The following is a 230,686-nucleotide window of genomic DNA, read 5'->3' as shown; positions in this document are numbered from 1 at the left end:
GCCGTTCGGGGGAAGCCGGTCCGAATCCGGCGCTGACCCGCAACGGTAGGCCGCCGACGCCACGTCGGCGGCGAGCCCGAGTACCCGTCGGCGGAGGTGTTGTCCCCTCCTCCCGTCGTGGTCTGCGGGCCGGAGCTCCGAGGGCTGCCCCGGCACGTTGCCGACGTCCTCCGGGCCCCTGCGTCCAGGCCCGGAAAGGCACCCATGTCCGCGCTTCGCCGCACCTTCGGTCTGCTCGCGATACCCGCCCTCGCGCTCGCCACCGCACTCCCCGCGGCCACCGCCGCCCACGCCGCACCGGCCGCCGCGACGTCCTCCCCGACCGTCCGGCCGGATGCCGCCGCGGCCGGCTGGCTGGCCCGCCAGCTCGTCGACGGCGACCACTTCGAGTCCGTCTTCAACGGCACCGCCTACCCCGACCAGGGCCTGACCATCGACGCCGTGCTGGCCTTCGCCGCCTCGCACAGCTCCGACCAGGCCGCCGCCAAGGCCACCGCCTGGCTGGCCAAGCCCGAGATCATCAGCGGCTACCTCGGCGACGGCACCACCGAGGCCTACGCGGGCGCCACCGCCAAGCTGCTGCTCGCCGCCGAGGTCCGCGGCGTGAACCCGACGGCTTTCGGCGGCATCGACCTGCCGGCCCGGCTGCGCTCGCTCCAGAGCCCCGAGGGCCGCTTCTCCGACCGCTCCCAGTGGGGCGACTACAGCAACGCCTTCGGCCAGTCGCTCGCCCTGATCGCCCTGCACCGCACCCCCGGCGGCGCCCCTGCCACGGCCGTCGACTTCCTCGCCAACAGCCAGTGCGCGGACGGCGGTTACCCGGTCTCCTTCGGTCAGGCCGCCTGCACCAGCGACCCGGACGCGACCGCCCTCGCCGCCCAGGCCCTCGCCGCCACCGGCCGCACCGCCAAGGCGAACGCGGGTCTCGGCTGGCTCGCCGCCCACCAGAACGCCGACGGCGGCTTCGTCGCGGCCGGGGCCACCGCCTCCAACGCCAACACCACCGGGCTGGCCACGCAGGCGCTGCTGTCCGGCGGGCGCTTCGGGGCCGGCGTCAAGGGCTGGAGCCGGTTGGTCAAGTTCCAGCAGGGCTGCACCACCGACCCGGCGGTGCGGGGCGCGATCGCGTACGACGCGTCCGGTTTCAACGCGGGCAACGGGTCCCGCGCCACCGCGCAGGCCGTCCTCGGCCTCGGTGGCACCCCGCTGGCCACCCTCTCCGCCGCCGGCGCGCGTCCCGACGCCCCGACCCTGGCCTGCCCGGCCCCGGCCTCCCACTGAGACGACGAACCCCCGATCCCGCGAGGAGAGTTCCGATGACCGACACCCTCATCCCGGCCCGCCCGGCCCGCCCGGCCCGCCGCACGCTCGGTTCGGTCGCCGCGGCCGCCGCCCTCACCGCCGGCCTGCTCGGCGCCTCCGCCGTCCAGGCCCCGCCGGCCCGGGCCGCGGCCTGTAGCGGTACCACCGGCGTCACCGTCGTGGTGGACTTCACCGCCGTCGGCGGCGGCATCGAGACCGGATGCGCCCCCGGGGACCCGGCCAGCGGCCTGGCCGCACTGACCGGCGCCGGGTTCTCGTACGCCTTCCACCCGCGTTTCCCGGGCTTCGTGTGCAAGATCAACGCACTGCCGGCGACGTGCACCAACCCGACCGGCAGCGCCTACTGGTCGTACTGGCACGCGCAGCACGGCGGCCCGTGGTCGTACAGCAGCCTGGGTGCGGGCAGCTACAACCCGGCCTCCGGCGACGTCGAGGGCTGGTCCTTCGGCGCGGGTGCGCAGCCGGGTGTGACGGCGCCCTGACGACCGGGCGACGCACCGGCGCGCCGGGCCCCGCGGAAGGGGCCCGGCGCGCGTCGGCGGCGATGGGCGACGTCCAGGCCGACCGTCCACGTGCCGGCCGACGAGGTGACGTGATCGACATGACGATCCGTTGACTCATCGTCAGGCGTCGTGGTCTGATGAAGCGATTGTCACCCTCCGCATTCAGGGGAAGCCGGTCCAACTCCGGCGCTGACCCGCAACCGTAGACCCACCTCGGGGTGGGTGAGCCGGAATGCCTGGACCGGGGGTCTGTTCACACAGCACTTGCGTCGTCGCGGACTACGACGTGGTCGGGACGGTCCCTGCCCGGGAACCGTCGGCTGCGCCGTTGCTCCCGCGTCGACCGACCAGGGAGTCGTCGTGAGGGTCAGCAGCAGTCGCGCACGTCGGAGAAGCCGGGACCTCGCATCCCTCGTGGTCGCCGGGACCGTCGCGGCTGCCGCCTGCGGCACGGTCCTGCTCGGACACCCCGGTACTGCCGCCGCCGACCCGGTCAGCCCCACCACCCCGCCCCTCTCCGCCGGGCGCAGCCCCGATCTCGGCAAGGGCGGCGCCTACCTCACCGACCCGTCCCGGCTGATCGACGGCCACTACTACGAAGGCTTCCCGGGCTTCGCCGACTTCGGCCTCACCATCGACGGGGCCTACGCCCTCGCCGCCACCGGCACCGACGACACCGCGCTGCGCAAGATCGTCGACTTCCTGGACCAGCAGGGCAAGGACGCCGGCGACCGCACCGTCAACGACTGGACCGCGATCGGCACCGAGTACGCGGGCGGCGGCTCGATCGGCAAGGAGGCGCTGCTCGCCGAGGTCGTCGGCCGCAACCCGCGGAACTTCGGCGGCCACGACCTGATCGCCGCCCTCGCCGCGATGGTGTGCACCAAGGCCGACGCGAACACCGGCTGCGACGCCCCGGGCAACTACACCTACGCCACCTCGGTCTTCTCCCAGGCGCTCGCCGTCATGGCCCAGCTCCGGGCCGGCGAGTCGACCGGCGCCGCTCCCGCGATCGCCTACCTGAAGAGCCTCCAGCACCAGGACGGCTCCTGGCCGAGCCTGATCCCCGCCACCGGCGACTCCGACGTGGACAGCACGGCGATGGCCGTCATGGCCCTCGCCCTCGTCCCCGGGGACGAGGCCGTGCAGGCGGTCGACAAGGGGCTCGGCTGGCTCGCCTCGCGGCAGCTGCCCGACGGCGGCTTCCCCGGTGCGGCCGGCGACTCCACCAACTCGGCCGCGCTGGCCGTCCAGGGCATGACGCTGCGCAAGGCCGCCTACGGCGGACACATCACCAAGGCGCTCGACTTCCTGGCCGGGCAGCAGAACGGTGACGGAGGGTTCAACGTCGCGTCCGCTGGGCAGCAGGGATCGGACGTCCGCGCCTCCACCCAGGTGCTCGGCGGTGCCACCGGCATCTCCTTCGGGACGCTGACCCGCCCGCTCGGAGGTACGCCGACGCCCACCGGCACGCCGACCCCGACGGGGACGCCCACGGGGACGCCGACCGGGACGCCGACCCCGACGGGGACGCCCACGGGAGCGCCGACCACCACCCCGACCTCGACGCCGACCGGCACTCCCGCCGGTACGCCGACCACGACCACCTCCAGCACCCCGGCGGGCGCGCCCACCACGGCCGCACCGGCCCTCGTGACCAGTACCCCCTCGGCCGGCGGCGGCCCGATCACCTGGTCGGCCGACGGCGTCGACGCCCCGGCGGTCGGTGCCGGCGTTCCGGCCGGGGGAGAGCCGGTACGGGCCGGCTCCGGCAACCTGGCGGGCACCGGAACCGAAGCACTGACGCTGACAGCGGTTGCGGGTGCGATGACCGCGCTCGGCTCCGCCGCCGTCCTCGTCGCCCGTCGCCGCCGCACCACAGCCCCGGGGCGTCACCGGTGAACCGGCGGCCCGGCACGCGCCCCGGCCGGCTGGCCGGGGCGGCGGCGCTGACCTTCGCGCTCGCCTCCGGCGGCGTCGCCGCGGGCACCGCCCCCGCCGCCGCCGCGCCGCTGCCGATCGACCAGTGCACCACCACCTCCGGCGTCGTGCTCGCCGTGGACCTCAGCAGGTGGGGCGGCCCGCTGCTGCGCTCCTGCGGGACCACTCCCACCACCGGGTACGCCCTGCTCAACCAGGGCGGTTGGAAGACCACCGGCACCGGGCACGACGGTCCGGCGTTCATCTGCCGCATCGGCTACAGCGGGTTCCAGGGCGGAAAGCAGTTCCCGACCACGGACCAGGAGAAGTGCGTGCTGACGCCCCCGGCCACGGCCTACTGGTCGTACTGGCACGCCGACCCGGGGCAGAACGAGTGGTCCTACAGCCAGCTCGGGGCGATGAGCTACCAGCCGAAGCCCGGAAGCGTCGACCTGTGGATCTTCGGCGGCACCAACATCGAGGGCACCGAGGGGCGTCCCACCTTCTCGCCGGACAGCGTCCGGGCCCACAACTCCAGCCCGGGCGGGCAGCCGGCCGACCCGGGCCAGAGCAGCACGGGCGGCTCCGGCGGTGCCTCGGGCGGCGGTTCCGGCTCCTCGGGCGGTTCCGGCGGCGGCTCCACGGGGGCCACCGGCACGACCGGCGGCTCCGGCGCCGGCTCGGGCGGCAGCACCGGCAGCACCGGCACCACCGGCGGCTCGGGTACGGCCGGTGGCGCCACCACCACCAACGGCTCCGGTACCACTGGCGCCACCACCACCGGCGGCTCCGGCGCGACGGGTGGCTCAGGCCGTGCCCCGGCCCCCGCCAAACCCCAGACGAGCGGAGCCCGTCCGCCCGCGCCTGTCCGGCCCCAGGGGACCGGCACCTCCGGCACCCCCGACGACGGCATCACCCCGCCGGGCGCCCCCGAGCCAACCCCGGAGCCCGCGACACCGGTGCCGGCCGAGACGCCCACCGCGGCACCGACGGACACCCCGAGCGAGCAGCCGACGGAGCAGCCCGCCGTGGCCGCGCCGACGGCCACCCCCGCCGTGCCCGGCGGGGTGGTGGACGCGGCTCCGGTGGCCGACGCCCCGCACGACTCCGGCTCGATGGTCCCCGCCGTGGTCGGGACCGTGCTCGTCGTGGCCCTGGGTGTGGCCACGGTGGTCGCGGCGCGCCGCCGCCGCCGACAGGCCGAGTGATCTCGTGACCGTGCTCGACAAGCGCCCTGCCGGCTCCCCGCCCCCCGCCCCCGGATGGAGCGCCGGGGGCCGGCGCAGCCCGCGGAACCTGCACCCGCTGGCCTGGTGGACGTGGGCGCTCGCCCTGGCGACGGCCGCCAGCCGCACCACCAACCCGCTGCTCCTGCTCCTCGTCCTCGCCGTGCTCGGCTACGTGGTCACCGCCCGCCGGACCGAAGCCCCGTGGGCGCGCGGATTCACCTACTACCTGTGGGTGGCGCTGAGCGTGGTGGCGATCCGGGTGGTGTTCCGGTGCGTCTTCGCCACCGGCATCACCCCGCACGACCACCTGCTCTTCTCGCTGCCGCACATCCCCACCCCCGCCTGGTACGCGGGCATCGAGATCGGCGGCCCGGTCTCGCTGGAGGCCACGCTCTCCGCGGCCTTCGACGGTCTGCGGCTCGCCTGCCTGATCTGCTGCATCGGCGCGGCCAACACCCTCGCCAACCCCAAACGGGCCCTGCGCGTCCTGCCGGGTGCCCTGTACGAGCTGGGCGTCGCCGTGACGGTGTCGCTGAGCGTCGCTCCGCAGCTGGTGCAGAGCGTCCAACGCGTCGCCCGGGCACGACGGTTGCGCGCCGGGCAGCGCAAGGGCGTCCGCGCTCTGCGCAGCATCGTGGTCCCGGTGCTGGAGGACGCGCTGGAGCGTTCGCTGCACCTGGCCGCGGCGATGGACTCGCGCGGCTACGGGCGCTCCGGAACGGCCTCGCGCCGCTCCCGCCGGATCACCGGCGCGCTGATGCTGCTCGGCATGTGCGGCCTGTGCGCGGGCGTGTACGGGCTGCTGGACGGCACGGCCCCGGCCGCGCTCGGACTGCCGGCCTTCCTCGCGGGCGCCGTGCTCTGCGTGGCGGGCCTGTTGCTCGGCGGCCGGCGGGTACGGCGCACCACCTACCGGCCGGACCGCTGGCGGGCTGCCGAATGGGGGGTCGCCGGCTGCGGCGTGACCGCCGCCGTGCTGCTGTTCGCCACCGTCGGCTACGACGCCACCGACCTCAACCCCTCCCTCTACCCCCTGAGTTGGCCGACCCTGCCACTCGTCCCGGTGCTGGCTCTCCTGCTGGCGGGCGCCGCCGGGGTCGTCGCCCCGCCGCCCGGCCGGACGCCCGCGCCCGCCGTGCCCCAGCAGCGCCCGCCCGGGCGCAGCAGTGGCGACACCCGCAGCACCGGCGACACCCGCACCACCAGCACCGACCGCACGACCTCCGAGGTGAGCACGTGATCCGATTCGACCGGGTCGGCGTGGTGTACGACGGCGAGACCACGCCCGTCCTGCGCGACGTCGACCTGTACATCCCGGAGGGCGAGCTCTGCCTGGTGGTCGGCCGCACCGGCGTCGGCAAGTCCACCCTGCTCGGCGCCGTCAACGGCCTCGTGCCGCACTTCACCGGCGGCACCCTGCGCGGCCGGGTCACCGTGGACGGCCGCGACACCGCCCACCACCCGCCGCGTGAACTCGCCGACGTGGTCGGCGTGGTGGGCCAGGACCCGCTGGCCGGCTTCACCACCGACACGGTGGAGGAGGAACTCGCCTACGTCATGGAGCAGTTGGCGATCCCGCCGGACGTGATGCGCAAGCGCGTCGAGGAGACCCTCGATCTGCTCGGCCTGGCCGACCTGCGCCACCGCGCCCTGTACGAGCTCTCCGGCGGGCAGCAGCAGCGCGTCGCCATCGGTTCCGTCCTCACCGCGCACCCGCGGGTCCTGGTGCTGGACGAGCCGACGTCCGCGCTCGACCCGACCGCCGCCGAGGAGGTGCTCGCCGCGATCACCCGGCTGGTCCACGACCTCGGTGTCACCGTCCTGCTCGCCGAGCACCGGCTGGAGCGGGTCGTCCAGTACGCCGACCGGGTCGCCTACCTGCCCGGCGACGGCACCGTCGTGCACGGCCCGCCCGCCGAGGTCTTCCAGGACACCGCCATCGCGCCGCCCGTCGTGGACCTCGGCCGGCTGGCCGGCTGGCGGCCGCTGCCGCTGTCCGTCCGGGACGCCCGCCGGGCCGCCGCACCACTGCGGGAACGGCTCACCGCCGTGCCGGTTCCGCCACCGCGCCGCAAGGCGGTGGCGGGGGAAACGGTCCTGGACGCCCGGGGGGTCGTCGTCCGGTACGGGCCGGTCGCCGCCGTCCGGGAGGCCGACCTCGCGCTGCGCGCCGGTGAGGTCACCGCGTTGATGGGCCGCAACGGCTCCGGCAAGTCCTCGCTCCTGTGGGCCCTGCAGGGCTCCGGGCCCCGGCAGGGCGGCACCGTGAAGGTCACCGGGGCCGGGGGAGGGAAGGCCGAGGACCCCAAGCGCCTCCCCGCGGCCCGGGCCCGGCAACTGGTCGGGCTCGTCCCGCAGACCCCCACCGACCTGCTCTACCTGGAGACGGTCGCCCAGGAACTCGCCCAGAGCGACCTTGAGGCCGAGCGGGACTCCGGGCCGACCGCGCGGCAGATCCTCGACCGCCTCGCCCCCGGGATCCCGGACGACACCCACCCCCGGGACCTCTCCGAAGGGCAGAAGCTGGCCCTCGTCCTGGCGATCCAACTGGCCGCCGCGCCCCGGGTCGTGCTGCTGGACGAGCCCACCCGCGGTCTCGACTACCAGGCCAAGGCGGCGCTCACCGGCATCGTCGACGCCCTCGCCGCCGAAGGCCGCACCGTCGTGGTCTCCACCCACGACGTCGAGTTCGTCGCCACCGCCGCCGACCGGGTCGTGGTGATGGCCGAGGGCGAGATCGTCGCCGACGGCCCGACCGCCGAGGTCATCGTCGCCTCGCCGACTTTCGCCCCGCAGACCGCCAAGATCCTCGCGCCGCTGGCCTACCTGACCACCCGGCAGGTCGCCGAGGCCCTCGCACCGGCGGAGTCCGCCCGGTGACCGCCGTCCGGATCCCCGGCCGCGCCCGCGTCGTCGTCGCCCTGGCCGCCTTCATCGGCCTGGTCGCCTTCACCTGGCCGTTCGTCGTCGCCCCCGGGAAGTTCGGCTCCAACTACGCCCCACCGCTGATCTTCGGCGCCCTGCTGGTCCTGGTCCTCGCCGTCGTCGTCGCGGAGATCGCGGCCGGCGGCATCGACGCCAAGGCCCTCGCCATGCTCGGCGTGCTCTCCGCCGTCAACGCCGGGCTGCGCCCGCTCGGCGCCGGCACGGCCGGGGTGGAGACGGTCTTCTTCGTCCTCGTGCTGGCCGGCCGGGTCTTCGGCCCCGGCTTCGGCTTCACCCTCGGCTGCACCTCGCTGTTCGCTTCCGCCCTGCTCACCGGCGGCGTCGGGCCCTGGATGCCGTACCAGATGTTCGGCTGCGCCTTCGTGGGCATGCTCGCCGGCCTGCTGCCGAAGGCCCCGCGCCGCTGGGAGGTGCCGATGCTGGCCGGGTACGGGGCCTTCTCCGGGTACCTGTTCGGCTTCCTGCTCAACCTCTCCTTCTGGCCGTTCTCCACCGACCCGAACAGCTCGATCGCCTACCTGCCGGGCCTGCCCTTCACCGAGCAGTGGCACCGCTACCTGCTCTTCGACCTGGCCACCTCGCTCGGCTGGGACACCGGCCGCGCCGTCACCACCTTCACCGCCGTCCTCGTCGTCGGGCCGGCCGTCCTGACGGTCTTCCGCCGGGCCGCCCGGCGCGCCAACTTCGAACCCGCGGTCCGCTTCGAGGCTGCGGACGGCCTGAACTCGACCACCGCCGGCTCGCCCGGATGAGATCGGCACGTCGTCCAGCCCGCCGTGAGGCCTCCGCAGCCCTCCCGCACCTCCACCGAGTGGACCGAACCGGTCCCGAAACGACATCCGGCAGGCTCTGCTCCCCGACCGCCGGGCGGCCGGCTACAACAGCATGGCCTCGAACTGGTGCGCCGGTGCGACCAGCGGTTGTTCGGACCAGATGACCTTGCCCCGGGCCGTGTACCTGGTTCCCCAGCGCTCGGCCATCTGGGCCACCAGGAACAGGCCGCGGCCGCCCTCGTCCGTGGTGGCGGCGTAGCGAAGGTACGGGGCGGTGCTGCTGCCGTCGGAGACCTCGCAGACCAGGCTGGTGTCGCGCAGCATGCGGACGCGGACCGGCTGGGTGCCGTAGCGGATGGCGTTGGTGATCAGTTCGCTGAGGATCAGCTCGCTGGTGAAGGCCAGTTCCTCCAGGCCCCACGCGGCCAGCTGGTCGGCGCATGCGGAGCGGACGCGGGAGACGGCGGCGAACTCGTCCGGTACCTCCCAGGTGGCGACCTGGCCGGGCTCGAACAGGCGTGTCCTGGCGACGAGGAGTGCGATGTCGTCGCTCGGGCGTGGCGGGACCAGCGCGTCGAACACCGCCCTGCAGGTCTCCTCGGGGGATCGTTCGGCTCGGGTGTCGGCGAGGGCGGCGTGCAGGTCGGCGAGCCCGCTGTCGAGGTCGCGGTCGCGGGTCGCGATCAGCCCGTTGGTGTAGAGGACCAGTGCGGTGCCGGGTGCCAGTCGGAGTTCGGAGGTTTCGAAGGGGAGGCCGCCCACGCCGAGGGGCGGGCCGGCGGGCAGGTCGAGGAATTCCACCGAGCCGTCGGTGTGCACCAGTGCGGGCGGCGGGTGGCCGGCCCGTGCCATGGTGCAGTGTCCGGAGACCGGGTCGTAGATCGCGTACAGGCAGGTGGCGCCCGTGACAGCCGCCGGCTCGCCGTCGTCGTCGCCCTCTCCCGCGGCCGCCTCGCCCTGGTCGAGCCGGGCGACCAGGTCGTCGAGGCGGGCGATCAGTTCGTCCGGGGGCAGGTCGAGGGCGGAGAAGTTGAGCACGGCCGTGCGCAGCCGTCCCATGGTGGCGGCGGCGTGCAGCCCGTGGCCGACGACGTCGCCGACGACGAGTGCCACGCGGAAGCCGGGCAGCGGGACGACGTCGAACCAGTCCCCACCGACTCCCTGCCGGGCCGGACGATAGCGGTACGCGACGTCCAGGGCGCCCTGCCGGGGCAGACCGCGCGGCAGCAGGCTGCGCTGCAGCGTCTCGGCCATCCGGTGTTCGCGGGTGTAGCGGCGGGCGTTGTCGACGGTGATCGCCGCGCGGGCGACCAGTTCCTCGGCGAAGGAGACGTCCTCCTCCCCGAACGGCTCGGACTCCCCGGCGCGCCAGAAGTTGACCTCGCCGAGGATCAGGCCGCGCGCCTGCAGGGGCACCGAGATCAGCGAGTGGATCCCGTACGCGAGCACCCGGTCGGAGTTCTCCGGGTCACGCGCCCGCCACGCCTGCGCCTGGTGCAGGTCGGCGGCGAGTACGGCGTGCCCGCTCTCCAGCGCGGCGCCCTCGGCGGTGGCGGGCACGAAACTGATCAGCGAGCCGACGGGGTAGAGCGGCCAGTCGTCCCTGATGCCGCTGACGGCCGTGCGGCGGATCTCCGGGCCACCGGCCGTGCCCGTGCCCGGCGGCGGCTCGTCACCGCGCAGCACCGGATCGGCCAGCTCGACCGTGGCGAAGTCCGCGAAGCGGGGAACCGCCACGTCGGCCAGCTCCTGTGCGGTCTGCACGATGTCCAAGGTGGTGCCGACCCGCGGTCCGGCGTCGTAGAGCAGCTGCAGCCGGGCCCGCGCCGCCTCGGCCTGCCCGGCCAGTGCGCGCAGCTCGGTGGTGTCCCGGACGGTCGCGACGCTGCCGGGCCCTCCGCCGAACGGTGCGGTGGGACGGTTGTTGACGGCGAGCAGCCGGTCCTCGGCCGGGTGCACCTCGTCGGTCGCCGCCCTCCCGGACGCCAGCAGTTCGGCCAGGCCCGGGTTCAGCCCGAGCTCGGCGACGGGCCGCCCCTCCACCTCGGGCGGCAGCCCCAGCAACCGCCGGGCCTCGTCGTTCGCCAGCACCACCCGGGTGTCCGCGCCCACGATCAGCACGCCCTCGCGGACCGCGTGCAGCACCGCGTCGTGGTGCTCGTACATCCGCGTCATCTCGGACGGGCCCAGGCCGTGCGTCTGGCGGCGCAGCCGCCGCCGCACCAGCACCGCACCGGCCGTGCCCGCGGCGAGCGCGGCCGCCGCGCCGCCGAGCAGGACCGGCAGCTGCCGGCTCACGTCGCCGCCCGCGTGCGCGACCGTGTAGCCGACCGACACCAGCCCGGCGACCGAACCGTCCGGCCTGTCGGCCGGTGCGGTGGTGTCCACGACCCGTCCGAAGGGGGTGGCGAAGCTGCTGGTGAACGGCCCCTTGAAGGCCGCCCCGTACGCGCCGACGACGTGGGTCCCGATCTCCTCGGGATTGGGCGCCGTGTAGGCGATGCCCTCCCGACTGAAGATCACGACGTAGTCGAAGCCGCCGCTCTTCCTGACGTCCTCGGCCAGCGGCTGCAGCGTCGCCGTCGGGTCGGGGCTGCCCAGCGCCGTCACCACCATCGGGACCTGCGCCAGGGTGACCGCCGCGGCGCGCGTGCGCTGCTCGGCCCCGTTCGTACTGTTGTTGCGCGCCTGGAGGATGAGCGCTGTGAGCGCGGCCCCGATCAGCAGCACCACGACGATCAGCATCCACAGGAACACCTGCCCGGCGACGCTGCGCACCCTCAGCCGGGAGGGCAGCCCACGCCACGGCGAGCGGCGCCTCGCCGCCTCGCCCTTGTCCTCGCCGCCGAGGGCCTGGCTGTCCTTTCGCCGCACTGGCTGGCCTCTCGCTGCACCTGGGCCGTCCCCGCACACCCGAGACTCCTTCCCACGCTGCCACCTGGCCCGCACCCGTGCACGTCCGAGGACGAGCCGGGCTCCCGCCGCCCCGGCCGCCGCCGCGGCCGGTCGTCGACGCCGAGGAGGTCGCAGGGCGCGTCTCAGCATCCGGACGATTTGAGCGATTCACTGGTCGGTGCCCGCCGTCCTGCCCCTAAGCTGGCCGTGCAGCTGGTTCGCCCTGCCCGCCAGGCAGGCGCGTCGCAAGAGGGAACCCGGTGGGAATCCGGGACTGCCCCGCAGCGGTGAGCGGGAACGACCGCCGTCATACGCACTGGGCCCGGGTCGGGTCTGGGAAGCGACGGCCAGTAGGTGTCCGCCCTGGTACCAGGGTGGCCGTGCCCGCGAGTCCGAAGACCTGCCACTGCCCGTGCGCGACCGTTCGCGCACGGCCATCCGGTGACCTCGTGGGCGGGTCGGCGTGCAGACAGGCGGAGCAGCACCCGGGTGCGGGGCGTCCGCCCGGTCCGTCATCCCTTCGCGCCTTCGTGCCGTCACCGGCACCAGAGGAACCAGGCTCGCGAAGGAGAGTCCCTTGACAGCGAAGTCCGCAGCCGCGGCGACCGTGGCCACCGTGTACGGATACCCCCGCCAGGGCCGGGGCCGGGAACTGAAGAAGGCCATCGAGGGCTACTGGAAGGGCGCGGTCACCGCCGGGGCGCTGCTGGCCACCGCCTCCGACCTGCGCCGGGAGAACTGGGCGCAGCTCGGCGAGGCGGGGGTCCGGGAGGTCCCGACCGGCGACTTCTCGCTCTACGACCACGTGCTCGACGCGACGGTCGCCGTGGGCGCGATCCCGGCCCGGCACCGGGCCGCCGTCGACGCCGACCCGCTGGACGGCTACTTCGCCATGGCACGCGGCACCCAGGACGTCGCGCCGCTCGAAATGACGAAGTGGTTCGACACCAACTACCACTACCTCGTGCCCGAGTTGGGCCCCGACACGGTGTTCGCCGCGAACCCGGCCAAGGCGGTCGCCGAGCTGCGCGAGGCCCTCGTCCTCGGCCACGCCGCCCGGCCGGTGCTGGTCGGCCCGGTGACCTATCTGCTGCTGGCCAAGCCCGCTCCCGGGGTGGCCGAGGACTTCCTGCCGATCACCCTGCTGGACCGGCTGCTGCCCGTCTACGCCGAACTGCTCGCCCACCTGCGGGCGGCGGGCGCCGCCTGGGTGCAGCTGGACGAGCCCGCGCTGGTGCAGGACCGCACCCCGGCGGAGCTGAACGCCGCCGCTCGCGCCTACCGCGAGCTGGGCGGCCTGGCCGACCGGCCGAAGCTGCTGGTGGCGAGCTACTTCGACCGCCTCGGCGAAGCCCTGCCGGTGCTCGCCAAGGCCCCGGTCGAAGGCCTGGCGCTGGACTTCACCGGACCGGGCGCCGCCAACCTCGACGACCTCGCCGCCGCCGGGGGCCTGCCCGGCAAGCGGCTGGTGGCCGGTGTGGTCGACGGGCGCAACATCTGGATCAACGACCTGGAGAAGTCGCTGGCCACCTTGGCGACCCTGCTCGGGCTCGCCGGGCGGGTCGACGTCGCGCCGTCCTGCTCCCTGCTGCACGTGCCGATCGACGCCGGCCTGGAACGCGACGTCGATCCGCAGATCGCCCGCTGGCTCGCCTTCGCCGAGCAGAAGGCCGCCGAGGTCGCCCTGCTGGCCCGCGGCCTGCGGGAGGGCACCGGCGCGATCACCGCCGAACTCGCCGCCAACCGCGCCGACCTGGCCTCCCGCGCCACCTCGCCGGTCACCCGTGACCCGGCCGTGCGCGCCCGAGCCGCCGCCGTCACCGGGGCCGACGCCCACCGCGCCCAGGCCTACCCGGAGCGCGCCGAAGCCCAACGCGCCCGGCTCCGCCTGCCGCTGCTGCCGACCACCACCATCGGCTCGTTCCCGCAGACCACCGAGCTGCGCGTCGCCCGCGCCGACCTGACCGCCGGCCGGATCGACGCGGCCGCCTACCGGGAGCGGATGGCGGCCGAGGTCCGCGAGGTCATCGCCTACCAGGAGAAGGCCGGCCTGGACGTCCTCGTCCACGGCGAGCCCGAACGCAACGACATGGTCCAGTACTTCGCCGAACAGCTCACCGGCTACCTCGCCACCCGGCACGGCTGGGTCCAGTCCTACGGCACCCGGTACGTGCGCCCGCCGGTCCTCGCCGGCGACATCTCCCGCCCCCACCCGATGACCGTCGACTGGTTCCGCTACGCCCAGGACCTCACCGACCGCCCGGTCAAGGGCATGCTCACCGGCCCGGTCACCATGCTCGCCTGGTCCTTCGTCCGCGACGACCAGCCGCTCGCCGACACCGCCCGCCAGGTGGCCCTCGCCCTGCGCGAGGAGGTGGCCGACCTGGAGGCCGCCGGCGCGGCGGTCGTCCAGGTCGACGAACCGGCCCTGCGCGAGACCCTGCCGCTGCGGGCCGCCGCCCGCCCGGCGTACCTGGCCTGGGCCACCGAGGCCTTCCGCCTCGCCACCTCCGGGGTGCGAGCCGACACCCAGATCCACACCCACATGTGCTACGCCGAGTTCGGCGCCGTCATGACGGCCATCGACGACCTCGATGCGGACGTCATCTCCCTGGAGGCCACCCGCTCGCACATGGAGGTCGCCGGAGAGCTCGCCGAGGCCGGCTACCCGCGCGAGGTCGGCCCCGGCATCTGGGACATCCACTCCCCGCGCGTCCCGAGCACCGACGAGGCGGTCTCCCTGCTGCGGGCCGGGCTCGCCGCGATCCCGGCCGAACGGCTGTGGGTCAACCCCGACTGCGGCCTGAAGACCCGCGGCTGGCCGGAGACCCGCGCCTCCCTCGACAGCCTGGTCGCCGCCGCCCGCCACCTGCGGGAGGAACTGGCCGGCTGACGAGCCGGCACGGGATCACCAGGGGCGGGCACGGTGACACGCACCGTGCCCGTCCCCGTACCGATAGCCTTCCTTCGTGATCAAAGCCGGGGGCACGGAGCGAGTCGACGGGGATCCCGGGGCGCAGGGCTGGGGCGCCACACGGTCGTGGGTGGAGAAGCGGCTCGCCGACGGGGAGCGGATAACCGGCGCCGAGTGCCTGCGCGGCGGTTGGACCTCGGAGATGCGCCGGCTGCGCGTCACGGGGCCGGGCGGCCGGCGGGACCTGGTGCTGCGGTCCTTCGCGAAGCCCTTCTACGTGCGGCACGCGGAGGGGCTGTTGTCCCGCGAGGCCGCGGTCCTGCGGCTACTCGGGGCGACCGACGTGCCTGCGGCCACGCTCGTGGCGGCGGACGCGACGGCGGCGTCCTGCGACCACCCGTCCCTGCTGATGTCGTCGTTGCCCGGTGCCGTCCGACTGGACGACCGGGACGCCGAGTGCCGGGCCGATCTGTTGGCCGAGCAGTTGGTGCGCATCCATCAGGTCGAGGTCCCCGCCGATGCCAGGCCACGGGTCTGGCAGGCCTGGACATCGCCGGAACGGGTGGTGCTCCCGCAGGACACGGTGCGGCCGGAGCTGTGGCGTACGGCCGTCGACGTCATCCGGCAGGATCCGCCCGCCGTCCGGCCCTGCTTCCTGCACCGGGACTTCCACCCGGGCAACGTCCTCTTCGACGGCGAGGGGGAGGACGTCCGCATCAGCGGTGTGGTCGACTGGGTGGAGACCTCCTGGGGGCCGGCCGACCTCGACGTGGCCCACTGTTCGACGGCCCTGTCCCTGCTCCACGGTGTCTCCCTGGGGATGACCTTCGCCGACCGGTACCTCGCCGCGGGCGGTCGCCTCGCCGAGCAGCGCGCGGCCCATCTGTACTGGCGGATCCTCGACGCTCTGGCCTTCGCCCCGGACGCGGAGAAGGTCGCCGTCCCCTGGCGCGAACTCGGCCGCACGGACCTGACCCCGGACCTTCTGGCCGGCAGGCTGGAGGAGTACCTCCACGCCCTGTTCGAGCGCTACGCGTAGGTCGGGAACGCCCGGTGCCGCCCCCCTCGGGACGGGCACCGGGCACCGGCGGGGCGTGTTCGTCAGGCCGCCGGGTGGGCGTGGAAGCCGCGGCCGGACTTGCGGCCGAGGAGGCCGGCCTCGACCATGCGGGAGAGCAGCGGCGGGGGCGCGTACAGCGGCTCCTTGTACTCCTCGTACATCGAGCGGGCGATCGCCTCGACGGTGTCCAGACCGATCAGGTCGGCGAGGGTGAGCGGGCCCATCGGGTGGGCACAGCCGTGGACCATGCCGGCGTCGATGTCCTCCGCGCTGGCGTGCCCGGCCTCGGCCATCCGGATCGCGGCGAGCAGGTAGGGCACCAGCAGGGCGTTGACGACGAAGCCGGCCCGGTCCCGGGAGTGGACGACGTGCTTGCCGAGGACGTTCGCGGCGAAGGCCTCCACCCGGCCGACCACGGCGCGGTCGGTGTGCAGCGAGGTGACCAGCTCGACCAGCGGCATCACCGGGGCCGGGTTGAAGAAGTGCAGGCCCAGGACGTGCGGGGCGCGGCCGGTGGTGATGCCGAGCCGGGTGACGGGGATGGCCGAGGTGTTGGTGGCCAGGACGGCGTCCTCGTCGACGAGCACCTTGTCCAGGGTGGTGAGCACCTCGGTCTTGACCCGTTCGTCCTCGACGACGGCCTCGACGACGAGCTGGCGGTCGGCGAGCGCCTCCAGGTCGTCGGCGAACAGCAGGTGCGCCCAGGCGTCGGTGCGCTGTTCCTCGCTGATCCGGCCGCGGTCGACGGCGCGGTGCAGGGAGCGGTCGATCCGGCTGCGGGCGGCGCTCAGGGCGGCGCGGCCGTTCTCGCAGACGACGGTGTCGAGCCCGGCGCGGGCGAAGACCTCGGCGATGCCGGAGCCCATCTGCCCGGCGCCGACGACGGCGACACGGCGGATGTCGTTCATGCGGTTGCCCTTTCGGAGCTGATGCGGGTCGGCACGGGGTCAGGCCACCGGGGCGGTCGTGTGCACGAGGTGGCGGGCGTAGGCCTCGGTGGTGAGGAAGGCGGGCAGCTGCGCGCCGAGCGCGGTCTCCTCCAGGATGCGCACCGCGTCCTCCAGCAGCGCCGGGTCGGCGCCCTCGCCGACGAGTGCGGCCCGCTCGCGGTCGATCAGGCGCCGCACCGTGTCCGGGGTGACGAGCGAGCCGCCGGTCAGCCGGGAGCAGTGGTGCTGCCACTGCCAGAGCTGGCAGCGGGCGATCTCGGCGGTGGCGACGTCCTCCATCAGCCCGAAGACGGCGACCGCGCCGGAGCCGCCGAGCCAGGCGGTGAGGTAGCGCAGCGCGACCGCGACGTTGGACCGCACGCCCTGCTCGGTGGGCAGGCCGACGGTCAGACGGTGGACGCCGAGCAGGTCGGCGGCGGTGACCGCGACGTCCTCGCGGGTGCGCTCCAGCTGGTTCGGGCGGTCGCCGAGGACGGCGTCGAATGCGGTGCGGCAGGTGGCGACCAGGCCGGGGTGGGCGACCCAGGAGCCGTCGAAGCCGTCGCCGGCCTCCCGTTCCTTGTCGGCGCGGACCTTGGTCAGCGCGACGGCGTCGGCCTCCGGGTCGCGCTGCGGGATCGCGGCGGCCATCCCGCCGACGGCGTGCGCGCCGCGCCGGTGGCAGGTGCGCACCAGCAGGTCGGTGTAGGCGCGCATGAACGGCTGGGTCATGGTGAGGGTGGCGCGGTCGGGCAGGACGAACCGGGGCCCGTGGTGGGCGAAGTTCTTGATCAGGCTGAACAGGTAGTCCCAGCGGCCGGCGTTCAACCCCGCGGCGTGCTCGCGCAGTTCGTAGAGGATCTCGTCCATCTCGAAGGCCGCGGTGATGGTCTCGATCAGCACGGTGGCGCGGATCGTGCCGTGCGGGATGCCGAGGTCGGCCTGGGCGAGGGTGAACACGTCGTTCCACAGGCGGGCTTCGAGGTGGTTCTCCAGCTTGGGGAGGTAGAAGTACGCGCCGGAGCCGGCCGCGATCTGCGGTCGGCCGCAGTGGAAGAGGTACAGGCCGAAGTCGACCAGCGCGCCGATCGCGGGGCGTCCGCCGATCAGCAGGTGCTGCTCGTCCAGGTGCCAGCCGCGGGGGCGGACCACGATGGTGGCAGGGTCGTTCCCGACGTAGTACCGCTTGCCCTCCGGCGTGGTGTCGTCGATCCGGCGCTCGATCGCATCGACCAGGTTGAGCTGCCCGGAGATCAGGTTGTGCCAGGTGGGGGCGGTGGCGTCCTCGAAGTCCGCGAGCCACACCTGGGCACCGGAGTTGAGGGCGTTGACGGTCATCCGGCGCTCGGGCGGGCCGGTGATCTCCACCCGGCGGTCGTGCAGGCCGGGACCGGCGCCGGCCACCCGCCAGCTGCGGTCCTCCCGGACGGCGCGGGTCTCCGGGAGGAAGTCCAGGGTGCCCCCGGCGGCCAACTCGGCGCGGCGGCGGTCCCGTTCGGTGAGAAGCTCGGTGCGGCGGCCGGCGAACGCCTCGTGCAGGCGGGTGAGGAAGGCGAGCGCCCCGGGGGTGAGGATCTCGTCGAAGCGGTCCTCGGGTGCGCCGAGGATCTCGACGTGGCTGGGCTGGGTCATCCGGTGCTCCAGGAGGCGAGTGGGAGGCGAGTGGGAGGCGCCCGGGGCCTCGTCCCTCAACGAGGCCCCGGGCGCCGGGGTGGAAGGCGGCTCGTCCCCAACGAGACCGCCGGGGTGGCTCAGTGGAACTGCTCGGCCTCCGTGGAGCCGGTCAGGGCGAGGGTCTCGGCGTTCGGGTTGAGCGCGGTGGAGACCAGGTCGAAGTACCCGGTGCCGACCTCGCGCTGGTGCTTCACGGCGGTGTAGCCGTCCGGCACGGCCGCGAACTCGGCCTCCTGCAGGTCGACGTACGCCGTCATGCCGTGCTCGGCGTAGCCGCGGGCCAGCTGGAACATCGAGTGGTTGAGGGCGTGGAACCCGGCCAGGGTGATGAACTGGAACCGGTAGCCCATGGCGCCCAGCTCCCGCTGGAACTTGGCGATCTGGTCGTCGTCCAGCGCGGCCTTCCAGTTGAAGGACGGCGAGCAGTTGTAGGCGAGCATCTTGTCCGGGTACTCGGCCTTGAGCGCCTCGGCGAACTCGCGGGCCTGGGCGAGGTCCGGGGTGCCGGTCTCCACCCAGATCAGGTCCGCGTACGGGGCGAAGGCGAGGCCGCGCGAGATCACCGGGGCCATGCCGGGCTCGACCCGGTAGAAGCCCTCGGCGGTGCGCTCGCCGGTGCAGAATCGGGCGTCGCGCTCGTCCACGTCGGTGGTCAGCAGGTTGGCGGCGAGGGCGTCGGTGCGGGCGACGATCACGGTCGGCACGTCGGCGATGTCGGCCGCCAGGCGGGCGGAGTTGAGGGTGCGGATGTGCTGGGCGGTGGGCACGAGCACCTTGCCGCCGAGGTGGCCGCACTTCTTCTCGGAGGCGAGCTGGTCCTCGTAGTGGATGCCCGCCGCGCCGGCCGCGATCATGCCCTTGGTGAGCTCGAAGGCGTTCAGCGGCCCGCCGAAGCCCGCCTCGGCGTCGGCGACGATCGGCACCAGCCAGTCCGGGCCGTCGTTGCCCTCCGCGGCGTCGATCTCGTCCGCCCGCAGCAGCGCGTTGTTGATCCTGCGCACCACCTGCGGAACGGAGTTGGCGGGGTAGAGGCTCTGGTCCGGGTAGGTCTGGCCGGCCTGGTTGGCGTCGGCCGCGACCTGCCAGCCCGACAGGTAGATCGCCCGGAGCCCGGCCTTCACCATCTGCACGGCCTGCCCGCCGGTGAGCGCGCCGAGGGCGTGGACGTAGTCCTGCTCGTGCAGCTGCCGCCAGAGCCGCTCCGCACCGCGCCGGGCCAGGGTGTGCTCCTCGCGCACCGTGCCCGAGAGCCGCGCCACGTCCGCCGCCGTGTAGGTGCGCTCGACGCCCGCCCATCGGGGGTCGGACGCCCACCGGGCGGCCAGCTCCGCCGCCTGCTTCTCCTGCTGCTGCCGAACCGACTGAGTCATGGGTCTGCTCCCCAGGGGTGTGCTCGTTGCGAAGGATGTGTCGCACTTCACCGCGAGGGCGAGTGGGCGGCCGGGTGATGCCGGGCGGCGGTACGAGACCGCGGGACGTGGATGCCCGGACAGCCCACCAGGCCGCGACCGACCTGGTGTTTCGTTGCTGTCCTGCGCATCTCCCGGCCGCAGCAACGACTCTGGCAGCTCACCAGGCCGCCGTCACCGGTGGACCGCTGCCAACTTCTGCGAAGGATGCACGACATATCTGCGAAGGTTGCGAAGTACGACCGTGCATTCGGCGGGCTAGGCTGCCCACACCGGCCGGCCGATGTACACAAGGGGGAGAGCGACATGGGAAAGGCCTTCGCCGGCGCCAGGCTGCGCCGCCTGCGGGAGGAGCGCGGCCTCAGCCAGGCCGCCCTCGCCCGGCTGATCGACCTGTCGCCCAGCTACCTCAACCAGCTGGAGCACGACGCCCGCCCGCTCACCGTGCCCGTCCTGCTGCGCCTCACCGAGGCCTTCGGGGTCGAGGCCGGGTACTTCGCCCCGCCCGACAGCGCCCGGCTCACCGCCGAACTGCGCGAAGCGCTCGGCGAGCAGGTGGCGACCGGGCGGGTCACCGCCGGAGACCTCGACGAGCTGGCCGCACGCCTGCCCGCCGTCGCCCGGCTGCTCATGGACCTCGGCCGCAGCCGGCGGGCGGTCGCCGAGCAACTCGCCGTCCTCGCCGGTGACCGCGGCCCGACGGCGGACGCCCTCACCCCGCACGAGCAGGTCCGCGAGTTCTTCTACCGTCGCCGCAACTACATCGACGAACTCGACACCGCGGCAGAAGAGTTGGCTCTTGTGATCGGCCTGCGGCGCGGAGAGGTCAGGGCGGTGCTGGCCGAGCGGCTCGCCTCCGGCCACGGCGTACGGACCGTCACCGGAAGCGAGCACCTGCACCGCTACGACCCGCGCACCAGGGTCCTGAGCCTGTCGGACCGGCTGCGCCCCGGCCAACAGGCCTTCCGGATGGCCACCCAACTGGCGTACCTGGAACACGATCCCCTGCTGTCCGAACTCGCCGCCCAGGACAGCCCGGAGGGCTCCACCGCCTGGTCGCTCACCCGGATCGGCCTGGCCAACCACTTCGCCGCCGCGCTGGTGCTGCCCTACACCGCGTTCCACGCCGAGGCCGAGTCCGCGCGCTACGACATCGAGCACCTCGCCGACCACTTCGGCGTCGGCTACGAGACCGTCTGCCACCGGCTGAGCACCCTGCAGCGGCCCCGGCTGCGCGGTGTGCCGTTCTCCTTCGTCCGGGTCGACCGGGCGGGCAACGTCTCCAAGCGGCAGTCCGCGACGGCCTTCCACTTCTCCCGGACCGGCGGCACCTGCCCGCTCTGGAACGTCTACGAGGCGTTCGCCGCGCCGGGGCGGGTCCACGTCCAGGTCGCCGCGATGCCCGACGGCCGGCGCTACCTGTGGACCGCGCGGGCCGTCACCCGCTCCCCGGGCGGCTGGGGCCGCCCCGGCAAGACCTTCGCCATCGGCCTGGGCTGCGAGATCCGCCACGCGGGACGACTCGTGTACTCGGCGGGGCTGGACCTGGGCGACGAGAGCGCCGCCACCCCGATCGGCCTCGGCTGCAAGGTGTGCGAACGCCCGGTCTGCCCGCAGCGGGGCGCGCCGCCGATCGGCCGCCCGCTCGAAGTCGACGAGAACACCAGCACCTTCGTCCCCTACCGCGCGCTGTCCGACTGACGGCCGCAGCGGGCCTCGATGCGCCGGCCCGGGGGCCGGCAGCCTGACCCGCGCGGGTGAATGCCGGGAGCGTGGTGCGCTGCTCACCGGGCGAGTCTCGCCGATCCGGTAGAAACGGGTCGTAGGCGATCGGGAGTGGTTCGACGCAGGCCCGGCCAGGGTGGCGGCCACCCTGCCCCGGGTCCGAGGCGGCTGAATGACATCCTCCCCGTCCCTGGGGACCGGGGTTTCCTTGGAGGTCTCCGATGATTGTCGAGGATGTCAGACGTGAACCGACCGCGCGGGGCTGGCGATTGTCGGCAGCGGTCCGGACGGGGGCGGCCCGCGCGCCGGAGCGACTCCACTTCACCGTGCGCGGTGGCGACGCCGAGTGGCTGCCCGAGCGCGGCGACGCCTTCCTCGCCGGGCTCCTGATGCCGGCCATGAGCGCCGGCGAGGACCTGGTGGTCGACGCCCCGGTCTCCCACCGGCTGCTGCGGTCCGCGAGGACGGTGATGGAGATCTACACGGCTTGGTGGGAACACCTGCACAAGGTCAGGGTGACGGCGGGCGAACCCGACGAGGCACAGAGCGGGCGTGGCGCCGTGGGGTTGTTCTTCACCCTGGGCGTGGACTGCTTCTACAGCCTGCTGGGGGACGGCGGGCGCCGTTCCGAGCCGCACCACCGGCCGATCACCGACCTGCTGTTCGTGAACTTCGAGCAGCACACCGGGCCTGATCACGCCCGACTGCTCGACCGGGTCCGGCTGGTGGCCGACAGGAGCGACTGCCGGGCCGTCGTGGCGGAGACCAACCTGCGCGCCTTCACGGCGCCGCTGGTCCGCTGGGAGGACTTCCACGGGGCGGCGCTCGGCAGCACCGCACTGGCGTTGCAGGGCCTGCTCGGCCGCTGCCTGATCGCGGCCAGCTTCGAGTACCGTCATCTGCCGCCGTTCGGCTCGCACCCGGTGCTGGACCACCTGTGGTCCAGCGAATCGCTGGAGATCGTCCACGACGGTGCCGACGCCACCAGGGCGGAGAAGGTGGCGCGCCGACTCGCGCGCTCCGACCTCGCGTTGCAGAACCTGACGGTGTGCTGGCGCAGCCGGCCCGGGCACAACTGCGGAGCGTGCGAGAAGTGCCTGCGGACCATGATCGCCCTTGAGCTGGCCGGTGTGCTCCGGCGCTGCGCGACGCTGCCGGACGAGCTGGACCTCGACCGGCTGCGCAACGTCCCGATGAGCTCGGCGGACAACCGCGACGCCATGCGCGAGACGGGACGCGATGCCGGCGCCTGCGGACGCCCGGATCTCGCGGCGGCGGCCGAGCTGGCGGCGAACCGCTACGGGCCGGTGCCACGGACGGAGGCGGGGCGGTGAACGGGCTCGGGCGATGGGTCGGCATCAGGAGTCGACTTCTGGGAATCCTTCGTGAGTTGGTCGAGCCAGCGAGCCGCTGCGCGCTGCTGGGCTTCCCGCGCTACGGCAACGTCGGTGACAGTGCCATCTGGCTGGGCGTGCGGGCGTTGCTGGGTGAGCTCGGCGTCGAGGTCGTCTACACCGCCGATCACCACGACTTCTCTGCGGAGGCCCTCGCCGCGCGGCTGCCGAGCGGCACCATCCTGCTCACCGGCGGCGGCAACCTGGGTGACCTGTGGCCGAGCCACCAGCGGGCGCGCGAACGCGCGATCAGCGCCTTCCCCGGACACCGGATCATCCAGCTGCCGCAGTCAGTCCACTTCGGCGACCCGGCCGACCTCCACCGGGCCCGGGCGGTCTTCGACGCCCACCCCGATCTGGTCCTGCTCCTGCGGGACGAGCGGAGCCTGCGCCTGGCCCGCCGGGCCTTCCGCGCGCCTTCCGTGCTCGCCCCGGACTGCGCCTTTGCGATGAACGGCCTGCCCCGCCTCGTACGGCCGGAGCGGCGGATTCTCTGGCTGCGTCGCGGGGACCACGAGTCGGCCGCCCACGGTGAGCCGGACAATGCCGGGCCGGTCGCGGCCGTCGGCGTGTACCGGACCGACTGGACGGGAGAGGAAGGCGCCGACGCGGCCTGGGCCACCTCGGCACGGACCGTTCGCCGGCAGATCGAGGCGGCCTCGGCGGCGGTCCGGAGTACAGCGAGCAGCGAGGCGGTCGCCGAGCTCACCGACGCCCAGGACCGCCACGCCGAACTGCAGCTCCGGCGTGGCTGCCGCCTGCTCGGCAGCGCCGAGGCGGTGGTCACCGACCGGCTGCACGGGCACCTGCTGAGCCTGCTGCTCGGCCTGCCGCACGTCGTGGTCGACGATCGGCACGGCAAGATCAGCGGCTACTGGCAGACCTGGGAGCACGATCGCCACCGGGCCGTTGCCCGGCGCGCGCCGGACGCCGACCAGGCGCTCCGGACGGCGGCCGCGCTGCTCGCCGCCCCGGCCACGCCCCGGCCGGCCCGGGAGAGCCGACCCGTCGACACGCCGTGAGCGTCACCGTGCGCGGTCGAGCGCCAGCAGTGCCGCGCCGATCGCGCCGGCGTCGTTGGCGAAGCGGGCCGTCAGCACGGGCACCGGCGGGCGGTCGCCGGGTGCGTACAGCCGGGCGGCGAACGCGGTGCGCGCCGGTGCGAGCAGCAGCTCTCCCGCGGAGACGGGCCCTCCTCCGACGACCACCACAGCGGGGTCGAACAGGTTGGCCAGGGCGGCCAGGCCGACGCCGGTGAGCGTGCCCACCCGGTGCAGGATCTCCAGCGCCTGGTCGTCGCCGCTGCGGGCGGCCTCGGTGACGGCCTCTCCGGCATCCGGCGAACCCCGGCCGATCAGGCGGGCCAGCGGCCCTGCCGGCCGGACCGCCGCGGCCTGCCGCCCGAGCCGTGCGATGGCGGCGCCGGACGCGGCGACGCCCCAGCACCCGCGGTTGCCGCACTCGCAGAGCGGGCCCCGGGGTTCGACGATCAGGTGGCTGGCCTCGGCGGCGAATCCGTGCGAGCCGTGCAGCAGACGTCCGGCGACGACCACGCCGCACCCCAGGCCCGTACCGAGCGTCACCAGCACCAGGTGGTCCTGTCCGCGCCCCGCACCGATCCGGTACTCGGCCCACGCGGCGGCGTTCGCATCGTTGTCCGTCACCACCGGTAGCCCGACGGAGTCCGCGATCAGCTCTCCCAGCGGAGCCCGCGCGAACTCCAGACCCGGCGCGAAGGCCAGCGCCCCGGTACCGGCGTCGACCATCCCCGGCAGCCCGACGCCGACCACGGCGACCGGCTCGCCCCGCACCCGGGCCACCAGGCCGGCGACGGCGTCGACCAGCTCGTCCACCGTACGGCGCGGCGTGGCGCAGCGGGCCCGGGCCAGCACCGTGCCGTCGGCCGTCAGCCGGACCGCCGCGATCTTGGTGGCGCCGACGTCTACGCCGACCGCCTCGACCGGGGACGACGAGGTCATGACGCCTCCGGCAGGACCGTCCGGGCCTCGCCCCGCGCTGCGGCGGTGCGGACCTCGAAGCCGCTCGGTCCGCGGACCGCGGACAGGTCGCACGGCCGGTCGGAACGCAGCAGATCGCCTCCCACCTGAACCCGGACCGCCGCCTGCGCGCGGGTCTGTTCGTTGAGCCCCTTCACGTAGCACGCGCCGAGCCGCCCCTGCGACACTTGGACGACGGCGCACCCGCCCCCGACCAGGTCGGCCGTGACGAGGTGCGCTCCGCACGCGGTGCGTGCCCGCAGCGGTTCGCCCGTGCGGTTGAAGAGGAAGACGAGGACGTCCTGCGGATCGGCGGTGGTCCTGCGCAGTTCGAGCCACGGCCCCGGTCTGGCCCGCACGGGTGCTCCGCAGCCCTCCAGCCACTCCTCGACGGCCGTTCCGAGGGGTTCACCGCCGATGGGGTCACTGCCGATGGGGTCATCGCCGAGCGGCCCGCCGCCGAGGGACCCACCGCCGAGGGGCACGATTCGCGTCCCGCACCGCGCCGCCGCCTCGGCGAGCTCGGTGCAGGGGTTCGAGCGGTCGTCCGTCATGGGTGCTTCCCCGATCAGGAGCAGTGCGCCGCCGCGCTCGGCGAACTCCGCGAGTCGCTGTTGCAGTGCCTGCTCCATGAAGCGGCCCGACACGGCGACCAGCGGCCCGGCCGCGGGATCGAGTGCTCGCAGGCCGGTGAGTTCCGTCAACCGGAAGGGCAGGTTGCGGCGCAGGCAGTGGGCGACGAAGGGTACCAGGGTGCGATCGGCGGAGGGCGCCGGCCGGTCCCCGTTCCTCGCCCAGTCCCATGCGGCGACCGCCGCGTACGGCGGGTGGACGCCCCACCGCACGCCCGGCTCCGGGTGAGAGGCGGCCAGGGTGTCCTGCCGCGCCGACAGGAAGTGGGTCAGCACCTGCATCGCGGCGAAGGCCGGGCCGGGGCCCGCGTCGAGCCGGACCGGGGCGGCGTCCCCGTACGGCGGATCGAACGGCGAGGGGTCGCCGGACGGGTCCGTCCGCAGGGCGTGGTCCACCATGAGGTGCCGGCCCCAGCCTGCGGTGGCACAGGCCGGGTAGACGCTGATGCCGGTCGCCCCGCACGCCACGCCGAGCAGGGTGTGGTGGATCGGCACCACCGCGAAGGCGCAGTTCGCCTCCGCCCAGCGCAGCCCCCAGTTCTCCTCGATGTTGGGCCCCCGTCCGCCTTTCGCCGCCAGGACGTAGTTGACCAGCGCCTCCTCGTCCGAGAGCACGTTGCCCGTCCAGCTGGTGTAGGCGCGCGGCAGCGCGGTGGCCGCGCCGACCCGGTTCCTGACCAGCCAGGCGTCGTAGCGTCCGGCCGCCCGGCCGGGGACGCGGTCGGCCCTGGCCGGTGGCGAGTACGTGGTGAAGACGGGGAGGTCCGGCCCGAGTGCTTCGGCCAGCCCCGTCAGTCCGGTGGCCAGTACGTCGGCCGACCACCGACCCCAACTGATCTGGGAGCACGGCCAGTCGGCGGACACGGGGGTCTCCGCCCGGGTGGGCGCGTCCAGGCCGGGTGCGAAGCGGGCGAAGCCGTCGGTGCCCGGCGGCGAGTAGTCGAGCGCGTCGATCGGGAGGGCGGTCTCCCCGAAGTGCCCCTCGTTGCCGATCTGGACCGCGACGACCGGCCCCCGTGGATGCGCGTACGGCCGCAGGAAGCGGCCGACGGTGCGGAGCCAGTCCGTCGCGTCCGCGAGGAACCCCGGGTCCAGGGGCGAGGGCAGCGTGAACCGCTGGTACGACAGCGGCCGCCCGTCGGCGGACCGGGCGGGGTGCCGATCCGGGTCGAGCGCGGGGTCGAGCCGGTCGGGCAGTCCGCCGAAGGGCAGTTCCGCGTGCACGAAGGGGCCCGGCTTCAGCACGGCGAGCAGTCCGGTCGAGGCGATCAGCTCCAGGAAGCCGGCCAGATCGCGGTTGTCGTCCCCGTCGAAGCGCACGTCGCCCGGGGTGATCTCGTGGTGCCGCCAAGGGACGTAGCAGGTCACCACGGAGAGACCGGCCTCGCGCAGGGCGCCCAGTTTGGCCGCCCAGCGCGCGCGATCGTCCCGGTAGTAGGGGTACTCGCCCGTGATGAGGAACCGGGGACGCCCGTCCAGCCACAGCGTTCCGTCCACGAAGCGGGGCGCTGTGCCGTCCCGGCGGCCGGGGCTCACGGTGCGAGGCCCTCGTCCGCGGCGAGCAGCACCTTCATGGCGCTGTACCCCGCCGTCTCCGACCGGCCCGGCCCGGCCGCCTCCGATCGCCCCGCTCCCGCCCCCGCCGCCTCCGACCGGCCCGCTCCCGCTCCCGCCGCCTCCGACCGGCCCGCCCCGGCCGGTGCGACGGCCAGCATCGCGAGCGCCTCGGCGTACCGTTCGAGCGGCAGCACGTGGGTCACCAGCTCTTCGAGCGGCAGGTCCCGCGCGAGCTCCACCGCCAGCTCGAAGTCGGCCGGCCGGTACGGCCCGGCCCCCACCAGGCGGATCCCCCTGGTCACCAGGGCCCGCAGTGGCAGGGTGGCGACTCCCGCCTCCTTCTCGCCCATCACCACGACGGTGCCCCCGGCCGCCACCGCACCGAGGACATCACCCGGGAGCGACCCGGTGGTGTCGATGACCGCATCGGGCGTGCCCGCCCCGGCCGCCTCCGCCGCCGCCAGCACCCGGACCGTTCGCGGCAGCAGCTGGCGGGAGAGGGCCACCCGGCCTTGATCACGCTCGGCCAGGGTGACCCGGGCGCCGCGCCGGGCCAGGACGAGCGCGCACAGCGCCCCGATGGGACCGGCGCCGAGCACGAGCACCTGGTCGTCCCACCGTAGCCGCGCCGCGGCGAGGTTGTTCAGCACGCAGGCGAGCGGCTCCACCAGGGCCCCCCGCCGGTAGGACACGGAGGCGGGCAGCCGATGGACGAAGCGCTCGGGCACGACGGCGAACTCGGCCATCGTCCCGTCCCGGTCGACGCCGATCTCCCGGCCCGCCTTCGCCCCGCAGTGCGCCGGCATCCCGCGGCGGCAGGGGCGGCAGCGGTCGCAGTGGTACGTCGGGTTGATCACCACCCGGTCGCCGGGCACCACCGAACGGGTGCCGGTCCCGGCCGCGGTCACCGCGCCGACCGCCTCGTGCCCCAGCACCACACCCCGCCGCGCCGGGAACTCGCCCAGCAGGATCGCCCGGTCCGTGCCGCAGATCCCGGTGGCCGCCACCTTGACCAGGACCTCGCCGGCGCCGAAGGAGGGGACCGCCCGATCATGGATGCCGGGCAGGCCAACGTCCTCGAACACGACGGCCTTCATCGCAGCCTCCCATATGGATCGTCCACCAACAGTTCCATAGAATGCCCGCTATGAACCCATATCGGCGACCGGCCGGGTGGTGTGAAGCACCCCCGGATGCCCGCCTTAGGATCCTGCTGCTCGGCGCGTCGGGGTTCGTCGGCGGCGGCCTGTGGACCTACCTGGCACCCCGTCACGAGGTCGTGGGCACGTACGCCACCCGGCCGATCCCGGGTCTGGTCCGGCTGGACCTGCGGGACGAGGGCCGGCTGGCGGCGCTCGCGGCCGACGGCTTCGACCTCGTCGTCCACGCGGCCGGGCTGGTCCCCCTGGAGGCGGCCGAGGCCGACCCCGCCCTGGCCCACCGGCTGAACGTACGTCCCGTCGAGGTCCTGCTGGACGCCGTACGCGGCTCGGGGACGAAGCTGCTCCTCCTGTCCAGCGACAACGTCTTCGACGGCACCCGCGACCGGTACGAGGAGGCCGATCCCCGGGCCCCGGTCAACGTCTACGGGCGGACCAAGGCGGCGGCCGAGGACCTGTTGCTCGCCGAGGGCGGACACCTGGTCGTGCGGATCCCGCTCGTCTTCGGGCGCGGTCCCTGGGCGAACACCTTCCTGGCCCGCCTGGCCGGGCCGACGACCGTCGCCCGCACGGACCTGGTCTGCGCCCCCGTCTACCTTCCCAGCCTCGGCCCGGCCCTCGCCCGGCTCTGGCACCGCACGGGTGTCCTGCACTACGGCGGCAGCGACGTGGTGACCAGGTTCGAGCTGATGTCCCGCGTCCGGCAGGCCCTGGACCTGCCGACCCGGGTGGTGGCCGCCGAAGGGGAGGAGGCCCGTACCGCCTGCCGGCGCCCGCCGCGGCTGGTGCTGCGCAGCACCCGCCACCGCCTGCTGGGCCCCGACCTGGACTCGGCGCTCGCCCACCTGGCAGGCCCGAACACCTAAGGCCCGCCGGGAAGGTGGTCGGTCACCAGGGCCAGGTGGCCGGCGGCGTCCACGTGCCCGGTGCGGTCGAGCCGGTCGACGAGATCGTTGATCAGCAGGGTGCCGAGCAGATAGTGGCCGAGCGCGAGCGCCTCGGGCGTGGAATCCCGTCCCTGCAGGTCGGGCTTGGCCTTGCGGTCCGAAAGTCGGCACGGCGCCTCCGCCAGGACGTGCAGGTCGTGGGTGAGCAGCAGCCGGTCCAGCCAGCCCGGATCATCGCGGAACAGCAGCGACAGGCCTCCGTGGGACGCCAGGTGGGGCAGGAACCGGTGGATCGCCGCGCGGTAGCCCGGGAACACCGGCTGCCGGAACCCCACCTCGTAGCCGTGCTTCGACCTGCGCACCGAGAAGCCCGTCCGGAGCGCGGGATCCCACACGGTGAGGCTGAAGAGCGTCTTCGCCAGGTCGTAGACCGGATCCCACGGCTCGACGGAGCCGCGCGGATCGATGAGCCGGAACTCCTCCGTCGCCCCGGAGCGGGCGCACCACAGCACGTTGCGCGTGTTGGCGTCCCCGTGGGCCGGGGTCATCAACCGGGCGGGCGCCAGCGGGGCCAGCCGGCCCGTCAGGCGTTCCAGGACCAGGTGCGGGGCCGTGCACCGCACGCCGTTGACCGTGATGCGCTCAGCGGTCGTCACGTCCCCGGGCAGGGCCCGGCGCAGGACCGGCAGCCGCCGCAGGAACCGGCCCACGACGACCTCCTCCAGGTGGCCGGCCGGGGTGGGGTGGGAGCGCACGGCGTACCCGTCCAGGACCAGGGCCCGGACGAGTGCCGCGTGCCGTCGGAAGAACTCCCCGGTGCGCGGCGGGGACTCCCGCAGGGGTGCCGCCAGGTCCGCGGAGTCGTAGAACGGCGTCGTGCACGCCGCCCACCCGTCGCCGTCGAGGAAGTGGACGACCGGCAGGTAGTGCGCCGCCAGTCGCGGTGCCAGGGTGCGCAGCAGCTCGATCTGGCGCAGCTTGTGGCGGAAGGAGACCAGGTCGTGGCCGTCCACGGCGCCCGGCGCGGGGACGAGGACCTTGAGGACCAGGTCGTCCCCGGCCGGGGTGGTGGTCCGGTGGACCCGGGCCGGGGACCCGCCGTCCAGGATCTCGTGCCCGACCGTGAGGCCGAGGGTGTCGGCGGCGGCCGCCAGGGCAGCCTCCTCGGTCCACCCCCCGGCCGTCCGGGCGGGCGTGACGCGTCGACGGTCGGTCGGCACGGCCGCCTCCTACCAGCGGATCGAGTCGATCAGCGCCGCGTGCAGCTGCGGCGTGCAGGCGGCGATGCAGGAGCGCTGGTTCAGCGGGCCGATGTCCAGCAGCAGGGTGTCGTGCAGCGGTTTGCCGTAGGCGTCGGTGATGGTGACGCCCGCGCGTTCCGCCAGGTACACCGAGGCCGCGATGTCGTACGGGAAGAGGTGCAGGATGCTGCCGTGGCCGACCCGGCGGAAGTCCGCCTCGGTGTCGGGGCGGTCGCGCAGCAGCCGGTTCCCGATGTCGACGTAGGCGTCCATCTGACCGGTGATGATCCGTGAGACGGAGAAGGAGGCGCTGTTGAACACGTACACGCCGCCGGTGTTGGCCGAGGCGTCGATCAGGTGGCCGTACGCCCCGGTCATCAGCTCCGCCGGGTGGCCGTTGAACTCCAGCGACCAGAACATCCGTGCGGGATCGGTGGCGGGGGAGAGCCGGGGGACCGGCACGGGGAAGCCGGCGGCCTCGATTCCGGCCCCGTGGGCGTCGGCGTACAGCCGGTTGCCGGTCTTGATCTCCTGGAGCATCGCGTACCGGATGTCGCCGATGGTGGGCGCCTCGCCGAAGGGGGCGGCGGCGATCGAGACGCAGGCCATCTCCAGATCGGCGGCGGCGCCGCGGGTGCCGTCGATGGGGTCGATGATCAGCACGTGCTCGGGGGCGCGGCCGATCGTGCGCAGGCCCTCGCTCTCGGTGTAGACGGCCACGGGCTCGCCCCGCTCCCGCAGGAAGTCCCAGGCGGCCCGTTCCGCGAGCACGTCGACGGGGAACTCCGCGTCCCCGCCCTTCGCCGTGCCCGCCACGTAGCGGCTGCCGACCTCCTGCAGTCCGTCCCGCACGGCCGCCCGGATCCGTCCGGACAGCTCGTGGACGAGGGCCTTCATCGCGGGGCCGCTCATGACGACACCGCGAGGAAGAGCCGCTCCAGCAGGTCGCACATCTCGTCCGCCTCCTGACGGGTCATGATCAGAGCCGGCCGGACCTTCAGGACGTTGCCGTGCCCGTACAGCGAGGTCCGCAGCAGCAGTCCGTGGTCCATGCCGAGCTCCGCGAGGTGGTTGGTGAGCCGGGGATCGGGGCGGCCGTCCCGGTCCACGATGTCGATGCCGATCATCAGCCCGACACCGCGGACCTCCCGGACGAAGTCCACCTTCGTGGCCAGGTCGCGCAGCCGGTCGAGGACGTACGCGCCCACGGTCCGCACGTTCTCCAGGAATCCGGGGCGGCCGATGACCTCCAGGGTCTTCAGGGCGGCCGCGGCGGCCAGCACGTTGCCGCCGAAGGTCGAGTTGATGTGGTGTCCCTCCACACCGGTCAGCCGCTCCTCGGTCAGGATGCCGGCGACGGGCATCCCCGCGCCGCCGAGGCCCTTGCCGAAGGTCATCATGTGCGGGCTGACGCCGAAGTGGTCGGCGGCGAACATCCGGCCGGTGCGCCCGAACCCGGTCTGGATCTCGTCGAAGACCAGCACGATGCCGCGCTCCTCGCACAGCTCCTTGAGCGCCTGCAGATAGCCGTCGGGCGGAATGACGTTGCCGCCGTTGCCGCTGATCGGCTCCAGCACCACACAGGCGACCCGGCCGGTGCTCGCGTAGTCGATGAAGTCGTTGATCCGTTCGACGCACAGCAGGCCGCAGGTGGCCCGCTCCTGCCGGTAGAAGCAGCGCAGGCAGTGCGGGTCGGGGACGTGCACGACGCCGGGCAGGTGCGAGGGGAAGGGGGTGCGCCGGAAGGCGGCGCCGGAGGCACCGATCATGCCGAGGGTCTGCCCGAGGTGCCCGCGGAAGAGCGTCACCACGTCGGACTTGCCGGTGTGCACCTGGGCGATCTTGACGGCGCTCTCGTTGGCGTCGGAGCCGCTCGCCGACTTCAGGTGCACCCGGGTGAGATTCGGCGGTGAGACCTCGGCCAGCTTCGCCACCAGCGCGTTCAGCGGCTCGGTCTGGAACTTGGAGGTGACGTGGATGAGTTGGCCGGCCTGTTCGCGGACCACGTCCACGATCTCGGGATGGGCGTAGCCCAGGCTCAGGTTGAACGTCCCCGAGGAGCAGTCGAGATAGCGCCGACCGTCGTCGGAATAGAGGTAGACGCCCTCACCCCTGACCACCCGGAGTTCGTCCGGCAGGTAGTAGTAGTGCTGGAGCACGGCTCCGGCGTCCGCCCCGGGCGGAGGCTTCGGTGCAGCGGTGGATGTGACGGGACCGGCCTGTTTCATCGACTTTCCTCCGACGATTCCGGACAGATCGATTTGATCGAAAGATTCGAAACACAGATCCGCCTCATGGAGATCGAGCGAGGCGGTCATCGAATTCGGTACGGCGACGCATCGGATACCGGCCCGCTTCGCGGCGCGCACGCCGCTGGGCGAATCCTCGAAGGCCACCGCCCGCTCGGCGGGAATTCCCAGGGAGGCCAGCGCCGCGACGTACAGGCTCGGCTCCGGTTTGGCGGCTTCCCGGTCGCCGTCGGCGCACTGCACCGTGCTCCACCCTTCGGCGAGGCCGCACTGCCGCGCATATCGGGCGACCCATTCCCGGGTCGAGTTGCTGACGATCCCGCGGGAGATCCCCAGGGCGTCGACGGCGCCCAGGACCCGGTGCACACCGGGCCTGCCGCACAGCCCGTCGAGCAGTTCCCGTTGCCGACGGCGGACCCGCTCCTGCAGTTCCGCGCGGTCCACCGTGCATCCGGTGACCCGTTCGAGCTGCGGCCACAGGTCGCACCCGATGGTGCCGACGAGCGACGACCACGCATCGACCGGCAGCTCGTGACCGAATTCCCGGAAGACGTCCGCGTGAGCGCGGAAGATCTCGGGCTCCGGATCCCACAGCGTCCCGTCGAAATCGAAGAAGATCGCATCCACGTCCTTCACGTGCACCTCCGTCGAGCGGCGGACGGCCGCGCGGCCAGGGTTGATGCAGGGAGCCAAGGCGCTGAGGCGCCAAAGGTCCATCATCGCGGAGCCCGCCCCGACCCGCCATTCATGGTTCGTCAACGTACACATGGCCGGTCCGCGCAACGGTGCGTGCACGAGCGGGTTGTGGTCGACTTGGAGCGAGGCCGACGACGGGTCGGCGCGAGAGGTGAGATGGCGATGGGCGAAGACACCCGCCTCACCGGTACAGGGGCTCCCTCGGGCCGACCACGGGTCGCCGTGGTGGGACACGTCGAGTGGACGACGATCGCAGGCCTCGACGAGGTGCCCGCTGCCGGTGAGGTGATCCACGCGGACCGGCTCTGGCAGGGCCCGGCCGGGGGTGGCGCGGTCGCGGCCGTCCGGCTGGCCGAACTGGCCGACGGCTGCACCTTCTTCACCGCCCTCGGCGACGACCACGCAGGGCGACGCTCGCGTGCCGAGCTGGAGAGCCGTGGTGTACGGGTACTGGCCGCGCCCCGCCCCGGTCCCACGCGCACCGCGGTGAGCCTGGTCGACCGTTGGGGTGAACGCACCACCGTCACCCTGGGCGAGCGCCTGCAACCCGGCGCGGCGGACCCCCTCGACTGGGTGCAACTGGCCGCGTTCGACGCGGTGTTCTTCACCGCCGGGGACGCGGCCCTGCTGCGCGAGGCCCGGCAGGCCGGAGTACTCGTCGTGACGGCACGTGAGTTCACCACCGTGCTGGAGTCCGGCGTCCGGGTCGACGCACTGGTCGGCAGCGCCTGCGACCCGGCCGAGCGCTGCGACCCGGCGTTGCTGCGAACGCTGCCCGGCCTGGTGGTCAGCACCGAGGGCCGGCACGGCGGTGTGTTCACCTCCGGCGGCCGGGCTCCTCGGCGATACCGGCCCGCCCGTGCACCGGGCCCCCTGGTGGACACCTACGGGGTCGGGGACAACTTCGCGGCCGTCCTGACCTACGCGCTCGCCACCGGCGCGACCACGGCCGACGCGCTGGACCTCGCCGCGAAGCACGGCGCGGCCTGCACCACGCGGCGGGGCCCGTTCCCTGCCGGGCCCGCTCCCGTGCGGCGGGCGGCCGAGGCGCGACGGGCGGCGTAGACGTGACTGGTGGCGTAGACGTGACGGCGGGCGGCGCAGGTGTGACGGGCGGCGCAGGTGTGAAGCGGCTCCTCCTCCTGTGGGACATCGACGGCACCCTGATCGACGACGGCCACATCGGCGAGGCGGTGTACCCACTCGCCTTCGAACGTCTCACCGGCCGGTCGGCCCTCCACCGCGTCATCACCGCGGGCCGCACCGAACCGGACGTCATGGACGAGCTGTTCCGCCGGCACGGCGTCAGCGGCGTCGAACCGAGCCGGGTCGCCGCCGAGTTGGCGACGCAGCTGCGGCGGCGCACCGCTGAGCTGCGTACCGTCGGACGACCGCTGCCGGGCGCCGTCGAGGCCCTCCGGGCGCTGGGGGCGCAGCGCCACGTCGTCCAGTCCGTGCTGACGGGGAACCTGCGAGCCAACGCCCTCCTGAAGCTACGGCTGTTCGGACTGGCACAGTTCCTGGATCTCGCGGTCGGCGCGTACGGCGGTGACGCACGTGAGCGGGCCGCTCTCGTCCAGGTGGCCCGGCGCCGCGCAGCGGCCGCGTACGGGCGGGCATTCGACGCCGACGGCACCGTCCTGATCGGCGACACCCCGCGGGACGTGCAGGCAGGGCGCACCGGCGGGGCCCGGGTGATCGCCGTGGCCTCGGGCGCGAGCAGCGCCGCCGCGCTGCGGGAGGCGGGGGCGGACGCGGTACTGGCGGCTCTTCGCGACACCGAAGCGGTGGTGCGCGCCGTCCAGGCCCTGGCGCCGGGCGTACGGAGCTCCGGATGAACGGAGACGTCCGGCCGGTGGATCTGGTGTCGGTCGTCATACCAGCGCGGAACGCCGAGACGACGATCGCCGCGCAGCTGGAGGCCCTGTGCCGGCAGACCTATCAGGGTCCGTGGGAGGTCGTCGTCGTCGAGAACGGATCGAGCGACGGCACCCGAGCGCTCCTGCGGTGCTGGCGACAGCGCATGCCACAGCTGAGGGTGGTGGACTGCGCCGAGGCCCGCGGCGTCAACCACGCGCGCAACCTCGGTTGCCGGCACGCGCACGGCGACTTCGTGCTCATGTGCGACGCCGACGACGTGGTGGCCCCCGGGTGGATGGCCGGCCTGGTCGACGCCCTGCGGACGGATCCGGCAGTCGGGGGCGCCCTCGAACGCCGCCTGCTCAACGGGCCGGTGGCCCTCGCCGCCCGTCCGCCGAAGAAGTCCGACGCACTGCTCGACACCTTCGGCTTCCTGCCCTATCCGGCCGGCGCCAACTGCGGGTTCCACCGGGAGCTGTGGAACCGCCTGGGCGGGTTCGACGAGAGCTACCGCTACGGCGGCGACGACACCGAGTTCTTCTGGCGCGCCCAACTGGCCGGGTACCGACTGGCCTTCGCGCCCCACGCCGTCGTGCACTACCGGCTCCGCGACGAGACGCGGGCCATTGCGCGCCAGTTCTACGGATACGGACGTTCGCACCCCAAGCTCTACCGTGAGTTCGCCGGCCACGGCATGCCCTCCTCACGGCCGGCCGACGCGGCCCGGGCCTGGTGGACGCTTCTCGTCCAGACGCCCGACCTGGTCGGCCCCGTCGACCGACGCGCCCGGTTCCTGGCCCAACTCGCACTGCGCACCGGCCGCCTCGTCAGCAGCGCCCGGTACCGGAGGTGCTACCTCTAGGTGTTCTGACTCGTGAGGTTGGGGACGCGGCTGGCGGGTGGCTTGCCTGCGAGTGCTGTGTGTCCGCGGTGGTGATTGTAGGTGTGGAGCCAGGCGGGGTAGGCGTCGCGGCGTTCCTGTTCGGTGCGGTAGGGCCTGGCGTAGGCCCATTCGTCGAGCAGGGTGCGGTTGAAGCGTTCGACCTTGCCGTTGGTCTGGGGCCGGTAGGGCCGGGTTCGCTTGTGCGTGATGCCTTCGGCCGCGAGGGCATCGCGCCAGGTCCGGGAGCGATAGCAGGAGCCGTTGTCGGTCAGCACGCGCTGGACGGCGATCCCGGCCCGGGCGAAGAACTCGCTTGCCCGGGCCCAGAAGGCGGTGGCGGTCTCCTTGCGCTCGTCGGGCAGGATCTCGCTGTAGGCCAGGCGGGAGTGGTCGTCCACGGCGTTGTGGAGGTAGCTGTAGCCCGCGCCGGAACGGGTCTTGCGGCCGGCCTCACGGCCCAGGATCTTGTGGCCGCCGCCGTCGGGGATGTTGCCGAGCTTCTTGATGTCGACGTGGACCAACTCGCCCGGTGCGGCGCGTTCGTAGCGCCGCACCGGGCGAGCGGTCGCGCGGTCCAGGTGGGCCAGGCGGGCGAGCCGGTAGCGGGTCAGCACGCGGTGCACGGTCGCTGGGTTGAGCCGCAGCAGGTAGGCGATGCGGGCCGGGCCCCAGCGGCGCAGGACGCGGACCTTGATGATCCGCCGCTCGGTGCGCGACGGGGTCCGCCGGGGGCTGCGGTGCGGGCGGCTGGAGAGGTCGCTCATACCGGCCTCGCCCAGCGCCCGGTAGCGGTCCGCCCAGCGCTTGGCCGTGGTGGGCGAGACCTGGAAGCGCTCGGCGGCCCGCCGCAACGGCCAGCCGTCGTCGACCACGCAGCGGGCCAGGCGCAGGCGTCCGGTCTCGGTCAGCGGTGCGTTACGGTGTGGCATGAGGGCCTTTCTGGCTGAGGTGCAGATGTCGCAATCCACACCGAGCCAGAAGGCCCTCACTCATTTCAAGATCACCACGCCGTGAGCCCTGTCACCAACCTCCGTGGTCAGTACATCTAGGGCCCACCGCACGCCGGGGCGGCCGCTGTGTCCCGCTCGGTGGCCCCGTTCGGGTGAAATCGGGGGCCCGGCCCGGCGCAGCCCGGCTCGCGCCGCGCAGATGGGTGATGATGCCGGGTGGTTCGTCCGGGAACTGTCCCTGCGGGACATCTGTCCCCGATCCGGGCGGACTTCCCCGTGAGAGAGGAGCGTGATGACCGTTCCCGCTGTGACGGAAGAGATCGCGGACTTCGTCGGCCGCTGTGTACCCCTGACCGGTTTCGCCGTGTTCGACCTCTACGCCACCGGCATGGCCGAGCGCTATCTGGAGACCGCCCGCCAGCAGGTCGGGGCGGCCGCCTTCGCGGAGTTCTGGGCCGCGTGGACGAGGGCCCTCGACGGGCGCGGTGGCCCTCAGGACCTGTCGCCCGTCCATCTGGAGGTGGCCCGGGCGCTGGCCTACCTGTGGCTGACCGGCTCCTGGCCGCGGCTGGCGCCGGAGGCCCACGCGGCGCTGCGTCGCCAGATGGCGAACGAGGAGTTCGTGGTCGCGCCGGAGGCGTACGTCGAGGGCCTGGTGTGGCGGACCTTCCACGGGCACCCGGCCGGCGCCAAGCCTCCGGGCTTCGGGACCTGGGCGGTCCCGCCGCCGGCCCAGCCCGCCGGTGACGGCCTGCGCCAGGAGCTCGGCCTCGACGAGGAGTTGGTCTGCCGCACCGGTCTGGAGTCCGAGGTGGCCGTGCACGCCGTGCCGGACCACCTGTTGCCCGGCTACCGGGCCTGGCGCCAGATCCCGCCCTCCGCCGTTCCGACATCGTCCGGGCCCGCCACCAAGGAGGAGCACGCATGACCGACACCGTGAGCACCGTCAGTGCGGACGAGGCCGTCCGTCGGCGCTACGACGTGGTCATCGTCGGCGGTGGCTGGTCCGGCAGCCTGGTCGCCAAGGAGCTCGGCGACCTGGGCTGGAACGTCCTGATCCTGGAGGCCGGCAACGGCGGCACCGAGACCTGGCCCGGCTACCTCGGCTCGCTCTCCACCTACCACTCCGCCGTCGCCAAGGTCCCCAACTCGGCCTACCGGCGCAGCGTCGCGGCGCCCTATCCGGACGTCCTCGACCTCGCGCCGGTCCGCGACCCGAAGCCGGGGCAGCCGGAGTTCACCGCGAACGGCTACTTCGTCCAGAACGGCCGCCTCCCGTACGGCACCGACTACCTGAGGGAGTTGGGCGGCGCCGCGATGCACTGGCTCGGCGCGGTGCCGCGGATGCACGCCGAGGACTTCGCCACCGAGCGGTACGGCTACGGGCGAAGCTGGCCGATCGACGCACAGGAGCTTCAATCCTGGTACGCGCGCGCTGAGTTCGAGATCGGTGTGGCGGGGAACGCGGACGACCAGCGGGCGATCGAGGTCGTCACCGACCCGGACTACGTCTACCCGATGCACCAGATCCCGGCCAGCTACATCGACCGGTACTGCCAGAGTCTCGACGGCACGCCGATCGTCGACGACCTGACGAGCGACGCGTACGAGCTGCGGGTTCGCAGCCTGCCGCAGGCCCGCAACTCCACCCCGAACCCCGACTACTCCCCGGTCCCGTACCGGCCGGAGAGCGCCGTCGGACTGCCCAACTACGGCGAGCGCTGCGTGGGCAACGCGAGCTGTGTGCCGATCTGCCCGGTGCAGGCGAAGTCCCACCCGCTGCGCCAGCAGGCCCGTTTCGCGAAGACGGTCTCGCTGGCCACGCGCTGTGTCGCCACCCGGGTCCGGCTGGCGGGCCCGACCCGGGGCGGCCGGGTGAGCGGGGTGGAGTTCCGCACCTACACCGACCCGGCCTCACCGGTCGGCCGCTCGTACGTGGTCGAGGCGGACCTGGTGGTGCTCGCCGCCCACGCCGTCGAGAACGCGCGGCTGCTGCTGTTCTCCGGGCTCGCCAACGGCAGCGACCAGGTCGGCCGCAATCTGATGGACCACCCGACCATCCTCAACTGGGCCCTCGCCGACGAGGAGCGCGGCCCGGTCGGTCCCTTCCGCGGGCCCGGGCACACCTCCGGCTGGGAGGCCTTCCGCTTCGGCGAAGGGCGCGCCAGGCGGGCCCCGTTCCGGATCGAGATCGGCAACTGGGGCTGGGGCTGGGCCACCGGCGCGCCGATGAGCAACGTCGCCACCGCCCTGGGCATCGGCGGCGACCGGAACGGCGACGTGCGGCCGGACGGCGTGTTCGGGCCCGAGCTGCGCCGTCTGCTCGGCTCCACCATCGGCCGGCAGCTCCAACTGCAGATCGCCGTCGAGCAGTCGGCGAACCCGAACAACCGGGTCACCATCGACCGCCGCTCCCGCGACGCCATGGGCAACCTGCGCCCGGTCATCACCTACGACCTCGACCAGCACACCCGCGACGGGCTGTTCGCCGCCCGCAAGGTGGCCCGGAAGATCTTCGACCACCTCGGCGCCACCGACTACACCGACCACGCGCCGCGCGACGGTGTGCCCCCGCTCGGCCACTTTGTACACACCGTCGACGGCGAGACGCTGGACCTGGCCTACAGCGGGGCGGGTCACGGCGCCGGTACGCACATCATGGGCAGCTCCGCCGGCACGTCCGTGGTCGACGGGTACCAGCGCACCTGGGAGCACCCGAACCTGTACGCCGTCGGCTGCGGCAGCATGCCCTCCATCGGCACGAGCAACCCCACCATCACCATGCTGGCCCTCGCCCTGCGCAGCGCCGAGCAGATCCACAAGGACCTGCTCCTGGACCGGCGGCCGGCCGACCTGCGCGGCACCGCGGGGGCAACCGACGCGGAGGTACCGGCGTGATCACCGCCCTCGAACTGGACAAGGCAGGCTTCGGCGTCCCGAAGACCCTGGAGAAGCTGCGCACCTACCTCCAGGCGGCGCTGGAGGTGGAGCACCTGACCATCCCCGTCTACATGACCGGGATGTACACCATCCGCCCGGGCACCAACCGCACCGCGTACTACGCGATCCGAGCCGTCCTGCTGGAGGAGATGCTCCACATGACGCTGGTCGCCAACCTGCTCAACGCGGTCGGCGGCAGCCCGGTGGTCGACTCCGGCGTCGTCGCCGAGTACCCGGCCGAACTGCCCTTCAGCGGCACCGGTGTGCCGAAGATCGGCCTCCAGCACTTCTCACCGGAGGCGCTGGAGACGTTCCTGCGGATCGAACAGCCGAAGTCGATGACGCCGAAACCCGAACCGGGCTCCGGCTGGACCTCCATCGGCCAGTTCTACGACACCATCCGGACCGGCCTGGAGAACCTCATCAGGGACCTCGGCCACGATCGGGTCTTCACCGGGGACCCCGGACGCCAGGTCGGCCCGGAGGACTTCTACAACTCCGGCGGCGAGGTCTTCCCCGTCGACGGCCGCAACTCGGCGCTGGAAGCGCTGGAGACCATCACCGAGCAGGGCGAAGGCGTCGGCGACAGCATCTGGAACAGCAACGACCGCCTCTTCGGCGAACAACGCGAACTCGCCCACTACTTCCGCTTCAACGAGATCTACACCGGCCGCAGCTACGGCCCCGACGACCGCCCGAAGGACCGGCCCAGCGGCCCGCTGATCGACGTCACCTGGGACGACGCCCACCCGATCCACGGCGACTCTAAGGTCGCCGACTACAAGAGGTACGAGAAGACCAGCGCGGTGTACGAACGCGCCGTGGCCTTCAACGCCCGCTACGCCGTCCTGCTGGGCTACCTGAACTCCGCGTTCAACGGACGGCCCCGGGACATGGCGCTCGCCGTCCCCACCATGCTGGAACTGCGCGACCGCGCCGAACAGCTTTACCACAACCCCCACCCCGACCCGGCCCAGGCCGCCCTGGGCCGCTTCGCCAGTGCCACCTTCCAGATCACCCCGCGGGAGGACGCCCTCGCCGCCGAGGAGGTCCGGCGCAACATCCGGGCCGCCGCGCTCGAAGCAGGCCGCCCCATCGACCTGGCCGCCCTGTCCTCCGACTCCGTCGAGGCCTTCGCCTGACGGCCACCCACCCGGGCGGCGGCACCCGGCCCCGGGTGCCGCCGCCGGCGTCGACGCCCTACGCGTCGATGCCCTACGCGCCGGTGTCGAGGGCGCCGGCGTCGGTGGTCAGCCGGTCTCCCGAGGGGCAGGCCGGAGGAGGTGTCAGATGTCCCGGCCGCCGTTCACGGGGTGGCGCGCAGGGCGTGTTGAAGGCTTGCGACGAAGCGGTGGAGGACGGCGGGGTGGCCGGCGGCGCGGGAAGGGTTGAGCTCGCAGACCGAGAGTGCCCGGAAGCGCGGATCCCGGCAGGCGGTGTCCAGCGCCTCGGACACGGCGTCGAGCGTGGGGCCGCTGTTGCGGCCGTCCGTGCTCTCGGCGAGCGGCGCGTCGGTGAAGTCCAGGACGTCGACGTCGAGGTGCACGGCCAGGGGCCCGGAGGGGAGCGTGCCGAGGGCCCGTGTCACCTCGGTTCCCGGCGCGGTGGCGAGATCGGTGTGCGAGCCCCAGCGCAGGCCCAGGCCTGTTGCCTGCTCGCGTTCCCAGACGGTGGCGGCCGCGGGGTCGATGCCGAGGAGGTGGAGCCCGTCCGGGGTGAGCAGCGGGCGTTGGGCGAAGGCGGCCGCCAGCGGCTCCGCGGCCCCGGGCAGGTCCAGTCCGTGGGCGAGCCCCATCCAGTCGAGGGCGCCCTCGTGGGTGCTCGCTGGTGTGTTGAGGTCGAAGTGCCGGTCGATGTAGAGCAGGCCGGCGTCCGGGTCGCGTTCGGTGAGAGCTGCCATCACGCCCAGCGCGACGGTGCAGTTGCCGCCGATGACCAGGACGTCCGCGTCCTCCTCCAGCGCTCTGGCGACGTGGTCGGCGACCGCCCTGACGGCTTGGACCACCGCCGCGAGGTTCTGGGCCCGCGGGTGCTGCGGGTCGGGGGCCCACACGTGCAGCGGCCCGTCCCCGGCGTCCCGTACCCGGCGGCCCGCCGCCCTCAGGCGGTCGATCAGGCCGAGCTCGCGCAACACGCTCGGTGCGGCCTCCTGGCCGGGTGCGTAGCTGCCCGCACTGGTCGGCGCGCCCACCACAACGAGATCCCGTCCCATCCACCCATCATTGCCGTCCGCCCAGGCGGGCGCGAGCGGGCTGCGCCTGCGAGTCACCAGGACGACACCCCGGCCGGGACGTGGGGGGCACCGGGTAGGGTCGGGTGATTATCACACGGGGGAGGCACGCAGGTGCTGCGGGTTCAGGTGTCGGAGGCAGTGGCGGATCCCGGGAGCCGGGCGTTCCTGGCGGAGCACGGGCTGCCGGAGGCGGCCGCGTACCTGGACTTCGGGGTGCTCGCGCAGGGGCGGTTGGCGGAACTGACGGCGTGGCCGGGCGGGCCGGTGGTGGGAGACGGGCGGCTGCTCGTGCTGGGGGAGCCGGAGTACGGCAGCGGCCAGGTCGTGCTGGACGCGGTGAGTGGGGACGTGTGGCTCGCCGAGTGGACGGACGGCGACCTGCGGCGCGACCTGCTCGCCTCCGACCTGCCCGCGTTCGTCGGATTGCTCCGGGAGGCCGAGTCGGTGGCCCGGGCGGCCGAGGACCGGGAGGCGGGCAACGGCCACCGCGGTGCCGGGATCACGCAGGCGGTGGTGCAGGTCGCCGAGGAGCGGATGCGGGAGGTCGACCCTCGGCTGTTCGAGACCGTGGCCCGGCCCGCGCACTGGGGAACGGTGGTCCGGGTCGAAGCCCTGGCCTGGGGTGCCTGGCCGGGGACGGCGGGGCCGGGCGGGCTCGCGTACGAGTTCGGCGCGGACCTGGTCGAGGAGTTGGCACTGCTGAGCGGCGAACGTGGGGTACGGCGCTACCGCCCCGAGGAGCTGCCGCCGGCGCTGACCCACGAGCCGACCCGCCGACTGCTGACCGAGACCGGCCTGGCGCTGGACGGCCAGCTGTTCGTGGTCCCACCGGAGGGACCCCTGCGCAGCATGGCGCAGGCACACGCCGAACCCGGCCCGCTGCGGGACCACCTCGCGGTCGGCTGGTGGGTCGAGGGACTGCCGATCGCCCTCGACGGTGCCACCGGACGGGTCGAGGTGCCGCCCCGGTTCGGCGACGGCCGGCCCGACCGGTACCTCAATCGGGACCTCTCGGCGCTGCTGTACGCGCTCTGGACGTACGAGAAGTTGCGCGACGAATGGTGGCAGTCGGAGGAGGACACCCTGCAGGACTGGGCGGTGCACGACCCGCAGGCGTTGCTGCTGGCCGTGGTGGACCGGCTGGTCGAGGCGGTGGACCCGGAGGCGTTCGCGACACCGGCGCACACCTGGCGGATGCTCGCCGAGGATCCGTACACGGGCGGGCTGCTCGGCTGATCCGGCGTGCCGGTTCTGTTGGCTCTCCCCGCCCCGCGCGGCCTGCGTGTCAGGCCAGGTCGGGGGCGGCCAGGCGGGGGCCGAGCACCTTGCTGGGGCGGTACCCGAGTGCGGCGCTGGCGTCCTTCGCGGCGGTGACCACCAAGGGGGCGAGTCGATCGACGTCGTCCGCGGTCAGACGCTGGGTGGGTGCGCCGATCCCGAGGACGGCCGCCAGGTCGCCGGCGTGGTCGAACACGGGGGCGCTGATCGATCCCACGCCTTCGTGCCGTTCGTCGAACGCGGCGGCGTACCCGTCGGTCCGGGCCTGTGCGGCCTGCTCGTCCAGGACGTCGATGTCGACCGGGGTCTGCTCGGTGAAGCGCTGGAGGCCGTCCCGGACGAGGTCGGCGCGGGCCGCGGGGTCGTACGCCAGGAAGATCTTCCCGGGCGCTCCGGCGTGCAGCGGCATCACCATGCCGACCTTGAACAGCCGCATCACGACGTGGCGGGTCTCGGCGACCGCGATGACGGTGCGGGACGCCCCGTCGCGGACGTACAGGCACGCGGTTTCGCCCGTCCCGTCGCACAGTCGCTGCAGGACCGGCTTGATCCGCTGCACGATGTCGAGGCCGAAGGTGCCCGGCGCGGCCCACTGCACGAGCGAGAGCCCGATCCGGTAGCGATCGCCGCTGCGGTCGAGGAAGCCCTCGCGCACGAGGTTGTGCACCAGGCGCTGGCAGGTGCTGGCGTGCAGCCCGCTGCGCTGGGTGATCTCCCGCAGTGTGGGTTCGGGCTCCGTGACCGAGAAGCAGTCCAGGATCTTCGTGATCTTTCCGAGCACCAGCAACGGGGGGGTGCCCGTGCCGCGGTCCGTCGCCACCTGGAGCCTCTTCGCGTCTTCCGAAGGCTTCCGGCTTCCATGATCACGCCGGCTTGACAGCAACTATAGCAACTCACATCATGAGTCACCGGATCACGATGTGAGTCAAGATCTGGATGTAGCGAAGCTCAGCGAGGGGGTCGCCGCGGACACGCGGTCGCCGACCCCTGTCCCGGAACCGAAGCCCCGGCAGGCTTCGTGAACAGCACCACGCCCACAGGAGGTACCACCATGAGTCTCGATCGTCCCGTCGCCCCGGACCCCTACGAGCTGCTGCCGGCGGTCGGATCGTTCGAGGTGACGTCCGAGGACGTCGCGGACGGCCGGCAGATGCCCGGCGCCCACGTCTTCAACGCCATGGGCGTCAGCGGCGACAACGTCTCGCCGCACCTGAGCTGGACGGGATTCCCGGCGGAGACCAGGAGCTTCGTCGTCACCTGCTTCGACCCGGACGCCCCCACGCCCTCGGGGTTCTGGCACTGGCTGGCCGTCAACATCCCGGCCACGGTCACCGAGCTGCCCACCGGTTCGGGCGCCAATGACGAATCGCTGCCGGCCGGAGCGTTCCACGTCCGCAACGACTACGGCACTTCCAACTACGGCGGCGCGGCCCCGCCGCAGGGCGACCAGGTCCACCGCTACTACTTCGTGGTGCACGCGGTGGACGTGGAGAAGCTGGACGTCACCCCGGATGCCTCGCCCGCCGTCGTGAGCTTCAACCTCGCGTTCCACACGCTCGCCCGCGCGATCATCACCCCGGTGTACTCGCACTGACGCCGCACGACGACGGGGGTGGCTGCGGGCGTCCTGCAGCCACCCCCGTGTCGACGGGTGCGTCAGGGTCCTGAGGTGCGTGAGGTCGCGTCTGCGGCGACTTCACGGCGGCGGACCGGGTGTCCGGGCCGGCACGACGCGGGTGGTCGGCGGGAGGGCGCGCTGCTCCGCTCCCTGTACCGGGTGTCGAGGGCGGCGAGGGCGGCGATGAGTCTGACGCGGTCGCCGTGGTCGGCGGGGTTCATGCCGGCTGCCGGCCGCACCGGAAAACCCGGTGCGGTCGGCAGCCGGGGCACCGCACACTGTCCGGGCGTCCCCCCGAACCGAAGGAGCCGAACTTGCAGGGTGCCGTCACCGTGTCGCCGTCCCAGGTGCCGGAGTTGTTGCTGGGTCTGGCCACCGTCCGGCCGGTCTTCCTGTGGGGCGCGCCCGGGATCGGGAAGTCGTCCCTGGTGCGGGAGTTCGCCGACTCGCTGGGCCTGGAGTGCGTCAGCCTGATCGGCACTCAGCTGGCGCCGGAGGACCTGGTCGGCGTTCCGCAGATCACCGCGGACGGCCGGTCCCGGTTCTGTCCGCCGGAGACGATCGCCCGCGACGAGCCGTACTGCCTGTTCCTGGACGAGCTCAACGCGGCGACGCCGGACGTGCAGAAGGCCTTCTACTCGCTGATCCTGGACCGCCGGATCGGTTCGTACGAGCTGCCGCCCGGCTCGATCGTGATCGGCGCCGGCAACCGGGCGACCGACGGCGCGCTGGCCCGCCCGATGGCGTCCGCGCTGGTCAACCGGCTGGTTCACGTCCATCTGCGGGCCAGCGCCACCGACTGGCTGACCTGGGCCGCGGGCAACGGCATCCACCCCTGGGTGCTGGACCACCTCACCGACCGGCCGGACCACCTGTGGTCGGCGCCGCCCAAGTCGGAGGAGCCGTTCTCCACGCCGCGCGCCTGGCACATGCTCTCCGACGCACTGCACTCCTTCGGCCCGACGCTGGCGGAGGCACCTTCCGGCGGCCGGGCCGGGGGAGAGGAGACCCTCAAGGTACTGGCGCACGGCCTGCTCACCCCGCAGCACGCGGTGGCGTTCTGCGGCTACGCCAAGATCGTCCGCAACGCCTACGGGCTGGACGCGATCATCAAGGGCGACGCCCGCTGGCCGAACCGGCTGGAGGACCGCGACCTGCTCTACTACCTGGCGGACGCCTTCCGCGGCCGCCTGGTCAAGGAGCTGCCGGCCCGCAAGGAGCACGTCTCGCCGCAGCTGAAGCAGACCGCGTACCGGGCGAAGTCGCTGCTGGTGCAGCTCGCCGAGATCTCGGTCGAGGTGGCGCAGACGGTGATCGCGGACGGCCCGGACGGCAACCCGGTGCTGCCCGCCTGGTTCCTGATCGAGGCGGCCCGGGACATGCCCCGGCTGGTCGAGGCCCGCCGGTGAAGCCCGCCCCGGCCCGCCCCGACCCGGCCGCCGAGGCGTACGCGGACGGCCTGGCGATGCTGCACGGCAACCACGCCCTCGCCTCGATCGACGCCCGGTTCTGCCGCGACCCCGACTGCGCCCTGACGCCCGAGGACGGCTGGGCGGTGGTCGACTCGGCCGGCTCCGTGCACGTCAACGTCCGCCGCCGGGCCGAACCGGCCGAGTGGGCCTGGGTGCTGGCGCACTGCCTGCTGCACCTGGGCTTCGGCCACGTGCCCGCCGCCGGTACCCCGCGCAAGGCCGGCGACGCGTACGAGCTGGCCGCCCGCTGCGCCGTGGTCAACCGCTTCCTGTCCTCCTTCTCGATCGGCCGGGCGCCGTTCGAACTGCCGGCGTCGGTGAGCGGCGACGAGGAGGAGCTGGCCGCCCGCTGGCGCCGGGACGGCCTGCCCCGGATCCCCGGCACCGCCGGGCGCGGCAGCGACCAGGTGCTGGCCACCCACCACCCGTACTGGGCGCCCGAGGACTGGACGGTCGGCTTCGCCGCCGCGCTCACCCGCACCATGTCCGCCGCGATGGACGTGGCCGGCGGGCGCCGCGAGGAGCTGACCGGCGCCCGGCTCCCGGAACGGCCGTGGACCCGCGCGCTGAACTGGTTCATCTCCTCCTACCCGCTGCTCGGCGGCATCGCGGCTGGCATGACGCTGGTCGCCGACGTCGAACTCGCCCGCGCCCAGGGCATCTCGGTCGCCGCGGTCAACGCCGGGGCCGGAGAGATCTACCTCAACCCGCTGCGCCACCACAGCGACGAGGAGTGGCGGTTCATCCTCGGCCACGAGATGCTGCACGCCGCGCTGAAGCACTCCGAGCGCTGCGGCGCCCGCGACCCCTACCTGTTCAACGTGGCCGCCGACTACGTGATCAACGGCTGGCTGGTCGAGATGGGCGTCGGCGAGATGCCCGAAGGACTGCTCCACGACCCGCAGTTGAAGGGCCTGTCGGCGGAGGAGGTCTACGACCGGATCGTCCGGGACCAGCGCCGGCTGCGCCGACTGGCCACCCTGGCCGGGAAGGGCCGGCCGGACGTCCTGGGCGAACCGCTCGGGGCGCCGCGCGACTACGTCGACCTGGACGACTTCTACCGACGTGGTCTGCAGCAGGGCTTCGAGCTGCACCGGCGCGAACGCGGGCTGCTCCCGGCCGGGTTGGTGGAGGAGATCCGCGCGCTGGCCCATCCGCCACTGCCCTGGGACGCGCAACTGGCCCGCTGGTTCGACGAGTTCGTCCCCTCGCCGACGGCCGTGCGGAGCTATGCCCGGCCCTCCCGGCGGCAGGCCTCCACCCCGGACGTCCCGCGCGCCGGACGGTACTTCCCGCCCGAGGAGGTGGCCCGCTGCACCTTCGGCGTCGTCCTCGACACCTCGGGCTCGATGAGCCGCACCCTGCTCGGCAAGGCGCTCGGCGCGATCGCCTCGTACGCCGCCGCCCGGGACGTCCCGGCCGCCCGGGTGGTGTTCTGCGACGCCGCGCCGCACGACGAGGGCTACCTGCCGGTGGACGACATCGCCGGACGGGTCCGGGTGCGCGGGCGCGGCGGCACCGTGCTGCAGCCGGGCGTCGACCTGCTGGAACGGGCCGAGGACTTCCCGCCCGGTGCGCCGGTCCTGGTGATCACCGACGGCGAGTGCGACGTGCTGCGGGTGCGGCGGGAGCACGCGTACCTCGTCCCGCAGGGCGCCGGGCTGCCGTTCACACCGCGCGGGCCGGTGTTCCGGCTGCGCTGACCCCACCGGCCGGGCGCGACGCTCGTGCGCAAGGCGTTCGTGCGCAAGGCGTTCGCGGCGCCGTCCGGTGGCGTTCTCCGGTGCGAGGTCCGGTCCGGTCGATCTCTGCGTCCGGCAAGTTCGGCGGGACAGGGCCCCGGCGCGAACCGCCGTCAGGCCCGGCCGGCCGTGGACTCCCGCACCTTCAGCGCCCACTCGTGCCGCCGCACGGCTCCGGGCTCGGCCGATCCTGCCAGCAGATCGCTGAGCAGGGCCGCGCAGGCCCGCCCGTACTCCGACGGGCGCAGGTCGACCGCGGTGACCTGGGGGCCGGAGCCGCGCGCCGCCGCTCCGTCGACGCAGGCGGCCACCAGCAGGTCCGATCCGACCCGCCGGCCTGCCCGGGCCGCGGCTGCCAGCACGCCGGGAACCGCACCGTCGGGGGCGCACACCACCGCGTCCGCGCCCGAGGCCCCGCCGATCAGGCTCGCGGTGGCCGCCTCGGCCTCGACCGGCGTCGTCGCGAACGGCACCGTCCGCACGGTCACCTCGATGCCCTCGCGCCGGCTCCAGGCACCGGCGGCCGTCCGGAGTGCGGCGGCCCAGTCGGAGCCGGGGCCGGGGACGAGCAGGGCCGGGCGCCGTGCGCCGCGCTCGGCCAGGTGGTCCAGCAGCGCGACCAGCGAGGCGGCGTTGTCGCACACCACGGCGCCGCTCGGCGCGACGCCCCCGCCCAGGTAGCGCTCGCCCGTGACCACCGGGACGCCCGCGGCCAGCAGGTCGGGGACCTCCGGGTCGTCGACCTCGGGGTCGATCACCAGGAGGCCGTCCACCCGCGAGGCGAGCCCGGCGCCGCCCGCCGTGCCGGGGGCGAGCAGGACGAGGTCCAGCCCGTCCTCCCGGGCCCGCTCGACCGCGCCGAACGCGAGGTTCATGTAGTAGTCGAGGCGGGTCGCGGTGCGCGGCAGGTGCAGTCCGATCGCGCCGGTGCTGGCACGGCGGAGGCTGCGCGCCGCGGTGTTCGGCCGGTAGCCGAGCTCCCGGGCCACGTTCCGGATGTGCTCGCGGGTGGTCTCGGAGACCCGGCCGGAGCCGCCGAGCGCGTTGGAGGCGGTGCTCTTGGACACCCCGGCCGCCCGGGCCACGTCGATCAGGGTCACGGAGCGGCTGGTCACAGCCCGGAAGTCTAGACGCATTCCCGCCTCGACCTCCGCTCCGGTCCGCCCGCTCTTGCTGGAACGTTCCAGCAATGCCTAGGATGCGCGCGCTGGAACGTTCCAGCACGGCTCGCCGGCTCCGACCCGGCCGGTGCGCCCGGAGGCGTGACCGCCGTGTCCGCCCCTGCCCGACCCGAACACCCAGGAGGCATCCGAATGACGCGCGGATTCGATGTTGTGGAGACCGGTATCGCCGACCTCCGAGCGGCACTGGAGAAGGGCGAGACCACCGCGGTCGAGCTGCTCGACGCCTACCTCGCGCGGATCGACGCCTACGACCGGCCCGGCACCGCCACCGCGCTCAACGCGCTGGTCGTGATGAACCCGGACGCCCGCGCCGAGGCCGAGGCCTCCGACGCCCGCCGCGCGCGCGGCGAGACGCTCGGCCCGCTGGACGGCATCCCGTACACCGCGAAGGACAGCTACCTCGCGAAGGGCCTCACCGCCGCCGCCGGTTCGCCGGCGTTCGAGCACCTGGTCGCCCAGCGCGACGCCTTCGCCATCGAGCGGCTGCGCGCGGGCGGGGCGGTCCTCATCGGCCTGACCAACATGCCGCCGATGGCCAACGGCGGCATGCAGCGCGGTGTGTACGGCCGTGCGGAGAGCCCGTACAGCGCCGACTGGCTCACCAGCGCCTACGGCTCGGGCTCGTCCAACGGCTCGGGCACCGCGACCGCGGCCTCGTTCGGCGCGTTCGGCCTCGGCGAGGAGACCTGGTCGTCGGGCCGGGCGCCCGCCTCGTACAACGCCCTGTGCGCCTACACGCCCAGCCGGGGCGTGATCTCCGTGCGCGGCAACTGGCCGCTCGTCCCGACCATGGACGTCGTCGTCCCGCACACCCGGACCATGGCCGACCTGTTCGAGCTGCTCGACGTCATCGTGGCGGACGACCCGGAGAGCCGCGGCGACCTGTGGCGCGCACAGCCGTGGATCCCGCTGCCCGCGCCGTCGCAGGTGCGCCCCGCGTCGTACCCGGCCCTCGCGCCCGCCGACGCTCCGACGGCCCGCGCCGCGCTCGCCGGCAAGCGCGTCGGCGTGCCCGGGATGTACATCAACGCCGACCCCGACGCCGGCACCAACCCCCACGGCGGCATCGGCGGCCAGACCGGCCAGCGGATCGACACCCGCCCCTCGGTGGTCGCCCTGTGGGAAGCCGCACGCCGTGACCTGGAAGCCGCCGGCGCCGAGGTGGTCGAGGTCGACTTCCCCGTCGTGTCGAACTACGAGTCCGACCGCCCCGGCGCGCCCTCGCTGCTCACCCGCGGCCTGGTCGGGCGGGACTTCCTCACCGTCGAGATCGAGGACCTGTCCGCCTGGGCGTGGGACGACTTCCTGCGGGCGAACGGCGACCCCGCGCTCGCCACCCTGACCGAGGTCGACGGCGACCGCATCTGGCCCAAGCAGGACGGCGAACTGCCGGACCGCTACGCCGGTTTCGACGACACGATCGCCGACTACCCGCGCTTCGTGCGCGAGCGGCCGTACGCGTCCTTCACCGACATGCCGCACCTGGAGCAGGGGCTCCGCGGACTGGAGGAGACGCGCCGGGTCGACCTGGAGGAGTGGATGGACGGCCTGGGCCTGGACGCCGTGGTGTTCCCCGCGGTCGCCGACGTGGGCCCGGCGGACATGGACGTCCGCGAGGCGTCCGCCGACCTCGGCTGGCGCAACGGCGTCTGGGTCGCGAACGGCAACCTGGTGCCCCGGCACCTCGGCATCCCGACGGTGACCGTGCCCATGGGCACCATGACGGACATCGGCATGCCCGTCGGTCTGACCTTCGCGGGCCGCGCCTACGACGACAACGCACTGCTGGCTCTGGCCGCTGCCTTCGAGGCGACCGGCAGCCGCCGGACGGAGCCGTCACGCACGCCGCGGCTCGCGGCGGAGTGACACCACCGCCGCCGGCGGCTCGTCCGCCATCGTCCTGACACCTGCGCCAGGACGATGGCGGACGAGCCCGTCGACCACGCCGGGGGACGGCTTCGGCAGGGCTGCACGCAGGCGGTTGACGAGGACCCGCGCCGCAGGACTCGCCGGTCCGGTGGCCCGCCAGGCGAGAGCGATGCGGGCCCGCATCTCGGGGCGGACGATCCGCAGCGTGCGGAGCCGTCCCGTGACGGTGGATTCGTCGTCGCCGTCCGGCAGAACGGCAACGCCCAGGCCCCGGGCGGCAAGCTGCACGAGCACCTGGGAGGCTGCCGCCTCGAAGGAGACGCGGGGGCGGAATCCCGCCTGCACACAGCCGCGTTCGAGCGCCGCGCGCACCCCGGTGCCGCGCGGCAGGCAGATCAGCGGCCGGTCGGCCAGATCCGCCAGCGGGACGCTCGTGCGGTCGACGGGGTCGAGCAGCGGATCGCCGGGTGCGAGAGCGGCGACCAGCGGGACGTCGATCACCGTGTGGAAGGCCAGTCCGGCCGGGGGCGTCTCCTCGGTCGGCCCGAGGACGGCGATGTCGAGTTCGCCGGCCAGCAGCGCGTCCTGCATCCGTTCCGTGGTGTCCTCGGTGAGTGCCACCTCCACCGAGGGGTGGGCGTCGTGGAAGTCCGCGAGGAAGTCCGGGATGTCGAAGGCGTGGCCGGTGGCGCCGGAGACCAGCCCGAGCGTGACCCGGCCGCGGAGCAGACCGGTGTAGGCATCCACCGTCTGCCTCACCGCGTCCGCCGCGGCCAGTGCGGCGCGGGCGTGCAACAGGACCGCCCGGACATCACCATGCAGGCGGCGATGGCCGTGTCGGTGGTCAGCTCCCTTACCCTGGCCACCCTGACACGCGGCACGGCCCGGGCCCTCGCGGGTACGGCAGGACTCCTGACCGTCACGTCCTTTCTGGTCACCCGGTTCGGGAACGTCCCGATCAACGGGCGCATCAAGCAGTGGGCCGTCACCGCGCCGCCCGCCGACCACGCGGAGATCCTCCACCGCTGGCAGCTGTTCAACAACGTCCGCACGCTCAGCGGCGTGCTGGCGTTCGCCGTCCTGATCTACGTCGCGCTGCGGCGGGAAGGCGTGGACTGCGGGTCAGGAAGCCCCCGGGGCCTGCGATGAACGCCAGGGTGGCCGATCGCCGTGCGGCGGCCGTGCAGCCACCCTGCGGGAATTGCCGTACGAACCGATCGTGCTCAGCCGGTGTCGTCCAGCCCCGGGTAGTAGCCGCGTTGGTACGGCGACAGATCGGAGGTGCTCAGCTGACCGGCGCTCTGGCAGATGGGGCAGACCCGCCTCGTGCCGCATTCCGCGCATCGGCTCCTCCGGTGTGACCGGCCGAGCACCCACCCGCGGCCACCGCATCCGGGACACCGGCCGAGGCCATCGCACTCTTGACGTCCTCGCCGCCCTGAAGGACTCCGTTGGGAAATTCGCAAACCGGGTAGGCGATCAAGCTGCCAGGTCGAGCGTGGCCAGGTGCGAAGTGCGGGTCTTGCCGAGTGGGGTGTCGGTGAGCCACGCGTCGAGCCGGATGAGGTTGATCGCGGTGGCGGCCAGTACGTTGCCGAGGTGGGTCTTGGGTAGTCCGGTGTAGCGGGTGCGGCGGATGCCGGTCCGGCGGACAGCCTGCGAGATCGTGCCCTCGACACCGGCCCGGACGTCGTACCGCTTCTTCCAGCCCTCGGTCTGCTGCTCTTGGCGGCGCTGCCAAAGGACTTGTTGCTGTTCGCGGGGCAGGAGCGTCAACTGGCGGCCGTACTTGCCGTTCGCGGCCTTGGTGCATTGCGGCCGCGCTGTGCACGGACCGCAGTCCTCGAATGCGAAGTGCACCCGGGTGATCGGGGTTCCGCTGGGTTTGCGCTGATCGGACCAGCTGACGCTGACCGCTCCGTGCGGACAAGTGACCCTCCGCGTGTCCCAGTCAACGGTGAAAGCGCTCTGGGGGATGTGCTCGCCCTCGTGACGCTCATGCATCGTGTCCGCTCCGACGGGTCCGAGCAGGTCGATCCGGTGCTGGTCGCGGGCGGAGACGATGTGGGCGGCGGTGACATAGCCGGCGTCCACGGCGTGCTCGTCTGGGAGTAACTCCCTTGCGGCCAGGCCATCGTGGACGGTCTCGGTGACCTCGGTGTCGCCAACGGTCGCGTCGGTGGTGACGACATAGGTGATCACATGCGGAGCGTCGATCTCACAGGTCTCACTCAGATGGGTCTTGTAGCCGCACCAGCCCGAGCCCCGCTTCACGCCATAGCGGGCGTCCGGGTCGTAGGGCGAGGCCATACGGCATCTGCCCGGCGGGAGGTCCTTCGCCTCCCGCCAGCGCACCCTCACCGTCACGGTGGTACTGCTCCACCCAGGCCCGGCGCAGGACCTGGACGGCGGGGATCTCCCGCAGCCAGGTGGGCGCGTCGGGGCTCAAGACGGCTTCCAGGACGGTGAAGCCGTCCCGGCCGACCTGCTCGGCCCACTCGGTGCGGACGTTCTCCCCTTGGGGAAGCGGTAGGAGTCGATCCGGGCGCCGTAGCGCTCGACCCAGTCGGTAGTGACATGGCCCGCCAGCCACTGCGGAGCCGCCGCGGCCAGAGCCTCCAGCGCCGCCCGTAGCGTCTCGCCGACGAACTCCATCCGGTTCAACACCCGCACCGCGGCCAGAACATGCGTGGAATCCGTCCGCTGGCGACCGCCGGCCCGCAGCAGCCCGAGCCCGCGGATCCGCTCCAGGACCAGCTCCAGGACCATCTCCTCCAGACCGTGCTCGATCAGCCGGGCACGGAAGCCGCCCAGGACGGAGAAGTCGAAGCCAGGGTCGTCCAGCTCAAGCCCGAGCAGGAACTTCCAGTCCATCCGGGCCCGGACCTGGTCAGCGGCCTGCCGGTCGCTGAGCCCCTCCGCGTACTGCAGCACCGACACCAGCGCCAGCGCCCCGGGCGAGATCGCCGGCCGACCCCGCGCTGGGAACGCCTCGGCAAACGACTCGTCCTCGAACAGCGGCCCGAGCGCCTCCCGGATGCGGATCGCCAGCGTTCCTTTCGGAAACGACGCACGCACCACCCGCGCGGTCAGCTCCGGCACCCCGACGTCGCGCCGCGACTCCAGCGACATCCGACCCCCTTGATCGACGACAAGCCGATCCTGACAGTCCCGACCATCCGCCATCACCGGTTTGCGGATTTCCCAACGGAGTCCTGAAGGGCGGCGATTCCCGCCTACCGCGCCGTTGAAGGCTGCGGAGTCGGGTGGGTTCCTGCTTCGCTGCGCGGTGCCGGGACGAGTCCCGGTCTTACCTGCGCTCCACAGGCTGACACGGCCAGTCCGGCCGCCTTGGCGACGTTGACCGCCGCGTTGATGTCCCGGTCCAGGACGGCTCCGCATGCGCCACAGGTCCACTCACGGACGTGCAGGGGCTTGGGGCCGTCCTTGACGCCGCACCGCGAGCACACCTGGGAAGTCGGCTCGAACCGGCCGATCTTCACGAAGGTGCGCCCGTACCGGGCGGCCTTGTACGCCAACATCGACGTGAACGCCGACCATCCGGCATCGTGCACGGACTTGGCCAGGCGCGTGCGGGCGAGTCCCTTCACCGCCAGGTCCTCCACGGCGACCGCTTGGTTCTCGCGGATCAGCCGGGTGGAGAGCCGGTGATGGAACTCGCGGCGCGCGTCGGCGACCCGCGCGTGAGCGCGGGCGACCTTCAGCCGGGCCTTGTCCCTGTTGCGGGAGCCCCTTTCCTTGCGGGAGAGGGCACGTTGGGCTTTCTTCAGGCGCTCCTCGGCGCGGCGCAGGAAGCGCGGGCTGTCGACCTTGGTCCCGTCAGAGAGGACGGCGAAGTGCCCGAGACCGAGGTCGATGCCCAGCTCGGGCCCCGCCTCGGGCAGCACCTCTTCCGGGCCGGTCTCCACGACGAAGCTCGCGAAGTACCGACCCGCGCTGTCCTTGACCACGGTCACTGTGGACGGTGTCGACGGCAGGCAGCGGGACCACTTCACCTTGAGGTCGCCGATCTTCGGCAGGCGCAGCTTCCGCCCCGGCGTGACCGACCAGCGGGCGTTGGCCGTGAAGCGGACGGCCTGCCGGGTGTCCTTGCGGGACTTGTACCGGGGTGCGCCCGTGCGGGGGCGCGTGCCCTTCAGGCCGTCGAAGAAGTTCCGGTACGCGGTGTCCAGGTCGCGCAGCGACTGCTGGAGGACGACCGCCGAGACCTCGCCGAGCCACGCCCGCTCGGGGGTGTTCTTCGCCTCGGTGATCAGCTGCTTCGACAGGTCCCCGGTCTTCGGGAACGGCATGCCTTCGCTGCGGGCGCTCTCCCGAGCGCGGAGCGCATCGTTGTAGACCACCCGCGCACACCCGAACGCCCTTGCCAAGGCCGCGCGCTGACCGGCGCTCGGGTACAGGCGGAAGCTGTACCGAAGCTGCATACGCATCACGATACACAATTGGTTTACGGGTACCGATGAGAACGTTCGCACAGGCCGCCACTGTGTCTTCCGAATGCATGTCCACTTGGTCTTCGTGACGAAGTACCGCACTCCGTCTTCGCCGACCGGCACCTGACGCGCTGCGAGGAGATCATGCAAGCCGTGTGTGAGGACTTCGAAGCCGAGTTGATGGAGTTCAACGGCGAGGCCAACCACGTCCACCTGCTGGTGAACTTCCCCCCGAAGGTCGCCGTGTCCAGGCTCGTGAACTCCCTCAAGGGCGTGTCCTCACGCCGGGCTCCGCCACGAGTTCCCCGACCTCGTCCGCCACTACTGGCGGGCACAGCGCCTGTGGTCCGGCTCGTACTTCGCCGGGTCGGTCGGCGGTGCGCCGCTCAGCATCGTGCAGCAGTATATCGAGCAGGAGAACCGGCCACTCCGACCCTGGCCGAGGTGAACAGCGCGGATCCCTGCACACAGCCGAGGTCAGACCAGTTCACCGATTCGCTTCACCACCGGGCCGAAGCCCGGTGCACTGCGAATACATCCGGTAGCCAGGGGTGAGGGTGTCCGGCGTCACCACCGGCTCCGGTGCAAGCTCCGGCTCCGGTTGCCGGACCGGTTGCGGCGGGCACAGTGCCAGCGCCGGCGTCTGTCCGCGGAACGCCACGGCGGGTGTGTCGTCGCTCGTCATGACGCGGATGCCGTTGCCGTCCCGGTGGGCGACGACCACGGTCCAGAGGATCCCGTCATCGTTCTCCTGTGACGTGGTGACGTCCCAACCGGCCTCGTGGAGGAGGAAGGCCGCACGCGAGGCCGTCTCGGCAGCGGTGGCGGTCCTGGGACGATTGCCCTGGTACATCGTCGAGTAGTGGTAGCGCAGCGGATCGCACCGGTCGGCAACCTTCGGCTCGTCGAGGGACAGCCGGCGCAGGTGGACACGAACGGTCAAATCGGTGATCAGCGCCACCAGTTGCCCGCGCAGGGACCGGCCCAGCCGGTCCAGTTCGTCACGCGCCTGCGAATTCTCGTCCATGTGGCCCCTTGGTCGTGGAACGTATCACGGGGCCGGCTCTCGTGGCCGTCCGGCGGGCGGGCGAGAGCTCGGCTGTGCGCGCCGCTTCACCCGTCCGTGAGTGGTGCCGGGGGTGGGCGTTGTCGCTCCCGGTCCCGCGCGCCGGCGGGTGGTGCGGGAACTCGGCGCCCACCGATTCGAATCCAATTCATCGGACCATCCGGAAATCGGATCGTGCAGTGTTCGGGTGTGCCGCACATTCAGGTCGTACAGAAAGGTCGTGGACACTCGCATGAGTGAACCCTGCGGAAGTGGTTTGGCTCCGGTGGACATGGTTCGACTACGGTGACCATGAGATCGGGCGGCGCGTGCCGGTGTGCCGGAATTCGGTTCGGTGGGTGAATCCCGGATTCCGCGGCGGAATGCTTCCGTCCACCCGGCTGTGGGCTGCTCCGGTGTTCGCAGTGCCCGGGTTCCCTGTCATGCCTGTGTGTAGAGAGGACGGAGCATCATGCCGCCCGTAGTACCGCCCTTCCTGATCGGCCTCGTCGTCGCGCCCCTGGCCAAGCGTCTGCTCAAGCCGCTGGTGCGCGGAGTCGTCAAGACGTCCGTCGGCATCGCGATGGAGGTGAAGAAGGCCGCCCAGGAGGCCGGGGAGAACATCCACGACCTCGCAGCCGAGGTGGCCGCCGACATGGTGGCGGCCCAGATCGCCGCCGGTGACGCCGGGGCCCGCTCGGGCGACGGTCAGCACGTCAGCGGGAACGGCGCCCCGGGCGCCGTGAAGGACGAGGCCGCCGGAGTCGGGCGGGTCGAGCGGCCGGAGGGGGATCCGAGGGCCCCGAAGATCCGCGCGACCGCCGGCACCGCCGCCGGCAAGACGCACTGACGGCCCGTCCGTCCCCCGGCCGCCGTCGGGCGTGCATGGCCTTCGATCGATTGCGAAGGAATGCAGTCCGGCGGCGGCCGACCGCGGGCCTTTCGGCCGAACCGCATCCGCCTCCAGAATTCCCACTCCGTCGCCGCACTCCGTCCTGTCCGTGACGGTAATCCGCGACCCTCGCAAACAGGTGATCGTACACATGCCATCGCTACTGGGCGCCGCAGCCGGATTCCGCTCCGTGGAATTGGAAGCGAGCCCTCGCTCGGTCATTCCGGGCCGTCAGCGCTGGGACGTCAAGCTGGTGCTCGGACGGCCCAGGACGGCCGAGATCCTCGCCGCCGCGCTGCGCCGCATTCCCGGGATCACCGAGGCCCGGGCCAACCCGGTCACCGGCGGGGTGCTCGTCCGGCACGACGCCCGGGTGCGTGCCGCGGACGTCGGCCGGATCGTCCGCAGGGCGGTCGCCCTGGTCGCGGAGGATCCGACCGGAACGGCCGCCCCGGCCCGGCCCGCCGCCGCCCCGGCCCCGCGGGCGGACCGGGGCCTGGTCGTGCGACCGGTGCTCGCCGTCGGAGGCGGCGTGGCGGCCGGGGTCGCGCTGATCCGCGGGTCGGCGCTCAGCAGGCAGCTGGTGGCGGTGGGCGGGGTGGCCGCGGCGACCGCTGCCGTCCTCCGCAAGGCCTGGCGCAGAACGCTCGACGCGTCCCGGGACGCGGTCGGGCCCGGCGCCGAACACCACCCCCTGCTGGAGATCGTCGGACCGCACCGCCGCCGCCTCTACCGGGCCGCCGCGCTCTCGGTCTCCTGCCAGGTCTCCGAGATGGCGCTCGGCACCTTCCTCGGCTGGACCGGACTGGTCCTGATCAAGGGCGAGGCGGCGCCCCTGGTCAGCCTCGGCCTGACCACCGCGTCCGCCCAACTCTGGGGACTGGCCGGGCTGGTGGCCGCCGCCTGTGCCGCCGTGGCGGGTCTCTCGTACGCCTCGAACCTCCAGTGGCGAGGGCTCGGCCAGGACATCGAGCACGACTGGCGGAGCCGCACCTACCGGCACGTCCAGCACCTCGAACTCGGGCAGCTGGAGGGCGAGCGGACCACCCGGGTGGCCGGGGCGCTCACCGACGACGTCGGCCAGCTGGGCGCCTTCTTCGCCGGCCCGGCCAACGACGTACTGCAGCTGGGCACCAGCCTGGCGCTCCTGGTACCGGCGTTCCTGCTGCTGGCGCCGCAGATCGCCTGGATCGCGTTCCTGCCCATCCCGGTCATCGCCTGGCTGTCGCTGCACCACCAGGACAGGGCCGCGGCCGACTACGCCGTCTCCGGCGAGCGCCGGGCCGTGCTGCGCAGCCAGGTGATCAACTCGCTGGAGGCCGGAGCCACCGTCAAGAGCTTCTGCACCGAGGACTACGAGGCCGAACGCACCGACGAGTTGAGCGAGGCGGCCCAGGAGGGCAACCGGCAGACCGACCGGAGCACCATCCGCCACGCCGAGACCGTCCGGGCCTGCACCACCGCATCGATGGCCGGCACCCTGCTGATCGGCGGTCGCTCGGTGCTCAACGGCACCCTGCGCTTCGAGGTGTTCAGCCCGTTGATCGGGCTGCCCCAGATGCTGCTGTTGCGGATGAGCCGGCTCGGCGGCATCGTCGACCAGTACCAGCGCACCCTCGCCTCGTACGACCGGGTCCAGCGGCTGCGCGCCCTACCCGTCGAGGCCGACGGCAGCACCGGGACGCTCGACCTTGCCGAGGTACGGGGCGAGATCGTCCTCGACGGGGTCACCTTCGCCTACCCCGGCCGGCCGGCGGCGCTGGAGGACCTCTCGCTGACCGTCCCCGCCGGGCAGGTGACCGCCCTGGTCGGCGCGACCGGCTCCGGCAAGACGACGATCGCCAAACTGCTGATGCGCTTCCAGGACGCGGAGTCCGGCAGCGTCCTGCTCGACGGACAGGACGTCCGGGACCTCCGGCGGCACGACCTGCGCCACGCCATCGGCTTCGTCGCCCAGGACCCGTTCCTCTTCGACGGCAGCATCGCGGACAACATCCGCTACGGCAGCTTCGGCGCCTCCGACGAGGCCGTGGTCCAGGCCGCCACCATGGCCGAGGCGCACACCTTCATCGCGACGCTGCCGGACGGCTACGACACCCTGATCGGCGAACGCGGCGCCGCGCTCTCCGGCGGCCAGCGGCAGCGGATCGCCCTGGCGCGCGCGATCCTCAAGGACTCACCGGTCGTCGTCCTCGACGAGGCCACCTCCGCCGTGGACAACGAGACCGAGGCCGCCATCCAGCGCACGCTCCGCCGGTTCGCGGCCGACCGGACGATGCTCGTCATCGCCCACCGGCTCTCCACGGTCCGCCACGCCGACCGGATCTACGTCATGGACAAGGGCGGTGTCGTCGCCGAACAGGGCACCCACGACGAACTCCTCGCCCAGCACGGACTCTACGCATCCCTCTGGCAGCTCCAGGCCGGCGAACTCGCCGCCTGACCGCAGCAGCCGCGACCGCCCGCCCGCCGACCGCGTGACGACACCGCGGTCGGTGCGGTCCGGCGTGCCCCGCCACCACGCCTGCCCACACTTTCGGAGGTTACCCCCATGTCCCGTCGCGACGGCGACGCCCTTCCCCTGACAGCCGCCCAGCGCGAGATCTGGCTCGCCGAGCAGCGCTCCCGGACGCCGATCCCGGGCTACCGCGTGGGCGAGTGCCTGGAGATCCACGGGCCGGTGGACCGGGAGCTGTTCGAGACCGCGCTGCGCCGGGTCGTCGACGAGGTCGACGCCCTGCACGTGACCTTCGTGGACGAGGGCGAGGGCCCGCGCCAGGTCCTCCGGGAGAGCTGGGACTGGGCACCCGCGCACCTCGACCTCAGCGGGGAGCCCGACCCCCGCGCGGCGGCCGTGGAGTGGATGGAGCGGGACCTGCTGCGGCCGCTGGACCTCGCCCGTGACCCGCTGTTCGGCCACGCGCTGATCAAGGCGTCACCGGCGGAATTCCTCTGGTACCTGAACTACCACCACGTCGTCCTGGACGCGATCAGCAGCTCCATGCTCCGGCAGCGGGTCGGCGAGGTGTACTCGGCGCTCGCCGAGGGCGGCGCCGTGCCGCCGTGCCCGTTCGGCTCGCTGCGCGACCTGGTCGACAGCGACGCCGCCTACCGCGCGTCCACCGACTTCGCCGCCGACCGCGCCCACTGGACCGAGCGGTTCGCCGACCTGCCCGCCCCGACCCGGCTCACCGACACCGCGGCGACCGACCCGCACCGCGCCCTCCGGCTGGCCGAGGAGCGGGAGCTGCGCCGGCCGGAGGCCCTGCGGGCGGCGGCCGGACGTTCCGGCGTCCGGTGGTCGCGGCTGCTGATCGCGGCCACGGCGCTCTACGTCCACCGGCTGACCGGCAACCGGGACGTGGTGCTCGCCATGCCCGTCACCGCCCGTCGGGGCGCCGACCGCGACCTGATGTCGGTGCCGGGCACGATGTCCAACGTGGTGCCGCTGCGGCTGACGCTGCGGCCGGACATGCCGTGGCGCGAACTCGTCGCCCAGGCGGCGCGGGAGGTCGAGACGGCCCTCGCCCACGAGCGCTACCGCAGTGAGGACCTGCTGCGGGACCTCGGCGCCCCGGGCGGCATCGGGACGGCGTTCCCGTTGATCGTCAACATCATGGCCTTCAACTCCCGGCCGAGCTTCGCCGGGCACCCGGCCTCCGTGCACCACTTCGTGTCCGGGTCGACCACCGACCTCGCCGTCTGGGTCTTCGACTACCGGGACGGCAACCCGCCGCTGCTCCGGCTGCACGGCGCGCCGGAGGCGTACGGCCCCGACGACCTCGCCGCCCACCGGCAGCGGCTGCTCTCGCTGCTGGACACCCTCGCGGACTGCGACCAGGACGAGCCGGTGGGCCGGATCGAACTGCTCACCGCCGAGGAGCGACGCGAGCCGGCGGTGCTCGGCGCCGGACCGGTGGCGCCGGCCCCGGCCGAGAGCCTGCCGGAGCTCTTCCGGGCGCACGTGCGGGCGACCCCGGACCTGGTCGCGCTGGTGTGCGGGGACGTATCGCTGACGTACGCGGAGCTGGACGGGCGGGCCAACCGGCTGGCGCACGCCCTGATCGCCCGGGGAGCGGGCCCGGAGCGGCTGGTGGCGGTGGCCCTGCCGCGCTCGGCGGAGCTGGTGGTGGCGATCCTCGCCGTGCTGAAGACCGGCGCCGCGTACGTCCCGGTCGACCCCGAGTACCCGACCGCGCGGATCGCCTACCTGCTCGACGACGCCCGGCCGGCCCTGCTGGTCACGGACTCCCGCAGCGAGGAGCGGCTGCCCGCGGCCGGGCCCGCAGACCGGCTGGTGCTCGACCACCCGGAGACGGCCGCCCTGGTGGCCGGCTGCCCGGCGGCCGACCCGATGGTGGCCGTCGACCCGCGCCACCCGGCGTACGTCATCTACACCTCGGGCTCCACCGGACGGCCCAAGGGCGTGGCGCCGACCCACGGCGGCCTGCTCGACCTGCTCACCGACCTCCGCGAGGTGCACCTCGCGCCGGTGCTGGAGGAGCGGCCGCGGCTGCGGGTGGCGCTGACCACCTCGGTGTCCTTCGACGCCTCCTGGAACCAGCTGCTCGCCCTGTTCGGAGGCCACGAGCTGCACGTCCTGGAGCACGCGACCTGGACCGACCCGGACGCCTTCGTCTCCTACTCCGTGCGGTGCGGGCTGGACTTCGTCGAAGCCACCCCGTCGTACCTCCAGGTACTCCTCTCCCACGGGCTGCTGAGCGATCCCGGGCGGAGTCCGGTCGTGGTCGCGGCGGGCGGCGAGGCCGTCCCGGAACGGCTCTGGGAGCAGCTGCGGTCGGCGGCGGGGGTGCGCTGCCTCAACCTCTACGGACCGTCCGAGTGCACCGTCAACTCGGTGGTGGCGACGGTTGGTTCGAGCCCGCACCCGGTGATCGGCCGGCCGGTGACCAACGCCCGGCTGCACGTGCTCGACGGCGCCCTGCGGCCGGTGCCGGCCGGTACGGCGGGCGAGCTGTACATCGCGGGCGCGGGGCTGGCCCGCGGCTACCTCGACCGGCCGGGGCTGACCGCAGGGCGGTTCGTCGCGGACCCGTTCGGGCCGAACGGATCGAGGATGTACCGCACCGGGGACGTGGTGCGCTGGGACGCCTGCGGCAACCTGGAGTTCCTCGGCCGCACGGACGACCAGGTGAAGATCCGCGGCTTCCGGGTCGAGCTCGGTGAGATCGAGGCCGTCCTCGCCGAGCACCCGCAGGTCGCCCGGGCCGCCGTGCTGGTGCGCACCGAGGAGGAGCCCCGGCTGGTGGCCTACGCGGTGCCCGAGCCCGGCACCACCGTGACCGACACCGCCCTGCGCGACCACCTGCGGGACCGGCTGCCCCGGCACATGGTGCCGGCCGCGTACGTGCTGCTGGACGCGCTGCCGCTGACCCCGAACGGCAAGCTCGACCGGCGGGCCCTGCCGGCGCCCGAGCGGCAGCCCGCCGCGCCGGGCCGTGCCCCGCGCACCGCGACCGAACACCTGCTCGTGGGGCTGTTCGCCGAGGTGCTCGGGGTGGCCGAGCCCGGGCCGGACGAGAGCTTCTTCGACCTCGGCGGGCACTCCCTGCTGGCCACCCGGCTGGTCGCCCGGGCCCGCACGGTCCTCGGTGTGGAGCTGCGGCTCGGCGACCTGTTCGACGCGCCGACGGTGGCGGAACTGGCGGCCGCCGTGGACGTCGCGGGCCGGGCGCGTCCGGCGCTGGGGCGGCGCGACCGGCCGGAGACCGTTCCGCTGTCCTTCGCGCAGCAACGGCTCTGGTTCCTGCACCGCATGGAGGGCCCGAGCGCCACCTACAACATCCCGCTGACCCTGCGTCTCTCCGGAAGCCTGGACCAGCGCGCCCTGGAGACCGCCCTGGGGGACCTGGTCGAGCGGCACGAGAGCCTGCGCACCGTCTTCCCGGTGGTCGACGGCGTGCCGTGCCAGCGGGTGCTGGACCTCGACGCGGCACGGCCCCGGCTGCGGGTGACCGAGCTCGGCGAACGCGAGCTGCCGGAGCGGCTGGCACAGGCGGCCCGGTACGGGTTCGACCTCGCCGAGGAACCGCCGCTGCACGCCGAACTCTTCCGGCTGGCGGCCGAGGAGCACGTCCTGCTGCTCGTGGTGCACCACATCGCCGGAGACGGCTGGTCGGCGGGGCCGCTCTCGCGGGACCTGACGACCGCCTACGCGGCCCGCGCCGAGGGCGCGAAGCCGGAGTGGTCGCCGCTGCCCGTCCAGTACGCCGACTACGCCCTCTGGCAGCGGGAGCTGCTCGGCGACGGTGCGGACCCGGACAGCCTGCTGAACGACCAACTCGGCTACTGGCGGGAGCAGCTGGCGGGCCTGCCGGAGCAGGTCGAGCTGCCGTTCGACCGGCCCCGGCCGGCGGCGATGTCCTACCGGGGCGCCCACCTGCCGGTGCGGATCGACGCCGAGCTGCACCAGGGCCTGCGGACGCTCGCCCGCGACGGCGGGGCCAGCCTCTTCATGGTGCTCCAGGCCGGGCTGGCCGCGCTGCTGGGCAAGCTCGGCGCCGGCAGCGACGTCCCGATCGGCACCCCGATCGCCGGGCGCACCGACGAGGCCCTGGACGACCTGGTCGGCTTCTTCGTCAACACCCTGGTGCTGCGCACCGACCTCTCCGGCGACCCTTCGTTCACCGAGCTGCTCGGCCGGGTGCGCGGCGACGCGCTGGCCGCGTACGCGCACCAGGACGTGCCGTTCGAGCACCTGGTGGAGGCGCTGAACCCGACCCGGACACTGGCGCACCACCCGCTGTTCCAGACCATGCTCACCCTGCAGAACGCGCCGCTCGGCACGTTCGACCTGCCGGGGCTGCGGGTGGCGACCGACCTGGTCCACACCGGGACGGCCAAGTGCGACCTGACCTTCGTCCTGGCCGAACAGCCCGACGGCCTCTCGGGCGTCCTGGAGTACAGCACCGACCTGTTCGACGCGGCCAGCGCCGCCGGGATCGTCGAGCGGTGGCTGCGGCTGCTGCGCGCCGTGGTCGCCGACCCCGGCCGGCGGATCGGCCGCGTGGACGTGCTGTCCGCCGAGGAGCTCGCCGCGCTGCTCCCGGCCCGTGCCGACCGGGGCGAGGAGTCGCCGGAGCGCGGCCTGACCGCGCTGTTCGAGCGGCAGGTGCGGGCGAACCCGGCCGCCGTCGCCCTGACGGACGGCGAAGTAGCCCTGACCTACGGCGAGTTGAACGCCCGTGCGAACCGGCTCGCGCACGCCCTGATCGACCGGGGTGTCGGCCCCGAGCAGCTGGTGGCGCTGGCCCTGCCGCGCTCGGCGGAGCTGGTCGTGGCGGTGCTCGCGGTGCTCAAGGCCGGCGCCGCCTACCTGCCCGTCGACCCGCGCTACCCGGCCGCCCGGATCGCCTACCTGCTCCAGGACGGCCGGCCCGCGCTGCTGGTGACGACCGGCGCGACCGGGGAGCTGCCGGGAGCGGACGGCGTGGAGCGGCTGCTGCTGGACACCGCCGACCTGGACGCACAGCCGGACACCGACCCGCAGGTCGCGGTCGATCCCGGTCAGGCGGCCTACGTCATCCACACCTCCGGCTCCACCGGCAACCCCAAGGGCGTCGTGGTCCCGCACCGGAACGTGGTGCGGTTGTTCCGGACGACGGAGGAGCTGTTCGGGTTCGCCGCCGAGGACGTCTGGACCCTGTTCCACTCCTACGCCTTCGACTTCTCGGTGTGGGAGCTGTGGGGCGCGCTCCTGCACGGCGGCCGGCTGGTGGTCGTGGACCACGAGACCAGCCGCTCGCCCGGCCGGTTCCTGGAGCTGCTCGCCCGCGAACGGGTGACGGTGCTCAACCAGACGCCGTCCGCCTTCTACCAACTGATGCAGGCGGACCAGGAAGCGGGGCTCGAACTCGCCCTGCGCACCGTGGTGTTCGGCGGTGAGGCGCTGGAGCACGCCCGGCTCGCCGGCTGGTACGCGCGGCACGCGCAGGACGCGCCGCGGCTGGTCAACATGTACGGCATCACCGAGACCACCGTGCACGTCACCCACGCCCGGCTCGCCGGTACCGGAGCCGCCGCGGGGCAGATCGGCACGGCCCTGCCGGACCTGCGGACGTACGTGTTGGACGCCGGCCTGCGCCCGGTCGCCCCGGGCGTCGCGGGCGAGCTGTACGTGGCGGGCCCCGGCCTGGCCCGCGGCTACCTGAACCGGCCCGGCCTGACCGCCGGGCGGTTCGTCGCCGACCCCTTCGGCCCGGCCGGGTCCCGGATGTACCGCAGCGGCGACGTGGTGCGCCGGTCCGCCGACGGCGGCCTGCGCTACGTCGGCCGGGCCGACCAGCAGGTGAAGGTCCGCGGCTTCCGGATCGAGCTCGGCGAGATCGAGGCGGCGCTGGCCGCACACCCCGGCGTCGCCCAGGTGGCCGTGCTGGCCCGGCAGGACCGCGCCGACGACACCCGGCTGGTCGCCTACCTGGTCCCGGCCGCCGGCGCCGCGCCGCACCCGGCCGACCTGCGCGGGCACCTGGCCGGGCGGCTGCCGGAGTACATGGTGCCGGCCGCGTTCGTCACCCTGGAGAGCCTGCCGCTGACCGCCAACGGCAAGCTGGACCACCGGGCCCTGCCCGCCCCCGACCTCGCCCCGGCGGCCTCCACCCGCGCGCCGCGCACCCCGCAGGAGCGGATCCTCTGCGAGCTGTTCGCCGAGGTCCTGGGCGTGGCGTCGGCCGGCGTCGAGGACGGCTTCTTCGACCTGGGCGGCCACTCGCTGCTGGCCACCCGGCTGGCCGCCCGGATCCGCACGACGCTCGGCGTGGAGATGCCGCTGCGCACCCTGTTCGAGGCGCCGACGCCGGAGGGCCTGGCCGCCGCGCTGGTGGCGGCAGGACCGGCGCAGGCCGCGTTGGTGCCGTACCCGCGTCCGGCGCGTGTCCCGCTGTCGTTCGCCCAGCGGCGGCTCTGGTTCCTGCACCAGCTGGAGGGCGCCAGCGGCAACTACGACATCCCGCTGGCCTGGAGGCTGTCCGGCCCGCTCGACCGGAAGGCGCTGCACGCGGCCCTGACGGACGTGGTGACCCGGCACGAGGCCCTGCGGACGGTGTTCCCGGTGGTCGACGGTGTGCCGTACCAGCAGGTGCTGGACGTCGCGGCGGCCCGCCCCGCGCTGGCCGTGCGCCGGACGACGGAGGACGGTCTGCCCGGTGAGCTGGCGGCGGCACAGGCCCACCGGTTCGACCTGGAGTCCGAACTACCGCTGCACGCGGAGCTGTTCGAGCTGGCGCCGGACGAGCACGTGCTGCTGCTGGTACTCCACCACATCGCCGGCGACGGCTGGTCGCTCGGCCCGCTGGCCGCCGACCTCACCCGGGCGTACGCGGCGCGCTGCCGCGGCGAGGAGCCGCAGCGGGAGCCGCTGCCCGTCCAGTACGCCGACTACACCCTGTGGCAGCACGAGCTGTTCGGCGATGCCGCCGACGGCGACAGCCCGTTCGCCCGCCAGGCGGCCTACTGGACGGAGGCGCTGGCCGGCCTGCCGGACCAGCTCCGCCTGCCCGCCGACCGGCCCCGCCCGGCGGTCGCCTCGCACCGGGGCGGATTCGTGCGCGCCGAGCTGGACGCGGAGCTGCACCGCGGGCTGCGCGAGCTCGCCCGCACCAACGGCACCAGTCTGTTCATGGTGCTCCAGGCCGGGCTCGCGGCCCTGCTCACCAGGCTCGGCGCGGGCGACGACATCCCGGTCGGCAGCCTCACCGCCGGCCGCGGCGACCAGGCGCTGGACGAGCTGGTCGGCTACTTCGTCAACACCCTCGTGCTCCGGACGGACACCTCGGGCGACCCGACCTTCGCCGGGTTGCTCGGCCGGGTCCGGGACACCGCGCTGGCCGGCTACGCGCACCAGGACCTGCCGTTCGAGCACCTGGTCGAGGCGCTCAACCCGGTGCGGTCGCTCTCCCACCACCCGCTGTTCCAGGTCATGCTGGTCCTGCAGAACAACGCCCGGGCCGAGTTCGCCCCGCCCGGACTGCGGGTCGGCGAGCTGGAGCTGACCACCACCGCGGCCAAGTTCGACCTGGTGTTCTCGCTGGCCGAGCGGCACGCCGCGGACGGCTCCCCGGCCGGGATCGACACGTTCGTGCAGTTCGCGAGCGACCTGTACGACCAGGCCACCGTCGAGACGATGGTCGCGCGCCTGGTCCGGCTGCTGACCGCGGCCGTCGCCGACCCGCAGCTGCGGATCGGCCGCCTCGACCTGCTGTCCGCCGACGAGCGGCGTGAGCTGCTGCCCGCCGCCGAGGAGTCGGCGGTCACCGCGAGCGTGGTGGAGGCCTTCGCGGCGCAGGTGGCGGCGACGCCGGAGGCCGTCGCCCTGGCCTCCGCGGACGTCGAACTGACGTATCGTCAGCTCGACGCACGGGCCAACCGGTTCGCGCATGCGCTGATCGCCCGCGGGGTCGCTCCGGAACAGGTCGTGGCGCTCGCGCTGCCGCGGTCCGTGGAGTTCGTGGTGGCCGTCCTGGGCGTGCTGAAGACGGGAGCCGCCTACCTGCCGGTGGACCCGGTGTATCCGGAGTCCCGGATCGCGTTCATGCTGGAGGACGCGCGGCCGAGCGTGGTGATCGACGATCCGGCGACGGTGGCCGAGATGTCGGAGGCGCCCGACTGGCCGGAGACCGATCCGGCCGTCGCCGTGGACGCGCGGCACGCGGCGTACGTGATCTACACCTCGGGCTCGACCGGTCGGCCCAAGGGCGTGGTGGTGAGCCATGCGGGCGTGCCGGCCATGGTGGCGGCGCAGGTCGCGCGGCTCGGGATCACCGCCGGGAGCCGGGTGCTCCAGTTCTCCTCGCCGAGCTTCGACGTCTCGCTGTGGGACATCCTCGGCGCCCTGCTCACCGGCGCGACCCTGGTGCCGGCACCCGCGACCGAGCCGGTCGCCGCGCTGACCGACCCGGATCTCGCCCTCACCCACGCCACGGTGCCGCCGTCCGTGCTGGCGGCGCTCCCGCCGGATGCCGTCGACGTGCCGACGCTGGTGGTGGCGGGCGAGGCCTGCCCGCCGGAGCTGGTGACGCGCTGGGCGGCGGGCCGACGGATGATCAACGCCTACGGCCCGACCGAGACGACGGTCGTCGCGACGATCAGCGAGCCGCTGTCGCCGGGGTCGGGCGTGCCGCCGATCGGCCGTGCCGTCGCGGGCCTCCGGGCGTACGTGCTGGACCAGCGGCTGGGCCTGGTGCCGCCGGGCGTGACCGGGGAGCTGTACCTGGCCGGCCAGGGGCTGGCGCGCGGCTACCTGAACCGACCCGGACTGACGGCCGGTCGCTTCGTGGCCTGCCCCTTCGGCCCGGCCAGCGCCAGGATGTACCGCACCGGCGATCTGGTGCGCCTCCGTGCCGACGGTCAGCTGGAGTACGTCGGCCGGGCCGACGACCAGGTGAAGGTGCGCGGCTTCCGGATCGAGCTCGGCGAGATCGAGACGGCCCTGGCCGAGCACCCGCAGGTGGGCCAGGTCGCGGTGATCGCCCGGAAGGACCGCGCCGAGGACACCCGCCTGGTCGCCTACCTGGTGCCCGGCACCGGGGCGGCGCTCCGGCCGGAGGACCTGCGGACGCACCTGCGCGACCGGCTGCCGGACTACATGGTGCCCGCCGCGTTCGTCGCCCTCGACGCCCTGCCGCTGAACGCCAACGGCAAGCTCGACCGGCGCGCCCTGCCCGAGCCCGAGTTCACCGGTTCGCCGACCGGCCGGGCCCCGCACACGCCCCAGGAGCAGGTGCTGGCCGGGCTGTTCGAAGAGGTCCTGGGCCTGCCGCAGGTCGGCGCCGACGACGACTTCTTCGACCTGGGCGGGCACTCCCTGCTGGCCACCCGCCTGGTCGCGCGGGTCCGCGCGGCCCTCGGCGTGGAGCTGGGGCTGCAGGCCCTCTTCCGGACCCCGACGGTGGCCGGACTGGCGGAGGCCCTCGGCGGCGCCGGCCGGGTCCGGCCCGCCCTGGACCGGGCGGAGCGGCCCGAGCTCGTACCGCTGTCCTCCGCCCAGCGGCGCCTGTGGTTCCTGCGCCAGGTGGAGGACGCCGACGCGGTCTACAACATGCCGCTCGCGTGGCGGCTCTCGGGACCGCTGGACCGGGCCGCCCTGGAGGCGGCGCTCGGCGACGTCGTCGACCGGCACGAGACCCTGCGCACCGTCTTCCCGGCCGCGGACGGCGTGCCCCACCAGCAGGTGCTGCCCGTCGGGGAGGTGCGCCCGCGGCTGTCGGTCACCCCGGCCGAGCAGACGGCCCTGCCGGCGCTGCTGACCGGAGCCGCGGCGCGCGGCTTCGACCTCGCGGCCCAACCGCCGCTGCGCGCCGAGCTGTTCGAGCTCTCGGCGGACGAGCACGTGCTGCTCATCGTGATGCACCACATCGCCGGTGACGGCTGGTCGCTGGGCCCGCTGGCCGCCGACCTGGCCACCGCGTACGCGGCGCGCCGCCGCCACGAGGAACCGCGGTGGGCGCCGCTGCCGGTGCAGTACGCCGACTACACCCTCTGGCACGACCGGCTGCTCGGGGACCCGACCGACCCCGGGAGCCTGTTCGCCCGGCAGACGGCCTACTGGACGGAGCGGCTGGCCGGCCTGCCCGAACAGATCCGGCTGCCCGCCGACCGGACCCGTCCGGCGACCACCTCCCACCGCGGCGGCCACCTCGCGATCGAACTGGACGCGGAACTGCACGCCGGGCTGGTCCGGTTGGGCCGCGAGCACGGCGCCAGTGTGTACATGGTGCTGCAGGCCGCCCTGGCGTCGCTGCTGGACAAGCTCGGCGCGGGCAGCGACATCCCGGTCGGCAGCCTGATCGCCGGCCGGACCGACCAGGCGCTGGACGACCTCGTCGGGTTCTTCGTCAACACCCTGGTGCTCCGCACGGATACCGGCGGCGACCCGTCCTTCGCCGAGCTGCTGGTTCGGGTCCGGGAGGGCGCGCTCGGCGCGTACGCGCACCAGGACCTGCCGTTCGAGCAGGTCGTGGAGGCCCTCAACCCGTCCCGGTCGCTCGCCCGGCAGCCGCTGTTCCAGGTGCTGCTCGCGCTGCAGAACGTGCCCCGCACCGAGTTCGCGCCGAGCGGTCTGGCCGCCGAGATCGTCCTGGTGCGGACGCCGACGGCGATGTTCGACCTCGGCTTCCACCTGCTGGAGCGCGGCGGCACCGGCGGACCGGCCGAGGGCATCGTCGGCCGGGTCGAGTACAGCACCGACCTGTTCGACCCCGCCACGGTGGAGACCCTGGTCGCCCGGTGGGTGCGGCTGCTGGCGGCGGTGGTCGCCGAGCCGGACCGGCCGCTCAGCCGGATCGACGTCCTCACCGCCGGGGAGCGGCACGAGCTGCTGGTCGCGCGCAACGACACGGCCGGTCCGGTGCCCGCGGCCACGCTGCCGGCGCTGTTCGAGGCGCAGGTCCGGGCGACCCCGGAGGCCGCGGCGGTGGTCCTCGACGACACCGTGCTGTCCTACCGGGAGCTGAACCGTCGGGCCAACCGCCTGGCGCACGCGCTGATCGCGCGCGGGGTGGGGCCGGAGCAGGTCGTCGCCCTGCGGCTGCCGCGCTCGGCCGAGTTGGTGGTCGCCGTGCTGGCGGTGCTCAAGACCGGTGCGGCGTACCTGCCCGTCGACCCGGACTACCCGGCTGCCCGCATCGCGTACATGCTGGAGGACGCGCGGCCGGCCGTCGTGATCGACGACCTCGCGGCCGTCACCCCGTCCGGCGGGCACCCGGAGACCGACCCGGCCGTCCCCGTGGACGCGCGGCACCCGGCGTACGTCATCTACACCTCCGGCTCCACCGGTCGGCCCAAGGCCGTGGTGATGCCCGCCGCCGGGCTGCTGAACCTGCTGGCCTGGCACCACCGGGCCGTCGGCGGTGAACCCGGCACGCGCACGGCGCAGTTCACCGCGATCAGCTTCGACGTCTCGGTGCAGGAGCTGCTCTCCGCCCTCCTGTACGGCAAGACCCTGGTGGTGCCGACCGAGGAGCAGCGCCGCAGTGCCGAGCTGTTCGCGCACTGGCTGGACCGCCACGAGGTCGGCGAGCTGTTCGCCCCCAACCTGGTGGTCGAGGCGCTGGCCGAGGCCGCCGAGGAGGCCGGGCTGGAGCTGCCGCACCTGCGGCTCGTCGCCCAGGCCGGCGAGGCGATGCAGCTCGGCGGCGCGGTGCGCCGCTTCCAGGCCCGCCGACCGGGCCGGGTGCTGCACAACCACTACGGGCCCGCCGAGACCCACGTGATCACCGCCTACCCGCTGCCGGCCGACCCGGCCGACTGCCCGCTGCCGGTGCCGATCGGCCGGCCGATCGCCAACTGCCGGGTCTACGTCCTGGATCCGGCGCTGCGACCGGTCGCTCCCGGGGTGACGGGTGAGCTGTACCTGGCCGGGGCGGGGCTGGCCCGCGGCTATCTGAACCGGCCGGGACTCACCGCCGGGCGCTTCGTCGCCGACCCGTACGGGCCGGCGGGTTCGCTGATGTACCGCACCGGCGACCTGGTCCGCTGGCGCGCGGACAGCGAGCTGGAGTTCGCCGGACGCGTGGACCACCAGGTGAAGGTCCGCGGCTTCCGGATCGAGCCGGGCGAGATCGAGGCCGAGCTGACCGCGCACCCGGGCGTCGCCCAGGTCGCGGTGGTCGCCCGCGAGGACCGGCCGGGCGAGACCCGGATCGTCGCGTACGTCGTCCCCCCGGCCGGGACCGGGACCGGAGCGACGGCGACGGCGCTGGCGGCGTACCTGCGCGACCGGGTGCCGGACCACCTGGTGCCGTCCGCGTTCGTGCTGCTCGACGCGTTGCCGCTGACGCCGAACGGGAAGCTGGACCGGGCGGCGCTGCCCGCCCCCGACCCGGTGGCCGCCACGGCGGCGGCCCGGGCGCCGCGCACGCCGCAGGAGCAGATCCTGTGCGAGCTGTTCGCCGAGGTGCTGGGCGCGCCGCGGGTCGGGGTCGACGACGACTTCTTCGACCTGGGCGGCCACTCCCTCCTCGCCACCCGGCTGGTCTCGCGGGTCCGGGCGACCCTCGGCGTAGAGCTGGAGCTGCGCAGCCTCTTCCGGACCCCGACACCTGCCGGGCTGGCGGCCGGGCTGCACGACGCCGGCACCGCGCGACAGGCCCTGGTGCCCCGGCCCCGCCGCGATCCGATGCCGCTGTCGTTCGCCCAGCGCCGGCTCTGGTTCCTCCAGCAGTTCGGGGCGCCGAGCGCCACGTACCACATGCCGCTGGCCCTGCGGCTGTCCGGCGACCTCGACCGGTCCGCCCTGAGCGCCGCGCTCGCGGACGTGGTGGCCCGGCACGAGACCCTGCGCACGGTCTTCCCGCACACCGCCGGAATCCCGTACCAGCGGGTGCTGGACGCCGCCGAGGCCGCCGTCCCGCTGACCGTCCGCGCAGCCGGTGAGGCGGACCTGCCCGCCCTGCTGCGCGAGGCGGCGGTACGCGGCTTCGACCTCACCTCGGAGGTGCCGCTGCGGGCGGAGCTGTTCGCGGTGGCGCCGGACGAGCACGTGCTCCTGCTGGTGGTGCACCACATCGTCGGGGACGGTTGGTCCATGGGCCCGCTGGCCCGTGACCTCGCCACCGCCTACACCACCCGGCACGGTGGCGGGGCGCCGGCCTGGCCGCCGCTGCCGGTGACGTACGGCGACTACACCCTGTGGCAGCACGAGATCCTCGGCGACGAGCAGGACGCCGACAGCGTCTTCGCCCGCCAGGTCGCCTACTGGACGGAGGCGCTGGCCGGGCTGCCCGAGCAGCTGCAGCTGCCCGCCGACCGGCCGCGCCCGGCCACCATGTCGTACGGCGGCGACCTGCTGGAGCTCCGGATCGACGCCGAACTGCACACCGCGCTGGTGGGGCTGGCGCGGCGCTCGGGTGCGACCCTGTTCATGGTGCTCCAGGCGGCCCTGGCGGCGCTGTACACGCGCCTGGGCGCGGGCACGGACATCGCGATCGGGAGCCCGATCGCGGGGCGGACCGACGAGGCGCTGGACGAGCTGGTCGGGTTCTTCATCAACACGCTGGTGCTGCGCACCGACACGAGCGGCGATCCGAGCTTCGCCGAGCTGCTGGGGCGGGTGCGGGAGACGGCGCTGTCGGCGTACGCGCACCAGGACGTGCCGTTCGAGCACCTGGTGGAGGCGCTGAACCCGTCCCGCTCGCTCTCCCACCACCCGCTGTTCCAGACCGGGCTGGTCGTGCAGAACGCGCCGGGCGGCGACTTCGAGCTGCCGGGCCTCCTGGTCTCCGGGGTGACCGTGCTCACCGGGACGGCGCGGCTCGACCTGACCTTCGGGTTCGCGGAGGAGTACGGGCCCGACGGCGCGCCGGCCGGGCTCGGCGGTGCGGTCGAGTACAGCACCGACCTGTTCGACCGCTCGACGGTCGAGACCCTGGTCGCCCGGTGGACCAGGCTGCTGGCGGCGGTCGCCGCCGCCCCGGACCTGCCGATCGGCGGCATCGACCTGCTGTCCGCGCAGGAGCGGCGCGAGCTGCTGCCCACCGTCGACGCCGCGGCGGCCACGGCGAGCCTGCCGGAGCTGTTCGCGGCGCAGGTGGCGGCGGCGCCGGATGCGGTGGCGTTGGTGAGTGGCGATGCCGAGTTGACCTATCGGCAGTTGGACGCCCGGGCGAACCGGTTCGCGCACGCGCTGATCGCCCGTGGTGTCGGCCCGGAGCGGGTCGTGGCGGTGGCGTTGCCACGGTCGGTGGAGTCGGTGGTGGCCGTCCTCGGCGTGCTGAAGGCCGGCGCGGCGTACCTGCCGGTGGATCCGGCCTACCCCCGGGCGCGGATCGACCTCATGCTGGCGGACGCCCGACCGGCGCTGCTGGTCGACGACCCGGCCGCGGTGGCCGGGGGCGACTGGGCGGAGACCGACCCGGAGGCCGCTCTCGACGTCCGGCACCCGGCCTACGTGATCTACACCTCGGGTTCGACCGGCCGCCCCAAGGGCGTCGTGGTCAGCCACGCCGGCGTGTCGGGCCTGGTGGCGGCGCAGGTGGAACGGCTCGGCGTGACGCGGGGCAGCCGGGTGCTGCAGTTCGCCTCGCCCGGCTTCGACGCGTCCTTCTGGGACCTGTGCAGCGCCGTGCTGACCGGTGCCGCCCTCGTCCTGGCCCCGGCCGAGGCCCCGCTGGACGCCCTGACGGACCACCGGCTCGACGTCACCCACGTCACCCTGCCGCCCTCGGCCCTGGCCGCCCTCCCGGAGGGTTCGGTGGCCGCGTCGACGCTGGTGGTGGCGGGTGAGGCCTGCCCGCCGGAGCTGGTGGCGCGCTGGGCACCCGGGCGCCGCATGATCAACGCGTACGGTCCGACCGAGACCACGGTGTGCGCGACGATGAGCGACCCGCTCGCGCCCGGCTCGGGCGTGCCGCCGATCGGCCGACCCGTCGCGGGCTTCCGCGCCTACGTCCTGGACGAGCGGCTCCGGCCGCTGCCGCCGGGCGTCGCGGGGGAGCTGTACGTCGCCGGCCCCGGTCTGGCGCGCGGCTACCTGAACCGGCCCGGCCTGACCGCCGGGCGGTTCCTCGCCTGCCCGTTCGAGCCCTCGGGCGCGAGGATGTACCGCACCGGCGACGTGGTGCGCTTCCGTACCGACGGCGAGCTGGAGTACGTCGGCCGCGCCGACGACCAGGTGAAGGTGCGCGGCTTCCGCGTCGAACTCGGCGAGGTCGAGGCGGCCCTGGCCGAGCACCCCGCGGTCGCCCAGGCCGCCGTCCTGGCCCGGGACGACCGGCTCATCGGCTATGTGACGGCCCGTCCCGGCACGGCCTCCCCCAGCGCCCCCAGCCTGGCGGCGCACCTGCGCGACCGGCTGCCCGACTACCTGGTGCCGGCCGTGTTCACGGTGCTCGACGCGCTGCCGCTGACGCCGAACGGGAAGCTGGACCGGGCCGCGCTGCCCGCTCCCGCTTCCGGCCTCGGCTCGGCCGAGGCCGGCCGGGCACCGCGCACCCCGCAGGAGCAGATCCTGTGCGAGCTGTTCGCCGAGGTGCTCGGCGTGTCCGGGGTCGGGGTCGACGACGACTTCTTCGACCTCGGCGGGCACTCCCTGCTCGCCACCCGGCTGGCCGCACGGGTGCGCTCGGTGCTCGGCGTGGAGCTGGGGCTGCGCGTGCTGTTCCAGGCGCCCACCGTGGCGGGCCTGGCCGAGGTGCTGGCCGGGGCGGGCCGCGCCCGCCCGGCGCTGACCGTGCAGGAGCGGCCGGACACGGTCCCGCTGTCCTTCGCCCAGCGCCGGCTCTGGTTCCTGCACCGCATGGACGGCGCCGCCGCGACGTACCACATCCCGCTCGCGCTCCAGCTGACCGGGACGCTCGACCGGGCGGCGCTGGACGAGGCGCTGGCCGACGTGGCGGCGCGGCACGAGAGCCTGCGGACGGTGTTCCCGGAGGTCGACGGCGTGCCGTGCCAGCGCGTGCTGGACCCGGCCGCGGTCCGGCCCCGGGCAGGGCTGACCGAGGTGTCGGAGGCCGAACTGTTCGACCGGCTCGCCGAGTTCGCCCGGCAGCCGTTCGACCTGGCGGCGGAACCGCCGCTGCGGGCCGGGCTGTTCGCACTCGCGCCGGACGCGCACGTGCTGCTGCTGGTCATGCACCACATCGCCGGTGACGGCTGGTCCACCGGCCCGCTGGCCCGCGACCTCGCCGAGGCGTACGCCGCCCGCTGCGAGGGCCGGGCGACGGGCCGGCCGGCCCTGCCGGTGCAGTACGCCGACTACACACTGTGGCAGCGCGAGCTGCTCGGTGACGCCGCCGACCCGGACAGCCGGTTCGCCGAGCAACTCGACTACTGGAAGCGACAGTTGTCCGACCTGCCGGAGCTGATCCAGCTGCCGGCCGACCGGCCCCGGCCGGCCGTCGCCGGTTGGCGCGGGGACCACGTCGGCCTGGAGCTGAGCCCCGAACTGCACACCGCGCTCACGGCGTTGGCCCGGCGCACCGGGACGAGTCTGTTCATGGTGCTGCAGGCGGCCCTGGCGGCGCTGTACACCCGGCTGGGTGCGGGGACGGACATCGCGATCGGGAGCCCGATCGCGGGGCGGACCGACGAGGCGCTGGACGAGCTGGTCGGGTTCTTCGTGAACACGCTGGTGCTGCGCACCGACACGAGTGGCGATCCGAGCTTCGCGGAGCTGCTGGGGCGGGTGCGGGAGACGGCGCTGTCGGCGTACGCGCACCAGGACGTGCCGTTCGAGCACCTGGTGGAGGTGCTGAACCCGTCCCGGTCGCTCTCCCACCACCCGTTGTTCCAGACGATCCTGGCCGTGCAGAACGCGCCGATGGGCCGGTTCTCGCTGCCCGGACTGGACGTCACCACCTACGCGGTGGCCACCGGAACCGCCAAGTTCGACCTCGGGGTGAGCCTTGTCGAGCAGTTCGGTCCGGACGGCGGCCCGGCCGGGATCGTCGGTGCGGTGGAGTACGCCACCGACCTGTTCGACCGCTCGACGGTCGCGGCCCTGACCCGGCGCTGGACCCTCCTGCTGGAGGCCGTCACCACCGACCCGGAACGGCCGATCGGACGGATCGACCTCCTCGACGCCGACGAGCGGCACCACCTGCTGGAGCGGGGCAACGCGACCGCCCGCGAGGTGGGCGCCGTCCCGGTGCCGCAGGCCTTCGCCGCCCAGGTGGCGGCGACGCCGGATGCGGTCGCCCTCGTCCGCGGTGATGTCGAGTTGACGTACCGTCAGTTGAACGCGCGGGCCAACCGCTTCGCGCACGCCCTGATCGCCCGGGGCGTCGGCCCGGAGCAGCTGGTCGCCGTGGCCCTGCCGCGGTCGGTGGAGGCCGTGGTGGCCGTCCTCGGCGTGCTGAAGGCCGGGGCGGCGTACCTGCCGGTGGATCCGGCCTACCCCCGGGCGCGGATCGACCTCATGCTGGCGGACGCCCGACCGGCGCTGCTGGTCGACGACCCGGCGACGGTGGCCGGGGGCGACTGGCCGGAGACCGACCCGGAGGTCGCCCTCGACGTCCGGCAGCCGGCCTACGTGATCTACACCTCGGGTTCGACCGGCCGCCCCAAGGGCGTCGTGGTCGCCCACGGCGGCGTGGCGAGCCTGGTGGCCGCCCAGATCGAGCGGTTCGCGATCGCACCCGACAGCCGGGTGCTCCAGTTCGCCTCGCCCAGCTTCGACGCCTCGGTGTCGGAGATCTTCACCGCCCTGCTCCGCGGCGCGGCCCTGGTGCTCCCGTCCGCGGGCGAGCCGGTCGCCGCGCTGACCGACCCGGCGCTCGCGGTCACCCACGCGACCGTGCCCCCGTCCGTTCTGGCCGCCCTGCCGGAGGGCTCGGTGACCGTGTCGACGCTGGTGGTGGCGGGCGAGGCCTGCCCGCCCGAGCTGGTGGACCGCTCGGCGCCCGGCCGCCGGATGATCAACGCGTACGGCCCGACCGAGACCACGGTGTGCGCGACGATGAGCGACCCGCTCGCGCCCGGCTCGGGCGTGCCGCCGATCGGCCGGCCGATCACCAACGCCCGGGTCTACGTCCTGGACGAGCGGCTGCGACCGGTGCCGCCCGGCGTGCCGGGGGAGCTGTACGTGGCCGGCGCCGGGCTGGCGCGCGGCTACCTGAACCGGCCGGGCCTGACCGCCGGACGCTTCGTCGCCTGCCCGTTCGATCCCCCGGGCGCCAGGATGTACCGCACCGGCGACGTGGTCCGCTTCCGCACCGACAGTCAGCTGGAGTACGTCGGCCGCGCCGACGACCAGGTGAAGGTGCGCGGCTTCCGCGTCGAGCCCGGTGAGGTCGAGGCGGTCCTGGCCGAGCACCCCGCGGTCGCCCAGGCCGCCGTCCTCGCCCAGGACGACCGGCTGATCGGCTACGTCGTCCCGCGCCAGGACACCGCCCGGGACGACGGACTCGAAACCGACCACGTCGGCGAGTGGCGGGACATCTACGACGCCCTGCCCATCGCCCCCGAGGAGAGCGCCTTCGGCCACAACTTCGTCGGCTGGAACAGCAGTTACGACGCAAGCCCGATCCCGGTCGAGCAGATGCGGGAGTGGCGGGACGCCACCGTGGCGCGCATCCTGGCCCTGCGCCCGCGCCGGGTGCTGGAGGTCGGCGTCGGTACCGGGCTGCTGCTCTCGCAGATCGCACCGCACTGCGAGGCCTACTGGGCGACCGACTTCTCCGCCACCGCGATCGACGCCCTGGCCGCCCAGGTCGCGCAACAGCCGGACCTGGCCGACCGCGTCGTCCTGCAGACCCGCCCGGCGCACGACACCGACGGACTGCCGGCCGGCACGTTCGACACCGTCGTGATCAACTCGGTGGTGCAGTACTTCCCGTCCGCCGACTACCTCGCCGACGTGATCGGGAAGCTGATGCGGCTGCTCGCCCCCGGCGGCGCGCTCTTCATCGGCGACGTCCGCAACCTGCGCCTGCTGCGCCCGCTGGCCACGGCCGTCCAGCTGCACCGGACCGGTGACGGCGGCGACCTCGCGGCGGTGCGCAGCGCGGTGGAGCAGGCCGTCAGGGTGGAGAAGGAGCTCCTGGTCGACCCGGACTTCTTCACCGTCCTGCGGGAGCGCGGCACGGAGATCGGTACGGTGGCCGTGGAGGTCAAGCGCGGCCGCCACCACAACGAGCTGACCCGCTACCGCTACGACGTGACGCTGCACCAGCAGCCGACCGCGCCGGTCCGGCCGCTGGACGTGGCATGGGGCCGGGACGTGGCCGGCCTCGCGGAGCTGCGCGAACTGCTCCGGCGGCCGGGCACCGGCCCGGTGCGCCTCACCGGCGTCCCGAACCGTCGCGTCGCCCGGGAGGCCGAGCTGGCCCGGGCGGTGCGGAACGGGGACGGCACGCTCGCCGGGTTGCTGGAGCGACTGCACGGTCCGGACGGCGGCGGCCTGCCCGATCCGGAGGACCTCCACGCCCTCGGCGCGGAGCTCGGCCGCCGGGTGGACGTCACCTGGTCGGCCGACGCGCCCGAAGCCCTCGACGTGCTCCTCACCGAGGGACCGGCGGACGCCCCCGTCGAGGCCTACCGCCCCGTACGGCCGGCCGGCACGGCACTGTCGTCGCTGACCAACCGCCCGACCGGCAGCCGGGGCACCGGCGCCCTCATCGGCGAGCTCCGCGACTGGCTGCGCGGGCGGCTGCCCGACTACCTGGTCCCCTCGGCGTTCATGGCCCTGGACGCGCTGCCGCTGACGCCCAGCGGCAAGCTCGACCGCCGCTCCCTGCCCGCACCCGACCTCGGCTCGGCCGGAGCCGGGCGGGCGCCGCGCACCCCGCAGGAGCAGCTCCTCGCCGAGCTGTTCGCCGAGGTGCTCGGGCTGGCGCAGGTCGGGGTCGAGGACAGCTTCTTCGACCTCGGCGGGCACTCCCTGCTGGCGACCCGGCTGGCCTCCCGGGTCCGGGCCACCCTCGGCGCGGAGCTGGAGGTCCGGACGCTGTTCGAGACCCCGACCGTGGCCGGCCTGGCGGCCCGGCTGGACGGCTCCGGAACGGCGCGACCGGCGCTGGCCGCCCGGCCCCGCCCGGACCAGGTGCCGCTCTCCTTCGCCCAGCGCCGCCTCTGGTTCCTGCACCGGATGGAGGGGCCGAGCGCCACCTACAACATGCCGCTCGCGCTGAGCCTGACCGGCGCCCTCGACCTCACGGCCCTGCACGCCGCGCTGGCGGACGTGGTCGCCCGGCACGAGATCCTGCGGACCGTCCTGCGCGAGGCGGACGGTGTTCCGTACCAGGCCGTGCTGGGCGCCGCGCAGGCGCGCCCGGCGCTGCCGGTGACCGAGCTCGCCGAGAGCGGGCTCGCCGAGCGGCTGGCGGACGCGGCCCGGATCGGCTTCGACCTGGCCGCGGAGGCGCCGATCCGGGCCGAACTGTTCGCGCTCGCCCCCGACCGGCACGTCCTGCTCGTCGTGGTGCACCACATCGCGGCCGACGGCTGGTCGATGGGCCCGCTCGCCGGCGACCTGGCCGCGGCCTACGCGGCGCGCTGCCGGGGCGAGGAGCCGCAGTGGTCCCCGCTGCCGGTGCAGTACGCCGACTACACGCTGTGGCAGCGCGACCTGCTCGGCGACGCCGCCGACCCGGACAGCCTGTTCGCCCGCCAACTCGGCTACTGGAAGGACGAGCTGGCCGGGTTGCCGCAGCAGCTCCAGCTGCCCGCCGACCGGCCCCGGCCGCCGGTGGCCTCCCAGCTGGGCGACCGGGTCGTGGTCCGGCTGGACGCCGAACTGCACCAGGCCATGCGGGAGTTGGCCGCCGCGCGCGGCGCCAGCATGTTCATGGTGCTCCAGGCCGGCCTCGCCGCGCTGTTCACCCGGCTCGGTGCCGGCACGGACATCCCGATCGGCAGCCCGATCGCCGGCCGCACCGACCAGGCGCTGGACGAACTCGTCGGCTTCTTCGTCAACACCCTGGTGCTGCGCACCGACACGAGCGGCGACCCCGGCTTCGCCGAACTGCTCGGCCGGGTACGGCAGAAGGCGCTCACCGCGTACGACCACCAGGACGTGCCGTTCGAGTACCTGGTCGAGGTGGTCAACCCGGTGCGGTCGCTGGCGCACCACCCGCTGTTCCAGGTGATGCTGGCGCTGCAGAACGCGCCGCTGGGCGAATTCGCGCTACCGGGGCTGGAGACCGGCCACCTGGAAGCACCGACCGGCACCTCCCGGGTCGATCTGACCTTCAGCCTCGCCGAGCGGTTCCGCCCGGACGGCGCCCCCGACGGCCTGGTCGGAGCGGTTGAGTTCGCCACCGACCTGTTCGACGCGCCCACCGTGGAGCTGCTGTTCGACCGCTTGGCCCGGCTGCTGCGCGCGGCGGTCGCCGACCCGGACCGGCCGGTCGGCCGGATCGACGTCATGTCCGGCGAGGAGCGCCACCGGCTGCTGCACGGCTTCAACGACACGGCGGCCGAGTTGCCCGCGTCCGCGGTGCCGGAGCTGTTCGCCCGCCAGGTGCGGGCCACCCCGGACGCGGTGGCCGTCGTGGCGAGCGGCGCCGAGCTGACCTACCGGGAGCTCGACCAGCGGTCCGACCGGCTCGCGCGGGCGCTGATCCGTCGGGGCGTGCGGCCTCAGACACCGGTCGCAGTCCTGCTGGACCGCTCGGCGGAGCTGGTGGTGGCGATCCTGGCGATCGTCAAGGCGGGTGGTGCCTACGTGCCGCTCGACGCGCGCTTCCCGTCCTCCCGGATCGACCTGATCCTGCGGGAGAGCGGGGCCGCCCTGGTGCTCACCGAGGAGGTGCTGACCGCCCTGCTGCAGGCCGAGCCGGAGCCGTCCGCGGTCGACGTCCCGTGCGACCCGCGGCAGCTGGCGTACATCATGTACACCTCCGGCTCGACCGGGCGGCCGAAGGGCGTGGCCGTCACCCACCGTGACGTGGTCGGCCACGCGCTGACCCCCGAGTTCCGCGGCGGCGGGCACGAGCGGGTGCTGATGCACTCCCCGACGGCCTTCGACCTCTCCACCTACGAGCTGTGGGTGCCGCTGCTCAACGGCGGCCGGATCGTGGTCGCACCGCCCGAGCAGCTCGACCTCGACCTGCTCCAGCACACGATCACCACGCACGGGGTGACCGGACTGTGGCTCACCGCCGGGCTCTTCCGGCTGGTCGCCGAGGAGCGCCCCGGCCTGCTCGCCGGGGTCCGCGAGGTGTGGACCGGCGGCGACGTGGTCTCCCCGGCCGCCGTCGCCCGCGTGCGGGCGGCCTGCCCCGGCATCGAGGTGGTCAACGGCTACGGGCCCACCGAGGCCACCACGCTGGCCACCTGCCACCCGGTGCGCAGCCTCCCCGAGGACGCCGCGACCGTGCCGATCGGCGGGCCGATGGCCAACATGCGCGCCTACGTGCTGGACGCCCACCTCCGGCCGGTGCCGACGGGCCTGGTCGGCGAGCTGTACCTGGCCGGGGTGGGCGTGGCGCGCGGCTACCACGGCCGGCCCGGCCTGACGGCGGAGCGGTTCGTCGCCGACCCGTACGGTCCCGCCGGGAGCCGGATGTACCGCACCGGCGACCTGGCGTGGTGGCAGACCGGGGGAGGCACGCTGGAGTTCGCCGGTCGCGCCGACCACCAGGTCAAGCTGCGCGGCCTGCGGATCGAGCCGGGGGAGATCGAGGCCATCCTCGCGGGCTGCCCGGGCGTCGCCCAGGCGGCCGTGGTCGCCCGCGAGGACCGGCCGGGCGACAAGCGGCTGGTCGCGTACCTGGTGCCCGCCCCCGAGGGCGCGCCCGAGCCGGGCGTGCTGTCCGGCCGGCTGCGCCGCGAACTGCCCGACTACATGGTGCCGGCGGCGTTCGTCACCGTGGACGCCCTGCCGCTGACCGCCAACGGCAAGCTCGACCGGGCCGCCCTGCCCGCCCCCGAGTACGGGGCGTCGGAGGCCGGGCGCGGCCCCCGGACGCCGCAGGAGCAGTTGCTGTGCGGCCTGTTCGCGGAGGTCCTCGGCCGGGAGCAGGTGGGCATCGACGACAACTTCTTCGACCTCGGCGGGCACTCGCTGCTGGCCGCCCGGCTGGCCTCCCGGGTCCGCGAGACGCTCGGCCTGGAGCTGGGCCTGCGCATGCTGTTCGAGGCGCCGACCGTGGCCGGGCTCACCGAACGCCTGGTCATGGACGACCCCGACGACGCGTTGGACGTGGTGCTGCCGCTGCGGTCGACCGGGACCGCCACCCCGCTGTTCTGCATCCACCCCGGCGGCGGCATCAGCTGGTCGTACAGCGGGCTGCTGAACCACGTCGGCCCGCAGCACCCGGTCTACGCGATCCAGGCGCGCGGCCTCGGCCGGCCCGAACCGCTGCCGACGTCCTACGAGGAGATGGCGGCCGACTACGCCGACCAGATCCGGAAGATCCAGCCGGAGGGCCCGTACCTGCTGCTCGGCTGGTCCGCCGGCGGGCTGATCGCCCACGCGCTGGCCTGCGAGCTGCAGGCCCGCGGCGAGCGGACCGCGCTGCTGGCGATCCTCGACGCCTATCCGGTGAAGGACGTGGTGTTCGAGGAGGTGCCGGTGCCCACCGAGCGGGACGTGCTCGTCGGAGTGCTGGACGTCGACCCGGACGAGCTGGGCGACCGGCAGATCACCTACGCCGAGGTCGCCGAGGTGCTGAACCGGCGGGGCAGCGCGCTGGCCGGCCTGGACGAGCGACAGGTCGGGGTGATCGTCCAGATCATGATCAACAACGCCAGGCTGGCGGTCGACTTCGTCCCCGCGGAGTTCGACGGGGACCTGCTGCTCTTCAACTCCACCATCGACCGGACCGAGGACAACACCGGGCCCGGGATCTGGCGGCCCTACATCGCCGGCCGGATCGAATCGCACGAGATCACCACCCGGCACAACCGGATGACCCAGGCCGGTTCGCTGGCCCAGATCGGACCGATCCTGGCCGCCAGGCTCGCCGAGGCCACCGGCGAGGCCGGTGACACCAGTAACGCCCATTCCCACCAGGAGGACTGACCCATGACCAACCCCTTCGACGACCAGGACGGCACCTTCCTCGTCCTCGTGAACGACGAGAACCAGCACTCGCTCTGGCCGCAGTTCGCGGACGTCCCGGCCGGCTGGACCGTCACCCACGGCCCGGACACCCACGCCGCCTGCCTGGAGTACGTCGAGGGCTCCTGGACCGACATGCGGCCCAAGAGCCTCGCCGACGCGATGGCCGCGCAGCGGTAGTCCGGCCGACGTGACCTCCACCGACACCCTGGACGGGGCCCGCGGCGCCGCGGGCCCCGCCCGGCCCGGCGACCTCGCCGCGGACCTGCTCACCCCCGAGGCCCGGCGGGACCCGTACCCGTTCTACGCCCGCATGCGGCGCGAGAGCCCGGTGCACCGCAGCGCCCAGGGCATCTGGTACCTCACCCGGTACGCCGACGTCGAGGCCGCCCTGGGCGACCTGCGGTTGTCCAACGACCGGGACCGGATGACCCGCGCCTACGTCGCGCTCGGCGGCGACCTGAAGGCCTTCAGCCGGCTCACCGACCGGCTCGGCCGGGTGATGTCCAACACCGACCCGCCGGAGCACGCCCGGCTGCGCAAGCTCGCCAACCGCGCCTTCACCGCCCGACGCGTCGAGGCCCTGCGCGACGGCATCCGGCGGATCGTCGACCAGCTGATCGACCGGGCCGTCCAGGCCGGGCCGACCATGGACCTGATCGAGGCGGTCGCCGCCCCGCTGCCGAGGTCCGTCGTCTGCGAGCTCTTCGGCATCCCGCCGGAGGACCGCCCGAAGGTCGAGACCTGGTTCAGCCGCTTCGGGCGGTTGAGCGAGGACCTCGCCAAGTCCGAGGAGGCGATCGGGCAGTACGAGGAGTACCTCGCCCGCCTCATCCGGCTCCGCCGGGCCGACCCGGGCGACGACCTGATCAGCGCCCTGGTCGCCACCCAGGCGCAGGACGACCGGCTCACCGACTCCGAACTGCTGTCCACCTGCTTCGTCCTGATCACCGCCGGCGACGAGACCACCACCCACCTGATCGGCAACGGTGTGCTCGCCCTGCTTCGCCACCCCGACCAGCTGGCGCGGCTGCGCGCGGACCCGGGGCTGATCCGCGGCGCCGTCGAGGAACTGGCCCGCTACGACACGGTGACCCAGGCGATCGTCCGGGTCGTCGCGGAGGACCTGGAGATCGGCGGGCGGACGCTGCGCGAGGGCGAGCTGGTCTACCTGTTCCTCGGCGCGACCAACCGCGACCCGGAGCGCTTCGAGGACCCGGACCGGCTCGACCTGACCCGCCCCGGCAACCGGCACCTGAGCTTCGGCAACGGCCCGCACTTCTGCCTCGGCGGCCCGCTGGCCAAGCTGGAGGCGGAGGTGGCATTCGGCACGCTGGTGCGCCGGCTGCCCGAGCTGCGGCTGGCCGACGGGGCACTGCTGGAGTGGCGGCCGAACCCGCTGCAACGGCGCCTGTGCGCCCTCCCGGTCACCTACTGACACCCGATGAACCCGCACCCGATGAACCCGATGAACGACGACGAAGGAGAACCGACCATGACCCGAGAGTTCGAGGTCCGCCGGGAACAGGACCTGCCCGCGTCACCCGAACAGGTCTGGGCCGCGGTCGCCACCGGCGCCGGCAACCTCGGCTGGCTGTACCCCATGGAGGTCGAGCCGCGCCTCGGCGGAAAGGTCACCCGGGCCGAGAGCACCGTCGTGGCGTGGGAGCCGCCGAGCCACTTCGCCGCCCGCGCGACCCTGGGCGACGAGTTCTCCAACACGCTCAGCTACCGGATCGAGCCGGTGGACGGCGGAACGAGCCACCTGCGGATGGGGATCCACTGGGTGCACGAGGGCGTCTGGGACGAGGTCTGGGACCGGAAGGCGGACGCGGCCGAGAAGCACGTCGACTTCTACCAGCACGGCCTCGCCGAGTACCTGCGGCACTTCGCCGCCCGCCCCGCCGTCTACGTCAAGGCCGCGCGCCCCGAACCCACCGCCGACCCGGCCGACTTCGCCGCGCTGCGCCGACGCCTCGGCCTCACCGAGGGCACGGCCGTCGGCGACCGGCTCCGGCTCGACGTCCCCGGCCCGGGCGGTGGGACGGAGGAGGTGGTCGTGGACTGGCTCAGCCCCGACTTCGTCGGCCTGCGCGGCCCGCACACGCTCTACCGCTTCTTCAACGGCAGCACCTGGAACACGCCGATCTGGCTGGCCCACCACCTGTTCGCCGAGGACACCGACGAACAGCAGACCACCAAGGCGTGGAACGCCTGGCTCAACGACCCCCAGGCCTAGGATCACCGATGGGAACCTCCGTGGACACCTCGTTGGAAACACTGCTCTACGCCGCCGAACTCGTCGAGGAGAACGGCACCTACACGCTCGTCGTCCAGGACGTGGCGCGGGACACCGTCCAGACCACCCCGGTCCCCAAGGCCATGGTGGACAAGCTCCCGACCTTCCTCGCGGCGCTCACCTCCAGGCTCAACCCCGCACCCCCGCGCAGCCGGTGGTAGCCGTGGGACACCCGGCCACCAAGCCGTCACCCGGAACCGGGACCGACCACGGCGCCTGGTTCCAGGTGCACCGGCGTGCGCAGCGGCCGAGGCTCCGGCTGGTCTGCTTCCCGCACGCCGGCGGCACCGCCAACCTCTTCCAGAGCTGGCCCGCCCTGCTGCCCGCCGACGTCGAGCTGCTGGCGGTCCGCTACCCGGGACGGCAGAGCCGGCTCCTGGAGCCCTTCGCCCCCGACCTGCCGACCCTCGCGGACGAGATCCACACCGCCCTGGAGCCGTACCTCGACCGGCCGTTGGCCCTGTTCGGCCACAGCATGGGCTCGGCGGTGGCCTACGAAGTCGCCCTGCGGCTCGACGGCCGGGGCCGCACACCCACCCGGCTCCTGGTCTCCGGCCGCGTCGCCCCGCACCGCGCCGCGCCCACCGACCTGCACACCGGCGACGACGAGACGCTGATCGCGGACGTCCGGCAGCTGGGCGGCCCCGGGGCGGAGGCCTACGACGACCCGGAGCTGCGCGAGCTCACCCTCCCGGCGCTGCGCGCCGACTACCGGCTCGTCGAGACGTACCGCCCCCGGCAGCCGAAACCCCTGCGCACGCCCATCACCGCGTACGCGGGGGAGAGCGACCCAGACTGCCCACCGGACGGCGTCCGGGCCTGGTCCGAGCTGACCGCGCCCGGCGGCTTCGACCAGCGCTGGTTCCCGGGCGGCCACTTCTACCTGACCCCGTCCGAGCCCGAGCTGCTCGCCGACCTCACCGCCCGCCTCGCCTGACACCGCCGCCCCGGCCGGCCCCCACCCGGCCGGGGCGCGGCGTGGCCCTTCCGGCGAGTCGGTCCCGGTCCTCGGGCGGAGGGAGCCTCAGACTTCGATTGCCGCGAACGGCTTCGCCGCTTCGCCCCGTCGTTCACCTCGGAAGGGACCCTCCGTGGCCGACTCACGGACAGCTCCGCTCGCCCGCCGCGGCCCGGTGCGCCGGTGCGTGACGGTGGCCGCCGCACTCGGCGTCGCCGTGACGGTGACCGGTGCCGCCCCGGCCCACCGGGCATCGGCCGAGGCTGGCCCGTTCCCCGTACGGGTGGCAGTCGGCCGGGCCGAACAGGTGATCACGGTCAAGGCCTCCGGCACCCACGCCACCGTCACCCTGTGGGCCCGGCAGAACGGTGCCTGGCGGGCGTTCGCCGCCACCACCGGAGCGCGGATCGGGTCCGGCGGCCTCCACGACGGCCTCACCCGCGTCCAGGGCACCGGGACCACGCCCACCGGCACGTACACCATCACCCGGGCCTTCGGCATCGCCCCCGACCCGGGCACGAGGATGCCCTACCACCACGTCACCGCGCACGACTGGTGGGTCCAGGACCCGTCCTCCGCCCACTACAACCGCATGCGCACCGACACCGAGGGCGGCTTCCACCTCACCGAAGAGGGCGTCCTCGGTAGCGAACACCTCATCAACTACCCGGTCCAGTACGACAACGTCCTGGTGATCGACTTCAACGCCGCCCCGGTCGTCAAGGGCCGCGGTGCCGGGATCTTCCTCCACGACCTGTCGCCCGAGGCCGGTTCCACCGCCGGTTGCGTCGCCGTCCCCGCCGCCTTCATGACGCGGACCATCCGCTGGATCGACCCTGCCGAACACCCCGTCATCGCGATCGGCTGAAGCCCCCGATCGGTCCCGGCTTCAGCCGAGGCCGGGGACGAACTGGATCAGCAGGTCGATCGCCTTGATGCCGAGGAAGGGCAGGATCAGCCCGCCGAGGCCGTAGACGCGGAGGTTGCGGCGGAGCAGGTCGGTGGCGTTGGCGGGCTGGTAGCGGACGCCGCGCAGGGCGAGCGGGATGAGCGCGACGATGATCAGGGCATTGAAGATGATCGCGGAGGCGATGGCCGAGGTCGGGCTGTGCAGGCCCATGATGTTGAGGTGGCGCAGGCCGGGGTAGGCGCCGGCGAACATCGCGGGGATGATCGCGAAGAACTTGGCGACGTCGTTGGTGATCGAGAAGGTGGTCAGCGCGCCGCGGGTGATGAGGAGTTGCTTGCCGACCCGGATGATCTCGATCAGCTTGTCGGGGTCGGAGTCGAGGTCGACCATGTTGCCGGCCTCCTTGGCGGCCGGGGTGCCGGTGTTCATGGCGACGCCGACGTCGGCCTGGGCGAGGGCGGGGGCGTCGTTGGTGCCGTCGCCGGTCATCGCGACCATGTTCCCGGCGGCCTGTTCCTTCCTGAGGTGGGCGAGCTTGTCCTTGGGGGTGGCCTCGGCGAGGTAGTCGTCCACGCCCGCCTCGGCGGCGATCGCGCGGGCGGTGAGCGGGTTGTCGCCGGTGACCATGACGGTGCGGATGCCCATCCGGCGCAGCTCGGCGAAGCGTTCGGCGATGCCTTCCTTGACCACGTCCTTGAGCTCGATCACCCCGAGGGGCCGGGCGCCGTGCCGGTCGTGGACGGCGACCAGCAGCGGGGTGCCGCCCGCGGCGGAGATCCGGTCGACGAACGGCTTGGCCTCCACGGGCGGCCGTCCGCCCGAGCGCACCACCCAGTGCGCGACGGTGCTCGCGGCGCCCTTGCGGACCAGGCAGGTGGTGCCGTCGGGCCAGCGCAGGTCGACGCCGCTCATCCGGCTCTGCGCGGTGAACGGGACGGGGGTCTGCTCGCCCAACTCGCCCGCGGCGCGCGGCGGTACCCAGTACTGGCGGTCGGTCAGCTCGACGACCGAGCGGCCTTCGGGGGTCTCGTCCGCGTCGGAGGCGAGCCGGGCGGCTTCGGCGAGCTGTTCGACGGTGGCGCCGGGGAGGGGGTGCAGGGCGACGGCGCGGCGGTTGCCGTGGGTGATGGTGCCGGTCTTGTCGAGCAGCAGGACGTCGACGTCGCCGGCGGCTTCGACGGCCCGGCCGGAGAGGGCGACGACGTTGCGCTGGACGAGGCGGTCCATGCCGGCGATGCCGATCGCGGAGAGCAGCGCGCCGATGGTGGTCGGGATGAGGGCGACCATCAGGGCCACCAGGACGATGGTGTTCTGCGGGGAGTGGGCGTAGATCGCTATCGGCTGGAGCGAGACCACCGAGAGCACGAAGACGATGGTCAGCGAGGCGAGCAGGATGTTGAGGGCGATCTCGTTCGGCATCTTCTGCCGGTCGGCGCCCTCGACGAGGGCGATCATCCGGTCGATGAAGCTCTGCCCGGGCCGGGAGGTGATCCGGGGGTGGCGGGCACGTGCCCACTCGATCCGACGCCCGTGCCGCGCGCCCCCCGTCACTGGAAGCCCCGTGCGGGGCCTCCCGCGGCCGGCTCCACCGGTCGTGGTGGCACACCCCGCGCCGGGTGCGCGGCCTCACCGGTCTCTGCGTGGCGGCGCTGCCGACCGCCGGAGCGGTCACCACCACCGTCCTGGCCGGGGTCCGGGACGGCAGCGCCGAACCCGGCCTGCCCTCCGCCGCCCAGTCCGAGATCGACCGCAGCCCGGCCGTGAAGAGTAGGCAAGTCCTACGGCTCAGACTTCCTCGACCAGTCCGCAGGCGAAGGGGAACGCCGCCATGAACTCACGCCGACGGATGGTTACGGTACTCCGCTCGGCAGAATCGTCGCCGGGGCGAACCGCCACGACTCCCCGCTGCTCGCTCCGACCCTGGACCTGCTGGAGGACCTGGGACCGCTGCCCGACGACGTCACCGTGCACCTGGATGCCGGCTACGACTCGGACAAGACCCGCATCGAACTCACCGCCCGCAACTTGCACGCCCGCATCGCTCGCAAGGGTGAGAAGGCACCGATCCAGGCCGGCGAGTGGTGGCACGTCGAGCACACGCACGCCTGGCAGAACGCCTTCCACCGACTTGCCCGCTGCTACGAGCGCCGCGCGACCGTCATCCACGCCTGCTTCGAGATCGCGGACACGATCATCACTATTCGCAGCCTGATCCGCCGGGCCTGGACCACTCACCGCTGGGACTACCGCCCGAAGCGACGCCCATGAGCCCCGCCCATCTACCCGGCCTCTCCATGCGCAGATTGTTCCCGCCGACCAGCAACCCTGCTCCAAGCCAATGCCCGATACGGGCATCCGGCCACGTCTTGCCCTTGCGGTTCACGCGACGCGGGTGTCGTAGGTCTCGCGGTTGGCAAGCACATCGTCCATGTGCGCCTCGGCCCAGGCCTTGAGGCCGCGCATCATCTCGTACAGCGACAGGCCGAGATCGGTCAGCTCGTAGGAGACCGAAACGGGCACGGTCGGCACCACGGTGCGGGACACCAGGCCGTCGCGCTCCAGGGAGCGCAGCGTCTGCGTGAGCATCTTCTGGCTGACGCCCGCCAGCAGGCGCTGCAGCTCCGAGTAGCGCATCGCCCGGGGCTCGCCGGCGCAGTCGGCGCCGGGCTGATGCGCGCTGTCGCTGCCGAGCGCGGCCAGGATCAGCGTGACCCACTTGTCGGAGATCCGGTCGAGCAGCTTGCGGCTGGGACAAGCCGCCACGAAGGCGTCGTACTCCACCTTGGCCTGTGCCCTCTGCTGGGCTGCCGTCATCGTTGCCATGGACCGTTCCTCTCACCCGCGGGTGCCTTACGCACTTCGAAGTGCCTACTTCCCGACAAGAAGCTACGCACCAATAGTGGTGCAAAGCTCCGTCAGGCACCATCCCCTTGCTCGACACGAAAGGCACACCATGAGCACCCCCTCCGCCTCCCTTCCCGGCGGCACCTGGCCCCTGGGCGACCTGATCGTCGCCCGGTTCGGATATGGCGCCATGCAGCTCGCGGGCCCCTGGGTCATGGGCCCGCCGGCCGACCGTGCCGGCGCACTCGCCGTTCTCCGCGAGGCCGTCGGCCTCGGCATCACGCACATCGACACCGCCGACGCCTACGGGCCGCACATCACCAACCAGCTGATCCGCGAAGCGCTGCACCCCTACTCCGACTCGCTGCACATCGTGACCAAGGTCGGCGCGACCCGGGACGAGGAGGGAGGCTGGCCCCCGGCGCGCAAGCCCGAAGAGTTGCGTCGGGCCGTCCAGGAGAACCTGGAGAACCTCGGTCTCGACACGCTGGACGTGGTCAACCTCCGGCTCGGCGATGCCCAGGGCCCCGTGGCCGGTTCGCTTGCGCAGGCGTTCGAGGCGCTCGTCGACCTCCAGCAACAGGGCCTGATCCGGCACCTCGGCGTGAGCAACGCGACGGCGGGACAGGTAGCCGAGGCACGCTCGATCGCGCCGATCGTGTCCGTGCAGAACATGTACAACCTCGCCCACCGCCACGATGACGAGCTGATCGACGAGCTCGCCGAGCAGGGCATCGCCTACGTGCCCTTCTTCCCTCTCGGCGGCTTCAGCCCGCTGCAGTCCTCGGCGCTCACGGCCGTGGCCACTCGGCTGGACGCGAGGCCGATGTCGGTCGCCCTGGCCTGGCTGCTGCAGCGGTCGCCGAACATCCTGCTGATCCCCGGCACCTCGTCGGTGGCACACCTGCGGGAGAACGTCGCCGGCGCGGGACTCCAGCTCTCCGACGACGATCTCGCCGAGCTGGACAAGATCGGCCGCTAACCCCACGACACCGTGACGAAGCGCCGTCGTGCCCTCCGAAGGGCGCTTCCCAGCGGGTGGGCTGGACGACCGCGGGGCACTCGGGCAGCAGTGCCGTGGATTGGTCCCAGAGCGGTTCGGTCAGCCGTGCTGGAAGGACGGGCACAGGTCTCCCCAGTGGTCACAGAGCGTCGGAAATCCATGATCACTGAGACCTGTGCCTACCTTGTTGTCGAGGCACCCACCCCGCCCATCTGCGCGGACTCCAAGCTCCTCAATCGGAAGGGCTACGGCCGCGCCAACCTCGACCTGCTCCGTAAGCGGATCCTGGCAACCTGACCGGCCCGGAGCACAAGACCTTCAAGGGAACCGGCCCGCCCGCACGTGCTGGATAGCCGACTTCCTCAACGCTCCAAGTCTCGCGCGAGGTCATCCCAACAGATGCCGCGGAGACCGTGATCGGCATCCTCACCTGACGGGATGTCGGGAGTTGCCTGGAACCACACGACGGTCAACGCGGAGTAGTGCAGCACCGAATCTCGTTCCGGATCGATCGGCTGAGAGCTGAATGACCCAACACACGTCACCGCAGGTAGCAGTTCGACGGGGCCGAACCCACCAGCGGGAAGGTCCGGCAGCTCCCGGACCGGCGTGACCAGGTGGACCGGAGCTGAGGAGCGCTCCTTCTCGATGCCCCTGAGTAGGCTCTCCAACTTGAGGTCGTTCCAGCGCCGGAACGGGTACCGTTCCTAGTCAGTGAGCAGGAGTGAGTCTTGGACCCATTCCTGTGCACTGCGGACATCCCGAACGGTTTTGGGTGTCCTGGTCGCCCGCGTTCTCTCCGCGTTCGGCGGCACGGATCGTGTCCGCGGTCCGGGTACGTGGGGGCGGGTTCCCTCACGCCCTTGGGTACCCGGACTGGCCTGGACGGTCCGATGCCCACGACGATCACTCTGGTCGTCGTGGGGCGGTGCCGTCCGTCGCCGGATCGGGTACCCGAGGGCGCGTCGCCCGATCGCGATACCGGCGGCATCGTGACGGGACATCTTGCGGCGGGGGCTGGTGAGTGGCTTGCGCCAGTGCTGGTCGCCCCACATGGAGGTGTGGGCCGGATCGACGGCGACGATCGACAGGTCCTGCTCGGCGGCCATCGAGACGAGCCGGGCCTTGAGCTTGCCGGTGGGGATGCCGGAGATCAGCCGGCGGAACCGCTTCTTGCGGCCGTGCTTCTCCCGGGTCTTCTCCGCCGTAAAGTCCAGGTCTTCCAGGCCGATCGCGGTGACGCCGCACCGCTTGGCCCAGTGCAGCAACTGGGTGATGGCGTGGCGAACCTGGGCGTCACGGTGATTGGCCGACCCGGTGAGGTCGTAGAAGAAGCGGTGCGGGTCACCGACAGGGTTGCCGTGCCGGTCGAGCTGGTAGGCGGCGAAGTGGTCGGCGTTCGTGTCCACGCCGACCATCCCCGCCGTACGGGCCGTGGCCAGCGGGACCGTCTTCACCACGGGCTTGTGCCACGAGGCGGTCAGGTACCAGCGGCCCCTCCCGACGTCGTAGTGGATGCGGTAGGCCACCGCACGGTTGCCCTCGATCCGGTCGGCCCACTCGGCGCCCCCGTGCGCGAACGTCACCTTCGAGGCCAGGACGTACCGGCCGCGCGGCGCGTTGGCCAGGTGCGCGAGCGACGCCGGAAGCTTGATCGACACCTCGCCGTCGGGCGTGACGCGGATCGTCTCGTTGCCGTACCGCTTCCCGCACTCGCCGTCCGCCTGAAGGAACCAGCGCTCGGTCTCCCAGCGTTCCCGCCACTGCTGCTCTGTGAGCTGCGCAGCGTCCAGGTTGTGGCGGGTGTTCAGCAGGCGCCGGCCACCACGGACGACGTGGACGACACCGGCTTCACGCTCGGCGCGGGCGACGTCGAGGCGGTGTTCCAGGACCGCCAGACGCCGCGACTTGACGAACCACTCGTGCTTGGACCGGTATCCGCCCGGGGCGCGCTTGGTGCCCTTCTCCCCGAGAGGTTGGGACAGGCGGTGCATCAGCGTCCGGACACCGGCCTCAAGGCCCTGGATGTGCGCGAGCTGACAACGCCGCGACAACGCCCACTGATCATGCGACGCCTTCGTGATCGCCCCGGCCCAGCGGGACGACGACTCGGCGGTCAGGCCCTGCTTCCGAACAGCCCACGACTCGGTGTTGTGATCGTGGCCCTGGGCGCAGCGCACCGCCAGGTCCCGGGAAGCAAGCCGCCCCAGGTGCTCACCCGCCAGACGAAGAACCTTCTCGTCGGACGACGTGAGGTCCTTGAGCCGGGTCCGTATTGCCACACCAGAGGGGCCGAGCGCAACGAACGGCGCTTCGACGGGGCGCAACTGCTTCCTACTCATCGGCCGCAGCCGCTTCGAGTGCCTTGCGGGCGCGGTTCTTTGCCGAACGGCGTCCGTACAGGCGGGCGCAGAACGATGTCAGGACTTCCACCATGTCCCGTACCAGGTCGTCTTCGGCCTCGCCGTCATCGAGCACGACCAGGCGTCGGCCCGTCGCGGACAGGGCGGCCTCGACCAGCTCGACGTTCATCCGGCCCAGCCGGTCCTTGTGCTCGACCACGACCGTCGTCACCTTCGGATCGGCCAGCATTCGGAGGGCCTTGGTTCGGGAGCCGTTCATGCCCGAGGCGATCTCCGACTCGACGCGGACGACCTGGTGACCGGCCTTGGCCGCCCAACCGGCCAGCCGAGCGACCTGGCGCTCAAGGTCCGCCTTCTGGTCGTGAGAGGAGACGCGGGCGTACAGACCCAGACCGCCGACCGCTGCGGGAACGGCGTTCGCCTCGACGTTCACGAGGATCGTGCGCGGACCAACCCGCTGGGCAGGAACGGGAAGCGTCCCCTCGCGAAACCACTTGTACGCGGTTTGAGGGTGGATGCCTTGCACTCGCGCCCACTCGGTCAGATTCACCTCGTGAGCGTATCACTCGAACAACCTAACACTCACTCAATCTACCTTGGAGACAAGCGGATGAGTACTCCTCCGCGGTCCTCGTCAGGGTGTGGACGGTCAGCTCGTGTCCGCCGTCCAGGATCGGGACGCGGTGCCCGCCGCCGGTGGTGCCGTTCGCGCTCATTGCTCGGTCTCCCCGTGCCGGGCCGCTGGAACTCCCCACCCTGTCAAGTCGCCCGCAGCCGCTACAAGACCAGTCGGCGTCAGGGTGGCGTAGGGAACGCTCAGGCCGTCCTCCGCTTGAGGACGACGAGTGACGCCACCCGCCCAGGGGCACGGGGGTCCGCCGACGGGCCAGGAGCATTGACGAGTTGTTAACAGTTCGTGCCAACAACTAACTTGGGCGAATCTTCGACCGGGGAGGGGATGGCCGGCGTGAGTGGTTCGCCGAAGAACAGCGAGGACGTGGGTCCGCGCGAGGACATCACGCCGATGGCATCGGTGCTGAGCGGGGTCGCCGACGAGAACGCCGCGATCCGTGCGCTCGGCGCCCGCTCGGGCGCCTCCGCAGTGGCCGCCCTCGACGGGTTCGCCACCGGGGACGCGCTCACCGCGGCGCTCGTCCGCTGGCAGCACCGGACCGAAGCGCTGGAGCAGGCGCTCGGCGACGCCTCGACCGCACTGGGTGGCAGCCGACCCGACCCCTCCGCCTGACCCGGCGGGCCGGGAGCGCGGGCCCCGCAGCCGGAACCCTCCGTCGGTCCGGCGGCCGGCCCGGCTGCACCTCGATGTGTGAGCCCATGATGACCGTGCGGTCGCGGACGGGCCGTCAGGAGTCGGGGCCGGAGTAGTCCCCGCCCGGTCCGGCTTCAGGCGGCTGCGAGGGTGGGCCGGCGGTGGTCGTCCGCCGTGCCGGGCCCCACCGGGGTGGTCGGCGGAACCGCCACCACGGCACCGGACCGGTCTCACCGCGCATCACCACGGGCTCGACGCGGAGCCCCGCGGGGTAGCCGCCGAAGGCCTGGGCGAAGGCGGCGTCGAGCCGGTCCCGGGCCGCCTTCGCCCAGAGCTCTGCCAGCGGCGGGCACGGCGCGGTGCGGTAGGTGGACTCGCCGCCGACCGGCGTCCAGGCGATCACCGGGACGAGTACGGCGTTGCGCAGGCGGGCCTCCTGCACGGCGCGGTGCAGGGCGGCCAGGTTGCCGGCCGATCCGCTGACTCCGACGACGATCCGGGTGTCCTCGGCGATGGTGTCGCTTCCCTCGGGTTGAGTTACTTGCTGTTCCTGGGAATCTGTGGATGGGAGGTGGATCGGCTGACGAATCTGCCGTTCGATCTCCAGGATTCCCTTGGATCCATGAGACCCCCGAGGGGTGGCGACAAGCGAGTCCGTTAACGCGTTCCCTACGCGGAGCGCCGTCGTGTTAACGCGCTCTTGACCACGCGGGCACCAGCCGGCCCCGGCCTGGTGGTGGCTGTGCCAGCGCTTCGATGGGCGTGCCGCCCACCGGAGTACGGGCCGACACATCCCGGATCGCGCTACCGTCGAGCGACCGCCGGGAGGAAGATGTCCCCATGCAGATCCGGATCGAGGCCTTCGCCCTACCAGGTCGCACCTGCACGGCGGGCCCCGGCTTCCCCGGCTACACCGACATCCACGTCGCCGTCCAACAGCGGCAGCGAAGCGACGTTCTGCTCGACCCCCAGCCCGGCGACGCCGCCTCGGCGGCCTGGACGCTCGACTGCACCGCAAGCGCCACCGCATCCGGCGTCGACCTCAAGGGCCCCCACATCCAGGGCCGCCCCGGACAGCGCTTCGTCTACCTCTCCTGGGGCACCGTCGACGACACCGGGGTCTTCACGATGTTCCGCCGCGCCAAGCTCATGCTCGACGCCGTCGACCCGGCCGTCCTCGCGGCCGCCGCGCACTCCGGACGGCTGGTCGCCAGGCTCGGCCTGACCGACGCCAAAGGCCAACCGCTGTGCGCCGCCGTCCGCCCGCCGGTCGTCGCATGGTCCGCCGGCGCCACCACGCTCTGACCGTTGCTCAACCCCCACCGCCCCCGCCGCCCGCACCGGAGCGCCTACGCGACGGACCCGGTCCGGCCGCTCGCTGATCCCGTGGGCGGCCTGTCAGTGGCCAACCCGGGTCATCTGACCGCGGTCCCGCCCGGTCGTGCGGGTGGGGCTGAACGGCCCCGATGCGGTGACCGACCGGGCCGGTGCCCCGGGTCGGTGCCCCGGGGCCAACGCCCCCGCGCGCACCGGCCCGCCCGGAGGGACAGTGGCAGGGACGGGGTCCTCGGCGTGTCCGGCGCCGCGAGGGCACCCTGCGAGCGCGCCCGGAGGCAGCCATGCACCGTGTCATCCGCGCCGTACCGGCGGCGACCGACGGCTGGGTGGTGGACCATCCCGGGCCGATCGGCGCGGGACACCCGGCACCGCTGGTGTGGGAACGGCGGCCACTGGCCGCGCCCGGGCCGCACGAGATCCTGCTGGTGGTCGAGGCGTGCGGCGTGTGCCGTACCGACCTGCACCTCGCCGAGGGGGACCTCCGCCCCCGGACGACCAGGTGCACGCCCGGACACGAAGTGGTCGGGCACGTCCTGGCGGCCGGCACGGCGGTCGAAGGGTTCACCGTCGGGGACCGGGCGGGGGTGGCCTGGCTGGCCGGTACCTGCGGCGACTGCGCCTACTGCCGGAGCGGGCGGGAGAACCTCTGCCCCGATTCGCGCTACACCGGCTGGGACCGGCACGGCGGTTATGCCGGGCACGTGACGGCCGACGCCCGGTTCGCCTACCCGCTGCCCGAGGGCCCGCCGGCCGAGGAACTCGCCCCGCTGCTCTGCGCCGGGATCATCGGCTACCGGGCACTGGAGCGGGCCGAACTGCCGGCGGGCGGACTCCTGGGCATCTACGGATTCGGCGCGTCCGCCCACCTGACCGCCCAGGTCGCCCTCGCCCGGGGCGCCCGCGTGCACGTGTTCACCCGCGGCGCGAACGCACGGCACCTGGCACTGGAGCTCGGCGCCGGCTTCGCCGGTGATTCGTTCGACCCGCCCCCGGCACCGCTGGACGCCGCCATCCTCTTCGCCCCGGTCGGCGAACTGGTGCCCGTCGCCCTCGCCGCCCTGGACCGCGGCGGCACGCTCTCCGTCGCCGGCATCCACCTCACCGACATTCCGCCACTGAACTACCAGCGGCACCTCTTCCAGGAGCGAACGTTGCGCAGCGTCACCGCCAACACCCGGGCCGACGGCCTGGCGTTCCTCGCGGAGGCCGCCCGCACCCGCCCGGCGGTCCACGTGACCCGCTACCCCCTGCGACAGGCGGACAAGGCGCTCGCGGACCTCGCCGCCGACCGGGTGACGGGGGTCGCGGTGCTCGTCGCGGAGTAACGGAGTCGCGGGGTGGCGGAGCAGCGGAGCAGCGGAGTAACGGGGTGACGCAGCGAAGTCGGACCGCCCGCCTCGCAGGCGGCGCCTTCAACGTCGTCGCTGCAGGTCAGGGACCGGACTCCGCCCGCTGCGCGGCCCCGCCTGGCGTCGGCCCTTCGGCGTTCGACGCCGCCGTCAGGCCCGCCCGTGGCGGAACCGGGCGGTCAGGGCGTCGGGGGCGATGATCGGTGCGGGGTAGCCGTTGGCGAACAGCCCCGGGCGGTGGACGGCGGGGCCCGGCAGATGGGCGAGTTCGGGGATCCAGCGGCGCACGTAGGCGCCGTCGGGGTCGTAACGGTCGGCCTGACGCAGCGGGTTGAGCATCCGGTTGGGCCGGGTGTCGGTGCCCGTGCCGGCCACCCACTGCCAGTTCAGCTGGTTGCTGGCCACGTCACCGTCGACCAGCAGGGAGAGGAAGTGGGCGGCGCCGATCCGCCAGTCCTGGTAGAGGCTCTTGGCGAGGAAGCTCGCGGTGATCAGCCGGGCGCGGTTGGGCATCCAGCCCTCGTGGGCGAGCTGGCGCATGCCGGCGTCGATGATCGGGTAGCCGGTGCGGCCCTGCCGCCAGGCCTCGGCCTCCTCCTCGTCGTGGTGGCGGTGGTCGTCGTGGTCGCGGTAGTCCCGGCGGGCGGCGTCGGGGCGGGCGGCGAGGACCTGGTGGTGGAAGTCGCGCCAGGCGAGCTGCCGGACGAAGGCCCGGGCGCCCTCGCCGTCGTGCCGCCGGGCGTGGGCGACGAGCTCCGTCGGGGAAAGGCAGCCGAAGTGCAGGTACGGGGAGAGCCGGGAGGTGTCGTCCGCCGCGAGGTCGTCGTGAACGTCGGCGTAGGCGTCGATGTCCCAGGTCCGCCACCGGGCGCGGCCCGCGCTCTCGCCTCCGGGCGGCAGGCCCGGGGAGGTGGTGCCGCTCACCAACAGGGGGTCGCTGCCGAGGCCGCCCGGCGTGCGCAGCGCCCGGGGAGCCGCCAGCACGGTGCGGCGCGGTGCCTCCTGCCAGGCCCGGTGGTACGGGGTGAAGACCGCGTAGTGGTCGCGGCCGACGGGGGTGATCCGGCCGGGCGGGACCACGGTCACGGAGGCGTCGTGGACGTGCAGCCGGTCGCCGAGGGCCTTGCGCAGCCGGACCTCCCGGCGGTGGGCGAAGCCGGTCACGCCGGCGGCGACGTGCACCGTGGTGGCCCCGGTCTCGGCGGCCAGTCCGGCGGTCTGTTCGGCTGCGTCGCCCCGGCGCACGGTCAGCCGGGAGCCGATGCCGCGCAGCGAGGCGTCCAGGTCGGCGAGGCAGTCCGCGAGGAACGCCTGCCGGTTGGGGGCGGCGAACCCGGCGGCCTCGACGGCCGGATCGGACACGAACAGGGGAACGACCTGGTCGGCCGAGGTGTGCGCGGCGTGCAGCACGGGGTTGTCGTGCAGGCGCAGGTCCTGGGTGAACAGGGCGATCGAGACGGTCATGGAAGGGCCTCTGGGACGACGGGACTTCGGGACTTCGGGGGTTCGGGGGCTCGGCGGCGGGGTGGCAGGGGCGGGAAGCCGCCGGTGCGGGCCGGGTGGTCCGGCAGGCCGGCCGGGCCGCCGCGCGCCGCGCCGGCGCTCCAGCAGCGGTCGGCCGCTGCCGAACGCCGGCAGGCAGGTCATCGGGCGAGGAGGTCGACGGCGGCTGTGAGGGTGCGGGGGCTGACGGCGCCGGCCGGGAGGCGGGTGCGGGCCCAGCCGGGGCCCGCGGTCACCACCAGCGCCCGGCTGCGGGAGCCGTGCGGCCCCCACAGGCTGCCACTGACCTGGCCCACCAGCTCCGGGTCCGCGGTGCGGTGGTCCTGGGACCAGATCATCACGGCGCCCGGTCCGATCCGCCGGACGGCGTCCAGAAGCGCTCGGGGTGGAACGGCCGCACCGAGCATGCGGAAGGGAAGTGCGCGCTCCGTCAGCGCCGCCGCAGTGGCTTCGAGTGCCAGGGTGTGCTGTTCGGCGGGCATCGCCGCGAGCAGGACCGGTCGTACGGGCCGGACAGTGACCGGCCCGACCGCCACGCCGCGCAGGGCGCTCGACACGTGCCACGACAGCAGGTGCTCGACCTCGACGTACTGCTCGCCGTCCGCCGCCCACTTGCGACCCACGGCACGCAGGGCGGGCATCATGACCTCCGTCCATGCGTCGATCACCCCGAGCGCCTCCACCGTCTCCCGCAGGATCCGGACGACCTCCGGCGCATCGAGCCGAACCGCGGCCCGGGACAGGCCGCGGCACTCGGGGCGTACCGTCCCGACCCGCAGGGCGCGGCTGCCACCCGGGGCTCGACCGCCGCCTGCGCCACCGGCGGTGCCGGGCCGGCGGAGAGCGGGGGGCGGGCTGCCGTCACGGCTCGCCGCGGCGCGTTCGGCCAGCACCGCCCGAGCGGCTTCGCCCGGCGGTACCCCGCGGGCCGTCAGCCGGCACATGGCCTCCAGGACGGCGATGTCCTGCGGACTCCACCGGCGGTGGTGCCCCTCCTGCCGATGGGCGGGGCCGATGCCGTAGCGGCGTTCCCAGGAGCGGACGGTGGTCGGCGACACGCCCAAGCGCTGTGCCACGCCTCCGGTGGCAAGGCCCACGTCCGCGACGGAGTCCGCCGCTCCGTGCGGGCCGTCGTCCCGCGCCTGCGCCTGCGCCTCGTGCTCGGTCGAGGAAGTCACCATCCTCCGATCCTGCCCACCGCGAAGCCCACGCAGCACACGACCAGGACGGCGATGACCACCAGGGGAATCCAGCCGGGCCAAGCCGTGTGCAGCTCGACCGACTCCGGAGTGGAGATCCCCGCACACGTGGAGGACTCGCATTCGGGCGTCTCCGTCGGCGGACTCACCGGAACGGCTCGCTCGTGCACGGAGGTCTGTTGGTCGAGTGTCATGACGTCCTCCCGCAGTGGTGGTTCCGAGGGATTCGGGGGTTCCGGGGCCCGGACGCGTCGTCGTCGGGCTCCCGCCCGGTGACCGGGTGGGTGCGCAGCGCCGGCGACCGGTCTGGTCGACCGGGGACGCCCGCGAAGGGCCCTGAGACGGGTCAGGCCGTCACGGATCGGGCTCTCGACGGTGCCGGGCGGCACGTCCGTCAGGCGCGCGAACTCCCGCTGGGAGTATCCACGGTAGTGGGCCGGGGCCACGGGTTCGCGCTGTGGACGGCGCGGACCCGCGAGAGCGGACCTGGCTCGTACCCGGTCCGGGGACCGGACCACCTCGTCGTCCGGAGGACCACCATCCCCGGACTCCCGGAACGCCGGGCGGCGGTCACGCTCGGTGGCAGCTGCTGCGGCGCGTACGCGGTCCACCGCACGGTGGTCTGCCACGGTCAGGACCCAGGTCATGACCGACCGTCGTTCGGGCCGGTGGGCTGCGGCGCAGCGCCACGTCTCCAGCCGGACGTCCTGAGCGACTTCCCGGCACGGGCCGGATTGCGCACTGTTTGGAGGGCCACTCCGTGGATCGGCCCGGCGACCGCGCGGTGGAGCAGCTCGTAGGCGGCCCGGTCGCTGCGTGCCGAGAGCGCGAGGAGGCCGTGCAGATCGTCGGCTGCCGGCCGCCGTGGCCGACCGGCGGAGAACGCGTCCTCGTTGGTCTGCGTGTGCGGAGTCACGGTGTCCACGGTGCAGCGATTCACCGCGCGGAGACCACTCGGATCGTTTGTGCATCGTTTTCACCGACCTCGGCGAACCCGGCCGTGCCGACCTGGCACGTATCGAGCCGCTGTTGCTTGCCGATCAGTGGCCGGCCAGGTGCCGTGCGAAGAACCTGCGAATCGTGTGGCGGACCTTGGGCACCGATACGGTCGGGCCGACGGTGCCGATCAGCGCGTTCCTCTCCGCTGCCGTCATCAACCCGGCTGCCTGAAGCCGGGGGAGCATCGCAGCGAAGTCGGTGAAGATCCAGTGGTTGGCACCGGCGACGCGCGCGCTGTGGACCCACCGACCCGAGAGCGCGGTGACGGCGGACCAGGAGCGGTCCAGTTCCTCTCGCCGGTTGAACCCCTCGCTGCCGAGCAGGAGCAGTGGCCGGTCGACCCCGACTGCCGTGACCGGGAACGGTTCGGCGGTGGCGCCGGGCGCGGAGGGCGGGTAGTCCAGGTAGCCCTCCAGATTGATCCCGGCGCGCACCCGCCGGTCCTCGTACATCACCTCGGTCACCGCGCTCCCGCCGGCCGAGTGCCCGTACACGCCGAGGCGGCGCAGATCGAGCGTCTCGGCGAGGCCGCGTGGCAGCGGCAGGTCGGCCGCGTGCCCGAGCCGGTCGAGGACGCAGTGCAGGTCGGCGATCCGTGCGTCGATCATCGTGCGGGCTACGGCCGGCCGGTCCCGCGGGTCGCCGCGGAGGACGGTCGTCCGCACGGTGTCCGTCCGGTACGGCTGGGCATCCGGGAACTCGACGGCTGCGGCGTCGCCGGGATGGTCGACCGAAATGACGACGGCGCCGTGACTGGCCAGGTCCTCGGCCAGGGATGTCCCCAGGCCGCGCGGATCGCCGCCGCCCGGGCTGTGAACCAGCACCGGCCATCGGCCCGGCAGCGGCGACGCGCCCTCGAACGCGTGGGACCGGGTGGCGCCCCAGTTCACGCCCGCGGCAGGCAGGTGGAGCGGCGTGAGCGGGGTGATCCGTCCGAACCAGGTCGCGGCCTGCGGCGGCATCTGCGGAGCCGGGGCGGGACCGGTGACGTCGCGGGCCGGGTAGAAGACCGTCAGCATGAGCTCCCTGACGGGGATCGCGGGATCCCATGGGTCGCGCCGGGTACCGTCGACGAGGTACACCGGCTGACACCCCACCCGGTGGCGGCCGGTGGGCGCGGGCAGGGTGAGGACGAGGTCACCCGGCGTCGGGGCCGCAGCGGTGGCGCGGGGGGCGGCGTGGGCGCGGCCACCGGCACCGACCAACAGCGCGGCGGAGCCCGCCAGCAGGGACGTGGTGACGGTCCGTCGGCTCATCAAGAAGTCGTGGGTCATACAGCGCATGCTGTCCCGCCCGGACCGGCGCACGCGATCGTTTAGGTTTGAGGCTCAAGGATGGCGCCCCGCACACTGACGGGGCTGACACACGGGGAGGCGCCGTGCTCCGGATCCACTTCACGCCGGACGACTTCGCCCGAGTCGGCCTCGCGCCTCGGCCGGCGCCGCTCCAGGAACTCAACGTGGCACTGACGATGATGTGCCGCCAGGATGGCGAGCTTCTCCACGGCCCGTGGCGGCGCAGGGCGCTGCGCGCTCTGCCGACGGCGGCCCTCCCGCTCGCGGACCTCGTCCCGGCCGGGCGGGCGCCGAGCTTTCTGGACGTGCTGGCGGACTCCCTCCCGGACGCCCTGGAACAGGTCCGCTCGGCCCGGGCCGAGCTGGTCGGTGCCGAGCTGGAACGGGTCTACGCACGCGCGCGCACGCCCGCCCCGGTGTGGATCCACGAACTACACCGGGGCGCTCCCGAGGCATGGCGCCTGATCCGTCGTGCGCAGCATGCAGCGTTCGAGGTGCTGCTCGGCCCGGTCTGGGGACAGGTGCAGGACCTGCACCACGCCGAGTTCGTGCGTCGGGCCGTGCAGCTTGCCGAGAGTGGCGTCGGCTCGGTGCTGGCCGGGCTGCTGCCCGGCGCCCGCCTCCACGGAGGCGTTTGGGAGCTCCCGGGCAGGCCGCGGGAGGTCCACCTCGGCGGGCGCGGGCTGCTTCTCCTGCCCAGCTTCCACTGGACCGGTGGACCGCTGTTGTCCGACCTCCCCGACCGCCCGGTTGCCGTCACGTACCCGGCCGGTTCCGGCATTCTGCTGCAGCCCGATGGCGCCGCCGGTCCGGACGCGCTGGTCAAGGTGATCGGGAACACCCGCGTCGAGCTGCTGCGCCTGCTGGCCGAGGAGCGCACCACGACAGAGCTCGCCCGACGGCTCTGTGTCAGCGCCGCGACGGTCTCGGCTCACACTGCGGCTCTTCGCGGTGCCGGACTGATTTCCACCTCACGTGCCGGCAAGGCGGTCCTGCACCGGCGCACCACACTCGGCAGCCTGTTGCTACGGCAGGATGCCTGGTTCGGTGACCGCAGGCCGCGACCGGATCCTCCGGTTCAGGCACCACCAGTGCCATCCCGGTGAACGTTCCGTCGACGTCGCGCTGCCGCTCGCCCCGGGTCGGGCGCCTTCATGCTGTACCGGGCAGGGGCGCCCCGTGCGTTCGGCGGCGTCGCCAGAACGGGCTCTGCGGCCAGCGCCGCTCCTGGTCGTACGCGTACGCGTGGTTCCTCCGGTAGGCGTCCGCGACGCCGTCCAGGAAGGCGGTGTAGTCGGCGAGGGCGGCCGCCGCGCGGGCCGGGGCGGCCAGGCACGCGGCGACGGTCTGACCGGCGCGGGCGCCGGTGTGCAGCGCGGTGAGGATGCCCTGGGAGGAGAGCGGGTCGAAGGCGAGTGCGGCGTCCCCGGCCGCCACCCAGCCCGGACCCGCGGCCGGGCCCAGCCGCACGCCGTGGGCGGGTGTCCAGCGCGGCACGGGGGTTGCGGCGGGGTCGTAGCGTTCCAGGCGCCGGCGGACGTGGTCGGTCCGGGTGACGCCGTGCCAGAAGCCCTGCGGGGTGCGCAGTGACGGGGCGGCGAGGTCGGGGTCGGTGAGGTGGGCGACCAGGCGCCCGGCCGGGACCCGGGTGGTGTACCACCAGCCGGCGGGTGCCGCCTCGACGAGCGTCCGGGCCTCGGCGTCCTCCGGGCCCGTGCCCTCGGCCGCGTGCCGGCCGGGGAGGACGGCGTAGACGGCGACGAGCCGGTCCTGCCGGTGGCGGCGGCCGTGCCGGCGGCCGACGACGCAGCTCCGCCCGGTGGCGTCGACCGTCCAGCGGGTGTGCAGCTCCGCCACGGTTCCGGCCCCGCTGTCGTCACCGCTGCCGGCTCCGCTGCCGTGCTGGCGGACGGTCAGCCGGCCGCCGGACCGCGCGAGCAGGGTGGCCCGCCGCAGCTCGGCGCCGGCCGCCACGGCCGCGTCCCGGAGGAAGGCGTCGAAGCGGGGCCGGTCGAGGTGCCAGCCGTGCCCGTACGGGTCGAAGAGGTGGCTGATGCCGTGCAGCGCCGGCGAACCCCATGCGGCGTACGTGCCCGTGGACGCGGGGTGCCCGGCGGCGAGGAATCCGTCCAGCAGCCCGAGGTCGCGCAGCAGCGGCCGGGCGGCGGGCGGCAGCGACTCCCCGATCTTGAACGCGCCGCGGCCGGCGGGCGGCGCGGGGCGCCCGCCGGGGTCGAGGAGCAGGACGCGCCGGCCGGCCGCCGCCAGGACCAGTGCCGCGACGGAGCCCGCCGGGCCGCCGCCCGCCACGACGGCGTCGACGGGACCCGGCGGGCACAGACGGTCCGTCACCGGTCGTGCCGCAGGCGCTTGACCTTGTCGATGTACCCCGCCGAGACCTCCTCGTCGGGCAGCTCCGCCATGGTGACGGCGGTGGCCATCGCGGCCTCGCCGAGCACCGGGTCGGCGCCGAGCGGCACGTGCAGGGCGACCAGGTTGCGCAGGGCCGGCGGTGCGGGCTCCGGCGGGAAGGTCACCTCGGACTCGACGAGCAGCTCCGCCGGGAGGCGGGGGTCGTCGGTGGGCCCGGGGCGGCGCTCGACCACGCCGAGCCGGCTGAAGTCCGTCACCATGGCGTTGATGGCGTCGGTGTAGCGCGGCGGGAGCCAGCGGAGCCAGGCCCGCCGGTTGCCGAACGCGGCCAGGCGTTCCTCGATCGGCCGGGAGGCGTCCATGACGATCGCGTACTCCTCCTCGGCGATCACGTGGTTGGGCACCCGGGCGGGCCAGAAGGTGGGCAGGTACGGGTCGTAGGTGCCGAAGCCGGAGAGGTACTCGTAGCCGGACCGGCAGCTCGCGGTGTCGGTCTGCCAGGGCACGGCCATCCACCTGGTCAGGTCGCCGGGCCGCTGGGCGTAGAGCGGGCCGTCGAAGGAGAGCGCGATCTGCGGGGTGAGCGTCGGGCCGTAGGCGGGCGGGGGCGGCAGCGCCGGATCGCGCAGGCGTACCCGGAAGGGGCTGCTGTACAGGGTGGTGTGGCGCATCGGCCAGGTGAGTTCGCAGCCGGGGTGGAAGGCGTCGGCGAGGCAGAACGAGAGCGCCGCCCGGTCCAGGGTCCGGGGCCGCTCGGCGAACGGGACGTCGTCGAGGGAGGCCGGTGGTACGGCCTGCGGGTCGTGGTCGGCGACGAAGTCCCCGCGGGCCCAGCGCTGCAGGAGGCGGTACTGGAGCGGGGAGAGCGTCACGTGCTGGCGCACCGACTGGGCCGGTACGTTCATCGCATCGCCGTACACGCCCGGCCACGGCACGGGGGAGATGCCGTCACGGTCGTAGTTGCGGATCGTGAGCCAGACCTGACGGCGCAGCTCCCGCCGGACGGGCGAGGGGTCCGCCAGCGCGGCGAGGCGCGCGGGGTCGAGGAGGTCCTCCCGCCCGCCGTGCCCCAGCTGGACGGCCACCCCCTGGTTGACCCACTGGAGGTCGCACAGGCGGCGCAGCACGGGCAGCACGTCCCGGGTGAACGACGGCCGAGGCGGCTCGGGGAGCAGGCCGGCGGTGACGAAGGCGTCGCGGACCAGGTCGTACATCGTGCGCACCGAGGTGAGCTCGGGCGCGTAGTTGGGGGGTGCGGTGACCACCCAGCCCGGGTCGACCGGGATCGGCCGCCCGTCGATGCTGACCTCGGCGGTGACCGGTCCGTCGGAGACGTCGTCGTGCCAGCCGTCGTTGTTGGCGAAGGTGTCCGCGGGGGTGTCGGTGGCGGACGCGGAGACGCCCCGGCCGCCGAGGAAGAGGAGCCGGCCGCTCCCGTCGGTCCGCAGCTCCCCGAGGTAGACGCGCCGGTCCATGAAGGTGCCGGTGTCGAAGGTGTGCTCGGGACCGCCGGACCGGTTGCGGCCGCGCACCGACCGGCGGCCGGGGTCGATGACCAGGCGGTCGCGCCGGTCGGCCGGGACCTTGGGGTTGCGCAGGTTGCTGTCGTCGGTCCGGTCCGCCTCGGGGATGTCGAGGGCCAGCTGGAACTGGTACCAGGCGGCCTTCCGGTTGGCGACGTGCACCGTCCAGCGCAGGTCCGCGTTGTCGGCGGTCAGCTCGGCCACCGGCTCGCCGGCCGCGTTGTAGCCGTAGACGCGGAACCGGACGGCCTGCCGCTTCAGGGCGCCGGTGGCGTCCTTGTACGACCCGGCGGGCAGCGGGGCCGGCTGGTCGACCTCGGGGGCGAGGACGTACTCGTCCGCGCTGTCGCCGACCCTGGCCACCCCGATGGCCGGGTGCACGGCGGCCCGGACGATCCGGGTGTCGCGGCCGGGCGGCGGCGTGAGCTGCGGGCGGGCCGGGCCGGGTTCGGCCGCCGGGACGCCGTTGACGTCGCGGCGCTGTTCGGCCGACGCCTGGTAGACGGTCCGGCGGACCTCGGAGATGCTGCCCACCGGGCGGTGCTCGGCGAGGGCGTGCCACGGGTTGAAGGCGAGGTTCTCGCCGTAGGCGGCCTGGCCCCGCGCGGTGACGTCCTGCTTCCGGAGGGTCAGCCGGGCCACCGTCACCGGTGCGCTCTCGGCCTCGTCCCACCGCACGGTGGCCCGGTCCAGCGGCATGCGCTGCGGGTCGGTGCGGAACTGCAGCAGCAGGTCGAAGGCCGCCGTGCCCGCCGCGAGCCGGTGGCGCAGGTCGGCGCCCAGGTACGCGGGGTTCTCGTCGGGCGGCACCGCCGCCGGGTCGCCCGGCGCACAGCCGGCGGGCACCAGCTTGTACTTGACGAAGCGCTCGGGGCCGAAGGCGTAGGGGAGCACGCTCCAGTAGTCGGCGGTGAGCGCGCTCTCCTCGAACCGGGCCATCGCGTCGAGGATCTCCCGGGTGACCGGGTGGTCCTTGAGGTACTGCTCGTAGTCGCCGTCGACGACACCGGCCCTGGTGAACTCGCACATGTCCTGGGCGGTGTCGACGAAGAACACGTCGTGGTTCTGGAGCAGCAGGTCCTGGGTGCCGGCCTCGGTCTCGCCGTCCAGCAGCTTCGGGCCGGGCACGCCGAACAGTTTGACGCCGATGCCCAGCGTGGTGTCGAGGTCGGGGCTGCCGGGCACGGTGTCGCTGGAGAAGCGCACCCAGGCGGCCAGGCCGTCGGGTCGCTCGTGGGCCGTCTTGAGGAACCCGACGCGCAGGTCGGGCGGGAGGTCGGGGGAGACCGTCAGCACCCCGCGGGCGACGCCGTGCGGCTTGAGGAACACCGGCCGTCGGACGGGGTCCTGCCCGCGGGACATCCGGGCACCCTGGGTCAGGTCGACGAACATCTGCTTCAGGGCGGCGGCCGCGTCCTCGGCGCACCCCGCAAGCTGCGGAGGGCCGGCGTTCCCGTCGTCGCCGTCGTTCCCGGCGAGGGGCGCAGGGGTTCCGATCATGCTGTGCTCCGATCCGTGCAGTGGTCTGCCGGGCCGGTGGTCCGGAGGCCTGCACCTGCGTCCACCCACCCGATCCAGCGTGCACAGACCAGTGGCTCCCGGCGCGCCGAGGTACGCCCGAACCGAGCACACGACCGGGCCGCGGCCGGGCGGCTCACTCCAATCGGTCAGCCGTGGTGGCACTCCGGGCCGGGGGGGCACCGTCCGCGGGGTCCGGGCACGGGCAGGGCGGCGCCCGTCCGGCGCCAGCCGGGCGCCGCCCTGCCCCTGCCGGGACCGGGTGCCGTCGGGGGGGCGTCAGGCGCGGGTGAAGGTCACGTGTGTCACCCCGCTCGGGCTGGTCACCGCCTCGGTGCGGAACCGCTCCTCGACTCCTTCCAGCCCGTCCCACAGCCGCTCGCCGCGCCCGAGGACGATCGGCACCACGACGACGTGCAGGTGGTCGACCAGGTCGGCCGCCAGGAAGGCTCGGACGGTGTGGGGCCCGCCGCCGATCCGGACGTCCAGGCCGCCGGCGGCCGCCCGGGCCTGACGGAGCGCCTCCTCGGGGGAGGCGTCGACGAAGTGGAAGGTGGTGCCGCCCGCCATCTCCACCGAGGGCCGCGGATGGTGGGTCAGCACGAAGACCGGGGTGTGGAACACCGGGTCCGGCCCCCACCAGCCGTTCCAGTCGTGGTTCTCCCAAGGGCCGCGCTGGGGACCGAACTTGTTGCGCCCCATGATCTCCGCACCGATGCCGTCGCCCCAGGCGCGGGCCATCGCGTCGTCCACGCCGGTGTCGCCGCCCTCCTTCCCCTGCATCCGGCGGAACGTCCTGGTGTGGAAGAACCAGCGGTGGAGGCGGTCGCCGGCATGGCCGAACGGGGCCTCCAGGCTCTGCCCCTCGCCGGTCCCGTAACCGTCGAGCGAGACCGAGAAGTTGTGGACGCGGACCAGGGACACGGAAGACCTCCGGCGTTCGGCGCTCCGGCGGGCGGGCCGCACCGGCCGGAGTCCGAGGCTAACCCGCGTCCGCCGGGCCGCCCGGTGACCGACTCGCCCACGGCGCGGCCGGGCGGAGGAGGCGGCCGACGGCGGGTGCCCGGTTCGACGAACGCCAGGGTCGAGGATCGTGCTCCGGCCCCCACTCCCCTCGTGGTGGGGGCCGGAGCGGGTCTCGGTCGCGCCGGCGAGAGAGATCATGCCAACCGGGACGGCCGGTGGGCCATGCATTAGCCTCTGAGCCTAATAGTCAACAACGCGGCAGATCAGGACGGCTGCGGGGAACCGGAGGAAGGGTTCGTGATCGCACTGAGGTTCGGGGTCGCGGACCTCGCGAGGACCCGGTTCGTCATATCCCCGCTCGACCACCTGATGGCAGGCTCGGCCCGGTCGGGCGTTCACCAGGGCAGCGGGTCGCGCAGCGAGCGCTGGTGGCGGGACGTCCGCCGCCACGTGCCCCACCGGGCCGTGCGCTTCCTCGACGTGGTCAACGCGAGCCCTATCGGCGTCCCCGACTTCATGGTGGCGGACCTCGACGACGTCCGCCGGCAGCTGACCGACGAGCTCGACGCGCTCCTCGCCGTCCCGCAGCAGGCCGTGGAGGAGGACGTCGCGATGTTCGGCAGCGGCCCGGAACTCCCGGCCGCCCTGGCCCGGTTGCGCGAGGACGGCAGCCGGGGCCTGCGCGAGGTGAGTGACGGTGCCTGGGCGCTGTTCCGGTCCTGCCTCGCCCCGGACTGGCCCGACATCCGCCGCGCCCTGGAGGCCGACATCGCCGCCCGGGCCCGTACCGCCGCCCGCTCCGGGATCGGCGAAATGCTCGACTCGCTCCACCCGAAGGCCGTCTGGCGGGACGAGGGAGTGCTGGAGTGCACCCTCGGCGAGCTGGAGGGCTCCTACGAGCTCGGCGGCCGGGGCCTGGAACTGCGGCCCAACTACTTCGTCGAGCGGAGCATCGGCCTGCTGGCCGGGCCGGACCGCCAGAGCCTGCTGCTGCACCCGATCGCCACCCCGACCGCCGGACCTGCGGCCCGGACACCGGCCGCCGACGGCCTCGCCGCCGTGCTCGGCCCCGCCCGGGCCCGCGTCCTGCGCACCATCGCCCGCAGCGCCTGCTCCACCACCGAACTCGCCCAGCGGCTCGGCGTCACCCCGCCCTCCGCCTCCGCCCATGCCGCCGCGCTGCGCACGGCCGGCCTGATCGCCACCCGCCGCGAGGGCAAGCAGGTCCGCCACACCCTCACCGACGTCGGCCACGACCTCCTCCTCGACAACCCGCCGCTCCTGCCCCCGGCCTGAGCATCGGTTGGCGGCGGCTCGGACGAACGCGGCACCGGACGGGCCTCAACGCAGCGGCCCGCACTCATCGACGAGGACCGTCGGCGTCGGCGGGGCGGCAGCTCGAACAACGGGCCGATGCGGGGAAGGACGCGCAGGTCGGCGCCCGTGCGGCGGACGCTCCGCCCGTCCACCTGCTCGCCGTACCGCCGGCGCGCCGGCAAGTGTCCTGAGTCTGTAACACGTTCGTACTCGGCGTGCCCGGGCAGGTAGCGTCCCTACTGGTCGAACTGACCTACGGATTCCGGCGCGAGAGACTGGCGGCACACATGACCCGAAGCGCTGACCTGGCGCCCGCCGACAGTTCCGACAGCCCGGACTCCGCCGGCCACCCGCCGGAAGGCGCCATCCCGAGCCCCTCGGGAACGGACCGCACGGCCCGGCGCCGGGCCGACGACCGGGACCAGGGCCGGAATCAGAGCCGGAATCAGGGCCGCGGCCGGACGGGCCGACGGCGCCGGAAGACCGGGTGGCGGCGCTGGCTGAAACCGATCGCGCTGACGCTGGGTCTGGTCGTGCTCGCCTGCTGCGGGGGCGCCTACCTGTACTACCGGCACCTGAACGCCAACCTGCAGGTCGGCAGCAGGAACCTCAGTGACGCCCAAGGGGCGAAGACCGCACCGAACGCCGCCGGCCAGACGCCGCTGAACATCCTGGTCATCGGCACTGACAGCCGCGGTTCGGCCGCCAACGTCGCGCTCGGCGGCGGCGCCGACGATGCCGGCCGGGCCGGCCTGGCCGACGTGCAGATGCTGGTGCACATCTCGGCGGACCGCAGCAACGCCTCAATGGTCACCGTCCCGCGCGACACCATGGTGGCCGTTCCGGCCTGCCACAGTGAGGACGGCAAGCAGACCTTCCCCGCGGAGAAGCGGCTCCAGATCAACAGCACCCTCACCCGCGGTGGGGCCGGCTGCGTCGTCGGCACCTGGATCTCGCTCACCGGCCTGGAGATCGACCACTACCTGATGGTCGACTTCGCCGGTGTCGTCACGATGGCCGACGCGGTCGGCGGTGTCCCTGTCTGCGTCACCATGAACATGTACGACCGGCAGATACCGGGCATCGGCGGCACCGGTCTGAAGCTCCCCAAGGGGGAGACGACCATCCAGGGCGAGCAGGCCCTGCAGTGGCTGCGCGTCCGCGACGCCTGGGGCCCCGACCTCGGCCGCGCCCGGGCCCAGCACATGTACCTGAGTTCGCTCATGCGCCAGCTCAAGAAGAAGGGTTCCCTCACCGATCCGGGCTCGCTCATGAAGCTGGCCGAGGCCGCGACGAAGTCGCTCAGCGTCGACCGGGGCCTCGCCGACATCAAGAAGCTCTACGACCTGGGCAACGAGCTCAAGGGCATACCCACCGAGCGCACCACCAGCCTCACCGTCCCGGTCCTGGAGGACCCGAAGGACCGGAACCGGCTGGTCCTGCAGAAGGCCGACACCGACAACATCTGGAAGATGCTGGGGCAGGACCTCCCGCTGGACGGCAAGGGCGCCTCGCCGGCCACGCCGTCCCCCGAAGCGTCGGCCCCCGCGAGCGCCGCACCGAGCACTGCACCGGGCACTGCACCGGCCGGCCCCGCTCCCGACACCGGGCCGAGCCGGGACTCGGTCGCCGTCATCGTCCAGAACGCCACCACCGTCGCCAACCGGGCCACCGACGTCAAGGCGGCCCTCGTCGCGGCCGGCTTCACCAAGGCGGCCACGGCCGGCGGCGGCGGATCCCGGGCCACCACCACCCTCACCTACGGCAAGGGGCAGCTCGCGCAGGCCAAGGCGGTCGCCACGGCCGTCGGCCTCCCCGAGACGGCCCTGAAGGAAGCGGGCACCGCCAAGTCCGTCGCGCTCGTCATCGGCGCCGACTGGCCCACCGGCACCACCTTCCCGGCCCCCGGCGCCAACCCGCCGCCCGCCCAGAGCGCGCCCACCTCCCTGCCGACCTCGGTCGATGCGGAGACGGCCGACAACGACAAGGACTGCATGACCGTCAACCCCCAGGGCGGCCGGTACACCTACTGAGCACCCCGCGGCCCGACCGACGGCGAACGCCTCGCCGACCCGGCCGGGCCGGGCCGCTGAGGCCCGTGTCTCCGGTCATCCGCGTGCCCGGATGGGGACAGCGACGAGGTGGAGGGCGGCCGGGTGGCCGACGGCAACGGCGGCACCGCCTTCGCCACGTCCTCCACGTCCACCGACGAGACGATCCGCACCTTCGGGCCCCCGTTCGGCATCACTGCGGGACGCCGTTGTCGCGGGCGAGGTCGAGAAGCGCGGTCGTCACCATTGCGGCCAGTGCCGTGACGAACGGTACGAAGTGGCGGGCCTGCGCGTGCTCGCCGACGCGGAGGGTGAAGTACTCCGGCTGCCCGGGGCCGCGATGGCTGATCTCGTCGTCCAGGAGCAGACGCGCGAACAACGCGGCCGTGACGGTACTCCAGCGTCGCCGCGTGAAAGTGTGGTAGACGATCTCGGTTCCGACCTCGGCGAACCCGACCGAGCCGGGCAGCCACCCGGCGATCCTCAGCGTCAGCGTGCTGTAGTCGCCGGGCGTGTCGCCGTAACTCCGGTACCACCAACGGTCTCCGCTGCTCGCCCAGGGCAGCGGTGGGGGTGTGAAGACCGGCGGCGGGACGTGCGTCGGCCAGTCGAGGAGCACCCTCCACCCGCGCACGAAATCGGAGTTGCCCGCGCTGTAGGCCGCGACGCCGGGTTCCCCGGCGGCGGCAAGGGCCGCCCCCACGCGCTCGGCCGTGGTGACGATCTCCTGCTCGGCGGCCTCCCGGGCCCGTGCGTTCACCGTCGTGTCCAGCAGGCCACGCCACCAGAGAGCGAAGGTCCCGACGGCGATCTCCTCCTCCACCCGGCGGCGGGCCGCCGGCTCCCACGTCACCCGGGCCGAGCCGCGGCCGGCGAGGACGACCGTGATCTTTGCCAACTCCCGGGCAGTCAGCGGAGGTTGCGCGTGACGATTGACGTCGTGCAGCAGAACGCGGAGCACGTCCGGCTCGTGCTCCCAGGTCCACAGCCGCAGATCGGCGGCCTGCGCCGCGTCGGTCCGTCGCTTCGTCCACTCCTGGAACTCGGCGTACCGGGCGAGCCGTTCGGTCTCGGCACGGGCAGCCGCCCGCTGCCGGGCCACCCGCTCCTCCTCCCGCACGGTGGCGATCCGCACGTCGATCTCCTCCAGCACCGGGCGGTAGGCCGCGGCGGCAGCCGCCATCCGGGACGCGTACGCCACCTCGGCGGAGCGCCGGCGGGCCGCCAGTCGCGCGCGGACCACCGGCACCCGCCGGGCCAACTGCCGGCGTGAGCCGCGGGCCCGGACCTCCCGCACCTCGTCGGCCGCAGCCTCGGCCTCCGCGATGTAGGCGACGGCGGCGTCACGCCAGCCGTCCACCTCGACGGCGCTCGCCGGCACCCGAACCCGGTCCGACCGCCAGGGCTCCCCACCCCGCACGCCGCCGGGCCACGGCTCGCCTGAGAACCAGTACACGAGACACTCCGGCACCGCCGGCGCCGCAGTCCGCCACGTGCACCGCACCATCGTCCACCGCTGCTCGGACACCCCTGACCTCCCGCCCCGCGTGTGCCTCTCCCATACCCACGCCGCGTGCGGAGTCACCGCCCCGGTGGAGGCCAGTGGGGGACGGGCTGTCGACCCTGCTGTCGGGCGGCGGGGTGCCGTGGGTGAACGTGGGCCCGGACCGCTCGGCGGACGCTGTTGGTTAATGCGGGTCCTGATCATTTCGCCCCGCCGACCGATTGGTCGGCGGGCGAAGTGCTGTGAAGTGGCTGGTGCGGGTGCGGGCTCGGGGTGTGTCGGTGAGGTGGGCGTCGATGCGGGTGAGGTTGAGGGCGGCGCCGGTGAGCTGGTGCTGGAGGCTGGTCTTCGCGAGGCCTCGGTAGCGGGATCTGCGCATGCCGCAGCGTTGGACGCCTTGGGCGATGGTGCCTTCGACTCCGGCGCGGACCTTATAGCGCTCTTTCCAGTCGTCGGTCTGCTGCTCGGTCCTGGCGGCTTGCAGGGCGTGGTGTTCGTCGTGTCGGCGCAGGCGCAGTTCGCGTCGTGGGGCGTTGGGTGAGTTGATGCATGCCGTCCGGGCTGGGCAGGGACGGCAGTTGGTGGAGGAGAACCGCACCCGGATCACCGGCAGCCCGTGTTCGGAGAGCCGGCTACTCCAGTTGACGCTGGTGTGGCCGCCGGGGCAGGTGACCTGCTCGCGGTCCCAGTCGATGGTGAAGGCCTCCTGGCCGTGGCCGCCGGCCGGATCGCTCTGTGCGCTGGTGTTGGCCGCGACCGGTCCGTGCAGGGCGATGCCGTGCTCGCGCCGGGCCGCCGCGATCTGGGAGGCGGTGGGATACCCGGCGTCGACCCAGTGCTCGCCCGGCAGGCAGTCCCGCTCGGCGAGCGAGGCGTGGATCGTCTCGCTCATGACGCTGTCCGCGACGGTGGCGACGGTGGTGGCCACGTTCGTGACCAGGTTCGGCGCGTCGGGCTCGCAGGTCTCGGTCAGGTGGACCTTGTAGCCGTCCCAGATCAGCTCGTTCTTCCTGCCGCCGCGCGCCTCGGGGTCATACGGGGTGACCAGGCGCAGAGCGCCCGGCGGCCGGTCTTTTGGGTCCCGGCGCCTCACCTCGCCCTCGACCTGGTGGAAGTGCTGGAGCCAGACCCGGCGCAGGGTCTCCACCTCGGGCAGGTCCCGCGGCCCGGACGGCGCGCCGGGAGCGCAGAGCGCCTGGAAGAGCCGTGTCCCATCGGTGCCGATCCGCTGCCCGACCTCGACACGCTTCGCGTGCGCCTTGGGGAAGCGGGAGTCCTCGGCCCGGGTGGCGTAGTGCCGGAACCAGTCCGGCTCCGCGACATCCGCCAGCCATTCGGGGGCGGCCTGGGCGAGCGCGTTCAAGGCGGAGCGCAGGGTCTCCGAGACCATCTCCAGCCAGAACATCTCCCGGGCGGCGGACAGCACGTGGGTGGAGTCGGTGCGGGCACGGCCCGCAGTCTTCAGCAGGCCCTTGGCCCGGGCCGCGTCGAGGACGCCGTCCAGCACCCGCCGTCCGGCGTCCGCCTCGACCAGGCGGTCCCTGAACTCCGAGAGCACCGAGAAGTCGAAGCCGGGATCGCCGAGTTCCAGACCGAGGGCGTACTTGAAGTCGATCCTCGCCCGCACCGCCTCCGCGGCCTGCCGGTCGGTCAGCCCCTCGACGAACTGCAGCACCAACACCAGTGCGAGTCGGCCTGGCGACCACGCCGGCTTGCCCCGCGCCGGGAACAGATCGGCGAACCGCCCATCGCTGAACAGCACCCCGAGCTCGTCCCGGATCCGGATCGCCAGGCTTCCCTTCGGGAACGCTGCCCGCGCCACCCGCACCGTCTCCGCCGGCACCTCGCCCGGACCACCCGCACGCATCGACACCACGCACCCCCACAACGACGAACGCCGGTCTCCGAGAACAAGTCTCGGAGACCGGCGTCACTCAGCGCAGCCGATCAGTCACATTCGCCAACGGCGTCCGCTCGGCGGTCCGGGCCCACGTTGCCGTCAGTGGTCAGCCGGCGGCCGGTGACCACGTCGGCCACGAGGAAGGCGAGCAGGGTGACGCCCAGGACGGGCAGGGCCCAGCCGATGGCCGCCGTCAGCGGGATGCCGACGAGGAGGGCGGGCAGCGGCAGGCGTCGCCAGGCGCCCCGGGCGGGGGCCTTGCCGAGGCGGGCCGTGCGGTCGGTGCGGGTGGGGCGGCGCTGCCACCACATCCGGTAGCCGAGGACGGTGACGAAGCTCAGCCCGACGGCGAGGGCGGCGAGGGCGAGCTGGTTGGCGAGGCCGAACAGATTGCCCATGTGGCCCTGGACGCCGAGCTTGGAGAGCTTGGCCAGGAGCGGGTAGTCGGCCCAGCGGGTGTGGGCGGTGACCGTGCCGGTGGTGGTGTCGACGGCGACCTGGTCGTAGTGGACCGGCCAGGCGTTGTCCTTCTGCGCCACCGTCCAGGCGGACGCCCGGTCCTCGGCCGGGCTCACGGTGACGGTGCCGCCGAGCCCGGCGTCGCGGGCGGCGGCCAGGGCGGCGTCGAAGGCGGCCGGGTCGGGGTCGGCGGGCTCGGCCGCCGCGCCGCCGTGGCCTTCGTGGGCGGCGTGCCCGTCGGCGCCGGCGGCTTCGGCCGCGGGCTGGGCGCCGGGCAGGCGGGTGTCCAGCTCGGGGGCGTGGCCCTTGGCCGCGTCCAGGAGCTGGCCGAAGCGGTCGCCGGCGTAGTGCGACCAGGTCAGGCCGGTGGCGGAGAGGCCGAACAGGCCGAGCGCCAGCCAGACGCCGGTGGCGGCGTGCCAGCTGCGGGTGCGGCGGACGCCGCGGGCGGAGAGGTCGGGCAGGACGGCCCCGCGCACGGTGGCGGCGCGCTGCCCGCGGGCACGGGCGAGCCAGAGCACGAGGCCGCCGGCGACGACCACCCACAGCCAGCTCGCGGCGACCTCGGAGTAGAGGCGGCCCACCTCGCCGAGGTGGAGGTTGCGGTGCAGGTCGTCGAGCCAGGCGGTCAGCGGGGTCGAGCCCCACCAGGTGGTCAGGTCGCCCTTGACCTGGGCGGTGTACGGGTCGACGAAGACGGTGCGCTGCTTCTCGCCCAGCTCGGGCACGGACAGCACGACGCGGGTGGTGTCCTCCGGTCCGGGCGGGGTGACGACCGAGGCGAGGGTGCCTTCGGGGTAGGCCTGGCGGGCGGCGGCGATCTGTTCGGCGAGCGGGCGCACGGTGGTGCCGGTGTGGGCGACGGTCAGCTTGTCGCCGTAGACGAGCTGGTCGAGCTGGGGGGTGAAGGTGTAGGCGAGGCCGGTCAGGGCCGCGACGAGGAGGAACGGGGCGACGAGGATCCCGGCGTAGAAGTGCAGTCGCACCAGCAGGGCGCGCACCTCCCGCCAGGAGCGGACGGGCGCGGCGCTCTCCGCCTCCGGCGTGGGGGCGTGGGAGGGCGGGTGTTCGGTTGTCGTAGACATGTGAGGTTGTCCTTGCAGGTCGCGCCCGGTGTGGTCGGGCGCGGTGAGGCGTCGGGTGGTCGCGTACGCCGCGTCGTGCGGCGGGGCCGTGACGCCTTTCGGCGTCAGGCCCGGGCGGCCGGCGGGCCTCGTCGGGGCAAGGAGCGGGCGAGCAGTACGCCGATCGCGCACCGGGCGGGTGCCGGCGAGGGCGGGAGCGGGCGTTCGGGGACGAGGAAGGGGGCCCCGATCAGGCCCACGAGGAGGGGGAAGCGCGGGGGCACCGTCGGACGGGCGAGGCGGCGCAGCACCCGCTCCCCGTGGATGAGGCACAGGGCGCTGGCGGTCGTGGCCAGCGTGTGCCAGGCCGCCATCGAGCCGCCCGTGCCGTGTCCGCCCACGGCGGCCGGCAGCCCCAGGGCGTCGGAGGGCATCCCCGCCATGTCCTCCATGCCCATGCCCATGCCCATGCCCATGGCCATGCCCGTGTCCGTGCCGGCATGGGCCGGGCCGCACAGCCAACCCGAGAGGGTGGCCTCGGCGTGGGCGGGCGGGGCGAGCCGATGGAAGGAGTGGTGCAGGGTGATCTGCAGAAGGCCGAGGACCGTGACCACGGCCTCGAAGCGCCAACGGTGACGGCTGCCGGAGAGCGCCGCGCCCGGTACGGCGAGTGCCGCCAGGAGGACGGCGAGCAGGCCGGTCCCGGGCAGGTGCTCTCCGGCCGCGACATGGCCCGCGGCGGCCGGCAGCAGGCATGCCAGGGCGCCGATCAGACCCCATCGGGTCCGCCTCAGCCAGCCACCCGGTCCGCGCACCGGCACAACCTAACCGGCCAACGAGCCCGGTCGGTACAATTGTTCGATGCATCTTGACCTCCGTCCGGACACCTGGTAGGTCGTCAGCGGGCGGTGCCCGAGCAGTGGTTGCGCGACCAGGGCCGGCACGGTGCGGCCGGCCCGGCCGCACCGTGTGGCGGGGATCGCGATGGGGATGAATGCCTCGTCGGGGACTGCGGGGGCGAATTCAGGCGATGCCGAGGCGGTCCAGCAGCCCGGCCCTGGCCTGGGCGACGAGGTCGTGGAACCGGTCCTCGGTCGGGTCGGGGCGCGCCGCGGTGCGGCTCAGGACCGGACGACCACGCCCGCCCAGGCGCGGTTGCCGAAGAGCGTCTTGATGTCCGAGGCGAGCCCGTTGTCGGGGTTCACGTGGAGCCCGAGCTCGTAGAGGGTGTCCTTGTCCCAGTTGGTGGTGAGCAGCCGGACCGGGACGTCGCCGGGGTGGGCCTGGAGGGCGAGTTTGAGCTCGGCGACCGTGTTGGCGGTGATCCTTCCGAGCGGCACGGTGATCTGGACGGGCGGCTTGGTGCCGAGCTCGGCGGAGGAGACGTCGAGGGTGGTGATCTCCTGGCCGAAGATGCTCAGCGAGCCGTCGCGCTCGTTGAGGCGGCCGCGGACCGAGATGACGTTGTCCTCGATCATCTGCTCGGCCATGAGGTTGTAGGTCGCGGGGAAGAACAGCACCTCGACCGAGCCGTCCCGGTCGGCGAGGGTGATGATCGCCCAGGCGTTGCCGGCCTTGTTGATCCGGCGGTCGACGGCGGTGATCAGGCCGGAGAGGCGGACCTCGCCCTCGGTGCGGCCGGAGCCGAGGAGTTCGGCGATCGAGGTGTCGCGGTTCTGGGAGAGGATGTGCTCGGCGCCGTCCAGCGGGTGGCTGGAGACGTAGAGGCCGAGCATCTCCCGCTCCAGTGCGAGGAGTTGGCGGCGGGGCCACTCGCGGTCGGTGAGCTGGAGGTCGAGGCCGATGCCGCCGCCGTCGGCGGGGTCGAGGGAGCCGAACAGGTCGTCCTGGCCGATCGCCTGCTGCTTCTTGACCCCGGTGACGGCGTCGATCGCGCTCTCGTGGACGGTGCTGAGCGAGAGCCGGGTGTGCCCGAGCGAGTCGAAGGCGCCGGCCTTGACGAGGGAGTCGACGGTGCGCTTGTTGCAGACCACCAGCTCGACCTTGTCCAGGAAGTCCGGGAAGGAGGTGTACTTGCCGTTCTCCTTCCGGGTCTTCACCAGCGATTCGATGACCGGCACGCCGACGTTGCGCACGGCCTTGAGGCCGAAGCGGACGTCGCTGCCGACGGCGGTGAAGTCGACCACCGACTCGTTGACGTCGGGGGAGAGGATCCGGATGCCCATCTGCCGGCACTCGGCCAGGTAGACCGCCATCTTGTCCTTGTCGTCGGCGACCGAGGTGAGCAGTGCGGCCATGTACTCGGCGGGGTAGTTGGCCTTGAGGTAGGCGGTCTGGTAGGAGACCAGGCCGTACGCGGCGGAGTGCGACTTGTTGAAGGCGTAGCCGGCGAACGGGACCAGGACGTCCCAGACCGCCTGGATGGCCTCGTCGGAGTAGCCGCGCTCCTTGCAGCCGGCGTGGAAGGGGACGAACTCCTTCTCCAGCACCTCCTTCTTCTTCTTGCCCATCGCCCGGCGCAGCAGGTCGGCCTGGCCGAGCGAGTAGCCGGCCAGCACCTGGGCGGCCCGCTGGACCTGCTCCTGGTAGACGATCAGGCCGTAGGTGGGGCCGAGGACCTCGCTGAGCGGGGCCTCCAGCTCGGGGTGGATCGGGACGATCTCCTGCTGGCCGTTCTTGCGCAGCGCGTAGTTGGTGTGTGAGTTCATGCCCATCGGGCCGGGCCGGTACAGCGCCGAGACGGCGGAGATGTCGGCGAACTCGGTGGGCTTCATCAGCTTGAGCAGCGCGCGCATGGGGCCGCCGTCGAGCTGGAAGACGCCGAGGGTGTCGCCGCGGGCGAGCAGCTGGTAGGTGGTGGGGTCGTCGATCGGGATCTTCTCGATGTCGACGTCGACGCCCCGGTTGGCCTTCACGATCTTGATGCAGTGGTCGATGATGCCCAGGTTCCGCAGGCCCAGGAAGTCCATCTTGATCAGGCCCATGGCTTCGCACGACGGGTAGTCGAAGCCGGTGATGATCACGCCGTCCTTGTCCCGCATGTGCAGCGGGATCAGGTCGAGCAGCGGGGTGGAGGAGAGGATGACGGCGGCGGCGTGCACGCCGGTGCCGCGGATCAGGCCCTCGATGCCCCGGCCGGTGTCGATGATCTTCTTGACGTCCGGCTCGTTCTCGTAGAGCCCGCGGATCTCGGTGCCCTCGTTGTAGCGCGGGTGGCCCTCGTTGAAGAGGTCGGCCAGCGGGACGCCCTTGCCCATGACGTCCGGCGGCATCGCCTTGGTGATCCGGTCGCCCATCGAGAACGGGTAGCCGAGGATGCGGTTGGCGTCCTTGACGGCGGCCTTGGCCTTGATCGTGCCGAAGGTGTTCACCTGGGCGGTGTAGGCGGCGCCGTACTTCTCGGTGACGTAACGCACCATCTGGTCGCGCTGGCGGTCGTCGAAGTCGATGTCGACGTCCGGGGGGTTGATGCGCTCCGGGTTGAGGAAGCGCTCGAACAGCAGGTCGTGCTCCAGCGGGTCGAGCTGGGTGATGCCGGTCAGGTAGGCGACCATCGAGCCGGCCGCCGAACCGCGGCCCGGGCCGACCGGGATGCCGTTGTCCCGGCCGTACTGGCAGATGTCGGCGACCACGAGGAAGTAGGCGTCGAACCCCATCGGGGTGATCACGCCCATCTCCAGCTCGATCCGGTCCAGCACCTCCTGGCTCGGGCTGTCGCCGTAGCGGTGCTCGAGCCCGATCTCGATCTTCTTCCGCAGGTACGAGGCCTGGGTCTCGCCCTCGGGCACGTCGAACTGCGGCATCCGGTCGACGTAGGTGAAGACCTCCTCGTACGACTCGACCCGCTCGGCGATCGCCAGCGTGTTGTCGCACGCCTGCGGCAGCTCGCGGAACAGCTCGCGCATCTCGGCGGCGGTCTTCACGTAGTAGCCGGTGCCCTGGAACTTGAACCGGTTCGGGTCGTCCTTGTTCTTGCCCACGCCGACGCAGAGCAGGCTGTCGTGGGCGTCGGCCTGGTCGGCGGTCACGTAGTGGGAGTCGTTGGTGGCCAGCAGCGGGATGTCCAACTGCTTGGCCAGCCGGAGCAGGTCGGCGCGGACGGTGCGTTCGATGTCCAGGTCGTGGTCCATCAGCTCCAGGAAGTAGTTCTCCTTGCCGAAGATGTCCTGGTAGGCGCCGGCGGCCTTGACCGCCTCGTCGTACTGGCCGAGCCGCAGCCGGGTCTGCACCTCGCCGGAAGGGCAGCCGGTGGTGGCGATGATGCCCTCGGCGTGGGCGGCGATCAGCTCGCGGTCCATCCGCGGCTTCATGTAGTAGCCCTCCATGGACGCGAGCGAGGAGAGCCGGAAGAGGTTCCGCAGACCGGTCGGGTTCTGCGCCCACATCGTCATGTGGGTGTAGCGGCCGCCGCCGGAGACGTCCTTGCCGCCCTCGCCGTCGGCCCCGGTCGGACGCTGGCCGCCCGGGGACCAGAACACCTGCTTCTTCTCGAAGCGGGAGGCCGGGGCGACGTACGCCTCGATGCCGATGATCGGCTTGACCCCGGTCCTGGCGGCGGCGTGGAAGAACTCGTAGGCGCCGAACATGTTGCCGTGGTCGCTCATCGCGATGGCGGGCATGCCCTGTCTCTCCGCCTCGGCGAACAGCTTCCCGTTCTTCGCCGCTCCGTCCAGCATCGAGTACTCGGTGTGGACGTGCAGGTGCGCGAAGCTGTCGGACACGGCGCAGTGCTCCTCGGGGGTGAAACGTGGGCGGTGTGGAGTGCCCGCGGCGGGGCAAGTGGCCCACGCTAGCGCCTCGGCGCGCGCGACTCACCGAGCCGCGGCCCGGATGCCGTGCTGCACGGTGTTCACGTCCCCTCGGCGGCCGCGGGGCGCCGGAGCCGCCGCAGGTAGGGGTCGAAGGACGGGCGGCGTTCGAGGCGGATCCGTGCGTCCACGCACAGGGCGCCGTCCGGGCGGACGATGACGGGGTTGAGGTCGGCTTCGACCAGCTCCGGGAAGTCCTCGGCGAGCAGGGACAGCCGGGTGAGGACGGACCGCAGCGCGGCGAGGTCGACGGCCGTTCCGCCGCGCTGTCCCAACAGCAGCGGGGCGCTTCGGAGTTCGGTGACCATGGTGGTAAGGTCACGTTCGCTGAGCGGGGCGAGCCGGGCCACCCGATCGTCCAGCACGTCGGTGGCGGTGCCGCCGAGGCCGAGGACGATCAGCGGGCCGAAGACCTGGTCCTGGACCACGCCCGCGAGCAGTTCCACCCCCGGGGCGGCCATCGGCTGGACCACCGCTCCGGCCAGCTCGGCGCCGAACCGGCGCATGAACTCCCGGTATGCGGAGCGTACTTCGGCATCCTCGGCCAGGCCGGTGCGGACGGCGCCGGCAGCGCTCTTGTGGACCAGCCCGGGCCAGTACGCCTTCAGGGCCACCTTCCCCTCGTGCCCGAGGTTGCGCAGGGCGGTGGCGGCGGCGGAGGCCGTGGGTTCGTCGCGGGCCCACACCGTGGTGGTCAGCGGGAGCCCGTAGGACTCCAGCAGGTCGGCGGTGGACAGGGGGTCCAGCCAGCCTCCACCGGGGTGGGCGGTCAGGTAGCCGTCGACCAGGCTGCGGGCGGTGCGCCGGTCGCAGTCCGGGGCGTCGACGGGTGGGGAGGGCGGTTCGGCCAGCCATCGGGCGCGGTCCCGGGCGTGTGCGAGGGCGCGGGCGGCGGCCACGGGGTCCGAGTAGGCCGGTAGTGCGCCGCCGTCGGCGCAGGTGCGGTAGCAGACGGGTACCTGCTGGTCGAGGAGCACGGCGACGATCGGGACGCGGCGGCGGGCCGGGCCCTCCAGCAGGGCGTACACCGGGTCCTGGCCGGTGGAGGCTCCCAGCGCGGTCGGCACCAGGCAGACCAGGATGGCGTCGACGGCCAATTCGTTCTCCAACGCCCGGAGGAGGTTGGTGAGTTCGAGCGGATTCACCGCGGCGGTGGTGTCCACCGGGTTCCGGACCGAGGCGCCGGGTGGCAGCACCCCGCCGAGTTCTGCCGGGAGTTCGGGCAGTTCCAGTCCCGCCTCGGCGCAGGCGTCGGCGGCCAGGATGCCGATGCCGCCCGCGTTGGACACCACGGCCACCGCTCCGCGCGGCGCCGGCGGCGGCTGGGCGTGCAGCAGGGCGGCGGCCGCCACGAGTTCGTCGATGCTGCGGGTCGCGGTGATGCCGGCCTGCCGGAACAGTGCCTCCCGGGTGACGGTGGGGGTGGCGGCGGCCGCGGTGTGCGAGGCCGCACCCCGTCGACCGGCCGTGGAGCGGCCGGCGTCGACGGTGAGCACCGGGATGGTGCGGGTGACGCGGCGGGCGGTGCGGGCGAAGGCGCGCGGGCTGCCGAAGGATTCCAGGTGCAGCAGTGCGAGGTCGGTGCGGCCGTCCGACTCCCACCACTGGAGCAGGTCGTTGCCGCTCACGTCGTACTTGTCGCCGAGCGAGACGAAGCTGGACACCCCGACGCCCAGCCAGGCCAGCCGCTGCAGCAGCGCGATCCCCACGCCGCCGCTCTGCACGGCCACGCCGGCGGTGCCGGGCCTGGGGAAGGCGCCGCCGAACTCGGCGTCCAGGCGGACTGCGGGGTCGGTCTGGGCCATGCCCAGGCTGTTCGGGCCGACCAGGCGCATGCTGTGGCGACGGCAGGCCCGTACCAGCCCTCGGGCCTCCTGGGCGCCGAGGCCCGAGGTGAGCACCACCAACGCCCGGACCCCGGCGGCGCCGCATTCCTCGGCGACACCGGGGACGGCGTCGGCGGGCACGGCCAGTACGGCGAGGTCCGGTACTTCGGGCAGCGCGCGGACCGACGGGTACGCGGGCTCGCCGTCGACCTCCCCGGCGTGCGGGTTGACCGCCCGGACCGGGCCCGCGAAGCCGCCCTGCCGGATCTTGTCGAGGACGGTCCGTCCGACCGAACCAGGCCGCCGGGACGCCCCGACGACCGCGACCGAGGCCGGGCGCAGCAGGGTCGTCAGGCTGGCGACGTCGGCTCGGCGGCCGCGCTCGTCCACGGCGGAGCGGTAGCGCTCGTCGCGCTCGTCCAGTGGTACCCGGACCCGGACCTCGCCCTGCTCGTACCGGCGCTCGACGGGCAGCCCGAGGTGGGCGAAGACCCGGTGGACGGCCCGGTTGCCGGACAGCGTGTCGGCCTCGAAGAAGCGGACGCCGGCGGCGCGGGCGGCGTGCACCAGGTGTTCGAGCAACAGGGTGGCCGCACCGCGGTGGTGCCAGCGGTCGGCCACGGCGAGGGCCAGCTCCGCGGTCTCCGCCGGCTCGTCCAGCAGCTCGCAGTCCGCCTCGCCGATCAGTTCGTCGCCCGCCCAGGCGCCGAGCGCCAGCAGGCCGGTGCGCGGCGGCCCGCACAGCCGGTCGGCCGCCTGCTTCGGCGCGTTGCGGCTGACCCCGAAGAACCGCATCCGGAGACTGTCCTGCGACATCCCTTCGGCGTGCAGTTCGAGCACCGCCCCGTGATCGTCCGGGCTGAGCGGGCGGATCCCGACGGTGGTGCCGTCGGCCAGCAGGGCCTCGGCGTCGGTCTGCGTCGGTCGGACGGCGGACATGGCGCACCTCCTGTCTCCGTACCCAGCCTCGGCGCCCGCCCCGACCCTCGGAAGGGCCGACCGGCCCCGCCCACCCCGCCGACCTGCGCGGGCCGGCCGGGCGCCGCACTGTGCGGACCGGAGGCAGGCCGCGGCTCGGCACGGAGCTCGCGTGGTGCCCGTAGCCCCGCCCGCGCACGCTGTTCGCACGTGTTCGCGCGGGACCGGGGGACGGTCCGGCCCGGCGCGACCCGGAACCGTGCCCCGGAGTGGTCGCTCATAGTCGCCCGGACCATCCCGGTTCGATCCGCTCCCAGGCGGACTCCCAGCTCTGTCGGGCCCGCCGGTCCAGTCGGTGGCGGCGCGCCGCGAACCAGCCCGCTGTGGCGCACCCGAGTGCGGTGACCGTGCCGAGGCCCACCAGAGCCGTGTCCGAGACGATCAGTTCGTGCGGCCTCGGCGCGCCGGCCGGCTGTCCGGCATCGTTCAGCCCGATCGGGACGCCAGTGCCGGTGACCGTGCCGGACGGTACGGGGATGTAGCCCGACCCCGGCCCGACCGGGTACGTCCATCGGGCCGGGGCGTGTTGCCGCACGCTGCCGGGCCGGAGGTCGTCCGACTGTGCCGGGCCCGTGGTGACGGCGGTGACGACGTGCCGGTGGCGGGCGACCCGCGCCGCGTCGTGCGTCTCCGCCCGGTACACGAGCAAGGCCGTGACCACCGCCAGGACGAAGCCGACGAGCACCATCAGTGCCGCCCCGGCCACCAGGCGGCTGTACGCCCGGTCGAGCGGGCGGCAGAGCGGATTGTGATCCCGGCCGGTGGCCCGGCGCACGTGCCCGCGCAGGGACGTGTGGGAGGCAGGGTGCCTGCGCGTGGTGGCTGCGGCGGACATGACGCGCCTCCTCGGTGCCGGGACGGTTCTGCTCTCACGGGTCAGTCTTCCGAGTCGGCCGCGGTTCCCCGAGGGCCTGACGGCCCCGGTCCCCGGGCCCCGTGGGCCTTCGTCGGCAAGCCGGACGTCCCGGACGGGACTGTCCGCCCGGCCGTCGGGGACGACGGAATGCCGGGCACTGAGCCGGGCCCGGGACGAGCTCGGGCGCCGGCCGATAGCCCCACCGGCCCGCCGTCCGGACCCGACCGGCCCGCTGTCCGGACCCGACCGGCCCTCCTCCGCCCGCGCCGGGGCGACCGACCATGAAGGTGGCCGGGTTCCGGACAGAGCCGGTGACGGAACCCGTCGGGGCCCGGATGTGAACACGGAGGTTGTCATGAGGACCACAAACGGAGGCCAGCCGCACACTCAGCCCGGCGACTCCGCCGACCCCGGCGACCTCGGGCGTCGTGTGGCCCATCGCCGCGCCGAGCTCGGGCTCGCCCGTGGACTGGTGGCCGAGCGCAGCGGCCTGGACCCGGGCTTCCTGGAGTACCTGGAGACGCAATCCGTCCCGGTGGGCGTCGACACCCTCACCCGGCTCGCCGACGCCCTCGACACCACGGTCACCGACCTTCTGGGCGGAGGCCACAGTGCTCCCGTCGGCCGGTCCCGTGCCAACGCCCGAGTCCGGACGGAGGAATTGGACCGGGCCGCCTGCTGGGAGAAGCTCGGCCCCGGCGGCGTCGGCCGGGTGGTGCTGACGACATCACGCGGCCCGGCGGCGCTGCCCGTCAACTACCGTGTGCTGGACGCGACCGTCCTCTACCGCACCGTCGCCGGTGGCACGCTCGCCGGGGCGGCGGACAGCGAGGTCGCGTTCGAGGTCGACCAGTTGGACGAGACGTTCGCCACCGGCTGGAGCGTGCTGCTGAACGGCACCGTCTCGGTCGTCCCCGCCGAGGAGGCCGTGCGCCGGTTCCGCCGGCACGCAGACCCCCGCCCCTGGGCGGGCGGCACCCGGGACGTCTGGATGCGCATCAAGCCCGCCGTGATCACCGGCCGGATCATCCGTCCCGGGGGACCTCCGATCATCGGAGCGTCGGAGTAGGGCGGGCGCGAGTCCCGCGATGACCCCCTGGCCGGTGAGCGTACCGAACTCCCCTCCGACGGGGCGTCGTCATTGCCAGTGACCCGCTCAGAGGACTCCCCTTCGGCTACCGGTGGTCGTCCCTGCCGGAGCTCCCCGAGGGCTTCCCGGCCGACCTCCGCATGCCGGCGGGCTCGCACGGATCCGCATCGAGGCGTCCTCGGTGGGGCCTTGCGTGGTACTCGTGCGGCACGCGGCCCAACGTCCTAGATCCGGGTCTCGGGGTCGGGCCGGGAAGGTTGCTCTGCGGAGGTCCTGACGGCGTGGAGCGTGCCACGCAGCACGACGCCGACGCCGGGGGAGACGAGCGCCCAGTAGCGGCCGAAGCGGGCGTCGGACGCGGGGTCGGTGCAGGCGGTTCGGGCCTCGTAGGTGAGCAGGGAGCGGCTGGTGCCGTAGGGGTGGACGACGAGAGCGGCCGCCATCTTCGCCCAGTCCGGCTCGTCGAACGGTGTGAAGTCCCGCGATTCGACCCGCCGCCACTCGATCGAGGGCTGCCACGGTCTTCCGACCGCCCCGAAGACGAGCTCGCGCCCCGGATTCTCGCCGAGCGCCACCCAGGGCTGATCGCCCCAGGCTTCTCCGGGGGTGTCGAAGAGGTCGGCCACCCGCAGAGTCGGCGGGGTCGGTTCGGCTCGGCCACGGAGCCGGTCCGGCAGTCCGCGTGCCCACATGGCCGCGTTGAGGAGCGGGGAGTGGACGGTGAGCAGGTCCAGTCTTCGCGCGGCGTCGTAGGTGACGGGCGGTGCGGCGGCGATCGCCACGCTCTCGAGGCGGGAGTACCCGAACTCGGGCAGCACTCCGTCCAGGAGTAGCGGAGCACCAGCGGGATCGGCGGTCAAGTCGGGGTGCATCGCAGCCTCCGAGGTCGTGCGGTCGTACGGTCACAGAGCGTGGCCGAGCCGCGTGCGCAGGTCGTGCAACCGGCGGACCCGCCACTCGGGCACGATCACGGTGGCGCTCGGTTCACCCATGTGGTTCAACCGGTCCCGGGTGTACCAGCCGGCGGGGTCGCCCCCCCATCCGCACCGACCAGGGCCGGACCTGCTTCGGTGGCATCGGGAGGGTCGTGGCCATCGTCGGGGAACCGTCGGGCTCGGGGACGAGGTCATCGCCGGGACAGCCGCGGGCGGCCTCGTCAGGGGTCGCGCCCCAGGCCGGCCTCCTCGGCCGCAGTATCAGGCCGTGCAGGGCCAGGGCGACCACGGCGGACGTGACGGCGGTAGATCCCAGGGCGATCCGGTGTCCGCTCATACGTCGAGCGTTGCTCTCCCGACTCGGTGACGCCACCGGACAGCGGAACGTCGGTGCCGGGCGCGGGCCGACGGCCGCAGAGCCGTACCGCTGCGCCCCGGACGTGATCGCTCAGCGAGGACGCCGGAGCAGCGTGATGTCCTCCGCGATCCGCTCGGCGAGCGGTGTCACGACGGCTGCGACGGGTGCCGAGAGACCGGTGCCCAGGCTGCCGTCGGCCCCTTCCACGGCGTAGACGACCAGGTGCCGCGGCAGGCGGTCCAGTGCCCGGGCGAGCCCGACGGCCTCGCCCAGGCCGAGTCCGTGGGAACTCGTCGTACCGCCCGGCGGTGTCAGCCGGTCACCGGCCAGCTCCAGGCGGTGGACCCGGCCGGGGGATGCGGGGTGGGCGTGGGCGGCGTCCACCACGACGGCGAGTTCCGCGCCCTCCCACAGGCCGATCAGCCGGGCCGGCTCGCCGTCGCACACCCGCAGGGCGGTCCCGTGCGGCAGGGGTTCCTGCTCGGCCCGTTCCGCCAGGCGCGCCACGACGGCCCAGCCCACACCGTCATCGCGGCGGTACTCGTTCCCGACGCCGATGACGGTGATGCGTGAGGCGACGTTCATGCACCTCGCCCTTCCCGTACCCCGCGGCCGTCAGTCCCACTGCGGGGTGCTGCGGACCGTACGGGGAGCGGAGCCCGCCACCTGGACCACGCCGGGACGCCCGGCCGGGGGCGCGCACACATACTGGCCGGGACGGCTACGACTGGCCGGGGCGGTGTGACCGGTGCGCGGAGGTTGACGTGGCGGACGGCGCGGTGGTGATCGACCGGGACGGACTGGGCGCGCTGATCTCGGTCCTCGCCGGGCGCGGTCGCACGGTCGTGGGGCCGACGGTCCGCGACGGTGCGATCGTTCTGGCCGAGCTCTCGGATGGTGACGGGCTCCCGTACGGATGGGGCGTCGAGCTGGAGGCCGGGACGTATCGGCTGCGCGCCCGCGAGGACGGCGCCGTGTTCGCCCACAGCGCCGGCCCGCAGTCCTGGAAGACGTTCCTGCACCCGCCGCGGGAGCGCCAGTGGACGGCCGAGCGGTGCGCCGACGGTGGGCTGGTGATGACGGAGGAACGGACGTCGCCGCCCTCGTACGCCTTCCTCGGTGTCCGTCCCTGCGACCTGCGGGCCATCGCGATCCAGGACCGGGTGCTGACCGGCGGGATGTACACCGACCCGGCCTACCGCGGGCGCCGCGAACGGGCGTTCCTGGTGGCGGTGGAGTGCACCGAGCCGGGGGCCACCTGTTTCTGCGTGTCCATGGGTACCGGACCGGCCGTCGGGCCCGGTTATGACCTGGCGCTCACCGAGGTGCTCGACGCCGACGGCCACCGGTTCCTGCTGCGCGCCGGCAGCGAGGAGGGGGAGTCGGTGCTCGCGGAGCTGCCGAGCCGCCCCGCCGACGCCGCGACCCGGACGGCCGCCTCCGAGCGGGTCGCCGGTGCGGCCGACCGGATGGGCCGCACCATGCCGCCGGTGGACCTGCAGGTGCTGATGCGTGAGACCCTCACGGCCGAGCGCTGGAACGACGTCGCGGCACGTTGCCTGACCTGCGGCAACTGCACGATGGTCTGCCCCACCTGCTTCTGCACCACCGCCGAGGACGTCACCGACCTGACGGGCGACCACGCCGAGCGGTGGCGGCGCTGGGAGTCCTGCTTCGACCTGGACTTCTCCCACCTCCAGGCGGGCCCCGTCCGCGCCACCCCACGCAGCCGGTACCGGCAGTGGGCCACCCACAAACTGGGCACCTGGTACGACCAGTTCGGCAGCTCGGGTTGCGTCGGCTGCGGGCGCTGCATCGTGTGGTGCCCGGTCGGCATCGACATCACCGAGGAGGCCCACGCGCTGCACCGCGAGCGGGAGGCGGCCGGGTCGTCGGGGGAGGAGGGCCCGTCGTGACCGTCGCCCGCCACGGATTCCTCGGTGCCCTGCCGCCCGGTCACCGCGACCGCCTGCTGGGCTTCTCCCACGAGGTGACCTTCCCCGGCGGGACCCGCGTCTTCGAGGAGGACGGCGTCGCCGACCGGTTCTGGATCATCGGCTCCGGCAGCGTCGCGCTCGACGTTCACGTTCCGAGCCGGCGCGAAACCGTGGTGGAGACGCTCGGCGAGGGCGATCTGCTCGGCTGGTCCTGGCTGTTCGAACCGTACCGCTGGCACCTCGGCGCGCAGACCCGTGGCACCGTCCTGGCGTCCGAGTTCGACGCGGAGCGCATCCGCGCCGCGTGCGAGGAGGACCCCGCGTTCGGCCTTGCGGTGACGAGCGGTGTCGCCCGGGTCATCGCCCGGCGGCTGGAGGCCACCCGCACCCGCCTGCTCGACCTGTACGGGCACCCCGGAGACGGCGGGGCGCCATGACGACTCCCCTCCCGTACCGGGTGGTCGAACGCCGGGCCGAGACACCCGACACCGCCACGGTCGTCCTGGAGCCCGCCGGCGTACCCCTCCAGCCGTTCACCCCGGGGCAGTTCGCCATGGTGTACGCCTTCGGCATCGGGGACGTCCCGCTCTCGGTCAGCGGCCTCGACGGACAACGGCTGACCCACACCGTCCGTGCGGTCGGCGCGGTCTCGGGCGCGCTGCACGGCCTGCGGCCCGGCGCGACGGTCGGCGTACGCGGCCCCTTCGGCACCGGATGGGAGCTGCCCGCCGCGGCGGGGCTCGACCTGCTGGTGGTCGCCGGCGGCATCGGCCTGGCGCCGCTGCGCCCGGTGGTCCGCGCCGCGCTCACCGGGTCCGGGCGGAACGGGCGGCTGAACGTCCTGATCGGGGCTCGTACACCCGCTGATCTGCTCTTCGCCGAGGAGGTTCACGGTTGGCAGGCGGCGGGGAAGGCCGCGGTCACCGTCGACCGACCCGACGCGCGGTGGCAGGGCGAGGTCGGCGTCGTCACGAGCCTGCTCGACCGGGCCGAGTTCGACCCGCAGGAGGCGGCGGCCTTCGTCTGCGGCCCGGAGCCGATGATCCGGGCCACCGCCCGTGACCTGGTGCAGCGCGGCGTCGACCCGGACCGGATCAGGGTCTCGCTGGAGCGCACCATGCACTGCGGGACGGGCCACTGCGGGCACTGCCAGCTCGGCCCCCTCCTGCTCTGCCGCGACGGTCCGGTCGTCAGCTGGACGCGAGCCCGACCTCTGCTGGCAGTCAGGGAGTTGTGACCATGCCGAGCAGCGCCGACCGGCGACCGACCTTGGCCGTGTGGAAGTTCGCCTCCTGCGACGGCTGCCAGCTCACCCTGCTGGACTGCGAGGACGAGCTCCTTGCGATCGCCGAGCAGGTGGAGGTCTCGCACTTCCTGGAGGCCTCCAGTGTGAGCGGCCCGGGCCCGTACGACCTCTCGCTCGTCGAGGGCTCGGTCACCACCCCGCAGGACGCCGAGCGGATCCAGCACGTCCGCGCGGTCTCGCGGCGCCTGGTCACCATCGGCGCCTGCGCCACCGCCGGCGGCGTCCAGGCGCTGCGCAATTACGCGGACGTGGCCGAGTTCCGGGCCGTCGTCTACGCGCGCCCGGACTACATCGACACGCTCGCCACCTCCACGCCGATCAGCGCCCACGTCCCCGTCGACTTCGAACTGCGCGGCTGCCCCATCGACCGGCGCCAGCTCGTCGAGGTGATCACCGCCTACCTGGCCGGCCGCACGCCGGACGTCCCCGCGCACAGCGTCTGCTTCGAGTGCAAGCAACGCGGCACGGTCTGCGTGACCGTGGCCCACGGCACCCCCTGCCTCGGCCCGGTCACCCACGCCGGCTGCGGCGCGCTCTGCCCCGCGTACGACCGCGGCTGCTACGGCTGCTTCGGACCCTCGAACTCCACGAACCTCCCCTCCTTCATCCCGCTGCTGCGCCGCGACGGCATGGACACCCTCGACGTGGTGCGGGTACTGCGCACGTTCAACACCGCCGCCCCCGAGTTCGACGCGGCCGCCAGGAAGGAACTGGAACGGTGACCCACCGCGGCTCCAGGACGCTCCACGTCGGGTCGCTCGCCCGCGTCGAGGGCGAGACCGCGCTGCACCTGCGCACGGACGGCGGCGAGGTCACCGAGGCCCGGCTGGCGATCTACGAACCCCCGCGGTTCTTCGAGGCGTTCCTCCGCGGACGCTCGTACACCGAACCGCCCGACATCACCTCCCGGATCTGCGGGATCTGCCCGGTCGCCTACCAGATGAGTGCCTGCCGCGCCGTGGAGGACGCCTGCGGTGTCACCGTCGACGGGCAGTTGGCCGCGCTGCGCCGGCTGCTCTACTGCGGTGAGTGGATCGAGAGCCAGACGCTGCACATCCACCTCCTCCACGCACCCGACTTCCTCGGCTGCGACAGCGCCATCGACCTGGCCCGCACCCACCGCGCCGACGTCGAACGCGGCCTCCGGCTCAAGCAGGCCGGCAATACGATCATGGAGCTGCTCGGCGGCCGGGCGATCCACCCGGTCAACGTCCGCCTCGGCGGCTTCCACCGGACCCCGACCGCGGCCGAACTGCGGCCACTGGCCGAGCGGCTGCGCCGCGCCCGGGACGACGCACACCAGACGGTGCGCTGGGTGGCGGGTTTCGACTTCCCCGACGCCGGGTGTGACCACGACCTTCTCGCGCTGGCCGTCCCGGGGAGCTACGCCATCGAGTCGGGCACCCCGACGGTCATGCCGGCGCCGCAGGCCGCCGGGCTGCCGGCCGGGTCCGACCGCGCACTTCCCACGCGCACCTTCACGGTCTGTGACTTCGGCGATCACGTCGTCGAGAACCAGGTGCCCCACTCCACCGCGCTCCAATCACTGCTGGACGGCCGCCGTCATCTCACCGGCTCGCTCGCCCGCTACGCGATCAGCGGGCGCTGGCTCTCCCCGACCGCCGTCCAGGCGGCCCAGGACGCCGGACTCGGTGACCCACGCCGGGGCATCGTCTGTCGCAACCCCTTCCGGAGCATCGTCGTCCGGGCGGTCGAGGTGCTCTACGCGGTCGACGAGGCGTTGCGCATCATCGACGCGTACGAACGCCCACCGCGTCCCCACGTCGACGTGTCACCACGGGCGGCCACGGGGCACGGCGCGACCGAGGCACCGCGAGGCCTCCTCTACCACCGCTACGCCGTCGACGGTGAGGGGACCGTCACCGACGCCGTCCTGGTCCCTCCGACCGCGCAGAACCAGGGCGCGATCGAGGCGGACCTGCGCCGCGTCGTGCAGGAGCGTCTCGGACGGGGCGAGGTCACCGACGCCGAACTGACCGCCCTGTGCGAACGGGCGATCCGCAACCACGACCCGTGCATCTCGTGCTCGGCCCACTTCCTCGACCTCACCGTCGAGCGCACCGCGGCCCGCGACTGAACCGGCAGCGATGCTGCGTTCGGATGCCGCCCCCGTGCGTCCGGAGAGACCGTGCGGGTGTCAGAGAACGCACCGCGCCGGATCCGCCTGGTCTGCGACCGGGCCGGGCAAGGCCCGCCGCCGTCAGGTGTGCCGCTCCGGAGGTGACGGCCGTGGCAGGCACCGAGACGTCGCCCGTCCGGGTGACTCCGTCCCGGCCCGGCGCAGGTATCCGGACGCCGGGAGTCCAAGACGCCGGAGGGAGCTCGTCACAACTGTGCGATCCGCCAGGGAATCAGGCGCCTCGGCTGCGTTCGACTGTGGGGTCCACCAGAACCGACGGCCGGTCCGTCGGTCGTGACAACCCGAAAATCTCTGCGAAACACAGTGGTGCTCCGATGTGCAGGACTCGACGGGCAGAGGGCCCGACCGTGCTCCCGGAGCGGGTACGGTCGGACCCCCCCGGGACAGTGGCGACGACGCCGCTGGGCCGGCCCGCCGCCCCCTGCCCGCCATGACGGCGCGTGCCCGCACCTCGCGAACCACCCAGGAGCGTCCGATGAACCTCGCCCCACGAGAGATCGACAAGCTGTACGTCTACGTGGTGGCCGACCTCGCCCGCCGCCGGCGCGCGCGAGGCGTGAAGCTCAACTACAGCGAGGCCGTCGCCCTGATCAGCGAGGCGCTCCTGGAGGGGGCTCGGGACGGCCTCTCGCTGGCCGAATGCATGGAACTCGGCAGGACGGTCGTCAGCGCCGACCAGGTCCTGCCCGGGGTGCGCGAGATGCTCCCGCTGCTGCAGGTCGAGGCGGCGTTCGCGGACGGCACCAAGCTCGTCTCCTGCCACGACCCGATCGGTGCCTGAACCGTGCGGCCCACGCCCCGACCGTACGGGCGTCCCGCAGCCACCCTCGTCCTGGTCGGCGGCCACGAGAGCCGTGGCGCCCGCGACCTGACCGACCTCGCCGAACGGGCCGGCGCGCTCCGCGCCGTCCCGGTCGGGCGCGAGCTCACCCGGGTCGTCGCGGACGCCCTCGCGTCCGGCACGGAGCCGGTGTGCGTGGTCCCGATGACCCTGGGCCGCGACCGCGCGCTCGTGACGGACACGGCCCGCGCGATGCAGTGGCTGACCCGGTCGGCCGGTGCCGAACGGGTCGCCCTCGCCCAGCCGTTCGGCACGATCACACACCTCGTCGGCTGGCTCCGTGTCGCCGCCGGCGCCCGCCGCGACGCGGACGCCCTGCTGGTCACCGCCCCCTCCGCCGGACCCGACGAGGACGCGGAGCTGTACCGGACTGGTCGGCTGGTGCGCCAGTTCGGCACCCACCGCATGGTCGAGGTGGCCTTCGACGACGGTGATCCGGACGTCCCCGAGGGCATCGACCGTTGCCGTCGGCTCGGCGCCCGCCGCGTGGCCCGGGTTCCCGCCGGGTTCGACGGACCGCTGCTGAGCATCCGGGCGGCGGCCGAGGTGCTGCACGCCCGGACCGCCCGAGCCCTGCACCTGCTCGGACACGGCGACAACGGCATCGCCTCCGCGCTCGCCGGCGATCACGGCCACTCCCACCCCCATCCGCACTGACCCCACCCCGAGCACGTCGCCGATGCGCGACCGGAGGAGAGACACCATGGCAGGAAGAGCCGCATACCTCTGCGGGGACGATCCGATCGAGATCAACGCCGGCCGGGCGAGAGTCGTGCTCACCGTGAGCAACACGGGCGACCGCGCCGTCCAGGTCGGCTCGCACTACCACTTCTTCGAGGTCAACCGGGCGCTGTCGTTCGACCGCTCCCAGGCCTACGGCATGCACCTGGACCTGCCGGCCGGGACCGGCCTCCGGTTCGAACCGGGCGACACCCGCGAGGTCGAGCTGGTGGCGTACGGCGGCCAGCGGCGGCTGGTCGGCTTCAGCGCGCTGGTCGACGGCGGGCTCGGCTCGGCGGACACCCGGGCCTCGGCGCTGCGCCGCGCCGAGGCGCGCGGCTTCCTCGGTGTCCGGCGCGAGGACGGGACGGCGACGGCGGTACCGGCCCGGCACCAGGGCGAGGAGGGCGGGGTCTGATGGCGATCATCTCCCGCAGGCAGTACGCGGACCTGTTCGGGCCCACCGTGGGCGACCGCTTCCACCTGGCCGACACCAACCTGGTCGTCGAGATCGAGAAGGACTTCAACGAGGGCCACTACGGGGACGAGGCGGTCTACGGCGGCGGCAAGGTCATCCGGGACGGCATGGCGCAGGATCCGGCGGCGACCTCCGTGCAGGGCGCGCTCGACCTGGTCATCACCAACGTCATCGTGCTCGACCCGGTGCTCGGCGTCGTCAAGGGCGACATCGGCGTCAAGGACGGCTTCATCACCGCCATCGGCAAGGCCGGCAACCCCCGGCTGCAGAACGGCGTGCACCCGAAGCTGGTGATCGGCCCCGGCACCGACGTGATCGCCGGCGAGCACCTGATCGCCACCGCCGGCGGCATCGACACCCACATCCACTTCATCGCCCCGCAGCAGGTCCAGGAGGCCCTGAGCAACGGCATCACCACCCTCATCGGCGGAGGCACCGGCCCCTCCGACGGCACCAACGGCACCACCTGTACCCCCGGCCCCTGGAACATCCACCGGATGTACCAGGCGGTGGACGACCTCCCGGTCAACGTCGGCCTGTTGGGCAAGGGCAACGCCTCGCTGCCGCAGGCGCTGCGCGAGCAGGTCGAGGCCGGGGTCTGCGGGCTGAAGGTGCACGAGGACTGGGGCACCACCCCGGCCGCGATCGACACCGCGCTGCGCGTCGCCGACGAGTACGACGTGCAGGTGGCCATCCACACCGACACCCTCAACGAGTCCGGCTTCTTCGAGGACACCCTCTCGGCGATCGACGGCCGGACCATCCACACCTTCCACACCGAGGGTGCGGGCGGCGGCCACGCCCCGGACATCATCCGGATCGCCGCGGAGCCCAACGTCCTCCCGTCCTCGACCAACCCGACGCTCCCGTACACGGTGAACTCGGTCGACGAGCTGCTCGACATGGTGATGGTCTGCCACCACCTCAGCCACCACGTCCCCGAGGACGTGGCGTTCGCCGAGTCGCGGGTGCGCGCGGAGACCGTGGCCGCCGAGACCGTCCTGCACGACGAGGGTGTCATCTCGATCTTCTCCTCGGACTCCCAGGCCATGGGCCGGATCGGCGAGTCCTTCACCCGTGCCTTCCAGACCGCCCACCACTGCAAGGACCGACGCGGCAAGCTCGCCGGCGACTCCGAGCGCAACGACAACGCCCGTGTCCTGCGCTACCTCGCCAAGCTCACCGTCAACCCGGCGATCGCCGCGGGGATCGCCGACCACGTCGGCTCGCTGGAGCCCGGCAAGCTCGCGGACATCGTGCTCTGGCCGATCAACTCCTTCGGGGCCAAGCCGAAGTCGGTGGTCAAGGGCGGCATGCTCGTCTGGGCCCTGATGGGCGACCCGAACGCCTCGCTGCCCACCACCCAGCCGATGTACTACCGGCCGATGTTCGGCGCGTTCGGCCGGGCCCGGCAGGCCACCCGGGTGTCGTTCATGTCCCAGGCCGCCGTGGATCGCGGTGTCCCGGCCGAACTCGGCCTGGAGAGCCGGGTGTTGCCGGTACGGCGGTGCCGCACGGTCGGCAAGCAGCACATGGTGCGCAACGACGCCCTGCCGGACATCCAGGTGGACCCGGAGACCTACAGGGTCACCCTGGACGGCGAGCCCGCCACCATCGAGCCCGCCCGCGAACTGCCGCTCAACCACCTGTTCTACCTCGCGTGAGCGCGGACCTCGACACGCTGCTGGTCTGCCTGCAGCTCACGGACTCGGCCTTCCCCAGCGGCCTGTACACGCTCTCGCACGGCTTGGAGGGCTTTGCCCAGGCCAAGGCGGTGGACCAGGACGGCCTGCCCGGCCTGCTCGCCGACCTGCTACGCCATTCGGTCGGCCCGGCGGACGCCACCGCGCTCGCCCTGGCGCACCGGGCGGCCGGGGAGGCGGACTGGGCGACCGTGGCCGAGGTGGACCGGCGGCTGTTCGCGAGCAAGCTCAACCGCGAGCAGCGACTGGCCGCCACCCGCACCGGCCGCCAGCTGCTGGACACCGCCCGGCTCACGCTCGGCGGCGAGATGCTGGATGCCTACGCGGAGTTGATCGCCGACCGGCGGGCCCCGGGCTGCCACCCGGTGGCGGCCGGCGTGGCGTACGCCGCGGGCCGGGTGCCCACCGAACACGCCGTCGCGAGCGACCTCTTCGCCTTCGCCGTCAGCTTCGTCGGTGCCGGCCTCCGGCTGCGGCTGACCGACCACCGAAGGGCCCAGCGCACCCTGCGGGAGACCGCCCCGGTGATCGCCGAGGTCACCGCTGCCGCGCTGGAGCGGGAACTGACGGACCTGGGCGGCTGCGTCCCGGTGGCGGACGTGATGGCGGGCCACCACGAACGGGCGAACGCCCGGCTGTTCGCGAGCTGACGCTCGCTTCACGACAACATATCGGACGACACGTCAAGGGAGTTGGACGGGATGACGGACGACGTACTGCGCATCGGGATCGCGGGCCCGGTGGGCTCGGGGAAGACGGCGCTGATCGAGGCCCTGGTGCCGGTGCTGATCGCCCGGGGGCGGCGGCCCGCGGTGATCACCAACGACATCTACACCCAGGAGGACGCCGAGCACGTGCGCCGCAATCTGGCCGGGCTGCTCGACCCCGAGCGCGTGGTCGGCGTGGAGACCGGCGCCTGTCCGCACACCGCGGTCCGGGACGACCCGACCATGAACCTGGCCGCCGGCGCCGAACTGCTGGAACGGTTCCCGGACGTCGACACGCTGCTGTACGAGTCCGGCGGCGACAACCTCACCCTGACCTTCAGCCCGGTGCTGGTCGACATGTTCTTCTTCGTGCTGGACACCGCCGAGGGCGAGAAGATGCCCCGCAAGCGCGGCCCGGGCATCACCGACTCCGACGTGCTGGTGATCAACAAGATCGACATCGCCCAGTACGTCCGCACCGACCTCGCGGTGATGACCACCGACGCCGACCGGGTGCGCGAGGGCCGCCCGGTGGTGCTGACCAACAGCCTGACCGGTGAAGGCCTGGACCGGGTCGCCGACCTGCTGGAGTCGTACCGCCGGGTGGCCGTGTGATCACCGTTGACGGGCTCGACAGGCTCGCCCCGGCCCACTACGAGCCCGGGAGCGTGCCCCGTGCGGTGCGCCGCCACGCCGGCCGGCCGGACGCGCTCCCGGTCGGCCGGCCCGGCAAGATCGGCCTGCTGGAACTGGACTTCGAGCGGGTCGGCGGCCGGACCGAACTGGTCCACCGGTACCAGAAGTCCCCGCTGCAGATCATGCGCCCGCTGCACTTCGACCCGGCACGCCCCGACCTCGCCGTCACCTTCCTGATGTCCACCGGCGGTGGCATCGTCCAGGCGGACCGGCTCCGGCTGGACCTGCGGTGCGGGGCGGACAGCGCCGTCCACCTCACCACCCAGGCCGCCACCAAGCTCCACCGGATGGACGCCGACTACGCCACCCAGCAGGTCCACCTCACGGCGGCGGACGGCAGCTTCGTCGAGTACCTGCCCGAACCGACCATCCCGTACCGCGATTCGCGCTTCTACCAGCGCACGGTGATCACCGCCGCGCTCTCCGCCACCGTGCTGGCCGGGGAGACCGTGCTGGCCGGCCGGCTGGCCCGTGGCGAGCGCAACGCCTACCAGGTCTTCGCCACCGACCTCGAATGGCGCCGGCCCGACGGCCGGCTGTTCGCCCTGGACACCGTCCGCTTCGAGCCGCGCGGCAGCGGGGTGACCGGCCCGGCCGTGCTGGCCGGGCACGACCTGGTGTCCACCTTCTACGCCGTCAGCTCGGCGGCGCCGGCCCGGGAGATCGCCGACACCCTGCACGGGTCGCTGGCCGGCAGCGGTCTGCCGTACGGGGTCAGCGTCCTGCCCGAGGACAGCGGCGCGTGGCTTCGCGTCCTCGGCAGTGACCCTCCCGCCGTCGCCGGGGCGGTCCACCGGGCCTGGGACGCCGTCCGCCGGCTTCTGATCGGGGCGCCGGCCCCGGCGCTGCGCAAGTGCTGACCGGCGGCCCGAGCGTAGGGGTCCCGTTGCGGGGCCGACGGAGCCCTTCGCGCACCGGACCGCGAGTTCGACCCTGCGTACGACCGTGCCCCGGCCCTGGATGATCGACCGAGGTCGCCCCCTTGACCTCTGTGGACCCAACCACTAGCTTGCGACGAACGTGGATCCGTAGCGACCGAAGAGGGGGCGACCAGCAGATGTTCACCGACTCTGATCTCGGTCGCCTCGCCCGCCGCACGGCCTGGGCCCCCGGTCGGATCGCGCACGGCTGCTGATCACGCCGCTCTGACGTGCCCGCCCGTGGCACGTTCCGGAAGTCCCGTCACCACCTCTCGGCACGCCGCTGCCGCCTGCCGTCCTGCGCGCGCCCCGCTCACCCGGCGCGTCTGCACACAGAAAGCTGCTGAACTTGGGGAACATTGTTGAAGCGACCGATCGCGCTCCGGAAGGAAGGCCCGTCATGGTAGCGGCGCGGATCACGGTCAACGGGAAGGAGACACCGATTTCACCGGCTCCGCCCCACACCACGGCACTGGACTTCCTGCGCGAGCGTGGCCTGACCGGCACCAAGGAGGGCTGCGCCGAGGGTGAATGCGGCGCCTGTGCCGTCCTGGTGGCCCGCCCCGGGGTGCACAAGCCCACCGACTGGGTGGCGGTCAACGCCTGCCTGGTCCCCGTCGCGGCGCTCGACGGTCAGGAACTCGTCACCGCCGAAGGTCTGGCCGCCCCCGGTGAACCCGGCCGGCCGCCCACCCTGCACCCGGTACAGGAGGAGATGGCGCTCCGTGGCGGCTCCCAATGCGGCTACTGCACGCCGGGATTCATCTGCAGCATGGCCGCCGAGTACTACCGACCCGACCGCTCCGCGCCCCCCGGCCCGGCCGACGACGCCGACTCCGACGCCGAGCACGGTCCGAACGGCTTCGACCTGCACGCGCTGAGCGGGAACCTGTGCCGCTGCACCGGCTACCGCCCGATCCGCGATGCCGCGTTCGCCGTCGGTACGCCCACCGCCGAGGACCGGCTGGCGCAGCGTCGTGAGCAGTCGCCGCCCGCACCGGTGGTCACCGAATACACCCAGGACGACCGCGCGTTCCTACGGAAGAGCACCCTGGCGGAGACGCTGCAGTTGCTGCGGGAGCGGCCCGACGCGATGGTGGTCGCGGGCTCCACCGACTGGGGCGTGGAGGTGAACATCCGTTCCCGCCGGGCGGATTGCGTGGTCGCCGTCGACCGGCTCCCCGAACTGAGGGAGCTGCGCGTCGAATCCGACCACATCGGGATCGGGGCGGCGCTGACGCTCACCGAGATCGAGCGGCGCCTCGACGGCGGAGTCCCGCTGCTGGCGGAGCTGTTCCCGCAGTTCGCGTCCCGGCTCGTTCGCAACGGTGCGACCCTCGGGGGCAACCTGGGCACCGGCTCGCCCATCGGTGACAGCCCGCCGGTGCTGCTCGCGCTGGAGGCATCGGTGGTGCTCGCCGACGCCGACGGTGAGCGCGAGGTCCCGCTGGCGGACTACTTCACCGGCTACCGGCAGAGCGTGCGCCGTCCCGGCGAGCTGATCCGCACGGTGCGCATCCCGCTGCCGCTCTCGCCGGTCACGGCCTTCCACAAGATCGCCAAGCGACGCTTCGACGACATCTCCAGTGTGGCGGTCGCCTTCGCGCTCGACATCGAGGACGGGATCGTCCGCAAGGCACGCATCGGCCTGGGCGGCGTGGCCGCCACCCCGATCCGCGCACTCGCCGCCGAGGCGGCCCTGGAGACCGAGCCGTGGACGGCGGAGACCGTCGAGGCCGCGGCCCGGGTGCTGCAGGCGGAAGGCACTCCGATGGACGATCACCGTGCCAGCGCCGGGTACCGTTCGGCGATGCTCGGCCAGAGCCTGCTGAGGCTGTACGCACGGACCACCGGGGCGGTGTCGTCATGAGCCGGTTGTCCGAACGCCCCGAAAAGCCCGTCGTCGGCCTCCCGGTGCCGCACGAGAGCGCCGTCCTGCACGTCACCGGCGCCGCGCTCTACACCGACGACCTGATCCACCGCACCAAGGACGTGCTGCACGCCTACCCGGTCCAGGTCATGAAGGCCCACGGCCGGATCACCGCGCTGCGCACCGGGCCCGCGCTGGCCGTGCCAGGGGTGGTCCGCGTGCTGACCGGTGCCGACGTGCCCGGCGTCAACGATGCCGGGATGAAGCACGACGAGCCGCTGTTCCCCGACGAGGTCATGTTCCACGGCCACGCGGTCGCCTGGGTGCTCGCCGAGACCCTGGAGGCGGCCCGGCTCGGTGCGGCGGCCGTCGAGGTGGACGTCGACGAGCAGCCCTCCCTGATCACCCTTCAGGAAGCGATCGCAGCCGGCAGCCTCCACGGCGCCCGGCCCGTGATGCTGACCGGTGACGTCGACGCCGGCTTCGCCGACTCCGCGCACGTGTTCACCGGCGAGCTCCAGTTCTCCGACCAGGAGCACTTCTACCTCGAGACGCACGCGGCACTGGCCTACGTCGACGAGGCCGAGCAGGTGTTCGTCCAGAGCAGCACCCAGCATCCCTCGGAGACCCAGGAGATCGTCGCGCACGTCCTCGGCCTGCACAGCCACGAGGTGACCGTACAGTGCCTGCGGATGGGCGGCGGCTTCGGCGGCAAGGAGATGCAGCCGCACGGCTTCGCCGCCGTCGCCGCGCTCGGCGCCAGGCTGACCGGCCGGCCGGTCCGGGTGCGGCTGAACCGGACCCAGGACCTGACCATGTCCGGCAAGCGGCACGGGTTCCACGCCGAGTGGAGGATCGGCTTCGACGCCGACGGCCGCATCCAGGCCCTGGACGCCACCCTGACCGCGGACGGCGGCTGGAGCCTGGACCTGTCCGAGCCGGTGGTGGCCCGCGCACTGTGCCACGTCGACAACACCTACTGGATCCCCAACGCACGCATCACCGGTCGGATCGCCAGGACCAACAAGGTCTCCAACACCGCCTTCCGCGGCTTCGGCGGACCGCAGGGCATGCTGGTGATCGAGGACATCATGGGCCGCTGCGCGCCGCTTCTCGGCCTGGACCCGATGGAGTTGCGGGAGCGCAACTTCTACCGGCAGGGCCAGGCGACGCCGTACGGACAACCGGTGCTCCAACCCGAACGGATCTCCGCCGTCTGGCGGCAGGTCAAGGAGAACGCCGGCATCGCCGATCGCCGGCGCGAGATCGACGCCTTCAACGCCGCGCACCCGAACACCAAGCGGGCGCTCGCGATCACCGGCCTCAAGTTCGGAATCTCGTTCAACCTCACCGCCTTCAACCAGGGCGGCGCACTGGTGCTGATCTACAAGGACGGCTCGGTCCTGATCAACCACGGCGGCACCGAGATGGGCCAGGGCCTGCACACCAAGATGCTGCAGGTGGCCGCGACCACGCTGGGCATCCCGCTGCACAAGGTGCGGCTGGCCCCCACGCGAACCGACAAGGTGCCCAACACCTCCGCCACCGCCGCCAGTGCCGGGACGGACCTCAACGGAGCGGCGGTGAAGAACGCCTGCGAGCAACTGCGCGAGCGGCTGCAGCAGGTGGCCGCCACCCGGCTGGGTTCGAACGCCGCGGACGTGCGCATCGTCGAGGGCGTCGCCCGTGGCCTGGGCAGCGACGAGGAACTGGCCTGGGACGACCTGGTGCGCACCGCCTACCTCCAGCGGGTCCAGTTGTCGGCGGCCGGTTTCTACCGGACCGAGGGGCTGCACTGGGACGCGAAGACGTTCAGGGGCTCGCCGTTCAAGTACTTCGCCCATGGCGCCGCCGCGGCCGAGGTGGAGGTGGACGGCTTCACCGGCGCGTACCGCATCCGGCGCGTGGACATCGTGCACGACGTCGGAGACAGCCTGTCCCCGATGATCGACATCGGTCAGGTCGAGGGTGGCTTCGTGCAGGGCGCGGGCTGGCTGACGCTGGAGGACCTGCGCTGGGACGTCGGTGACGGGCCGAGCCGCGGTCGGCTGCTGACCCAGGCCGCGAGCACCTACAAGATCCCGAGCTTCTCGGAGATGCCGGCGGAGTTCAACGTCACGCTCCTGAAGAACGCCGGCGAGGAGGGCGCGGTGTACGGCTCCAAGGCGGTGGGTGAGCCTCCGCTGATGCTGGCGTTCTCGGTGCGCGAGGCGTTGCGGCAGGCCGCAGCCGCGTTCGGGCCGAGCGGGGCCGGCGTCGAGTTGGCCTCGCCCGCGACACCGGAGGCGGTGTACTGGGCGATCCAGGCGGCCCGCCGGGGCGGCGTGTCCCGGATCGGCTCCACCCCCGACGGGTCCGCCGCCGAGGGCCACGCCCGGAACGGGCACGCCGCCGACGGCCGGATCCGAGCCGACGCTGCCGCGTCGAACGGTGCCTGACATGACGTGGGTCACCGCGGTCGCACGGTTGCGAGCGCGCCGGCAGCCCGGCGTGCTGGTGACCGTCGCGACCGTGCGCGGCCACGCCCCGCGCGAGGCCGGCGCGAAGCTCGTCGTCGGGCGGGGCGGGACGTGGGGCTCGATCGGTGGCGGCAACGTCGAGGCCGTCGCGATCGACCGGGCCCGGGAGATGATCGCCGGGTCCACGCCGGAACCGGAACTGCTGGACTTCGCACTCAACGACAAGGTGACCAACCAGCACGGCGTGCAGTGCTGCGGCGGCACGGTCTCGGTGCTGCTCGAACCGCTGCCGGTGGTACGGGCGGTGGCGATCTTCGGCGTGGGGCACGTCGGGCTGGAACTGGCACGGATCCTGGCACGCCAGGACCTCGACCTCCACCTGATCGACACCCGCCCCGACATCCTCGCCGAGGAACGCCTCGACGTGCTGGCGGACGCGGTGGCGCAGGTGCACGTCCATCACACACCGCTGCTTCCCGAGGAGGTGCTGGAGGACTTGCCGCACGGCACCCACATCCTGATCATGACCCATGACCACGCCGAGGACGCCGCCCTGTGCGACGCCGCCCTGCGCACCACCCACCTCGGCTCCATCGGGCTGATCGGTTCGGCGGCCAAGTGGGTGCGGTTCCGCAAACGCCTCGCCACCGAGGGCGGTCACGACGACGCCACCATCGACCGGATCAAGACCCCGATCGGGCTGACCGACATCACCGGCAAGGCACCCGCGACGATCGCCCTGAGCGTCGCCGCCGACCTGCTGCGCACCTTCGAAGCCGACGAGAACTGACTCTCCGGCCTGATCGGCACGGGCCCCGGTGCCAGTGCGAACCCGGTACGGGTCCATCGACACGGGTCGGGGTGTCCGGGGACACGGCCGGTCGTCTTACCGAACCATGACGGCACGTCCGTGCACCGGTCCGACGGCGGGCCTCCGCCGGTAGCGTCGCTCGGCATGAGGATTCTGGTCACCGGCGGCGCCGGGTTCATCGGTTCGTCGGTCGTGCACGCGTTGGTCGGGGCGGGGCACCGGGTGCGGGTGCTGGACGCCCTGCTGCCCGCGGTGCACCCGTCGGGGGCGGTCCCGGAGCTGCCGGCGGCGGTGGAGTTCCGGCGCGGCGACGTCCGGGACCGCACCGTGGTTGAGGCCGCGCTCAGTGGGGTGGACGCGGTCTGCCACCAGGCCGCGATGGTCGGCCTCGGGCTGGACCTCGACGACGCGCCCAACTACGTGGGCTGCAACGACCTGGGCACCGCCGTGCTGCTCGCGACGATGGCGCGCGTGGGCGTGCGACGGTTGGTGCTGGCCGGGTCGATGGTGGTCTACGGCGAGGGCAGGTACCGGTGCCCCGACCACGGTGACGTCGCACCCGGCCCGCGCCGCCCGGCCGACCTGGACGCCGGCCGCTTCGATCCGCCCTGCCCGGAGTGCGGCGCCGCACTGCTGCCCGGCCTGGTGGCGGAGGACGCCCCGGGCGACCCGCGCAACGTGTACGCGGCCACGAAGCTCGCCCAGGAGCACCTGGCCGCCGCCTGGGCCCGTGCCTGCGACGGCGCCGTCCTGACGCTGCGCTACCACAACGTCTACGGTCCGGGCATGCCGCGTGACACCCCGTACGCCGGGGTCGCCTCGCTGTTCCGCTCCGCGCTGGCCCGCGGGGAGGCGCCCCGGGTGTTCGAGGACGGCGGTCAGCGGCGGGACTTCGTGCACGTCGACGACGTGGCCCGGGCCAACCTCGCCGCGCTGACGGCGGTCGGCACGCGGCTGCCCGGCACCGCCCGTGCCTACAACGTCGGCAGCGGCGACGTCCACACCGTCGGCGAGATGGCGCAGGCCCTGGCAGCCGCCTACGGCGGCCCGGCCCCGGTGGTGACCGGCCAGTACCGGCTCGGCGACGTCCGGCACATCACCGCCGACTCCACCCGCCTGCGCGAGGAGCTCGGCTGGCAGGCCCGCGTCCCGTTCACCGCCGGCATGGCCGAATTCGCCGCCGCACCGCTGCGGGTCTGACCACAGGGACGTCCACAGTGCGCCGGCCCGGGAGCGCGCAGGATCCGTTCGGGATCCTTAAGGTCTTCGGCAGGTCCTTCGGCCATCCGGGGTGCTGTCCGGGCCGCGCCGGTGCGCCGTAGGAATTCCGTAAGGCGGCGGTACGGCCTCCGGGCGGTCCGGCGCGCTTAGCGTGACGGCGTGACCTCTTCCCTTCCCCCTGTTCCGGATCCCGGCACCGCCGTGGATCCCGCTCCGACCGGTGCCGACTCCCGTACGGCAGTCACCGTCGACGTCGTCCTGCCCTGTCTGGACGAGGCCGCGGCGCTGCCGTGGGTGCTGGGCCGGATCCCCGCAGGCTGGCGGGCGATCGTGGTGGACAACGGCTCCCGGGACGGCTCGGCCGAGCTGGCCCGCTCGCTGGGCGCGACCGTGGTCGAGGAGCCCCGGCGCGGCTTCGGTGCGGCCTGCCACGCCGGGCTCCTGGCCGCCACCGCCGAACTGGTCTGCTTCCTGGACTGCGACGGGTCGCTCGACCCCGCCCAGCTCACCCGGGTGACCGGCCCGGTCCTGGCCGGCTCGGCCGACCTCGTGCTGGGCCGCCGCCGGCCGGTCTCGGTCGGGGCGTGGCCGGTGCACGCCCGGCTGGCCAACGCCGAGCTGGCCCGTCGGCTGCGGGCCCGTACCGGCGCGCCGCTGCACGACCTGGGCCCGATGCGAGCGGCGCGCCGGGAACGGCTGCTGGCGCTCGGTCTGGGCGACCGCCGCTCCGGCTACCCGCTGGAGATGGTGCTGTCCGCCGCCTCGGCCGGTCTACGGATCACCGAGAGGTCCGTCGACTACCTGCCGCGCGCCGGCCGTTCCAAGGTCACCGGGACCCTCCGCGGCACCCGACAGGCCGTCCGGGACATGCGGGCGGTGCTGGCCGCGCCGCCGCCGACCCTGCTGGTGATCGCCAAGGCGCCGGTACCGGGCCGGGTGAAGACCCGCCTCACCCCGCCGTTCACGCCCGAGCAGGCGGCGTCGCTGGCCGAGGCCGCGCTCGCCGACACCCTGCGCACACTGGAGACCGTCCCGGCCTCCCGGCGGCTGCTGGTCCTGGACGGCGAACCGGGTGCGTGGCTGCCCGTGGGCTGGCAGGTGGTCCGGCAGTCCGGCGGTGGTCTGGACGAGCGGCTCGCGGCGGCCTTCGCCGCGGCGGCACGGCTGGCTCCGGAGGCCCCGGCACTGCTGGTGGGCATGGACACCCCGCAGCTGAGCGCCGCCGTGCTGGCCGAACCGCTGTCGGCGGCCCGCCGCGCCGGCGTCGACGCCTGGTACGGGCCGGCGAGCGACGGCGGCTTCTGGGCCCTCGGCCTGGCCCGGCCGACGGAGCGGCTGGCCCGCCGGCTGCTGCTGGGGGTGCCGATGTCCACCGCGGACACCGGTCGGGCGCTGCTCGACCGGCTGACGGCGGCCGGGCTCAGGGTGCACCACCTACCGGAGCTCACCGACGTGGACACCGTCCGGGACGCGCGCCTGGTCGCCGGCCGGGCCCCGACCGGCACCTTCGCCGCGCGCCTGCGCTCGCTCGACGCCGGCGCGGCGGACGCCGCCGCAGGGGCGGTGGGGGACACCCCGGCCGAGGCGGCCCGGTGACGCCCACCCGGACCACCGCGTCCGCCCCGGCCCGGCGCCGCCCGCGAACCGCCGCGGTGCCCGCCGCCCGGACGGCCCCCTGGCAGGACGACCCGTTCGCCGAGGCCGTCCTGGCCGGGTGTGGCCCGCTCTGGCTGCGCCGCGAGGACGGCGACCGGATCCCCCTGGACGTCGAGCGCTGGTGCACGCCGGCCGACGGCGCCGACCACAGCCTGCTGCTGCGCTGCGTCGGGTTGCCGGCGCCGGTGCTGGACCTCGGCTGCGGGCCGGGGCGGCTGGTCGCCGCCCTGCTCGCACTCGGCGTCCCGGCACTCGGTGTCGACGTCACCGGCGCAGCCGTGGCCCGCACGCGGCTGCTCGGCGGCCCGGCCCTGCATCGGTCGGTGTTCGACCGACTGCCGGCCGAGGGCCGCTGGGGCGCCGCGCTGCTGGCCGACGGCAACCTCGGGATCGGCGGCGACCCGGACGCGCTGCTCCGGCGCGGAGCCGAACTGATCGCCCCGGGCGGCCTGTTGCTGGTCGAGGTGGAGCCCAGGGAGCTCGACGAGCGGCTCACCGTCCGGGTGGAGGGGGCGGACGGCCGGCTCGGACCGCCGTTCGCCTGGGCCCGGCTCGGCGCCGCGGCCACCGCCCGGCGCGCCCGTCGGGCCGGCCTGACGGTGGCGGAACGCTGGACCTCCCACGGCCGGCGCTTCCTCGCCCTGCGCAAGGGCTGAGCGGCCGGGTCCCGTACGACCCCACAAGCGCCGCAGGCCGCACCCGTTCGACGGTCCGGCCGACCGGTGGGAAGCGCCGGTCGGCCGGCCAGGTGCTGCCGGCTGTCGTCCAACCTCCGGTCGGATCGACGGCTTCCCCGCGTCTACGCCGGTGGGTCCGGTGCCGCCCGCCCGACGCCGCGCGGGCCCGACCGCGGTGTCGGTCGGGCCCCCGCCTGTTTCGTCCCTTGCCCGGTGAACGGACACCAACACCCTTGGGTCACACAGGCGTTGACCGTTCCGGCATTCGGTTCCCGGCTGGCGTCCCCGGGGTGCGGGGTGCCCGCCGACCAGCCGCCCACCGCACCGCCGGCCCCACGACGACGCACGCCAACGCCACGCCGTACGCGGCTTGTTGGGCCTGGTAGCCGCCGGCAAGGTACAGGTACTGCCCGGCCGCCGGTACGGCCAGCCACTCCCACCGCCCGTCCAACGCGACCAGCGCCACCACCAGCAGCCCGTACCAGGGGTAGGCGGGCGCGACGACCAGCAACGCCGTCCCGGTGACCAGCAGCGCGCCGCTCCACGGGCGGGCCGGGTCACCGCGGCGCAGCACCCGGAGGGCGACGCCCGCCACCACGGCACCCGCCGCCCAGGGCAGCGACGCCGCCGGGAGGAACGGGGCCAGCAGACCGAAGCGGTCGAGGTGCCCCTGCTCGTAGCCCTCCTCCCGCAGGTAGCCCGGCAGGTAGCCGAGCACCCCGACACCGGAGGCGGCCACGTACGGCAGGTAGGACAGCGCGAACGCGCCGAGCGTGCCGGCCAGCAGCACCACGACCTCGCGCAGCGGTCTGCGGGCGAGCGCACCCGGCAGGGCCAGCCCGGGGAGCAGCTTGACCGCCACCGCGGCGCCGATCAGCGCGCCCCCGTTCACCGTCCGTCGACCGGACCGGCCGTTCCCGGGCCGCCGCGCCGCCACGCACCCGAGGCCGGCGACCAGCAGCAGCGCGCCGAGCGTGTCCACGTGGGCGTCGTTGACCGACCAGACCGTCACGCCCGGGCACCACGCCCACAGGGCCGCCCGCCGGCTCGCCCGCCGGACGACCAGCAGCGCCCCGGTGGTGGCCACCGCCAGCAGCGCGCCGGCCGCCTGCACCCCGCGCACCCCGCCGCCGAAGGGGTGGAGCACCAGGAACCAGGCCTCCGCGACCGGCGGGTAGACGGTGTGCACGGCGGGCCGGTTGATCCGGGTGCAGTCGCCCGCCACCGTGAGCCGCTCGTCCCAGCCGTCGCACCGGCCGTCCGTCGGCCACAGCCCCGGGTCCCGGAGCCGGGCGAGCGCCGGGTCGTCCGGGGTGTGCGCGTACGGCGAGATGCCGGCGGCCTGGACCCTGCCGTCCCAGACGTACCGGTAGGCGTCGTCGCTGGTGCGCGGCGGCGCGAGCAACCCGACGGCGGCCACTGCGACACCGCCCGCCAGCACCAGCGGGACCACGTGACAGTCCGGCACCCGGCGCAGCAGCAGGACGGCGAGCGCGAACAGTGCGGCGTCGGCGGCGTACCAGACGTACAGCGGCGCCCGGTGACCGAGCGTGCCGCCGCCGGTGACGGTCAGGGCGAGCGCGCCGACCAGCGCGGCGAGGGCGAGGAGACAGGGGAGGAGAGCACGGTTGACCACGCGGCCACCCTGCCAGCGGGACGGCCCTCGCGGCCGCTCCGGCAGGACGCCGTTCGGATTCCGTAAGCACGTCGGAGCCCCGCCACCCGCCTCCGGGGCGCTTCGATGAACACGTGACACCGAATCCCCCCGGCGAATCGCGCCGGTACGACGTTCCCCTGCCCACCCCGCCCGACTCCCTGCGCCGCGGCCCGTTCCGCGAAGGGGTGTTCACCTCGCCGTTGCACGAGCCGCGCACCGCGGTGGTGCTCGGCCGCTGGCTGGGCGCGGCACTGCTGACCTGCTTCCTGACCGGCCTCTACAGTCACCTGCTCCAGGACCCGCCCACCTGGCTGGCAGGGCACCTGCCGAGCCGGCCGGTGAACGGCTACCGCATCACCCAGGGGCTGCACGTGATCAGCGGGATCGCCGCGATCCCCCTGGTCGGCGCCAAGCTCTGGACGGTGTTCCCGCGGCTCTTCGAGTGGCCGCCGGCGCGCAGCGTCCTGCACGCACTGGAACGGCTGAGCATCGCGTTGCTGGTGGCGGCGGTACTGCTGGAGCTGTTCACGGGGTTGTTCAACACGCTGCAGTGGTACCCGTGGCCGTTCCCGTTCCGGCAAACCCACTTCTGGCTCGGCTGGCTGGCCACCGGCGGCCTGCTGGTGCACGTCGCCGTGAAGGCGCCGCTGATCGTGCGGTACTGGCGGGGGCGCCGGCCCGGCCTGGCCCAGCGCCGGGCGTTCCTCACCTCGGTCACCGCCGCGGTCGGCGTCGTCACCCTCACCACCGCAGGCCAGAGCGTGCCGTGGCTGAGCGGGCTGGACCTGCTGGCGCCGCGCCGCCCGGGCGTCGGCCCGCAGGGCCTGCCGGTGAACCGGACGGCCGCGCAGGCCGGGACGGTCACCGTGCCCGCCGACTGGAGGCTCACCGTGGACGGCCCGCGGCCGTTCCGGCTCAGCCTCGCCGAACTGGAGCGACTGCCGCAGCACGAGGTCGAGTTGCCGATCGCCTGCGTGGAGGGCTGGAGCGCCTCGGCCCGCTGGACCGGTGTGCGGATCGCCGATCTGCTGGCGCGGGCCGGAGCCCCGGCCGGGTCCGGGATGCGGGTCACCTCGCTGGAGGCCGACGGCCCGTACCGGGTGACGGAACTGCCCGCCGCGTACGCCGAGGACCCGCTCGCCCTGCTGGCGCTGCGCGTCAACGGCGAGGTGCTGGCGGCCGACCACGGGTTCCCCGCCCGGATCATCGCCCCGAACCGCCCCGGCGTGCTGCAGACCAAGTGGGTCGCGCGGCTGGAGGTGATCTGAATGGCCCGGTGGCTGCGCGGGATCGTTCTGCTCGGTGGCCTCGCCCTGACCGGGTACGGCGTGTACGGCTTCCTCAACGACCCGTACATCACGGCTCCGTGGGACGTGCTGGTCTGGGCGGGCGGTGGCCTCGTCCTGCACGACGGGTTCTGGGTGCCGCTGTCATGCCTGGTCGGCGCCTCCGTCGCCCGCGGGCCGGTGCTGCGCGGTTGGCTGGTCGTCGCGGCGGCGGTCACCGCCGTGGGGCTGCCGGCGGTGCTGCACGCCGGCGAGGACCACGGCAACCCCACGGTGCTGCCGCTGCCGTACCTGCGCAACTGGCTTCTGGTGCTGGGGGCCACCGGAGCGTTCGCACTGCTGGTCGCGCTGGCCCGGCGGCGGCGCCGCCCGGCGGGCGACGGCGGGCCGGGGCACGACCCGGAGGCCCCCCGCCCCCGCGAGTGAGGGGCACCGTCCCGCCCGGCGCGGACGCGATGTGCGGCCGCGCCGGGGCGGGTACCCGCGCAGGCAAGGGTACGAGCCGTGCGGAGACCGAACCGTTGCGCCCCGCCCGGCGCGGGCCGCGCGCGGTCTGCGACGACCGGGCCGGGGCGCGTCAGTCGCCCGGGACCCCGGGGAGGCCGGTCGCCAGCCCGTCCAGGGCGTGCGAGCAGACGCAGTCACGGTCGACGGGCAGCCGTTCGAGGGCCTCGAACAGGACGGACCGCAGCCGGTCGACGTTGCGCGCGAAGACCTTCAGCACCTCGGTGTGCGTGACGCCCTCGCCCGTCTCCACCCCGGCGTCGAGGTCGGTCACCAGCGCCATCGACGTGTAGCAGAGGCCGAGTTCCCGGGCGAGGACGGCTTCCGGGTGGCCGGTCATCCCCACGACCGACCAGCCGTTGGCGGAGAACCACCGGGACTCCGCCCGGGTGGAGAAACGCGGGCCCTCGATCACCACGAGCGTCCCGCCGTCCACCGGCTCCCAGCCGCTCTCCCGGGCCGCCTCCAGCGCCGCGGCACGCCCGGCCGGGCAGTACGGGTCTGCCATCGAGACGTGCACCACCTCGGGTACCGCGCCGTCCGGGAGCGCGACGCCGTCGTAGAAGGTCTGCACCCGGCCCGCGGTACGGTCGACGAACTGGTCCGGGACCAGCAGCGTCCCCGGCCCGTACTCCTCCCGCAGGCCGCCGACCGCGCAGGGGCCCAGCACCTGGCGCACGCCCAGCGACTGCAGCGCCCACAGGTTCGCCCGGTAGTTGATCCGGTGGGGCGGTACCCCGTGCCCGCGCCCGTGCCGCGGCAGGAACGCCACCCGGCGCCCGGCCACCTCGCCCACGAACAGCGCGTCGCTCGGCACGCCGTACGGCGTCTCCACCCGCACCTCGACCACGTCGTCCAGCAGCGCGTACAGCCCCGAACCGCCGATCACGCCCAACTCGGCGCGCGGTACGCCCTGATCCGTCGTCATTCCGCCATCCTCTCCACGGCAAACATCCCGGCCCGGGACAACTCCGGGCACCGGCAAACGTCCCGGCCACTGTAGGAGCCGGACACCCGGACCACACCGGCCCGACCCCTTACGGTTCCCGAACACCACCGCACCGCCCGGGGTGGGGCGGGCTTCGTAGTCGTGGGCCGGGCGGCGGCGGTTCATACGCCGGCCGAGGTCCGCTCGACGACGTCCCAGTACTTCCCCGAGGTTCCCTTCGACGTCCGCCCCCTCCCGGCCCGATGCCCTCACGAGTCATCGAACGTTCCAGGGTGGGTGAGGCACAGCCGGCACGTAGAGAGGCGTACCGGCCCGCAGGGACCGCAGGTGGCGCGCTGAGGTGCCGCACGCCGAGGGCGGGGCAGGAGTTGAGTCAACGGTCGATCAGCCGTGGACGCGGGGCCTCACCCGTGGATTCAGCGTCGGTGTCGTCGGTGCCGACCGGGCCGCCGGGAAGCATCCGGTCCAGCCATTTCGGCAGCCACCAGTTGGTCCGGCCGAGGAGTGTCATGGTCGCCGGTACCAGCACCATGCGTACGACCGTGGCGTCGATGAAGATCGCGGTGGCCAGGCCGAGCCCGAACATTTTGCTGGAGGGGTCCTCGGCGACGGCGAAGGACAGGAAGACCGCCACCATGATGAGGGCGGCCGAGGTGATGATCCGGGCGGTGCGCGAGACGCCCTCAACGATCGCCGTGCCGTTGTCGCCGGTGCGCAGGTACTCCTCGCGTACGCGGGAGAGGAGGAACACCTCGTAGTCCATCGACAGGCCGAACAGGATGGCGAAGAGGAACATCGGGATGAACGACACGATCGGAACCGTCGCTTCCAGCCCGATGAGTGCGCCTCCCCAGCCCCACTGGAAGACCGCGACCATGATGCCGTAGGCCGCGCCGATGCTCAGCAGATTCAGCAGCACCGCCTTGAGCGGTACGAGTACCGAGCGGAAGACCAGCATCAGCAGCAGGAACGACATCGCCAGCACGGCGGCGACGAACACCGGCAGGCGCTGGCTGGTGCGTCGGCCCACATCGGACAGGCTCGCGGCGGCGCCGCCGACGTGGGCCCTGGCCGGGCCGTGCCCGATCGCCGCGGGCAGCACGTCGGTGCGCAGCCGGGCGATGGTGTCGGCCGTGGCCTTGTCCTGAGGGCCGGTGGTCGGGAACACCACGAGGGTCGCGATGCCGGTGGCCCGATCGATGTGCGCCGGCGCGACGGATGCGATGCCCGGGTCCGCCGCGACCGTTGCGACGAGTCGGTCCAGCACTCCCGGATCACCGGTGGGGTCCGCGGCGATGACGAGGGGACCGTTGGTGCCCGGGCCGAACCCCTCGGCGACGAGGTCGTAGGCCCGGCGCTCGGTACGGCTGTGGGGCAGTGAGCCGTCGTCGGGCAGGCCGACGCGCAGGCCGAGCACGGGCAGCGTCGCGGTCAGCAGCAGCCCCGCCGCGCCGACCGCGTACGGCACCGGGTGCCGGCTGACGTGCCCGATCCAGCGACGCCACCCGGCGGCGTGGGCGGTGCCTGCCGCCTGGTCCCGCCGCCGTGCGGGTCGGCCCGGCTTCCTGGTCTGCAGAGCCCGGCCGATCCGGCCGATCCGGCCGGCCCGGGCCAGGCGTGGGCCGGCGGCGCCGAGGAAGGCCGGCAACAGTGTCACCGACGCGACCACCATGATCAGAACGACGATCGAGACGGCAACCCCGCCCACCGTCATGAACGGTACGTTCGCGACCGCCAGGCCGAGGATCGATACGACGACGGTGCCGCCGGCGAAGACCACGGGCCGCCCCGCCGTGGCCACCGCTCGGCCCGCCGCCTCGCGGGGATCGAGCCCGCGCGCGAGGTACTCCCGGTGCCTGGCGAGCACGAACAGCGCGTAGTCGATGCCCACCCCGAGCCCGACCATGCTGCCCAGGACCGGTGCGAAGGTGGGCACGTCCGTCACCCCCGCCAGTACGGTCATCGTGGCGACCCCGACGGTCAGTCCGAAGACCGCCATGCCGATCGGCAGCGCGACGGCGACGAGCGAACCGAACGCCAGGAACAGGATCGCGGCCGCGGCGAGGAGGCCGATCAACTCGCTCGCGCCGCCGTCGGGGTCGGAGAAGGCGTAGAAGAGGCTCCCGCCCATCTCGATGCGCAGGGGCAGTTCGGCGCGCAGCCGGTCGCCGAGATCGACGAGGGCGTCGAGGTCTTCGGCCGACAGCCGGCTCTGGTCGGGGTACTGCACCCGGACGACCGCGATCCGCCCGTCGGCCGAGACGAGGCCGCCCCGCACGGCGGTGTCCCCGCGCACGGCGGTGTCCCCGCCCGCGTCGAGCGCCCCCGCCGGGTCGCTCGTGCCGAGCACGTGCGGCAGCCGCTTCACCTCGGTCTGCAGCCGCGTGAGAGCGGTGCGCGCACCGTCGTGGTCGAAGAACGTCGCAGCGCCGTCGAGGGGGGTGACGACCACTTGGGCGGTCATCCCCTCCTGGCCGGTGCCGGCCCGCTCGATCAGTTCCGCGGCCCGCTGGGAGTCCAGTCCCGGCGCGGTCATCGCATCCGCGTTCCGCCCGCCGAAGGCGACGGCGGCGAGGACGGCGAGCATCGCGGCGACCAGCCATGCCGCGATCACCCGCCAGGGATGGCGGGCGGCGCTTGCGCCCAGGCGCAGCAGGGCTTTCGAGAGCATCGGGTCCTCCAACCACCTCGTCGGCCGTCCTTGTACGGCCGCCGATGCCGAGGCTCCTCGCCACGGCGCTCCGCGGCATCGGCCCGCGGGCCGCGGATCCGTCGGCCCCGGGGCGGAGTGACGACCCGTCCTTTCGGCCGATGCGCGGCACGCCGCGGTCCCTAGGCTTAGAACCGTGCTGCGAACCGTGCTGCGAGACGACCTGCGAACCCTGTGGACCGAACCCCGGCCGCCCGACGCGCCCGCCCGGGTGCGGCGGGACTGGGCGCTGCCCGCCGCGGCCCTTGCCGGTGTGGCGCTGGAGGCCACTCTGCGCGAGAACGTCGTGTGGCGTCCGGTGGCGGTGGTGTTCGCCGTATGGCTGTGCCTGCTGCCCCTGTGGCGCCGGACCCGCCCGCTGGCGATGGCCACGCTGGCGTTCGGCTCGGTGATCCTGCTTCAGGTGGCCTCGCTCGTCGCCGCACCGCGCGAGCCCGTCGGCCTGTACACCGGCGCGGTCGTGCTCGTGCTGGTGTACGCGCTGCCCCGGTGGGGATCGGGACGGGAGATCGTGCTGGGCGGCGCGGTGATCGTCGCGGCGTGCGCGCTGTGTGCCGTCACGGACGAGACCCCGGTCGTCGAGAAGGTCGTGGGCTTCGTCTTCGGGCTGCTGCCCGGCGTGGTCGGGGCCGCGGTGCGGTTCCGGGTGACCGCTCGCGAGCGGCAGTTGGCGCAGGTGCGCTCCCGCGAGCGCGAGCAGCTCGCCCGGGAGCTGCACGACACGGTGGCCCACCACGTGTCGGCCATGGTGATCACCGCCCAGGCGGGCCGGGTGCTCGCGGGTACCGACCCGTCCGCCGCGGTCGAGGCGCTGGAGGGGGTCGAGGAGGAAGGGGCGCGCACGCTGGAGGAAATGCGCGCCATGGTCGCCGCGCTGCGCGACCGCGGGGTCGGCGCCGAGCTGGCGCCCCCTGCCGGCGTCGCGGATCTGGAGCGCCTGGTGCGCACCCCCGGCGGTCGCATCCGGGTCGACCTGGGGCTCGACGGCGAGCTGGACACGCTGCCCCCGGCCGTGGACGCCGCCGTCTACCGGATCGTGCAGGAGTCGGTGACCAATGCGCTGCGCCATGCGGTCGACGCGACCGAGGTCGTCGTCCGGGTCGCCGCGGAGCGGCACACGGTACGGGTGAGCGTGCGGGACAACGGCCGGCGCACCGGCCGGGGTCGCGACGGATACGGACTTACCGGACTGCGCGAGCGCGCGACCCTGATCGGCGGCACACTACGAGCCGGCCCGGGTACCGACCGGGGCTGGCATGTCGAAGCCGAGCTGCCGAGAGCGAGGAGCGAGAGCGGTGTCCATTCGCGTCCTCGTCGCTGACGACCAGACGATCATCCGCGCCGGGCTGCGGATCATGCTGAACGCCCAGCCCGGCATCGAGGTGGTCGGCGAGGCCGCCGACGGGCGGGAAGCGGTACGTCTGGCCCGCGAACTGCGCCCCGACGTCTGCCTGTTCGACATCCGCATGCCCGTACTCGACGGGCTTGAGGCCACTCGGCTGGTCGCCGGCCCGGGCGTCGCCGACCCGCTGGCCGTGGTCGTCATCACCACGTTCGACCTCGACGAGTACGTCTACGGCTCGCTGCGGGCCGGCGCCCGCGGATTCCTCCTCAAGGACACGGGACCGGACCTTCTGGCCCAGGCCGTCCGGTCGGCGTCCGACGGTGAGGCGCTCATCGCGCCCAGCGTCACCGTCCGTCTGCTCCAGGCATTCGCGGACCTGCCCGCCGGCCGGCCCGCGGCCCAGCCGGTCTCACCCGTCACCGCCCGCGAGGAGCAGGTGCTCCTCGCCGTCGCTCGCGGGCTGACCAACACCGAGATCGCCGATGCACTGCACATCAGCCTCAGCACGGTGAAGACGCATCTGGCCAGCCTGATGGCCAAACTCGGCGCCCGCAACCGGGTCGAGATCGCGATGTGGGCCTACGAAACGCGCCGCATCCTCCCCGGAACCTGAGCCGGGTGCCGGGTCATGTCCCATGAGTCCCCGCCCGGACATCAGTGCACCGGTCGGCTCACGTCGGCTCCAAGTGCCTCACCCGCCCCGGAGCGTGACGCACCAGGAGGCCGGAACCGGGACGGTGAGGTCTGGTACTGGCGGGACGGCGGAACGTGCTGGGAGGATGATCGCGTGTTCTTCGTCTCTCCTTGTGCCGCCGATGACCGGGCTCTGTGCTCCCTGGTGGATGCGATGACGGCAGAGTTGATCCCGGTCTACGGGCTTGCCTCTGATGCCCGTCCTACTCCACTGTCTCCGGAGGCCCGCTACCTGCTGGTCCGTCGGAACGACCAGGCGGTCGGATGTTGTGCGGTGCAGCCGATCACGCTGGAGACCTGCGAGCTGAAACGGATGTTCGTGTCCCCGGCCGTCCGGGGAGAGGGCGCCGCCGGTGCGCTACTGACAGCGGCCGAGCAGCTTGCCCGGGAACTCGGCGGCCGGTGGATGCGATTGGAGACGGGCGTCCGACAGCCGGCTGCGATCCGCCTGTACGAGCGGTCGGGATATCGAATGATCGCGAACTACCCGCCGCATGAGCAGGATCCGCTGTCGGTGTGCTACGAGAAGTCCTTGACCGCAGCAGCCGAGGCCTCCGACGGACAGTAGGCGGCGAGCGGCCGGCCGAACCCCCCGAGCGGGTCCGGCCGCCCACCCGGTGCGAGGTCCGGAATCCGACTGTTGGTTCGGGTGCGGTGGAGAGGGGAGGATGTCGGCGGCCGGGGGACGGCCGGCAGGGGGAGAGGGGGCGCGGTGACGTTCACCGCGATGCACGCGGGGCGGGGCCGGCTGGACGCGACCCAGGAAGACCTGGGGTGTGGCTGGGCTTGGTCGGAGGTCCACCGCGTACGACCGCGGGTGCCGCTCGCGTGTCCGGAGTGCGGTCACGGGGTGCACGGCAAGGTGTCGTCGGCCGGGATGCGGTTCTTCGCCCACGACCGGGGCTCGCCGACGTGCGCGCTGGCGCAGGAGAGCATGGAGCACCACCTGACCAAGCTGCAGCTCGCGCACGCCGTACGGTCGGCCGGCTGGTACGCCGAGCTGGAGGTCCGCGCGCCGGACGGGTCGTGGCGGGCCGACGTGATGGCCTCCTCTGCCGATGGCGTCCGCCGCATGGCCTGGGAAGCACAGCTCTCCCCGATCACCCGCGACGAGCTGCGCGAGCGCACCACTCGATACGCCGCCGACGGCGTCTCCGTGTGTTGGGTGACCTTGTCCTCCCGGCTCTGGGTGGGGGCGGTTCCCTCGGTGGTCGCGTCCGCGCCGCGGCCGGGCAGCACCGAGAGGTGGAGCGTGGGCACCGGCGTGGGCAGGTTCGCGATCGTCCCGTGCCGCAAGAAGTGCCGCTGCCCGCACGGCCACGGTCGCTGGGAGCGCGTCAACGCGCCGTTGGAGGACTTCGTCGCCTGGGTGCTCGGCGACCGCATCGTCCCCCACCGGCTGCTGGCCGACGACGACGATCACCGTGTGCTGTGGACCGCGCCCGCGTACATCGGGCAGGCTGCGGCGTTCGCTGCGGTCGAGCGGGAGCACCAGGCCAAGCGGACCAGTGAGGAGCGGCGACGCCGACAGGAGCGGCACGCCGAGCTGACGGCGGCGCGGGACTGGCGATCCGTCATGCCGATGGGGCGGCGCTTCCGGCTGGAGGCCGCGGCCGCCCGGTGGGCCGAGACGGACAGCGGCCGGTCCGCGTGCCTGGGCCACGAGCAGATCGCCGATCCCCGGTGGGCGGGCGGCCTGCCGGTGTACGTCTCCGGCCACCCGTACGCCATACTGCGCCCGGCCGTCGACCGCACGGTCTGGTCCGAGCTGGCGGGGCTGGTCGTGCTGACCGTCGGCGACGACGAGCGGCGCGCGGTCGTCGACCGCGCGCCCGCCCTCACCCGGGTCGTCGACCTGTCGGCGTGGCTCGCCGACCGACCTGTAGGTTCCGAGTTTCGGCGTCCAACGGCATCGCCGTGACCTGCAGGGCTTCGGCGTTCCGCGCTTGTGCCCTCCGAGCGTGTTCCTGAGGCCCGGGTCCAATCCTCGCCGGTCGGGCCTTATGACGTCGTTGGCCCTGAGCAGGGCCGGCGGCTGTGCTCTCGGAGGGCAGTGTCGCTGCACCGAGTTACGTGCCGCGAGTTGTGATCCTGCCGTGCTGCAACCGCAGTCTGCCAACGTCTTCGACGAGCCGAATCCTTCTCCCGCCCGGACCATGAACACATCGCCACCGCAGCCCACCCCTCTGACCAGGCCGACTTCCAGGGCCAACGTTTGTCGACGTGCGGAAGGAGCAGTCGCTTGCCGCTGGTGCCCGGAATGCTGACGAGATGTGGAAGGCCTGTCCGGCGTGTCGGCGTCAGTCGATGACGGACGGATGTTGCCACGCCTGTGATCGCTGGGTGGGCGTCGGCACTCGACATCAGGCCGTCGTCGGTGGGGTGGCGGCGACGTTCAGGCAGCGGTCGAGAAGTGCGTTCATGCGGGGGACGGGGAGAGACGGGTTGGCCGCAGCGCCTTCGGCGGTGCGGGGGTCGGCGAGGAGGGGCTCCAGGGCCTGAGGTGTCAGGCTCGGGTTGGCGGCGGCGGCCCGCCGCACCGACTCGTCGGGGTCGTCCACCAGGGGTTCGGGCAGGGTGGGATCGGCGGCGGCGAGGGCGCGCACCTCGGGGTCCGGGTGGCCGATGAGGTGGGTCCAGCCCGTGCGGGGGAACGCGGGCAGGGTCAGCAGGTGCGGCCGGTGGCACGGCCAGGTGACGAAGACGTCCAGGAGGAGGCGGGGCGGAGCCAGCGGGTGGTGGCAGGCCAGCCGGATCCGTACCTCCTCGTCTTCGTCCTGCGCGAGTGTCTCGACGAGGTCCGCGGGCAGGAGAGGTGAGCTCGCCGCAACCCGGCGGAGCTCCGGTTCCTCGGACACCGCGCAGGCGGCGAACCAGTCGGGCGACGGCTCGGGGGCCGGCTCGGTGATCGGGCAGGCGCAGTCCGGACCGTGCCCGATGATCTGCCCGATGACCATCTCGATCGCCCAGTACTCGGCCCAGGTGCGGGGGAGGGGGTGGAGGCGTGCACGCCTCCGCACGGCCTCGTCCGGATCCTCCCTCAGCTCCGCGACCAGGTCGGGTCCCAGGTCGGGCCGGGCGGCCACCAAGGCTCGGACCCTTGCCTCGGGGTGGCGGGCGAGCCGGGCCAAGGCGTCGGCCGGGGTGTGGCGGTTCCAGGCCAGCGGGCGCACCGTGCCGTCCGCGAAGCACTGCTCGACGAGCGCGGGGGACAGGGCGCACGCGCCGAACACGGATCCCTTGTTGCGCGAACCGATGGACGACAGCCTGGCCTCCACCCGTTCCGGGTCCAGCACCCAACTGCGGTCCTGCGCGGCTTCCCGAACGGCGGGGTCGGGGTCGTCGAGCAGGGCCTCGCGCTGCGCAGGGGTGAGCGACTGCCAACTCCAGGTTGCCCGGATCCGGAGTCGGGGGTGCTCGCGGTCGGCCATGGAGCGGTGGAAGGACGGCGGGATCTGCCCGGACGAGTCGAGCTCCCCGATGATGTCGTTCGCGCTGAGCCTGCCGTCCTCGCCCCCGTCCTGGGCGGTCAGGAGGGTGATGAGGATGTCGTCCGGCAGCGGTCGTACCCGTCGGGGACGGGGGCGGGGGCCGCTGGCGAGCCACCCGCGGACGATCCCCGCGGGGTCCGTTGCCAAGGGGGCGAGCCGCGCCGGGTCGACGTACCGGTTGCGGGCGAGCGCGCGGCGGATGACTCTGTCCGGATGGCGCAGGGCCGCGTCGATGACGGCATCCGGCAGGTCACGACCCTCGCAGATCAGCGGACCGATTTCACCCGCCGCTTGATCCATCAGGCGGATCAGTACGTCGGAGGGCGCCGCCGGATTGACGGCGAGGCCGCGCAGCCACGGTTCATACAGAGACTCGGACACCGCGTTATCCTGCCATCTCGCCGGCTGAACCGGGTTGTCCGGCACTACCTCGTCGGCGCCGCCGGCCGGGGGGATGTGAGTGATCCCCGCAGGCCGTGTGGGTTGGCGAACCGGTTCCTCCTACGGAGGCCGGGTGATGCGCGGGTGCCTGGCCGGGTCGCGTGCTCCGGGATCGGACCGGGCGTGGCGCGAGCGGGCACCCGAGCATCGACACCGTCTGTACGTTGCCGCCTGCGCCCGCCCGGCTCCAGGCTCGGGGGAGTAGCTGTGGTCGCCGCGGTTTGACCGGGCGGGCCGGAAGCAGACGTCGCCCGCCGCGGACCGGCGGACTTGGCCCAAGGCGTTTGATGGTTTCCGCGTCAGAACCGGACGGGCAGCTCCAGCAGCCCGCGGGCCCGCAGCGAGGGCCGGTGCCGCAGCTGCGACTCCGGTACGTCCAGGGCCAGTGCGGGGAATCGGCGCAGCAGTGCGGTCAGGGCGACCGAGGTCTCCAGACGGGCGAGCGGGGCGCCCAGACAGTAGTGGATGCCGTGGCCGAGGGCGAGGTGGCCGCTCTCCCGCCGGTGCACGTCCAGCCGGTCCGGCTCCGCGAACTGCTCGGGGTCGCGGTTGGCCGAGGCGAGCGCGCACAGCACCGTTTCCCCTGCCGGTACGGTGACGCCGCCGATGACGACGTCCTCGCGGGGGAAGCGGCGGATCGCCAGCGGCGCCGGTCCGTCGTAGCGGGCGAACTCCTCGACGGCGGCCGGGACGAGGCTCTCGTCCGCGCGCAGCGCGGCCAGTTGGTCGGGGTGGCGCAGCAGGGCGAGGACGGCGTTGCCAATCAGGTGGACGGTGTTCTCGTACCCGGCGAAGAGGATCAGGAAGGCGAGGGAGGTGAGTTCGTCCTCGCTGAGCCGGTCCTCGGCGTCGCGGACGGCGATCAGGTCGGAGAGCAGGTCGTCGCCGGGTTCGGCGCGCTTGCGGTCGATCAGCGCGGTGAAGAAGGCGAGCATCGCGGCGACGGCGGCCCGGGCGTCCTGCGGGCGGGCCGGGTCGGGGGTGATCAGGGTGTCCGTCCAGGCGCGGAAGTCGTGGCGGTCCTCGGCGGGCACGCCGAGCAGGTCGCAGATCACGGTGATCGGCAGCGGTGCGGCGTAGGCGGTGATGAGGTCGGCGCGGCCGTGCGGGGCCATCGCGTCGAGCAGGCCCTCGGCCGTCCGCTCGATCGGTGCGCGCAGGGCGGCGATCCGCCGCGGGGTGAAGGCCTGGGCGACGAGCCGCCGGATCCTGGTGTGGTCCGGCGGGTCCATGTTGAGCAGGTTGGCGTCCAGTGCGGGCGGCAGGGCGAAGCCGCGGTAGTTGCCGGGTGCGGCGTGCTGCTTGTCCAGGGCGAGCCGGGGGTCGGCGAGCGCCTGCCGGACGTCCGCGTACCGGGTGACCAGCCACACCGGCAGCCCGTCCGGCCCGGTCATCCGGTGCACGGGACCGGCCGCACGCAGGCGGGCGTATCCGGTGTACGGGTCGGCGATCAGCGTGGCGGCCGGGTCGGACTCGGGCGGTATTCCCTGAGTGGTTGATATTGGGTCAGGTGTCGTCACCATGTCAGCCTACTCAGTGGATGCTCCACAGCCTTTCGGTGTCGCCGCGTGCGACCCGGCTGACGCGACGACGAACCTCGTCGAGCGTAGCGCTGCCGGGGAGCGCCGCTGCTTCGCGTTGGTGGTGATCACCGCAGTTCCACAGGTCGGCCAGGACCGGATAGCCGAGCAAGTAGGTGATGTCGAGGCCGTATCAGGTGGCGGATGCCGCGTAGTGTGCCCGGCCGTAGCCGATCGATGGGGTGCTGTCAGCGGTCGACCACGGGTACTGGCACGCCTCGTGGGGCCCGCGCCTCGCAGAACCGCAGGATGCCCGGGCCGCAGCGGTGAAGCACCTGGCGCTGGTGTCTGGGGCACGGACATCATCTACTACGGCGAAGACCTTGCCGACTACATCAGCCACGAGTTCGAGGAAGGGTACGAGTACCCCGAGACCTGGAATCCGCGGGCCACCGTCGCCTTCTGGCAGGACTTCGTTCAGTAGTCGGGGGTTGTTGATACTGGTGGGCTCGCGCATTCAACCGTCGCGAGTTGACCCACCCTGACTCCGGCGCTGCTACTGAGCGTGACAGCCCTTGGGGGAGATTCCGGGTGTCAGGGGCATCCGGTTGGATGAGCACGTGACTGTCTATGACGTAGCTCGCCAGCTCCCTTCCATCGCTGACCTGCGGAACCTGTGCCGCTCACTGGCGATGCTCGACGCTATCTTGAGCCCGGACTGGGAAGGCCGGTATTACTCCTTCGACGCCGGCTGGGCCGACGGCGAGGAGATGGCCTCGATGCGCAATGGGTCGGGGGACGAGTACTCCATCGTGTTCTCGGCGGCCGGGGCCTACGTCCGTGGCTTCGACCACGAATCACCGATGAGCCCGTACGGCAACGATGGCGAGCCCTGGCCGGGAGTGATCGACGAGGTTCCGGAGGTCTTCAAGCCCTTCGTCGAAGAGCCGGCGTTCACCGACGAAGACGACGTCCCCGTCGTGACGGCCTGCCTGTGGCGGGAGGCAACGGATGATCGGTGGCGGCACGGCGTGATCGACTTCCCCGCCGCGTGTTCCGACCCCGACGGGGCAACGGGCCTGTTCGAGCTCCTCGTCGACCGTTCGCCGGAAGCGTTCCAGCGCTTCGCCCAGGACTACTACGAGGTTCCCGTGGGCCTGGAAGCGGTGCGCGACGTGTATGCCTTGCGACCGCTGAGCCAGAAGCTCGTGTCATCGCTGAACGCGGAGGTCACCCTCGCAGACCTGGCCGAAGACATCGCCGAGACCGGCTACCCGCAGCCGGTCCGGGAGGTGATCTGAGCTTCAACTGTCGGTGAGTCGATGGGGAGTCCAGCCGCCGGATGGTGACGTAGGTGGTTGCCTGCGCGCATCGGCTCCAGGTCCCGCCGCTCTCTCCGAGGAGGCGGCTGGTGGTCTTGTCGTGGTAGCCGAGGGCGTCCGCGACGACGGGGGCGGGCAGTCCCAGGAGTTGTTGTCGGATGGCATCGCTGCGGGCGGCGGCGAGCGGCACGCCGATCTCGCCCAGGCGTGCGGACAGGTGGTCGGGGCGGGCCGGCCGTCCGGCCCGGCGGCCGGGGAGAGCCAGCAAGATGCCTGGTTGGTGGCGGTGTTCATGTTGTCGCGGTCCGCGATGCCAACACGCGCTCCTTCTGGGCCGTCAAGTGCTACTCGACCGGCGCGCCGCAGGCAGCGGCCTCCCTTGTGGAGGCAGCGAAAGTCCACGGGCACGCAACCGGATCCGCCCGGATGCTCGCGATGCTCCACGCCCGGGCCTGCCGTGCCCACGCGCGGGCCGGCGACCTTCGTGCTTCCGACCGAGAAGCCAACGCGGCCCTGGACGCCTATAGCAACGCCATCCCACTCGCCGAGGACCTGCCATCGCCGAACTGGGTCAACCTGGGAGTGATCTACCAACTCCTTGGCAGCTCAGCGCTCAATCGCGGGCATCCGGCCCGCGCGCTGGACCACTTCCAGCAGGCAGCCGCCGCGGGCTTCGCCGAGCTCCACGAGAGTTACGACGGTGACTCCTTCCTTCATGGGGCCGCGTCTACGAAGCGCGCACCGCCGAAGCACACCTCGGACTCGACGCCATCGAACAGGCCGTAGCCGTGCCTCACCTCGCCGTCGAGCACATGGGCGGCGTGAACTCCGCCCGCGAGCGCACCGCCCTGGCTGATCTCCGAACGAAGCTGCGGGTGCATCAGGGCATCCCTGAAGTCAGAAACCTCCTGGAATTCACCGCGTAGCCGGGCCCCGCATCCGCCGCACTTCCGCGCTCCGTGAACTGGCTGTACGCCGTAGATCCTTCCGACAACTCGTGTCCGGCAAGAGGAAGCCACAGGGGCTCCTCCACCCAGGCCGGCATCCTCGCCTGCCCGAGGCCACCACCCGCTCCGGCGCCTACCTCCTGCTCGGCTCCATGGTCGAACCCTGCTTCGAGAACCAGGTGGCGCGCGCCGCCGCCCGCCAGCCGACACGCCGCCCCGGTCCCTCTGACGGGGGAATCCCCACCGAGTCGCCCGTCTCCGGATCGAGCCAGCACTAGGGTGGTCCACTGAGTTCCCAAGTACCCATGAAGGAACGGGCATTGAGCCCGGATCGGACCGCCCGGATCGGACGCGAAATGCAAGCAGTATGCCCCGGCTTCGACGCCGCCGCCTTCACCGGCCAGGTCACCGTCGACCTGCCCCGCCTGGAATTCGAGGCGCGCATCCCCCGCACCGCCGAAGGCAGGCTCTTGGCCGCGGCGACGACCGGCTGACCGCGAGGGCACCCGGCAGCGGGGATCCGCGCGCCGCGAGACCGGCGGCCCGCGGTCGCGGTCCGCCCCGCACGACGACGAGACGGCGCAGCGCCCGGCGGGCGCTCAGCATCCCAGCGAACTCGAGGTGATCCAGTGACCGACCAGCAGACGACAGGCAGCACGGTTCGGGAGGTGACCGCGAGCACGTTCCTCCTTCACCGCGACGCCGGCCACTGGATCGTGGGACTGATCTGGCACGACCGGCTGGGCGGCCACATGCCTGCCGGCGGCCACGGCGAGGTCGGGGAGGGAGTGCACGACGCCGCCCTCCGTGAAGTCCTGGAGGAGACCGGCCACAAAGCCCGCCTGATCCCCGGGCCCGCGGCACCCACCCCGGCCGGCTTTCCCCACCGTCCGGTTCCCGCTCCGTGGTGGATCTGCGAAGGCGGAGCGAGCCCCGACGGCCACACCAGTACCCCGCACACCCACGTCGACCACATCTACCTGGCCCTCGTGGACAGCGCGTCCGCGGCCACCGAGCAGCAGCCCGATCACCAGCTCACCTGGTTCACCCATAGCCGCCTCAGCTCCGACCCGACCGTCTCCGAGGACAGCCGACTCCTCGCGCTGCAGCTGATGACCTGGCTGGACGGCGCCCCCGCCGGCGCCGAGGACGACCCGATGCAGCTCAGCGCCTACCTCGCCCACCGAGCGACCACGGGCCTTTTGCCGGCGCAGCACAGCCAGAAGGAGGAGCCGGCATGATCGACGGCTGGACCACGGTCTCGTCGACCGTTGAGTACACGGGAGTCCGGCTGGTGGTGCGCCGTGACGCGGTCCTGCGCCCCGACCAGAGCACGGGGACGTACGAGTACACGGAGTCCGTCGACGGGGTGCGCGTCGTGGCCCTCGACGGTCGGGGCCGGATCGCCCTCGTGGAGGAGAATGTCTACGTCTGCGGTCAGCGGCTGCTGATGTGCCCCGGCGGCGGATGCGAGCCCGGTGAGGACCCCGTGGCGGCCGCGCGCAGGGAACTGGCCGAGGAGGCCGGCATCCGCGCCGCCGAGGTCGAGCTGCTGACGAAGATGTGGCGGATGCCTGCCGGCGCGCGCACCCGCGAGCACCTGTACCTCGCCCGGGGCCTGAGTCTCGGCGAGCACCACCGGGACGCGAGCGAGGCCGACATGGAGCTGCGCTGGGTCGCTCTGGAGGAGGCGGTGGCGATGTGTGGCGACGGCCGGATCACCGAGGCCGGGACCCTCGCGGCGGTCCTGCTGACCGCGCAGCGAACCACCGCCTGCGCACGCCCGCTCGCCGCGGGCACGGTGTGAGCGTGGCCGGCCGCCACCGCCGCCTGCCCGGTCCTTCAGGACTCCGTTGGGAAATTCGCAAACCGGGTAGGCGATCAAGCTGCCAGGTCGAGCGTGGCCAGGTGCGAAGTGCGGGTCTTGCCGAGTGGGGTGTCGGTGAGCCACGCGTCGAGCCGGATGAGGTTGATCGCGGTGGCGGCCAGTACGTTGCCGAGGTGGGTCTTGGGTAGTCCGGTGTAGCGGGTGCGGCGGATGCCGGTCCGGCGGACAGCCTGCGAGATCGTGCCCTCGACACCGGCCCGGACGTCGTACCGCTTCTTCCAGCCCTCGGTCTGCTGCTCTTGGCGGCGCTGCCAAAGGACTTGTTGCTGTTCGCGGGGCAGGAGCGTCAACTGGCGGCCGTACTTGCCGTTCGCGGCCTTGGTGCATTGCGGCCGCGCTGTGCACGGACCGCAGTCCTCGAATGCGAAGTGCACCCGGGTGATCGGGGTTCCGCTGGGTTTGCGCTGATCGGACCAGCTGACGCTGACCGCTCCGTGCGGACAAGTGACCCTCCGCGTGTCCCAGTCAACGGTGAAAGCGCTCTGGGGGATGTGCTCGCCCTCGTGACGCTCATGCATCGTGTCCGCTCCGACGGGTCCGAGCAGGTCGATCCGGTGCTGGTCGCGGGCGGAGACGATGTGGGCGGCGGTGACATAGCCGGCGTCCACGGCGTGCTCGTCTGGGAGTAACTCCCTTGCGGCCAGGCCATCGTGGACGGTCTCGGTGACCTCGGTGTCGCCAACGGTCGCGTCGGTGGTGACGACATAGGTGATCACATGCGGAGCGTCGATCTCACAGGTCTCACTCAGATGGGTCTTGTAGCCGCACCAGCCCGAGCCCCGCTTCACGCCATAGCGGGCGTCCGGGTCGTAGGGCGAGGCCATACGGCATCTGCCCGGCGGGAGGTCCTTCGCCTCCCGCCAGCGCACCCCCTCACCGTCACGGTGGTACTGCTCCACCCAGGCCCGGCGCAGGACCTGGACGGCGGGGATCTCCCGCAGCCAGGTGGGCGCGTCGGGGCTCAAGACGGCTTCCAGGACGGTGAAGCCGTCCCGGCCGACCTGCTCGGCCCACTCGGTGCGGACGTTCTCCCCTTGGGGAAGCGGTAGGAGTCGATCCGGGCGCCGTAGCGCTCGACCCAGTCGGTAGTGACATGGCCCGCCAGCCACTGCGGAGCCGCCGCGGCCAGAGCCTCCAGCGCCGCCCGTAGCGTCTCGCCGACGAACTCCATCCGGTTCAACACCCGCACCGCGGCCAGAACATGCGTGGAATCCGTCCGCTGGCGACCGCCGGCCCGCAGCAGCCCGAGCCCGCGGATCCGCTCCAGGACCAGCTCCAGGACCATCTCCTCCAGACCGTGCTCGATCAGCCGGGCACGGAAGCCGCCCAGGACGGAGAAGTCGAAGCCAGGGTCGTCCAGCTCAAGCCCGAGCAGGAACTTCCAGTCCATCCGGGCCCGGACCTGGTCAGCGGCCTGCCGGTCGCTGAGCCCCTCCGCGTACTGCAGCACCGACACCAGCGCCAGCGCCCCGGGCGAGATCGCCGGCCGACCCCGCGCTGGGAACGCCTCGGCAAACGACTCGTCCTCGAACAGCGGCCCGAGCGCCTCCCGGATGCGGATCGCCAGCGTTCCTTTCGGAAACGACGCACGCACCACCCGCGCGGTCAGCTCCGGCACCCCGACGTCGCGCCGCGACTCCAGCGACATCCGACCCCCTTGATCGACGACAAGCCGATCCTGACAGTCCCGACCATCCGCCATCACCGGTTTGCGGATTTCCCAACGGAGTCCTTCAGCACAGCGCCTGGCCGATGCCGAACAGCAGCTGCGGGCCGTGGCGGGCGGACAGCCGGTCACGGAGGAGGGCGTCGCCGTCCCGGACGGCGGCGCCGCCGCGTTCCTCTACCGGCACGAGTTCCTGCCCGACGGCCGGGTCCGCACGGTCATGGTCCGGCTGGACGCCGTCGGCATGCCCTTCCCTCCGCCCGACCGCCCCTGACCAGCAGCGGGCGGACCATCCAGCGTCGAGGAGTCACCGTCGTGACCGGCCACCAAGCCGCTGCAGAACAGCGCCACCGAGAGTGCATCGACGTCCACCTGATCTTGCGCCGGGACGGGCCCCGCGGTCCAGAGGTGCTGCTCTCCCGTCGCGCCGGGGACGTGTACGCCGCCGGACTGTGGCACCTCGTCTCCGGACACCTGGACGGCCCGCACGAGGACATCGTGGAAGCGCTCGTCCGCGAGGCACGGGAGGAAAGCGGCATCGCCGTCGACCCGGCGGACGTCGGAGCCGCCACCGTCGTGCACCACCGCGCCCCGGCCGGCGCGGCCCGCATCGGCTTCTTCTTCGAGGTCCGCCGCTGGCAGGGGACGCCGGCCGTCCAGGAGCCCCAGGTCTGCGACGGGATGGACTGGTTCGCGCTGGACGACCTGCCAACCCCAATGGTGGCCTACTGCCGGGCCGGCCTCGATGCCTACGTGGCTGGCCGGCCTGTCGCCGTCCACTTCCAGGAGCCCGGCGACCCGATCTCCTACAGCCCGGACCACCACCGACTCCACACACTCCCCACGGCCGGCGCCCAGGAGACCCCCGCGCCCCTCGTACGGCGGTTCGCCGAGCAGGCCGTCGGACGTATCACCAGCTGGAGCGACATCTCCTGGCCACGCGACGGCAGCCGGGTATGGCGCGCCGGCGGCGTCCGCGGCGGCACCTGGTTCGTCAAGGTCCACCAGAGCGACCGCTTCCACGACCGGGAGGTTGCCGCGTACCGGACGTGGGTGCCCACCCTCGGCGGTGCCGTGCCGCGCCTGGTCGCCGCGGACCCGGGCCTTCGGGCGATCGTCGTCACCGCCGTGCCAGGCCGCCCCCTTCATGGTGCTGTGCACCCGCCCGAAGAACAACGGCGGATCTTCCGCGCCATCGGGGCGCTCGCCGCCGCAATCCACCGCTGCGCCCTCGGCTCCCTGACCCCGGTAACAGCCGCGGCCGCCCTCGGGAAGCTGGAGGGGTACCTGGCCGCTGCCCGCGGCCGCCTCGCGCCCGGCGACGAGGAGCTCGTCCGTGCCCTCGCCAAGCAGGCCGAACGCCTACCCCCCGTTGAGGAGGTGGCGACCCACGGCGACCTCCAGCTGCGCAACCTGCTGTGGGACGACCAGGCCGGCCGGCTCTTCGCGATCGACTTCGAACGGTCCGAGCCGGGCCCCGCCATCCGAGACATCGCGCGCCTCGCGGACGCCTGGGGAGACCGCGCGGACCTGCAAGCCGCCTTCGTGGCGGGTTACGGCCGCCTGCTCACACCAACCGAGGAGGACCACCTGACCCTCCTTCAGGCCCTCGACTCTGTCTCCGCCGTTCAGTACGGCACGACCCACGACGACCCCGAGCTGGTGGAACGCGGGCTGCGCACCCTGGCCCGGCTGCGCGCCGCCCACCGCCCCTGAGCCCCGAACCGAACCCACCCCTGAGGAGCAGCACGTGCGAACCGTCCCGCCCGAGCAGTGGGAGCAGCACCACAACGACGGCATGACGTTCAGTCCACTCGGCGACGACGAACGGGCGCTGCTCGCCGAACACGCCCCCGCGCCCGAACGCGGCCGGGCGCTCGAGGTCGGCTGCGGCGCGGGCGAACTGGCCGCTCACCTCGCGGAGATCGGCTACCAGGTGGACGCCGTCGACCTCGCCGACGCCGCACTCCTGCGCGCCCGCGTCGGCCACCCCGGGGCCGAGGTGCGGTGGCTGCGCCTGGACATCGAGCACCACGACCCCGCCCCGCTCGGCGACGCCCCGTACGACCTCGTCGTCTTCCGCCTGTCCGTCGCGTTCGTCCACGACCGCACCCGCGTCCTGCACGCGCTCAGTCGCCGCCTGGGTGCGGGCGGCACCCTGATGGTCATCACCCCGGTGGCCGCCCACACGCCGGCCGAGCGGCGGCACATCGCCCTCGACGAGGAGGAGATCACCGCGCTCTCCTGCGGCTGGCAGTCGGTGCAGCGCCTGGCGGCGGGTGAGATGGCAGTGCTGGTGCTGCGCGGCCCGTGCGCGGACACCGTGGCGGTGGAGCGGGAGCTCCCGCCGCCCGGGCCGGCTGCGATCGGTGCCGTCGCGGTCGTCACCGACCGATCGGGCCGGGTTCTGCTCGGCTACTCCCGCGACGGCATGTGGGAACTCCCGGGCGGCAAGACGGCGGGCGGCGAGTCGTTCGAGGCGGCTGCGGTGCGGGAGCTCGCCGAGGAGACCGGCCTGCACGCTGCGGAGGCCGACGCCACCGTGCTGATGATGCTCACCGACGACTCCCACGGGGTCCCGCGCCTGACCGCCGTTGTACGCGTCGCCCGGTGGAGTGGCACGCTCGCCAACCCCGAGGCGGACAAGTTCGTACGGTGGGAGTGGCACGAACTCGACGGGCTCAGCCGTCTCGGTCCGCTGTTCACTCCGGCCGCGCAGGCCCTGGACGCTGTCTGGCCCGGCGTCATCCCCCGCCCGCCCGCGGCCCGCGCCTACCCGCACGAGGCCGAGCAGCCAGCCGTTCCCGGGGAGAGCGCCGAAGCCGCACGCCGACGCGAGGTGATGGCCCAGGCCGTCATCGACGCCGGATGGGCGCTCTCCGCCGAGGTCCGCTCAGCACTTCGCTCAGTGCCTCGCCATCGCTTCGCGCCGGAGGCGGGCCTGGCCGACGCCTACCACCACGACCTGGCCCTCATCACCCGCCGCGACGAACTCTCCCGAGCCACGAGCTCCGTCTCCGCCGTCTGGCTTCAGGCCGACATGCTCGAGAACGCCCGGCTGCGCCCGGGCGCGGCGGTCCTGGAGGTCGGCTCGGGCGGGTACAACGCCGCACTGATCGCCCACGTCGTCGGCCCTACGGGCCGGGTCGTCACCGTCGACCTCGACCCGTTCGTGGTGGAGCGCACCCGCCGCTTCACCGCGGAGACCGGCATCCGGAACATCGTGGCGGTCCGGGGCGACGGCGCGCTCGGAGCGCCCGCCGCCGCGGTGCCGCGCGGCGGGTTCGACGCGATCATCGTCACCTACAACGCCTGGGACATTGCCCCTGCCTGGCGCGAGCAGCTCGCCGAAGGCGGGCACCTGGTCGTGCCCCTCGAGGTGCACGGCTACACCCGCGCGATCACCCTCAAGCGGCGCGGCGAGGAACTCGTCGCCCGCGGCTGGACATACTGCGGGTTCATCCGCGACGCCGGCGCCCTCGGCCGCACCACCCCTGAGGCGATGCTGGCCGACGGCGAGCTCCGGCTGCGATTCGAGGACGGCCCTGGCGGCGATACGGCCGGTCTCGACGGGGCACTGCGCGGAGCACGACACGAGGTGCTCACCGGCGTGACGGTCGCTCGCGGCGAGTCGTTCGAGACGCTGCAGCTCTACCTCGCCACCGTCCTGCACCAGCAGGGCTTCTGTCGCCTCGCCAAGGACCGAAAGGTGGATACCGGCATCGCCGACATCCCGCCCGGCGCCGATGCGGCGGCGCTCCTCGGCAAGGCCTCGCTCGCCTACCTCACCTACACCCCCACCGCGCCCGGCACGGCGCCGGACGGAACCGTCGAGTTCGCCGTCCACTCCTACGGCCAGGCCGGTTCTGCCCTCGCCGAACGCCTGGCCGGCGCCGTACGAGTCTGGGACGACCAGGCTCGCGCCCACGGCTACCCAGAGCTGACCATCCACCCCGCCGGCACTCCCGACACGGCCCTTCCGGACGGCCACCGTATCGACAAGCCCGGCTCCTGCCTCGCTTTCCACTGGCACCCACCGGCTCCAGCCCCAGGCCCGGCAGCCTCGACCCCCGGGAACTTCTCACCGCGGATCACGACGTGATGTTCATGGCTGGTGCAGGCCGGCTGGCCGGGGCCGCCTGCCCGAATCGTGCCCTCAATACGGCATCCGGGTCGTCGACAGCATCAGGTCGACGAGAGGGCGGACCTGGGGTGGCACTGGCGGGTCGACACGGGCAATCCCCGACCCGGTCCAGCGGATCATGGTGCCAGGGCGGAGGGTGGCGCCATTGTGGTCGTCAGGCTCGTTGACGATGGGCCGAACCCCCTACGTGCCCCGGCCGGGCCTGCACCGCGGAGTTCCACACACCAGCCGTGCGGCCGCAGCCAAGCATCGAGAACGGCAACGTCGCCGGGTACGGCCGACAGCCTGAAGCTGCCTGAAGGCTCATCAGTCTGCAGGAAACGGGCCGGCCGTCCCGAGCGTCGGCTCGATGCCCGGCAGCCGGACCTGCGCGGATCCTCGGGTCTGATGCCCTCCGGGACCTGCCGCCGCCCGCCCCCGCGGGCGAAGTGCATTACCGCCGGGCGGCCGAGCACCGGACTCCCCACGCGCCACCTGGAGAAGCCGAGTAGGGCGGGCGACCCGGCCGCCGCCGGGTCGCCCGCCCGTTCCACGGGTTCTGCTCGGACTCAGCCGACCAGGCGGAACTTGGTGGTCGGCAGCTGGTCGTCACGGTGATGCGGGAGGCGGCCGCCGGACGTCCCGCGCCGGAGCGGACGCCGGAGAGCCTGGACGGCGCGGGGTGGCACGCCGCCCGGTACGGCATGGACGGCATCCTGCACGATCCGGCGACGGGACTGTCCCGGCCGGCCGGCGAGCTCGTCGCCTCCATGCTGGCCGCGCTTGCCCCGGTCATGGACGAACTGGGTGACACCCGTGCGGTGGTCCCGCTGGTCGACCGCCTGCTGAACGAGGGCAACGGCGCCGAACGCCGGCGTCGGCACCCGGCGGAACACGGGCGCTCCGGACTGATCGCGATGATCGCGGCGGCGAGCGCCGCGGCCTGAGCGCGGCAGCCTGAGCGGCGTGGCCGGACCGTGACGGCCGAAGATCCGGCAGGCATGCGGGCGGGTGCGGCGGGCCCCTGGAGGCGCTGCTCACCATCGACGGCAATGAGCCCGGGAACCCGACCCGCGGACCCTACTCGCTGGTACGCTGCCGCGCGGCAGCACCGCCGCCTGTGGCACCGTCCGTGCACCACGAGGACCGGCCACCCGCCTGGCGGCGTCCGACAGCCCTGGAGGCCGAATGCGCGTGCACCATCTGGACTGCGCCACCATGTGTCCCTTCGGCGGCAGGCTGCTACTCGGCAGCGGCGGCCCCCTGGTCGGCAGGCTGTCCGCGCACTGCCTGCTGGTCGAGAGCCCGGCGGGGCTGATCCTGGTCGACACCGCCTTCGGGACCGAGGACGTGGCCGACCCCGGTCGGCTCGGGAGGCAGTTCCTGACGGTGGTCCGACCCCGGCTCCACCTCGCGCGCACGGCCCTGCACCAGATCCGCGCCCTCGGATACGACCCGCAGGACGTGCGCCACATCGTCCTGACCCACCTCGACCTCGACCACGCCGGCGGGATCAGCGACTTCCCGCACGCCCGGATCCACGTCCTCGCCGAGGAACTGCGCGCCGCCCGGGCGCGGTCCACCCGCGCCGAACGGGACCGCTACCGCCCCGGGCAGTGGGCGCACGGCCCGCACTGGGTGGAGCACCCACGGGACAGCGCCACCGAGAACTGGTACGGCCTGCAGGGCATCCCGATCCTGCCGCGCGACATACCCGACCTGCTCCTCGTCCCGCTCCCCGGACACTCCCGCGGCCACTGCGGCCTCGCCGTTCGCGACGCCGACCGCTGGCTGCTCCACTGCGGCGACGCGTACTTCTCGCACACCGACGTCGACCCCCGCTCCCCGCGCCGGCCGCTCGGCCTGACCGCCTTTCAGCGCCTCGTGGCCATCGACGACCACGCCCGCCGCGACACCCTCGAACGCCTCCGCGACCTGCGCCGCTCGCACGCCGACGAGGTCCGCCTGGTCTGCGCCCACGACCCGTTCGACCTCACCGCCACCGCACCTGCGACCCGGCGGCCCTGAGCCGCCGTGCGCGACTGCAGGAGGCTGCCGGAGTCGTCGACGCCAGAGAATCCAGGCTCGCGCGAGGTCCACGAGTGTGCGTGGCATGCAGGCATCCTGCGCATTTCGTGCACGGCGCGAAATGGCGCTCGGTGGAAGTGGTCCCGCCATCCCGCTTCCGAGCTCGGGCCCGCCGCCCGCCGCCCGCCGCCCGGCGGCGAGGCGGGCTCCGTGGGTGACGCGGGCGAGGCTGCCGATGCCGGGCCCACCACATCCCGACACCGCCGGACGATCAGGCCGCCGTTCATGTGACCGCGCCCTGATAGGGATGTCACGTGTTCGCAGACGCCTCGCCGCTGGCCCGTTCCCACTGACGCGACTCCCGGATCAGCAATGCGAGAACGCCGAGCAGCAGACCGGCCGCGACTGCGATCGCCGGCTCGCCGAACCGGCGCGTGCAGATCACCCCGACCAGCGCGCCGCTGGAGAACGCCGCCACGATGACTCCGTAGAGCTGCGCCCGGCGTGCGCTCGCGCGATCCCTCCGGGTCAGGCACTGGTGCACGGCGACGACGCACTGTCGGAGATTTCCGGTGGTCATCAAGGTGGCGTACGGAGCGCCGTCCAGTGTCGTGAACGTCGAGAACTGCAGCGCGGCGACGAAGGACACGGTCACCGTCGTCACCGGCGCCGGCACATCGCCCGGCAGGGCGGCGAGCGCGGTGAGCAGGGCGATCTCGATCGTCAGCACCAGCCGGATCGGTCGACGTACGATCGTGACCGCCCGAGGCGTTCCCAGCAGTTCCACGGCGAGCGCGCCGATGATGAACGCAGCCACGGGAACGAGCCGCAGGGCAGCGGCGTGCCAGTGCCGGGATGTCACCTGCACGCAGAACAGCACGACGTTGCCCGACTGCAGGTTCGCGAACACTCCGTGGCGGGTGAGCGTGTACGCATCGAGGAAGCCGCCGACCGACGCCAGCAGCGCGCCAGTGGGAAGTTTGTCGGTACGGCGGTGGATTGTCACCATACGGTCATTCTTCCGGACACTGGTGGTCCCTACTTCCACCGCTGGCCGGCCCGCTCCAACCGTCCGAACCGCGCCTTCGAGGCCGTGCGGGAGGTCGTGAACGCGACGGGCGTGCTGAAGGGCCGCCAGAAGGAGGGCGCTGGACTCCACCGTGCTGGACGACGCGGTCGCCACCCAGGACGCTGTCACCCGGCATCAGCGGCGGCCACGGGTAGCTCGCCGTGGTCCGTCCCGGTCCGGTGGCGGGATGAGGCGTGTGGCGGTGTTGTTGAACGAAGAGTCGGCCCGGAGATCATCTGATCAGACGCCAGCAAGGTCGGCATTGAGTCAGCATTGGTCCGAGTGGACGTGGTCAAAGGCGGTCAGACTCTGTGAAGCCGTGGCCGGGCGACAGGAGCCCTGCAGGTCGGATCGGCGTCGCGGCGAGCGTGTGGGGGTGGGGAGCGCGGCTGACCCTGCGGCCGGCTCCCCGTCCGGTAACTACGCAGGTCAGCGGGTGCGTCCGCGGGGCTTGAGGGGGATCCCGGGGAGCTCGGGGGCGGGCAGGCGGTGGCCCGGATAGCCCTGGACGGCGCCGAAGCGGTCGGGGTTCTCGGAGCTCATCCACTCCTCACGCGCTCGGGCGATGTCTTCGTGAGACCGTCCGATGAAGTTCCACCACATATCACGCGTTTGCCGGTTCTTCCCAGGTCAGAGGCCTGGTGGACCATCCACGGTCAGCAGAACGTCAGCATTGGACGGGATGGAGGCCGCAGGCGATGGCGACGAGGACCTTGCCCCATGGGATGGGCACCTTCTTCAAGGAGTGCGAGCACCCGCGATCTCGGTGGTCGAAGTGCCCCCACGAGTACAAGATCCGCTACCGCAGTGCGGCCGGGAGGCAGACCGAGGAGTCCGGCTTCGCCACCCAGGACAAGGCGATGGACCGGCTTACGGAGATCTACCGGTCGAAGCGCACGCACTCCCGGAGCGAGACGAAAGCCGAGCGGATCCGCAAGTACGGCGTGATGCAGTTCGGAGACTACGTCGCGGAGTGGAAGGCCGGTCAGCGCGACCTCGGACCGGCGTCGGTGAGGCATCTCGACTCGATGCTGGAGCACCACCTCTTCCCGGCCTTCCACAGCCGCCGGATGGGCACGTTCGACCACAAGGTCGTCGACGCCTTCCTCCAGACGATGGAGCGCAACGGCGTCGGCCTGCCCACGCAGTCGAACGTCTTCGACAAGCTCAAGGCGATCCTGCTCGACGCGCACCGTCTCGGCCTGTACGACGAGAACCCGGGCGCCGGCGCCCAACGGTCGTGGGGACGGCGGCGGAGAGCGTCAGCGGGCGGTCTCGCGCAACAGGCGCAGGCCGTTGAGGCCGACGATGACGCTGGAGCCCTCGTGGCCGAGGACGCCGAGCGGCAGTGGGGTTCGTGCTGTGCCGCCACCAGCTGGATCGGCGGGCCGAGCGGAGCTGGGAGTCCGCTTGGGAGCAGGTGGAACCGGGATGGCCCGGGCGCCGGTGCTGAGCAGCCGTACCGCAGCCCGGGACCTGCCGGGGGACCCGTCCGGGTTCAGACCGTGTGCAGGCCCTGTGCGGCGAAGATCGCCCGGGCTCGGGCGATCTGGTCCGGCGTGGGCACCGGGGTGTCGGCGAGGGGGAAGTCGAGCCCGAGGGCGCGCCACTTGGCGGCGCCGAGTTTGTGGAAGGGCAGGACGTCGACCCGGGTGACGTTGCCGAGCGAGGCGGCGAAGGCGGCCACGTCCTCGATGTTCGCGGCGGGGTCGGTCAGGTGCGGGACGAGGACGAAGCGCAGCCAGGTCTCCTTGCCGAGGTCGGCCAAGCGGTGGGCGAAGTCGAGTGTGGGGCCGAGCCGTTGTCCCGTCAGGTGCCGGTAGAGCGCGCGGTCCCAGGACTTGATGTCGAGCAGGACGAGGTCGGTGTCGGCGAGCAGCGTGTCGTCGGCGCGGGCGCCGAGGAAGCCGGAGGTGTCCAGTGCGGTGTGCAGGCCGAGTTCGTGCTTGAACCGGTGCAGCAGTTCGCCGGTGAGGGCGGGCTGGAGGAGCGGCTCACCGCCGCTGACGGTGGCGCCGCCGCCGGAGGCGCGGATGAAGTCGGTGAATTTGGCGGCCTCCCGCACGATCTCCTCGGCCGAGCAGGGGCGGCCGTGGCGCATGGAACGGGTGTCCGGGTTGTGGCAGTACAGGCAGCGCAGCGGGCAGCCGGCCAGGAAGGTGACGAAACGGGTACCAGGACCGTCGACACCTGTGGACAGGTCCCAGGAGTGCAGCGTGCCGGTGACCGGTCGCGGAGCGGTGGCGGCCATGGGGGCTCCTTCTTCGGGGCGGCGCGGTGCCGGCACCCTCGGTCGGGGGTGGCGCCGGCACCGCGAGTGGGTGGCGGGGGCTACAGCGCGTCGTGGAAGGTGCGGCCGATCACGTCGAGCTGCTGCTCGTGGGTGAGCCGGACGAAGTTGACCGCGTAGCCGCTGACCCGGATGGTGAGCTGCGGGTACCGCTCCGGGTGAGCCATGGCGTCCACGAGGGTGTCCCGGTTGAGGACGTTGACGTTCATGTGGAAGCCGCGGCAGGTGACGTAGCCGTCCAGCACACCGACCAGGTTGGCGGTCCGTTCTGGCTCGGTGCGCCCGAGGGCGTCCGGGGTGACGGTGTTGGTGAGCGAGATGCCGTCCTCGGCGTGCTCGTACGGAAGCTTCGCGACCGACAGCGCGCTCGCCACGTAGCCGTGGCCGTCGCGCCCGTTCATCGGGTTGGCGCCGGGGGAGAACGGCTCGCCGGCCCGCCGCCCGTCCGGGGTGTTGCCGGTCTTCGTGCCGTAGACGACGTTGGAGGTGATGGTCAGCACGGACTGGGTGTGTTCGGCGCCCCGGTAGGTGGGGTGCTTGCGGACCTTCGCCATGAAGTCCTCGACCAGCCGGACCGCGATCGCGTCCGCCCGGTCGTCGTTGTTGCCGTACGCCGGGTAGTCGCCGTCGACCAGGTAGTCGGTGACCAGGCCGGTCTCGTCCCGGACCGGGGTGACCTTGGCGTACTTGATGGCCGACAGCGAGTCGGCGGCGACCGCGAGTCCGGCGATGCCGCAGGCCATGGTGCGCCGGACGTCCCGGTCGTGCAGGGCCATCTCGATCCGCTCGTAGGCGTACTTGTCGTGCATGTAGTGGATGACGTTGAGCGCGTGGACGTACGTCCCGGCGAGCCAGTCCAACTGCTCGTCGAAGCGGGCCGTCACCTCGTCGTAGTCGAGGACGTGCCCGCCGACGGGGGCGGTGGCCGGGCCGACCTGGGCGCCGGACCGCTCGTCCCGGCCGCCGTTGATCGCGTAGAGAAGGGTCTTGGCGAGGTTGACCCGGGCGCCGAAGAACTGCATCTGCTTGCCGACCTCCATGGCGGAGACGCAGCAGGCGATGGCGGTGTCGTCGCCGAAGCGCGGGCGCATCAGCTCATCCGACTCGTACTGGATCGAGGAGGTGTCGATGGACACGCGGGCGCAGAACTCCTTGAAACCCTGCGGGAGTTGCGGGGACCAGAAGACCGTCATGTTCGGCTCGGGGGCCGGGCCCAGGTTGTAGAGGGTCTGCAGGTAGCGGAAGGAGGTGCGGGTGACGAGGGTGCGGCCGTCGGTGCCGATGCCGCCGATCGATTCGGTGACCCAGGTCGGGTCCCCGGAGAACAGCTCGTCGTACTCGGGGGTGCGCAGGAAGCGGACGATCCGTAGCTTGATGACGAAGTCGTCCACCAGTTCCTGGGCCTGCTGTTCGTCCAGGAGCCCGGCCGCGAGGTCGCGCTGGAGGTAGATGTCGAGGAAGGTCGAGGTGCGGCCGAGCGACATGGCCGCGCCGTTCTGCTCCTTGACCGCCGCCAGATAGGCGAAGTACAGCCACTGGATGGCCTCGCGGGCGGTGGCGGCCGGGCCCGAGATGTCCTGCCCGTAGGCCGAGGCCATCTCCTTGAGTTCCTCCAGCGCCCGGATCTGCTCGGCGAGTTCCTCGCGTTCGCGGATGGTCTCCTCGAGCCGTGCCGGGTCGCTGGGCGCCGCGTCGAGCTCGGCCTTCTCGGCCCGTTTGGTCGCGATCAGCCGGTCCACGCCGTAGAGCGGGAGGCGGCGGTAGTCGCCGATGATCCGACCGCGGCCGTAGGCGTCGGGAAGCCCGGTGATGATGCCAGCCCTGCGGGCCGCGAGGATCTCGGGCGTGTAGGCGTCGAACACCCCGGCGTTGTGGGTCTTGCGGTACCGGGTGAAGACCTTCTCCAGCTCCGGATCGACAGGGTAGCCGTAGGTCCGCAGCGCGCCCGCCACCATTCGCCAGCCGCCGTACGGCATGATCGCCCGCTTCAGCGGGGCGTCGGTCTGCAGGCCGACGATCAGCTCCTTCTCCCGGTCGATGTATCCGGGTGCGTGCGCGGTGATGCCGGCCGGGACGTCGTGTGCGACGTCGTACACGCCCCTGGCGCGCTCCTCGGGGAAGCGGTCGGTGATCTGGCGCCACACCGCGAGGGTGCGCTCGGTGGGCCCGGTCAGGAACGATGAGTCGCCCTCGTACGGAGTGTAGTTGCGCTGGATGAAGTCGCGGACGTCGACGGTGTCCCGCCAGGATCCTCCTACGAAGCCGTCCCAGGCGACGGTGGTCCGCTCGTGCTGCGAGGTGGTCATCTTGGTGTCCTCTCTCAGGCCTGGTCGCCGTAGTAGGCCTGGCGCATCAGCTGCTGCATGTCGGCGAGCATCGGCATCCGGGGGTTGGCGGGGGCGCACTGGTCCTCGTAGGCGTTCATGGCCTGCTGGGGGAGGGCCGCCAGGAATGCGGCCTCGTCGACTCCGGCCGCCTTGAAGGAGCGCGGGATGCCGGCCCTGTCACGCAGGTCCTCTACTGCCGCCGCGAGGGCTTCGACGCCCTGGTCGGGGGTGGCGGCCGGCAGGCCGAGCATCCGGGCGATGGCCTGGTAGCGCTCGGGGGCGGTGTAGTGCTGGTGCTTGGGCCAGCCGGTGACCTTGGCCGGGGCGGAGCCGTTCCAGCGGATCACGTGCGGTAGCAGCAGGGCGTTGGTGCGGCCGTGGGCGACGTGGAAGGTCGCGCCGAGGGTGTGGGCCATGGCGTGTACGGCGCCGAGGAAGGCGGAGCCGAAGGCCATCCCGGCGATCGTGCCGGCGTTGTGCATCCGCTCGCGGGCGAAGGGGTCGTCCGGGCCGTTCAGTACCGCGCGCTCCAGGTTGTCGAAGATCAGCCGGATGCCCTGGAGCGCGAGTCCGTCGGTGAAGTCGTTGGCGTAGACGGACACGTAGGTCTCGATGCAGTGGGTGAGGGCGTCGAAGCCGGTGTCCGCGGTCACGTGCTTCGGCAGGCCGGTGGTGAGCGCCGGGTCCACGATGGCTACGCTCGGGGTGAGCGCGTAGTCCGCGAGCGGGTACTTCTGACCGGTGGCGGTGTCGGTGATCACCGCGAACGGGGTGACCTCGCTGCCGGTGCCCGAGGTGGTGGGGACGCACACCAGTTTCGCCTTCTCCCCGAGGTCGGGGAAGGTGAAGGCGCGCTTGCGGATGTCGAAGAACTTCTCCTTCAGGTCCGCGAATTCGACCTCCGGGTGCTCGTACATCAGCCACATCACCTTGGCGGCGTCCATCGGCGAACCGCCGCCCAGGGCGACGATGGTGTCCGGCTCGAACTCGCGCATCAGGGCGGCGCCCTCGCGGACGGTGTCGATGCTCGGGTTCGGTTCGACGGAGTCGATGACCCGCACCTCGACCGGGTCGCGTCGGCGGTCGAGCACGCCCCGGATCCGCTCCAGGTGGCCGATGTCCACCATGGTCCGGTCGGTCACGACGACGATGCGGCGCGCACGGGGCATGCTGGCCAGGTACTTGATCGAGTTGCGCTCGAAGTAGATCTTCGGAGGGACCTTGAACCACTGCATATTGGTGTTGCGCCGCCCGATCCGCTTGATGTTGACGAGGTTCAGCGCCGAGATGTTCCCGGACACCGAGTTGTGCCCGTAGCTGCCGCAGCCCAGGGTCAGCGAGGGCGTGAAGGCGTTGTAGACGTCGCCGATGCCGCCCTGCGAGCTGGGCGCGTTCCAGATGATCCGGCAGGCCTTTACCGCGTGCCCGAACTCCTCGACGAACGCCGCGTCCTCGGTGTGCACCGCCGCCGAGTGCCCGAGGCCGTTGAACTCCACCATGGTGGCGGCCAGTTCGACGCCTTCCGTGCGGGAGCGGGCGGTGAGCACGGCCAGGACCGGGCAGAGCTTCTCCCGGGTCAGCGGCTCCTCGGGCCCGACCCGCTCGCAGTCGACGAGGATCACCGAGGTCTGCGCCGGCACCTCGAAGCCCGCCGCCTCCGCGACCTGCGCCGCCGAGCGGCCCACGGCCTCGGCGTTCAATCGGTCGCCAGCGCACGCCGTGCCGTCCCCGGCCCCGAACAGGTACCGCTCCAGCAGCGCCTTCTCGTCGGCGCTCGCGTGGTGCGCCTTCAGCTTTCGGAACTCGGCGAGCGCCGCCTCCCGGATCTCCTCGTCCAGCACGACGGCCTGCTCGGAGGCGCAGATCATGCCGTTGTCGAAGGACTTCGACAGCACGATGTCGTTCACCGCCCGCTTCAGGTCCGCGCTCCGCTCCACGTACGCGGGGACGTTGCCCGCGCCAACGCCCAGGGCCGGCTTGCCGCAGGAGTACGCGGCCCGCACCATCGCGTTGCCGCCGGTGGCCAGGATCGTCGCGACGTCCGGATGGTTCATCAGGGCGTGGGTGGTGTCCATCGACGGTTCCGCGATCCACTGGATGCAGTGCGCCGGGGCGCCGGCCGCCACCGCCGCGTCCCGGACGACCCGGGCCGCCTCGGCCGAGCAGCGTTGGGCCGACGGGTGGAAGGCGAACACGATCGGGTTGCGGGTCTTGAGCGCGAGCAGGCACTTGAAGATCGTGGTGGAGGTCGGGTTGGTCACCGGAGTGATGCCGGCGACCACCCCCACCGGCTCGGCGATCTCCACGATGCCGTCGATCTCGTCGCGGTTCACCACCCCGACCGTCCTGGTCCGGGCCATCACGTGGGTGACGTTCTCGCAGGCGAAGACGTTCTTCACCGCCTTGTCCTCGAAGACCCCGCGCCCGGTCTCCTCCACGGCCAGCACGGCGAGCCCGGTGTGCTCGGCCAACGCTGCCAGCGAGGCCTTCTTGACGATGTGATCGACCTGCTCCTGGGTGAACGAGGCGTACGCGGCCAGCGCTTCGAGTGCGTTCCGCACCAGCCGGTCGACGGCGGTGGGCGGCTGGGGCGTGAGGCTGGGAAGGCTGTTGCTCGCGGGAGCCGCCTTCGGCTCGTGTTGCGGGCGACGTGCCATGGTGGACTACCTCTCCGGATCATCGTCCGAGCTCAGGGCGCCGGGCGGGTGCCGTGCGCCTTCTCCTCAAGGCTTCCTCGTACGGCGCGCCTGGGGATCCGACCAATGGGACCCGCTTTCGGCCGAAGGTCCCGGGCCCGGCGCGCGGTTGGTCCCGCGGCCGGGAGCCGGTGGACGGTTCAGTCGTGCGGTACGACGGCGACCGGGCCGTGGGCGTGGTGGAGCACGGACTGGGCCACCGGCCCCAGCCGGGGCCCGGCCATCGGATGCTTGGGAGCCCGTCGGCCGAGGACGACCAGCGAGGCGGTGCGGGAGGCCTCCACGAGCATCCTGCTCGCGCTCCAGGCACACACCTCTGCCTCGGTACGGACCGTGGGGAACTTGTCCTGCCAGCGTGTCAGGGCGTCCTGCAGCCGCACCTGTTCGGCGGCCGCCAGGGACTCCCTGATCTCCCGTTGGTCCACCGGCGCCGCCGTCGCGTACGGGCCGCGGAAGGTGTCCCGGCTCTCCATCACCCGTAGGGCGGCGCCGGTGCCGGCCGCGTGCTGGAAGGCGAAGGCGAGCACCGTGTCGCACGGCCGGTCGCCCTCGACGCCCACGACGACGGCTCCGGGCGCCGCGGTCGGTCCGTCCGTCCTGGTTCCTTCGTCCGAGCCGGCGCGGACCAGCACCACCGGGCAGTCTGCGCGGGCGGCGGCGCGCAACCCGACCGATCCGACCAGGAGGTCGGCGAAGCCGCCCAGGCCGCGCGAGCCCAGGACCAGCATCGTGGCCCGTCGGGTGGTGGCGGCCAGTGAGTAGGCCGGGTTCCCGGGGATGATCTCGCAGGAGAGCGCCAGTTCGGGGAGCTCGGCCGTGATCCGGTCCCGGATCGCGGCCACCGGGCCCGGCAGCGCGCTGCCGCCGCCGAGGTCGCGGTCGAGCGCGTCCACCTCGCCGCCGGCGACATGGACCATCCGCAGCGCGAGCCCGTTCCGGCGGGCCTCAAGGGCAGCCCACTCGGCCGCCGCCGCACTCTGTGCCGAGCCGTCGATCCCCACCACCACGCTGTGCGACATCTCTGTGACCTCCCTGGTCGGCGGAGGACCGCGACACCCGTAGGCGCGGTCCCGTCCGGCGACCAGACTCCCGCCGTTCCGGCGGTCGGCCACAGGGGCCGAGCAGCCCCACCTCGGTGCCGAAGGTCCCGGGACCCGGTGGCCGTCTGCGAGAATCGGCCGCGACTTCGGCGATGAGGAGGGGCCCGTGAGCGGAGAGACGGTGCGGTCACGGATGCCGCAGCTCCGGCTGGACGAGCTGTTGGAGGAGCTCCAGGCGCGGATCGACGCGGCCCGGGGCACCCGGGACCGGGTGCACAGCCTGCTGGAGGCGGTGCTGTCGGTCGGCCGGGAGCTGGATCTGACGCAGGTGCTGCGGCGGATCGTGGAGGCGGCGGCGGTCCTGGTGGACGCCCGGTACGCGGCGCTCGGGGTGATCGGGCCGGACGGGGAGACGCTGTCGCAGTTCCTCACGGTGGGCCTGTCGGAGGAGGAGATAGCCCGGATCGGCCCGTACCCGACCGGGCGGGGCCTGCTGGGCGAGCTGATCCGCCACCCGGAGCCGCTGCGCCTGGAAGACCTGTCCGCGCACCCCTCGTCGTTCGGCTGCCCTGCGCACCACCCCGTGATGCGGAGCTTCCTGGGCGTACCGGTGCGCGTGCGCGAGGAGGTCTTCGGGAACCTCTACCTGACCGACAAGCAGGGCGGCGAGGAGTTCGACGCCGACGACGAAGCGGTGATCTCCACGCTGGCCGTGGCCGCCGGGGTGGCGATCGACAACGCCCGGCTGTACGAGGAGGCCCAGCGCCAGCAGCGCTGGCTGAGCGCGAGCGGGGAGATCACCCGCGCCCTGCTGTCCGGCGGATCCCGCTCCGAGGTGCTGGAGCTGATCGCCCAGCGGGCACGGGAGATCACCGGTGCCGACCTGGCCGACGTCTCCGTGCCGGTGGACGGGACCGGCACGGTGCGGGTGGAGCTGGCGCTGGGCGGGGACACGGGCGCCCGTGCGGGCCTGGTGGTGCCGCTGGAGGGGTCGCTGTCGGGTGCGGCCTGCGCCTCGGGGGTGCCGGTGACCACGGCGGACCTGGCCGGTGATCCCCGGCTCTCCGCCGGGCCGAGCCGCTTCGCCGGGCTCGGACCGGCGGTCGCGGTCCCACTGGGCCGGGCCGAGGGGCAGATCGACGGCGTGCTGCTGCTGGCCAGGGAGGCAGGCCGGCCCGAGTTCACCGACCGGGAGATCGGCCCGCTGCTGGGCTTCGCCGACCAGGCCGCGCTGGCCCTGGAGCTGGCGGAACGCCGCCGCGACGTCGAGCAGCTGGCGATGCTGGAGGACCGCGACCGGATCGCCCGCGACCTGCACGACCTGGCCATCCAGCGGCTGTTCGCCACGGGGATGACACTGCAGAGCGCGGCCAGGGTCATCGACCATCCCGGCGCCTCGGACCGGGTGCTGCGTGCGGTGGGGGACCTGGACGAGACCATCAAGATCATCAGGTCGACGATCTTCGGCCTCCGGGCGCGGGAGGAGAAGGGCGGCCAGGGCCTGCGGTCGCGCGTGGTGCGAGTGACCGAGGAGGCGCAGGCGGCGCTGGGTTTCCCGCCCAGGCTGAGCATGGAGGGTCTGCTCGACACGGACGTGCCCACGGAGGTGGCCGACCACGTGGTGGCGGTTCTGGGAGAGGCGCTGAGCAACGCGGCCCGGCACGCCCGGGCCGGACGGGTCGAGGTGGTGCTGCAGGCGACCGGGTCGCGGGTGGTGCTCACGGTGCAGGACGACGGTGTGGGCACCCCGGAGCAGGGGCGGCGCAGCGGGCTGCGCAACCTCGCGGAGCGGGCCGAGACCCTGGGGGGCGTTTTCGAGCTGGCCTCTCCGGAGCCCGGCGGCACCAGGTTGTCCTGGTCGGTGCCGTTGCAACACTGACCCGGCCTCTCGGCACCGCGTTCGTCGTGTCGTCCATCGGCTGGAGGCGGTGATCCGGTCAGCGTCGGACCAGGCTGGTCGGCGGGAACAGGCGGCCGCTCACCAGCTCGGGAAGGATGCGGACGGTGACCGTGTCGGTCGGACCGGTTGCCGACCGGTCGGGTGCGACGTCGGCGCGACCGAGGACGGTCACGCTCCAGCCGGTGCCGTCTGCTGCGTCGAGCTCCCCGGCCTCGAAGGCCACCAGCGCGCCGGAGACCGCTCGGACCAGCTCGGAACCGGCGGTGGCGCTCAGCAGCACGCTGCCGTCGGCGCCGATCCTGTACTGGGCGGGTTGAACGGCGGGCAGGGCACCGAGGGTGTAGACGACCCGGCCGACCGAGAGGCCGGCGAGGAGCCGTCGGCACTCTCGCCCGTCCAGTGGCGTGGTGTCAGGTGTCATGGCATCGATGGTGTCGCCGCATCGGGCACCGGGGGAGGGGTCGTTGGTCCCCGGCGAGGATGCCGACCGGACCTGGTCGGTGGGGCCGGTGTCCCGGGCGGCCGGTTCAGCGGCCGGGCCGACCGGTCGGCTGCCCGTGGGTGGCCAGGGTCTGGGTGGCGATCAGGGCGGCCTGGACGCGCCGCTCCACGCCGAGTTTGGCCAGCAGACGGGAGATGTGGTTCTTGACGGTCTTCTCGGCGAGGTAGAGCCGCTGGCCGATCTGGCGGTTGGTGAGTCCCTCGCCGACCAGAGCGAGGACCTCCCGCTCGCGTTCGGTGAGCTGGGGCAGGTAGGAGCTCTGTTCGGCGACGGCGTCGCCGCGCAGGCGGGCCATCAGCCGGGTGGCGGCGCCGGGGTCGAGCATCGACTGGCCGGAGGCGACCGTGCGCACGGCGGAGACCAGGTCGGTTCCGCTGATCTGCTTGAGGACGTAGCCGGCAGCCCCGGCCATGATGGCGTCCAGGAGGGCCTCCTCGTCGTCGAACGAGGTGAGGATCAGACAGATCAGTTCGGGCATCCGGGAACGCAGTTCGCGGCAGACCGTCACGCCGTCGCCGTCCGGCAGCCGCATGTCGAGGATCGCGACGTCGGGGCGGAGCGCGGGGACACGGGCGAGCGCCTGCTCGACAGTGGCGGCCTCGCCGATCACCTGGAGGTCCGGCTCGGCGTCCAGCAGGTCGTGTACGCCGCGGCGGACCACCTCGTGGTCGTCCAGCAGGAACACCTTCACTGAGCCGCTCGTCCCAGCCGCTGGACTCTCCGTCATCACCGCTCCAACCCCGTGGGCCCGCTCTGGTGGCAGGCTGCATGAACCTCCGCGAAGTCTGGCGTGACCGGGGGCGGTTTCGCTAGGGCCGTCCGGCCCCCATTTCGTCCGGGACACCGGAGGCAGGACGAGGGCAGACGGGCGAAGCGAGGAGCGCGGGATCCGGTGCGTCACACGGCGGCCTCGTCGGACACCGAGGGGGCCAGGGGGCTCCGCCGGGTGACCGGCGGGACCGGCAGGCGTCGCGGTGTGGGGAAGCCGGCCGGCCCGTGGCCGACGCGCAGCAGCATCTGGGGCGTGCAGCGGTGCGGGAGCACGGCCGCTGCGCGGGCCCGCAGGTCGGGCCATTCCATGGCCTGGTGGAACAGGGAGGCACGGAGGCCTCGCAGGGTGAGCAGCAGCAGCGCGTGCTGCAGCGCCTGGCCCGCGCGCAGCCAGTCCGCCCGGCCGTCGTGGCGGGTCGTCAGCAGAAGGAGTTGTGGCTCGGACTCGTACGCGACCGGTGCGGCGCACGCGGCGGCGACGACGGCCCGTGCGATGTCACCGGTGGTGTCGGGTCGGTCTGGCACGGTCTTCCTTTCGGGGGCGGAGCCGGTTGGAGGAGGGGGAACCGTGCTGTCGTGTCCGCTCAGCCGTGATGGTGGCCGCGCGGGGCGCGGCCGCTCCACACGGGCTCCAACCGGGCCCAGGACCGCGTCCATGCCCGGTCGGCCCGACGGTCGAGGGCGCTCAGCCTCGCGCAGAGCCCGGCGGAGGCCAGAACGCCGAGCAGACCGAAGACGAACAGGCCCAGGCATACGGCGCCGAACACGAGGTCGACGGTGCTCGGGGGCGCGGCGGCCGGGCGGCCGTTCTGGTCGACCCAGATACCGACGGTGGCACCGGGCCTGGTGGTCCGGGGGACGTCGATGCTGCCGGTGTTGCGCTGGTCGCCGGGGTAGGTCCAGGCCGCGTCGGCGCGATAGACGGCCTTCCCCTCGACGACGGTGGCCTCCGCCTTCCGGATGGAGCCCTGCACCAGGGCGTCGACGCGGTGCAGACGGGTGGCCGTGGCCGCGGCCTGTCGCTGGCCGGCGGTGAGATGGATGGCGGCGGTCCCGGCCCCGAGGAGTGCCGCGAGCGCGACCCCGAGGGCGGTGAGCACCACCGCCCGGCTCCGGGCCCGGTCGAGGGCACGGCCGAGCGGATTGCGCTCCCTGCCGAGAGCCCGGCGCAGGTGGCCGCACGGCGGCGCGGGCGGGCTGTCGGGCCGGGCGGGGCGGTGGGTGCTGGCCACGGTGGTGCTCCTTGTCGCTGCTCGGGTGGGCGCTGGCGAGGGGTGTGCACGGCTCACGGGTGGGGGACCACGACGACCGGGGCGGCGCAGTGGTGCAGCACGGCGTGGGTCACCGGGCCGAGGCGCGGCCCCAGGCGGTGACGGTGCTCCCATCGGCCGACGACGACGAGGTCGGCACGGGTGGAGGCCTCCAGCAGGGCCCGGGCGCCGCCGCCGAGGCGGATGTCTTCGACGATGTCGATGCCGGGGTGCTTCGCCCTCAGGCCGGTGAGGACCGGGGAGATCAGGGCCGTTTCGGCGGCCTCCTGCTCCACCGGGTCCACCTGGGGCGGCATCAGGCCCCCGTAGGCCCAGGCGGGCACCAGGTCCCACCCGTGCACGACGCGCAGCCGGCAGCCGCGCAGCTCCGCCTCGGCGACGGCGAACTCGACGACGGTGTCGCCGGGTTCACGGCCGTCGAGACCGACCAGCACCTCCCGGGTCGTATCGACGGCCGCGGGCCGTTCGGCGGGTGCCTGTCCGGAGCGGACCAGCACCGTCGGGATGGACGTGCCCGCTGCGACCGCGAGTCCCACCGAACCGACCAGGAGGCCGGCGAACCCGCCGAGCCCGCGGGACCCGAGCACCAGCAGTTCCTGCCCCTTCGCCGCGGCGATCAGCCCGTCGACGGGATCGTCCGAGATCACTGCGGCGTCCACCGGCAGGTCCGGGTGGTCGTGCCGGATCCGGTCGCCGATCCCGCGAAGCGCGTCCAACGCCCTCGGCCGCAGGTCGCCGGGCCGGGAGACGTTCTCGTTCCCGGCGTCAAGCCACGGCCAGGCGTGCAGCAGCCGGAGCGCGCAGCCGCGGCGGCGGGCCTCCGCGGCCGCCCACAGGGCGGCGGCCTCGCTCTGCGGCGATCCGTCGATTCCGATCAGGACACAGCGCGTCATGGTGGTTTCCCCCTCGTGAGATCAAGGCATCGGGCGCGGACGGCCGCCGCCCGGCATGCCATCGAATCTCCCGTCCGGGCGCCGGGCGTGAGAAGGGACCGAAGGGACTGGCCGCTGGGCCGGTGGTCCCGGTCACGACAGCGGTGGTCCCGGTCGCGAGGAGCGGCGGGCCGTGCGCCCGGGTGCGGTACCTCCTGGTGTCGACCGCGACGGGACGGGGCCGGGCCCCGGTGGTCCCGGTCCGGGCCGGGACCACCGGGCGGGCGGACCGGGACCGCGGGCACGGGGGAAGGGGACCGTCGGCCCCTGGGGCGGAGCCGCCCGGCGGACCGAGGATCTTCCTCGGCGAGCGGTGGGCAAGGCGGCCGCCCGCCCCGGACTTCCACTCTGACCGAGGAGCACCCTCATGCCCGCACCGGACCACTCGGATCGACGAGCCGCCGCGGCGGCCCCGCGGCAACGGAGAACCGACACACGCTTCGGGTTGCCCGCCGCGACCGCGCTGGTCGTCGGCAGCATCATCGGGACGGGGGTGTTCGCCCTGCCGTCCGCGCTCGCCCCCTACGGGCCGATCGCCCTGGTGGCGTTCGTCGCCGTGACCGTCGGCGCCCTCGCGCTGGCGGTGGTGTTCGGGCGGCTGTCCGAGCGGGTGCCGGGCAGCGGCGGCCCGTACGTCTACGCCCGGGAGGCATTCGGCGAGTTCGCCGGCTTCCTGACCGCCTGGTCCTACTGGATCACCGCCTGGGCGGGCAACGCGGCCATCGCGGTGGCCTGGGTCGGTTACGTCGAGGTGTTCGCCAACAAGGGCCACCACACCTGGGCCTCGATCACGATCGCGCTGGCCGGGCTCTGGCTGCCCGCGGCCGTCAACCTGACGGGCGTGCGGAACATCGGCGCCTTCCAGGTGGTCACCACCGTCCTGAAGTTCCTGCCGCTGGGCTTCATGGCGACCGCCGGACTGCTGTTCGTCAAGTCCGGTAACTTCGGGGCCTTCAACGCGAGCGGGGGGTCGGCTCTCGGCGCCGTCTCGGCGGCGGGCGCCATCGCCCTGTTCAGCTACATCGGCCTGGAGACCGCCTCGGTCGCCGCCGGCCGGGTTCGGGACCCGAAGCGCAACGTGCCCCGGGCGACCGTCTACGGCACGCTGGCATGCGCGGCGATCTACCTGCTCGGCACCCTGGCCGTCTTCGGCACCGTCCCGCACGCCCAACTCGCGGGCTCCACGGCACCGTTCACCGACGCGTTCAACACCATCGCCGGCGGCACCTGGGCCGGGAACCTGGTCGCCGCCGCCGCGATCGTCTCCGGCCTCGGCGCACTCAACGGCTGGACGCTGATCTGCGCCGAGATGCCGCTCGCCGCGGCCCGGGACGGACTGTTCCCGTCCGCCTTCGCCAAGGTCCGGGGACAGGGCGGCCAGGTGCCCGTCTTCGGCATCGTGTCGGCCACCCTGCTCGCCTCGCTGCTCACCGTGGTCAGTTACACGCAGTTCACCAAGGTCTTCACCGAGATCGTGCTGCTGAGCGTGCTGACCGCCGTCATCCCCTACCTGGTGTCCGCGGCCGCCCAGCTGCTCTGGCTGGTGCAGCACGGCCGCGCCGAGCTCCACCGGCGGCGCCTGGCCCGGGACGTCACCGTGACCGTCCTCGCCCTGGTGTTCTCCTACTGGTCGATCCAGGGCAGCGGCTACCAGACCGTCTACTACGGCTTGTTCACCATCCTGCTCGGCATCCCGGTCTACATCTGGCTCAAGAGGGAGCGGAGCGGGAGCGCCACGGCCCCGGTGGCGCCCTCCGGCCCCGGCACGGCCGCCCCCGCACCGGTGGCCCACCCGGCCCGCACCGCCCACCCCGTCGGCCTGCCGACGATCATCCTCCGCGCCCTGCGCCCGCGGCACCAGCACTGAGAACAAGGAGCACCACCGATGAGCACCCTGCGTGTCGATTCCGAAGCCGGCCGCCTGCGCCAGGTCATCCTGCACCGCCCCGGCCTCGAACTCGCCCGGCTCACCCCCCGCAACGTCGACGATCTGCTGTTCGACGACATCCTGTGGGCCAAGCGGGCCCGCGAGGAGCACGACGCCTTCGCCCAGGTGCTGCGCGACCACGGCGTCCGCGTCCACCACTACGCCGATCTGCTCGGCGAGACCCTCGCCCTGCCGCCGGCCCGGGCCTGGCTGCTCGGCCAGATCGTCACCGAGGCCACCGTCGGTCCTGCCCTGGTCGACCCGGTCCGGGCACTGTGCGAGGACCTCGACGGCCCGACCCTCGCCGAGTACCTGATCGGCGGCGTCCTCAAGGACGACCTGCCGCTGAAGAGCCCGCACAGCCTGGTCTGGAGCGCGCTGGGGGAGCAGGACTTCGCCCTGCCGCCGCTTCCCAACCACCTCTTCCCGCGCGACAACTCCTGCTGGATCGGCGGGCGTTACAGCCTCAACCCGATGGCCCGCCCGGCCCGTCACCGGGAGACCCTGCACACCGCGGCGATCTACCGTTTCCACCCGCTGTTCGCCGAAACCGCGCCCCCGCTGCTGGACGGCACCGTCCAGACCCCGGGCACCACCCTGGAAGGCGGCGACGTCCACGTCCTCGCCGAGGGCGTCGTAATGGTCGGGATGGGTGAGCGCACCACCCCGCAGGCCGTGGAGACCCTCGCCCGGCAGCTGTTCCTGACCGGCACCGCGCACCGGCTGATCGCCGTCCGGCTGCCCGAGAGCCGCGCCTTCATGCACCTGGACACCGTTCTGACGATGATCGACCGGGACACCTTCGCCGCGTACCCGGGCCTCGCCGACCGGCTGCGCTCCTGGACCCTGACGCCCGCCCCGGAACGGCCAACCGGGTTCGACGTCCGCCCTGACGCCGACCTCGCCGCCTCGCTCGCCGAGGCCCTCGGGCTGGACAAGGTGCGCTTCCTCTCGGCCGAGCAGGACGTGCGCGCCGCCGAGCGCGAACAGTGGGACGACGGCAGCAACTTCCTCGCCCTCGAACCCGGCGTCGTCGTCGGCTACGAGCGCAACACCACCACCAACACCTACCTGCGCAAGCAGGGCGTCGAGATCGTCACCATCGCCGGATCCGAGCTCGGCCGGGGCCGTGGCGGCCCGCGCTGCATGAGCTGCCCCATCCAGCGCGACCCCGCCAACTGACCACCCTCACAGAGGAGAAGACGCCATGAGCATCGACCTGCACGGCCGCCACTACCTGGACGAATTCGACTTCACCGCCGCCGAGATCCACCACCTGCTCGACCTCGCCGCCGAGCTGAAGGCCGCGAAGCTGGCCGGCACCGAGAAGCCCCGGCTCACCGGCCGCCGCCTCGCGCTGATCTTCGAGAAGAACTCCACCCGCACCCGCTGCGCCTTCGAGGTCGCCGCCGCCGACCAGGGCGCCACCACCACCTACCTCGGCCCGGACAGCTCCCACATCGGCCACAAGGAGAGCGTCGCCGACACCGCCCGCGTCCTCGGCCGGATGTACGACGCCATCCAGTACCGCGGCTTCGACCAGGGGACCGTCACCAAACTCGCCCGCCACGCCGGAGTGCCGGTCTACAACGGCCTCACCGACGCCTGCCACCCCACCCAGAGCCTGTGCGACGTCTTCACGATGCGCGAGCACAGCGGCCGGCCGCTGGAGGAGATCTCCTTCTGCTACCTCGGCGACGCCCGGAACAACACCGCCAACTCGCTGATGGTGATGGGAAGCCTGCTGGGCATGGACGTCCGGATCGCCGCGCCGCGCGCATTGTGGCCGGAGCCGGAGCGCGTCGCCAGGTGTCGGGCGCTCGCGCTGGACAGTGGGGCCCGCCTGACCGTCACCGAGGACGTGACGCAGGCCGTACGCGGAGCCGACTACCTCTACACCGACGTGTGGGTCTCGATGGGTGAGGACCACGACCACTGGCCCGACCGCATAGCGCAGTTGCTGCCGTACCAGGTCAACGCCAGGACCCTCGCCGCGACCGGCAACCCGGACACGGCCTTCCTGCACTGCCTCCCAGCGCTGCACGACACCCGTACCGACCTCGGCGCCGAACTCGCCGCCCGGCACGGACTGGAGGGACTCGAAGTCACCGACGAAGTCTTCGAGTCGCCCGCCTCGCTGGTGTTCGACCAGGCCGAGAACCGCATGCACACCATCAAGGCGGTCCTGGTCGCCACCCTGGGGAGGGACTGACCGTGCGCATCGTCGCCGCCCTCGGCGGAAACGCCCTGCTCCAGCGGGGCGAACACCCGGACGCCGAGGTCCAGTTGCACCATGTCCACCAGGCGGCCCGCTCGCTCGCCGAGCTCGTCGAGGCCGGGCACGAGGTGGTGATCACCCACGGCAACGGTCCGCAGATCGGCCTGCTCGCCGTCGAGAGCGAGACCGACCCGGCCCTCACCGCGCCGTACCCGCTGGACGTGCTCGGCGCCCAGACCCAGGGCATGATCGGCACCCTGCTCGCCCGGGAACTGATGAACCGGCTCCCCGGACGGGAGGTCGCCGCCCTCGTCACCCACACCGAGGTCGACCGCCGCGACCCGGCGTTCACCCACCCCACCAAGTTCATCGGCCAGCAACTCAGCGCGCAGCAGGCAGAGACCCTGGAGCGCGAGCGCGGCTGGACCACCGCGCAGGACGGCGCCCACCGCCGCCGCGTCGTCCCCTCGCCCGAACCACGGGCGGTGCTCGAAGCGCCCCTCGTCCGTCGCCTGCTGGCCGGCGGAGCGGTGGTGATCTGCGGGGGCGGCGGGGGCGTCCCGGTCGTCCGTGACCGCGACACCGGCCTGCTCCGGGGAGCCGAGGCCGTCGTCGACAAGGACCTCACGGCCGCCCTCCTCGCCGAGCAGCTCGGCGCCGACGCCCTGCTGATCCTCACCGACGTCACGCACGTGTTCACCCGCTACGGCACCGCCCACCCCGGCCCGCTGGTGACCACCACACCCGAGCGCCTGCGCGCGCTGGACCTGCCCGAGGGCTCGATGCGGCCCAAGGCCGAGGCAGCCGCCGCGTTCGCGGAACGGACCGGAGGCCTGGCCGCCATCGGCCCGCTCGACAACGCCCTCGGCACCGTCCTGGGCACCACCGGGACCACCGTCCGTGCGGCCCTGAACGGCGGGGAGAAGGGCCCCAGGGCCTTGCCGGCGGGACGTCCGGCCGACGACGGTGCCGCCCGGCACCCGGCAGTCTGAAACCACCTCCGAAGGGCAGGACTCCTGATGAACCGTCTGCACACGCAGATCGCCCACGACATCCAGGTCGAGACCCGCGGCGCGGTGTCCCTCGCCGCGCCGGACTACGCCAAGGCGAAGCTGCTGGCCGTCGTCGAGCGGCAGCACGAGCCGGTGCTCGCGGCCAGGGTGAAGCTCACCCAGGAGAGCAATCACGCCGTCGTCAAGCCCGCCATCGCGCAAGCCGTGGTGGATCTCAACGGCCGCCCGGTCCGGGCCCACGTGGCGGCCGCGACCATGCAGGAGGCCGTCGACCTGCTCCAGGACCGGCTGACTCACCGGCTCGCCAGGGTGCACCGGCACCGCGACTCCCACCGCCACCACGCCCCGGCCGGCCTCGGAGCGTGGACCGAGGAGGGGGCCCGCGAGCACTGCCCGCACCGGCGCGGCCTTGCGCCGGAGGAACGGCGGATCGTGCGGCACAAGGCGTACAGCCTGCCCAGCCAGAGCGCCCGGGCCGCCGTGTTCGAGATGGAGGCCATGGACTACGACTTCCACCTGTTCACCGACGCCGCCACCGGCTGCGACAGCGTCGTCTACCGCGACGAGCACGCCGGCGGGCACCGCCTGGCCACGGCCGGGCCCGCCGGCGAGCCGGAACCGGGGCTCACCGTGAGCACTGCCGGGGTGCCGGAACTGGCGGTGGCCGAGGCGGTGTCGAGGCTCGACCTCACCGGGTTGCCGTTCGTCTTCTTCACCGACACCGCCACCGGGCGGGGCAACGTCCTCTACCACCGCTACGACGGCCACTACGGCCTCATCACGCCCGCGCGGTAGCGGGTGCGAAAGCCGGGAGGACCGGGCCGGGGACGGATGGCCGTCCCCGGCCCGGTCCTCCCGCGCTCCATGGCAGAGCCTCGGCATCAGTCGGAAGGGCGGTCCACCCCGGGGCCGGGGTCCAGTGGGCGCCGCAGCCCCGATGACCGACGAGGTGGCGGTGGACGGTCAGGAGATCGGCGTGGGTGCCGACGCAGGCACGGCCGGGGTCGAGCAGCAGGACCCGGTCGGCCCATTCGGCGGAGTTCGTTGTGCTGGGCGGAGGCACGGGCGGTGGCGGAATCGCCCCGTGCGGCCCGCGGCCGCCGGCGGTGGGCCGGGCCGCACGGGGCGGGAGAGAAGGCGGTGGGCCCCACGAAGGCGTGGGGCCCACCGCGGTGCGTGGTGTCCGGTCAGTCGTGCGGCACGACCGCGACCGGTGCCTGCGCGTGGTGCAGTACGGCGTGGGGGACCGGGCCGAGCCGCAGGCCGACGTGGTGCGGGCGCCGCCGGCGGCCGACCACCACGACGGAGGCGTCGGTGGAGGCGTCCACCAGTGCGGAGGAGCCGGTGCCGATCCGGCTGTCCTCGACCACCTCGACCTCCGGGAACTTCTCCCGCCAGCCGGTCAGCGCCTCGGTGAGCAGTTCGCCCTCGATCGCCCGGAACTGCTCCGCCTCGGCCAGCGGGGGCACGCTGGTGATGTAGGGCATCATCACCGTGGTCACGGTGGTGGTCGCGCGGACCTCGTCGGCGATGTCGTCGAAGCCGAGCTGGCCGAGCAACTCGTCCAGGACCTCCCGGCCGGTCGACTCCGCCATGGCCTTGCCGGTGTGCTCGCCCGGGGTGTCGATGAACAGCCCGTAGCCCCACAGGGTGAACACGTCCTCGGGCTGGCCGTCGAAGTGCGGCGGGCGAGGCACGACGATCGACATCAGCCACGGCGAGTCCTTGAAGGTCATGAGCGGAGCAGGAAGGCGGCGGCGGCGAGCGAGGCGATCCCGCCTCCCACCAGGTAGGCCCGGGTCTCTCTGGTGCTGTCGATCATGTTCCGTCCAGGGTGTCGGGGAGCGGCGTCGTGCGGCGCGCCTGTACCAGTCGGCAGGCTCCGCCAGCCTCCGTCCTCGGCGGGCGCCGGCCGAGGGCCGGGCAGCCCGGGAACGCAGGGCCACAGGTCCTGTCCGGCCGGTCCCGACGTGCCCCGACCGGCCCTGTGCGCCATCGCGTCCCGGCGGTGACGATGGGGCCGAGCGCGGCTGCCGGGTGCCGCGCCCGACGCCCCAGAGGAGATCCCAGCCATGTCCGTCCCCACCCCGCCTCCGGCGCCCGCAGCCCTCTCCGGCCAGGAGATCCAGGAGCTGGACGCGCACTGGCGGGCCGCCAACTACTTGGCGGTCGGCCAGATCTACCTGATGGCCAACCCGCTGCTGCGTGAGCCGCTGCGGCCCGAACACATCAAGCCCCGCCTGCTCGGCCACTGGGGCACCTCACCCGGCCTCAACCTGCTGCACACCCACCTCAACCGGATCGTGAAGCAGCGGGACCTGGACGCGATCTGCGTCTGGGGCCCGGGCCACGGCGGACCCGCCGTCCTCGCCAACTCCTGGCTGGAGGGCAGCTACAGCGAGACCTACCCGGACGTCAGCCGGGACGCCGAGGGCATGGCGAAGCTCTTCCGGCAGTTCTCGTTCCCCGGTGGAGTGCCCAGCCACGTCGCCCCCGAGACCCCGGGCTCGATCCACGAGGGCGGCGAACTCGGCTACGCGCTCTCCCACGCCTACGGCGCGGCCCTGGACAACCCCGGCCTGCTGGTGGCCTGCGTGATCGGCGACGGCGAGGCCGAGACCGGCCCGCTGGCGGCCTCCTGGCACGGCAACAAGTTCCTCGACCCGGTGCACGACGGCGCCGTCCTGCCGGTCCTCCACCTGAACGGCTACAAGATCGCCAACCCGACCGTCCTCGCCCGCCTGCCCGAGGACGAACTCGACGCCCTGCTGCGCGGCTACGGGCACGAACCCCTGTACGTGTCCGGGCAGGACCCGCTGGCGGTCCACCAGGCCATGGCCACTGCCCTGGACACCGCAGTGGAGAGGATCGCCGCGATCCAGCAGGCCGCCCGGGAAGACGGCGCCACCGGGCGACCCGCCTGGCCGATGATCGTGCTGCGCACCCCCAAGGGCTGGACCGGCCCGGCCCAGGTCGACGGCGTCCCCGTCGAGGGCACCTGGCGCGCCCACCAGGTGCCGCTGGACCGGGTCCGCGACAACCCCACCCACCTTGCCCAACTGGAAGCCTGGCTGCGCTCCTACCGGCCCGAGGAACTGTTCGACACCACCGGCCGCCCGGTGCCCGGGGTGCTCGCCTGCGTCCCCGACGGCACCCGCCGTCTGGGCGCCAACCCGCACACCAACGGCGGCCTCCTGCTGCGTGGCCTGCCGCTGGCTCCCCTGGAGCGCCACGCCGTACCCGTGGACAAGCCCGGCGCCACGCTGCACGAGCCCACTCGGATCCTCGGCGACCTCCTCGAACAGGTGATGGCCGCGACCGCCGAACGCCGCGACTTCCGCCTCGTCGGCCCCGACGAGACCGCCTCCAACCGCCTCCAGGCCGTCTACGCCGCCGCCGGCAAGGCCTGGCAGGCCGGTACCGTGCCCACCGACGAACACCTCGCCCACGACGGCCGGGTGATGGAGATCCTCTCCGAACACACCTGTCAGGGCTGGCTGGAGGGCTACCTCCTCACCGGACGGCACGGCCTGTTCTCCTGCCACGAGGCGTTCGTCCACATCGTCGACTCGATGGTCAACCAGCACATCAAGTGGCTGCGCACCACCCGGCAGATCCCTTGGCGCGCCCCCATCGCCTCGCTCAACTACCTGCTCACCTCCCACGCCTGGCGCCAGGACCACAACGGGTTCTCCCACCAGGACCCGGGCTTCGTCGACCACGTTCTGAACAAGAGCCCCGAGGCCGTGCGGGTCTACTTCCCGCCGGACGCCAACACCCTGCTCGTCACCGCCGACCACGTGCTGCGCAGCCGCGACTACGTCAACGTCGTGGTCGCCGGCAAGCAGCCCTGCTTCGACTGGCTCACCTTGGACGAGGCCCGCGTCCACTGCGCCCGCGGCGCCGGCGTCTGGGAGTGGGCCGGCACCGACGACGGCACCCGCGAACCGGACGTCGTCCTCGCCTGCGCCGGCGACGTCCCCACCCAGGAAGTGATCGCCGCGGCCGGCCTGCTCCGCCGCCATCTGCCGGACCTGGCGCTGCGGGTGGTGAATGTGGTCGACCTGGCCCGGCTGATGCCCGCCGAGGAGCACCCGCACGGGATGCCGGACACCGAGTTCGACGCGCTGTTCACCCGCGACAGGCCGGTCGTCTTCGCCTACCACGGCTACCCGTGGCTGATCCACCGGTTGGCCTACCGCCGTGCCGTCCACCCGCAGCTGCACGTGCGCGGGTATAAGGAGTCCGGCACCACCACCACGCCCTTCGACATGGTGGTCCGCAACGACCTGGACCGCTACCGCCTGGTCATGGACGTCATCGACCGCACCCCCGGCCTCGCCGTACGGGCGGCCGCCGTCCGGCAGCGGATGGCCGACCAGCGCGCCCGACACCACGACTGGATCCGCGAACACGGCACCGATCTGCCCGAGGTAGCAGACTGGACCTGGGGTTCCTGACCGAGGGTCAGGGGGCCGCCATCGAGGAGACAACCACCGAGGACCTGCCCGTCACCGTCGGCATCGACACCTCCGAGGCGAGCCTGGCGGCCGCAGACTGGGCCGCGTGCGAGGGCTGCTGCGCGGCCGACCGCTGCGCGTCCTGCACGCCCTGCTGCCTCTGATGCCCCACCCGCTGCCCGGTCGGACGGCAGGCCTGCCGCCGGACGGGGCGGCCTGCTGCACGAGGTTCGGCACATCCTCGCCGTGCGCCACCCCGGAGTGCTCCTCCACACCGAGGAGATCCAGGACGTCGCCACGTCGGCGCTCTGCACCGCCGCCGAGGACGCCGAACTACGACCAGGGACTGCTGATCCTGCAAGTGGTCGAGGCGTTCCCGGGGGCCGTCGGCCTCGGACAGCGGGTCCGTTCTCGGTCTCGCTCGACCCCGGCCCTCGCCCCCGGTGCCGACGGCCCCCGGCAGGCCAGGGCACGCGGCCGGTGCTGCCGGAGCGGCCCCGTCGGCCGGGCGAAGCCGTCGTCAGAGCCGGACAACGACGAGTGCGGCGTCGTCAGTGGCGCCGCCCGGCGGGAGCAGTTCGGTGAGGACTGCGTCGGCGATGGCGTCCGGGTCGTCGGAGCGGTGCCCGGCGAGCGCCCGGGCGAGGCGGTCCAGGCCGGTGTCGATGTCCTCGCGGCGGCGTTCGACCAGGCCGTCGGTGTAGAGGGCCAGTGTGTCGCCCTCGGCGAACCGGGTGACGGCCTCGGGCCGTGGCTGGTGCTCGGGACGGGCACCGAGCGGTGGGTCGGTGGCCCGGTCGAGGAGTTCGACGGTGCCGTCCCCGCGGAGCAGTGCGGGTGGGGGGTGACCGGCGCTGCTGTAGGTGATGGTGTGGCTGCCGGAGTCGATGAAGGCGGTCGCGGCGGTGGTGGACTCGGCACCCTCGACGGAACGGGCGTACAGTCCGAGCACTTCCAGGGCCTGCGCGGGGCCGACGGCGACCCGGGAGGCTGCGCTGAGGGCACTGCGGAGCTGACCCATGACGCCGGCGGCGGCGAGTCCGTGGCCGACCACGTCGCCGACGGCGACCGCGACCCGGCCGGCCGGGAGCTCGACGAGGTCGTACCAGTCCCCGCAGACGTTGAGCGCGCCCGCGGCGGGCCGGTAGCGGACCGCGGCACGGTGGCGCTCCAGCGGCCTGGGGGCGGGCAGCATGGCCTCCTGGAGCGCGAGCGCGACCTCGCGTTCGCGGGCGTGGGCCTCACGCAGGCGTTCGTTGACCTCCTGGAGCTCCCGGGCCCGGGTGTAGAGCTCGGCTTCCAGGACGCGGGCGCGGTTGCCCTCGGGCAGGCCGTGGGCGCGGATGAGCTGGGTGATCTCCTCGACCCGGTGGACCAGCAGCACCGTATGGCCCTCGCTGTCGAGCACGGGGGCGTTGACCGGGCTCCAGTACCGCTCCTCCCACTCGCCAGGCTGGGTGGTCGACTCGACGTCGTAGCGCTGCAGGGCCATGGTGTCGCGCTCGCCGGACGCCAGGACCCTGCGCAGGGACGCCTCCAGATTGCGGGCTCCGCTGGCGGCTGGGTCGTTCGGATTGTCGGGGAAGACGTCGAAGAGGTACCGCCCGATGAGCTGGTCGAGGGTGCGCCCGGACAGGTGCAGGAAGTCCTCGTTGGCGTCGGCGTACACCAGGTCGGGGGTGAGAAGGGCGACCATGCCGGGCAGGGCGTGGAACACCGCCCGGTAGTCGACGGCCTGGCCGGTCACGGCTCCCCCCGGGGCGCGGGTTCGCCGCGCACGACGACGACCGGGCAGCGCGCGTGGTGGACACAGTGCTGGCTGACCGAGCCGAGGAGCGCTTCGGTGAATCCGCCGTACCCGCGATTGCCCACGACGAGCAGCTGCGCGCCGTCGGCGGCCTTGAGGAGCGCCGCAGCGGGGTGGTCCTGGACGACGTGCTGTCGGATCTCGACCTGCGGCGCTTCGTCTGCGGCCTCCGAGACGGCCCCGGCCAGGGCCTGGCGCGCGTTGCCCGCGAAGTCGAAGGGCGGCACGACCGGCGCGGGCCATCCGTAGCCGACCGGGTACTGCCAGGCGATCACGGCGTCCACGGCGGCGCCGCCGAGCGCGGCCTGCCGCATCGCCCACGCCAGCGCGGCCCTGGACGCCGGTGAACCGTCCACCCCCACGACGATCCGAGCCGCTCGGCCGTCGTTCTCGCCCATCGCATGCCTCCGAGAGTTGTGCCGTCCCCACCGCCACCATCACCAATCCGTGGCTACCACGCCAGCCGGGAGGCGACCGTGCCGTGACGTGAAGGGAGCCACCTCCCGGGTGGGCGCCGATTGCGGACCCCTTTGCCGTTGCTCCTTCAGGAGCACCCGTGCGGTGATCTCCACCGGGGGTCTCCGTCAGGCCCCTCGGTGTGATGTCCCCGAGCGCTTCTCCCGGTGACCGGAAACGTTGCCGCTCCACCCGGAGAACGGCGGCTGCCAGGCGATGACCGCCTCCACCGCGGTGCCGCATGTTCTCGGTCTCCTTGGTCGGCCCCCACGCCGGTCTGTGACCTGCCAGGGCGGTACGTCCCCCGGACCGGCCGGCAGCGGGACTCAGTCGGATGCGGGTACGGTGACGACCGGGCAGTGGGCGCGGTGCAGCAGGCCGTGTGGGACGGAGCCGAGCCGCATTCCGGTGAACCCGCCCCGGCCACGCCGTCCGACGACGACGGCCAGTGCGTTCTCGGAGGCCTCGGCCAGCTCCTCGACGGGATGTCCGCGTACCACCTGGCGGGTGACGGTGACGCTGGGGCGGTTCGCTGTCCGCTCGGCTACCGCCTCGGAGAGCAGACGGCGGCATTTCTGGAGCGCGTTGACTTCGTCCGTGGACTCCAGGAGCGGCGGCTGCCATACCCACATCGCCCGCAGGTGCGCGTCACGCGCTGCGGCGGTCTCGAAGGCGTGCTCGACGGCGGCGTGGGAGGCCCGGCTGCCGTCGACTCCGACGACGAGGTACGGCGGCTGCTCGGCGTCGTTCCCGGGCCCCCGATGACCAGGACGTCACCGGGCACCAGCGTGGTCGCAGTCACCTGGCGACGTACTCCGTCGCGCACCACCGTCGCCTGCGCGGGCAGGAAGTCGGCGAGCGCCTCTACGGCCTGCTCGGCCTGTCGCTCCTGAACGAACGCGAGCAGCGCATTGAGCAGGATCACCGCCAGAATCGCTACTGCCAGCGCGAGAGCGCCGCTAAGAGCCGCAAGGAGTGCGGCGAACGCCAGCAGCAGCGCCAGCGGGTGGGTGAACTGCTGCGCCAGCTCCCGGGGCCAACGCCGTCCGCCGCGCCGCACGAGGGCATTGAGTCCGTAGACCGTCAGACGGCGGGCGGCGTCACGCTCCGTGAGGCCCTGCGGGGAGGTACGCAGATCGCGGAAGAGCAGGGCGAGTGGCTCGCGTGGGTCCGTGCTGCCACTCTCCCCGGCCTCCTGAGCCTGGCGGATCGTGTTCGCGGCCTCGGTGGGCATGGTCAGGACGGGAGCCGGGGAACCGTGACGACCGGGCAGTGGGCGTGGTGCAGCAGCCCATGCGTGACGGATCCGAGCCTCATACCGGTGAACCCGCCGCGGCCGCGCCGCCCCACCACGACGGCGAGGGCGTGTCTTGAAGCCTTGGCCAGCTCCTCGACGGGATGACCACGGATCACCTCGTGGGTGAGCTTCACGTCGGGAAAGGCCATGGCCCGCCCGGCCGTGCTCTCGGCGAGCAGCCGCCGCAGCGTCCGGCCGGCCGCCTCCTCGTCGAAATGGGCGATCAACTGGGACTGCCAAACCCACACGGCGCGCAGCGCGGCTCCCCGCCGGGCCGCGAGGTCGAAGGCGACATCGACGGCGGCAGCGGACGATTCGCTGCCGTCGACCCCGACCACCACGTAGGGCGGGTCCTGGGTGATGTGCTCGGGTTCGCGCACCACGACCACCGGACAGTGCGCCTGGGCGCTCACCGGGACGGTCACCGAGAGGGCGCTGAACAGCTCCCCGAGCCGGTTCATCCGGCGTGATCCGAGGACGACGAGCCCGGCATGAGCGGACTCCCGGCACAGCGCCTGGACCGGGTTGCCGTCCGCGACGACGGTGGCCAGATCCAGCTCCGGGCGGCGCCCGCGGGCGAAGTCGGCGGCCCTCTCGAGGGCGGCGTCGCCGTGCTCGCGCAGTACCTTGTGGTAGCGGCCCTCCTCGAAGCCGCGCAGGTCGTGACTGGCCGGCGGTACGGCGTGGAGCAGCCGCAGGGGCAGGCCGCGCCGGCCGGCCTCATCGGCGGCCCAGGCCAGGGCCATGGGCCTCGGTTCGAGGGCGTCCACGCCGAACACGATCGGACGGCGTTCGCTGGCGGACGTCATGGCTCTCCTCCACCGTATGCGGGGTCGACGAGCCGGGGCCGGCCGCCATGCCCCTACCGGCACCGTAAGTCCCGCAGCGATCGGCCGCGAGGGCCGACAGGCCCCCGACGAACGGGCCACCTGCCTCTCGGCCCGCCCCTGACGTGCGTCGTGCTCCGCCTCTGCCGAGCGTGGACGGCGTCGTGTCCGTCACCGACCGGACGGGCAACGCGATCCGCCCGTTGCCGGACCAGAGCGCGTCGTAGGGCGGGCTGCCGTCCGCGTGGTGCAGAGCTACGATCCGGCCGTCGCGGCGCGGCGTGCCGTGGGCGGGTGCCCTCCACGATGACCCTGTCCCTGATGCTGGCCTTCATGGCGACCTCCAGTCGGCTCGTGTAAGGGCGCCCTTACACCCCCAGCGGACCAGCCCGCCCGGCCCCGCGCGGGCGGTCCACTGTGACCCGGGGCCTGCGGCACGACAGACGACACCGTGCGAAGCCCGGTCGGCCCCGCAGAGGGGGCCGACCGGACCTGGTAGGGGCCGGAGCCTTCGGTGAGGGTGGAGATCGGGACATCCGCGCCGTTCGCGAGGAGGCGGCCATGGACAGCCGGACGCAGGACGGACACCGCCCGCTGCTGGCCGCCACCGGGGTCCGCAAGGTCTACCGGACCGGATCCGTCGAGGTGACGGCGTTGCGTGACCTCGACCTGACGGTGCAGCCGGGCGAGCTGGTCGGGGTGATGGGCCCCTCGGGCTCCGGCAAGACCACCCTCCTCAACTGCCTCTCCGGCCTGGACGACATCGATGCCGGCCGGGTCGAGGTGGACGGCCGCGACCTGTTCGCCATGTCGGACGCCGCACGCACCGAGCACCGGGCCCACGCGATGGGCTTCGTCTTCCAGGCCTTCAACCTGATCCCGGTCTTCTCCGCCGCCGAGAACGTCGAACTCCCGCTGCTGCTCACCGGCACGCCGCCGCGCGAGGCCCGCGCCCGTGCCACCGCGATGCTGGAGCGGGTCGGCCTCGGGCACCGGGTGGGACACCGCCCCAGCGAGCTGTCCGGTGGCGAGCAGCAGCGCGTCACCATCGCCAGGGCCCTGGTCGCCCGGCCCGCCGTCGTCTGGGCGGACGAGCCCACCGGCAATCTCGACAGCGCCATGGCGGACCAGGTGATGGACCTGCTGACCACGCTCAACCGCGACGAAGGCCAGACGATCGTGCTGGTCACCCACGACGAGGCGATCGGCCGCCGGCTGCCCCGCCTGGTGCGCATGCGTGACGGCCGCCTGGTCTCCGACACCCGCCCCCGACCTCCGGCCGGGGGTACCCCCAGGGCCGAACTGGTGGGCTGACCGATGTACCCCGGCCTCCTCCTCCCGCTTCTCGGCGTCCTCGGGATGGCCCTGTTGACGCTGCTTCTCGTCGCTGTCCGGCAACCGGTCGTCCGGCGCCTCGCGCTGCGCCAGGTCGCGCGGCGGCGTACCGAGGCCGCCCTGGTGATCGGCGGCTCCGTACTCGGCACCGCGATCATCGTCGGCGCTCTCGTCGTCGGTGACACCTTGAACTTCTCGGTCCGCCAGGAGGCGTACCGCACGCTCGGCCCGGTCGACGAGCGGATCGTCAGCACGGACACCGGCGGCCACGACGTGGCCTCACGCCTCCAGCCGCTCGCCGCCGATCCCGACGTCGACGGGGTGCTGACCGCCCAGGTCGCCCAGGCAGCCGCCGTGAACACCCACACCGCCCGTCCGGCCGCCGAACCGCGGGTGCTGGCCTGGCAGATGGACCTGGACGCGGCCACTCGCTTCGGCACGGCCGGCGGCGATTCCGGACTGGGCGGTCGGGTGCCCCCGCCGGGGCAGGTCGTGGTCAACGAACCGCTCGCCCACTCGCTCCGCGTCGGCGCCGGCCAGCACATCACCGTGTACCTCTACGGCCACCCGGTCGACTACACCGTGGCGCGGGTCGTCCCGCAGCAGGGCCTCGCCGGCACCGGACTCGGCAGCCGGGTCAACCGCAACGTCTTCCTGCCGCCCGGCGCACTCGACGCTGCGGGCGGCCGGGCGGCCTCGGTGACCATGGTGTCCAACCGCGGCGGCGTCGAGACGGGCGAGAGGCTCACCGACACCGTCACCGCGAAGATCCGCAGCGCGCTCGGCCCGGACAATGCCGGTGCCGCCGTCGACGCGCCCAAGCACACCGTGCTCCAGCAGGCCCGGGAGACCGGTGACGCGCTCGGTGCGCTGTTCCTGATGATCGGCAGCTTCAGCATCATCGCCGGAGCGCTGCTGCTGGTGAACATCTTCGTGATGCTCGCCGAGGAGCGGAAGGCACAACTGGGCATGCTCCGCGCGGTCGGTCTCAAGCGCTCCCGGCTGGTCGGCTCCTTCTCCCTGGAGGGCGCCGCCTACGCGCTGGCCGCGACACTGCCCGGGGTGGCGATCGGCCTCGGCGTCGGCTGGGGTGTGGCCGTGGTCGCGGCCCAGATCTTCAAGAGCTGGTCCGTGGACGGCAGCGGCCTGGACATCACCTTTGCGGCAACCCCTACCAGCCTGCTCAACGGCGCCGCACTCGGCCTGGTGATCGCCCTGGGGGCGATCGTCGCCACCAGCTTCCGAATCAGCCGCTTCAACATCATCGCCGCCATCCGTGACCTCCCCGCCGACACCGGGCGCCGGACGCGCCATAGGCTGCTGGTCGTCTGCACGGTGCTCAGCGCGCTCTGCGCGGTGGCCGCCGTTCCCGCGATCGCCCGCAGCCAGGCCGAGCAGACCTACCTGCTTCCCGCCCTCTCGGTCGTCCTCGCGGTGCCCGCCGCCCGCCGGGTGATGCCCCGCAGGACGGCGGACAGTCTCGCGGCCGGGCTCGTCCTGCTGTGGACGCTGGTCGCCAGTGTCGTGCGGCCCCGCGTGTTCGACTCCCCGTCGATGGCGGTGTACGTCATCCTCGGCAGCCTCGCCGCGTTCTCCGCCGTCGTCCTCGTCAGTGAGAACCAGCGGGCCCTGGTGCGCCCGGTGCGCCGCCTGATGGACCGGCCCAGCCAGCAGGGCCTGGCTGCCCGGCTCGCCGCCGCCTACCCGCTGGCCAAGCGCTTCCGTACGGGCTCGACCCTGGTGATGTACACCCTGATCACCCTCGTCCTGGTCCTGCTCACCCAGATCTCCGGGATCATGAACGCAAGCGTCGATCGCGCCGTCGCCGACGCCACCGCCGGCTACACCCTGCGGCTCGACTACAACCCCCAGGCAGTCGGTGCCGACCCGCTCGCCGACCTCGGCTCCACCGCCTATGCGGGACAGGTCTCCGGCGTCACCCCGCTGCTCGATGCACGTGGCCAGTCCACCGACCCGGGCCACCGCACCACGAAGCCGCTGGAGACGGCCGTGGTCGGTGTCCCCGACGGCGCGGTCACCGGCATCACCCTCCGCGACCGGCTGCCCGGCCTGACCGACGACCCTGCCGTGTGGACCGCGCTCGCCGCACACCCCGAGTACGTCGTCGTGGACAACTTCTTCGGCCACACCGGCGGCCCTGCCGGCAAGTACTACGCCCCCGGTGACACCCTGATCCTGACCGACCCGGTGAGCGGTCGCACCGAGCAGAAGATCATCGCCGGTGTTCTGAACAGCGGCCTGGCGTTCTACCCCGCCAACGGCAGCAGTGCCACCGTCTACCCGCTGGTGGAGGGCTCGGCAAGCGTCACCGGGCAGTTCGGCCCGCAGGCCCGGACCGCGAGCGCCCTCGTGCGCACCGGCCAGGGCACCTCGCCGGAGGAACTGGCCGGGCGCCTCCAGGGCTCCCATCTGTCGGCAAGTCTCGTCGCCACCCCGATCGCCTCCGACGTGCACCGGCTGTTCGCCGCCAACACGGCGTTCTTCCGCCTGATGCAGGGCTTCCTGGCGCTCGGCCTGGGCATTGGCATCACCGGGCTCGGCGTGGTCATGGTCCGCGCCGTCCGGGAGCGCAGGCGCACCATCGGCGTGCTGCGCGCACTCGGCTGCCAGGCCCGTACCGTCGAGCGGTCGTTCCTGTGGGAGAGCGGGTTCATCGCGCTCGAAGGCGTTCTGCTCGGCAGCCTGCTGGGCGTGCTCACCACCTGGCTGATGTACCTGAAGAGCTCGGCCTTCGCCGGCCTCGAAGGCGGCTTCCCGATCGAATGGGGTCCCATCGCCACCCTGGCCGGGGCCACCCTCGCCGCCTCCCTGCTGGCCGCCCTCGGCCCCGCCCGCCACGCCGCCCGGATCAGGCCCGCACTCGCCGTTCGCCTTCCGGACTGACCTGCTGGACGGATACCGGGCAGTGCGCAGAGTGGAAGTGTCGATTCGGCGTACATCGCAGCCTCCGGGGGACGGGAGGTCGTGCGGTCACGAGGTGCGGCCGAGCCGCGTGCGCAGGTTGTGGAACTGGCGGGTCTGCATGATGAAGTGCGCGGGTTCGCCGAACATCAGGTCGAACGGCCAGGTGAACCGTCGTGGTCTGCTCAAGCCACGCGTGCGGACCACCAGGCGGGTCCCGTCGCCGGGGGCCTGCCGGAGGTGGAAGCCCCAGACGCCGTTCATGTAGGCCCGGGGCAGAGGAGCGGACCGGGCGTCGAAGGAGTGTCCGGAGGGAAGCTCCAGGTTCGACCGCAGTACCAGCGTCTGCTCGGGCTCCAGGAGCGCCACGGTGAACCAGGACCGGCCGTCCGGCGCCGCGATCAGACGCTGCCCCTCCTCCAGGCTCTGCCACTCGGGCACGATGACGTCGGCACTCGGTTCACCCATGTGGTCCAACCTGTCCCAGCTGTACCAGCCTGCGCGGTCGCCTCCCATCTGCACCAGCCAGGGCCAGACCTGCTCCGGTGGCGCCGGGAGGGTCGTGGCCATCGTCGAGGAGCTGGAGGCCTCGGGGACGAGATCATCGCCGGGGTAGCCACGCGCCGCCTCGTCGGGGGTCGCGCCCCAGGTCAGCATTCTCGGCCGCAGGATCAGGCCGTGCAGGGCCAAGGCGACCACGGCGGAAGCGGCGGCGGCCCCGAGGGTAGATCGGTGTCCGCTCATACTCCGAGCGTTGCTCTCCCCACCCGGTGACGCCACCGGGCAGCAGAAGGTCTGTCCCGGTCGCGGGCCGACGTGCTGGGCGCCGACCGTCCCGCAGGACACGACATGTCGAGTAGATGGCATTCGGCGTGTCCAGTCACTGGGGAGATCCGCGCCTGGGGCATCCGCAACTGCGGCTGGCTGCCGGCAGCAGAGTGCGTCGATGTGGGACAGCCGGAGGGCACCGCCGACGGGGGCGCCCCCGCAGATCAGCGGCCGGTTTTCACCCGTCGCCGACACCTGCCGCGCCGTGATGCGGCCGGAACCGGAGAGCCGTACCGCCCCAGGCACGCGAGCATGAGGGAATGGACGAGAGCGCCTACCGGTGACAGGCCCGGCGGCGAGCAGCCCCGGCAGGACGGAGTCGCCCGTCTGTCGCACACCCCCGGGCCGCCACGGCGGCTTTGCCACGGTGAAGCCTTGGGCGGAGCAGCCGCGCCCTTCTACGGCCCGTTCGCGGTCGCGTCCGTGATCCCGGCGCGGAGCAACTGGTGGCCGAGGTCGATCAGGGCCCGTCCGGCCGCGTACTCGTCGCCGATCTCAGGGACGGGAGGGTCGTCCGGGCTGCGCTGGGCCGTCGCGCGGGCCTCCAAGGTGTTGTCGCCGGTCTCGAGAACGGCGCGCACCTTGGTGACGTCGCCCTCCTCGAAGAGGTCGAGATTAAGGGTCCACCGCTTGGTGCGCAGTGGTTCGACCACCCTGTGCGTGTTCATCTGCGGACCTGTCCTTTCAGATTCGGCCGGGCGTGGTCGACGCGCTCGGACCCGGGAGGCGGGAGGCGGTCAGACCAGTCCGGCGCCCCATGCCCGGGCCCGGTCGAGTTCGCCCTCGCGCAGCGGGCCGTCGGCCTCCTCGACGATGAAGCCCTCCGGGTCGGCGACCACGTCGTAGTGGTGGCGGGAGAGCCGTTGGGCGATGCCCTCGGCGGCTGCGCCGCTCATCCGCATGTCGGCGCGGGTGTCGAAGGCCGCGGCGTGGGTCCCGGGCTCCGTCTTGGGGAGCTGGTGGAACCAGGTCCGCAGGCCCGGGCCCTCGGCGGTCTCGAGCGCCTCTTCGGCGGCTTCCTCGTGACCTTCCTTCTTGGCCTCGGCCGTGGCCGCCATCCGGCGGCTGAGTCCGGAGGACATTCCGTGCATGTGGGTCGGGCCGCCCACCACGAGGAGGTCTGCCGTGCGCGTCATTTCGGTGTCGGCGAGGGCCACGGGCAGGCAGTCGACCGACGCCTCGGGGTCGGCCTGGTGAACTCCTTCGGCGATGGCATGGGCGACCTCGCGGGTGTTGCCGTACATGCTCTCGTACACGATCACGGTGTGCATGGTTACCACCTCTCGTTGGTACCAGCTTCCCGCGGCGGTCCCGGCCGGGGAACGGCCGTTCGGCCCTTGGCCGGGGCGTCGAACGGTCCTCGGGCGGCGCGGTGTCAGTGGTGGGGGACGATCACGACAGGACAGCGAACGTGGTGGATCGCGGCGTGGACCACTGGTCCGAGGTGGGGGCCGAGCGGCAGCCGGCGGCTGCGCCGGCCTAGTACGACCAGGCCGGCCGTCGCCGAGGCGTCCACCACGACGTCGGCAGCGTTGCCCCGTACCAGGTCGGACCTTGCGTCGACCTGCGGGTAGCGGGTCCGCCAGGGGGTGAGAGTGTCCGCCAGCTGCGTGCTAGCGGCGGCGGACAGCTCCTTCTCCGCGCCGCCGATCGCGGCGAAGGCCATGTACTCGCTGCCGACCGGCGGCGCCCAGGCGTGGACGGCCCGCAGGCGTGCCGAGCGCAGTGCGGCGGCTTCGAAGGCGAAGGCGAGAACGTCGTCGGCCGGCTGCCGGACGTCGAGGCCGATCAGGACGTCCTGCGTCTGGGCGTCGGCTTCGGGGCCGTCCTCGCGGACTCGGACGAGGACCACGGGGCAGGTCGCCCGACCCAGGACCTCCTGGCTCACCGAGCCGACCAGGAAGCCTTGCAGCGTGCTCAGCCCTCGGGAGCCGAGCACCAGCATGGTGGCTCCGCGCCCGGCGGCTTCCAGGGCCTCGGCCGGGTCGTGGGGGACGTGGGCGGAGGTCACCTCCAGGCCGGCGAGTTCGGCGTGCAGGGTCGCCTCCTTGGCGCCCAGTCGATGTCGGCTCCAGGTGATGGCGTCGGCCGTGCCGAGCACATCGGTCTTGGGCCAGGGCCAGGCCTGGAGGAGTTCCAGCGGGAGCCGTCGGCGCGACGCCTCCAGGGCCGCCCAGTCGGTGGCGGCGAGACTCTCCGGCGAGCCGTCGAATCCGACGACGATGGGACGGTTCACGGTGTTCTCCGGTTCGTGGGCGGTGCTGGGGAGGCGGGTGTCGGTCGCGGAGCGAGTCCGGGCGGCGTCGAGGCGGCGGGTGGCATCGTCCGCCACGTCGGTCGGTCCGTCGTCCGTCCTGGCCATCGCGGCCCAGGGGCCCGGCCCTGGGCATCGCGGTCAGTATCGAACGGCTTCACGGCCCGCGCCCGGGCGAGGCGTCCGGAGTGCCGCGCAAGACCGCAGCGGGTCAGGGGAGGCGCGGCGCGCAACGGTGCACGGGCCGCAGACCCGACGCGCCGCCCGGCTGCGGACGGTGCAGGCTGGAACCAGAGCACGCCGCAGGATGCCCGAGCGGCGGGCGCTGATGTGTCCGGCGGGCGGCGCCGGTACGAGTGGCGCGAAATCGGTCGCCGGGCTCGGAACGGGAGCCGGAGGATGGCCCATACCCACGCGCGCACCGGCGAGCGGCTGGCCGACCAGGCGGACCTGGTTGGCGAGGCACTGCGGCGGGTGACGGAGGCGGTGCTCGGCTCGCCGGCCGTCGAGGTCGGACGGGAACTGGAGGCGGCCGAGCGAGCGGTGCGGCCGCTGTTCGAAGAGCTGGAGGACGACGTCACGGTCGTTCTCGCGGTCGAGGACGCAAGGTCGCAGGACCTCCGGGAGCTCGTGGCCGAGATCCACATCGGCGGAGACCTGCGGCACCTGGCCGACCAGGCCCGGCAGATCGGGGAGATCGCCTCGGCGCGGCGCGTCAGGGGGCCGTTCCCGGAGGAGCTCCGCACCCCGTTGGGAGGTCTCACCGACCTGGTGGTCGGCATGGTGACGCTGGCCGCGGCGGCACTGCGGGAGCCGTCCGCGGCGACCGTGGCCGACCTCCATGACGGGCTCAACGCTGCCGCCCAGCGCCAACGGCTGCTGTACGAGCGGATCATCGACGAAGGGGCGGCCGTCGACCCTGCGGACGTGCTGGACGCGGTGCTGCTGGCGGCCTGCTGCGCGCGCTGTGTGCACCATGCGCTGTCGGCGGCCCGGTTCGCGGCGCTGTTCGCCGATTCGCCGTAGCCGTCCGCGCCTACGGCAGGCCCGCGACGGCGGTCGTCGCCGCGAGCCCGCGCAGGACGCCGGCGTGGCGGACGGCGCCGGCGTGGGCGATGACCGCCACGGCCAGGGCGGGTTCGGCGAGGTCGACGACCGGTCGGCCGTCGTGGACGAGGTGGGCCAGCAGTTCCGTGACGGAGCGGGAGAAGGCGGCGGAGGCGGACGCCGGGACACGGGCGGCGAGATCGCCGGCGCCGACCACGGTGACGCCGTCGGCGAGCACCCGCTCCACGCCGGGCTCGGCTCCGGCGACGGTCCGCCCGTAGGGCCCGCAGGCCAGGTCCACCACCACTGACCCCGGCCGGAGCCTGCGGAGGGCGTCGTCGTCGATCAGCAGCGGCGGGGCGCTGTCCGAGGGCTCGACCGTGCTGATCACGATGTCGAAGGACGGCAGGGCCGCCGCCGGTGCCCGCTCACTCGCCCCGTGGACCTGCACGTCGGCGCCGAGCAGCCGCGCCGTCTCGATTGCCCGCCGAGTGGCAGGGCCACCCCCCAGAACCAGGACGCCGGTCGGTCGGCCGGCGGGTTCCCGGCCGAGCCGGTCGGCGGCCAGGCGGACAGCCTCGGACCCGGCGAACTCCGCCTGGCCCGCCGCCGCGTCCAAGCTGCTCGCCGGCCCGGCCGTGGCCGCCAGCTGGTCCAGACTGATCAGGGTCGCCCCCTCGTCGGCCCACCGGCGGACCACGAAGGGGGCGTGCATCGGTCGCAGCAGGCCGAGGAGGATCTGTCCGCGGCGCATTGGCCCGAGTGTGCCGACCGTGGGCCGCCGGACCACGACCACGATGTCCGCCGAGGTCACCTTAGCTCTGGAGACGACGCGCGCCCCGGCAGCCCGGTACACAGCGCCGGTGAAGCCCGCGACGGCCCCCGCGCCGCCCTCGACCAGGACGCTCAGCCCGAGGACGCAGACGTCACGCACGCCTTCCGGTACGAGCGCCACCCGTGTCTCTCCCGGGTGCCGTTCGCGGAGCACGCCCAACGTCACGGCCGCCATCGCCGACCTCGCTGTCCGTCACGGAAAAGCCCTGCGCCCTCCCAGTATCAGCCTTTGCGAGGCCCCCCGATCACCCCGGATACTCGAACGGGAGCCGTTGCCCGGCTCCGCGCGGAGGTGGCCGTGACCCGTCGTGGTTGGCAGTTCTGGGTGGACCGAGGGGGGACGTTCACCGACGTCGTCGGAATGAGCCCGGACGGTCGTCTGGTCACCCACAAGCTGCTCTCGGTGGACCGCCGCCGCTACCGTGACGCCGCCGTCGCCGGTATCCGGCACCTCATGGGGCTCACCCCGGGAGAGCCCCTCACCGACGCCGGTATCGAGGCCGTCCGGATGGGTACCACCGTTGCCACGAACGCCTTGCTGGAACGCACCGGCGAGCGGACCGCACTGGTCGTCACCCGCGGTTTCGGTGACGCCCTGCGGATCGGCTACCAGGACCGCCCGCACATCTTCGCCCGCCGGATCGTCCTCCCCGAGCCGCTGTACGACGAGGTGATCGAGGCGGACGAGCGGATCACCGCTGACGGCACGGTGCTGCGCCCGCCCGACCTCGACGGGCTCGGCGCCCGGTTGCGGACGGCGTACGACCGTGGAATCCGCTCGGTCGCGGTGGCCCTTCTGCACAGCCACCTCCACCCGGCGCACGAGCGCGTGATCGGTGAACTCGCCCACCGCATCGGCTTCCCGCAGGTGTCGCTTTCCAGTGAGGTCAGCCCGCTGATGCGGCTGGTGCCGCGCGGTGACACCACGGTCGTGGACGCCTACCTGACACCGGTGCTTCGTCGCTACATCGACGAAGTGGCGGACGAACTGCGCGGGGTGCGGCTGATGTTCATGCAGTCCAACGGGGGCCTCGCCGCGGCCGGTCACTTCCGGGGCAAGGACGCGATCCTCTCCGGCCCGGCCGGCGGTATCGTCGGAATGGCCCGAATGTCCGAACTGGCAGGCCGCGACCGGGTGATCGGCTTCGACATGGGCGGCACCTCGACGGACGTCTCGCACTACGCGGGTACCTACGAGCGAGTGGTCAGCACCCAGGTGGCCGGGGTGCGGTTGCGGGCGCCGATGCTGGCGATCCACACGGTCGCCGCGGGTGGCGGATCGGTGCTGCACTTCGACGGCGCCCGCTACCGGGTCGGCCCGGACTCGGCCGGCGCCGACCCCGGCCCGCTCTCCTACCGGGCTGGCGGACCGCTGACGGTGACGGACGCCAACCTCATCCTCGGCCGGATCCAACCCGGCTGCTTTCCAACGGTCTTCGGGCCCGGTGGCGACCTGCCGCTGGACCGGGAGGCGGTCCAGGAGGCGTTCCGCGGCCTCGCCGCCGACATCTCCGGCCGGACGGGCGATGACCGGACACCCGAGCAGGTCGCCGAGGGCTTCCTGCGGATCGCCGTGGACAACATCGCCAACGCCGTGAAGCGGATCTCGGTCCAGCGGGGGCACGACGTCACCCGCTACGCGCTCACCACCTTCGGCGGCGCGGGTGGCCAGCACGCCTGCGCGGTCGCCGACGCCCTGGGCATCCGCACCGTTCTGGTACCACCGGCGGCCGGACTGCTCTCCGCGCTCGGCATCGGGCTCGCCGACACCACCGTGATGCGCGAGCAGTCCGTCGAACTCCCTCTGGAACAGGCGTCGATGGGCAGGGTCAGGGCGGTGGCCGAGGCGCTCACCGCGACCGCCCGGGCCGAGCTGCTGGCCGAGGACGTCCCGGCGGACCGCGTCCGGACGGTCCGGCGGGCCCGGCTGCGCTACGACGGCACGGACACCGCGATTCCGGTGGACCTGGCCGATCCGGCGGCCATGGCCGCCGCCTTCGAGGCCGCCCACCGAGCGTTGTACTCATTTCTGATGAACCGTCAAGTCATCGTCGAGGCGATGTCGGTGGAGGCGACAGGTCTCACCGGTCCGGTCGACCTCGACCTCCTGGGTGTGGCTTCCGGCGAAGAGCCCGGCGTGCCCGAGGAGGCCGACCTGTACAGCGGCGGGACATGGCGGAAGGTCGGCCTGCACCGACGTCAACTGCTGCTCCCGGGCCGAACGGTGACCGGTCCTGCGATCGTGGCCGAGTCCGGCGCCACCACCGTGATCGATGACGGCTGGCGGATGACGGTCGCCCCACTGGGTCATCTGCTGCTGGAGCGGTCCGCCGTGCCCGGGGCCGAGACCGTCGGCACCGAGGCGGACCCGGTGCTGCTGGAGGTCTTCAACAACCTCTTCATGTCGATCGCCGAACAGATGGGAGCACGGCTGGAGTCCACCGCGCAGTCGGTCAACATCAAGGAGCGGCTGGACTTCTCCTGCGCCCTGTTCGACCCGGACGGCAACCTCGTCGCCAACGCCCCGCACATCCCGGTCCACCTCGGTTCGATGGGCACCACCGTCCAGGAGGTGATCCGGCGGCGCGGCGGTTCGATGAGGCCCGGCGACACCTATGCCGTCAATGACCCCTACCACGGCGGCACCCACCTTCCCGACATCACCGTGGTCACCCCGGTCTTCGACGAGGCCGGAGAGCGGATCCTGTTCCACGTCGCCTCCCGCGGGCATCACGCCGAGATCGGCGGGCTCACACCCGGCTCGATGCCGGCCACCAGCCACCGGATCGAGGAGGAGGGCGTGCTGTTCGACAACTGGCTGCTGGTCGAGGGCGGGCGGCTGCGGGAGGCGGAGACCCGGAAGCTGCTGCGCGAGGCGCCGTACCCCTCGCGCAACCCGGAGACCAACCTGGCCGACCTCCGGGCCCAGATCGCCGCCAACCGCAAGGGCGTCGAGGAGATCGGCGCGATGATCGGCCACTTCGGGCTGGACGTGGTGCAGGCGTACATGAGGCACGTCCAGGACAACGCCGAGGAGGCCGTGCGCCGGGTGATCGGCCGGCTGGACAACGGCGCTCACCGGTACGAGACCGACGCCGGGGCGGTGATCGCCGTACGCGTCACCGTCGACCACCGGGACCGTTCGGCCGTCATCGACTTCACCGGCAGCGCGGACCAGCTCGACAGTAATCTCAACGCGCCCGCGTCGGTGGCCACCGCGGCGGTACTGTACGTCTTCCGCACCCTGGTGGCCGAGGACATCCCGCTCAACGACGGTTGCCTGCGGCCACTGCGGATCGTCGTCCCGCCGGGGTCGATGCTGGCCCCGCACTACCCGGCCGCCGTGGTCGCCGGGAACGTCGAGACCTCGCAGGCGATCGTGGGCGCCCTCTACGCGGCGCTCGGCGTCCAGGCGGAGGGCTCGGGCACGATGAACAACGTCAGCTTCGGCAACCGGGATCACCAGTACTACGAGACACTCGGTTCAGGCTCCGGCGCGGGCGACGGCTTCCACGGTGCCTCCGTGGTGCAGACCCACATGACGAACTCCCGGCTCACCGACCCCGAGGTCCTGGAGTGGCGACTGCCGGTCCTGCTGGAGGAGTTCTCCGTCCGGGCGGGCAGCGGGGGCCCTGGACGATGGCATGGCGGCGACGGCGCCGTTCGCCGGATCCGGTTCCGCGAGCCGATGACCATCAGCCTCCTCTCCAGCCACCGCCGTGTCCCTCCGTACGGCCTCGCGGGGGGCCGGTCCGGCGCCCTCGGCGCCAACCGCGTCGAACGCGCCGACGGCTCGGTCCACCATCTGGCCGGGTGCGACTTCGTCACCGTGGAACCGGGCGATGTCCTGGTGGTCGAGACCCCCGGTGGCGGTGGCTACGGCCGCCCCTGACGTCGATCCGGCCTGACACCAGTACCGGCCTTGCGGGGGAATGGGCACGACGATGACCGGGCAGTGGGCGCGAGGGAGCAGGCCGTGGGGGACGGAGCCGAGCCGCATCCCGGTGAAACCACCGCCACCGCGGCGTCCCACGACTACTGCGAGCGCGTGTTCGGAGGCCTTGGCCAGCTCCTCGACGGGTGGCCGCGGATCACCTCGTGCGTGAGCGTGACGTCGGGGTGGACGCCGTGGTGGCCGGCCGTGGTCTCGCGGAGCAGTCGCCGGCAGCCTCCGCGGCTCGACCTGCGCACACCGTCCCGGCGGCTGCCCTACCGACGGTTGCCCGCCCCTACGGCCCTCAAGCCAGCTTCCGGGCGACGGATTCGGCCCAACGGTCGACGTCCGCCCAGTCCCGGTGGTCACCGTAACGCCCGCCCATGAGCTTGAACGCCGCGCGCCCGGGAAGCGGCCAGTGGTCCGGCTCTACGGCCCCTGAGAAGTCGTGGTGATCCTGAAGGCCGACGACGCTCCAAAGGCTGTCCGACTGCCGGGAACGGCGCCTGGCACGCAGCGCTCGCAGCCGCTTGGCGACGAAGGGGCGGAACGCGCTGCCCTGTTCACCGAGCAGGCTCACGCTGAAGAGCCAGACGGGGAGGCCGGCGAGCGCGTCGGCGTTTCCGGCGGGCGAATTCGACGGCGGCGGGCAACCACCGACCGTCGTGGACCGCGCTTCCGAGGACGGCCGCATCGAGGTCCTCCAGTTCCGTATCCTCCAGTACGAGTGAGGGGCCGAGTGGTACGAGGGACATGACCACGACGTGGTGGCCGTGACGTCGCAGCCCGGCAGCGATGCGTTCGGCGATGCCGCGGGTGGAACCGTGTTCGCCGGCGTAGCCGACGAGAACCCGCATCGCACCATCACCCGCCGTCACCTTGGGGCGAGGCCGGTTCGGTGCCTCGGGTCGGCCGGATCGCCCGACTCCGGCGGACAGACGTTCCTCGATGTGCCGCCGGACATCGGCGGAGTACCGGAGCTGTCGCTCGGAGACGACCGTGGCCGGGGGCCAGGGAGAAGTCGACCACCGGGCGCCTGGCGGCTGCGAGCACGCAGAGCGCCGCTTTCGAAGCCACCGTGGTCTGGTGGCACACCCGATCGGGCAGGTACGACTCCACCAACTGCGCCTCTGGCAGGAGCGGCTCCAGGTCCGCCCGGGGCCGGCCGAGCGCGGTGGCGAACGCGGCCGGATCCTCCTCGTCGACGCAGACCCCGGTGAGGTAGTCGAGCGCCGGTTCCAGCCCGGCCACGACCAGGAACCCGCGATCAGGAGGCAGACCACGTACGAACAGCCTGAAAGTCGTCGGACCTGTCGTTCCTTCCAGGAGGAGCGAATGCGCCATCCTCACCTCGTACAGATCGGTGGTCAGGGCCGTCGACATGGCGTCAGTTCTCTTCTCGGGGTGGTGTGTCGGTGGTGCCGTGCTCGTGGCCGTCGTGGTGCTGGTAGTGGTGGACGCGGGCGTCGGGGCCCGGGAAGTACTCGGTGGTCCTGCCGCTGTCCGACCAGCGCACGTCGTAGGGCGGGCTGCCGTCGGTGTGGTGCAGCCCCACGATCTCGCCGTCGCGCCGAGTTGCGCCGGGGCGGGTGCCCTCGACGATGATCCGGTCGCCTATTGAGGCCTTCATCTTCTGCTCCCTGCATCCGGGGCCAGGGCGCGATCGAGGCGGACCTGCGCCGAGTCGTGCAAGAGCGCCTCGGACGCGGCGAGGTCACCGACGCCGAACTGACCGCCCTGTGCGAACGGGCGATCCGCAACCACGACCCGTGCATCTCGTGCTCGGCCCACTTCCTCGACCTCACCGTCGAGCGCACCGCGGCCCGCCACTGAACCGGCAGCGATGCCGCCGTTCGGACGGTGCCGAGGGCGGGCCCGTGGACGGTGCGGTGCTGCGTAGTCCACGACTGCCCTTACCCGGCCGTGCTCGTGTGGCCGGTGAGGTCGAGGATCTCGTCGACCGGGCGGCGCGGGGTGGCGGGTCCGGGCGGGCCGTAGCCGAGGCGAAGGACGAGTTGGACGTGGCCGGGGCCTTCGTCCGGGTCACGCAGGCCCCAGCGGGTGTCGGGCCACTCGACGGCCTGGTGCAGGACCGAGATGCGCACGCCGTGGGCCGTCGCCAGCAGCCACACCCGCTCCATCGCCTGGCCCGCGCGCAGCCAGTCCGAGGTCCGGTCACCGTGCGTGGTGAGCGTGGCGAGCTGGGGCAGTGCCTCGAAGCGCTGGGATGCCGTGGTGGACGGCGTCCGGCCGGTGAAGCTCCGCATGGGCACGTGGGCGTCATGGTCCTGCGGCCCCAGCGCGGCCGCCGGGATGCCGTCCGCCGCCGGCTTCTCCAGCCGCAGCCACGTGCGGGTCTCGGCCACCCGCGCCAGGTCGGTTCCGGTGCGCCGCTCGGCGTCGTGGGTCAGGGCCAGCACCCGTCGTACTCCGGCCTCCTCCAGCAGGGACAGAACCGCGCCCTCGTCGAGGGCCGCCGCGATGAGTTCGCCGGACACGACCTCGGGGACGTCCCGGTTGACGAACGGCTGACGGCTGGAGTGGCGCTGTCCGATGGCCTTGAAGAGGTCCCTGCCGAAGGGAAGCGGTGTCGGCGAGGGGCGGGCGAGGCGGACGGTCGCGACGAGGTGCGGCTCGGCCCCGTCGGGGAGGAGCCGCACCTCCGGATCGCGTCCGAGCCGGAGGCCGGCGACCCGGAGGTTGAACAGGGCCGCACCGACCGAGACGTGCAGGGCCCGACCGTCCGGGTCGGTGATCGGTACGGCGCGGTCCAGGTCGGCGTACACGTACATGCCGAGCGAGTCGGGCATGGGGCGGAAGCGCCAGGGCTGGCTGTTGTGCAGGGACGGCGCAGCGCCGGCCGCGGCGACAAGGAACCGCAGCTGTTCCGGGGCGAGGGGTTGCTCGGTCATCGTTGACAGCTCCTTGAGCCGGTCGGACCGGTATGCGCTTCCGGTGGCTGGCGCGGGCCGCCACGGGATGTCCCTGCCCGGTCCGGGCGGGGGTCGGCCTTGCCGCGGCTTCCATCATGCGTCGCAGGCCGAACCGCCGGCTTGGGCCCACCGGCCCCACAACGCCCGCCGTACGTCCCCCGTGCGCGGTCGTCAGCGACCCGTCAACCCCGACCACGATCCGGCGTGACGCCGGGACGTCCCCCTCCATCGCCTACCTCGCTTCCCGAGTGGGCCGGCGGTTTCGCAGGCTTGCACGGCAGGGACCGCCCCATGGCTGTTTCAACTCTCCGCCCCATCAGGACGTGATGCAGTCCGCCGCGCGGGCCCCGGCCGAGTCGTCCGCGGCCGACCAGCCTGCCGGGCCGTGCATCCGGAGAGACCATGAGGGTGTCCGAGAACATGCCGCACCGGATCCGCCTGCCCTGCCACCGGGCAGGGCAAGGCCCGCCCTCCGGTGTGTCGCTCCGGAGGTGATGGCCGTGGCAGGCACCGAGACGTCGCCCGTCCGGGTGGAGGCCCGACTGGACCTTCCGCTCTCGCGCTGGCTCTGGCTGGTCAAGTGGATCCTCGTCATCCCGCACTGGATCGTCCTGTGCTTCCTGTGGGTGGCCTTCGTCCTGCTCACCGTGGTCGCGTTCTTCGCGATCCTGTTCACCGGCCGCTACCCGCGCGGGATCTTCGACTTCAACCTGGGTGTGCTGCGCTGGTCGTGGCGGGTGTCCTACTACGCCTACGGCGGCCTCGGGACCGACCGCTACCCGCCGTTCAGCCTCGGCGCGGAGCCCGACTACCCGGCGACGCTGGACGTCACCTACCCCGGAGAGCTCTCCCGCGGTCTGGTGCTCGTGAAGTGGTGGCTCCTGGCCCTGCCGCACTACCTGGTGGTCGGTGTCTTCGTGGGTGGGTGGTTCCAGGAGCGTTGGGGCGGCGGCGGGCTGATCGGCCTGCTGGCACTGTTCGCGGGGGTGGCGTTGGCCGCGACCACGCGCTATCCGCCGGGCATCTTCGATCTCCTGGTGGGGCTGAACCGCTGGGTGCTCCGGGTCGTCGCGTACGCGGCCCTGATGACCGACTCGTACCCGCCGTTCCGGCTCGACCAGGGGGGCGTCGGCCCGGCCGACCGGGACGTGCGGTGACACGGGCGGTCCGCCGGCCGGCCGGTCTGACCGAGGAGCAGGCGGCCCGGCTCCTGGTGGAGCACGGGCCGAACACGGTCGGGGCGCCACCGAGCCCCCCGCTGTGGTCCAGGGCCGCCGCACAGCTGCGCGACCCCCTGATCCTGGTGCTGCTCGCCGCCGTGGTGCTGACCTTGGCGACCGGCGACCACGCCGACGCGGTCGTGATCGGGTTCGTCGTCGTGGTGAACACCGCCGTGGGCGTCACGCAGGAGGTCCGCGCGGACAACGCGGTGGCGGCCCTCTCGGCGCTCTCCGCCCCCGCGGCCCGGTTCTGCGTGACGGCCGGGAGCGCGAGGTGGCGGCCGCCGCCGTGGTTCCGGGGGACGTTCTGCTGCTCGCCGAGGGAGACATCGTCCCCGCCGACGCGGACCTGACCGAAGCCTCCGCGCTGTTGGTCGACGAGTCGATGCTGACCGGGGAATCCGTACCCGTCGACAAGGACGTGACCGCCGCGGCCGGGCTCAGCGCCGGCACGGTGGTGGTACGCGGTCGGGCGGTGGCGATCGTCACCGCCACCGGCTCCGGCAGCGCGCTGGGCCGGATCGCCGCCTCGCTCCACCCGCGCCCCCGGGCCACCCCGTTGCAACGGCGACTCGCCGGGCTCGGACGGGTGCTGGCCCTGGTCACCGTCGCCCTCTGCGTGGTGGTCTTCGTCCTCGGGCTGGCGCGCGGCCAGGCTCCCGAGGCGATGGCGGTCACCGCGATCAGCCTGGCCGTGGCGGCCGTACCGGAATCGCTGCCCGCCGTGGTGACGCTCGCGCTCGCGATCGGTGCCCGTCGGATGGCCGCCCGCCGAGCCGTCGTGCGCAGGCTCCCGGCCGTCGAGACCCTCGGCTCGGTCACCGTGCTCGCGACCGACAAGACCGGCACGCTCACCGAGGGGCGGATGGTGGTCGAGCGGCTGTGGGCACCCGGATGGGAGGCCGCGGTGACCGGCACCGGCTACCGGCCCGAGGGCGAGGTCCTGGTGGAACCCCCGGACGGACGGGACCAGGCCCGGGCGTTGCTGAGGGTGGCGGCGCTGTGCAACGACGCCTCGTTGCGGCCGCCGCAGCCCGGTGAGGACGGGCAGTGGGCGGCGTTGGGGGACCCGACCGAGGCGGCCCTCCTGGTGGCTGCGGCCAAGGCGGGCTTGGACCCCGCCGTGCTTGCGGAGCTGGCCCCGCGGGTGGACGAGCTGCCGTTCGACAGCCTCCGCAAGCGGATGACGACGGTGCACCGGACGCCCGCCGGGTGGCTGGAGGTCTGCTTGAAAGGTGCTCCCGAAGCAGTTCTCGACACCGCCCTGGTGGATGACGACGCCGGCACGCTGTCCCGGGCGGCGGAGCACGCGGCGCGGCTCGCCACCGACGGCTACCGGGTCCTGGCAGTGGCGTACGCCCTACGGGACCGCCCGGGCGCCGCGGTCGAGTCGGGGCTGCGACTGCTCGGACTGGCGGCGCTCAGCGACCCGCCCAAGCCGGCGGCGGAGGCCACCCTCGCCGCCTGCCGGCGTGCCGGAATCACGCCGGTTCTGATCACCGGTGACCACCCCGCCACGGCCCGCGCGATCGCCGAGCGGGTCGGCCTCCTGGAACGTGGGTCGGCGACCGGCCGGGTGGCCACCGGCCCCGACCTCGCCGCAGGTCTGGTACCCGACCTCACCGCCGTGCGCGTCTTCGCCCGGACGGACCCGCGGCAGAAGCTCGACATCGTCGAGGCCTGGCGCGCGGCCGGCGCCGTCACCGCGATGACCGGCGACGGCGTCAACGACGGCCCGGCGCTCCGGCACGCGGACATCGGCGTGGCCATGGGTCGGCGCGGTACCGAGGTGGCCCGCCAAGCCGCCGACCTCGTCCTCGCCGACGACGAGCTCGCCACCCTGGTGTCGGCCGTTGAGGAGGGGCGCCGGGTCTACGACAACATCCGCCGCTTCCTGCTGTACGCCATGTCCGGCGGAGCGGCGGAGATCCTGGTCATGCTCCTGGGCCCGCTGTTCGGTCTCGCGCTGCCGCTGCGCGCCGGCCAGATCCTGTGGATCAACCTGCTCACCCACGGTCTGACCGGCGTCGCGGTCGGCGCCGAACCCGTCTCCGCCCAGGCGATGCGGCGACCGCCCCGAGCCCCGCACGAGCACGTGCTCGGTGCCGGCCTCTGGCAGGGGGTTCTCGCGCTCGGCGCGGTGGTCACGGCCGTGAGCCTGACCGCCGCCCTGTGGGCCGAGGCCGCCGGGCGGCCGTGGCAGAGCGTGCTGTTCCTCGCCCTGCTGGTGGCGCAGCTCGGAGTGGTCCTCGGGCTGCGCGAGCGGCTGTTCACCCGGGCGAACCCGTTCCTCCCGGCGGCCGTCCTGGCGTCGGCGGGACTGGCGGTGGCCGCCCTGTACCTGCCGCTGCTCCAGGACGTCCTGCAGACCGTGCCACTGTCCTGGACGGACACCGGGGCGGCGGCGACGGCAGGGTTGGCGGCCTTCGGGGCGGCACGGCTGGGCGCGCGCGGGCTGATCCTCCCGGCACGGCGGAAGGACTGAGCAGAACCCGCCCGCTCCACTCCGTGGTCGAGGAGGCAGGTGGCGTGGGTGAGGACCACATCTCTGGTTCGGGACGTGTCGGACTTCGACGCGGTCGTTCTCGGCAGCTCGCTCTACGCGGGCCACTGGCACCGCGACGCCCTGCGCTGCGCACGCGACCACGCTGAGGCCCTGGCCCGGCGCCCGGTCTGGCTGTTCAGCAGCGGCCCGGTGGACAGCTCCGCCGAGCAGCACGACATCCCGCCGGTGCACGGCGCCGCCGTGGAGATGCGACACCTGCACGCCCGCGGGCATGTCACCTTCGGCGGCAGCGTCACGGCGGAGACCCCGGGCTGGATCGCCCACAGCCTCGTCAAGCACGGCAAGGCCGGCGACTTCCGCAGCCCGGAACACATCCAGCGCTGGGCCCACGAGATCGGTGTCGAGTTGCGCTCCGCGGACCAGACGTAATGCCGGGTCCGGTGTCCGCGGGTGTCCGGCGGCCCGGCCTTCGGGGCCGACCGGCCCTGGTACGGGGGATTCCCGGCGGCGGAGGGTTGAGATGCACCCGCCGGGAGTGCGTCACCGCCGTCGGACCGGACCGAGGGAGCCTCAGATGGCCACCGCCCAGTACCAGCCATCCACCGCGGCGACCCGGCCGGCCGACGACGTCGGCGGGGCCACCGAACTGCGCGGCACGGAGGATCACGAGGCCAGGCCGGACACCGATCGGGCGTCGGTCTTGCTGACCGACTCCCAGCCGCTGCGCGTCGGGGCCTGGCAGGACACACCCGACGCCTATCTGGCCCAGTACGCGCACGTCACCGGCCGTCCGCAACGCCACCTCGACGCCATGTCCGACCTGCCCGCCCACCTGACCGGCCGACTCGACGCGGACACCGCGGCCGCCCTCCTGGCCGAATGCCCGGTGATCACCGACCTGGCCGCCCAGCACCTCGGCCCGTCGGGGGACGACCTGCTGCGCCTGCTGGTCCGCCACCAGGACCGGCGCTTCGAGGAACTCCTGCGTTCCCGGGGTGTATCGCCGCGCAAAGGTGCGGTCTCCTTGCTGTTGGCCCTGCGCACCGCCGGGATCCGGACGGCGGCGGTCTCCACCAGCCGGCGCGGCACGCTCCTGCTCCGCGGGGCCGGGCTGGCCGACCTGGTGGATGTCTGCGTGGACGCCGGGGACGCGGGGCACTACGGGCTCGCCGGACCGCCCGACCCGGGCCTGTACGAGCTGGCGCTGAGACTGCTGCAGACCGCACCGGCGCGCTCGGCGCTGCTGGCCGGCACGCCGCTGGGCACGGCGGCCGGTGTCCGGGCCGGCTTCGGCCGGACGGCCGCGATCACCTTCGATCACGGAAGCCCCTCGGCGCCGTGGCCGGCCGAGGGGCCGCTCGTGCGCGGACTGGACGCCGTCGCGGTCGTCGATAGCGGTTGAGTCCTCAGCGTACGAGAACGCGCTCGCCCGAGCGCGGGACGACCGCCGTCCAGCCCAGTTCGCGGTCGATCCGGTCGCGCAACTCCTGGGAGCCCTCGGGCTCGCCGTGCACCAGGTAGGTGGCGTTCGGCGGCGGGGCGTGCCTGAGCCAGTCGATCACTTCGGATGCGTCCGCGTGGGCGGAGAACGCGGGGACGTTGACCACCTCGGCGCGCACCGGCACGTAGGTGCCGTACATCTTCAGCACCCTGGCGCCGTCCACCAGGTCACGGGCCCGGGTACCGGCGGCGGCGTAGCCGACGATGATCACGGTGTTCCGCGGGTCGGGCAGCAGGTGGCGCAGGTGGTGGACTACCCGTCCGCCGGTGGCCATGCCGGAGGCGGAGACGAGGACGGACGGCATCCTGGAGCGTTCCAGCGCCAGTGACTCCTGGAGCGAGTGGATCAGTGAGAACGGTTCCGGGTCGAGGGCCGTCGCGCCTTCGTCGAGTACGTCGGGGCGCAGTTCGGGGGAGCGGGTGGCGAACGCCTCGCGGTAGATCTGCAGGGCCGCGAGCGCCATCGGGCTGTCGACGAACACGGGGGCTCCCGCGGGAAGCCGTCCGGCCCGGCGCAGTTCGGCGAGCTGGTGCAGTACGACTTCGGTGCGGTCGACGGCGAACGAGGGGACGACGACGGTGCCGCCGCGGGCGAGGGTGCGTTCGATCGCACGGGCGAACCACTCGCGGGCGGCGGTCTCCTCGTGGTGCCGGTTGCCGTAGGTGGACTCCATCAGGAGGACGTCCGCTCCGCCGAACGGTTCGGGCGCCCGCAGCAGCGGGTGGACGGGCCGGCCGAGGTCGCCGCTGGCGGCCAGGGTGTGTCCGTCCTCCAGGGTGAGGTGTGCCCAGGCGGAGCCGAGGATGTGTCCGGCGTGGTGCAGTCGGAGGACCGTTCCGGCGATGATCTCCACGTCGGCCTCCAACGGCACGGGGTCGAACATGGCGATGGTGCGCTCCACGTCGTCCTCGTCGTACAGCGGCTGGGCGGGGCGGTGTTTGGACCAGCCGTGCTCATTGGCGTGGTCCGCGTCCTCGCGTAGCAGATGGGCACTGTCGCGCAGGATCAACTCGGCCAGCCGCGCCGTGTTCGCTGTGGTCAGGACCGGCCCGCGGAAACCTTCCCGGACGAGGCGCGGTAGGTAGCCGCAGTGGTCCAGGTGGGCGTGGGTGAGCACCACGGCGTGGACATCCGCCGGGTCGAGCGGCGGCGGGCGCCAGTTGCGGCGGCGAAGCTCGGCCAGGCCCTGGAACAGGCCGCAATCGACCATGATCCGGGCATGGTCGGTCTCCACCAGGAACTTGCTGCCGGTGACGGTGCCGACACCGCCGAGGAACGTGAGCAGGCCCGGGCGGGGCCGTGGGGGAGGGGCACTGCCGTCTGACGTCATGGTGACCTCCGGATCGGAAATCCCCGGCCTCCCATCGTGACCCCGGATCGGCGAGCTGTCCTGGCCGGGTCGGCCCAGGCAGCGGGGCCGAACGGCCCTGGGGGCGACCCGGTCCGGCAGCGGACAGTGAAGGTACGGCACCGGCTGCGAAGGAGTGAGGACCATGCAGCACCGCACCGTCCAGGACGTGATGACCCAGGAGGTCGTCACCGCCAGGCCCGAGACGCCGTTCAAAGAGGTCGCAGCGCTCTTCCACCGCAACGACATCACAGCCATTCCGGTCCTCGACGACCAGGGGCACCCGCTCGGCATGGTCTCCGAGGCCGACCTGATCCGCAAGGAGGCTGTGCTCCCGGACCCGGAGGGCCGCTACCCGGGCCGCTGGCTCGACGCGCACGACCGCGCCCGCGCGGAGGCCGAGACCGCCGGCGGACTGATGACCAGCCCCGCCGTCACCGCCCGGCCCGGCTGGTCCGTGCCGGAGGCCGCCCGTGCCATGGACAAGCACAAGGTCAAGCGGCTGCCCGTGGTCGACGAGGTTGGCCGGCTGGTCGGCATCGTGAGCCGCCGGGACCTGCTCCAGGTCTTCCTGCGCCATGACGCGGCGATCCGCGAGGAGATCACGCACGACGTGCTCGGCCGGACACTCTGGCTCGCCCCTGATGACGTCCAGGTCGCCGTCCACGACGGCGTGGTGACCCTCGGCGGACGGGTGCCCCGTCGGAGCCTGATCCCGATCAGCGAGCAGTTGTGCCGGGCCGTGGACGGCGTGGTGGCTGTACACCAGTCGCTCGACTGGACCGAGGACGACACCGAGCTGCTCATGGAGCACCCCCGTGCCTACCGGCCGGGCCGGTGACAGGTGAGCTGCCCGGTGAGGTGATCGTGAATTCCCCACCTGTGACGGTGCCGCCGTGCCGGTGTCCGGAGGACACCGGCACGGTCACGGGTTGTCGGCCTCGGCGGCTACGACGTGCCGCTTGACGGCGGCGAAGCTGTCCGGTGTCACCGAGACGGAGTCGATGCCGGCCTCAACCAGGAAGCGAGCGAACTCCGGGTCTTTGCAAGGGGGTTGTCCGCACAGGCCGACGGTTCGGCCGACCGCGTGGGCCGTGGCGATCAGGCTCTCGATGCGGCGCGTCACGGCCGGGTTGCGCTCGTCGAAGAGGTGCGCCAGCCGATCGGAGTCACGGTCGACGCCGAGGGTGAGCTGGGTCGGGTCGTTGCCCGTCAAGGGCCGGCGGCCGACCGATCGAGTCCGGGCGGCGGCCATGAAGGAGTGGAGTCCCGTGAACTCCGGCGCACCATCGAGGAGCTCGACCCGACAGGGCTGCCCGGCCCACCCACCCGGTACCGGTCAGCCCTGGCCCCGATGTCGGGCCTGCGCTTCTCTGGAGGCAGGAGGCATTTCCGAGGGAGGCGCACCATGCCGCACGCCGAGGCCCCCTCCGCGCAGACCCTGATGCACACCCAGGGCGGCCGCACGATCGCGGTCTCCCGGTACGCCCCTAGCAGTCCTGCCACCGGAGCGGGGACACATCGTCCTGGACACCGCCTGCGAGCCGTGCGACCGCGATGCGGTCCGGGGCCTGCTGACCCCTGGCGAGGCCAGGGAACCGGCGTCCCTGCTGCCGCGCCAGGCCGCCGGGGTCCCGATCACCCGGAGCATGAGCGATGCGCATCGCCGACACGATGATCACCCCGCCGGTTACGGTTCCACCGGGGGCGTCGGCACGGCAGGCCGCACGCCGGATGGAGACCGAGGCGGTCGGCTGCGTGCTGGTCGCCGAGCACGACACGCTGCACGGCATCGTCACCGACCGCGATCTGGCCCTGCGGGTGCTCTCCACGGGCACCGACCCGCAGACGCCGGTGTCGGAGATCATGTCGGTGCCCGTGGTCACGGTCGACGTGGCCGACGAGCTCGAAGCCGCCTACCGGGCCTTCCGCCGCGCCGGGGTCCGGCGTCTGCCGATCCTCGACGGCGACCGCCTGGTCGGCCTGCTCACCGTCGACGACCTCTTCCTGGACGTACTTCACCGCCTGTCGGACGTGCTCGGTCCGGTCTCCTGGAGCGCTCTCCGCGAGAGCAACCGACGTCCGGGCCCCGGAAGCACCCCCGCCGAGACCACCTGGAGCGCACGATGACACGCCAGTGGAACACCGTCGGCGAGCTGATGACCCACGCCGTCGTCGCCGTCGGCCGGGACGCCACCTTCCGGGAGGTCCTGGACACACTCCAGCGCTGGAAGGTCAGCGCCCTGCCGGTGCTTGCCGGTGACGGGCGCGTGATCGGTGTGGTCTCCGAAGCCGACCTGCTGACCACCCAGGACCGTGAACCTGAGCGCGCTGCCGCGTTCACCGCCGGACAGATGATGTCGGAACCGGCCGTCACCGTGCACGCCGACAGCCCGACGGCGGAAGCCGCCCGGGCGATGGCTCGGGGTCATCTCAAGCGCCTCCCCGTAGTGGACGACGAGGACTTCCTCGTCGGCGTCGTCAGCCGCGGAGACTTGCTCAAAGTGCACCTCCGCACCGACGAGGACCTCGCCGGCCAGGTGCGGTTCGAACTGCTCGCGACGCTCCGCCCGGCACAGGCGTCGGCGATCGACGTCCGGGCCGAGGAGGGCCGGGTCACGCTGACCGGCGCGACGCCTGATCCCTCGTCCCTTCCTGCGCTGGAACGATTGGTCCGAGCCGTTCCCGGCGTGGTGGACGTCGAGCTCAAGCTCGCCACCCCGGTCTGACGGCCGTCGGCCGGACACGACAGGCCGGGCAGTGTTGCGTCCGGCTCGGGACGGGGCAGGTCGGTCGATCACCTCGGCGCTGAGCGGCACCGTGAACATCGTCCCCGCGCCGGCGTCGGCCACGGGGAAACCGAGTCTTCCCGAGGAGTTGGCGGCGATCGTCGAGCGGACACGCCAGGCCGTCGTTCGTGACCTCGCCCTGCGGGTCACCACGTGCGACGCCGGCCGCGTGCGGTTCCTCAATCCCACCTTGACGAACCGCTGACGGCCCCTTGCAGTGCCGGCTCGCGCCTCCACTATTCCGTGTTGCTAGGTACCACTAGTCAGCGTTACTGTGTACTGGTACTCAATAGCGCTGACTAGTGCAGAGGGGAGGGGGTCCATGGCCAAGCTGCTGACGGAGATGCTCAAGGGCACGCTGGAAGGCATCATCCTCGCGTCCCTGTCCGGCCGACCCGCCTACGGCTACGAGATCACGGCACGGCTGCGGGAGCAGGGCTTTGCCGACATCGCCGAAGGAACCATCTACGCGCTGCTCCTCAGGATGGAGAAGCGCGGTCTCGTCGACGTCGAGAAGGTCCCCTCGGAGAAGGGTCCGCCGCGCAAGGTGCACTCCCTCAACGCTCAGGGGCGGGAGTACCTCGAAGAATTCTGGAGGACGTGGCGATTCCTCACGGAACGACTGGAACAGCTCCGCGAAGGGGAGGGCGAGTAACCATGTCCGCTGTCGAGAAGACCGGCTTCATCTCGAAGGTGATCGGGCCCAAGAAGCGCTGGAGGGCGTACAAGGCGCGCGTCAAGGAGCTCCCCGAGAACCACCGTACGGCCATCGAGGCGATCGAGCGGTACCTGATGCACTTCGTGCCGACCGACGCAGACAGCAACGCATCGATGTTCGAAGACCTCGCCGACCTGTTCGAGCAGGCCGCGGCGGACGGAACGCCGATCCGCGAG

169 protein-coding genes, 13 pseudogenes and 3 riboswitches (2 of these 185 cut by a window edge) are annotated in these 230,686 nt (G+C 73.2%); of the genes and pseudogenes, 104 read left to right on the top strand and 78 right to left on the bottom strand.

The genetic code is table 11. The annotated features are described in order from the left end of the window. A riboswitch (cobalamin riboswitch) is annotated at positions 1-107 on the top strand; it begins 34 nt to the left of the window's first position. Between the two features lie 97 nt (positions 108-204). The 7 genes from RMN57_RS01665 to RMN57_RS01635 all read left to right on the top strand — a co-directional run bounded on the left by RMN57_RS01665 (position 205) and on the right by RMN57_RS01635 (position 8,673). Beyond that, complete coding sequence (locus RMN57_RS01665) at positions 205-1,281, top strand: peptidase (RefSeq protein ID WP_313761533.1); 1,077 nt, start codon at positions 205-207, stop codon at positions 1,279-1,281. A gap of 35 nt (positions 1,282-1,316) precedes the next feature. Next, on the top strand, positions 1,317-1,805 hold the full coding sequence (locus RMN57_RS01660) for a flagellar hook-length control protein FliK (RefSeq protein ID WP_313761532.1): 489 nt from the start codon (positions 1,317-1,319) through the stop codon (positions 1,803-1,805). Positions 1,806-1,941: 136 nt separating this feature from the next. Then, positions 1,942-2,085, top strand: a riboswitch (cobalamin riboswitch). Between the two features lie 101 nt (positions 2,086-2,186). Then, complete coding sequence (locus tag RMN57_RS01655; RefSeq protein WP_313761531.1) at positions 2,187-3,728, top strand: prenyltransferase/squalene oxidase repeat-containing protein; 1,542 nt, start codon at positions 2,187-2,189, stop codon at positions 3,726-3,728. Beyond that, positions 3,725-4,954, top strand: coding sequence for a hypothetical protein (locus RMN57_RS36970; RefSeq protein ID WP_380235374.1), 1,230 nt, complete (start codon positions 3,725-3,727; stop codon positions 4,952-4,954). The genes RMN57_RS01655 and RMN57_RS36970 overlap by 4 nt, the downstream gene beginning before the upstream one ends. 4 nt (positions 4,955-4,958) lie before the next feature. Further along, a complete protein-coding gene (locus RMN57_RS01645; protein ID WP_313761530.1) occupies positions 4,959-6,215 on the top strand; it encodes a CbiQ family ECF transporter T component in 1,257 nt (418 codons plus the stop codon). After that, the gene (locus tag RMN57_RS01640; RefSeq protein WP_313761529.1) at positions 6,212-7,855 is read left to right on the top strand and encodes an ATP-binding cassette domain-containing protein; all 1,644 of its coding nucleotides are present in this window, start codon (positions 6,212-6,214) and stop codon (positions 7,853-7,855) included. Before RMN57_RS01645 ends, RMN57_RS01640 begins: the two co-directional genes overlap by 4 nt. Continuing rightward, complete coding sequence (locus RMN57_RS01635) at positions 7,852-8,673, top strand: ECF transporter S component (RefSeq protein ID WP_313761528.1); 822 nt, start codon at positions 7,852-7,854, stop codon at positions 8,671-8,673. The genes RMN57_RS01640 and RMN57_RS01635 overlap by 4 nt, the downstream gene beginning before the upstream one ends. 123 nt (positions 8,674-8,796) lie before the next feature. Here the strand turns inward: RMN57_RS01635 and RMN57_RS01630 are convergent, their stop codons facing one another. After that, on the bottom strand, positions 8,797-11,439 hold the full coding sequence (locus RMN57_RS01630) for a SpoIIE family protein phosphatase (RefSeq protein WP_313767686.1): 2,643 nt from the start codon (positions 11,437-11,439) through the stop codon (positions 8,797-8,799). A 347-nt stretch (positions 11,440-11,786) separates the two neighbouring features. After that, a riboswitch (cobalamin riboswitch) is annotated at positions 11,787-12,012 on the top strand. 154 nt (positions 12,013-12,166) lie between these two features. Between RMN57_RS01630 and metE the strand changes: the two genes are divergently transcribed. Next, positions 12,167-14,482: a 5-methyltetrahydropteroyltriglutamate--homocysteine S-methyltransferase gene (gene metE / locus RMN57_RS01625; RefSeq protein WP_313761527.1), complete on the top strand. Its 2,316-nt coding sequence runs from the start codon at positions 12,167-12,169 to the stop codon at positions 14,480-14,482. A gap of 76 nt (positions 14,483-14,558) precedes the next feature. Next, positions 14,559-15,542 (top strand): aminoglycoside phosphotransferase family protein, encoded by a 984-nt coding sequence (locus tag RMN57_RS01620; RefSeq protein ID WP_313761526.1) that lies wholly within the window; start codon positions 14,559-14,561, stop codon positions 15,540-15,542. Between the two features lie 62 nt (positions 15,543-15,604). Here RMN57_RS01620 and RMN57_RS01615 read toward each other — a convergent pair whose 3' ends face one another. The 3 genes from RMN57_RS01615 to aceA all read right to left on the bottom strand — a co-directional run bounded on the left by RMN57_RS01615 (position 15,605) and on the right by aceA (position 19,536). Next, entirely contained in the window at positions 15,605-16,471 is an 867-nt protein-coding gene (locus RMN57_RS01615) for a 3-hydroxybutyryl-CoA dehydrogenase (RefSeq protein WP_313761525.1), read from the bottom strand. A 39-nt stretch (positions 16,472-16,510) separates the two neighbouring features. Further along, positions 16,511-18,124 carry a malate synthase A gene (gene aceB, locus RMN57_RS01610; protein WP_313761524.1) on the bottom strand — a complete coding sequence of 538 codons (1,614 nt, stop codon included), beginning with the start codon at positions 18,122-18,124 and terminating at the stop codon, positions 16,511-16,513. Between the two features lie 119 nt (positions 18,125-18,243). Continuing rightward, on the bottom strand, positions 18,244-19,536 hold the full coding sequence (aceA, locus tag RMN57_RS01605; protein ID WP_313761523.1) for an isocitrate lyase: 1,293 nt from the start codon (positions 19,534-19,536) through the stop codon (positions 18,244-18,246). A gap of 345 nt (positions 19,537-19,881) precedes the next feature. Between aceA and RMN57_RS01600 the strand changes: the two genes are divergently transcribed. The 3 genes from RMN57_RS01600 to RMN57_RS01590 all read left to right on the top strand — a co-directional run bounded on the left by RMN57_RS01600 (position 19,882) and on the right by RMN57_RS01590 (position 23,716). Next, positions 19,882-21,276 (top strand): short-chain fatty acyl-CoA regulator family protein, encoded by a 1,395-nt coding sequence (locus tag RMN57_RS01600; RefSeq protein WP_313761522.1) that lies wholly within the window; start codon positions 19,882-19,884, stop codon positions 21,274-21,276. A 245-nt stretch (positions 21,277-21,521) separates the two neighbouring features. Continuing rightward, complete coding sequence (locus RMN57_RS01595) at positions 21,522-22,634, top strand: hypothetical protein (protein WP_313761521.1); 1,113 nt, start codon at positions 21,522-21,524, stop codon at positions 22,632-22,634. A gap of 56 nt (positions 22,635-22,690) precedes the next feature. After that, the gene (locus tag RMN57_RS01590; protein ID WP_313761520.1) at positions 22,691-23,716 is read left to right on the top strand and encodes a polysaccharide pyruvyl transferase family protein; all 1,026 of its coding nucleotides are present in this window, start codon (positions 22,691-22,693) and stop codon (positions 23,714-23,716) included. Between the two features lie 3 nt (positions 23,717-23,719). On the opposite strand, the gene RMN57_RS01585 is transcribed toward RMN57_RS01590, so the two are convergent. Genes RMN57_RS01585 through RMN57_RS01575 form a run of 3 tightly spaced genes read right to left on the bottom strand, consistent with a single transcriptional unit; the run spans position 23,720 to position 27,977 of the window. After that, entirely contained in the window at positions 23,720-24,673 is a 954-nt protein-coding gene (locus RMN57_RS01585) for an ROK family protein (RefSeq protein WP_313761519.1), read from the bottom strand. Further along, positions 24,670-26,820 carry a beta-galactosidase gene (locus tag RMN57_RS01580; RefSeq protein ID WP_313761518.1) on the bottom strand — a complete coding sequence of 717 codons (2,151 nt, stop codon included), beginning with the start codon at positions 26,818-26,820 and terminating at the stop codon, positions 24,670-24,672. Before RMN57_RS01580 ends, RMN57_RS01585 begins: the two co-directional genes overlap by 4 nt. A 35-nt stretch (positions 26,821-26,855) precedes the next feature. Beyond that, the gene (locus RMN57_RS01575) at positions 26,856-27,977 is read right to left on the bottom strand and encodes an alcohol dehydrogenase catalytic domain-containing protein (RefSeq protein ID WP_313761517.1); all 1,122 of its coding nucleotides are present in this window, start codon (positions 27,975-27,977) and stop codon (positions 26,856-26,858) included. A 50-nt stretch (positions 27,978-28,027) separates the two neighbouring features. Here RMN57_RS01575 and RMN57_RS01570 point away from each other — a divergent pair, with 50 nt between their 5' ends. After that, on the top strand, positions 28,028-28,906 hold the full coding sequence (locus RMN57_RS01570; protein WP_313761516.1) for a sugar nucleotide-binding protein: 879 nt from the start codon (positions 28,028-28,030) through the stop codon (positions 28,904-28,906). Here RMN57_RS01570 and RMN57_RS01565 read toward each other — a convergent pair. Genes RMN57_RS01565 through RMN57_RS01555 form a run of 3 tightly spaced genes read right to left on the bottom strand, consistent with a single transcriptional unit; the run spans position 28,903 to position 33,053 of the window. After that, positions 28,903-30,147, bottom strand: a complete 1,245-nt coding sequence (locus RMN57_RS01565; protein ID WP_313761515.1) for a hypothetical protein — start codon at positions 30,145-30,147, stop codon at positions 28,903-28,905. The genes RMN57_RS01570 and RMN57_RS01565 overlap by 4 nt on opposite strands. Before the next feature lie 9 nt (positions 30,148-30,156). Beyond that, a complete protein-coding gene (locus RMN57_RS01560) occupies positions 30,157-31,080 on the bottom strand; it encodes an inositol monophosphatase family protein (RefSeq protein ID WP_313761514.1) in 924 nt (307 codons plus the stop codon). Beyond that, positions 31,077-33,053 (bottom strand): aminotransferase class III-fold pyridoxal phosphate-dependent enzyme, encoded by a 1,977-nt coding sequence (locus tag RMN57_RS01555; protein WP_313761513.1) that lies wholly within the window; start codon positions 33,051-33,053, stop codon positions 31,077-31,079. Before RMN57_RS01555 ends, RMN57_RS01560 begins: the two co-directional genes overlap by 4 nt. A gap of 222 nt (positions 33,054-33,275) precedes the next feature. Here RMN57_RS01555 and RMN57_RS01550 point away from each other — a divergent pair, with 222 nt between their 5' ends. Genes RMN57_RS01550 through RMN57_RS01540 form a run of 3 tightly spaced genes read left to right on the top strand, consistent with a single transcriptional unit; the run spans position 33,276 to position 35,835 of the window. Next, the gene (locus tag RMN57_RS01550; protein ID WP_313761512.1) at positions 33,276-34,178 is read left to right on the top strand and encodes a PfkB family carbohydrate kinase; all 903 of its coding nucleotides are present in this window, start codon (positions 33,276-33,278) and stop codon (positions 34,176-34,178) included. Positions 34,179-34,237: 59 nt separating this feature from the next. After that, positions 34,238-34,951, top strand: a complete 714-nt coding sequence (locus RMN57_RS01545) for a haloacid dehalogenase-like hydrolase (RefSeq protein ID WP_313761511.1) — start codon at positions 34,238-34,240, stop codon at positions 34,949-34,951. Further along, on the top strand, positions 34,948-35,835 hold the full coding sequence (locus RMN57_RS01540) for a glycosyltransferase (RefSeq protein WP_313761510.1): 888 nt from the start codon (positions 34,948-34,950) through the stop codon (positions 35,833-35,835). Before RMN57_RS01545 ends, RMN57_RS01540 begins: the two co-directional genes overlap by 4 nt. Here RMN57_RS01540 and RMN57_RS01535 read toward each other — a convergent pair. After that, the gene (locus RMN57_RS01535) at positions 35,832-36,785 is read right to left on the bottom strand and encodes an IS481 family transposase (protein WP_313761509.1); all 954 of its coding nucleotides are present in this window, start codon (positions 36,783-36,785) and stop codon (positions 35,832-35,834) included. The genes RMN57_RS01540 and RMN57_RS01535 overlap by 4 nt on opposite strands. A 313-nt stretch (positions 36,786-37,098) precedes the next feature. Between RMN57_RS01535 and RMN57_RS01530 the strand changes: the two genes are divergently transcribed. Genes RMN57_RS01530 through RMN57_RS01520 form a run of 3 tightly spaced genes read left to right on the top strand, consistent with a single transcriptional unit; the run spans position 37,099 to position 40,888 of the window. Then, complete coding sequence (locus tag RMN57_RS01530; protein WP_313761508.1) at positions 37,099-37,734, top strand: hypothetical protein; 636 nt, start codon at positions 37,099-37,101, stop codon at positions 37,732-37,734. After that, a complete protein-coding gene (locus tag RMN57_RS01525; protein WP_313761507.1) occupies positions 37,731-39,704 on the top strand; it encodes a GMC family oxidoreductase in 1,974 nt (657 codons plus the stop codon). The genes RMN57_RS01530 and RMN57_RS01525 overlap by 4 nt, the downstream gene beginning before the upstream one ends. After that, complete coding sequence (locus RMN57_RS01520; RefSeq protein WP_313761506.1) at positions 39,701-40,888, top strand: ferritin-like protein; 1,188 nt, start codon at positions 39,701-39,703, stop codon at positions 40,886-40,888. The genes RMN57_RS01525 and RMN57_RS01520 overlap by 4 nt, the downstream gene beginning before the upstream one ends. Positions 40,889-41,052: 164 nt before the next feature. Here the strand turns inward: RMN57_RS01520 and RMN57_RS01515 are convergent, their stop codons facing one another. Continuing rightward, positions 41,053-41,958, bottom strand: coding sequence for an arginase family protein (locus RMN57_RS01515; protein WP_313761505.1), 906 nt, complete (start codon positions 41,956-41,958; stop codon positions 41,053-41,055). A gap of 132 nt (positions 41,959-42,090) precedes the next feature. Between RMN57_RS01515 and RMN57_RS01510 the strand changes: the two genes are divergently transcribed. Further along, the gene (locus tag RMN57_RS01510; RefSeq protein ID WP_313761504.1) at positions 42,091-43,215 is read left to right on the top strand and encodes an SUKH-4 family immunity protein; all 1,125 of its coding nucleotides are present in this window, start codon (positions 42,091-42,093) and stop codon (positions 43,213-43,215) included. Positions 43,216-43,264: 49 nt separating this feature from the next. Here RMN57_RS01510 and RMN57_RS01505 read toward each other — a convergent pair whose 3' ends face one another. Further along, positions 43,265-44,077, bottom strand: coding sequence for an IclR family transcriptional regulator (locus RMN57_RS01505; RefSeq protein WP_313761503.1), 813 nt, complete (start codon positions 44,075-44,077; stop codon positions 43,265-43,267). Positions 44,078-44,308: 231 nt separating this feature from the next. Here RMN57_RS01505 and RMN57_RS01500 point away from each other — a divergent pair, with 231 nt between their 5' ends. The 3 genes from RMN57_RS01500 (at position 44,309) to RMN57_RS01490 (ending at position 48,050) form a co-directional block, all read left to right on the top strand. Continuing rightward, positions 44,309-44,851, top strand: coding sequence for a YbhB/YbcL family Raf kinase inhibitor-like protein (locus RMN57_RS01500; RefSeq protein WP_313761502.1), 543 nt, complete (start codon positions 44,309-44,311; stop codon positions 44,849-44,851). A 338-nt stretch (positions 44,852-45,189) separates the two neighbouring features. Further along, positions 45,190-46,284: a MoxR family ATPase gene (locus RMN57_RS01495; RefSeq protein ID WP_313761501.1), complete on the top strand. Its 1,095-nt coding sequence runs from the start codon at positions 45,190-45,192 to the stop codon at positions 46,282-46,284. 56 nt (positions 46,285-46,340) lie between these two features. Continuing rightward, entirely contained in the window at positions 46,341-48,050 is a 1,710-nt protein-coding gene (locus tag RMN57_RS01490) for a DUF2201 family putative metallopeptidase (protein WP_313767685.1), read from the top strand. Between the two features lie 152 nt (positions 48,051-48,202). On the opposite strand, the gene RMN57_RS01485 is transcribed toward RMN57_RS01490, so the two are convergent. After that, on the bottom strand, positions 48,203-49,204 hold the full coding sequence (locus RMN57_RS01485; protein ID WP_313761500.1) for a LacI family DNA-binding transcriptional regulator: 1,002 nt from the start codon (positions 49,202-49,204) through the stop codon (positions 48,203-48,205). Between the two features lie 198 nt (positions 49,205-49,402). Here RMN57_RS01485 and RMN57_RS01480 point away from each other — a divergent pair, with 198 nt between their 5' ends. After that, positions 49,403-51,139 carry an amidase gene (locus RMN57_RS01480; protein ID WP_313761499.1) on the top strand — a complete coding sequence of 579 codons (1,737 nt, stop codon included), beginning with the start codon at positions 49,403-49,405 and terminating at the stop codon, positions 51,137-51,139. Here RMN57_RS01480 and RMN57_RS01475 read toward each other — a convergent pair. Further along, positions 51,110-51,889, bottom strand: a complete 780-nt coding sequence (locus RMN57_RS01475; RefSeq protein ID WP_313761498.1) for a LysR family transcriptional regulator substrate-binding protein — start codon at positions 51,887-51,889, stop codon at positions 51,110-51,112. The genes RMN57_RS01480 and RMN57_RS01475 overlap by 30 nt on opposite strands. Positions 51,890-51,931: 42 nt before the next feature. Between RMN57_RS01475 and RMN57_RS01470 the strand changes: the two genes are divergently transcribed. Next, a complete protein-coding gene (locus RMN57_RS01470) occupies positions 51,932-52,291 on the top strand; it encodes a DUF1772 domain-containing protein (protein ID WP_313761497.1) in 360 nt (119 codons plus the stop codon). Between the two features lie 330 nt (positions 52,292-52,621). Here RMN57_RS01470 and RMN57_RS01465 read toward each other — a convergent pair. Then, a pseudogene (locus RMN57_RS01465) lies at positions 52,622-54,274 on the bottom strand (IS1182 family transposase). A gap of 104 nt (positions 54,275-54,378) precedes the next feature. After that, positions 54,379-55,587, bottom strand: coding sequence for an RNA-guided endonuclease TnpB family protein (locus RMN57_RS01460; RefSeq protein WP_313767684.1), 1,209 nt, complete (start codon positions 55,585-55,587; stop codon positions 54,379-54,381). A gap of 73 nt (positions 55,588-55,660) precedes the next feature. On the opposite strand from RMN57_RS01460, the pseudogene tnpA reads away from it, so the two are divergent. Next, positions 55,661-56,044 (top strand): annotated as a pseudogene (gene tnpA / locus RMN57_RS01455) (IS200/IS605 family transposase). A gap of 39 nt (positions 56,045-56,083) precedes the next feature. On the opposite strand, the gene RMN57_RS01450 reads toward tnpA, so the two are convergent. Beyond that, entirely contained in the window at positions 56,084-56,623 is a 540-nt protein-coding gene (locus RMN57_RS01450; RefSeq protein ID WP_313761496.1) for a hypothetical protein, read from the bottom strand. A gap of 490 nt (positions 56,624-57,113) precedes the next feature. Between RMN57_RS01450 and RMN57_RS01445 the strand changes: the two genes are divergently transcribed. The 9 genes from RMN57_RS01445 to RMN57_RS01405 all read left to right on the top strand — a co-directional run bounded on the left by RMN57_RS01445 (position 57,114) and on the right by RMN57_RS01405 (position 88,116). Next, positions 57,114-57,491 (top strand): DUF5132 domain-containing protein, encoded by a 378-nt coding sequence (locus RMN57_RS01445; protein WP_313761495.1) that lies wholly within the window; start codon positions 57,114-57,116, stop codon positions 57,489-57,491. A 232-nt stretch (positions 57,492-57,723) separates the two neighbouring features. After that, positions 57,724-59,976: an ATP-binding cassette domain-containing protein gene (locus tag RMN57_RS01440; RefSeq protein WP_313761494.1), complete on the top strand. Its 2,253-nt coding sequence runs from the start codon at positions 57,724-57,726 to the stop codon at positions 59,974-59,976. 108 nt (positions 59,977-60,084) lie between these two features. Next, positions 60,085-83,952: a non-ribosomal peptide synthase/polyketide synthase gene (locus tag RMN57_RS01435; protein WP_313761493.1), complete on the top strand. Its 23,868-nt coding sequence runs from the start codon at positions 60,085-60,087 to the stop codon at positions 83,950-83,952. A gap of 3 nt (positions 83,953-83,955) precedes the next feature. Then, the gene (locus RMN57_RS01430) at positions 83,956-84,171 is read left to right on the top strand and encodes an MbtH family protein (RefSeq protein ID WP_313761492.1); all 216 of its coding nucleotides are present in this window, start codon (positions 83,956-83,958) and stop codon (positions 84,169-84,171) included. Between the two features lie 10 nt (positions 84,172-84,181). Then, positions 84,182-85,429 (top strand): cytochrome P450, encoded by a 1,248-nt coding sequence (locus RMN57_RS01425; RefSeq protein ID WP_313761491.1) that lies wholly within the window; start codon positions 84,182-84,184, stop codon positions 85,427-85,429. Between the two features lie 57 nt (positions 85,430-85,486). Beyond that, entirely contained in the window at positions 85,487-86,230 is a 744-nt protein-coding gene (locus RMN57_RS01420; RefSeq protein WP_313761490.1) for an SRPBCC domain-containing protein, read from the top strand. Positions 86,231-86,238: 8 nt separating this feature from the next. Next, positions 86,239-86,451, top strand: a complete 213-nt coding sequence (locus RMN57_RS01415; protein WP_313761489.1) for a hypothetical protein — start codon at positions 86,239-86,241, stop codon at positions 86,449-86,451. A 2-nt stretch (positions 86,452-86,453) separates the two neighbouring features. Beyond that, positions 86,454-87,227 carry an alpha/beta fold hydrolase gene (locus tag RMN57_RS01410; protein ID WP_313761488.1) on the top strand — a complete coding sequence of 258 codons (774 nt, stop codon included), beginning with the start codon at positions 86,454-86,456 and terminating at the stop codon, positions 87,225-87,227. 154 nt (positions 87,228-87,381) lie between these two features. Then, entirely contained in the window at positions 87,382-88,116 is a 735-nt protein-coding gene (locus tag RMN57_RS01405; RefSeq protein ID WP_313761487.1) for a L,D-transpeptidase family protein, read from the top strand. A 21-nt stretch (positions 88,117-88,137) separates the two neighbouring features. Here the strand turns inward: RMN57_RS01405 and kdpB are convergent. Then, a pseudogene (gene kdpB, locus RMN57_RS01400) lies at positions 88,138-89,652 on the bottom strand (potassium-transporting ATPase subunit KdpB); the annotation flags it as partial. 348 nt (positions 89,653-90,000) lie between these two features. On the opposite strand from kdpB, the pseudogene RMN57_RS01395 reads away from it, so the two are divergent. Beyond that, a pseudogene (locus RMN57_RS01395) lies at positions 90,001-90,426 on the top strand (transposase); the annotation flags it as partial. A 111-nt stretch (positions 90,427-90,537) separates the two neighbouring features. Here the strand turns inward: RMN57_RS01395 and RMN57_RS01390 are convergent. Further along, a complete protein-coding gene (locus tag RMN57_RS01390) occupies positions 90,538-90,981 on the bottom strand; it encodes a helix-turn-helix domain-containing protein (protein WP_313761486.1) in 444 nt (147 codons plus the stop codon). Between the two features lie 130 nt (positions 90,982-91,111). On the opposite strand from RMN57_RS01390, the gene RMN57_RS01385 reads away from it, so the two are divergent. Further along, positions 91,112-91,984 carry an aldo/keto reductase family oxidoreductase gene (locus RMN57_RS01385; protein WP_313761485.1) on the top strand — a complete coding sequence of 291 codons (873 nt, stop codon included), beginning with the start codon at positions 91,112-91,114 and terminating at the stop codon, positions 91,982-91,984. 180 nt (positions 91,985-92,164) lie between these two features. Next, positions 92,165-92,302: a hypothetical protein gene (locus RMN57_RS01375; RefSeq protein WP_313761484.1), complete on the top strand. Its 138-nt coding sequence runs from the start codon at positions 92,165-92,167 to the stop codon at positions 92,300-92,302. A gap of 410 nt (positions 92,303-92,712) precedes the next feature. Here the strand turns inward: RMN57_RS01375 and RMN57_RS01370 are convergent, their stop codons facing one another. Together RMN57_RS01370 and RMN57_RS01365 are read right to left on the bottom strand one after the other, a co-directional pair. Continuing rightward, positions 92,713-94,347, bottom strand: coding sequence for a transposase (locus tag RMN57_RS01370; RefSeq protein WP_313761483.1), 1,635 nt, complete (start codon positions 94,345-94,347; stop codon positions 92,713-92,715). Further along, complete coding sequence (locus RMN57_RS01365; protein ID WP_313761482.1) at positions 94,340-94,918, bottom strand: IS607 family transposase; 579 nt, start codon at positions 94,916-94,918, stop codon at positions 94,340-94,342. The genes RMN57_RS01370 and RMN57_RS01365 overlap by 8 nt, the downstream gene beginning before the upstream one ends. 417 nt (positions 94,919-95,335) lie before the next feature. Between RMN57_RS01365 and RMN57_RS01360 the strand changes: the two genes are divergently transcribed. After that, entirely contained in the window at positions 95,336-95,614 is a 279-nt protein-coding gene (locus RMN57_RS01360; protein WP_313761481.1) for a hypothetical protein, read from the top strand. Between the two features lie 115 nt (positions 95,615-95,729). On the opposite strand, the gene RMN57_RS01355 is transcribed toward RMN57_RS01360, so the two are convergent. Further along, a complete protein-coding gene (locus RMN57_RS01355; RefSeq protein ID WP_313761480.1) occupies positions 95,730-96,077 on the bottom strand; it encodes a hypothetical protein in 348 nt (115 codons plus the stop codon). A 398-nt stretch (positions 96,078-96,475) separates the two neighbouring features. On the opposite strand from RMN57_RS01355, the gene RMN57_RS01350 reads away from it, so the two are divergent. Both RMN57_RS01350 and RMN57_RS01345 read left to right on the top strand, forming a co-directional pair. Further along, entirely contained in the window at positions 96,476-96,940 is a 465-nt protein-coding gene (locus tag RMN57_RS01350; protein WP_313761479.1) for a DUF5990 family protein, read from the top strand. 314 nt (positions 96,941-97,254) lie between these two features. After that, complete coding sequence (locus RMN57_RS01345; RefSeq protein WP_313761478.1) at positions 97,255-98,298, top strand: zinc-dependent alcohol dehydrogenase family protein; 1,044 nt, start codon at positions 97,255-97,257, stop codon at positions 98,296-98,298. Positions 98,299-98,472: 174 nt separating this feature from the next. On the opposite strand, the gene RMN57_RS01340 is transcribed toward RMN57_RS01345, so the two are convergent. From RMN57_RS01340 to RMN57_RS01330, 3 genes are all read right to left on the bottom strand, one after another. Beyond that, a complete protein-coding gene (locus RMN57_RS01340) occupies positions 98,473-99,786 on the bottom strand; it encodes a deoxyribodipyrimidine photo-lyase (protein WP_313761477.1) in 1,314 nt (437 codons plus the stop codon). A gap of 179 nt (positions 99,787-99,965) precedes the next feature. Then, positions 99,966-101,006, bottom strand: coding sequence for a MerR family transcriptional regulator (locus RMN57_RS01335; RefSeq protein WP_313761476.1), 1,041 nt, complete (start codon positions 101,004-101,006; stop codon positions 99,966-99,968). A 1,058-nt stretch (positions 101,007-102,064) separates the two neighbouring features. Further along, complete coding sequence (locus RMN57_RS01330) at positions 102,065-103,297, bottom strand: alpha/beta hydrolase (RefSeq protein ID WP_313761475.1); 1,233 nt, start codon at positions 103,295-103,297, stop codon at positions 102,065-102,067. A gap of 104 nt (positions 103,298-103,401) precedes the next feature. Here RMN57_RS01330 and RMN57_RS01325 point away from each other — a divergent pair, with 104 nt between their 5' ends. Further along, positions 103,402-104,424 (top strand): helix-turn-helix domain-containing protein, encoded by a 1,023-nt coding sequence (locus RMN57_RS01325; RefSeq protein ID WP_313761474.1) that lies wholly within the window; start codon positions 103,402-103,404, stop codon positions 104,422-104,424. Between the two features lie 46 nt (positions 104,425-104,470). Here RMN57_RS01325 and RMN57_RS01320 read toward each other — a convergent pair whose 3' ends face one another. From RMN57_RS01320 to RMN57_RS01310, 3 genes are all read right to left on the bottom strand, one after another. After that, positions 104,471-105,670, bottom strand: a complete 1,200-nt coding sequence (locus RMN57_RS01320) for a tryptophan 7-halogenase (protein ID WP_313761473.1) — start codon at positions 105,668-105,670, stop codon at positions 104,471-104,473. Further along, a complete protein-coding gene (locus RMN57_RS01315; RefSeq protein ID WP_313761472.1) occupies positions 105,667-108,714 on the bottom strand; it encodes a LodA/GoxA family CTQ-dependent oxidase in 3,048 nt (1,015 codons plus the stop codon). Before RMN57_RS01315 ends, RMN57_RS01320 begins: the two co-directional genes overlap by 4 nt. Before the next feature lie 297 nt (positions 108,715-109,011). Further along, positions 109,012-109,656 (bottom strand): dihydrofolate reductase family protein, encoded by a 645-nt coding sequence (locus tag RMN57_RS01310; RefSeq protein ID WP_313761471.1) that lies wholly within the window; start codon positions 109,654-109,656, stop codon positions 109,012-109,014. Between the two features lie 339 nt (positions 109,657-109,995). On the opposite strand from RMN57_RS01310, the gene RMN57_RS01305 reads away from it, so the two are divergent. Beyond that, positions 109,996-110,994: a winged helix-turn-helix domain-containing protein gene (locus tag RMN57_RS01305; protein WP_313761470.1), complete on the top strand. Its 999-nt coding sequence runs from the start codon at positions 109,996-109,998 to the stop codon at positions 110,992-110,994. A gap of 308 nt (positions 110,995-111,302) precedes the next feature. After that, on the top strand, positions 111,303-113,048 hold the full coding sequence (locus tag RMN57_RS01300; RefSeq protein WP_313761469.1) for an LCP family protein: 1,746 nt from the start codon (positions 111,303-111,305) through the stop codon (positions 113,046-113,048). A gap of 211 nt (positions 113,049-113,259) precedes the next feature. On the opposite strand, the gene RMN57_RS01295 is transcribed toward RMN57_RS01300, so the two are convergent. The 7 genes from RMN57_RS01295 to RMN57_RS01265 form a co-directional block, all read right to left on the bottom strand. Continuing rightward, on the bottom strand, positions 113,260-114,522 hold the full coding sequence (locus RMN57_RS01295) for a hypothetical protein (protein ID WP_313761468.1): 1,263 nt from the start codon (positions 114,520-114,522) through the stop codon (positions 113,260-113,262). A 232-nt stretch (positions 114,523-114,754) separates the two neighbouring features. Then, a complete protein-coding gene (locus RMN57_RS01290) occupies positions 114,755-116,443 on the bottom strand; it encodes an IS1182 family transposase (protein ID WP_313761467.1) in 1,689 nt (562 codons plus the stop codon). A gap of 74 nt (positions 116,444-116,517) precedes the next feature. Continuing rightward, complete coding sequence (locus RMN57_RS01285; RefSeq protein ID WP_313761466.1) at positions 116,518-118,014, bottom strand: PepSY domain-containing protein; 1,497 nt, start codon at positions 118,012-118,014, stop codon at positions 116,518-116,520. A 104-nt stretch (positions 118,015-118,118) separates the two neighbouring features. Then, positions 118,119-118,808: a hypothetical protein gene (locus RMN57_RS01280; RefSeq protein ID WP_313761465.1), complete on the bottom strand. Its 690-nt coding sequence runs from the start codon at positions 118,806-118,808 to the stop codon at positions 118,119-118,121. A 306-nt stretch (positions 118,809-119,114) separates the two neighbouring features. Then, complete coding sequence (gene dnaE, locus RMN57_RS01275) at positions 119,115-122,675, bottom strand: DNA polymerase III subunit alpha (protein ID WP_313761464.1); 3,561 nt, start codon at positions 122,673-122,675, stop codon at positions 119,115-119,117. 128 nt (positions 122,676-122,803) lie between these two features. Continuing rightward, positions 122,804-125,527, bottom strand: coding sequence for a GNAT family N-acetyltransferase (locus tag RMN57_RS01270; RefSeq protein ID WP_313761463.1), 2,724 nt, complete (start codon positions 125,525-125,527; stop codon positions 122,804-122,806). 256 nt (positions 125,528-125,783) lie between these two features. Beyond that, entirely contained in the window at positions 125,784-126,401 is a 618-nt protein-coding gene (locus RMN57_RS01265; protein WP_313761462.1) for a hypothetical protein, read from the bottom strand. A gap of 376 nt (positions 126,402-126,777) precedes the next feature. Between RMN57_RS01265 and RMN57_RS01260 the strand changes: the two genes are divergently transcribed. Beyond that, the gene (locus RMN57_RS01260) at positions 126,778-127,491 is read left to right on the top strand and encodes a pyridoxamine 5'-phosphate oxidase family protein (RefSeq protein WP_313761461.1); all 714 of its coding nucleotides are present in this window, start codon (positions 126,778-126,780) and stop codon (positions 127,489-127,491) included. 245 nt (positions 127,492-127,736) lie between these two features. On the opposite strand, the gene RMN57_RS01255 is transcribed toward RMN57_RS01260, so the two are convergent. Together RMN57_RS01255 and RMN57_RS01250 are read right to left on the bottom strand one after the other, a co-directional pair. Then, complete coding sequence (locus tag RMN57_RS01255; protein ID WP_313761460.1) at positions 127,737-128,384, bottom strand: hypothetical protein; 648 nt, start codon at positions 128,382-128,384, stop codon at positions 127,737-127,739. A 511-nt stretch (positions 128,385-128,895) separates the two neighbouring features. Continuing rightward, positions 128,896-129,390 carry a hydrogenase maturation protease gene (locus RMN57_RS01250; RefSeq protein ID WP_313761459.1) on the bottom strand — a complete coding sequence of 165 codons (495 nt, stop codon included), beginning with the start codon at positions 129,388-129,390 and terminating at the stop codon, positions 128,896-128,898. 179 nt (positions 129,391-129,569) lie between these two features. Between RMN57_RS01250 and RMN57_RS01245 the strand changes: the two genes are divergently transcribed. From RMN57_RS01245 to RMN57_RS01155, 19 genes and pseudogenes are all read left to right on the top strand, one after another. Then, positions 129,570-130,721, top strand: a complete 1,152-nt coding sequence (locus tag RMN57_RS01245) for a 4Fe-4S dicluster domain-containing protein (RefSeq protein WP_313761458.1) — start codon at positions 129,570-129,572, stop codon at positions 130,719-130,721. After that, positions 130,718-131,179, top strand: coding sequence for a cyclic nucleotide-binding domain-containing protein (locus RMN57_RS01240; RefSeq protein ID WP_313761457.1), 462 nt, complete (start codon positions 130,718-130,720; stop codon positions 131,177-131,179). Before RMN57_RS01245 ends, RMN57_RS01240 begins: the two co-directional genes overlap by 4 nt. Beyond that, a complete protein-coding gene (locus RMN57_RS01235; protein ID WP_313761456.1) occupies positions 131,176-131,979 on the top strand; it encodes an FAD/NAD(P)-binding protein in 804 nt (267 codons plus the stop codon). Before RMN57_RS01240 ends, RMN57_RS01235 begins: the two co-directional genes overlap by 4 nt. A 2-nt stretch (positions 131,980-131,981) precedes the next feature. After that, positions 131,982-132,770: an oxidoreductase gene (locus tag RMN57_RS01230; RefSeq protein ID WP_313761455.1), complete on the top strand. Its 789-nt coding sequence runs from the start codon at positions 131,982-131,984 to the stop codon at positions 132,768-132,770. Next, positions 132,767-134,146, top strand: a complete 1,380-nt coding sequence (locus tag RMN57_RS01225; protein WP_313761454.1) for a nickel-dependent hydrogenase large subunit — start codon at positions 132,767-132,769, stop codon at positions 134,144-134,146. Before RMN57_RS01230 ends, RMN57_RS01225 begins: the two co-directional genes overlap by 4 nt. Positions 134,147-134,684: 538 nt before the next feature. Continuing rightward, entirely contained in the window at positions 134,685-134,990 is a 306-nt protein-coding gene (locus RMN57_RS01220; protein ID WP_313761453.1) for an urease subunit gamma, read from the top strand. A 3-nt stretch (positions 134,991-134,993) separates the two neighbouring features. Continuing rightward, positions 134,994-135,707, top strand: coding sequence for a cobalamin biosynthesis protein CbiX (locus RMN57_RS01215; protein WP_313761452.1), 714 nt, complete (start codon positions 134,994-134,996; stop codon positions 135,705-135,707). Positions 135,708-135,753: 46 nt separating this feature from the next. Then, positions 135,754-136,188: an urease subunit beta gene (locus RMN57_RS01210; protein WP_313761451.1), complete on the top strand. Its 435-nt coding sequence runs from the start codon at positions 135,754-135,756 to the stop codon at positions 136,186-136,188. Next, on the top strand, positions 136,188-137,912 hold the full coding sequence (gene ureC / locus RMN57_RS01205) for an urease subunit alpha (protein WP_313761450.1): 1,725 nt from the start codon (positions 136,188-136,190) through the stop codon (positions 137,910-137,912). The genes RMN57_RS01210 and ureC overlap by 1 nt, the downstream gene beginning before the upstream one ends. Further along, positions 137,909-138,601 (top strand): urease accessory UreF family protein, encoded by a 693-nt coding sequence (locus tag RMN57_RS01200; RefSeq protein ID WP_313761449.1) that lies wholly within the window; start codon positions 137,909-137,911, stop codon positions 138,599-138,601. Before ureC ends, RMN57_RS01200 begins: the two co-directional genes overlap by 4 nt. 51 nt (positions 138,602-138,652) lie before the next feature. Beyond that, complete coding sequence (ureG, locus tag RMN57_RS01195; RefSeq protein WP_313761448.1) at positions 138,653-139,273, top strand: urease accessory protein UreG; 621 nt, start codon at positions 138,653-138,655, stop codon at positions 139,271-139,273. Then, positions 139,270-140,214 carry an urease accessory protein UreD gene (locus RMN57_RS01190; protein ID WP_380236966.1) on the top strand — a complete coding sequence of 315 codons (945 nt, stop codon included), beginning with the start codon at positions 139,270-139,272 and terminating at the stop codon, positions 140,212-140,214. Before ureG ends, RMN57_RS01190 begins: the two co-directional genes overlap by 4 nt. A 460-nt stretch (positions 140,215-140,674) precedes the next feature. Continuing rightward, entirely contained in the window at positions 140,675-142,144 is a 1,470-nt protein-coding gene (locus RMN57_RS01185) for an FAD binding domain-containing protein (RefSeq protein WP_313761447.1), read from the top strand. After that, on the top strand, positions 142,141-144,582 hold the full coding sequence (gene xdhB / locus RMN57_RS01180) for a xanthine dehydrogenase molybdopterin binding subunit (RefSeq protein WP_313761446.1): 2,442 nt from the start codon (positions 142,141-142,143) through the stop codon (positions 144,580-144,582). The genes RMN57_RS01185 and xdhB overlap by 4 nt, the downstream gene beginning before the upstream one ends. Before the next feature lies 1 nt (position 144,583). Then, the gene (gene xdhC / locus RMN57_RS01175; protein ID WP_313761445.1) at positions 144,584-145,393 is read left to right on the top strand and encodes a xanthine dehydrogenase accessory protein XdhC; all 810 of its coding nucleotides are present in this window, start codon (positions 144,584-144,586) and stop codon (positions 145,391-145,393) included. Between the two features lie 165 nt (positions 145,394-145,558). Then, a complete protein-coding gene (locus RMN57_RS01170) occupies positions 145,559-146,614 on the top strand; it encodes an NAD-dependent epimerase/dehydratase family protein (RefSeq protein WP_313761444.1) in 1,056 nt (351 codons plus the stop codon). A gap of 222 nt (positions 146,615-146,836) precedes the next feature. Continuing rightward, positions 146,837-147,538 (top strand): annotated as a pseudogene (locus tag RMN57_RS01165) (glycosyltransferase family 2 protein); the annotation flags it as partial. Next, positions 147,512-148,231 carry a DUF2064 domain-containing protein gene (locus RMN57_RS01160; protein ID WP_396327985.1) on the top strand — a complete coding sequence of 240 codons (720 nt, stop codon included), beginning with the start codon at positions 147,512-147,514 and terminating at the stop codon, positions 148,229-148,231. The pseudogene RMN57_RS01165 and the gene RMN57_RS01160, both read left to right, overlap by 27 nt. Then, on the top strand, positions 148,228-148,947 hold the full coding sequence (locus RMN57_RS01155) for a methyltransferase domain-containing protein (RefSeq protein WP_313761443.1): 720 nt from the start codon (positions 148,228-148,230) through the stop codon (positions 148,945-148,947). The genes RMN57_RS01160 and RMN57_RS01155 overlap by 4 nt, the downstream gene beginning before the upstream one ends. A 259-nt stretch (positions 148,948-149,206) precedes the next feature. Here RMN57_RS01155 and RMN57_RS01150 read toward each other — a convergent pair whose 3' ends face one another. Beyond that, the gene (locus tag RMN57_RS01150; RefSeq protein ID WP_313761442.1) at positions 149,207-150,604 is read right to left on the bottom strand and encodes a glycosyltransferase 87 family protein; all 1,398 of its coding nucleotides are present in this window, start codon (positions 150,602-150,604) and stop codon (positions 149,207-149,209) included. A gap of 206 nt (positions 150,605-150,810) precedes the next feature. Here RMN57_RS01150 and RMN57_RS01145 point away from each other — a divergent pair, with 206 nt between their 5' ends. Then, positions 150,811-151,893: a molybdopterin-dependent oxidoreductase gene (locus RMN57_RS01145; RefSeq protein WP_313767681.1), complete on the top strand. Its 1,083-nt coding sequence runs from the start codon at positions 150,811-150,813 to the stop codon at positions 151,891-151,893. Continuing rightward, the gene (locus RMN57_RS01140; protein ID WP_313761441.1) at positions 151,894-152,337 is read left to right on the top strand and encodes a hypothetical protein; all 444 of its coding nucleotides are present in this window, start codon (positions 151,894-151,896) and stop codon (positions 152,335-152,337) included. It begins immediately after the preceding gene. Positions 152,338-152,488: 151 nt separating this feature from the next. On the opposite strand, the gene RMN57_RS01135 is transcribed toward RMN57_RS01140, so the two are convergent. Continuing rightward, entirely contained in the window at positions 152,489-153,343 is an 855-nt protein-coding gene (locus tag RMN57_RS01135; RefSeq protein WP_313761440.1) for an S-methyl-5'-thioadenosine phosphorylase, read from the bottom strand. A gap of 394 nt (positions 153,344-153,737) precedes the next feature. Further along, positions 153,738-156,035 carry an MMPL family transporter gene (locus RMN57_RS01130; RefSeq protein ID WP_313761439.1) on the bottom strand — a complete coding sequence of 766 codons (2,298 nt, stop codon included), beginning with the start codon at positions 156,033-156,035 and terminating at the stop codon, positions 153,738-153,740. A 175-nt stretch (positions 156,036-156,210) separates the two neighbouring features. Here RMN57_RS01130 and RMN57_RS01125 point away from each other — a divergent pair, with 175 nt between their 5' ends. The 4 genes from RMN57_RS01125 (at position 156,211) to RMN57_RS01110 (ending at position 160,033) form a co-directional block, all read left to right on the top strand. Continuing rightward, positions 156,211-157,395 (top strand): histidine kinase, encoded by a 1,185-nt coding sequence (locus RMN57_RS01125; protein ID WP_313761438.1) that lies wholly within the window; start codon positions 156,211-156,213, stop codon positions 157,393-157,395. Further along, entirely contained in the window at positions 157,370-158,032 is a 663-nt protein-coding gene (locus tag RMN57_RS01120; protein ID WP_313761437.1) for a response regulator transcription factor, read from the top strand. Before RMN57_RS01125 ends, RMN57_RS01120 begins: the two co-directional genes overlap by 26 nt. 174 nt (positions 158,033-158,206) lie before the next feature. Further along, complete coding sequence (locus RMN57_RS01115) at positions 158,207-158,680, top strand: GNAT family N-acetyltransferase (protein WP_313761436.1); 474 nt, start codon at positions 158,207-158,209, stop codon at positions 158,678-158,680. 159 nt (positions 158,681-158,839) lie between these two features. Beyond that, a complete protein-coding gene (locus RMN57_RS01110; RefSeq protein ID WP_313767680.1) occupies positions 158,840-160,033 on the top strand; it encodes a competence protein CoiA family protein in 1,194 nt (397 codons plus the stop codon). A 442-nt stretch (positions 160,034-160,475) separates the two neighbouring features. On the opposite strand, the gene RMN57_RS01105 is transcribed toward RMN57_RS01110, so the two are convergent. Continuing rightward, positions 160,476-161,984 carry a hypothetical protein gene (locus RMN57_RS01105; protein ID WP_313761435.1) on the bottom strand — a complete coding sequence of 503 codons (1,509 nt, stop codon included), beginning with the start codon at positions 161,982-161,984 and terminating at the stop codon, positions 160,476-160,478. A gap of 359 nt (positions 161,985-162,343) precedes the next feature. After that, entirely contained in the window at positions 162,344-163,567 is a 1,224-nt protein-coding gene (locus RMN57_RS01100) for a cytochrome P450 (protein WP_313761434.1), read from the bottom strand. Between RMN57_RS01100 and RMN57_RS01095 the strand changes: the two genes are divergently transcribed. After that, positions 163,566-164,048: a hypothetical protein gene (locus RMN57_RS01095; RefSeq protein WP_313761433.1), complete on the top strand. Its 483-nt coding sequence runs from the start codon at positions 163,566-163,568 to the stop codon at positions 164,046-164,048. The genes RMN57_RS01100 and RMN57_RS01095 overlap by 2 nt on opposite strands. 136 nt (positions 164,049-164,184) lie before the next feature. After that, positions 164,185-164,865 (top strand): hypothetical protein, encoded by a 681-nt coding sequence (locus RMN57_RS01090; RefSeq protein WP_313761432.1) that lies wholly within the window; start codon positions 164,185-164,187, stop codon positions 164,863-164,865. Between the two features lie 734 nt (positions 164,866-165,599). Here the strand turns inward: RMN57_RS01090 and RMN57_RS01085 are convergent. Then, the gene (locus RMN57_RS01085; RefSeq protein ID WP_313761431.1) at positions 165,600-165,767 is read right to left on the bottom strand and encodes a hypothetical protein; all 168 of its coding nucleotides are present in this window, start codon (positions 165,765-165,767) and stop codon (positions 165,600-165,602) included. Between the two features lie 371 nt (positions 165,768-166,138). On the opposite strand from RMN57_RS01085, the gene RMN57_RS01080 reads away from it, so the two are divergent. The 3 genes from RMN57_RS01080 to RMN57_RS01070 all read left to right on the top strand — a co-directional run bounded on the left by RMN57_RS01080 (position 166,139) and on the right by RMN57_RS01070 (position 167,640). Continuing rightward, positions 166,139-166,327, top strand: coding sequence for a hypothetical protein (locus RMN57_RS01080; RefSeq protein ID WP_313761430.1), 189 nt, complete (start codon positions 166,139-166,141; stop codon positions 166,325-166,327). A gap of 174 nt (positions 166,328-166,501) precedes the next feature. Then, positions 166,502-167,074: an NUDIX domain-containing protein gene (locus tag RMN57_RS01075; protein WP_313761429.1), complete on the top strand. Its 573-nt coding sequence runs from the start codon at positions 166,502-166,504 to the stop codon at positions 167,072-167,074. Beyond that, positions 167,071-167,640: an NUDIX hydrolase gene (locus tag RMN57_RS01070; protein WP_313761428.1), complete on the top strand. Its 570-nt coding sequence runs from the start codon at positions 167,071-167,073 to the stop codon at positions 167,638-167,640. The genes RMN57_RS01075 and RMN57_RS01070 overlap by 4 nt, the downstream gene beginning before the upstream one ends. Positions 167,641-167,714: 74 nt before the next feature. Here the strand turns inward: RMN57_RS01070 and RMN57_RS01065 are convergent. Further along, positions 167,715-169,369: pseudogene (locus RMN57_RS01065) on the bottom strand (IS1182 family transposase). 61 nt (positions 169,370-169,430) lie between these two features. Here RMN57_RS01065 and RMN57_RS01060 point away from each other — a divergent pair. The 5 genes from RMN57_RS01060 (at position 169,431) to RMN57_RS01040 (ending at position 175,538) form a co-directional block, all read left to right on the top strand. Further along, positions 169,431-169,661 (top strand): hypothetical protein, encoded by a 231-nt coding sequence (locus tag RMN57_RS01060; protein ID WP_313761427.1) that lies wholly within the window; start codon positions 169,431-169,433, stop codon positions 169,659-169,661. Positions 169,662-169,702: 41 nt separating this feature from the next. Then, on the top strand, positions 169,703-171,103 hold the full coding sequence (locus RMN57_RS01055) for a phosphotransferase (RefSeq protein WP_313761426.1): 1,401 nt from the start codon (positions 169,703-169,705) through the stop codon (positions 171,101-171,103). Between the two features lie 34 nt (positions 171,104-171,137). Next, positions 171,138-173,489: a methyltransferase, FxLD system gene (fxlM, locus tag RMN57_RS01050; protein WP_313761425.1), complete on the top strand. Its 2,352-nt coding sequence runs from the start codon at positions 171,138-171,140 to the stop codon at positions 173,487-173,489. 638 nt (positions 173,490-174,127) lie between these two features. Then, complete coding sequence (locus RMN57_RS01045; protein ID WP_313761424.1) at positions 174,128-174,457, top strand: hypothetical protein; 330 nt, start codon at positions 174,128-174,130, stop codon at positions 174,455-174,457. Between the two features lie 241 nt (positions 174,458-174,698). Beyond that, positions 174,699-175,538 (top strand): MBL fold metallo-hydrolase, encoded by an 840-nt coding sequence (locus RMN57_RS01040; protein WP_313761423.1) that lies wholly within the window; start codon positions 174,699-174,701, stop codon positions 175,536-175,538. Positions 175,539-175,848: 310 nt separating this feature from the next. Here the strand turns inward: RMN57_RS01040 and RMN57_RS01035 are convergent, their stop codons facing one another. Next, entirely contained in the window at positions 175,849-176,547 is a 699-nt protein-coding gene (locus tag RMN57_RS01035; protein WP_313761422.1) for a YoaK family protein, read from the bottom strand. A 30-nt stretch (positions 176,548-176,577) separates the two neighbouring features. On the opposite strand from RMN57_RS01035, the pseudogene RMN57_RS36965 reads away from it, so the two are divergent. Further along, positions 176,578-176,794: pseudogene (locus tag RMN57_RS36965) on the top strand (IS5/IS1182 family transposase); the annotation flags it as partial. Positions 176,795-177,036: 242 nt separating this feature from the next. On the opposite strand, the pseudogene RMN57_RS01030 reads toward RMN57_RS36965, so the two are convergent. The 5 genes and pseudogenes from RMN57_RS01030 to RMN57_RS01010 all read right to left on the bottom strand — a co-directional run. Beyond that, a pseudogene (locus tag RMN57_RS01030) lies at positions 177,037-177,210 on the bottom strand (pirin family protein); the annotation flags it as partial. A gap of 895 nt (positions 177,211-178,105) precedes the next feature. Further along, complete coding sequence (pflA, locus tag RMN57_RS01025; RefSeq protein ID WP_313761421.1) at positions 178,106-178,858, bottom strand: pyruvate formate-lyase-activating protein; 753 nt, start codon at positions 178,856-178,858, stop codon at positions 178,106-178,108. An 80-nt stretch (positions 178,859-178,938) separates the two neighbouring features. Continuing rightward, positions 178,939-181,203, bottom strand: a complete 2,265-nt coding sequence (pflB, locus tag RMN57_RS01020; protein WP_313761420.1) for a formate C-acetyltransferase — start codon at positions 181,201-181,203, stop codon at positions 178,939-178,941. A 14-nt stretch (positions 181,204-181,217) separates the two neighbouring features. Further along, a complete protein-coding gene (adhE, locus tag RMN57_RS01015) occupies positions 181,218-183,881 on the bottom strand; it encodes a bifunctional acetaldehyde-CoA/alcohol dehydrogenase (protein WP_313761419.1) in 2,664 nt (887 codons plus the stop codon). A gap of 179 nt (positions 183,882-184,060) precedes the next feature. After that, complete coding sequence (locus RMN57_RS01010) at positions 184,061-184,939, bottom strand: universal stress protein (protein WP_313761418.1); 879 nt, start codon at positions 184,937-184,939, stop codon at positions 184,061-184,063. A gap of 214 nt (positions 184,940-185,153) precedes the next feature. On the opposite strand from RMN57_RS01010, the gene RMN57_RS01005 reads away from it, so the two are divergent. Further along, positions 185,154-186,839, top strand: coding sequence for a GAF domain-containing sensor histidine kinase (locus tag RMN57_RS01005; protein ID WP_313767679.1), 1,686 nt, complete (start codon positions 185,154-185,156; stop codon positions 186,837-186,839). Between the two features lie 58 nt (positions 186,840-186,897). Here RMN57_RS01005 and RMN57_RS01000 read toward each other — a convergent pair whose 3' ends face one another. The 5 genes from RMN57_RS01000 to RMN57_RS00980 all read right to left on the bottom strand — a co-directional run bounded on the left by RMN57_RS01000 (position 186,898) and on the right by RMN57_RS00980 (position 190,297). After that, positions 186,898-187,281, bottom strand: coding sequence for a pyridoxamine 5'-phosphate oxidase family protein (locus RMN57_RS01000; RefSeq protein WP_313761417.1), 384 nt, complete (start codon positions 187,279-187,281; stop codon positions 186,898-186,900). Between the two features lie 106 nt (positions 187,282-187,387). After that, positions 187,388-188,089, bottom strand: coding sequence for a response regulator transcription factor (locus RMN57_RS00995; protein WP_313761416.1), 702 nt, complete (start codon positions 188,087-188,089; stop codon positions 187,388-187,390). 170 nt (positions 188,090-188,259) lie between these two features. Beyond that, positions 188,260-188,658 carry a hypothetical protein gene (locus tag RMN57_RS00990; RefSeq protein WP_313761415.1) on the bottom strand — a complete coding sequence of 133 codons (399 nt, stop codon included), beginning with the start codon at positions 188,656-188,658 and terminating at the stop codon, positions 188,260-188,262. A 59-nt stretch (positions 188,659-188,717) separates the two neighbouring features. Continuing rightward, positions 188,718-189,365, bottom strand: coding sequence for a hypothetical protein (locus tag RMN57_RS00985; protein WP_313761414.1), 648 nt, complete (start codon positions 189,363-189,365; stop codon positions 188,718-188,720). Positions 189,366-189,418: 53 nt separating this feature from the next. Further along, positions 189,419-190,297, bottom strand: a complete 879-nt coding sequence (locus tag RMN57_RS00980) for a universal stress protein (protein WP_313761413.1) — start codon at positions 190,295-190,297, stop codon at positions 189,419-189,421. Between the two features lie 406 nt (positions 190,298-190,703). Between RMN57_RS00980 and RMN57_RS00975 the strand changes: the two genes are divergently transcribed. Genes RMN57_RS00975 through RMN57_RS00955 form a run of 5 tightly spaced genes read left to right on the top strand, consistent with a single transcriptional unit; the run spans position 190,704 to position 196,289 of the window. Beyond that, complete coding sequence (locus RMN57_RS00975) at positions 190,704-192,203, top strand: amino acid permease (RefSeq protein ID WP_380237174.1); 1,500 nt, start codon at positions 190,704-190,706, stop codon at positions 192,201-192,203. Positions 192,204-192,221: 18 nt separating this feature from the next. Next, complete coding sequence (locus tag RMN57_RS00970; protein ID WP_313761411.1) at positions 192,222-193,445, top strand: arginine deiminase; 1,224 nt, start codon at positions 192,222-192,224, stop codon at positions 193,443-193,445. A gap of 25 nt (positions 193,446-193,470) precedes the next feature. Beyond that, positions 193,471-194,475, top strand: a complete 1,005-nt coding sequence (gene argF, locus RMN57_RS00965) for an ornithine carbamoyltransferase (protein ID WP_313761410.1) — start codon at positions 193,471-193,473, stop codon at positions 194,473-194,475. A 2-nt stretch (positions 194,476-194,477) separates the two neighbouring features. After that, positions 194,478-195,473 (top strand): carbamate kinase, encoded by a 996-nt coding sequence (locus RMN57_RS00960; RefSeq protein ID WP_313761409.1) that lies wholly within the window; start codon positions 194,478-194,480, stop codon positions 195,471-195,473. Between the two features lie 27 nt (positions 195,474-195,500). Continuing rightward, positions 195,501-196,289 carry an HPF/RaiA family ribosome-associated protein gene (locus tag RMN57_RS00955; protein WP_313761408.1) on the top strand — a complete coding sequence of 263 codons (789 nt, stop codon included), beginning with the start codon at positions 195,501-195,503 and terminating at the stop codon, positions 196,287-196,289. Positions 196,290-196,681: 392 nt separating this feature from the next. Here RMN57_RS00955 and RMN57_RS00950 read toward each other — a convergent pair whose 3' ends face one another. Continuing rightward, positions 196,682-197,230, bottom strand: coding sequence for an oleate hydratase (locus tag RMN57_RS00950; protein WP_313761407.1), 549 nt, complete (start codon positions 197,228-197,230; stop codon positions 196,682-196,684). Then, a complete protein-coding gene (locus tag RMN57_RS00945; RefSeq protein ID WP_313761406.1) occupies positions 197,227-197,316 on the bottom strand; it encodes an oleate hydratase in 90 nt (29 codons plus the stop codon). The genes RMN57_RS00950 and RMN57_RS00945 overlap by 4 nt, the downstream gene beginning before the upstream one ends. 250 nt (positions 197,317-197,566) lie before the next feature. On the opposite strand from RMN57_RS00945, the gene RMN57_RS00940 reads away from it, so the two are divergent. Further along, on the top strand, positions 197,567-199,954 hold the full coding sequence (locus RMN57_RS00940; RefSeq protein WP_313761405.1) for a phosphoketolase family protein: 2,388 nt from the start codon (positions 197,567-197,569) through the stop codon (positions 199,952-199,954). 7 nt (positions 199,955-199,961) lie between these two features. Here RMN57_RS00940 and RMN57_RS00935 read toward each other — a convergent pair whose 3' ends face one another. From RMN57_RS00935 to RMN57_RS00905, 7 genes and pseudogenes are all read right to left on the bottom strand, one after another. Next, positions 199,962-200,126, bottom strand: a complete 165-nt coding sequence (locus tag RMN57_RS00935) for a hypothetical protein (RefSeq protein ID WP_313761404.1) — start codon at positions 200,124-200,126, stop codon at positions 199,962-199,964. Positions 200,127-200,474: 348 nt separating this feature from the next. After that, on the bottom strand, positions 200,475-201,701 hold the full coding sequence (locus RMN57_RS00930; protein WP_313761403.1) for a SpoIIE family protein phosphatase: 1,227 nt from the start codon (positions 201,699-201,701) through the stop codon (positions 200,475-200,477). Continuing rightward, positions 201,698-202,159, bottom strand: coding sequence for a universal stress protein (locus RMN57_RS00925; protein ID WP_313761402.1), 462 nt, complete (start codon positions 202,157-202,159; stop codon positions 201,698-201,700). The genes RMN57_RS00930 and RMN57_RS00925 overlap by 4 nt, the downstream gene beginning before the upstream one ends. Before the next feature lie 384 nt (positions 202,160-202,543). Then, a pseudogene (locus RMN57_RS00920) lies at positions 202,544-202,879 on the bottom strand (universal stress protein); the annotation flags it as partial. Continuing rightward, a complete protein-coding gene (locus RMN57_RS00915) occupies positions 202,762-203,451 on the bottom strand; it encodes a cation-transporting P-type ATPase (RefSeq protein WP_313761401.1) in 690 nt (229 codons plus the stop codon). The pseudogene RMN57_RS00920 and the gene RMN57_RS00915, both read right to left, overlap by 118 nt. A gap of 2 nt (positions 203,452-203,453) precedes the next feature. Further along, positions 203,454-204,323: a universal stress protein gene (locus RMN57_RS00910; RefSeq protein WP_313761400.1), complete on the bottom strand. Its 870-nt coding sequence runs from the start codon at positions 204,321-204,323 to the stop codon at positions 203,454-203,456. Further along, positions 204,235-204,624: pseudogene (locus tag RMN57_RS00905) on the bottom strand (DUF1918 domain-containing protein); the annotation flags it as partial. The gene RMN57_RS00910 and the pseudogene RMN57_RS00905, both read right to left, overlap by 89 nt. Before the next feature lie 278 nt (positions 204,625-204,902). On the opposite strand from RMN57_RS00905, the gene RMN57_RS00900 reads away from it, so the two are divergent. Together RMN57_RS00900 and RMN57_RS00895 are read left to right on the top strand one after the other, a co-directional pair. Further along, positions 204,903-205,655 (top strand): ABC transporter ATP-binding protein, encoded by a 753-nt coding sequence (locus RMN57_RS00900; RefSeq protein WP_313761399.1) that lies wholly within the window; start codon positions 204,903-204,905, stop codon positions 205,653-205,655. A 54-nt stretch (positions 205,656-205,709) separates the two neighbouring features. Continuing rightward, a complete protein-coding gene (locus tag RMN57_RS00895; protein ID WP_313761398.1) occupies positions 205,710-208,580 on the top strand; it encodes an ABC transporter permease in 2,871 nt (956 codons plus the stop codon). Positions 208,581-208,667: 87 nt separating this feature from the next. Here the strand turns inward: RMN57_RS00895 and RMN57_RS00890 are convergent, their stop codons facing one another. From RMN57_RS00890 to RMN57_RS00875, 4 genes are all read right to left on the bottom strand, one after another. Then, positions 208,668-209,342, bottom strand: coding sequence for a hypothetical protein (locus RMN57_RS00890; RefSeq protein WP_313761397.1), 675 nt, complete (start codon positions 209,340-209,342; stop codon positions 208,668-208,670). A 482-nt stretch (positions 209,343-209,824) separates the two neighbouring features. Then, positions 209,825-210,094, bottom strand: coding sequence for a dsRBD fold-containing protein (locus tag RMN57_RS00885; RefSeq protein ID WP_313761396.1), 270 nt, complete (start codon positions 210,092-210,094; stop codon positions 209,825-209,827). Between the two features lie 69 nt (positions 210,095-210,163). Next, positions 210,164-210,697, bottom strand: coding sequence for a flavodoxin domain-containing protein (locus RMN57_RS00880; protein WP_313761395.1), 534 nt, complete (start codon positions 210,695-210,697; stop codon positions 210,164-210,166). Between the two features lie 104 nt (positions 210,698-210,801). Then, positions 210,802-211,788, bottom strand: a complete 987-nt coding sequence (locus RMN57_RS00875; protein ID WP_313761394.1) for a universal stress protein — start codon at positions 211,786-211,788, stop codon at positions 210,802-210,804. A gap of 291 nt (positions 211,789-212,079) precedes the next feature. Between RMN57_RS00875 and RMN57_RS00870 the strand changes: the two genes are divergently transcribed. Continuing rightward, positions 212,080-212,706 carry a PhoU domain-containing protein gene (locus RMN57_RS00870; RefSeq protein ID WP_313761393.1) on the top strand — a complete coding sequence of 209 codons (627 nt, stop codon included), beginning with the start codon at positions 212,080-212,082 and terminating at the stop codon, positions 212,704-212,706. Between the two features lie 10 nt (positions 212,707-212,716). Here the strand turns inward: RMN57_RS00870 and RMN57_RS00865 are convergent, their stop codons facing one another. Further along, positions 212,717-213,736, bottom strand: a complete 1,020-nt coding sequence (locus RMN57_RS00865; protein ID WP_313761392.1) for an NAD(P) transhydrogenase subunit alpha — start codon at positions 213,734-213,736, stop codon at positions 212,717-212,719. Positions 213,737-213,859: 123 nt separating this feature from the next. On the opposite strand from RMN57_RS00865, the gene RMN57_RS00860 reads away from it, so the two are divergent. Further along, complete coding sequence (locus RMN57_RS00860) at positions 213,860-217,453, top strand: hydantoinase B/oxoprolinase family protein (RefSeq protein WP_313761391.1); 3,594 nt, start codon at positions 213,860-213,862, stop codon at positions 217,451-217,453. 42 nt (positions 217,454-217,495) lie between these two features. On the opposite strand, the pseudogene RMN57_RS00855 reads toward RMN57_RS00860, so the two are convergent. From RMN57_RS00855 to RMN57_RS00840, 5 genes and pseudogenes are all read right to left on the bottom strand, one after another. After that, positions 217,496-217,728, bottom strand: a pseudogene (locus tag RMN57_RS00855) (universal stress protein); the annotation flags it as partial. 71 nt (positions 217,729-217,799) lie between these two features. Further along, the gene (locus RMN57_RS00850) at positions 217,800-218,075 is read right to left on the bottom strand and encodes a hypothetical protein (RefSeq protein WP_380237264.1); all 276 of its coding nucleotides are present in this window, start codon (positions 218,073-218,075) and stop codon (positions 217,800-217,802) included. Beyond that, positions 218,059-218,352 (bottom strand): flavodoxin domain-containing protein, encoded by a 294-nt coding sequence (locus RMN57_RS36960; RefSeq protein ID WP_380237262.1) that lies wholly within the window; start codon positions 218,350-218,352, stop codon positions 218,059-218,061. The genes RMN57_RS00850 and RMN57_RS36960 overlap by 17 nt, the downstream gene beginning before the upstream one ends. A gap of 139 nt (positions 218,353-218,491) precedes the next feature. Beyond that, positions 218,492-218,878 (bottom strand): annotated as a pseudogene (locus RMN57_RS00845) (nicotinate phosphoribosyltransferase); the annotation flags it as partial. A gap of 4 nt (positions 218,879-218,882) precedes the next feature. Continuing rightward, positions 218,883-219,125 (bottom strand): DUF1918 domain-containing protein, encoded by a 243-nt coding sequence (locus tag RMN57_RS00840; protein ID WP_313761389.1) that lies wholly within the window; start codon positions 219,123-219,125, stop codon positions 218,883-218,885. Positions 219,126-219,139: 14 nt separating this feature from the next. Between RMN57_RS00840 and RMN57_RS00835 the strand changes: the two are divergent. Next, a pseudogene (locus RMN57_RS00835) lies at positions 219,140-219,328 on the top strand (Ni/Fe hydrogenase subunit alpha); the annotation flags it as partial. An 80-nt stretch (positions 219,329-219,408) separates the two neighbouring features. On the opposite strand, the gene RMN57_RS00830 reads toward RMN57_RS00835, so the two are convergent. After that, a complete protein-coding gene (locus RMN57_RS00830) occupies positions 219,409-220,407 on the bottom strand; it encodes an Acg family FMN-binding oxidoreductase (RefSeq protein ID WP_313761388.1) in 999 nt (332 codons plus the stop codon). 521 nt (positions 220,408-220,928) lie between these two features. Between RMN57_RS00830 and RMN57_RS00825 the strand changes: the two genes are divergently transcribed. The 5 genes from RMN57_RS00825 to RMN57_RS00805 all read left to right on the top strand — a co-directional run bounded on the left by RMN57_RS00825 (position 220,929) and on the right by RMN57_RS00805 (position 225,556). Beyond that, positions 220,929-221,585: a DUF4389 domain-containing protein gene (locus RMN57_RS00825; RefSeq protein WP_313761387.1), complete on the top strand. Its 657-nt coding sequence runs from the start codon at positions 220,929-220,931 to the stop codon at positions 221,583-221,585. Beyond that, entirely contained in the window at positions 221,582-222,001 is a 420-nt protein-coding gene (locus RMN57_RS00820) for a cation-transporting P-type ATPase (RefSeq protein ID WP_313761386.1), read from the top strand. The genes RMN57_RS00825 and RMN57_RS00820 overlap by 4 nt, the downstream gene beginning before the upstream one ends. After that, positions 221,923-224,133, top strand: a complete 2,211-nt coding sequence (locus RMN57_RS00815; protein ID WP_313761385.1) for a cation-transporting P-type ATPase — start codon at positions 221,923-221,925, stop codon at positions 224,131-224,133. The genes RMN57_RS00820 and RMN57_RS00815 overlap by 79 nt, the downstream gene beginning before the upstream one ends. 48 nt (positions 224,134-224,181) lie before the next feature. Continuing rightward, positions 224,182-224,583, top strand: coding sequence for a flavodoxin domain-containing protein (locus RMN57_RS00810; protein WP_313761384.1), 402 nt, complete (start codon positions 224,182-224,184; stop codon positions 224,581-224,583). A gap of 145 nt (positions 224,584-224,728) precedes the next feature. Next, positions 224,729-225,556, top strand: coding sequence for an HAD family hydrolase (locus tag RMN57_RS00805; protein WP_313761383.1), 828 nt, complete (start codon positions 224,729-224,731; stop codon positions 225,554-225,556). Positions 225,557-225,560: 4 nt separating this feature from the next. Here RMN57_RS00805 and RMN57_RS00800 read toward each other — a convergent pair whose 3' ends face one another. After that, on the bottom strand, positions 225,561-226,985 hold the full coding sequence (locus RMN57_RS00800) for an MBL fold metallo-hydrolase (RefSeq protein WP_313761382.1): 1,425 nt from the start codon (positions 226,983-226,985) through the stop codon (positions 225,561-225,563). A gap of 163 nt (positions 226,986-227,148) precedes the next feature. On the opposite strand from RMN57_RS00800, the gene RMN57_RS00795 reads away from it, so the two are divergent. Continuing rightward, positions 227,149-227,844, top strand: a complete 696-nt coding sequence (locus RMN57_RS00795) for a CBS domain-containing protein (RefSeq protein WP_313761381.1) — start codon at positions 227,149-227,151, stop codon at positions 227,842-227,844. Positions 227,845-227,928: 84 nt separating this feature from the next. Here RMN57_RS00795 and RMN57_RS00790 read toward each other — a convergent pair whose 3' ends face one another. Further along, positions 227,929-228,258 carry a putative PEP-binding protein gene (locus RMN57_RS00790; RefSeq protein WP_313761380.1) on the bottom strand — a complete coding sequence of 110 codons (330 nt, stop codon included), beginning with the start codon at positions 228,256-228,258 and terminating at the stop codon, positions 227,929-227,931. A 401-nt stretch (positions 228,259-228,659) separates the two neighbouring features. Between RMN57_RS00790 and RMN57_RS00785 the strand changes: the two genes are divergently transcribed. The 5 genes from RMN57_RS00785 to RMN57_RS00765 form a co-directional block, all read left to right on the top strand. After that, positions 228,660-229,133 carry a CBS domain-containing protein gene (locus tag RMN57_RS00785; RefSeq protein WP_313761379.1) on the top strand — a complete coding sequence of 158 codons (474 nt, stop codon included), beginning with the start codon at positions 228,660-228,662 and terminating at the stop codon, positions 229,131-229,133. Further along, positions 229,130-229,732 (top strand): CBS domain-containing protein, encoded by a 603-nt coding sequence (locus tag RMN57_RS00780; protein WP_313761378.1) that lies wholly within the window; start codon positions 229,130-229,132, stop codon positions 229,730-229,732. Before RMN57_RS00785 ends, RMN57_RS00780 begins: the two co-directional genes overlap by 4 nt. Before the next feature lie 91 nt (positions 229,733-229,823). After that, complete coding sequence (locus RMN57_RS00775) at positions 229,824-229,997, top strand: hypothetical protein (protein WP_313761377.1); 174 nt, start codon at positions 229,824-229,826, stop codon at positions 229,995-229,997. A gap of 117 nt (positions 229,998-230,114) precedes the next feature. After that, positions 230,115-230,447, top strand: coding sequence for a PadR family transcriptional regulator (locus tag RMN57_RS00770; protein ID WP_313761376.1), 333 nt, complete (start codon positions 230,115-230,117; stop codon positions 230,445-230,447). 2 nt (positions 230,448-230,449) lie between these two features. Beyond that, positions 230,450-230,686, top strand: partial view of a DUF1048 domain-containing protein gene (locus RMN57_RS00765; RefSeq protein WP_313761375.1) — the 5' portion only. 135 nt of this gene lie beyond the right edge of the window; only the first 237 of its 372 coding nucleotides appear in the window; the start codon lies at positions 230,450-230,452; its stop codon lies off the right edge, out of view.

Source organism: Kitasatospora sp. CM 4170, from assembly GCF_032110285.1.
In the GTDB taxonomy this organism is placed as follows: domain Bacteria; phylum Actinomycetota; class Actinomycetes; order Streptomycetales; family Streptomycetaceae; genus Kitasatospora; species Kitasatospora aburaviensis.
The sequence above is the reverse complement of the archived record's forward strand: the minus strand, read 5'-3'. Positions and strand labels throughout refer to the sequence as shown.

What these genes read in the sequence shown, in the direction of transcription:
- RMN57_RS01665 (WP_313761533.1), top strand. Translation starts at nt 205, where the DNA reads ATGTCCGCGCTTCGCCGCACCTTCGGTCTGCTCGCGATACCCGCCCTC.
- RMN57_RS01660 (WP_313761532.1), top strand. Translation starts at nt 1,317, where the DNA reads ATGACCGACACCCTCATCCCGGCCCGCCCGGCCCGCCCGGCCCGCCGC.
- RMN57_RS01630 (WP_313767686.1), bottom strand. Translation starts at nt 11,439, where the DNA reads ATGCTGATCGTCGTGGTGCTGCTGATCGGGGCCGCGCTCACAGCGCTC.
- RMN57_RS01615 (WP_313761525.1), bottom strand. Translation starts at nt 16,471, where the DNA reads ATGAACGACATCCGCCGTGTCGCCGTCGTCGGCGCCGGGCAGATGGGC.
- aceB (WP_313761524.1), bottom strand. Translation starts at nt 18,124, where the DNA reads ATGACCCAGCCCAGCCACGTCGAGATCCTCGGCGCACCCGAGGACCGC.
- aceA (WP_313761523.1), bottom strand. Translation starts at nt 19,536, where the DNA reads ATGACTCAGTCGGTTCGGCAGCAGCAGGAGAAGCAGGCGGCGGAGCTG.
- RMN57_RS01600 (WP_313761522.1), top strand. Translation starts at nt 19,882, where the DNA reads ATGGGAAAGGCCTTCGCCGGCGCCAGGCTGCGCCGCCTGCGGGAGGAG.
- RMN57_RS01595 (WP_313761521.1), top strand. Translation starts at nt 21,522, where the DNA reads ATGATTGTCGAGGATGTCAGACGTGAACCGACCGCGCGGGGCTGGCGA.
- RMN57_RS01585 (WP_313761519.1), bottom strand. Translation starts at nt 24,673, where the DNA reads ATGACCTCGTCGTCCCCGGTCGAGGCGGTCGGCGTAGACGTCGGCGCC.
- RMN57_RS01575 (WP_313761517.1), bottom strand. Translation starts at nt 27,977, where the DNA reads ATGAAGGCCGTCGTGTTCGAGGACGTTGGCCTGCCCGGCATCCATGAT.
- RMN57_RS01570 (WP_313761516.1), top strand. Translation starts at nt 28,028, where the DNA reads ATGAACCCATATCGGCGACCGGCCGGGTGGTGTGAAGCACCCCCGGAT.
- RMN57_RS01560 (WP_313761514.1), bottom strand. Translation starts at nt 31,080, where the DNA reads ATGAGCGGCCCCGCGATGAAGGCCCTCGTCCACGAGCTGTCCGGACGG.
- RMN57_RS01550 (WP_313761512.1), top strand. Translation starts at nt 33,276, where the DNA reads ATGGGCGAAGACACCCGCCTCACCGGTACAGGGGCTCCCTCGGGCCGA.
- RMN57_RS01540 (WP_313761510.1), top strand. Translation starts at nt 34,948, where the DNA reads ATGAACGGAGACGTCCGGCCGGTGGATCTGGTGTCGGTCGTCATACCA.
- RMN57_RS01535 (WP_313761509.1), bottom strand. Translation starts at nt 36,785, where the DNA reads ATGCCACACCGTAACGCACCGCTGACCGAGACCGGACGCCTGCGCCTG.
- RMN57_RS01530 (WP_313761508.1), top strand. Translation starts at nt 37,099, where the DNA reads ATGACCGTTCCCGCTGTGACGGAAGAGATCGCGGACTTCGTCGGCCGC.
- RMN57_RS01525 (WP_313761507.1), top strand. Translation starts at nt 37,731, where the DNA reads ATGACCGACACCGTGAGCACCGTCAGTGCGGACGAGGCCGTCCGTCGG.
- RMN57_RS01515 (WP_313761505.1), bottom strand. Translation starts at nt 41,958, where the DNA reads ATGGGACGGGATCTCGTTGTGGTGGGCGCGCCGACCAGTGCGGGCAGC.
- RMN57_RS01500 (WP_313761502.1), top strand. Translation starts at nt 44,309, where the DNA reads ATGAGTCTCGATCGTCCCGTCGCCCCGGACCCCTACGAGCTGCTGCCG.
- RMN57_RS01490 (WP_313767685.1), top strand. Translation starts at nt 46,341, where the DNA reads ATGCTGCACGGCAACCACGCCCTCGCCTCGATCGACGCCCGGTTCTGC.
- RMN57_RS01480 (WP_313761499.1), top strand. Translation starts at nt 49,403, where the DNA reads ATGACGCGCGGATTCGATGTTGTGGAGACCGGTATCGCCGACCTCCGA.
- RMN57_RS01460 (WP_313767684.1), bottom strand. Translation starts at nt 55,587, where the DNA reads ATGCAGCTTCGGTACAGCTTCCGCCTGTACCCGAGCGCCGGTCAGCGC.
- RMN57_RS01450 (WP_313761496.1), bottom strand. Translation starts at nt 56,623, where the DNA reads ATGGACGAGAATTCGCAGGCGCGTGACGAACTGGACCGGCTGGGCCGG.
- RMN57_RS01445 (WP_313761495.1), top strand. Translation starts at nt 57,114, where the DNA reads ATGCCGCCCGTAGTACCGCCCTTCCTGATCGGCCTCGTCGTCGCGCCC.
- RMN57_RS01435 (WP_313761493.1), top strand. Translation starts at nt 60,085, where the DNA reads ATGTCCCGTCGCGACGGCGACGCCCTTCCCCTGACAGCCGCCCAGCGC.
- RMN57_RS01430 (WP_313761492.1), top strand. Translation starts at nt 83,956, where the DNA reads ATGACCAACCCCTTCGACGACCAGGACGGCACCTTCCTCGTCCTCGTG.
- RMN57_RS01420 (WP_313761490.1), top strand. Translation starts at nt 85,487, where the DNA reads ATGACCCGAGAGTTCGAGGTCCGCCGGGAACAGGACCTGCCCGCGTCA.
- RMN57_RS01415 (WP_313761489.1), top strand. Translation starts at nt 86,239, where the DNA reads ATGGGAACCTCCGTGGACACCTCGTTGGAAACACTGCTCTACGCCGCC.
- RMN57_RS01390 (WP_313761486.1), bottom strand. Translation starts at nt 90,981, where the DNA reads ATGGCAACGATGACGGCAGCCCAGCAGAGGGCACAGGCCAAGGTGGAG.
- RMN57_RS01385 (WP_313761485.1), top strand. Translation starts at nt 91,112, where the DNA reads ATGAGCACCCCCTCCGCCTCCCTTCCCGGCGGCACCTGGCCCCTGGGC.
- RMN57_RS01375 (WP_313761484.1), top strand. Translation starts at nt 92,165, where the DNA reads ATGATCACTGAGACCTGTGCCTACCTTGTTGTCGAGGCACCCACCCCG.
- RMN57_RS01370 (WP_313761483.1), bottom strand. Translation starts at nt 94,347, where the DNA reads ATGAGTAGGAAGCAGTTGCGCCCCGTCGAAGCGCCGTTCGTTGCGCTC.
- RMN57_RS01350 (WP_313761479.1), top strand. Translation starts at nt 96,476, where the DNA reads ATGCAGATCCGGATCGAGGCCTTCGCCCTACCAGGTCGCACCTGCACG.
- RMN57_RS01345 (WP_313761478.1), top strand. Translation starts at nt 97,255, where the DNA reads ATGCACCGTGTCATCCGCGCCGTACCGGCGGCGACCGACGGCTGGGTG.
- RMN57_RS01340 (WP_313761477.1), bottom strand. Translation starts at nt 99,786, where the DNA reads ATGACCGTCTCGATCGCCCTGTTCACCCAGGACCTGCGCCTGCACGAC.
- RMN57_RS01335 (WP_313761476.1), bottom strand. Translation starts at nt 101,006, where the DNA reads ATGGTGACTTCCTCGACCGAGCACGAGGCGCAGGCGCAGGCGCGGGAC.
- RMN57_RS01330 (WP_313761475.1), bottom strand. Translation starts at nt 103,297, where the DNA reads ATGACCCACGACTTCTTGATGAGCCGACGGACCGTCACCACGTCCCTG.
- RMN57_RS01315 (WP_313761472.1), bottom strand. Translation starts at nt 108,714, where the DNA reads ATGATCGGAACCCCTGCGCCCCTCGCCGGGAACGACGGCGACGACGGG.
- RMN57_RS01300 (WP_313761469.1), top strand. Translation starts at nt 111,303, where the DNA reads ATGACCCGAAGCGCTGACCTGGCGCCCGCCGACAGTTCCGACAGCCCG.
- RMN57_RS01285 (WP_313761466.1), bottom strand. Translation starts at nt 118,014, where the DNA reads ATGTCTACGACAACCGAACACCCGCCCTCCCACGCCCCCACGCCGGAG.
- RMN57_RS01270 (WP_313761463.1), bottom strand. Translation starts at nt 125,527, where the DNA reads ATGTCCGCCGTCCGACCGACGCAGACCGACGCCGAGGCCCTGCTGGCC.
- RMN57_RS01265 (WP_313761462.1), bottom strand. Translation starts at nt 126,401, where the DNA reads ATGTCCGCCGCAGCCACCACGCGCAGGCACCCTGCCTCCCACACGTCC.
- RMN57_RS01260 (WP_313761461.1), top strand. Translation starts at nt 126,778, where the DNA reads ATGAGGACCACAAACGGAGGCCAGCCGCACACTCAGCCCGGCGACTCC.
- RMN57_RS01255 (WP_313761460.1), bottom strand. Translation starts at nt 128,384, where the DNA reads ATGCACCCCGACTTGACCGCCGATCCCGCTGGTGCTCCGCTACTCCTG.
- RMN57_RS01250 (WP_313761459.1), bottom strand. Translation starts at nt 129,390, where the DNA reads ATGAACGTCGCCTCACGCATCACCGTCATCGGCGTCGGGAACGAGTAC.
- RMN57_RS01235 (WP_313761456.1), top strand. Translation starts at nt 131,176, where the DNA reads ATGACGACTCCCCTCCCGTACCGGGTGGTCGAACGCCGGGCCGAGACA.
- RMN57_RS01230 (WP_313761455.1), top strand. Translation starts at nt 131,982, where the DNA reads ATGCCGAGCAGCGCCGACCGGCGACCGACCTTGGCCGTGTGGAAGTTC.
- RMN57_RS01220 (WP_313761453.1), top strand. Translation starts at nt 134,685, where the DNA reads ATGAACCTCGCCCCACGAGAGATCGACAAGCTGTACGTCTACGTGGTG.
- RMN57_RS01210 (WP_313761451.1), top strand. Translation starts at nt 135,754, where the DNA reads ATGGCAGGAAGAGCCGCATACCTCTGCGGGGACGATCCGATCGAGATC.
- ureC (WP_313761450.1), top strand. Translation starts at nt 136,188, where the DNA reads ATGGCGATCATCTCCCGCAGGCAGTACGCGGACCTGTTCGGGCCCACC.
- ureG (WP_313761448.1), top strand. Translation starts at nt 138,653, where the DNA reads ATGACGGACGACGTACTGCGCATCGGGATCGCGGGCCCGGTGGGCTCG.
- RMN57_RS01185 (WP_313761447.1), top strand. Translation starts at nt 140,675, where the DNA reads ATGGTAGCGGCGCGGATCACGGTCAACGGGAAGGAGACACCGATTTCA.
- xdhB (WP_313761446.1), top strand. Translation starts at nt 142,141, where the DNA reads ATGAGCCGGTTGTCCGAACGCCCCGAAAAGCCCGTCGTCGGCCTCCCG.
- xdhC (WP_313761445.1), top strand. Translation starts at nt 144,584, where the DNA reads ATGACGTGGGTCACCGCGGTCGCACGGTTGCGAGCGCGCCGGCAGCCC.
- RMN57_RS01170 (WP_313761444.1), top strand. Translation starts at nt 145,559, where the DNA reads ATGAGGATTCTGGTCACCGGCGGCGCCGGGTTCATCGGTTCGTCGGTC.
- RMN57_RS01140 (WP_313761441.1), top strand. Translation starts at nt 151,894, where the DNA reads ATGGCCCGGTGGCTGCGCGGGATCGTTCTGCTCGGTGGCCTCGCCCTG.
- RMN57_RS01135 (WP_313761440.1), bottom strand. Translation starts at nt 153,343, where the DNA reads ATGACGACGGATCAGGGCGTACCGCGCGCCGAGTTGGGCGTGATCGGC.
- RMN57_RS01130 (WP_313761439.1), bottom strand. Translation starts at nt 156,035, where the DNA reads ATGCTCTCGAAAGCCCTGCTGCGCCTGGGCGCAAGCGCCGCCCGCCAT.
- RMN57_RS01110 (WP_313767680.1), top strand. Translation starts at nt 158,840, where the DNA reads ATGCACGCGGGGCGGGGCCGGCTGGACGCGACCCAGGAAGACCTGGGG.
- RMN57_RS01095 (WP_313761433.1), top strand. Translation starts at nt 163,566, where the DNA reads ATGTCAGCCTACTCAGTGGATGCTCCACAGCCTTTCGGTGTCGCCGCG.
- RMN57_RS01100 (WP_313761434.1), bottom strand. Translation starts at nt 163,567, where the DNA reads ATGGTGACGACACCTGACCCAATATCAACCACTCAGGGAATACCGCCC.
- RMN57_RS01085 (WP_313761431.1), bottom strand. Translation starts at nt 165,767, where the DNA reads ATGCACCCGCAGCTTCGTTCGGAGATCAGCCAGGGCGGTGCGCTCGCG.
- RMN57_RS01080 (WP_313761430.1), top strand. Translation starts at nt 166,139, where the DNA reads ATGAAGGAACGGGCATTGAGCCCGGATCGGACCGCCCGGATCGGACGC.
- RMN57_RS01070 (WP_313761428.1), top strand. Translation starts at nt 167,071, where the DNA reads ATGATCGACGGCTGGACCACGGTCTCGTCGACCGTTGAGTACACGGGA.
- RMN57_RS01045 (WP_313761424.1), top strand. Translation starts at nt 174,128, where the DNA reads ATGCGGGAGGCGGCCGCCGGACGTCCCGCGCCGGAGCGGACGCCGGAG.
- RMN57_RS01040 (WP_313761423.1), top strand. Translation starts at nt 174,699, where the DNA reads ATGCGCGTGCACCATCTGGACTGCGCCACCATGTGTCCCTTCGGCGGC.
- RMN57_RS01035 (WP_313761422.1), bottom strand. Translation starts at nt 176,547, where the DNA reads ATGGTGACAATCCACCGCCGTACCGACAAACTTCCCACTGGCGCGCTG.
- pflA (WP_313761421.1), bottom strand. Translation starts at nt 178,858, where the DNA reads ATGGCCGCCACCGCTCCGCGACCGGTCACCGGCACGCTGCACTCCTGG.
- pflB (WP_313761420.1), bottom strand. Translation starts at nt 181,203, where the DNA reads ATGACCACCTCGCAGCACGAGCGGACCACCGTCGCCTGGGACGGCTTC.
- adhE (WP_313761419.1), bottom strand. Translation starts at nt 183,881, where the DNA reads ATGGCACGTCGCCCGCAACACGAGCCGAAGGCGGCTCCCGCGAGCAAC.
- RMN57_RS01010 (WP_313761418.1), bottom strand. Translation starts at nt 184,939, where the DNA reads ATGTCGCACAGCGTGGTGGTGGGGATCGACGGCTCGGCACAGAGTGCG.
- RMN57_RS01005 (WP_313767679.1), top strand. Translation starts at nt 185,154, where the DNA reads ATGCCGCAGCTCCGGCTGGACGAGCTGTTGGAGGAGCTCCAGGCGCGG.
- RMN57_RS01000 (WP_313761417.1), bottom strand. Translation starts at nt 187,281, where the DNA reads ATGACACCTGACACCACGCCACTGGACGGGCGAGAGTGCCGACGGCTC.
- RMN57_RS00995 (WP_313761416.1), bottom strand. Translation starts at nt 188,089, where the DNA reads ATGACGGAGAGTCCAGCGGCTGGGACGAGCGGCTCAGTGAAGGTGTTC.
- RMN57_RS00980 (WP_313761413.1), bottom strand. Translation starts at nt 190,297, where the DNA reads ATGACGCGCTGTGTCCTGATCGGAATCGACGGATCGCCGCAGAGCGAG.
- RMN57_RS00975 (WP_380237174.1), top strand. Translation starts at nt 190,704, where the DNA reads ATGCCCGCACCGGACCACTCGGATCGACGAGCCGCCGCGGCGGCCCCG.
- RMN57_RS00970 (WP_313761411.1), top strand. Translation starts at nt 192,222, where the DNA reads ATGAGCACCCTGCGTGTCGATTCCGAAGCCGGCCGCCTGCGCCAGGTC.
- argF (WP_313761410.1), top strand. Translation starts at nt 193,471, where the DNA reads ATGAGCATCGACCTGCACGGCCGCCACTACCTGGACGAATTCGACTTC.
- RMN57_RS00955 (WP_313761408.1), top strand. Translation starts at nt 195,501, where the DNA reads ATGAACCGTCTGCACACGCAGATCGCCCACGACATCCAGGTCGAGACC.
- RMN57_RS00950 (WP_313761407.1), bottom strand. Translation starts at nt 197,230, where the DNA reads ATGACCTTCAAGGACTCGCCGTGGCTGATGTCGATCGTCGTGCCTCGC.
- RMN57_RS00945 (WP_313761406.1), bottom strand. Translation starts at nt 197,316, where the DNA reads ATGATCGACAGCACCAGAGAGACCCGGGCCTACCTGGTGGGAGGCGGG.
- RMN57_RS00940 (WP_313761405.1), top strand. Translation starts at nt 197,567, where the DNA reads ATGTCCGTCCCCACCCCGCCTCCGGCGCCCGCAGCCCTCTCCGGCCAG.
- RMN57_RS00925 (WP_313761402.1), bottom strand. Translation starts at nt 202,159, where the DNA reads ATGGGCGAGAACGACGGCCGAGCGGCTCGGATCGTCGTGGGGGTGGAC.
- RMN57_RS00915 (WP_313761401.1), bottom strand. Translation starts at nt 203,451, where the DNA reads ATGCCCACCGAGGCCGCGAACACGATCCGCCAGGCTCAGGAGGCCGGG.
- RMN57_RS00910 (WP_313761400.1), bottom strand. Translation starts at nt 204,323, where the DNA reads ATGACGTCCGCCAGCGAACGCCGTCCGATCGTGTTCGGCGTGGACGCC.
- RMN57_RS00900 (WP_313761399.1), top strand. Translation starts at nt 204,903, where the DNA reads ATGGACAGCCGGACGCAGGACGGACACCGCCCGCTGCTGGCCGCCACC.
- RMN57_RS00890 (WP_313761397.1), bottom strand. Translation starts at nt 209,342, where the DNA reads ATGAGCGGACACCGATCTACCCTCGGGGCCGCCGCCGCTTCCGCCGTG.
- RMN57_RS00885 (WP_313761396.1), bottom strand. Translation starts at nt 210,094, where the DNA reads ATGAACACGCACAGGGTGGTCGAACCACTGCGCACCAAGCGGTGGACC.
- RMN57_RS00880 (WP_313761395.1), bottom strand. Translation starts at nt 210,697, where the DNA reads ATGCACACCGTGATCGTGTACGAGAGCATGTACGGCAACACCCGCGAG.
- RMN57_RS00875 (WP_313761394.1), bottom strand. Translation starts at nt 211,788, where the DNA reads ATGGCCAGGACGGACGACGGACCGACCGACGTGGCGGACGATGCCACC.
- RMN57_RS00870 (WP_313761393.1), top strand. Translation starts at nt 212,080, where the DNA reads ATGGCCCATACCCACGCGCGCACCGGCGAGCGGCTGGCCGACCAGGCG.
- RMN57_RS00865 (WP_313761392.1), bottom strand. Translation starts at nt 213,736, where the DNA reads ATGGCGGCCGTGACGTTGGGCGTGCTCCGCGAACGGCACCCGGGAGAG.
- RMN57_RS36960 (WP_380237262.1), bottom strand. Translation starts at nt 218,352, where the DNA reads ATGCGGGTTCTCGTCGGCTACGCCGGCGAACACGGTTCCACCCGCGGC.
- RMN57_RS00840 (WP_313761389.1), bottom strand. Translation starts at nt 219,125, where the DNA reads ATGAAGGCCTCAATAGGCGACCGGATCATCGTCGAGGGCACCCGCCCC.
- RMN57_RS00830 (WP_313761388.1), bottom strand. Translation starts at nt 220,407, where the DNA reads ATGACCGAGCAACCCCTCGCCCCGGAACAGCTGCGGTTCCTTGTCGCC.
- RMN57_RS00805 (WP_313761383.1), top strand. Translation starts at nt 224,729, where the DNA reads ATGGCCACCGCCCAGTACCAGCCATCCACCGCGGCGACCCGGCCGGCC.
- RMN57_RS00800 (WP_313761382.1), bottom strand. Translation starts at nt 226,985, where the DNA reads ATGACGTCAGACGGCAGTGCCCCTCCCCCACGGCCCCGCCCGGGCCTG.
- RMN57_RS00795 (WP_313761381.1), top strand. Translation starts at nt 227,149, where the DNA reads ATGCAGCACCGCACCGTCCAGGACGTGATGACCCAGGAGGTCGTCACC.
- RMN57_RS00790 (WP_313761380.1), bottom strand. Translation starts at nt 228,258, where the DNA reads ATGGCCGCCGCCCGGACTCGATCGGTCGGCCGCCGGCCCTTGACGGGC.
- RMN57_RS00785 (WP_313761379.1), top strand. Translation starts at nt 228,660, where the DNA reads ATGCGCATCGCCGACACGATGATCACCCCGCCGGTTACGGTTCCACCG.
- RMN57_RS00780 (WP_313761378.1), top strand. Translation starts at nt 229,130, where the DNA reads ATGACACGCCAGTGGAACACCGTCGGCGAGCTGATGACCCACGCCGTC.
- RMN57_RS00770 (WP_313761376.1), top strand. Translation starts at nt 230,115, where the DNA reads ATGGCCAAGCTGCTGACGGAGATGCTCAAGGGCACGCTGGAAGGCATC.